This window comes from Streptomyces sp. NPDC051561, assembly GCF_044454195.1.
In the GTDB taxonomy this organism is placed as follows: Bacteria; Actinomycetota; Actinomycetes; order Streptomycetales; family Streptomycetaceae; genus Streptomyces.
Map to the genome: position 1 here is coordinate 1 of NZ_JBITDM010000012.1, position 207,454 is coordinate 207,454.

A 207,454-nucleotide genomic window follows, 5' to 3' on the forward strand; every position below is an offset into this window, starting at 1 on the left:
GGGTGGCGGGGGGGGGGGGGGGGGGGGGCGCGCGGCCCCCCCCCCCCCCCCCCCCCGCGGGCCGCCGGGCCCCGCCCCCCCCCGGGCCGCCCCCCCCCCCCCCCCCGACCTGGGCTTGTGCCGATCTGCCTCGGGCCGACGCTTGTGCCAATGAGCTGGTGGCATCTAGTGGGCGACTCTCAGCAGGTGACTCTCAGCAGGTGACGATCTTGCCGTAGAAGGACGGAGGCCCGTCGGGGTGACCGGCTTAGCCGCGGCGTTGCAGGTGCGCCTTCAGGTGGTGCTGGAGGGGCTGGCCGACGGCCGCGAGGTCGTGGGCGAAGTGCAGTGTGCCGTCTGCGGCGAGGGTGTAGCGGCGGCGAGTGGCGTCGACCTGTTTGGCCGTGGGAGCGAGCGCCACCTCGTGGGTCGCGAGGTCGACCGTGGACCCGTCCGCCCGGCCGACCGCGACCTCCGCGATACCGGTGGGCTGGGTGATCAGTGCTTCCACCCGGCCGTCCGGCTGGAGCCGCCACCATCCGCTCTCTCGTGCGGAGGGCCGCAACGGGGTGCCCTCGGCGTCGATGAGCCAGGCCCGGGCCTCGTAGTGGAGGAACGGTCGGCCGTCGTGGGTGAAGGTGACCTCCTGGTCGTACGAAAAGCCGTCGGCGAGGGTCGGGTATTCGCCGCTGCCCCTGCCGTGCCAGGTGCCAAGGAGGCCGAGTACGGGATGGAGCAGTTCGTGTGGAGCGGGTGCCTCGTCCGCTCGGTGGCTGTCGGGGAACGGAAGTGCTGCTACGGGATCGAGCACGGTGGAGCTCCTGGGGACGAGTGGCGAGGTCGGTGGCCGGGTCGGGCCGAGGGGCAGCCTAGGGCGTCGGCCCGCCCGGGTCTGGTTCCCCGGGGGCGCGCAGGGGCGGAACTCGGGCCTGCCGGGTGCGCACACGTGCGGGACCCCGCTGCGGTGGCCCGCTTCGGCGACGTAAAGGTAAAGAAGGAGCAGTGGCTCGACCGACCGCTTCTGAGCCGTCCGAAGGTCGAGCCTGTTCGGCTGAGAATCATGGGCGGCACAACAGAGAACCGCCCACCGGGAACCTGTTTTCTCTCCGGGGCGGACGGGGTGTCGGACGCTGCCGCACAGTGATCACCTAGACTCGGCAAATGGCGAAGTACTTTGACGTACACCCCGAAAACCCCCAGCCCCGCACCATCAGGAGTGTGGCCGACAGCATCCGGGCCGGCGAGCTCGTCGCATATCCGACCGACTCGTGTTACGCGCTGGGATGCCAGCTGGGCAACCGTGACGGCATCAACCGGATCCGGTCCATCCGCAACCTGGACGACCGGCACCACTTCACCCTGGTGTGCCACGACTTCGCACAGCTCGGCCAGTTCGTGCAGCTCGACAACAAGGTGTTCCGTGCCATCAAGGCGGCCACGCCGGGCAGTTACACCTTCATCCTGCCGGCCACGAAGGAGGTGCCGCGGCAGCTGCTGCACCCGAAGAAGAAGACGGTGGGGGTGCGCATCCCCGACCACGTCGTCGCACAGGCCCTGGTGGCCGAGCTCGGAGAGCCACTGCTGTCGAGCACGCTTCTCCTGCCCGACCAGGAGGAGCCGATGACGCAGGGCTGGGAGATCAAGGAGCGGCTCGACCACGTCGTGGACGCGGTGATCGACTCCGGGGAGTGCGGGACGGTACCGACGACAGTCGTGGACTTCTCCGACGGCGAGGCCGAGATCGTACGGCGAGGGGCGGGCGACACCTCGCGCTTCGAGTAGCGGCGGGCGGCTGCGCGAGGCCGCGATGCCTCGCGCAGCGATGAGTTTCGGGTTCCTCCCCGGTCTGCCCTTGTGGACCCCGCGTGCGGGTCGCGTACGCCAGCCGAGGAGGACACCCGTGATCGACCTGAAGCCTGCCTGCCGACGGATGAACGACGTACTGGCGGGTGTCCGCCAGGAGCAGTTGGCGGATCCCACACCCTGCGACCGGTACAGCGTCGGCGACCTCATCGACCATGTCGCGGTGCTCTCGGCGGCGTTCACGGGTGTTGCCCGCCGGGACGCCGCGATCGAGCCCCTTCCCGCGGGCGGGCCGAGTTCCGCGAACCTGCCGGGCGACTGGCGTACGAGTCTGGCCAAGAGCGTCCAGGGGCTCGGAGACGCATGGGACGACCCGGCGGCCTGGGAGGGTGCGGCGGATGCCGGGGTGGGGTTCGAACTTCCCCGCGCCGAGTGGGGGCGGATCGCCCTCACCGAAGTGGTGGTGCACGGCTGGGATCTCGCACAGGCCACCGGCCGGCCCTTTGAGTTGCCCGAGCAGACTCTGCGCGACTGTTTCGATCATGTGGCCACTTTCATCGGACAGGCGCCGATCGAGGGGCTCTGGGGACCTTCGGTCGCGGTGGCGCCCGACGCGCCGTTGCTGCATCGGGTGTTGGGGGCCACCGGGCGTCGCCCGTGACGAGGCGTTGCACCGGGGCAGCCAGCACGCGCCGGGCGGGCCCACCGGAGGGGAATCCGGCCGTGGCGCCCCCATATCCAGCGCAAGGTGCATTAGGTTAGGCTTACCTAAGTAGCCAAGCCCGGTGCTCCCCCACCGCTGCCTTCTGGAGAATCCGCATGCGCCTGCCCCGTTCCCGCGCCCCGCAGCCGACCACTGCCGAACGTGTCCGGTCCGTGCTGGCCGCGGCACATTCGATGACGGTCGTCAGCGACGGTCTGCACACCGAAGTACGCAGGCTCGACGGGGCCGGGGTGATGACCCGCATTCACGTCCACGCGCCCACGCCCGAAACCCCTCCGCCGCCGGGCAGTGAACGCATCCCGGTGCGGCTGGAGTTCACCGACATCGCCCCCACTCCGGTACGGGACCGGGTCCGCTCGCGGGTCACGGTCACCGGGCTGCTGGCCGCTCCTTACCGTACGTCCGAGACGGACGAGAGCACCTGCATGGAATTCGGGCAGGCGGTCATCGAGGACGCCGACGGACGCCACTTCGTCACCCTGGAGGCGCTGGAGGAGGTGGCCCCGGATCCCCTCACCACCTGCGAGGCCGGGATGCTGACCCATCTCATGGACTCGCACGCCGAGTTGATCCCGTTGCTGCTCCGGCTGGTCCGCGCCCCGAGGACGGCCGAGCTGACCCGGGCCGTACCCCTCGCCATGGACCGGTACGGGCTTACGCTGCGGCTGGAGTACCCGCGCAAGCACAGCGACGTACGGCTGGCCTTCCCGACGCCGGTGACCGGCGCCGAGCAGGCCGGCCCGCAGATCCAGGGGCTGTTGCGGGCGGCACGCCGGATGTCCCACCCGAACCGGCTGCCCGCCTGACGCGGGTGGCGCTCGGACCTGGCCGGAGGTCCGTCAGGGCCGTTCGTGGATCCATCCGCCCGGTCCATCGGCTCGGGATCCGTGCGGCGGGCCATCCGGAGGTCTGTGCCCAGACCTCCTCAGAGGCCGCAGATGGTGCAGCCGTTCTCCTCGGCCGCCGCCCTCCAGGCCGGGGTGGGATCGACGAAGTACTGGACCTCGCCCCGGCGATAGGCGTCCACATCGCGCTGGAGGGCCGCGCAACCGGACGGGTCGGGGGCAGCCCCCACGGCGGCCGCTCCCGGGGCGAGCAGCAGGCTTCCGGCGAGGACGGCGACGCAGGCCGCGGCGGCGGGGGCATGACGGACGAGGGACATGACGGAACCCTTCGGAGCGCCGGTACGGAGGCCGGGTGCGTCCGGCCCCTGCTTCCAGTAGGCAGTTGTCACCAGTCTTCCGCATCCGGGACGCGGTGCGCACCGCGGAGGCAGGGGTTCGGGGCCCGCTCACCCACTCCCGCCAGGGGATCCGTCACCCGGACCAGACGACGTCGAGGGCCGAGAGGCGGTGGGCCGCGCGGTTGACCCAGTAGACGACGGTGAGCTGTCCGATCGACGCGGACCGTACGTCCTCGCCCTCCGGGTCGGCGGGGTTCCACTGGGTGAAGCCCCACGGGGAGAGCGCGGCGAGGTCCAGCACGTCGCGCACCATCTCCGTTGCGTGGTGGGGCAGTTCGGCGGCCACCCGGGCCGCTCGCGGTGACAGCCGGACCGGCCACGACATGTCGCTCACCGCCCGCATCCTCCCGCGTTTCCGTGCCCCGCCGAGTCCGTCCCCACTGTAGGACGGCGGCGCGGGGCGGGTGCGGCTCTTCCCCCGTGTGCAGGAGCCACGTACATTCTGCGCATCATCGACCACCCGCCAGGGAGCGACATATGCCGATCGAACCCGCACTCCAGCAGTTCCTCGGTCTGATTCCGCCGATGAACTGGTCCCTGGATCCCGTCGCGTTCCGCAAGCAGTCGGCGGCCGCGCTCGCGTTGATGCCGGTCACCACGCAGCTCCCGAAGGTCGTGAACCGGAGCGTTCCCGGGCCCGTGGGAGAGATCCCGGTGCGCGTCTACCACCCGTCCCTGGAGCCGGGACTGCCGGTGACGGTGTTCTGCCACGGCGGCGGGTTCGTCATCGGCGACCTGGACAGTCATGACGCGCTGTGCCGGACGACGGCGCAGGAGAGCGGGTCGATCGTGGTGTCGGTCGACTACCGGCTGTCGCCCGAGCATCCGTTCCCGGCCGCCCTGGAGGACGGTTACGCCGCGTACGCCTGGGTGCGGGAGCACGCGGGCGAACTGGGCGGAGATCCGGCGCGGATCGCGCTGGCCGGGGACAGTGCGGGGGCTTCGATCACGGCGGCGGTGTGTCTGATGGCTCGCGACCGGGGGCTGCCGCAGCCTGCCCTCCAGTTGCTCTGGTACCCGGCCACGGGGGTGGACGTCACGCCCTCACGCCGCCGTTTCGCCGAGGCACCGATGCTGGGGGTGGACGCGATGAGCTTCTTCCAGCGGCATCACTTCGGGGCGATCTCCCGGGAGGACGCCGTCCCGTACGGAGCGGTGTCCCTGGCGGACGACCTGTCCGGGCTCGCTCCCGCGTACGTCCTGGTCGCGGGCAACGACCCGCTGCTGGACGAGGGGAAGGCATACGCGGGGCAGTTGCGCGAGGCCGGGGGCTCCGCGCAGCTGGACGTCCAGGAGGAGATGGTGCACGGCTTCCTGAACTTCGCGAACCTGGTGCCGTCCTGCCGGGTGGCGGCCCAGCCGTCCCTGAACGCTCTGCGGCTGGCACTGAGCGCACCGCATTAGGGTGGCGGTATGGCTTCGGATACAGGAACGGTACGGGTCGACAGCTGGATCTGGTCCGTGCGGCTGGCGAAGACGCGGTCGGCAGGCGCGGCCGCCTGCAAGGCCGGGCATGTGCGGATCAACGGTGAGCGTGCCAAGCCCGCGCAGTCGGTGCGGATCGGCGACGAGGTCCGGGTACGGCAGGAAGGCTGGGAGCGCGTCGTCATCGTGTCCCAGCTGGTGCGCAAGCGGGTCGGCGCCGTCCCCGCGGCGGAGTGCTATGTCGACAAGAGTGCGCCGCGTCCGCCCAGGGAGATCCTGGGCGCGGGCGTACGGGAGCGTGGAGCGGGACGGCCCACCAAGCGGGACCGCCGGGAGTGGGAGCAGCTGCGGGGCGGGCTCTGATCCTCCGCACCCACTTCCCGGGGGAAAGCCCCCGGGGGCAGGGCCGGGCGTGAGCGGCAGCGGGTTTCGGCGAGGATGGGGGCATGTCCCAGATGCCTCGTTCTCGTACGAAGTCCGATTCCGTTGCCCCCTGCCCGTGCGGTCGTGAGCAGTCCTATGCGGCGTGCTGCGGCCCCTTCCACCGGGGCGGTGCCGCCGCTCCGACCGCCGAGCGGTTGATGCGATCGCGCTACAGCGCGTTCGTGATGCTCGATGCCGCGTATCTGCTCCGGACCTGGCATCCGACGACCCGGCCCGCGTCGCTGGATCTCGACCGGCACCAGCGGTGGACCGGGCTCGACATCCTGGGTGCGACCGGTGGCAGCGCCTTCCACCAGGAGGGGACCGTCGAATTCCGTGCCCATTACGTCCACGACGGGCAGCCGGACAGCCAGCAGGAGCTGAGCCGGTTCGTGCGCGCCGACGGGCAGTGGGTCTACCTCGACGGTCAGAACAGCGGGAGCTGACCCGGGAACTCGGGCACGGCGTAGCCGTCCAGGGACGGCTGCACGGCCGACCCGAGCGGAGCGGTGGTGCGTGAACCGGGGCAGGAGATCAGCTCGGTGGTGCCACGTGCCCCCGGTGGGTCGTGGCGGGCGAAGCGGGCGGCGACGACTGCGATTTCACGGCGGCACACGGGGCAGACACGACGAGGAGACGACACATGGATCAGTCTGCCTCATCCGCCGGCCCCCCTCGTCGATCCCTCCCCTGGCCGGTCCGGCTGTCCTGGTGCCTTCGCGGTCCTCGCCCTGCGGCCGGTCCCGCGGTGCAGCCACAACCGCACGCCGCGTGCCCAGGTGGGCCTCGGGGACCGGCCGGCGTTCCCCTCCGGAGTCCGCAGGCCTGCGTTCCCGTCCGGGATCGGCAGCGGCCGCTGCGCCCGCGCCTCGGCCAGGGAGAGGGCCAGGCTCGCCCTGATCCACTCGGCCTCGTCACGGTCCCTCGCGACGGTGAGCCGGCGCACGACGCCGCGGGCGACCGGATCCGCGGGCGCGGCCGCGACCAGACCCGACCGGAGGCCCTCCAGGAGCGCGGTCTCGTAGGGGTGCCGCACCGCTGCGGCCAGGTCTTCCGGGGCCAGCAGGGAGCTGAAGATCGCCGCCTGTTCCCAGGGGTCGTCGGTGCGGCCGAGCAACTGTCCCAGGCGGCGACTGCGCCAGTTGCGGGGACGGCGGTCCTCCCCTGCGTCGAGGGCGGCGCGCAGGGACTGCGGGTAGTCCCCGGTCAGCAGCCCGGGGTGACGGGCCGTGAAGTCGGTCAGTTCCTCGGCGAGATAGCGCCAGTCGACGGCCCTGTTGTGGTTGAGGTGGAAGGTGAAGGGGCTGAGGTATCCGGCCCGGGCCAGGGCGTGGAAGCGGAATGGCCCGACACCCATCAGCTCTGCCCCCTGGCCCGCGTCGACGGTCCGCAGCCGCACCTTGAGCGGTGTGCCCGACCTCTCCGACTCCCGCAGCCGGTCGAGTTCTTCGCAGGCCACCCGGCGGCGCCCGCCACCGCAGTCCGGCACGGTACGAATCCGGCCGAGCTGCACCGCGAGGCCGAACTCACCCCGTTTCAACCCGAGTTCCTGCGCGGCGCGTACGGCGGTGACGGTGCCGTGGGCACTGGCCCCGTAAGCACTGGCCCCGTAAGCACCGGCACCGCGTGCGTCGAGCCAGCGTGCGTCGGCGCCGCGTGCGTCGGCGCCGTGAACCCGCGCCCTCCTGATGTCCCTGACGGCCATGGCGGTCCTCCCCGTGAAGTACGAACACTCTCGGTGACGACCGTAGCCCGGTGCGCCGGATCGCGCCCGGCCTGTGGAAAACCCCTTGTGGACAACTCCAGGACCGCACGCGTTCCAGCAGGTCAGACCGGAACTCCCGTCAGATTCCCGGCTGTCGGGCAGCCACTCCGAGATGCTCGCCCACCCGGTTGACGAGCAGGGTCATCTCGTATGCGATCTGCCCGAAGTCGGCCTCGGCGGCACTCAGTACGCACAGACAGCTACCATCGCCCGCCGCAGTGACGAACAGGACACCGTCGTCGAATTCGACCATGGTCTGCCGGACCTTTCCCGCTCCGAAGTGCCGCCCGGATCCCTTGGCCAGGCTGTGCAGCCCCGACGAGACCGCGGCGAGGTGTTCGGCGTCCGGCCGTTCCAGTCCGGCGCTCGCTCCGGTCACCAGCCCGTCGTTGGAGAGGACCAGTGCATGCCGGATGTGATGGATCCGGCTGGTCAGGTCGTCGAGCAGCCAGTCAAGTCCCTTGTTCAGCGCCATGCTTCGGCTCTCCCCGCTCATTCGTTCCCCGTGTCCCCTGTTCTTTTGCAAGCCTTACCCACAGTCGGCGTGGCGGCAAGCAGATCTCGATCACCGGAAGGTCGCGGGGGCGGCGCGGAGCACGGGCACAGAGGCCTGACGAGGCACGGAGGGCACGCTCAGCCCATTGATTCCAGCATGCGTGTGGTGTGCACCCGTCCCGCGTACTCGACCAGCCGGATCAGCACTTCCTTGCCGGAGTCGCGGTCGCGCGCGTCGCACAGCACGACGGGGGTGCCCCGGTCGAGATCGAGCGCCTGCGAGACCTCGCGCGCCCCGTAGGTCTGCGTACCTGCGAAGCAGTTGACCGCCACGACGAAGGGGATGCGGCGGTCCTCGAAGTAGTCCACGGCGAAGAAGCTGTCGGCGAGTCTGCGGGTGTCGGCGACGACCACGGCGCCCAGTGCCCCCTGCGAGAGGTCGTCCCAGAGGAACCAGAAGCGGTCCTGACCCGGGGTCCCGAACAGGTACAGGGAGAGCCCGGACCGGATGGTGATGCGACCGAAGTCCATGGCCACGGTGGTGGACGCCTTGTGGTCGACCCCCGAGGTGTCGTCCACTCCGTCACCCGCCTCGCTGAGCAACTCCTCGGTGCGCAGTGGGCGTATCTCGCTGACGGAACCGACCAGCGTGGTCTTGCCGACACCGAAACCGCCCGAGACCAGTATTTTCAGCGCCAGGGGCGCACCGTCGCCCTCGCCGCCCTCCGCGTCGGGGGTGTGCGTGCCGGGGTTCTGCTCAAGGGTCATCGGGCGCTTCTTTCGGCGGTCGGGCTCGGGGCGGAGAGGGCACGCGGGCGAGGTCCTGAGGTGCGTGCGGACCGGTCGGGTACGGGTGTCACAGGGCACGAAGCCCGTCGATGAGTTCCTGTACGGGGAGCTCCGCGGGAAGCCCGGCGGGGTGTGAGGCGACGTCACAGGTCACCAGTCCCGCGCGGGCCAGGTCCTCCACCAGGGCGCGCACGACGCCGATCGGCAGATCCGAGGACGAGGCCAGGTCGGCCACGGTCCGGGTCCCGGTGCGGCAGAGCCCGAGCAGGGTGTGGTGCACGTGACCGAGCAGCTCCGCATCGGGTTCGCCCGCGTCGGCGGTGGCGGAGACCAGCGTGACGAGGTCCAGGCGCGGGCCGGCGACCGGTGCCGCACCCGCGCCCGTTCCGGATTTGTCGGCACGCACGCCGGTGCGCGCGTAGGGGCGTACCAGAGGTCCTGCCTCCGCGTCGTACCACTGGGTGCTGCCCTCGGCGGCCCTCTGATGCTCGATCATCCGTGGCTCTCTCCGGCTCCGGCTGAGGCGCGGTGTGCCCGTGGAGTCCGGACGGTAGTCCCGGTGGTGCGCACCGCCGGGCCGGGTTTCGAAAGCAGACCGAATATGGCGGGAACGTTGCCCGCGACGATCGCAGCGGGCTCGAACATGCGCGCCCTGACCGACCGCAGGAACACCCGCGACGGGGGGATCATGAGGTCATGACTGATGACCCCACGCAGGTTGACGACCACACGCAGGTTCAGGAGTTCTTCGGCGCCCGGGCCGCCCGGTGGGACACGCGTTTCGCGGGCGACGGCCCCGCCTACGCCGCAGCGGTCGCCGCGATGGGGTTGCCCTCCGGCGGGGCGGTGCTCGACGCCGGTTGCGGTACGGGGCGTGCGCTGCCGTACCTGCGTACGGCCGTGGGGAGTTCGGGCACGGTACTGGGCGCGGACCTGACATGGGAGATGCTGACGGAGGCGGCGGGCAAGCGACGCGACCACCGCGCCCTGCTCACCCAGTCCGACGTGGCCCGCCTCCCGCTCCGGTCAAGCGTCCTGGACGGGGTCTTCGCCGCCGGGCTGATCGCACACCTGCCGCACCCCGCCGGGAACCTGCGCGAACTGGCCCGCACCGTACGCCCCGGCGGGCTGCTCGCCCTGTTCCACCCGGTGGGCCGGGCCGCCCTCGCCGCCCGGCAGGGACGGCAGCTCACCGACTCCGACCTGCGTGCGGAGCCCAACCTCCGTCCGCTGCTCGCGGGTTCGGGCTGGAGCCTGCTCAGCTACGTCGACCAGGACGACCGCTTCCTGGCGCTGGCCTCCCGCGACACACCTGCCTGACCGCCGGCCCTACCGGGTGCGCTGACCGTGCGGCACCGGGCAGCCGCGTACCCCAGGAACGGGAAGGGTGCCCAGGCCGGCGACCTCGTAGCCGTCCGGATACCCCTTGATCTCCGGGTTCTGGCGCGCGTAGTGCGGTGTCCTGCGGGGTGGCAGCAGGCGCACCAGGCGTGCGCGCAGCCGCAGGGCGCCACTGACCGCGGCGCGGGCGACCGGATGCGGGCGCTCGTACCGGAAGGCCCGCAGCAGCGGGTCGTCGAGGAGGGCGAGGCTCGCACCGCGCGCGACGGGTGCCAGTGGCCCGTACCAGGAGGCCATCAGGTCGAGGGTGGCGTCCGAGACCTTGCGGGCCCCCTCGTCCCAGCCGAAGCGCTCGGCCTCGTGGAGGTCGAGGCAGCGCTCGAACTCCTCGAAGGAGTGCGGGATGTCGCGGATGCCCAGGTGGGTGCCGAGGGTGCGGTAGTACGCCGTCGAGGCGCGCAGTTCGTGGTCGGTGAGGCGGCGCCAGCCGTAGCTGTCGATCCAGCGCTTGGGTACGACGACGAAGGTGGCGAGGACGTAGCGCATGTCGTCGTTGCTGATGTCGTAGCTGCGGTGCATGCGGTTGATCCGGCGGAGGGCGGTGCGGCCCGCCTCGCTGCCGAAACCGTGCTCGACGACCGTGTCCAGCAGGAGGGCGGTGTCGTCGTAGCGCTTCTGGGTGCGGTCGGTGAGTTCGGCGGTCTCAGCGAGCAGGCGGCCGATGCTGGGCATCGCGTAGGTGCGGTAGAGGGCAAGTTCCAGGGCTCTGGCGAAGTCCCAGGGGAACTCGTAGGTGGCGGTCATCCGGTAGATCCGCAGGAAATCCCGCTCCGGATCGAGCCGTCGGATCTGCCCCAGCCGGTCGTAGCGCTTCACCGCACGTCGCCCCTCTGCCGATTCCCGTGACGCTGCTCCGGCGCACCGGCTTCCGGTGCGACGGAGGCTCAACTCTACGGCCAGGGGGCACACTTGGAGTGTCCGCCGATCTACTGCTCACGGGGATGTGGTCCGGGTGCTGAACACGATCAAGGGATTCTTCCGGTCGCTCAAGGAGCCGCTCACGCCCAGGGTTCCGCAGGCGCGGGAGGCTCAGCGACGGCACAACCTCTTCGAGGCGGCCGCGGTCTATGTGGCCGCCTGCGCGGAGGACGACGAGCAGCGCAGCGACGAGGCGGCGGGGTGGGTGTCGCCGGAGGCGCTGTCGTTCGGGGTGACGGAGCTGGCCTGCCGGGCGGTGATCGCGCTGGCGCGGGAGCGGGACGAGCCGCCGCAGCGGGTGGCCAGAAGTCTGCTGGGCCTGCCCGCCGCCTGAGAGCTTGTGTGCGATTGGGTGCCGTCGGCCCTCGACGAGCCGGTTACTCGCTGGTTAAGGTTCGCCGACTAGCGATCATCTGGGGAGGGTGCCGTGACGGGGACGGAAGCTGCCGGGGACGACGACGCGCTGTTTGTGCTCACCGCGGTACTGCTGACGCCTGCGCAGTTCCCGAGCGTGCTCGGCGACGACTTTCCCGCGGCCTGCGCGGCGCTCGGCCTGGAGCCGCTGGGTGAGGGGTACGGGCTGGTGCTCGGTCAGGACGGGGACGGGGCGCGCTGGACGGTGGCCGTGGACGACGTGTCGCTGGTGGCGGTGGCCATCGCCTCCTGGGACTGCGGCATGGAGTACGACCTCTCGCCACCGGAGCGCTCGGTGGTGGCGGCGCTGCCGGGCTGGCCGCTCGCCCTCGCGGTGTCCGCGCCCAACGTCCCGGCTCCCCACGACCCCGTACCGGACGACGATGATCCGGATGCCGGGCCCGCGCTGACACCGCCGGACACGGAGCAGTGGGGCCCGGCGCAGCGCAGGCTGGGCGCGGACGAGATCGCCCGGCAGTGGGCGAACTGGCGTGGGCAGCTCGACGAGGACAGCGGGACCGAGGCGTTCACCGGTGTGGAGGGGGAACTTCACCCGGGGGTGCGGCGGGTGATCGACGAGCTGCACGGGTACGTCGCCGAGCCGCCGCCGCTGGGCCGGGTGCGATCGGCGTTCGCCAGCAGTGATGCCCGTACCCTGCGGGCGGACGGTCCGGGCTGGTCGCTGGTGGCCAGGACCGATGACATCGCGTTCCTGCTGCTGGACGACGAGCCAGGGGAGGTCCTGCCGGTGGGGCGGGGTTCGGAGCTGCCCGGGCTGCTGGAGTCGCTGGAGAAGATGGCGGTACGGCCGGCCTGAGGGTTCTTTCGCGAAGCGACCCCTGCCCCGAGCCCGGGGAGCGCAACTCTCTCGCCGGTCAGACCCGTTCGAGCGGGCGGTGCGGTTCCGCGGGAAGTTCCACGGTGATGGTGTCACCGGGCCCGACGCGGCCGCCGGTGCGCACGATGCCCATGATTCCGGCCTTGCGGACGACCGCACCGTCGGGGTCCCGGCCGACGACCTGCTTGAGCAGGCCGTCCTGGAAGTTGTCGATCTGCAGACACGGGTTGCGCAGTCCGGTGACCTCCACGACGGCTTCGCCGCCCAGGCGCAGCAGCGTGCCCACGGGGAGGGCGAGCAGGTCGATGCCGCTGGTGGTGACGTTCTCGCCGAGCTGTCCCGGCCGCACCTCGAAACCCTGCTGCCGCACTTCGTCGAAGAGTTCCTGGTGGATGAAGTGGACCTGTCGCAGGTTGGGCTGCGTGGGGTCCTGGGCGACGCGGGAGCGGTGCTTGACGGTGACCCCCGCGTGGACGTCCCCCTCGACCCCGAGTCCTGCCAGCAGGGTGATGCTGTCGCGGTTGGGCTTGGTGAACGAATAGCTGCTGTTGCTGCTCACTGCCGTGACTGCTGCCGTGACTGTTGCGCCCACGAGGGACTCCCCTTTTCCCGTCGTACAAGTGATTCATCGGGAGCCTATACGTGGGCGCCCGGGGTCAGCGGCCGAGCTCCTTGCGGGTGATCCGCTGGAGCCTGCGGCGCTGGGTCTTGTCCAGCAGCAGGTACGCGCCGACGGGAACACCCACCATGACCAGCAGCGCGGGCCAGAATCCGATGATCCAGATGAGGGCGATACCGATCACGACACCGCCGGTGGCGACCTTGGCACTCTTCGACATCTTTGACGCCTCCTCCGCGGCGGATGCCGCTCCTGCTCTTGAGAACGCATTTTGGGCCCCCAGGGTTCCCTCCCGGCCGAACACCCTCAGGGGAGGAAGGACTCCAGGTCGGAAGGGAAGTCGGACGGCAGGTCGGGGAACTCCGTGGGGAAGTCACTGGGGAGTTTCGTGGGGAAGCCGGAGGGCAGTGAGGTCGGGAAGTCCGAGGGGAGGGAGGTGGGGAACTCGCTCGGCAGGCTGAAGGAGGGGCCGGGCTTCGTGCTGGTGGGGCTGGGCCCGGCGGGTCCCTCGGGATCCCCGCCGCCGTTCACGATCAGCACGATCGCCACGACGACGGCCACCGCCAGAACGACCGCCAGGACGATGATCAGCGGTCGGCGCCCACTGGGGCCCAGGGGCGGGCCACCTCCGGGAGGCTGGTCGCCGGGCGGCCGGCCGGGTCCGCCGCCGGCCGTCGGCGGCCCGTAGCCGCCGGGCGGCCCGACGGGTGGTCCAGGAGGTCCGGGAGGCGGTCCGTCACGCGGCGGGCCGAAGCCCCCTCCGGGCGGCTGTTGCGGTGGTACGGGCGGCGTGGCCATACCCTCCACAATCGCCTGTACGAGGGCAACTCGCGACCCCTGTACACAAGTTGCCGCACATCTCGCATCGGATCGCAACATTCCGGTTGCCCTGGCCGGCGGCCGGAGCGGTGGCCATCGCACCGGGCCGCACCGGGCGGGCGCTTCGGACGGGCGCTTCGGGAGGGGGCGCTTCGGGAGGGGGCGCTTCGGGCGGGCGCTTCGACGTCGCGGGCGTGGCGCTGCCACGGACTCGGCTTCGCCCATGGGCCGTTGACAGCATTCGCGCCGTTGGCCACGATCGGCTTCGTCCGGGAGCTGACGGCTCCGGTGTTCAGCCCGAGAGCGGAGCCGCCCAGCGATGACCGACCCCCGGATTCTCACCGTAGGACCGCAGGAGCACCCGTACGCCTGGACGTTCGGCGGGGCCGCGCCGATCGCGCGGATCGCTCCGGGGACGGTGCTCGATCTGTACACGGAGGACTGCTTCGCGGGGCGGGTGCGCTCCGAGAAGGACCTGGTCTCGCAGGTCTGCGAGTTCCCCTTCCTGAACCCGCAGACCGGCCCCTTCTACGTGGAGGGGGCCGAGCCCGGTGACACCGTGGCCGTGCACTTCGTGTCGATCACACCCGCCAGGGACTGGGCGGCGTCCACGACGGTGCCACTCTTCGGCGCGCTGACCTCGACGCACACCACCGCCTCGCTCCAGGCGCCGCTGCCCGAGGTGGTGTGGATGTGGGAGCTGGACCGGGAGCGCGGGACCTGTCTCTTCCGGGCCCGGGACAGCGACATCGAGATCGAACTGCCCATGGACCCGATGCACGGCACGGTCGGGGTGGCGCCCGCGAACCTGGAGGTGCGCTCGGCGCTGGTGCCGGACGCGCACGGCGGGAACATGGACACCCCGGAGATGCGCACCGGTGTCACCTGCTATCTGGGCGTCAATGTGGCGGGTGCCCTGCTGAGCCTGGGCGACGGGCACGCGCGCCAGGGCGAGGGCGAGACCTGTGGGGTCGCGGTGGAGTGCGCGATGAACACCAGGGTGGTGGTGGAGCTGTTGAAGGGGGTGGCGACGCCGTGGCCCCGGCTGGAGTCCGACACGCACCTCCTCTCGACGGGGTCGGCGCGCCCGCTGGAGGACGCGTTCAGGATCTCTCAGCTGGATCTGGTGCGGTGGCTGGCGCGGGACTACGGGCTGTCGGAGCTGGACGCGTATCAGCTGGTCAGCCAGGCCGGGGAGGCTCCGCTGGCCAATGTCTGCGACACGAATTACACCTGTGTGGCGAAGATCCGCAAGGAGTGGCTGCCGGCCGGGGACCCGCACCGGGGGCTGCACCAGCACCTGCGGGAAGTGGCACGCGCGCTCGTCTGACAGCCGCGCGGCAGGGTCTGCGCAAGGCCGCTGAGCAGGGAGCGGCCGGTGTGTCGCCGGTTGGCCGTGCGCTCCCCTCCCGTGCCACTATCCGCATCATGGAAAACGAGACGAACCTGGCTCCCCTGGAGCTCGCCGTGAACCGCCTGCGGGAGGCCGAAACCGCGCTGAACGCGGCCCGTATGGACGTCGAGACCGAGGCGCTGGCAGCCGCGCGGGCCGGGGCGGATGTCGAGGAGGTGGCCGCGCTCAGCGGGATCTCCCCCGGCGATCTGCGGCAACTCGACACCGATCTCGGCGTGATCCCGCCCCGGTAGGCGCGCCGTCGTGGAGGAGTTCGAGCTGCTGGACCCCTGGTCGATCGAGATGCTCGCGCCGATCGTGGTGGCGGGCGAAGGGTCGATGGCGTGCCCCGGCTGCGATGCGGTCACCGGGTTCTTCGCCGGGGGCAGGTGGGGCGATCCGGTGCGGATGCGGTGCCGGTGCGGGCACGACTGGCTGCCCTTCGAGGACGACCCCGAGCTGAGCCGGGAGCTGATGAAGGAGCTGATCATCGCCGCGCAGTCGGATCAGCCGGAACGGCCCGAGCTCCCGGAGGACTGATCCGGCTCGGCAGTACGTCGCCGGGCCCCGCCCCCTCCCTCACTCCCTCGCGCCTCCCCGGCGCTCGGCCCTCGGCGCTCGGCCCGCGGCCCTCGGCGCGAATCGACCTCCGCGCAAGGGCTGCCGGAACGCTTGCCGCCCCTCCCCCGCCCGACGACGATGGGCCCTGCGGGCCGGTCGGCACCCTGCGCGACGTATCGCCGCATTGTCCGCTCTCGCACGAAGTCATCGCCGAGGAGGCCTAGTTGACGGACGCATGGGTGGCGCTGGAGCCGGGAGCCGATCCGCGCGAGCGGCGCGGCGCGCTGGGCAGGGCGCACGAGGCGTTCGCCTCCGCGGGGCGGGTCGAGCGGCCGGTTCGACCTGTGGTGGCGGATTCCTGGCGGCGTTCCGCCGGGGCCCGTGTCAGTCCGGACGGCCATGCACGGGTGGAGCTGGCCGACGACGAGCTGGGGACGTACCGCGACAGCCATCCGCTGGCCCGTGCGATGCCGCTGGTACGGGAACTGACGGGGACGTACGCCCAGGACGGCGAGCATCTGGTCGCGCTGTGCGACGCGCAGGGGCGGCTGCTGTGGGTGGAGGGGGACGCGGGCTCCCGGCGCCGGGCCGGGCGGATGAACTTCGTGCCGGGCGCCCGCTGGTCGGAGTCCTCGGTCGGAACCAACGCCCCCGGTACGGCACTTGCCCTCGACCGCCCGGTCCAGGTGTTCGCCGCCGAGCACTTCCTGCGTCCGGTGCACCCGTGGACCTGTGCCGCCGCCCCGCTGCACGACCCGCGTTCCGGGCAGCTGCTCGGTGCACTCGACATCACCGGCGGGGACAACCTGGCCCATCCGCACAGCCTGGCGTTCGTGCAGGCGGTGGCCCGCGCCGCCGAATCGCATCTGGCCCTGCTCGCTCCCCCACCGGCCACCGAAGCCTCCCTGTTCGCGCTGGGCAGCGACGAGGCGGTGCTGATGGCGGGCGGGCGGCGGGTGCGGCTGAGCAGGCGGCACAGTGAGATCGTGGTGCTGCTCGCCAGGCACCCCGAGGGGCTGTCGGGGGACGAGTTGCTGTGCGAGCTGTACGAGGACGGGGCGGCCAGGGCGGTATCGCTGCGCGCCGAACTCTCGCGGCTGCGGCGGCTGTTGGGGCCGGGGCTGCTGCGCTCCCGTCCGTACCGGCTGACCGTGCCGGTGGACGCGGACTTCATCACGGTGGCCCGGCGGCTGGGCTCCGGGGCGGTGGCCGCCGCGATGGGGGCGTACCGGGGTCCCCTGCTGCCCGGGTCGCAGGCGCCCGCGGTGGTGCGGCTGCGGCGCAGGCTGGAGGGTGAGCTGCGGGCGGCGCTGGTGGCGCGGGCGGATCCGGGGCTGCTCTCCGACTGGGTGCACAGCGCGTGGGGGGAGAACGACCTGGCGGCGTGGCGGGCGCTCGCCTCCGTAACCTCCGTCGCTCAACAGCCCTCCGTGCACGCGCGGGTGCGGGCGCTCGACGCGGAGCTGCGGGTGGCGGACCCTGCAACGGGGTTGCAACGTTTGTCGTCCTAGCGTCCCTCCGGGTGCTGTCCAACGGCGGGCGGCACCGTCCGAGGGAGGCCCCCGCGATGACCCGATACTCCGCGCCCGGCAGCGACGGCGCGATCGTCTCGTTCAAGGCGCGCTACGACAACTGGATCGGCGGCGAGTACGTCGCCCCGGTGCGCGGCGGGTACTTCGAGAACCCGAGCCCGGTCAACGGCGCCCCGTTCTGCGAGATCGCCCGCGGCACCGCCGAGGACGTCGAACTCGCCCTGGACGCGGCCCACTCGGCGGCGCCCGGCTGGGGCCGGACCGCCCCCGGCGACCGCGCGAACGTCCTGCTGAGGATCGCCGACCGGATGGAGGCACATCTGGAGGAGCTCGCGGTCGCGGAGAGCTGGGAGAACGGCAAGCCGGTCCGCGAGACCCTGGCCGCCGACATCCCCCTCGCGATCGACCACTTCCGGTACTTCGCCGGGGTGCTGCGCGCCCAGGAGGGGTCGCTGAGCGAGGTCGACGACGACACCATCGCGTACCACTTCCACGAGCCGCTCGGGGTCGTCGCACAGATCATCCCGTGGAACTTCCCCATTCTGATGGCGACCTGGAAGCTGGCTCCGGCACTCGCCGCCGGGAACGCCGTCGTCCTGAAGCCCGCCGAGCAGACCCCGGCCTCCATCCACTTCCTGATGGGCCTGATCGCCGATCTGCTGCCGCCGGGCGTCGTCAACATCGTCAACGGCTTCGGCGTCGAGGCGGGCAAGCCCCTCGCGTCCAGCCCGCGCGTCGCCAAGATCGCGTTCACCGGGGAGACCACCACGGGGCGGCTGATCATGCAGTACGCCTCCGAGAACATCAAACCCGTCACCCTCGAACTCGGCGGCAAGAGCCCGAACATCTTCTTCGACGACGTCTGGAACGCGGACGACGACTTCCGCGACAAGGCCCTCGAAGGCTTCACCATGTTCGCCCTCAACCAGGGCGAGGTGTGCACCTGTCCGTCGCGCGCACTGGTCCAGCGCGGCCACTACGGCGAGTTCATGGAGGCGGCGATCGCCCGCACCGAACTCATCAAGGCGGGCCACCCCCTGGACACCGACACGATGATCGGCGCCCAGGCCTCCAACGACCAGCTCCAGAAGATCCTCTCCTACCTGGACATCGGCCAGCAGGAGGGCGCCAAGATCCTGACCGGTGGTCAGCGGATCGAGTACGACGGCGAGTTGGCCGGCGGCTACTACGTCCAGCCCACCATCTTCGAGGGCGACAACCGCATGCGGGTCTTCCAGGAGGAGATCTTCGGCCCGGTCGTCGCGGTCACCTCCTTCACCGACTTCGACGACGCGATCGGCACGGCCAACGACACGCTGTACGGGCTCGGTGCGGGCGTCTGGACCCGCGACATGAACACGGCGTACCGAGCGGGCCGGGCCATCCAGGCGGGCCGCGTCTGGACGAACTGCTACCACGCGTACCCGGCGCATGCTGCTTTCGGCGGCTACAAGCAGTCCGGGATCGGGCGCGAGACGCACAAGATGATGCTGGATCACTACCAGCAGACGAAAAACCTCCTGGTGTCGTACTCGCCGAAGAAGCTGGGCTTCTTCTAGACATCCGAAAAGGGGCGTCTGGCCTGGGGTTTCCCCGCCGGACGCCCCTCGGTCAACCCTCTCGTCACCAGGAGCGGTCCGAGGCGTAGCTCCCAGTTCGTCCCACTCGTCCGACCGGCACGCCGCGCGCACTCGGCCGGATCGACACCGGCTGCGGCCCAAGGAACTCGCAGGCCGGCTCTCCGTCTCCCTGCGGAGAGCCGGCCGGGGGCACAGGCAACCGGTCGTACACGTCCCCGCCCGGCCCGCGGCCGGGCACAGGCCTCAGGCGTGCTCGTCCGTGGCGCGGGAGTCGGTGAGGGTGAGTGCGCCGACTGCCGCGATCACACCGACGACGACCGCCAGGATGGCGTAGGCGACCCGTTCGCCGTGGAAGAAGGACTGGACCAGCGCGTCGCTCCAGGTGCCTGCGGGCAGCTGTGTGGTGACCAGCAGGGCGATCATGGTGCCGATCACGGCGGTGCCGACACTGGTGCCGACCTCCTGGGCGGTGTCGTTGAGCGCGGTGCCCATCGACGTGCGGTTCTCCGGCATCGCGCCGACCAGGGCGATGGCGCAGATCGTCATCACGGTGCGCAGACCGATGGTCATCACGACCATGCAGAGGGCAATGGCGAGGTACCCGCGGTCGAGGCCCCAGGCAAGGCCGGCCAGTGAGCCGGCCAGACAGGCCGCGCCGATCAGACAGGCGATGCGGTGGCCGAACCTCTTCGCGAGCCACTCGGACAGCGGGGTGGCGACGATCATGGTCACGATGAGCGGCAGATTCGCCAGGCCGGCCCGCACGGGGCTCCAGCCGTAGGCGTACTGGAAGTGCAGGATCAGCCCGAACATCACCGCGGCCATCGCGATGGACGTGCCGATCTGGGCGATGGCCGCACCACGGACGGTGCCGTTGGAGAAGAGCTTCAGATCCAGCATGGGCGCCGCGCTGCGGCGCTCGTGCCACACGAAGGCGAAGCCCGCGACGACAGCGCCGAGGACGGAGCCGATGGTGACCGCGGAGAGCCAGCCGTTCTCGACTCCGCTGGTCAGCGAGTAGCAGGCGAGGCCGATGGTGAGGACGCTCAGCGCTGCGCCCGGCAGGTCGAGCCTGTCCTTGGTGAGGTCCTCGGGCCGGTCGGCCGGGACGCCGAGGCGGACACCGATGGCCGCGATCAGGGCGATCGGGGCGTTGACGATCAGGAGCCACTGCCACGTGACGTGGGCCAGCGCGGTGCCGCCCAGCAGCGGGCCTAGGACGAAGCCGGACATGCCGACGACGATCATCAAGGTCATCGCGCGCATGCGCAGCTTCTCGTCGTCGAACAGCCGGAAGACCAGCGAGTTGGTGATGGGGGCCATCGCCGCGGCGGCGATGCCGAGGCAGGCCCGCAGGGTGATGAGCTGACCGCCGGTGCTGACCCAGATGGCGCCCAGGCTCAGCACACCGAACACGGCGAGGCCGATCAACAGCACGCGTCGGCGACCCAGCCGGTCGGCCATCGATCCCGCCGTCAGCAGCAGGCCGCCGAAGGTCAGCGAGTAGGCGCCGGTGACCCACTGGAGCGTGGTGGTGCTGCTGTCGAGGTCACGGCCGATCGTGGGCAGCGCGATGGAGAGCAGCGTGTTGTCGACCATCTCGACGAAGAAGGCCAGGCAGAGCGCGGCAAGCGGAATCCAGGCCGCACGCAGGGATGTGTAGGTGCGCGAGGGTGCGGGCGCGGTGGCGATGGCGGTCATGGCGGCTCCTCTCGGCGTCGCCGACTATCGAACGACGTTCCATTCAAAACATAGAACATCGTTCGAGTGGTGCGCAAATCGTGGTTGAATGGGTGCCATGGCAAGCCCGCGCACACGCCCCGTCGACGGTCCTCCCCGAGCGCGGCAGCGCGCCTCGCACTCCATGGAGGCGGTCCTCGCCGCGGCCGTGGCCCTGCTCGATGAGGCGGGTGAGTCGGCGTTGACGTTCCGCGCCCTCGCCACCCGGCTCGGCACGGGCGTCGGCACCATCTACTGGTACGTTTCCAGCAAGGACGAACTGTTCGACCGCGCCACCGACCACGTTGTCGGTGAGGTGCTGGCCACCGTTCGGGCGCAGCCAGGCAGCGACGACCCGATCGACGACCTGCGCGCGATGGCCGTCACGCTGTTCGACGCGATCATTGACCGGCCCTGGCTGGCGGCCTACTTCATGCGCAACACCGACGTCCAGGGCAACTCGCTACGGCTGTACGAGGAGCTCGGCCGGCAGACCCTCCGCCTGGACCTGACACCGCGCAGGCGCTTCCACGCCGTCTCGGCGGTCGTCGGCGTCGTCGTCGGAACCGCCGCCGACCTCGGCGCGGAGATCCCCCAGGAGATCCTCGACGGCCGGGTCGACCGCGACCAGTTCCTCGACCGCTACGCCGAGGCGTGGCGTGGGCTCGACGCCGCGGAGTTCCCGTTCGTGCGCGAGATCGCCGACGAGTTCGCCGGGCACGACGACCGCGACCAATTCCTCGCCGCCCTGGACCTGACCCTGGCAGGCCTCCGCCTCCAGGCCGGAGCCTGACACCGACGCACCCGGCCGTCCGTCACGGCCCGATGCCCGCTGCGCCCGGGGCGGGCGGTCGGTCCTGACGCCGCGGGAGTCACGGCTGCTGAGCGGCGGGTTCCGCGCCTACCTCGATCGCCTGCTGGAACGGCACTTCGCGACGGTGCCGTCGAGCAGGACGCGGGCCCCGCGGTGGCGAGCAAGCTCGCGGTGCGGCCTCCTCGCTCGCATGAAGTCATTGCCAGTGGTCGCGGCGCGGCCCTCGGACACACCCATCGGCACGGCACCGGCCGGCACCCCACCGGGCACCACCCACCTCCGTGCGGCGCCCGGGACGCGCGACGAACTCACCGCGCGGACCGCCAGGTCCGACATGGGCGCGCGAGCGATCGGGGCCCGAAGCCCGAGCGCGCCGGACACTCCCCCGCCACACCACTCGCACCAGGCTTTAGCACATGTGTTCGGTTTTGGGTTTAGGCTACAGCCATGCACGCAGTCCACAACCTCCAGGGATCTCTCTTCGACCAGGGCGACGAGATCGGGCTCGGTCCCCTCGACGGGCTCCGCAGGACCGAGCCCGGCGCCGGGGCCTGGGTCGATCACCTTCCCGGCTGGCTCTACGGTGCCGACGAGCTCTTCGAGAGGCTGGTCACCGAGGTGCCCTGGCGCGCCGAGCGGCGGCAGATGTACGAACGGGAGGTGACGGTGCCCCGGCTGCTCGCCTTCTACGACGAGGGCGACGCACTGCCGCACCCCTCCCTCGTGAAGACCCGCGCCGCACTGGGCGGGCACTACGCCGACGAACTCGGCGAACCGTTCACCACCGCCGGTATGTGCCTGTACCGCGACGGCCGCGACAGCGTCGCCTGGCACGGCGACCGGACCGGACGCTCCTCCACCCAGGACACCATGGTCGCCATCGTCTCGGTCGGCGACCCACGCGACCTCGTCCTCCGCCCCCGCTACGGTGGGGCCACCCTGCTACGCCTCCCCCTCGGCCACGGCGACCTCCTGGTCATGGGCGGCTCCTGCCAACGCACCATGGAACACGCCGTGCCGAAATCGGCCAGGGCCGCCGGACCCCGCATCAGCATCCAGTTCCGGACCCGAGGCGTGCGCTGACCGCAGGTGGAGCGTGGGCGCCGGTGCGTGCGGTGCACACGCGACGGCCTCTCATTCCTTGCCGGACCACGCGCCCCTCGCCGCTGCCTCCTTCGCGTAGGTGGCGAAGCGCTTCGGGGGGTGGCCGGTGAGGCGGAGGACGGTGTCCGTGGGGTGGGCGTCTCCGAGTGCGGTGAGGGCGGCGAAGGCGGTGATCTCGCGTTCCACGTCCTCGGCAGGGCGGCCCTCGGTGCGGCCGGTGGCGCGGTAGGAGTCCTGGTCACCGTGGAAGGCGACGGACAGGTCGGCGGCGCGGCCGATCGTCGCCAGCGCGTCCGCGAAGGAGAGGGCCTCGGGGCCGGTCACCTCGTACGTACGACCGGCGTGACCGTCCTCGGTGAGGGCGGCGGCGGCCACCGCGGCGATGTCGTCCGCGTCGACGAACGTCTGACGGCACTCACCCAGCGGCAGCGCCAGCGAGCCATCGAGGACGGCCTTCCTGAAGATGCCTTCGTCGAAGTTCTGGTTGAACCAGTCGGCCCGTACGACTGTCCAGTCCGCCCCGGAATCACGGACCAGGCGCTCGGCGGCCATCAGACGCTCGTCGCCCATCTCCTCGATGGCGCGGCTGGACAGCAGGACCAGCCGCCGTACGCCGGTCGCGAGCGCGCGATGGACGAAGTCCGGTGCCAGCGGCAGTTCGTGAGGGAGCATCAGGTAGACGCGCTCGGCGCCGGCGAGCGCCGGTTCCCAGGTGGTGGCGTCGTGCCAGTCGAAAGGGACGTCGGACTCTCGGGAGGCGGCCCGGACCGGGTGGCGGGCGTCGCGCAGCCGGGCGGCGACCCGGCGGCCGGTGGTGCCACGGGCGCCGAGGACGAGAACCGGGGCGTGGGGGGCAGCGGGGGGTGCGTCGTTCATGCCCGGTGCAACGAGAGAAACCCCGGTGAGGCACCGGGGCCGGTCACCGTCCCTGGTCGGACTCCATGGCCGCGGACACCTTCTCGCAGAGTTCCGCGAACAGGGCGCTCTCGCCCTCGGTGAGAACCGAGGCGGCGAGCTGTCCGATGTCGTGGTGGCCACGGGCGATCCGGGCGAGGAACAGGTGGCCCTCGGGGGTGAGGGAGGTGCTGAGTTCGCGCCGGTCCTCTCCGGCCGCGACCTGCTTCACCAGGTTCAGGTCCTTCAGCACGCGCAGAGCCTTCGACGTGGTCTGCCGGGAGACCTCCAGCACGTCGCTCAGTTCGGAGGGCCGCATGGAGCCGCGCGCCCGCAGAAGTTCGAGCGTGTCGTACTGGTGCCAGTTGACGCCCTCGGGGTTGACGCGGGACCGGCGCGCGACGAACAGGCACTGAAGGTGGGTCAGGGCCGCCTGCAGAACGGTCGGCTCCGGATGATGGGTGGGGATCAAGCCGTCTCGTGGAGTCATGAGCGCTTCCGGTACGGGGGTGACCGGTGGGGGACAACCCCAAACTACCAAGGGGTCGCGGGCCCGGGCCGTCGCGGTGCCCGGGAAATGTTTTCCCTGAGGACACCATCCGGGGGGCGTGTTCGCGCCAACGGGGGGTACCGGAGTGCGAGGGCCGGTCACGGACACGCACTGGTCGACCCGCACCTGACGGTCAGCTCGGACGATACGGAGACGGGGCTGCGCTTCATGCCCCATTCCGTCGGCCGACGTGCGCGCGTAACGCACGGAAAAATCCACTCAACCTGCGGAACAGCACGGGCGTTTGACATCGAGACGAAATCGTGATTAGCATCGATTTCCACACGGAAACTATATTTTTTATTTTTCTCCGCTGACAATGCACAAACCCGAATCAGGTTCTTCACGGAATGCGCGCCGCGCGTCCGTGGAACTTCGGTAGCCCTCCCTCCGGACCCCCACCCCGAGGAGATCAGCGATCATGGAAAAGAACGGAAACGACCCGTCCTTGTTATTACGGACGGGAAGTCCGCCGAACTCGGTACCCCCTCTCGTCCTGACGACCCTCTTCGAACGGGTCGTCCGCGCACACGGCGAGTCCGTCGCTCTCGCGGACGGCACGGAACGGGTCACGTACGACCGTCTCAACCGGCGGGCCAACCGGATGGCTCGGCACCTCAAGGACCACGGTGTCACCCGGGGCGACCGCGTCGGAGTGCACCTGCGCCGGTCCCCCGACCTGTACGCGGTCCTCCTGGCGGTCCTCAAGGCCGGGGGCTGCGTGGTCCCGCTCGACCCCGCGTATCCCACGGAGTACCTCGCCCGCATCCTCCGCGAGGCCCGCCCGTCGCCGGTGATCTGCGACGACCCCGATGTTCTGCCCCCCGACGTCCGCGACGGCGCTCTCGCCCGGGACGACCTGGTCAGGGGCAGCGAGGGCCTCCCCGACGGCGACCCGGACCCCGACAGCGACCTCGACCCCGGCACCGGCCCGGAGGACACCGCGTTCCTCATGTACACCTCGGGCTCCACGGGCCGGCCCAAGGGCGTACGGATCGCGCACCGCGGGCTGGCGCGGCTGGGCCCGCACAGCGGTCCGCTCGACATCTCCCCCGAGGACGGACTGACCCAGTCCGCCGCGTTCTCGTTCGCCGCCTCGACCATCGAGATCTGGCTGGCGTTCCTGCACGGCGCCACCCTGCTGCCCATGCCCCCCGGCCTGCCCTCGCTGCCGGACCTGCGCGAGGCCGTCGAGAAGCGCGGCGCAACCGTGCTCAGCCTCCCCTGCGGCCTGTTCAACGCCCTGGTCGACCAGGAACCCGAATGCCTGCGCCCGGTGCGGATCGTCCTGCTCAGCGGCGACTTCCCCTCCCCCGACCACCTGCGACGGGCCCTGGCGCACACCGACGCCGTCCTATACAACGGCTACGGCTGCACCGAGAACTCGTCCATCACCGCCCTGCACCCGCTGACCTCGCCCGAAGACGTCGACGGCGCGGGCGTCGTCCCGATCGGACGGCCACTGCCGGCGGTCTCGCTGGAGGTCTACGACCCGCTGATGCAGCCCTGCGCCACCGACGAGGTGGGTGAACTCTGCGTGGGCGGCACCGGTGTGGCACTCGGGTACGCCGACCAGCCGGAACTGACCGCCGAGAAGTTCACCCGGAGCCCGGACGGTGACGGGCTGCTCTACCACACCGGAGACCTCGCACGGCGTAGCAGGAACGGCGACATCGTGCTGGTCGGGCGGTCCGACAGCATGGTGAAGATCCGCGGGTTCCGGGTGGAGACCAGCGCCGTGACGCTGGCGGTGCGCGCCCTCGACGGGGTCGCGGACGCCGCCGTGAAGGCGTTCGAGGACGACGGCACCCGCGAGAAGCACCTTGTCGCCTTCTACACCACCCCCGACGGCCGCCCGGCCGCGCCTGCGGACCTGGTCCGGGGGCTCTCCGCGGACCTGCCCTCCCACATGGTCCCCTCCACGTTCCGGCACCTGGAGAAAATGCCGACGAATGTGAACGGGAAGGTCGACCGCACCGCGCTCACCGTGGAGTCCAGGAAGAACGAGAAAATCCAGATGAACCGGAACGAGAAATCAGAGAAAGGTAAGAAGACCATGCAGAACCCCCTCGAAAGTGTCGTCCTCCAGGCCTGGATCGAAATCTCCGGAATGGACGAGTTCTCAACCACCGACTCATTCCTGGGGCACGGCGGGAATTCCCTGCACTTCGTGCAGCTGGCCTCCCGCCTCCAGAAGATATTCGGGATAGAGATCACCACCGAGTCGGTCTTCCGCTACGGCACGGTGGAGCAGCTCGCGCGCTTCATCGAGGAGTCCCGCGACCAGGCAGCCACCACCTCTTCGTCGTCGCACGGCTGACGGAGTGTGCGAAAGCGACCGGCACGTCCGGCCGGTCGCCCGACGTCCGCGGAGGGTGGCAATCCCGTGAACAACCCCTTGATCACGGCAATTCTGGACCTGGCACGGAGAACGCTCCGCTCTCCCGGCCTGGGGCCGGACGAGCACTTCTCGGACCACTGCGACGATCCGGCGCTGCTGGACGAACTGGGCACGGTGCTGCGGGCCGTGTTCGCCCTCGACCCGCCGTCCGGCGGTGGACCGGGCGCTCAGAGTGCGGCGGCGGTGGCCGATCGGCTCGCACAGAGCCGGTCCGGCTCCGCCGGGCAGGAGCTGACGGCCGGGTCCGCGCCGCGCAACGACGGCACGGCGGAGGCCTCGTTCGGTCAGAGCGGCATCTGGCTCATCGACCAGTACCTGCCCACCCCGCAGGCGTACAACGGTCCATTCCTTGTGCGGCTGCCGTTCCGGCTCGACGGGGACCGGCTGCGCCGGGCCGTCGCCGGGGTGCTGCGGCGCCAGGAAGTCCTGCGCACCACCTACGCGTTACGTGACGCCCGGCTCCTCCAGGTCGTCTCGGACGACGACACGGCCTTCCACTACGGCGTCGAGCACTACGGCGACGACAAGGAACTCGACGCGCTCGCCCAGCGGATGGCGAACACCCGCCTCGACCTGGAGCACGGGCCGGTGCTCTCCGTGACCTGCGCGCTCGGGCCGGGCGGCGAGAGCGCAATCGTCTGCAACATCCACCACATCGCCTCCGACGCCGCCTCGGCCGGTGTCTTCCTGCGCGAACTCCTCGACGCCTACGACCGCATCGGACGGGACCTGCCGGTGGAGGCCGTGCCGGGGCGCCCGCAGTACGCCGACTTCGCGCACTGGCACCGCACGCACCTCACGCCCGAACGCACCACGCGCCTGCTGGACGAGTGGGCCGACCGGCTCGCCGGGGAGCTGCCCGTGCTCGCCCTGCCCGCGGACCGGCCCCGGCCCGCCACGCAGGAACACCGGGGCGGAACCGTACCGTTGCACGTGCCGGCCCCGGTGACCGAGAAGCTGGAGCGGCTCGCGGAGCGCGAGGGGGTCACGCTGTTCATGGCGCTGCTCGCGGTGTACGGCACGTTCCTCGCCAAGCTGACCCGTCAGGAACGGGTCCTGGTCGGCTCGCCCGTCACCCTGCGGGACGACCCGCAGACCAAGGACCTCGTCGGCTACTTCGTCAACATGGTCGTGCTGCGCCAGGACGTGACGGGCGCGATGACCGTGCGCGAGGTGCTGGGGTTGGCGCGCGAGGAGGTCGCCGACGCGCTGCGGCTGAAGTGGGCCCCCTTCGACAAGGTCGTCGAGCGGCTGCGGCCCGACCGCAGCGCCGGTCACACGCCCGTCGTCCAGACGATGCTCGTCCTCACCGACCCGGGCTCCGCCCAGCTCACCTACGGCGGAACGCCGTTGAGCGTCCGGCGGGACATGGCGCACGGCGCCAAGTACGACCTGTCGGTGGTGTTCGCCCGGGAGGCCGACGGGCTGCACGGCAGCCTGGAGTACGACGCCCACCTCTTCGACGAGGCGACGGCGCGGAGCATGGGCGAGCGGCTGGGCCGGCTGCTGTCCCGGTTCGCCGAGGCCTCGCCGGACACCCCGGTCCGCGACCTCGGGCTGCTCGCCGCCGACGAGGAGCGGGAGGTGCTGGCTCACGACGACCGGGTGGACCGCTCCGCGCCCCCCGTGCCGGTGGCCGAGCTCTTCGAGCGGCAGGCCGCGGCCACCCCGGACGCCGTGGCCGTCACCGACGGCGGCCGCCGGTGGACGTACCGGGAACTCGACGAGCGGGCCGGACGGCTCGCCCAGGTCCTGCGCGAGGAGGGCGCGGCGGTGGGCCGCCGGGTCGCCCTCGCGCTGCCCCGCTCGGTCGACATGGTCGCGGGACTGGTCGCGGTCGTGAAGTCCGGGGCGTCCTACGTCCCGCTGGACCCGTCCCACCCGCCGGAGCGGGTGGCGTACGTCCTCGACGACACCGAGGCACTCCTCATCCTCACCGACCGCGCCAACGGTGCCCAACTCCCGGCCGGGGCAAGGCTGCTGGAGATCGACCGACAAGCGGAGAGGATCGCGGCGGCCGACCCCGCGCCGCTCGGCCGCACCCGTACGCCCGAAGACGAGATCTATGTGATCCACACCTCCGGGTCGACCGGCGCCCCCAAGGGCGTGGTGATCAACGACCGTACGGTCGGCAACCTGGTCGCCGCGCAGCACCGGGTCTCCCCGTGCGGGGCGAGGGGCACCACCCTCCAGTACATGACGCTCGCCTTCGACGTCTCCGTGATGGAGATCCTGGGGACGCTCTGCGTCGGCGGAACACTCGCCCTGATCCCGGACGAACTCCAGAAGGACCTGCACCGGCTGGCCGCCTTCGTCGCCGCACACGACGTCACCCGCCTGTACCTGCCGTACATCGCGCTCCAGAGGTTCGCGGCCCTCGCCGTCGCGGAGGACCTGCGCTGCGACGCGCTGCGCGAAGTGACCTCGGTGGGCGAGGCGCTGGTCGTCTCTCCGCAGATCCGGGAGTTCTTCACCCGGCACCCCCGGGCCCGGCTGCTCAACATGTACGGCCCGTCGGAGACCCACCTCGCCACCTGGCACGAGCTGTCCGGCGAACCCGCCGACTGGCCCGAGGCCCCGCCGATCGGGCGGGCGGTCGACGGGATGCGGCTGCGCGTCCTGGGCCCGGACCGCGAACTCCTTCCGCCGGGCGTCACGGGCGAGCTGTACATCGGCGGCCCCCACCTGTCGCCGGGATACCGGGGCCGCCCCGAGGAGACGGCGCGCCGCTTCCTGCCCGACCCGTACGGCGCCGAGGGCGAGCTGGTCTACCGTACGGGCGACCTGGTGCGGTGGAACGCGCGCGGCGACCTGGAGTACCTGGGCCGCGCCGACGACCAGATCAAGATCCGCGGCTACCGCGTGGAGCCCAGCGAGGTGGAGGCCCGCCTCGACGCCCTCGACGGGGTGCGCGACTCGGCGGTGGTCGCGGTGGAGTTCGGGCCGGGCGACCGGCGGCTGGTGGCCGCCGTCACGGGCGACGGCGCCGACGACGAAGTACGGCTGCGGGCCGCGCTGGCCGAGCGGCTGCCGGAGTACCTGGTGCCCGCGCACCTGGTACGGCTGGACCGGCTGCCGACCACGCCGAGTGGGAAGATCGACCGGGCCGCCCTCACCGGGCGACTGGCCCAGGAAGTGCGCGACCGGCGCGCGGACGAAGGCCCGGGGACGGCACAGCCGCCGCGGGCCGGCACCGAACGCGTGGTCGCCGAAGCCTGGGCGGACATCCTGGGCACCGGTTCCCCCGGGCGCGACGGCGACTTCTTCGCACTGGGCGGCAACAGCATCATCGCCACCGAACTCGTCTACAGGCTGCGGACGTTGTTCGAGGTCGACATTCCGCTGCGCGCCCTGTTCGACAGCCCCACGGTCGCCGGAATGGCCGCGCGGATCGACGAGCGCCGGGCGGGCGACACCTCCGCGTTCACGGAGCCGGCGGCCGACCTGCGCGCCGATGTGACCCTGCCGGACGCCGTCCGGCCCGGCGACCGTGCACCGGTCGCGCCGGACGCCGCGACCCGGTTCCTGCTCACCGGGGCGACCGGCTTCCTCGGCAGCTGGCTGCTGCGCGAACTGGCGGCCGTCCCCGGGCGCACCGTCACCTGCCTGGTACGCGCCGACGACGCGGACGCCGCCCTGGCCCGGCTGCACACCACGGCCGACCGGTACGGCATCGCCGACAAAATCGCCTGGGCCCGGGTACGCGCCGTCCCCGGCGACCTCGCCCGGGACCGGATGGGACTGTCCGACGCGGTCCACGCCGACCTGGCCGATTCGGTCGAGGCGATCCACCACGCGGCGGCGCACATCAACTTCGTGCTGCCGTACGCCTCGGTGAAGCCGACCAACGTCGACGGGCTGCGCTCCGTGCTGGAGTTCGCCGCCACCGGACGGCTCAAGCACGTGCACCACATGTCGACCGTCGCCGTGTTCGCCCCCGGCCGCGAGGGCGGGCCGATCACCGAGGAGGCGGTGCCCGGCACGTGCGAGGGGCTCGGCATCGGCTACACGCAGAGCAAGTGGGTGGCCGAGGGCATCGCCCGGCTGGCCCGGGAGCGCGGAATGCCGATGACCGTCTACCGCATCGGCCGGATCTCCGGGGACAGCGTCACCGGCGCCTGCCAGGCCGACGACTTCCTGTGGCGGCAGATCAAGAGCTTCATCGAACTCGGTTCGGCCCCGCCCGCCGAGGAGCTGACCACGGACCTGCTGCCGGTGGACTTCGTCGGCAGGGCCGTGCACGCCCTGTCCCGCGAGCCGTCCGCCGACGGCGCCACGTACCACCTGTTCCACCCGCGCGGCTCCGACTTCACGCCGGTGCACGCCGCCGTCCGCGACTGCGGCCACCCGCTGGAGACGGTGGGGGCCGAGGAGTGGCTGACCCGTCTGGAGGACTCGGCCCGCCGCCCCGGGGGCAACGCCCTCGCCGCGGCCGTGCCGCTGTTCCGGGAGGGTGCGCTGGAACTCGGCGACAACACCTACGCCAACGAACGGACGACCCGGCTCCTCGAACGGCTCGGACTGCACTGGCCCGACATCGAGCGCCGCTCCCTGACCCGCATGATCCGCTGGTTCGAAGCGACCGGTGAGCTGGACCGCCGGCCCTCCGGGCGCCGGAGCGCGTAGAGCGGGCCGCCCAGCGGCTCCCCCCACCCAGACATCCGCAGGCGGCCACCCCACACGGGCCGCCTCCGAACGAAGGCCGACAGCATGCCTCGATACCCCTTTCCGGACGGACCCGACCCGTCTCCGGGCGCCGGACACGACCCGTTGATCGCCTCGATGGTGGCCGGGCTCCCCGCCCGCCAACAGCCCCGGTGGCCCGACCGTTCCCTGCTTCCCCCGGTCCACGACCGGCTGGCCCGGGAGGCCCCGCTGGTGTCGTACGCGAGCGTCCGCGAGCTGCACACGCTCCTCGCACGGGCCGCCGAGGGCGACTTCTGCCTCATCCAGGCCGGCGACTGCGTCGAGCTGACGTCCGAGTGCGAACCGCGCGACGTTGCACGCAAGGTGGAGATGCTGGACGTCCTCGGCGACGTCATGCGCACCGGTTCCGGGCTGCCCGTGGTGCGTGTCGGGCGGATGGCCGGGCAGTTCGCCAAGCCCCGCTCCGACGACTGGGAGAGCGTGCCCGGTGGGCGGCTCCCGGTGTTCCGGGGCCCGGTCGTCAACGCGCCGGACGCCTGCGAGGAGGACCGCACCCCCGACCCGTCCCGCGTCGTCACCGGCGTGGAGGCCGCCCGCTGCGCCGTCACCGCCCTCGACCGGCTCGGCCGCGGCGAGGGCGCCGCACCCGAGGACCGGGTGTGGACCAGCCACGAGGCACTCCTGCTTGACTACGAACTCCCCCAGGTGCGGCGGCACGCGGACAGCGGCAGCTATCTGGCGTCGACGCACTGGCCCTGGATCGGTGAGCGCACCCGGCAGACCGACTTCGCGCACGTGCGGCTGATGGCCGAGCTGGACAACCCGGTGGCCTGCAAGATCGGGCCCGAGGCCACGACCGACGAGGTGCTGGGCCTGTGCGCGGTGCTCGACCCGCACCGCACCCCGGGCCGACTGACCCTGATCGCCCGGTTCGGAGCGAGCCGGGTCGCCGAACTGGCCCCGCTGGTAAGGGCGGTCCGGCAGGCCGGGCACCCGGTGCTCTGGATGTGCGACCCGATGCACGGCAACACCGTGAAGACGGCCGACGGGCTCAAGACGCGCCGCCTCGACGCGATCATGTCCGAGATCCGGCAGTGCGTGGACGTCCTGGCCGAGAACTCGCAACGGTGCGCGGGCCTCCATCTGGAGGCCTCCCCCGACGACATATCCGAGTGCGAGGGCGCGGGCCGCAGGCCTGCCCGCGGTCCCGGCTACCGCAGTCTGTGCGACCCCCGGCTGAGCCTCGTCCAGGCCGTCGCCGCCGCCGCGCACTGGCGGCTTCCCGTGGGGGCCGTGGCATGACCGCGTCCCCCACCACCGCTCCGGCGCAGGCCCACGACGTGCTGCTGCCACCACCGGGCCTGCCCTTCGCGGTGCTGCACCGCCCCGGCGCCGACCGCGCGGCACCGGTGGAGATACTCAGCGGCCCGGTACGGCGCGCAGGCGACCTGGACGCCCTCGAACTGGACCTGGACGGTGGCCCGGACGGCACGCAGACCCTGGTCGTGGCCCCCTACCGGCAGATCGGGGAGCGCGGCTTCGCGCACCCCGACGACGGCGAACCGCTGCTCGCCATGGAGGTGCACGAGCACCTGCTCGTTCCGCTCGACCGGCTGCTGGCCTGCCTGCCGGAGCAGGCGCCGCAGGTGGAGGAGACCCGCTTCGACATCGACGACGACGGTTACGCGGCGGCGGTGGACGGCATCGTGCACCGCGAGATCCACCACGGCGAGGGCTCCAACTTCGTCCTGGCCCGCAGTCTGCACGGCAGGATCCGCGCCTTCGACCGCACCGCCGCCCTCGCGGTGCTGCGCGGGCTGATGACGGCGGAGACCGGCGCGTACTGGACGTTCCTGATCTTCACCGGCGACCGGTACTTCATCGGATCCACCCCGGAGCAGCAGGTGCGGGTACGGGGCGAGAGGGTGGAGATGAACCCGATCAGCGGGACCTACCGGTACCCGCGGACCGGCGCCGACCTGCCGGGGCTGCTGCGCTTCCTGCGCGACCCCAAGGAGACCGACGAGCTCTACATGGTCGTCGACGAGGAACTCAAGATGATGGCGGCCCTGTGCGACGACGGCGTACGGGTCAGCGGACCGTCCCTGAAGTGGATGTCCCGCCTCGCGCACACCGAGTACTACCTCTCCGGCCGCTCGGACCGCCCGCTCACCGAGATCCTGCGCACCACGATGCCCGCGCCGACCGTGACGGGCAGCCCGGTGGAGAACGCCTGCCGGGTGATCGAACGGTACGAACCGCACGGGCGGGGCTACTACAGCGGGGTCATCGCCCTGCTGGGCCGGGCGGGCGGGCAGCGGCGGCTGGACGCGGCGCTGATGCTGCGCACCGCGGACCTCGGGGCGGACGGCACGGTGCGGCTCACGGCGGGCGCCAGTGTCGTACGGGAATCGGTGCCGGCGCACGAGACGGCGGAGACCACCGCCAAGCTGTCGGGTCTGCTGGACGCCCTGTCGGGGCGGCGGTCGGCGAAGGCCCCCGTCCCGGCGTCCGCCGCCGCTCTGGCCGAGGCCGGTCCGGTGCGCGGCGCGCTGGCCGCCCGCAACGACGGGCTGGCGGCGTTCTGGCTGCGGGGGGCCGCTGACGCACCCGCCGCCCGGTCCGTCGCGGGCACCGAGGTCACCATCATCGACGCGGAGGACGGCTTCACCGCGATGCTCGCCCACCAACTGCGGGCGCTGGGCTGCGCGGTGCGGCTGGTCCCCTGGCCCCGGGCAGCGCGGGCCGGCGTCGCAGGAGCGCCGGGCGTGGTCCTGCTCGGTCCGGGTCCCGGCGACCCGCGGGACGTGGCGAACCCACGGGTGCGCGCCCTGCGGGCCACGGCCGCCGAGCGGCTCACGGCCGGTCTGCCGCTGGCGGCGGTCTGCCTGGGGCACCAGGTGGTGTGCACCCTGCTGGGGCTGCGGGTGACCCGGCTGCCCGACCCGGCGCAGGGCAGGCGGCTGCGGATCCCGCTGTGGGGCAGGCCGCGCCTGGCCGGTTTCTACAACAGCTACGTCGCGCGGGCCGACGAGGACTGGCTGCACCCTCGGTTCGGCGGCGGCGGCCCGGTCCAGGTGCAGCGCGTCGGCGACGAGGTGATCGCGCTGCGCGGTCCTGCCCTGTCCACGATCCAGTTCCACGCGGAGTCGTTCCTGACCCAGGACGGCCCCGGCATCCTGGCCGACCTGCTGACCGGCGCCCTGGCACCGACGGCGGCACACCGGCCGGGCGTCCACGACAGCTACGGGCCGGATGCACACGGCACCGGCCCCCGGGAGTCCAGGGGGACCCATGAGCATGCCTGAGCGAGGGGGCGTGGACACCGCGCCCCGCCCCATCGACCCACGTGCCCTGCGCAGTTGCATGGGCCAGTTCGCGACCGGGGTCACGGTGCTCACCTGCCGCCGTGGCGACCTCGTGCACGGCACCACGGTCAACGCCTTCACCTCGGTGTCCCTGGACCCGCCGCTGGCCCTGGTGGCGCTGGACCGGCGCAGCCGGGCGGGCGCGCTGCTGCGGGAGGACGGCGACTACGTCGTCAACATCCTCGACGCCTCGCAGCGCGACCTGGCGATGCACTTCGCCGGACGGCCCATGGCGGAGCCGGTGCCGTGGGTGGACGAGCAGGGGCCGCACCCACGGCTGGCGGGCACGGTGGCCCATCTGGTCTGCCGGCCCTGGCAGATCCACGACGGCGGCGACCACACGCTGCACATCGGGAGCGTCGAGGAGTTCGAAAGCCGCCCGGGGCGGCCGCTGTTGTTCCACGGCGGCGCCTTCCCGGAGTTGGTGCCGGACGACTCGCTCGTCGCCTGGTCGCTGTGCCTGGACGGCATGGACCCGGTGGCGCACCTCCCGCTACACGACGAGCCCAGCAGGGCGGACAGGACAGGGGACTGACGCACATGACGGACACGACGCACAGCAAGGACACGGCGGGCACCCCCGGCCCCGGCACCACCGGGGACAGCAACAGCCCCACCGGGGAGACCGGGCCGCGCCGCACGACGCGCCCGATGACCGGCGACGAGTACCTGGAGAGCATCCGTGACGGCCGGGAGATATGGGCGTACGGGGAGCGGGTCGACGACGTCACCAAGCATCCGGCGTTCCGCAACACGGCCCGGATGACCGCGCGGCTGTACGACGCGCTGCACGACCCGGAGCACCACGACACGCTGACCACGCCGACGGACACCGGCAGCGACGGCTACACGCACAAGTTCTTCCGGGTGCCGCGCAGTGTGGAGGACATGGTCGGCGACCGGGACGCGATCGCCCGGTGGGCCCGGATGACGTACGGCTGGATGGGCCGGAGCCCGGACTACAAGGCGAGCTTCCTGGTGACGCTGGGCGCCAACCCGGAGTACTACGGGGAGTTCGCGGACAACGCCCGCCGCTGGTACGCGGAGGCGCAGGAGCGGGTGCTGTTCTGGAACCACGCGGTGATCAACCCTCCGGTGGACCGCGACCGGGCGCCGGACGACGTCGGCGACGTGTTCGTGCACGTCGAGAAGGAATGCGACGACGGCCTGGTGGTCAGCGGCGCGAAGGTGGTGGCGACGGGGTCGGCGCTGACCCACTTCAACTTCGTGGCGCACTACGGACTGCCGGTGAAGAAGAAGGAGTTCGCGCTCGTCGCGACGCTGCCGATGGACGCACCGGGGGTGAAGCTGATCTGCCGTCAGTCGTACGAGCTGGCCGCGAACCGGATGGGCAGCCCGTTCGACTACCCGCTGTCGAGCCGCCTCGACGAGAACGACACCGTCTTCATCCTCGACAAGGTGAAGATCCCCTGGGAGAACGTCTTCATCTACGGCGACACCGCCAAGGCCGGCACCTTCCTGAACACGTCCGGATTCACGCACCGGCTGACCTTCCACGGCGTGACCCGGCTCGCGGTGAAACTCGACTTCCTGGCCGGTCTGCTGCTCAAGGGGCTGGACGTGACCGGGACGAAGGACTTCCGGGGCATTCAGACCCGGGTGGGAGAAGTGATCGCCTGGCGGAACATGTTCTGGGGTCTCAGCGACGCGATGGCGCACAATCCGAACGGCTGGCACGACGGCGGGCTGCTGCCGAACCTGGATTACGGAATGGCGTACCGCTGGTTCATGACGATCGGATATCCGCGGGTCCGCGAGATCATTCTCCAGGACCTCAGCAGCGGCCTCATCTACTTGAATTCGCACGCCAAGGACTTCAAGAACCCCGAACTTCGGCCGTATCTGGACCGGTACATGCGCGGGTCGAACGGATACGACTCGGTGGAGCGGGTCAAGCTGATGAAGCTGATCTGGGACTCGGTGGGCACGGAGTTCGCGGGCAGGCACGAGCTGTACGAGCGCAACTACTCGGGCAGCCACGAGAACGTGCGCATCGAGATGCTGATGGCGCAGACCGCGTCCGGCCTGGTCGACGACTACCGGGGTTTCGCCGAGGAGTGCATGGCGGAGTACGACCTGGACGGCTGGACGGCGCCGGACCTGATCGGGCCCGACCAGGCATGAACGCCGGGGCGGCACGGCGACGGGGGCGACGGGCGGCTGATGTCCGCGCCGCCGCCCCCGCGGGGCCTGCCTCCTGTCCGGTGTCAGAGCAGGTCGGACGCCTTGGGCAGGGTGCCGGGGTCGGGCAGGATCACGGCCAGGGTGAAGCCGTCGTAGCCCTTGGCGCCCACCGTCTGGATCGTGGTGGCGCTCACCCGGGGTTCCTCGGCCACCTTCTCGTGGAAGCGCCGCATGCCGCGGACGCCGCCGTCCGGGTTGTCGGCGTCGGCGACCGCGCCGCCGAGCACCACGTTGTCGACGACGATCACGCCGCCGGGCCGGGAGAGTTCGAGCGCCCAGTCGAAGTACTCGGGCGTGTCGGGCTTGTTGGCGTCGATGAAGACCAGGTCGAAGGGCTGCTCCGCGGTCTTCGCGAGGTCGGGCAGGATGTCGAGCGCCCGGCCCACCTTCTGCTCGACCCGGTCGGCGACGCCGGCCCGCTCCAGGTGGCCGGCGGCGGCCTCGGCGAACGAGCGCTCCCACTCGATGGTGACCAGCCGCCCGCCGGGCGGGAGGGCGCGGGCGAGCCAGATGGAGCTGTACCCACCGAAGGTGCCTATCTCCAGAATGCGCTCGGCACGCTGGACGAGGGCCAGCAGATGCAGCAGCTTTCCCTGGGAGCGGGAGACCCCGATATCGGGGAGATCGAATCCGATGTGCGCCTGGGCGGCGGCGGCCAGTGCGGAATCCTCGTCACCGAGAACCGCGTCGAAGTAGTCGTCCACCGCGCTCCATTGATTTTGTGTCATGCCTCCAGTGTTCCCTGTGATGAGAAAATTCGGTACCCGGACGGAAAAAATTCTGGAAAAACTGAATATTCACTTGGTCCACTTATCTCCGTCGGTTAGTCGACGGAATTTCCGGGAAATCGCCTGCCTGAAAAAGAAAAATGAAAGCCCCTTGAGAGGAGTGCAGTATCTTGCCGCGAACCGGGACCACGAAAGAGCGGCCGACGGACCTCCAGCTCGTACCCGAACTGCACCACGTGGGCGTGCAGACGGACGACCTCGACAACTGCGCCGCCTGGTACGAGGAGTTCTTCGGCTGCCGGACCAACTGGACGCTGGACACCTTCTGCGACCTGACGCTGAGCCGCCTGCCCGGCATCACCCGGCTGACCGAGGTGATGGTGGCCGGCCTGCGCTTCCACCTCTTCGAACGCACCGGGCACGACGACGCCGTCCCCGGTGCCAACACCCGCCAGTTCCAGCACATCTGCCTGGCCACCGGCTCCCCGGAGGAGCTGCGGGCCTGGCGCGAGCGCTGGTTGCGCCTGTACGAATCCGGCCGGTTCGGCTTCGCCGGCGACGAGTTGCCCACCGACATCGTCATCGACGCGGACGGCGTCCAGAGCTGCTACGTCCTGGACGTCAACGGCCTGGAGTTCGAGCTCACCTACACACCACCAGGAGGAGACCGATGAACACGCGCGTTCACCGCACCGTCACCGAACTGCCGGTGCCCGACGGCTGGGATTTCGGGGACTTCCCCTACGGCCTGGAGCCACTGACGCTGCCCGAGCCGCCGGCGCCGGGGACCGAGAGGGCGATATCCGAAGTGCGGCCCGCCGACCCCTGCCAGGTGGACCTCGGCGAACCCGGCCCGCGGACCGGCCCTGCCCTCGCCGCCGAGGAGATCTCCCACCAGCTGTTCTGGTTCCGCTGGATAACGGGTCATCAGGCGACCTTCGCCATCTGGCAATTGACCGCGCACGCCCTGCACCAGGCCCGCTCCCTCTCCGATCCCGCACCCTCCCTGCGGGCGATGACCGACCTCACCGACGCCTACACCGCGATGCTGCTGTACACCAGCTCCTGCCCCGCGGACGTCTACGGCACCGTCATCCGGCCCAGCATGTACCTCCAGCACCGCAGCTTCAGCGGCACCTGGGCCCCCGACTTCATGCCCGTGCGCTCGCTGCTGCGCGGGAAGAAGACCGAGTGGGAGGGAACGCCCGAGGCGAAGCGGCTGACGAAGGCGGTGCGGATGTACCACACGGTGCACGCGGGCGTGGCGGCCAAGCTGGTGCCGGGCGGCCGGTCGCTGCTCCAGGAGTCGGCCGCGGAGATCACGCCGACCCGTCCCGAGACCCAGGCGCTCCTCTACGACCACTACTTCCTGACCCTGCGGGCGCCGGTCGACGCGACGGAGCTGGTCGAACAGTTACGGTCCCGGCTTCGCGCGATCACCCAGGACGTGGCGGCCAACGGCCTCTATCCCGGCCTCACCCCGCAGGAGGACGCCGCCTTCCCCGAGGAGCTGCGCAGCGAGGAGGTCCGGCGGGGCTACGAGGAGGGTTTCGCGACCGTCCTGGGCCGGATCGACGCCGCCGCCGGGGAGCTCAGGCCGAGGGTGCTGCACCACAGCGCGCCCTGATCGGACGGCGTGGGACGCAAGGGAGAACGCCACGACGAAGCACGACACGTCAACGGAAACGAACGAAGAACGAAGGAGGAGTACGCGTGCGGCACGGAGTGGTGATCCTGCCCGAGCGGCGCTGGTCGCGGGCGCGCGAACAGTGGTTACTGGCCGAGCGCCTGGGCTTCGATCACGCCTGGACCTACGACCAGTTGATGTGGCGGTGGCTGCGGGACGAGCCCTGGTTCGCCGGCGTCCCCACCCTGGCCGCCGCGGCGGCCGTCACCTCGCGGATCACTCTGGGCACGATGGTCGCCACGCCCACCTACCGCCACCCGGTGACGCTGGCCAAGGAGGTGATGTCGCTGGAGGACATCGCCGAGGGCCGGTTCGTCTGCGGGCTGGGCGCGGGGGCGGGCGGCCTGGACGACCGGGTGGTGGACCCCACCGAGCGGACCCCGCGTCAACGCGCCGACCGTTTCGCCGAGTTCGTCGAGGCCTTGGACCTGCTGCTGACCGAGCGGAGCACCTCGTACGCGGGCAAGCACTACGCCTTCGACGACGTGCCGGTGAATCCCGGGTGCCTGACGCGGCCCCGGGTGCCGTTCGCGGTCGCCGCGACCGGCCCGCGCGGCATGCGGCTCGCGGCCAGGCGGGCGGACACCTGGGTCACCGCCGGTCCCCCGGGACGCTTCGACGCCCTGCCGTACGAGAAGGCGCTGCCGGACATCGCCCGGCAGCTGGACCGGCTGGAGGCGGCGTGCGAGGCGACCGGCCGCGACCCGGCCACGCTGAACCGGCTGCTGCTGACCGGCGCCCTGGTCGGCGGGGTGCTCGACTCCGTCGAGTCCTACCGGGACGCGGTGGGCCGCTTCGGCGAACTGGGCATCACCGACCTGGTGGTGCACTGGCCGCGTGCGTCCTTCCCGTACCAGGGGGATCAGCGGGTGCTGGAGGCCGTGGCGGAGGAGGTGCTCCTCCCCGGGCGGGAGACGGCGTCACGGACGGCACCCGCGTCGGATCCGCCGGGTGACGGGGCGGTCGGTGGCACCTACGGAGAAGGAGAGGGACGTTGATCGCGTACGAGATCGTCGACATGTTCACGGACACCCCGTACGAGGGCTGCGCCCTCGGGGTGGTCCCCGACGCCGCGGATCTCTCGGCGGCGGACATGCTGGCCGTCGCCCGGGAGACCGCCCTGACCGAGACGGTCTTCGTGGTGCCGCCCCGTCTGCCGGGGTCGACGTACGGGGTGCGGGTGATGACCCCGGACGGCGAGTCGCCGTTCGGCGGCCACAGCGCGGTGGGCACCGCGAGCACGCTGGTGCGCGCCGGACGGCTGGCTGCCGGGGAGGCGGTGCAGGAGTGCGGCGGGCGGCAGCTCACCGTGAGGGCGGGGGCCGACGGCTCCACCGTGTCCGTCGCGGGCGAGCCGCTGCTGCGGCCGGAGTGGGATCCCGCCCCGTTGCTGGCGGCGTGCGGTCTGACGGACGCCGACCTGGCGGGCACCCCGCACCTGACCGGCTTCGGGCCGGCGTTCCACGTCCTGCCGGTGAGCGAGGAGGCCCTGGCCCGCGCGGCGGCCGACCTGGGGGACCGGGTCTGGGCGGACTGCCCGGACGCGGTGCTCCTCGCCTGGGACCCCGATAGCCGCACCGCCCGCGTCCGGGTGTTCGCCCCCGGCTACGGCATGCCCGAGGACCCCGCCTGCGCCTCCGCCGCGCTGGGGCTTGGCGTCTGGCTCGGCCTGGAGAAGGCGTTGCCCGGCACCGGTGGCCGCCACAGCTATCAGGTCCGCCAGGGCGAGGACCTGGGCCGCCCCGCCACCCTCTTCTGCACCGTCGACCTCGTCGAGGGCCGGGCCCACGCCGCCACGGTGCACGGGCACGTCACCGCCACCGCGTCCGGCCGGATGACACCCCCCGGACGGCCCTGATCCGCCAGGGGCCTCACGCGGTACGCCCCGCCCCTCCCCGATCGCACGACGAGAAAGGATCCTCCCAGGTGCTCTTCCGACCAGAACTGCACGGCACCCGCGGCGCCGTGGCCTCCACCCACTGGCTGGCCTCCACAGCGGGCATGTCCATGCTGAACCGTGGCGGCAACGCCTTCGACGCCGCGACCGCCGCCGCCTTCGTCATCCAGGTGGTGGAACCGCACCTCAACGGGCCGGGCGGCGACGTGCCGATCCTCGCCCACCGTGCCGGAAGCGGCTCGGTCGACGTCGTCTGCGGTCAGGGCCCGATGCCCGCGGCGGCGACCGTGGAGGCCTTCACCGATCGGGGTCTGGCCGTCGTTCCCGGTTCCGGGCTGCTGCCCGCCGTCGTCCCCGGCGCCGTCGGCGCCTGGCTCCGGCTGCTGAAGGAGTACGGCACGCTTCCTCTGGAGGACGTACTGGAACCGGCGATCGGCTACGCGGAGAACGGCTATCCGGCGCTGCCCAAGTGCGCCGCCATGATCGGCGCGCTCACCGAGCTGTTCCGCGACACCTGGACGGAGTCGGGCCGTACCTACCTGCGCAACGGCCGCGCCCCGCGTGCCGGGGAGCGGGTCACCAACCCGGCGCTGGCGCGCACCTACCGGCGGCTGCTCGCCGAGGCGAAGGCGTCAGGACGGGACCGCGAGGGACAGATGGACGCGGCGACGGAGGCGTTCTACGGCGGCTTCGTGGCGGAGGCGATCGACACCTACCTCGCCAAGGCCGAGGAGCTGGACTCCACCGGCCGCCGCAACAGCGGCCTGCTCACCGGCGCGGACCTCATGGCGTGGCGGCCTCACGTGGAGCGTCCCCTGACCCTCGATCACCGTTCTCTCACCGTGCACAAGGCGGGGCCCTGGTCGCAGGGCCCGGTCTTCCTCCAGCAGCTCGCCCTGCTGGCCGACGCCGATCTCGCCGCCACGGGTCCGCAGAGCGCGGAGTACGTCCACACGGTGGTCGAGGCCGCCAAGCTGGCCTTCGCCGACCGCGAGGCCTGGTACGGCGACCCGGACCACGCGGACGTACCGCTCGACGCCCTGCTGGACCCGGCGTACACCGCCGCGCGGCGGGCGCTGCTCGGCGCGCAGGCCTCGCGGGAGCTGCGGCCGGGGCGGCCCGACGGGCGCGAGCCGCTGTTGCCGCCGCTGCACGACGAGAGCGTCGCACCGGCGGACCCGGCCTGGCTGGGCGAGCTGGAACAGGGCATCCCGGCGATCATGAAGCTGACCGCGGCGACCGGCGACACGTGCTGCGTCAGCGTCACCGACGCGGCGGGCAACATGGTGGTGGCGACGCCCAGCGGCGGCTGGCTGAAGAGTTCCCCGGTGGTGCCGGGTCTGGGCTTCCCGCTGGGCACCCGGGGGCAGATGGCGACCCTCACCCCCGGCCACCCGAACACGCTGGCGCCGGGCAAGCGCCCGCGGACCACGCTCAGCCCGACCCTGGTCCTGCGGGAAGGACGGCCGTACCTGGCGTTCGGGACCCCCGGCGGCGACCAGCAGGACCAGTGGACGCTGAGCTTCTTCCTGCACCACACGGAGCACCGGATGGGCCCGCAGGCGGCGATCGAGGCGCGCACCTTCCACACCGACCACGTGCCCACGTCGTTCGCCCCGCGCCGGTTCCGCCCGGGGACCGTGGTCCTGGAGGGCGGCTGGCCGGCGGCGGAGGTCGAGGCGCTGCGGCGCCGAGGGCACCAGGTGGACCTGGTGGCCGACTACTCGCTCAGCAAGGTGTGCGCCACCGGGCTCACCGGCGACGGGCTGGTGCTCGGCGCGGCCAGTCCGCGCGGCGCGCAGGCATACGCGGTCGCGGGGTAGCAGAGAAGGACATGGAATGGTTTCCGGAGGGAAATCACCCGTCCTATGCGGAAGGTGCTGACATGGCGGCTCACCGGAAGAACCACGACGAGGACTTCATCGTGCTGGGCGAGGCCCGGCAGAACAACCTCAAGGGCGTCGACCTGCGCATCCCCAAGGGGAAGCTGACGGTCTTCACCGGAGTCTCCGGGTCGGGGAAGTCCTCGGTGGTCTTCGACACGCTGGCGATCGAGTCGCAGCGGCAGCTCAACGAGACCCTGCCGGCCTTCGTCCGCAACCGGATGCCGAAGTATGAACGACCGGATGCGGGAGTGATGGAGAACCTCTCCACGGCGATCGTCATCGACCAGCGGCAGGTCGGCGGCAACGCCCGTTCGACGGTCGGCACGATGACCGAGATCCTGCCCGCGCTGCGGGTGCTGTTCTCCCGCGCGGGCACCCCCAGCGCGGGCCCCTCGCACATGTACTCGCCCAACGACCCGCGCGGCATGTGCCAGGAGTGCCAGGGGCTGGGCACGACAGTCCGCCTGGAACTGGGCAAGCTGCTCGACGAGGACAAGAGCCTGGGCGAAGGCGCCATCCGCTTCCCCTCGTTCGCGGTCGGCACCTTCCAGTGGCAGCTGTACGGCGAGTCCGGGCTCTTCGACCCCGACAGGCCGGTGCGCGACTTCTCCGCGAAGGACCGCGAACTGCTGCTGCACGGCAAGGGGTTCACGGTCGACCGGGCGGGCCGCAACGGCGTCTACAAGAACGAGTACGAAGGAATCGTCGAGCGTTTCACCCGCCGGTACATCACCCCCGGCCTCGACAACGCGAAGGCCAAGGAGCGCGCGGAGATCGAGCGGGTGGTGACCCAGGGGCCCTGTGGCGTCTGCCACGGCGGACGGCTGAACGAGGCCGCCCTCGCCTCGCGCATCGACGGCGACAACATCGCGGACTTCTCGGCGATGGAGATCACCGACCTGATCGAGCGGCTCGCCCGGATCGACGCGCCCTCCGTCAAGCCGGCCGTGCTGGGCGCGCGGGCCGCGCTGGAGCGCGTCCAGTCGGTGGGGCTCGGCTATCTGAGCCTCGGACGGCAGACCAGGACGCTGTCCGGCGGCGAGGCCCAGCGGCTGAAGACGGTGCGCCACCTGGGCAGCAGCCTGACCGGGCTGACGTACATCTTCGACGAGCCCAGCGTCGGCCTGCACCCGCGGGACGTGCGGCGGCTGAACGACATCCTGCTCGCCCTGCGCGACAAGGGGAACACCGTGCTGGTCGTGGAGCACGACCGGGACGTCATCGCGATCGCCGACCACATCGTCGACATGGGTCCGGGGGCCGGGCGCGACGGCGGCGAGGTGACGTTCGAGGGCACCCCGGCGGGGCTGCGCCGCTCCAGCACGGTCACCGGGAAACAGCTGCGGAGCGTGACCGGGCTCAAGGACGCGGTCCGCTCCCCCACCGGCGAGCTGACCGTCAGGGCGGCGGATCTGCACAATCTGAAGGACGTCACGGTCGGCTTCCCCACCGGGGTGCTCACCGCGGTGACCGGCGTGGCCGGCTCCGGCAAGAGCACGCTCGTATCGAAGGTGTTCCTCGCACAGCACCCCGACGCGGTGGTGATCGACCAGTCGTCGGTGGGGATCTCCTCGCGGTCCAACCCGGCGACGTACACCGACATCATGGACAGCCTGCGCCAGCGGTTCGCGCGTGCCTCGGGCGAGAAGCCGGGGCTGTTCAGCTTCAACTCCGAGGGGGCCTGTCCGGAGTGCGGCGGCAAGGGCGTCATCGAGACCGACCTCGCCTTCATGGATCCGGTGACCACGGTGTGCGAACGCTGCGAGGGGCGCAGGTTCAATGACGAGGCCCTGCGCCACACCGTGCGCGGCCGGACGGTCGTCGACGTCCTCGCCATGACCGCCGAGGAGGCGTCGGACTTCTTCGACGACGCGCCCGTACGGCGCAAGCTGGCCCTCCTCGCCGAGGTCGGACTCGGCTACCTCACCCTGGGCCAGCCGCTGTCCACGCTCTCAGGCGGCGAGCGGCAGCGGCTCAAGCTGGCGCACCGCCTGAAGGAGACCGGCACCGTCTATGTCTTCGACGAGCCGACCACGGGCCTGCACATGAGCGACACGCGACGGCTGCTGGGCCTGTTCGACCGGCTCGTGGACGGCGGCAACACGGTGCTGGTGATCGAGCACGACCTGGACGTCGTCAAGCACGCCGACTGGGTGGTGGACCTCGGTCCGGAGGCGGGCAGCCAGGGCGGACGGGTGGTGTTCGAGGGCACGCCGGCAGAACTGGCCAGGGCGAAGGACTCGCACACGGGCCGCAGCCTCGCGTCCGACCTGCGAAGTGCCCGCACGCACACCGCGTCCTGAGACGTCGTCGCGGGACCGCGACGCAGAGCCGTCCCGGGACCGCGACGGAAGGCCGGTCCAGGGCCGTAACGGACATGGGAAGGAGTCGGGAATGCCCCTCATCCGCGTCACCCTGCTGGAGGGCCGGTCGTCGCAGGAGGTGGCCGCGCTCGGCGAGGCACTCACGGCCGCCGCGCACGAGGCGCTCGGCACACCGGTGGAGGCCGTCCGGGTGATCGTGGAGGAGGCGCCCGCGGACCACTGGTTCGTGGGCGGCCGGTCCATGGCCGAGCGGCGCGCCTCCCCCTCGTGACACTCCCCCGCAGCCGCCGGGACGGGCGGACCGCCGGTTCAGCGGGCGGCGGCCCCGCGCGGGCTGTGGTCGGCGCGGGCGAAGCGCTCCCGGACCTGCTCGACGCGCTCCGGGGACCAGGAGGCCAGGTCGTCGCGGGTGAGGCGGCCGCTGCGGGTGATCAGGTGGGCGTTGAACGCCTCCGGTTCGAGGTCCGTGTGCCGCTCCAGTTCCTCGAACCACTCCTGGCTCGTCCGCGCGGTGCGCTGCATGGCCTCGACCTCCGGCAGGCGCGCGGCCTGGTAGGCGGCGAGCGCCTCGGGAACGGAGCCGTGGTCGTCCAGCGCCAGGGCAAGCGCCAGGCCGTCCTCCATGGCGAGCCGGGTGCCCGAGCCGACGGAGAAGTGGGTGGTGTGCGCGCTGTCGCCGAGGAGGGCGAGAGGGCCGTGGCTCCAGCGCCGGTTGCGGACCGAGACGAAGCGGCCCCAGCGCGACCGGTTGGTGCGCAGACCGTGGCCGTCCAGAACGTCGGCGAAGAGGTCGGCGAGCCGGTCCGTGTCACTTTTCCCGGAGGCGTCCGGCACACCGGTGTCGCCCTCGGTGAACCCGGCGGCCTCCCACACCCGGTCGTCGACCTCGGCGATGAAGGTGCTGAGACCGGGGGCGTAGGGGTAGGCGTGGGCGTGCAGCGTGCCGTGCTGCGTCTCGGCGACGGCGAAGGTCAGGGCGGTGAAGGGCCGTTCGGTGCCGAGCCACAGGTAGCGGGAGCCGCGTCGGGTGGTCTCGGTGCCGAACTCCTCCCTACGGGCTTCGCGGGTCGCGGAGTTGACGCCGTCGGCCGCCACCACCAGGTCGTACGTCCGGGCCAGCACGTCCGCCTCGGGGGCGCGGGTGCCGTAACGGACGGTGACGCCGAGGTCGGCGCAGCGGTCGCGCAGCATGGCCAGCAGGGCGCGGCGGCCGATCGCCGAGAAGCGGTAGCCACCGTTGCGCGAGGTCCGGCCCCGGTGGTGGACGTCGATCCTCGACCAGTGGGCGCACGCGTCGCCGAGTGCGGCGAACAGCGCGGGGTCGGCCGCCTCGATACCGCCGAGTGCCCCCTCCGAGAAGACGACGCCGAATCCGAAAGTCTCGTCGGGGGCGTTCACCTCCCAGACGTCGATCTCGGTTCGCGGCCTCAGCCGTTTCACGAGCGCGGCCGTGTAAAGGCCGCCGGGTCCGGCTCCGCTGATCGCGATTCGCATGACACCTCACGGGTACTCGGGCGGGTGGCGGGAGTGCGCGCGGGGGACGTCAAGTGGCCCCTCCGACGCGCTACTTGTTGCCCGTCGGGCAGAAGTCATGAGCCGAAGTCATGAGCCGAAGTCTTGAGCCGCACCGGAAACCACGGCCTCGGGCGGGCCGCCGCCGCGCGGCCGACCGGAAGGGAGCGCGGTCGATGAGGCCGACGACGGACTTGGACGTGCTGGAGCGGCTGTACGGGGCTGACGTGGGTGACGTGCCGCCCTTCGCGCTGCTTCACCGGCAGCGTCCCGGCCTGGACGAACGGGCCCCGGTCGAGCTTTTGTCCGGGGAGATGGAGAGCGTCCGGTCGCTGGACGAAGCGGCTGCGCCGGACGACGCGCCGGGTCCGGGGCTGCTGGCCCTGCTGCCCTTCCGGCACCTGGCCGAACACGGCCTGCCGTGTCACGACGACGGTGCGCCGCTGCGGCTGCTGAGGGTACGCGAGCACCACGTCCTTCCCGAGGACGCGTTCACCGGCCCGCACCTCGCCTCGGCACCGCAGGTGCGGTGGCGGGACGCCGGGTTCGCGACGAGCGACGCTCAGTACGAGGACCTGGTGCGGGAGTTCGTCTCCTCGGACGCGGCCCGGGGCGGGCTGAACGTCCTGCTGCGCCGGGACTGGTCCGCGCGACTGCCGGGGTTCCGCCCCGCGGTGGCCGTGGAGCTCTTCCGGCGGCTGCTGGCCGCGGAGTCGGGCGCGTACTGGACCTTCGTCGTGCACACCGGTGGCCCGCGGCCGGTCACCCTGGTGGGTGCGACCCCGCAGGGGCATGTGGGCGTGGAGGGCGGCCGGGTGGTGATGAATCCGCTGTGCGGCACTTACCGGCGCCCGCCGGAGGGGCCGCGCGCCGAGGACCTGCTCGCCTTCCTCGCCGACCGCAAGGAGGCGGAGGAGCTGGCGACCACGGTGGACGCGGAGCTGGCGGTGCTGTGCGGGCTGGCCGGACCCGGGGTGCGGGTGGAGGGGCCTTTCCTGCGCGGGATGGCACATCTGCTGCACACCCAGTGCCGGATCAGCGGGCCCGCGGCGGCCGGAGCGCGGGAGACCCTCGCAGGGGCCCTGTTCGCGTCGACGGTGGTGGGCAGCCCGTTCGCGGAGGCGTGCGGGGCCATCCACGGCTACGAGACGACCGGACGCGGCTACTACGGCGGTCTCCTCGCACTGATCGGCCGCGACGGGGCCGGCGCGGAGGAGCTGGACTCGGCGGCGGTGATCCGGACCCTGGTCGTGGACCATCGGGGCGAGGCACGCCTGTCGGTGGGAGCGACCGTGGGCGGCCGGTCGTCACCGGAGGCCGAGGCGGCCGAGACCCGGACCAAGGCCCAGGCCGTGCTGACCGCCCTGACGGCGCGACCGCCGTCCGCCGAGGGGGCGCCGACTGCCGAACGGCCGCCGCCCCACGAACGACCGCCGTCCGCCGAACGGGCGCCGACCGGCGAACAGGCACCGGCCATCGAGCGAGCGCGGACACCGTCCACCCCCGCCACACCGGATCCCGGTGCCCCCCACAGTGCAGCCGTGCGGGAGGCGCTGGTCCGGCGGCACGCGGCGCTGTCGTCGTTCTGGACGAAGGGCACCGCCGCACCCACCACGGGCGGCCCGGCAGTGCTGGTGCTCGATCCTGGCGGCGGCGCCCGCGCCGAACTGGCCGCCCTGCTGCACCTGGTGACCGCCGTGCACGGCCCCGCAGAAGTGATTCGCCACGACGACCCCGGCGCGGCCGGCACCCTGGTCCGGCACCCGGGGCCCGTGCTGCTGGCGTCAGGTCCTGGCCGCCCCGACGACCCCGGCTGCGCGCGGATGGCGGCTCTGCGCCGGACAGCCGCACTCCTGGTCCGGGACCGGCCGCCCGGCGGGCCACCGGTGGCCGGGGTGGGCCTCGGCTTCCAGCTGCTGGCGCTGGCCGCGCTGCCGGACGCCCGGGTCGGGGCCCGGTCCGGCGGCACCGGACTGGCGCGGGAGGTGGACCTCTTCGGACAACGGGTAACCGGCGCTTTCCGCAACGCCCACACGATCGTCTCCGGCCCGGACCGTCACGAGCTGATCGCGCTGCACGAACCGGCAGTACGGGGTGTGCAGTTCCGCCCCGAGTCGGTACTGACCACCGACGGGGCCGGGGTGCTGCGCCGACTGCTCGGCTGACTCCCCCGGCCCCACCGGGGCAGGATCAGAGCCTGTACCTCATCCCGCCCCCGCCGGGGCGGGCTCAGAGCCCGTATCTCGATCCCGGCCCCGCCGGCACAGGCTCTCAGGAGCCCTCGGCCGTCGCGCCGAGTTCCACCAGAGTGCGGGCCGCCGACTCCAGCGCGAAGGTCATCGAGCCACCGTTGGGCTCGAACCCGGCGTGGTCACCGGCGAAGTGGACCCGCCCCTCGGGCCTGCGGATCACCGGCATCAGGGCGCTGTGTCCGCGCTCGGGCAGGATGTACGCGCCCTCGGCGTAGGGGCGCTGGTCCCAGCAGACGGAGGTGCCGGTCTCGAAGTGGTCGCGGGCGCCGGGCAGCATCCGCTCGACCTCGGTGAGGACGAAGCCGAGGCGCTCCTCCTCGGTCATGGCCGACACCGCCCGGGCCCGCCATCCCGTCATCAGGCACTCCAGTATCTTGCGGGGGCCCGGGAGTTGAGGAGTGGCGTCGCGTATCCAGCGGATGGGCAGGTCGGTGGAGAAGCTGGCGTTGTGCTGCGGCCAGAACTGGCGACGCATCTGGAGATAGACGCGGACGATCGAGGCGTACTTCACCCGCCGCATCACGTCGTGCTTGGCGTCGGAGAGGCCCGCGTCGGTGAAGTCGATGTGCCTGATCGTGCTGAACGGGACGGTGACGACGACGCGTTCGGCCTCCAGGGTGTGCATGCGGCCGTTGGCGAGGACGGTGACCTTGGCCCGCTCCGCGTCCTGTTCGACGCGGACCACCGGACGGCGGTAGTGGATAAGGCTCTTGAGCCGCTCGGCGAAGGCCTGCGGGAAGCGGTCGGTGCCGTCCTTGACCTTGGCCCAGCGGGGGTCGGCGTTGCCCAGCGAGTGCGGGCTCGCCTCGTGGCGCAGCCAGGACAGCGCGGACGCCGCCTTCAGATCGCCGCCGCGCATTTCCAGGAAGAGCGGCTCCATGAGGTCGATGGCCGCCTGGGAGGCGCCCCGTTCGGTGAGCACCTCGTGCACGGAGAGGTGGTCGTAGGGGCCGAGGCGCTGGGTCAACGCCCAGTCGGGGGCGCTCAGATCGGGCTGGAGGCTTTCGGCGACGGCGGAGACGTAACGCTCGATCATGCCGTTGACGCCGAGGTCCTTCTCGTGCGGGTGCAGGTCCAGCCCGGCTCCGGCGACCGCGTCCGGGTCGGGGGTGAAGAAGCGGCCCTGGGCGAAGTAGGAGAACGTGGTGCCGAAGAGGTCGGCGGTGTCCGTCTCGACGCCGAGTTCGCGCAGGTAGTGCATGGCGTAGTGGCAGTGCGGGGTGAGGGTCATCGCCCCGGCCTCGGCGTGCAGGCCGTCCGCGAACGGCGCCCTCAGCGTGTACGCGCGTCCGCCGGGCCGGTCGGACGCCTCCAGGACCGTCACCTCGCAGTCCCGGGCGGCGAGTTCGTGGGCGACGGCCAGTCCGGCGAGTCCGGCGCCGACGACGATGACGGACCTCGGGGGCCGCAGCCCCGGCAGTCCGCTGTCGAAGGCACGGCGTACTTCGGTCTGGGTGGCTTCCCGCATGGAGTGCTCCGTTTCCGTGGTTCGGTGACTCGACGGCCCCGCGGCCGGGTTCCTCAACGGCTCCATGGCCGAACACCCGTACCCGTGGCGCTCTCCGCTCGTCTACCACCTGCCGCCGGGGCCATGTGCCGGCCGCCGGGGCGAGCTGTCGCTGTCCGTCGAGCGGCGCGGCGGCGGATGCCGGAGCGGACGGAAGGCAGGGTGCAGCCGCACGCCCGCGTCCGGAGGTCACCGGTGCCGTCCGCAGCGACCGAACGCCCAACAGCCCGTGCGGGCGCGCTTCTACACTACGAGGGCAGTCCCGGGGCGACGGCGTGCCATCACGCCTCTGGCCCGACCTCTCCTGGGCCCCACCCGAAGTGGCTGACGAAGGGCGGCGAGCAGCGGATGTCCGCACCGGACGCGCGAGCGCGACGGCTGGCGCGGCTCGCCGCACAGGTCGACTGGTCGAAGGTGGTCGATCCTTACGTCGTCGAGGGGTACGGCCCCGATGTGCTCGACGCACTCTGGTCGGCCGACCGGAACACGGCCGACAGGGCCTGTACGAATCTGGATGGCGCGGCCTGCGGGGACGGCAGTTCGGTGCGGGCGGCGGCCGCGGAGATGTTGCCGTTCCTCGTCGAGGCGGCCCGGGATCCGGATGTGACGGTGCGCTTCGAGATCCTGCGGGTGATCGCGGGCGTCGCGGGTACGGGCAATACCGCCCCGACCCAGCAGGTCGCCGCGAATCTCCGGGGGAAGTGGCGGCCCACCGTCGACCCGGCGTGGCCGGCCGCCTGGCGGCGTGCTGCCGACGGTCTGCTGCCGCTGCTCGATGACGAGGACGAACTCGTCCGGGCCGGCGCTGTCGAGGCGCTCGCGCAGGCCGCCGCCCACGCGGACATCCTGATACCTCGGTTGCGGACGTGCTTCGAGAGCGAGCCGGCCCGGTGGATGGCGGAGTGCCTCGTACAGGCCGTCGGAGAGCTTGCCCGCCATGCCGTCGAACAGCGCGAAGAGGCCCTGGCTTGGCTGCGGTTGCGCATGGCCGATGAAGGGAAGGGAGAGGAACCCGACTTCGTCGAGGACATCGACGCCTGGATCGCGTGGGACGAGGAGGTCCGTCACGACGTCAGGCTGCAAGCCGTGGCGGCGCTGCGCCGCGCACTTCCGGACCACACCGATCCTGGCTACGCCCGCGTCACCAGGGACGCGCTGTTGGCCCCCGCTCCCGCATCCGCGTCGGCCATTCCTCCCGTGGAGTACTTGTCCGCGCCGGTCGACGTCATCACTGAAGCCGACCAGCGGCTCGGGCCCGACCTGCCCGGTCGGCTCAGCCTTGCCCACGCGCTGCTGGGCCACGGTGACACCACCGTGCGCGCGGGCGGCCTCAGGGTCGCCGCCGGTCTGATGTCCCGCTGGCGCTCCGCCGTCCCCGGCCTCCTGCCGGACGTCGCCGATCTCGTGGACGACACCTGCGTGGAGAACCGGTTGTTCGCCCTGCGGGTCCTTGCCATGTGCGGCGCGGCCGCGCGCCCCTGGGCCGACCTCGTCGCCGCTCACCTCGGCGCGACCGGCGCTGCCGCGGAGGCCGTGCGGGAGCACGCCTGCTGGGCGCTGAGCCGGATGGGCGACGAGCGTTGCGTGCCGGCCCTCGCCGAACTGCTCGGCACCCACGACGAGTTCACTTCCAGCCACACGGGTTCGGCCGACCGGAACTGGAACGTCAGCGACCTCAGCCTCGCCGAGGCGCTCGCCCCTTTCGCCGCGCACCCCCTGCTCCGGAGGGACGTCGGCGTCGCTGCCGCAGTCCCTGGCGAACGGCCGAGCGAGCAGCTGAGCTCCCCGATGGGCTCGCGCGGCAGGAAGCCGCACTTCTGGTCGGATCCGCCGGAGGGCGCTGTGGAACGGGCCCGGGCGCGGTGGCAGGCCACCGGGGATCCGGAAGAAGTACTGCCCGCGCTACTGGAGTTGACCCGGCGCAGCGCGGCCGAGGTCTACCAGACGCCGGGTGGCGCAGAAGCGCTTGGACTGCTCGCCGAGGTCGCCGCCACCGCCGGCCCTGCCGTCGTGGAACGTGTTGCGGAGCAACTGCGTGCCACGGTCGAGGCACGGATCAGGCACGGCAATCCGTCCGACGCGGTGAGGGCTGTGCGGAGCCTGTGGCAGCTCACCTCGGACCCCCGGCGGGTCGTCCAGGACCTGATCGACCTCGTCCGGATCTGCCCGCCGCCCGGCAGCGCGGGTGTCACGGTCCTCGACCCGCTGCGGCTCCTCGCCGACGTCGCCGTCACCGACCCGGGTTCCGTCGCTCCGGCCATGCCGGTTCTCCGCGCCCTCCTGGACGCGGACGAACGCCCCGTACGCCATGACCACTGGGGTGCCGGCCGGGACGACGACGCTTTGCGTGCGGCGATTCGGGCTGTGCTGGTGGCGCAGCCCCGCGGGACGCAACCGCCCGAGGCGGGCGCCGGTGACGAGGTGATACCGGGGGCTGATGGTTTGTCGGGTTGCGCGGAGCGGGAGCGGTGAGGGCGGGGCGGTGGCAGGCTTGCTCACCGGTGGGGCGCGGGATGCTGCGGGGGGCTTGTGGTGCAGGGGCGTTGGCTGGAGCCGTATGTCGTGGACGGGCAGTACGAGGTGTGGCAGGTCCACGAGCAGGGGAGTACGGGGCTCGTCCACCGCGTGAAGCACCTCGGGTGGGGCATTGTGCTGGCCATGAAGTCGCCCCGGCCCGAGCTGCTCGCCGACGCGGGCTTCCTGGAGCGGTTCGTGGCCGAGGCCGAGACCTGGGTGTCGCTGGGGCCGCATCCTCATGTGTGCGGTTGTCACTACGTGCGCACGGTCGACGGGGTGCCGCATGTTTTCTCGGAGTACGTGAGCGACGGCAGTGTCGCCGACTGGATACGTGACGGGCGGCTGCACGAGGGCCGGCCCGTCGAAGTCCTGGCTCGTATCGTTGATTTCGCCATCCAGCTCGCCTGGGGTCTCGACCACGCGCACAGCCGCGGTCTCGTGCACAGGGACGTCAAACCGGGCAATGTGCTCGTCGACCTCGGCGACACGGTCAAGGTCACCGACTTCGGTCTCGCCCGGGCCCTACCGGGCGCGACCGCAGGCGCACGCGTCGGTCCGCGTACCGACGTGTACAGCTTCGGCGTCTGCGTACTGGAGATGTTCACCGGCGAGGACACCCGGCCGGCGGGCCCCGCCGCCGGGGCGTCCCTGGCCGCGTACCGGGCGGACAACGGGGACGGGCCTCCGATGCCGTACGGCGTCGGCGCGCTCCTGGCCCGCTGTCTCCGTCAGGATCCCGCCCGCCGGCCGGCCTCGCTGGCGGATGTGGCGGATGTCCTGGTCGGTCTGTACGAGGACGTGGCGGGCGTCCCGTACCCGCGTGCTCTACCGGCCGAGGCCGATCTCCGCGCGGACGAGCTGAACAACCGCGCCCTCTCCCTCCTGGACCTCGGCCGCACCGCCGACGCCGAGGAGGCCTTCGATGCCGCGCTCGCCGCGGACCCGGGTCATCTCGTCGCGACGTACAACCGCGGACTGCGCCAGTGGCGCCAGGGTGAGCTGCTCGACGATGAATTCGTCGCCGCACTGGAGAGTCTCCGCGCCGATACCGCCACCGACGCCTGGCAGGTCCGTCATCTTCTCGCCCAGGTCCAGCTGGAGCGCGGTGATCACGGCAGTGCCGAACCGCTCCTGGACGAAATGGACCGCATTCGCCCGCGCACCACGGAGGCGGCGGCGCTTCGGGCCGCCCTCCGGGCCGGAGCGGGCACCACGGTCCGGTCGCAACCGCTGCCCTGGGAGGACAGACCGCGGTGCGTGCGGCTGTACCCGGACGGGAGCTGGGCGCTGGCCGGTGAGCGCGACGGGGTGGTCCGGTTCCGGCATCTGCCGACCGGGGAAACTCGTCGCACCCTCGATGGCCACGGCAGTGAGATCGTCGCCGTCGATGCCTCGGCCCGGCGCGCGGTCACGGCCGATGCCGACGGGCTCGTACGGCAGTGGGATCTTCCCGGGGAAGGCCACCTCGGGGACCGGCGGCTGCCGCGGCTCGGTGCGCTGCGTCTGACGCCCGACGCCCGCTCCGCCGTGGCGCTGATCAACGGACGCCTCACCGCGTGGGACTTCCCCGGGGGCGAGACGTACGAGATCACTCCGCAGGACGGTTTCACCCATCTCGACGTGAGCAACGGCCGCGTCCTCACCCTCACCGGCGACGACACCGTCCAGGCCTGGGATCTGGCCTCGCGTACTCAGGTGTGGGCCCTGGCCGAGCGGCGCCAGGTCAGCGCCATCGCCCTCAGTCGCGACGGCACGCGCGCGGTGGTCGCTGCTGTCAGCGGACCGCGGCGGTACGAGCTACAGGTGTGGGACGTCGACCGGGGCCGTCCTGTCCGAACGCTGAAGGCCCCCGGCCTGCCCGTCACAGGGCTCGCCCTCAGCCCCGACGGACGCCACGCGCTCTCCGCGGCCGACGACAGCCGCGTACGTCTGTGGGATCTGGACCGCGGCCGCTGCCTGCGGACATTCACCAGCCACCGCGCCGGTCTTCAGGACTTGCTGCTCAGCCTGGGCGAGGGCGAGGCGACGATCGTGGACGACGATCACGCACGGTGGCTGCGGTGGGAGCTCCCGGGCAGGTTCAGCGCTGCACCGGCGTTGGCCCGGCCCTGGCGGCAGGCCGATCTCGACCGCCACGGACGCTGGTGCGCCGCGCTGCTCGCGGGTGCCGAGAAAGCCTTCGCCGCAGGCCGGACGGCGGTGGCTCTGGACCTGGTACGGCGTGCCAGGGCGGTCCCCGGCCACGCCCGTGATCCGCGGGCGATGGAGCTGTGGCGGGTGCTGGGCGCCGGGGCGGTGCGGTGCGGACTGCGGTCGGTGCGGGTGGCGTGGGAGCTGACGGACGCACAGCCGGTGGGGGCGGTGGCCGTTTCCCCGGACGGACTGAAGGCGTGCGCGTCGGGCGGCGGGCAGGTCCGGCTCTGGGACACGGCGACCGGGGCGCAACTGGCGGCCTGGGAGGACAGCGGTTCGGCGGGGGTCGGCCTGCTGGAGGACGGGTGCCGGGTGGTGGCGAGCGGGGATCGGCGCATCGTCATGCGGTCGGCTCCGCTCGGACACTGGCCCGTGCGGCTGGACACGGATCCGAGCGACGGGCTGCGGGGGCGCCGTGGAGTGGGGGTGACGGGGGACCGGGAATCGGCGTCGGTGAGCGCGGACGGACGTGTCCTGACGGCGTGCAGGGACGGCGAGTTGCGGCTGTGGGACATGGCGGCCGCCACGTGTGTACGGACGCTGCCCGGCCACGGTATCCGGTCCAACAGCGTGTGGCTCAGCGCTGACGCCCGGCGGGCGGTGTCCGCCGACTTCAACGGCACGCTGCACATCTGGGACATGGACTCCGGCGCGGAGATGACCGCCCCCCAGTCGGACGCCTGGGTGACGTCCGTGTGCCTGAGTGCGGACGGCCGGCTTGTGTTGAGCTCCGGGCATCACGGGGACTGGACGCTGTGGGTGACGGACGCGGTGACCGGGGAGTTCGTCCGGGGGCTCAGCGAGGAGCGGGACGACGAGGACGCCGTGTGGACGGCGCGGCTGAGCTCGGACGGACTGTTCGCGTTCGCGGGTGACGCCGAGGGGAGCGTGCATGTCTGGGAGACCGCCACAGGACGGCACGTCCGGACTCTGGAGGGGCATACGGAGGACGTCTACGGGTTGGCGCTGACCCCGGACGACCGCTACCTGCTGTCCGGCAGCGCGGACGGGAGCGTGCGCATGTGGGAGCTGGACTGGGAGTTGACGGCCGGAAGCGAGGCCAGAAACGGGAGGGAGGGTGGAGCGGCCTGAGCGGGGACGCGGGAGCGGTACGGTCACCCCTCGCTCGTACGCCTCCCCGGCCAGTTGTACGCCTCCCCCGGCTCAATAGGGCCGACCCGCGTACATCTCCCGGCACATCCCGACGGTCTTCAAGTCCACCGTGCTCCCCCTTCTTCGCGAGGCACCCTCCCCACACCCACCGCGTCCGGCTCGGACGGGAGCGCGGTCCGGCCGGACGTTCGGTGGGCGCAGGGCGGTCGTTGGTGGTCAGGCGCCGGCCTCGCCCTTGAGGTGTGCGAAGACCACGACGTTCGAGTCCCAGTGCCGGTGGGAGTTGAGAGAGCCGCCGCATGTGATCAGGCGTAGCTCCGATGTGCTGGTCCTGCTGTAGACCTTGTCGGTCGGGAAGCTGTCCTTCTTGAAGGTCTCGACCGCGTCCACCGAGAAGACCGCGGTGGTGCCGTCCTCGCGGTGGACCCTGATCTCCTCGTTCTTCTTGAGCTCCTGGAGGTGGTAGAAGACCGCCTTCTCCGTATCCGGTGTGTCCATGTGGCCGACGATCGCGGCCGCACCCTTCTCGCCGGGCGAGGGGCCCTCGCGGTACCAGTCGGCCTCCATGGGCTTGTCCATCGGCGGAGTCTCCATCACCCCCTGCGAGTCGAGACCCACGGTGCCGAGTGTGCTGTCGACCCCGATGCCGGGGATGGTGATCCGGTCCGGGACCGACGGGGCGATCGCAGCGACCGGAACGGTCTTCGCACCGCCGCCGGACAGCGGTGCGCCGGTGTCCGGGGCCGAGGAGCAGCCGACCGCCATGGTGGCGGCGAGTGCGGTGATCGCCGCCAGGGCGGCCGTGCGCGGTGCGCACGGCCCTCCCCGGCGGGTTGTCGTCGCCTCAGCCATTGCTGTGGCGACGGCGCAGCGCGATGGTGCCGGTCAGGGCTCCGACGCCGAGAAGGGCACCGGCACCGATGAGACCGGCGCTGGGTCCGCCGTCGGAGGCCGGGGCCATACCGGTCTGGACGGAGCCCTTGGGGACCTTGTACTGCTGGGGTTGCAGCGGCTTCACGTGGTGCGTGTGCTTGGCGGTGTGCTGCTTGGCGGTGTGCTGCTTGGCGGAGTTGTGGTTGGCCGCGTCACCTGCGGCGACGCCGAACTTCGCGGTGTCGAACTTGGTGGTTCCGACGTATCCGTCGACCGCGTAGTAGCCGCTTGCGGTGTGGCTGGAGACCGTGGCCCGACCGTGCCAGGTGCCCTCGTGCTGGGGGTCGCGCTCCAGGTTGACCGTGCCGGTGAAGGCCCCGGACTTCACGGTGGCGTTGCCCTTTAGGTTGCCGCTCCTGATGGTGACGGCGACCTTGTCGCCGGGCTTGCCGCCGTCGGTCGACAGAGACATGGAGGCCTTGGAGGGGACCGGAACCGGCGGGGTGGGGGTCGGCCGGGGGTCCGTGTTCACGGAGAAGCTGGTGGTGCCCTGCGAGCCGGTGTCACCGAAGTCGGCCGTGGCCGACAGGTGCGCCGTGCCGATGCCGAAGCCGGCCTTCACGGTGCCGGTGCCCCGGTGGACGGTGTGACCGTCGCCCGTGCTGACCTGCGTCAGGCTGATGTTCTGGAGCGCGTCCGAGCTCGCGGACACCTTCGCGCTGCTGGGTGCGGTGACCTGGAACTCGACGACCTCTCCGGCCGCGTAGCCCGAGGCGTCCCTCGGCGACGAGGACACGGAGACGACCGGCGCTTCTGCCTTGTCAGAGGCGCCCTGGTCGGTCGACGAAGTGCCCGTCGACGTGGTGTCCGACGACGAAGTGTCCGCGCCGGATGCCGCCGGGGGCGCCGCGGACTCCGAGGCGAACGCGGTGGCCGGCCCGGCCATCGCCAGGGTGGCGGCGACGGCTATGGCAGAGAGGGTGTATGCCTTGCGCATGAGATGAGGCCTCCTCGTTGAGCGGGCCATTTCGCCCGTTACGCCCTGAATGAGGGAGGTATTCGGCGATTGGTTTCGTTCTCGTTCCACCGGTTTCCGGGGGCAGTCGAAGGTCCCGAGGCGGCGCACGGCGTCCGACCAGGCCACTTGGGAACAGCGAAAAGCTCCCTTTGCCTCTCATTTAGGTGCATTGGTCCCGTAGGCCGTACGCGGGGGGGCGATTCCGGCGGCGCCCCGCCCGGAGCCACGGCGATCTCCGGCTCACCTCGCCCTCTCCGGGTCAGGCAGGTCGACGAAGCGGCGCACGAGTCTGTTCATCCGTGCTCCCGGGCCCCACCATGCTTGCGACTACTCGTGCGTAACTGACTTTGGGGGGACGCGTGTTGAAGCGTTGGTTCAGGCATCTCGGCGGGACGGCCGTTGTGCTGTCCGCCGTCCTGGTGTCCCAGCTGCTGCCTGTTGCGACCGCGAGTGCCGGGACGGCGTCCGCTCGGAGCGGGTCCGGACGCCTGCCGGTCGTCTTCGTCCACGGCTACAACGCCGACCCCGGCGTGTGGGGCGGTCTGCGTGACGACTTCAAAGCTGATGGCTACACCGATGCCCAGCTCTTCTCCTTCGGTTACGACACTCACCGGTCCGTCAACGAGGTGCTGTCCGGCGAACTCGCCGCGTACGTCGAGAAGGTCATGAAGCAGACCGGCGCGCCCCAGGTCGACCTCGTCGCCCATTCCTTCGGCAGCCTGGTTACCCGCTGGTACGTGAAGTTCGCCGCCACCGGTCAGGCATCCGTCTCGCACTGGGCCTCACTCGCCGGCCCCAACCACGGCACCAGCACCGCATGGGCCTGCGCCCTGTGGGACCAGGCCTGCCGCGACATGACGCCGGGCTCCTACGTCCAGAAGGGGCTCGCCGCGGGCGACGAGACGCCCGGAGCCGTGCGTTACGGCACCTGGTGGTCGCGCTGCGACGAGGTCATCAACCCCGACAACAGCGTCCCCCTCGCCGGCGCGACGAACAACGCCGCCGGCTGCCTCGACCACAATGAACTCCTCGGTGACGACGCGGTCTCCGCGGGGGTCAGGGCCTTCCTCCGCTCTTGAGGTGCTCCTGAGACGCTCCTGAGAGGCAGTGTGCGACGTGGGCGCGGAATCGAGGCGACGGCGAGGAGCTCGGACCGCCAGTTCTGCGGGCTCGGGCTCCAGAAGTCCGCGGACGCAGGCCGCTCATGGCTGCCACGTCCATGCGGTGATCTCGGCAGGGTCGGTGCCGGTGCGGCGGATGTGCTCGCGCAGCCGGTCCCTGTGGCGCAGGTGTGCGGCAGCCAGGTCACCGGTGACGGTGGCGCGTCCGCGCAGCTGACCGAGGGCGGCGGCAGCGAGGTCGTGGCGGGAGACGCCATTGCTGGCGAGGAGGTCGTACGGGGTGGTGGTGGTGCCCTCCTCGACGTAGGCACGCCGGGCCGTCGCGGATTCCTGGGGACGGTCAGGGCGAGTACCCCTCGTCGGGCCCTTCGCCGTAGGCCCGGACCGTGTCGCTCATGCATCCCCGTTCTTGCGGAATTCGCTCACCAGCGCCTCGCAGAACGCCTTGAGGTCGTCCGGCTTGCGGCTGGTGATCAGGGTGCCCGGGCCGCCGTTACAGATCTTGACCTGCTCGTCCACCCAGGTGCCGCCGGCATTGCGGATGTCGGTACGCAGGCTGGGCCAGGAGGTGAGCGTGCGGCCACGCAGCACATCGGCCTCGATCAGGGTCCACGGGGCGTGGCAGATCGCGGCGACCGGCTTGTCCGCGTCGAAGAACGACTTCGCGAAGGCAACGGCGTTCTCGTCCAGGCGCAGCGCGTCGGGGTTCGCGACGCCGCCCGGCAGTACGAGGCCGTCGTACTCCTCCACCGACGTCTCGCCCACCACCTGGTCCACCGGGAAGGTGTCGGCCTTGTCCAGGTGGTGGAAGGCCTGTACCTGACCGGACTCGGTGGACACGAGCACGGGGGTGCCACCGGCGGCACCCACCGCCGCCCACGGCTCGGTCAGCTCGACCTGCTCGATGCCCTCGGGGGCCACCAGGAATGCGATACGCATGGGAACTCCTTGTTGTTTCCGGCCGGACCGGGGGCGCCCGGCTCTCAGCCTCAGCGGTCAATGGAGGGCGTACAGCTCTGCCCGCCCCCTGCCACCTAACCAATTCATGCCAGAAAATGCGCATTCTCACGATTTGCACAGGAAACACCCGCGGCGAGATCCTGGACACCGTCCGCCCGAGGAGTCACTCGTCCTGATCAAACCCGCGCCGCCGTGCATGGACGAGCCGCGAGGGTTACCCACTGCTGTCCCTCGTCTGTACGTTGAGCCCCTCCCCCAAGCCCTCCAGCAGCCAGCTTCTGGCCGAGCAGGTGGGCGCGGAGTTCGAGAAGCTGGGCGCCGAGGTGGAGACCGTACGCGTCGCCGACCACGACGTACGCCCCGGTGCCGAACTCGACATGGGCGACGGCGACGCCTGGCCCGCCCGGCGCGAGAAGGTCATGGCCGCCGACATCCTGCTGCCCGCCACCCCCATCTGGCTCGGCCACCCCGACGCCCGCTTCTCCCTCGCGCCCGGCGCGGTGACCTACTGGGTGGGCGAGGCCCAGCAGGGCACCGACTACCAGGACCTCGACAACACACCCGAAGCCGTGGCCACCACCACCCACACCCTCGCCGTGAACGCCCACCACCTGGCCGGACAACTGCGCCGCACCCCCTACCCGCCCTACTGACGGGACCTGTTTTCCGCGCCGGAGAAGCCCGCGCGTACCCCCGACAGCGGCTGGAGGTGGTGAGGGAGCCTGTGGAGGCGCTGGAGCGCGTCGCGTTTCTGCTGGAACGCCATCGTGCCCCGACGTACCGGGTGCGGGCCTTGCGTAACGCTGCGGCGGTGGTTCGTGGGCTGGCGCCCGGCGAGCTGGCGGAGCGCGTCGCGCACGGAACGCTGTAGTCGCTCAAGGGGATCGGCCCCAAGACCGCCGGCGTGATCGGGGAGGCAGTGGCCGGCGGGGTTCCCGATTACGTGCAGCGACTTGAGGAGGCAGCGCTGGCTCCGCTTGTCGCCGGCGAGGGCGGCAGTGGGCTGCGTGCGTTGCTGAAGGGCGACTGCCATCTGCATTCCGACTGGTCGGACGGTGGTAGCCCCATTGACGAGATGGGGCACGCGGCGCGGGACGTCGGGCACGACTGGGTTGTGCTCACCGACCACTCGCCCCGGCTGACCGTGGCCCACAGACTGTCGGCAGAGCGGCTGGCCGAGCAACTGGACCTCGTGGCGGAGCTGAACGCCCAGTGGGCACCGTTCCGGCTGCTCACCGGCATCGAGTGCGACATTCTCGACGACGGCGGCCTCGACCAGGAGCCGGAGTTGCTCGACCGGCTCGACGTGGTCGTAGTGTCGGTGCACTCCACACTGCGGATGGACGCGGCGGCGATGACCCGCCGCATGGTGGCCGCCGTCAGCAACCCGCGTGCCGACGTGCTGGGCCACTGCACCGGGCGCCTGGTCACCGGCCGGGGCAGACCGGAGTCGCAGTTCGACGCGGACGCGGTGTTCGCGGCGTGCGCCGCGGCGGGGACGGCCGTGGAAATCAGCGGTCGGCCCGAACGTCTCGACCCGCCCCGCCGGCTGATCCACACGGCGTTGGAGGCAGGAACCCTGTTCGCCGTCAATACCGACGCCCATGCCCCCGGGCAACTGGACTGGCAGGTGATCGGGTGCGCACGGGCGGAGGAATGCCGGGTGCCCGACGAACGGGTGGTGAACACCTGGGACGCGGAGAAGCTGTTGGCCTGGACAGGGGCAAGCCGGGAGCGCCTGGCCACCTGACCACCGGGCCGACGACGCGGCTCGTCTCGCGTGCGGCTGTGCGGCTGTGCGGCTGTGCGGCTGTGCGGCTGTGCGGCTGTGCGGGGCAGATGTGCCACAAGTGGTGGCACGTTCCCGGAGGGAGGAACGTGGAGAGGTCCGTTGCCGCGGAGCCCGGCGAGGCGGCGGCCATGGAAGAGGCCGGCAGCAGGCTCCGACGTCTGCCGGCGGAGGAGGAAGGAAGAGGGTGAGCCTGTGACGCGGTTGATCAGTCGGTGGGAGGCCGCGGCGATGCGGGTGCCCTCCGGCGTGTACGCGCCGCAGGACGACACGCGGCTGCTGCTCACGGCACTGCGCCGGGAGCCGCTGGGCCCCTCCTGCACCGTGCTCGACATCGGCACGGGGAGCGGGGCGCTGGCGATCGAGGCCGCTCGGCTCGGCGCCAGGGTCCACGCGATCGACGTCGCCCGGCGCGCGGTCCTGACCGCTCGCTTCAACGCCTGGCGGCAGGGGCAGCACGTCCGTGTGGGGCGCGCGGACCTCGCGTCGGTGGTTCCCGCGGGCGGGTACCACCTGCTGCTGAGCAACCCGCCGTACGTACCCAGCCCGCAGCCCGGCCAGCCTCGCAGAGGGCCCGCCAGGGCCTGGGACGCCGGGCCCGACGGGCGCGCGGTCGTCGACCGGATCTGCGCGGCAGCACCGCGCCTGCTGCGGCCCGACGGCACGCTGCTGATGGTTCACTCCGCGCTCAGCGACACCGCGGCGACGCTGCGGCACCTCGCCGCGCGTGGACTGGAGCCCGAAGTGGCGGACCGGGCACTCGTACCGTTCGGCCCGGTGCTGCGCTCCCGGCTGGAATGGCTTCGTGCCGGAGGACTGCTGGGCGCCGACGAGGACAAGGAAGAGCTGGTGGTGATCCGTGCCGTACGACTCTGAGGAGCGGCCCGCGGAGGGCGCCGGGCCGCGCCGTACCCGTATCCGCGTGGACAGGCAGGGGCCCGAGGGGCCCGTACTGGTCGAGGGCCCGGTGGAGGTGGTCGACGAGGAGGGGAATGTGTCCGTCTCGGACCGCTTCCAGGTGGCGCTCTGCACCTGCCGCCGCAGCCGCGCCTATCCGTGGTGCGACACCAGCCACCGTCGACGAAGCCGAGGAGAGAGCGCGTGAACGAGACGAGGGAGCCGCGTGCGGTCAGCCCCGCGCTGCCCGTCGCCCGCGGTCCGGTCAGCGCGGGTCTCGTGGAAGCTCTGAGCTCCGCGACCCTCCCCCCGCTGTCCCTACCGGATTCGTGCGCCGCCGGGGCCGCGGGCCTCGATCCGTACGGCGATGACCTGCAGTTGAGCCTCTACGTCCTGTACGAGCTGCACTACCAGGGCTTTGCCGGGGTGAGCGACGACTGGGAGTGGGAGCCGCAACTGCTGGCGCTGCGCAGGGAACTGGAGAAGCGGTTCTTGGCCGCGCTGCGGGCGCGGGTGCCGGGCGGCACCGACGTGACGGCGACACTCGCGGACCTGTTGGACGAGCCGACCGGGAAGGACCCGTCGAGCGTCAGTCATTTTCTGCAGACCGAGGGAACCCGGGAGCAGCTGCGCGAGTACGCCGCCCTGCGGTCGCTGTACCACCTCAAGGAGGCCGATCCGCACGCGTGGGTGCTCCCCCGCCTGTACGGGCGGGCGAAGGCCGCGATGGTCGCTGTCGAGTACGACGAGTTCGGCGCGGGCCGACCCGAGGACGTCCACGCCGGGCTCTTCGCGGACCTGATGCGGGACCTCGGGCTGGAAACCGCCTACGGCCACTACCTCGACGCGGCGCCGGCACCGGTGCTCGCCACGGTCAATCTGATGTCCCTGCTCGGCCTGCACCGCTCCCTGCGCGGGGCGCTGGTGGGGCACTTCGCCACCGTGGAGATCACCTCGCCGCCGGGTTCGCGGCGGCTCTCCCGGGCCATGCGGCGCCTGGGGGCAGGACCCGCGGCGCAGCGGTTCTACGACGAACACGTCGAAGCGGACGCGGTGCACGAACAGGTGGTGCGGCGGGACGTGGTGGGCGGACTGCTGGCCCAGGAGCCGCAGCTCGCGCCGGACATCGTGTTCGGCGTGGAGGCCACCGACCTCCTCGAAGGACGGCTGGCCGCGCACGTACTGGATGCCTGGCGTGGGGGTCGCACAGCCTTGCGCGACCGAAATCCGGCTTCCGCGACCGAGCCCCAGAAGTAGACCCGGACCTGAACTCCGCGTCACCGGATTCCCGCGCGGCGCAAGCGCTGCCCGAGCTCCGCGGTGGCCTCGGCGAGCAGTTCGCCGACGCGCTGGGCGTCGTCGTCGGTGACCTGGTCGATGGGCATGGAGCAGCTCATGGCGTCGGTGCCGGGGATCCGGTACGGCACCACCGCGGCGACGCATCGCACCCCGAGGCCGCCTTCCTCGATCTCGGCGCCGTAGCCGCGTTCCCGGGTGCGGGCGCACTCGGCGTGCAGGGCTTCGACCGAGGTGATCGTGTGCGGGGTCAGCGCGGTCAGCGGATCACGCAGGACGGCTTCGATCTCGTCGTGGGTGAGCTCGGCGAGCAGCGCCTTGCCGAGGGCGGTGGCGTGCGTGGGCAGGGTCCGGCCGACGCGTGACACGAGGTGGGTGGACCTGGCCGACTCCCGGGTCTCCAGGTACACCACCTCGGCGCCGTCGCGGCGGGCGTAGTGCGCGGTGAACCCGGTCTTCTCGCGGACGAGTTCGAGCGCCTCCGTCGCGTAGGGGATCACCGGGTCGCGGTCGAGATACGCGGTGCCGCAGATCAACGCCCGTACGCCGAGCCGGTAGCGCCCGGTGTGGGAGTCCGCCTCCAGCCACCCGGCGTCGAGCAGCGTGCGCAGCAGCCCGTGCAGGCTCGACCTGGGGAAACCGGTGCTCGCCTGAAGATCGGACAGGGACAGCCAGACACCGTTGGCCGCGAACGTCTCCAGCAGATCGATGGCGCGGCGCGCCGATTTCACCCCGGCCGGCTCAACGGCGTTGTCGCTTGCGGGGGTTCCCACCTTCTGCGGCACGAGTCGCTCCTCCATCCAACCGTTGACACGTACGTCACACCACATTAACGTCCCGGGACAGCATTCGTAGACCTGAACTTCTATCACAAACGCAGACCTCGTTCACATTCATGAACGACACGGCTCGCACAGCAAGACCCTTCGAGAACGAGAGAGTGACAAGTTGATGGCACAACCCCACATCCAGCTCGACGGACTGCTCGCGTTTCCCCTCACCCCTTTCACCCGCGAACTCGGCCTGGACCTTGAGGCGTTCGCCGAAACGGTCGAGAGGCACGTGGCGGCCGGTGCCGGAGCGCTGTTCATCGCCTGCGGGACGGGCGAGTTCAGCGCACTGACGGCCGACGAGCAGGCGGCGCTCCTGCGCAGGGCGCGGGAGGTGGTGGCCGGCCGCGTGCCGGTCTGGGTGGGTGCCGGCGGCGGCGCGGCGACGGCCAGGGCCGGGATCGCGGCGGCCCAGGAGGGGAACGCCGACGGCGTGCTCCTGCTGCCCCCCTACCTGGTGTCCGGCCCGCCGTCCGGCCTCGTGGACCACGTACGCCACGCGGTGAACGACAGCACCGTCCCGGTCGTCGTATACCACCGCTCCAACGGCGCGTTCACCCCGAGGTCCGCGGTGAAGCTGCTCGACATCCCCTCCGTGGTCGGGCTCAAGGACGGCGTCGGCGACGTCGAGCTGATGACCAGGATCGTCACCTCGATCCGGAGTTCCGAGTCGCCGCGGGCCGAGGACTTCCTGTTCTTCAACGGTCTGCCCACGGCCGAGGTCTCGGCACGCGCGTACAAGGCGATCGGGGTGGCCCGTTACTCGTCGGCGGTGCACTGCTTCGCACCGGAGATCGCGATGCGTTTCCACGGCGCGCTCGCGGCGGGCGACGACAAGGTCGTGGACGCTTTGCTGTCGGGGTTCTACCTGCCGCTGGTGGCGCTGCGGGACGAAACCCCGGGATTCGCGGTCTCGTTGGTGAAGACCGGTGCACGACTGCGGGGCGACCGGGTCGGCGGCGTACGGCCTCCGCTCGTCGAGCCCACGGCGGAACAGACCGGCCGGCTGGAGAAGATCGTCAAGGGCGGTTACGCGCTGCTGGCCGCGCTGGACGGTGCGGTGGACGGCGAGTTCGACGGTGCGGCTGCCGCCGGGCGGGACGGCACCGGCCGATGAGAATAGCCGACGTGGTGCTGACCCCTGTCGCGTTCCGCGACCCGCCGCTGCTCAACGCGATGGGGGTGCACGAGCCGTTCGCGTTGCGCGGGGTGGTCGAGGTGCGCTGCGAGGACGGGGTGGTGGGTCTCGGGGAGTCGTACGGCGATCTGGCCTTCCTCGACCAGGTGCGCAAGGTGCTGCCGGAGCTGGCCGGGCACGATGTGTTCGACCTGCCCGGTCTGCGCCGCATCGTGGCGCGGGTGCTGGGCGGGGCGGTGTTCGCCGATGAGCACGGGCTGACCGGTGGCTTCTCGGTGAGCAAGACCGTCGCCAGCGTCTACTCGCTGTTCGAAGTCGCCTGCCTGGACGCCCAGGGGCACTGTCTGGACCGCCCGGTGGTCGACCTGCTCGGCGGCCGGGTGCGCGACGAGGTCGACTTCTCGGCGTACCTCTTCTACAAGTACGGGGCGCACGCGGACGGTCAACAGGACGCCTGGGGCGAGGTGTTGACCCCCGAGGCCCTGGTCGGCGAGGCCCGGCGGATGATCGACAGGTACGGTTTCAGGTCGATCAAGCTCAAGGGCGGTGCGCTGGATCCTGACCGTGAGATGGACGGGATCCGCGCGCTGGCCGAGGCCTTCCCCGGCCTTCCGCTGCGCATCGACCCCAACGCGGCCTGGACGGTGGAGACTTCGCTGCGGGTGGCGCGCGCCCTGGACGGCGTCCTGGAGTACCTGGAGGACCCGACCCCGGGCATCGAGGGCATGGCGAAGGTCGCCGAGCAGGCGAGCATGCCGCTGGCCACCAATATGTGCGTGGTGCGGTTCGAGGACATCGCTCCGGCGTTCCGGGCCGGTGCGGTCGGTGTCGTCCTCTCCGACCACCACTTCTGGGGCGGGCTGCGGGACACCCAGGCGTTGTCGAAGACCTGCGAGACCTTCGACGTCGGCCTCTCGATGCACTCCAACAGTCATCTCGGCATCAGCCTCGCCGCGATGGTGCACGTCGCCGCGGCGACCCCGCACCTGACGTACGCCTGCGACACGCACTGGCCGTGGCGCGACGTCGACGTCATCGCACCGGGCGCGCTGGAGTTCCGCGGCGGCGCGGTGGCCGTGCCCGACAGGCCGGGTCTGGGCATCGAGCTGGATCGGGACGCGCTGGCCAGGGCACATGAGGACTACCTCCGGTGCGGTCGGACCAGACGGGACGACGCGACGTACATGCGCAGGTTCGTCCCCTCGTTCGAGCCGAACACGGCACGGTGGTAGAACCGTGCGAGTAGTCGGTTACGCCTATCCGTGGGACGTCCTGGACGCACCCGGTTTCGTGGACCGGGCGCGGGACCTCGGGGTCGACGAAGTGGCCGTCGCCGTGTCGTACCACAGCACCCGTGCCGCCACGCCCTGGTCGGCTTCGGGTACGTCGGTCCTGGCCCGGCATGCGGCGCTCTACCGTCCGGTGCGGGAGGAGGCCTGGCGGGGGGCGACGCTGCGTCCGGCCGCGCCGGACTGGGTACGGGTGCCCGACAGTGCGGGGGACGCCGTCCGCGCGCTGAACGCGGCCGGCGTGCCGGCCGCCGCGTGGATCGTGCTCACCCATGACTCCCGGCTGGGCACGGAGTTCCCTCAGTACGCCGTGCGCAACTGCTTCGGCGAGAGCTACCCGTGGGCGCTGTGCCCGTCCCGGCCGGAGGTCCGGGCGTACGCGGCGAGGCTGACCGCGGAGTGCCTGGCGGGGCTCGACCTCGCGTCGGTGGTCCTCGAAGCCTGTGGTCAGCTCGGCGCGGTGCACCAGCACCAGCACGAGAAGACCGACGGCGTCTGGTCGCCCGCGGTCGCACGGCTGCTGTCGGTGTGCTGCTGCACGGCCTGCGCGCAGGGCTGGGCGGAGTCGGGGGACGGGTCGGGCGCGGGGGACGGGTCCGGTGCGAGTGCCGAGGAGGTCCGTGGTGCTCTGCGGGCCGAGGTACGTCGTCTGGTGGACGGCGCCGATCTGTCGGCCACCGAGGACCGGTTGCCCGCCGGACTGCGGGCCACCCTCCTCGACACCCGGCAGCGGGGCACCGACCGGCTACGGCGCGAGGTGCTCGCCGCGATCCGGCCGGGCATCAGGGTCGCCCTGCACGGATCGGTCGACTCCTGGGCGACCGGGGCGCTCCCCGGTCTGACCCCGGACGCGGCCTCGGAGGTCGATGTGGTGGTGCTGCCGAACTGGGTGCCGGGCCGGGCCGGTGTGGACGCCGTCGCGGCGGCCCGTCGGCAGCTTCCGGCCGGGGTGGAGGTCGGCAGCTACGTCACCGCGGTCGCGGCCGACCCGGTCCCCGGCATGAAGGCCCACGTCGCGGAACTGGCCGGGGCGGGCGCCGGTGAACTGCACCTCTACCACCTGGGATTGGCGGGCCCCGGCCGTCAGTCAGAGCTGTACGCCGCCACGGGTGCGGCCCGTACGGGGTCAGGCCAGTGAAGCGGCGTGGGTGGGGTTGATGGCGTGCTGGAGCGGCCGGCCCTCGGTGAAGCGGCGGAGTTCGTCGAGCACGAGCAGTCCGAGGCGGTGGCGTTCGGCGCCCATCGCGCCGCCGAGGTGGGGCGTCAGAACAACGTTGGGAAGGTCGAACAGTGGCGAGTCGTGGGCGGGAGGCTCCGGGTGTGTGACATCGAGTACGGCGGTGAGGTCGGGCCTGGCGCGCAGCACCTGCGCCGCGGCCGGCTCGTCGATGAGCGCGCCCCGCGCGGTGTTGATGAGCGTCGCGCCCTGTCCCAGGGAGTTCAGCAGTCGCGCCCCGACCGTGCCGCGGGTCTCGGGCAGGAGCGGAGCGTGGAGGCTGACGACGTGGCAGGTGGCGAAGAGTTCCTCGATGCCGATGAGCTGTACACCCGCCTGCCGGGCGGTCTCCGGGGAGGCGACGGGGTCGGTGGCGTACACCTCGACGTCGAAGCGGGCCAGGTGGGCCGCGACGAGCCTGCCGATGTGGCCGAGCCCCAGCAGGCCCACTCGCGAACGGTAGGCGCCGGGGACCGCGACGTTGTGCGGGAAGTGGCGGCTGCTCGTCACTTCCCGGGCGATGCGGTGCACCTGCTTCAGCCCGAGGAGGACCTGGGCGAGGGTGAACTCCGCCACCGGGACGGCGTTGGCCGAGGCCGCGGAGACGATCGGTATGCCGCGCTCCCAGAAGGCGGGCGTGGTCAGGTGCCGGACGGACCCGGCCGCGACGAGGACCGCCCGCAGTCGCGGGGCGTGCCCCAGCAGGGCGGCGTCCAGGACGGGTGCGCCCCAGCCCGTGAGAAGGATGTCGACCCCGCTCAGCGCGGAGGGGTCCGCGTCGAGCTGCTGCCGGGTGACGGGCGGGCCCTGCCAGTGCACCAGCCGGTCGATCCCGTCCAGTACCTCGGGCGGATAGACGTCCGCCCGGCGTTCCTCCTCCATGACCAGCAGGGCTGTCGGTACGGTGGCCGGCTCGTTCATGTCGAGTTCTCTCCTCTGGTGTCGCCGACCGGGGTGGCTTGTTCAGCACCTGCGCCAGGCGGCTCGCACGGACCATACATCGGATCACTGGGATGTCATCGGGCGCAGAACGAAGGTCTGGCGCTCGTCGATCGGCCCACGAACGCGGTGATCTGCACCCACTTCGGGGCAGTGAGGTTGTCACCGTGAGCGAGTTAACCACCCCTTAATCAGGGGATATTAACTGATTTATGAAGGGGTTCAATCCCCCACCGACTCGACCTCCTGCCACGCGCAGGAGCGCGCGTCCATCGGGACTTACCGGCCGGGAATATTCATATTCATCGGACTATTGACCGCTGATTCGGACACCGTTACCGTCCGAGCAAGCGCTTTCTAGGCCAATTGGGCAACAGCGAAACGGGAGTTGTCATGCAGAGATCGCGATGGATCGGTGCGGGTTTTCTCGCCTCGGCACTGGTCCTCACCAGCTGTACATCCGGGCCTGCGGGAGTGGGTGCCAAGCAGAACTCCAAAGCGACGCTGGAGCTCTGGACCAGGACCACACCGGGCGGACCCGGGGAGCAGGGAGCGCTCAAGCTCGCCAAGGCCTTCGAGAAGTCCACGGGCCACAAGGTCAAGGTCACGGCCATCTTCGACGACTTCGAGACCAAACTGCAGCAGCGGGCCGCGCAGAAGAACCTTCCCGACATCGTCATGAACGACGTGACGCAGATGGGGGCGATGCACAGCCAGGGCCTCCTCAGGGAGATCGAGCTGGGCAAGATCAAGAACAGCAAGGACGTCATCGGCCGCGGGCTGGACTCCGGCAAGACCATGGACGGCAAGCAGTACTCACTGCCGTACTCGGCGCAGGCGTCCGCCCTGCTCATCCGCAAGGACTGGCGGGAGAAGCTGAAGCTCGGCGTCCCGCAGACCTGGGACGAATTCGCCACGATGGCCAAGGCCTTCACCACCCAGGACCCCGACGGCGACGGCAAGCAGAACACCGCCGGCCTCGCCGCACCGCTCTCCACCAAGCGCGGCTACGCCTCCTGGTACTTCTCCAACTTCCTGTGGGCCGCGGGCGGGGACTTCATCACCGAGTCCGGCAAGGGCACCTACAAACCGGCGATGACCAGCAAGGCGTCCGTCGAGGCCATGCAGTGGTTCCGTGACCTCGGCTGCAAGGCCAAGGCGGTCCAGCCGGGTTCCGTGACCATGGACACCCCGCCGACCAACGAGACGTTCGAGGCGGGCAAGACCGGCATGTACGTCGTCGGCCCGTACCTGCTGTCGCGCTTCGACAAGAGCCTCGGCAAGGACAAGTACGAGGTCGTGCCGATGCCCAAGGGGCCCAAGGACGCCACGGTCCTCGCCGAGGGCGGTTCGGTCTATCTGATGGCCGGCTCCGAGAACCAGGCCGGTCAGGACGCCTTCGTCGACTTCGCCATCTCCGCCGAGGGCCAGAAGGTCTCCATGGAGGGTGAAACCGGCTTCGTCGTACAGCTCCCCGTCAACACGACGGTGAACATCTCCCAGGTCCGTCCCGACCCCCGCTGGGAGACGTACTCCAAGGCCTACCAGGACTCCGGGCGCTATGCGCCTTCCATCCCGAACTGGACCCCGGTGCGGCAGGCGACGGCGGACACCGTGAACGCGCTGATGGCCGACTGCGGCCTGGACATCGGGACCAAGCTCGGTGAGCTCGACAAGCAGCTCGCCGGCATTCTCAAGGAGCAGGGGATCGCCGCGTCATGAGTCTCGACCAGGCAGGGCCGGCCGCTCCCCCGGCGGCCGGCCCTGCCACCCGCACAGCGGGCCGCCGGGGCCCTCACGCCACCGGCCGCCGGAAGAACGGCCGCAGGTCGGGCCGGTGGTGGACGCCCTGGCTGTTCCTCGCTCCCGCCCTGCTGCTCTTCCTGTACTTCAAGTTCATCCCCATGTTCAGCGCACTGACCATGTCCTTCCAGGAGGTTCAGCCCTACCTGGGAAACAAGTGGGTCGGTACCGAGAACTACGCCACGGTGCTCCAGTCCCTCGGTTTCCGCGAGGCCGCGTGGCACACCGTCGTCCTCGCCGCCGGACAGACGGCCGGCTCGATGGCTCTGGGACTCGCTCTCGCACTGCTGCTGGAAGGGCAGAGCCGCCGGTTGGGCTTCGTGCGCTCCGCGGTGTTCCTGCCGGTGGTGGTGCCCATAGCGGTCGTCGCCGAACTGTGGCGGATCATGTACCACCCGACCGGGGACGGGATGCTCAACTCCCTGCTCGGTCTGGTGGGGTTCGGCCCCTCGGGGTTCATCAACGACCCCGACTCGTCGATGGCCTCGATCATGGTCACCGGCATCTGGCGGGGCGCCCCCTACGACATGATGATCTTCCTCGCCGGTCTGACGAGCGTGGACCGCGGTCTGTACGAGGCCGCCAAGGTCGACGGCGCGTCCAGGCTGCAGCGGGTGTGGTACGTGACGGTGCCCGGGCTGCGCTCGGTGTTCTCGATCCTGTTCATCCTCGCCGCGATCCGCGGACTGCGGGTGTTCACCGAGGTGTTCCTGCTGACCAACGGAGGGCCTGACGGCTCCACCGAGGTCGTCATGACCCTCATCTACAAGCTCGGCCTGGAGCAGAACCGGCTCGGCGTCGGCGCGGCGGGAGCCGTCCTGCTGTTCGTCGCGACGCTGATCCTGACCGTCGTCGTCCAACTGCTGCGGCGGAGGGAAAGCAAATGAGCGTGTCGACCGAGACCGCGCTGGGCCTGACCGAGAGCCGCAGCGTCGGCGGACGGATCCTGAAGGCCGTCATCTACCTGCTGGCCCTGGTCGTTTTCGGCGGGCCGCTGCTGGCGCTGCTCGTCAGCGCCTTCGGTGACGTCAAGGACCCGACCCAGCTGAGTGTGATCCCCTCCGGTTTCACCCTGGACAACTTCAAGATCGCTTTCGACCAGGGCGTGCTCACGTACCTGCTGAACTCGTTCTTCGTGGTCGGCTTCGGGCTGCTGCTCCAGGTGGCCGTGTCGGTGCTGGCCGGGTACGCACTGGCCAGGAAGGTCTTTCCCGGGATGACGCTGGTGCTCGTCGCCGTCCTGGCGACGCTGATGCTTCCCGAGGAGATCCTGGCCCTCCCGCTGTCGCTGATCCTCGCCGACCTGCCGGTCCTGCACTTCAACCTGATCGGCACCCTGGCCGGAATGATCGTCCCGCTGGGCGCCTGGGGATTCTCCATCCTGGTGATGACCGAGTTCATGAAGGACGTGCCCCGGGAGCTGGAGGAAGCGGCCCGCATCGACGGGGCCGGCGACCTGCGGATCTTCTTCCAGATCATCATGCCGATGTGCAAGCCCGCCCTGGGTGTCATCGGGGTCTTCGGCTTCACCATGATCTGGGACCAGTACCTGCTGCCCCTCCTGGTCTCCACCGAGGCTTCCTCCTACACGCTGCCGCTGGCACTGCGGACACTGCGGATCGACCCCGACGTCACCCCGGGCGTGGTGCTGGCCGCAGCGCTGCTGGCGCTGCTGCCCTCCGTGGTCGTCTTCCTGTTCTTCCAGCGCTCCTTCGTCAGTGGTCTGTCCTCCGGCGCTCTGAAGGGCTGACCCCGCAGCCGCGGCGGGCGTCCCCCGCGCCCGGACCGGACCTGAAGGGCACCCGGCTCACGACCGGTCCCGTGAAGCGTTCACGTACCCCCTCCCCCGCACCAGGCGGCCCTCCGGCGCACCGCATCCGCACCTGCCGGCCGCTGACAAGGAGCAATTCCCGATGACCCCGCACACTCCCCCGGCCCACCCGTCCGAGACTCCGGCCGCCGAAGTGGCCCCGGACACTGCCTGGTTCACCTCCGCACGGTTCGGCATGTTCGTCCACTGGGGCCTCTACTCCCTCGCCGCACGGCACGAGTGGGTCAAGAACCGGGAGGAACTGACCGACGAGCAGTACCAGGTCTACTTCGACCACTTCGACCCCGACCGCTACGACCCGGTCGCGTGGGCCAGGGCCGCCAAGGCAGCGGGGATGCGGTACGTCGTCCTGACCGCCAAGCACCACGACGGCTTCTGCCTGTGGGACAGCGCCCTCACCGAGTACAAGGTCACCAACACCCCGCACGGCCGCGACCTGGTCGGTCCGTTCGTCGAGGCGTGCCGCGCCGAAGGACTCAAGGTGGGCCTCTACTACTCGCTGATCGACTGGCACCACCCGTCCTTCCCGGTGGACGGCACCCATCCGCAGCGGGACGACGAGGAGTTCAAGGCCGCGCACGCCGACCGGGACATCCGTGACTACCAGCGCTATCTGCACGGCCAGGTACGCGAGTTGCTGACGTCGTTCGGACGTGTCGACTACCTCTTCTTCGACTTCTCGTACGCCGGGCGCAGCTGGTGGGGCGGCAAGGGGCCGGACGACTGGGACTCCGCGACGCTCCTCAAGATGATCCGTGAACTCCAGCCGCACGTACTCGTCAACGACCGGACCGGCCTGCCCGGCGACTTCGTCACCCCCGAGCAGTACCAGCCCTCGGGGCCGATGACCCAGGACGGGCGTCCGGTGCTCTGGGAGGCCTGCCAGACGCTCAACGGGAGCTGGGGTTACGACCGCGACAACCTCGACCACAAGAGCGCCGACCTGTTGATCCGGATGCTCGTCGACGGAGTCTCCAAGGGCGGCAATCTGCTGCTCAACGTGGGCCCCACCGGCCGGGGGCAACTGGACCCGCGCGACTCCGCCATCCTCAGGGAGATCGGCCGGTGGACGGAGCTGCACGGGAGGTCGGTACGCGGCTGCGGCCCGTCCCCGTACACCGCCCCCTCCGAGTGCCGGTACACCCAGCGCGGCGACCGGCTCTATGTCCATCTGTTCGCCTGGCCGCTGCGTCATCTGCATCTGCCGGGCCTCGCCGGCAAGGTGCGGTACGCCCAGTTGCTGAACGACGCGTCCGAGATCGTCCAGGTCCACATCGACCCCGACCGGCCCGCGGTCAACACCGAGATGGGCGGGCAGCCGGCCGGAACGCTCACCCTCCAGATCCCGGTACGACGCCCCGACACCCCCGTACCCGTCATCGAACTGTTCCTGAGCACCTCGGCCGACCGGGCCGACGGCTGAACCGGACCCCGGCCCACCATTTCGGTCCACCACTCCACGGAGGCATCATGCAACGCCGCACGTTCCTCATAGGCACCGCGACAGGGGTGGCACTGGCCGCCACCTCCGTCGCAGGACCGCCGGCCGCGAACGCGACGGCCAGGCCGGCGACCGTCAGTTCGCTTCAGGAGCTCCAGGCCGCGATCGACCGGGCCCGCCCCGGCGACCGGATCCTCGTCGCCGACGGCACGTACACCGTCCCGTCGGGCCGCCCGCTGACCGTCCGCAACAAGCAGGGCACCGGGCACGCACCCATCGTCATCGCCGCCCGTACCCCCGGTGGAGTCGTACTGAACGGCGAGCAGAGCTTCGTCCTCGAAGCCTCCCGCCACATCACCCTCAGCGGCTTCTCCTTCCGCCAGAGCAGCACCCTGGACGTCCCCCCTGACTGCTCACACATCCGCCTCACCCGCAACGACTTCCAACTGGCCGACATCGAGGGCCTGCACTGGGTGATGGTGCGCGCGGACGACAGCGAGGTCGACCACAACCACTTCCACGGCAAGAGCACGCTGGGCATCTACCTCGGTATCGAGGGCGCGGGCGAGAGGGAGATGGCCCAGCGCGTGCACGTGCACCGCAACCACTTCTCCGACCACAGCTTCGCCGGGTCCAACGGCGGGGAGCCGATCCGCCTCGGTGTCAGCCCCCGGGCGCTGTCCCGTGCCGGTGCGGTCGTGGAGTACAACCTGTTCGAGCGGTGCGACGGCGACCCCGAGGCGATCTCGGTGAAGTCCTCCGGCAACACCGTCCGGTACAACACCTTCCGTGACAGCTTCGGCGGCATCGTGCTCAGGCACGGCAACCGCAACCGGGTGGAGGGCAACTACCTGCTCGACGGCACGGAGGGCCTGCGGATCTACGGCAACGACCATGTGATCGTCAACAACTACCTCAGCGGTCTTTCCGGCCGTGCCCTGGTGATCGGCAGCGGTTCCGAGCGTGACCACCTGCCCGACGAGTCGCCCGAAGCGCGCCGCGGCAACGACGCCGCCGACCGGGTCGTCATCGCGTACAACACCCTGTTGAACAACGGGGGCACGCTCTTTGGAGAGGCCCAGCGCCCGCACGAGCCGCGGGACGTCACCGTTGCCGACAACCTGTTCGTCGCGGACGTCGGCCAACTGGTCGCGATGGCGAACACCGTACGTTTCACCTGGTCGGGCAACCTCCTGTGGGGCGCCGCCGGCGACGGCAACATCCCGACCGGCGGCGGCACCCGCACGGATCCGAAGCTGGTGACGGGCCCGGACGGTGTCGCCCGGCTCGCCGCCGACAGCCCGGCGATCAACTCAGGCACGCTCCGGTGGCCGCCCGTAACCCACGACATCGACGGCCAACCACGCGGCCGGGCCCGGGACGTGGGGGCGGACGAATACTCCCGCCGGGCACCGAGGCGCGGCCCCCTGTCCCCCGCGGACGTCGGTCCGCGGGCCCGCTGAGCACACCCGCCCGCAGGTTGAGCGCGCCCTTGCGCAGGCGGGGCGCGCCCTCGCGCAGGCCGACCGAGCGCACCCGTCCGCATCCCGGCGGGCCCAGGGCCCGCCGGTACCTTCCCGTCCCCCAACAGGAGGCACCATGCAACGACGCACGTTCCTCAAAAGCACCGCGGTGGCCGCACTCACCGCCGTACCCCTCGCCACCTCACTGACCGGAAACGCATCGGCGGCCGACATACCGGTCTCCTCCCTGGCGCAGCTCCAGAGCGCGATCAACGCCGCCGTACCCGGCGACCGGATCGTCGTCGCGGACGGCACCTACACCGTGCCGTCGGGCGGCGCGATCAACGTTTCCGGCAAGCACGGCACCAGCGACCAGCAGATCACGATCGTCGCGAAGACCCGTGGCGGCGTCGTGCTGCGCGGCGGCAACAGCTTCGTCTTCAGCAATTCGAGCGACATCACGGTCAGTGGCTTCGCCTTCCGCCAGAGCACCACGATGGACATCCCGGCGAACTGCTCGTCCATCCGGCTGACCCGCAACGACTTCCAGTTCGCGGACGACGGTGACGCGGACTGGCTCGTCGTACGGGCAAACGGCATGAAGGTCGACAGGAACCACTTCCACGACAAGACCACCATCGGCCTCTTCCTCATCCTCGACGGTTCCAGCGCAACCGGCATCGCCCAGGACCTGTACGTCTTCAAGAACCACTTCTCCGACCACAGCTTCTCGGGGGAGAACGGCGGCGAGCCGATCCGGCTCGGGGCCAGTAACTGGGCGCTGTCCGACTCCAAGGCGAAGGTCGAGTACAACCTGTTCGAGCGCTGCGACGGCGATCCCGAAGCCATCTCGGTGAAGTCCTCCGCCAACACCGTCCGGTACAACACCGTCCGCGACAGCCTCGGCGGAATCGTGCTCAGGCACGGCAACCGCAACCGGGTGGAGGGCAACTACCTGCTCGACGGCAAGGACGGCATACGCCTTTACGGAAACGACCACATCATCGTCAACAACTACGTCAGCGGTCTTTCGGGCACCGCGATGGTTGTCGGCAGCGGTTCCACTCGTGACCACAACCCGGATGAGACAAAGGAGGAGAGAAGGGGGAACGATGCCTGCGACCGCGTGGTGATCGTGCACAACTCCCTGCTCAACAACGCCAAAACGCTGGAGGGTGAGACCCGGACGTACGCGCCGCAGAACGTGGTCGTCGCCGACAACCTGCTGGTCGGCACCTCCGGCAACCTCGTCGCGATGGGGGCCACCTCCGGCTTCACCTGGCAGACCAACATGCTGTGGGGCAGTGCTGCCAACGGCAACATCCCCTCCGGAGGCTTCACCCGGGCCGACCCCAAGCTCGTCCAGGGCCAGGACGGGGTGCTGCGACTGTCGTCGGGAAGCCCGGCGATCGGCGCCGCCACGCTGAGCAGCACGGCCGTGGCCGATGACATCGACGGCGACCCGCGCGGCAGCGCGCGCGACATCGGCGCCGACGAGTACGCGACCGCACCCGCTCTCCGGCACCCGCTCACCGCCGCGGACGTGGGCCCGAACGCAGCGTGAGAGGCAACCGGGGGCGGGGCGAGGACGGCCCGATCCGTTCGCCCCGCCCCCGGTGGGAGCAACCAGAAGCTTTCGCAGCACAGCAGGACAGCAGGACAACGGCAGGAAGGCAGTGGAGTGACCGAGGAAGTGACCGGAGAGAAGGGGCACAGCGTGGCGGACGACGCCCCGAACCGTCCACCGGCCGGGCCCGACGCCGGTGCGACCAGGCTCGGCCTGTGCTCGGTCACCTTCCGTCGGCTGCCCGCCGCCGAGGTCGCGAGGTACGCCGCCGACGCGGGCCTGGAGGTGGTCGAGTGGGGAGCGGACGTACACGCGCCGCCGGCTGATCCCGGCACCGTGCGCGCGGTCCGCGAGGTCTCCGACCGGTACGGCCTCACCTGTTGTTCGTACGGCTCCTACTTCCGCGCCACCCCGGGCGAACTGGCCGAATTCCCCGCGGTCGCGCGGGCCTCGGTGCTCCTCGGAGCGCCGCGGGTACGGGTCTGGGCGGGCAGTACCGGCTCGCGGGACACCTCGCCCGACGAGCGGCGCACCACCGTGGCCGGACTGCGGGAGGCGTGCCGGATCGCCGCGGACCACGGGCTGGAGCTCGCCCCGGAGTTCCATTCGAAAACGCTCACCGACACCGTCGCCTCGACGTCGCGGTTGCTGGACGAGGTGGGCGCGGACAACTTCGGCAGCTACTGGCAGCCGCCGCTCGACGCCCCCGACGAGGAGGCGCTGGCGGGGCTTGCCGAACTCGGCGACCGGGTCTTGGCCGTGCACGCCTTCTCCTGGTGGCCGGGCAACAGCCGGCTGCCGCTGGCCGCTCGCGAGGACCTGTGGACCGCCGCGTTCCGGCAGCTGAACGGCCGGGGCATCGAGGCGCTGCTGGAATTCGTGCCCGGCGACGACCCCTCCGTACTGGGGCGCGAGGCCGCGACGCTGCGGCGCGCGGCAGCGCAACGACCCGTGCATCAGCGGTAGTTGACCCCCAGGCGCTGAAGCCTCAGGTTCTGAAGCCCCAGGTTCTGAAGGAAGACGGCATGTACCTCAAGGAAGACGACACGCTCCTGTTCATCGGTGACTCCATCACCGACGCGGGCCGCGACCGGGCGGATGCCACCTCGCTCGGCAACGGATACGTCCACGCGATCGCGCAGAGCCTGCGTGACAGGGCGAACAACGGGCCCGGCGGTATCCCGGGCCCCTCCCCACGGGTCATCAACAAGGGGCTCAACGGCAATCGGGTGTACGACCTCGAATCCCGTTGGGCCACCGACGTCACCGAACTGCGACCCACCGTGCTCACGGTCAAGATCGGCATCAACGACACCTGGCGGCGCTACGACCGCCAACTCCCCAGCCCTGTAGCCGAGTTCGAAGCATGTCTCGACCGCCTGCTGGCGGACGCCGCACGGACCCTCGCCGCCCGGCTGGTCGTCATCACCCCGTTCCTGCTTCCGGTCACCCCGGAGCAGGAGAGCTGGTTCGACGACCTGTTGCCCCGCAGGGACGCCGTCCTGCGTGCGGCCGCGGGCAACGGGGCTCAGGTGGTCCGCGCGGACCTGGTGCTGACTCGCGCGGCACGGGACCGGGAGGCCGCCCGGCTGGCCCCGGACGGCGTCCACCCGAGCCCGCTCGGCCACCGGCTGATCGCCGACGCCTGGCTCGCCGGGGCCGGGGCTCTTTAGGGGGCTGCTACGACGGGTCCAGGTGCGGTCGGCGCAGTCAGGTGCGGGAAGCGCAGTTCCGTGCGGCTGTGGCGGGTTTCGCCGGGGCGCAGGACGGTGCTGGGCCAGTCGGGCCGGTTCGGTGAATCGGGGAGGTGCTGGGTCTCCAGGCAGACGGAGCCGTGCCGGTGGTGGGGGCGGCCGTCGCCGTCGGTGTGGGAGCCGTCGAGCTGGTTGGCGGTGTAGACCTGGATGCCGGGTTCGGTCGTCCAGACCTCCAGGACGCGGGCGGCGTGCGGGGCGGTGAGGCGGGCGGCACGGCGCAGGGCGGCGCCGGTGTCCCGCACGATCCAGCAGTGGTCGAGGCCGCCGACTTCGCGGAGTTGGGCGTCGTCGACGGCGAGGCGGTCGCGCAGCGGGGTCGATTGGGTGAGGTCGAACGGGGTGTCGTGGACCTCGGTCTGCGGGCCCAGCGGAATGCCTTCGCCGTCCACCGGGAGGTAGCTGTCGGCGTCGACCTGGAGGCGGTGTCCGAGGATGTCGGCGTCGCCGGCCAGATCGAAGTAGGCGTGGTTGGTGAGGTTGACGACGGTGGGGCGGTCGGTGACGGAGGTGTAGTCGAGGGCCAGGGTTCCGGTGGTGTCCAGGGTGTAGGTAACGGTGGTGTCCAGGGCGCCGGGGAATCCCATGTCGCCGTGCGGGCTGTGCAGGGACAGCCGGACGGACACGCTGTCGTCGGTGCGTTCGGGGGTCGCGTCCCAGACGCGGGCGTGGAAGCCGTCGGGGCCTCCGTGCAGGGCGTGCCCGTGGTCGTTGGCGGGGATGTGGTGCTCGGTCCCGTTCAGGGTGAAGCGGCCGTGGGCGATGCGGTTGGCGTAGCGGCCGATGACGGAGCCGAAGTAGGGGTGCTCGGCCGTGTAGTGGCCGAGGGTGGGCAGGGAGCGGACCACGGAGGCGGCGGCACCGTTGGTGTCGGGCACGGTGAGGCGGTGGAGGGTCGCTCCGTAGGTCAGTACCTCGGCCAGGACCCCCGTACCGCTGTCGAGGGTCCACAGGTCGGCCTGCGTACCGCGGACGGATCCGAAGGGGGTGTGGTGCACGGTGGGGCGGGGCATCAGAGGTCCTCGGCGGGGTCGGCGCCGGTCTGCGGCGCGGTGGATTCGCGGACGACGAGGCGGTATCCGGGGCGGGGGCGGCGCGGCTCGGGAAGGGCTTTGCCGGAGAGCCGTTCGACCAGGCTGTCGACGGCGAGCCGGGCGATGGCCTCCTTGTCGGGGGCGATGGTGGTGAGAGTGGTGGTGGTGAAGCGGCACTCCTCGATGTCGTCGAAGCCGACGACGGCGACGTCCTCGGGGATGCGCAGTCCGCGTGCGGTGAGGGTGCGCATGGCGCCGATCGCGATGAGGTCGTTGTAGGCGAAGACGGCATCGGGCCGCTCGCCCCGGTCCAGGAGTTCGCGCATTCCGGCGGCGCCGTCCTCGCGGCCGTAGCCGTCGGTGACCACGACCAGGGATTCGTCCGGGGTGATCTGGGCAGCGAGGAGTTCCTCGCGCCAGCCCCGCAGGCGCAGGTGGGCGGGCTGGCGTTCACGGCCGGTGCGTGAGCCGAGGAAGGCGATGCGGCGGTGGCCGAGGCCCACGAGGTGGGCGACCGCGCTGCGGGCCGCCGCCACGTTGTCGATGGCGATGTGGTCGTACGGGGCCTCGTACTCGCGCTCGCCCAGCAGGACCAGGGGCGCGGTCTCGGTGCGCGCCATCAGGTCCTCGGTCTCCAGGTGGATGGGGCTGAGGATGAGCCCGTCGATCACATGGGACCTGAATCCCTGGCTGACCAGGAGTTCCTTCTCGCGCAGGCCGGCGGTGTGGTCGACCAGGACGGTGTAGTCGTAGCGGGCTGCCGCGTCGACGACCGCACCGGCCAGCTCGGCGAAGTACGGGTTGCCGAACTCGGGGACGGCGAGGGCGATGATGCCGGTGCGGCCCTTGCGGAGGTGGCGGGCGGTCAGGTTCGGCCGGTAGCCGAGTTCGTCGATCGCCTGCTGCACCTTGGTCCGCATGGCGGGGGTGACGTGCTGATAGTTGTTCACCACGTTGGACACGGTCTTGATGGACACGCCCGCCCGTTGCGCAACGTCCTTGAGGCTGACGCCCACGGCACTCCTTGGTTCGGCTGGACTCGTTGGAACTACTGCTGCTCTGTGGTGCAGGCGTGGTCAGGTGCTGCGTCGGCTGCGGGCCAGATAGCGCTGCGCGACCACCACCACGATAAGGAAGCCACCGCTGACCACGGACTGGTAGGAGGAGTTGAGCGAGCCGATCTGGTTGATCAGGTTCTGGATGACGGCCAGCAGCAGAACTCCCCAGAGGGTGCCGCTGATCGAGCCCGCGCCGCCGATCAGGAGGGTGCCGCCGATGACGACCGCGGAGATCGCGTCGAGTTCCATGCCGACACCGACGATGGTGACGCCGGAGGACAGCCTGGCGGCGTTGAGCGCTCCGGCGAGTCCGGCCAGCAGGCCGCTGAGCGTGTAGACGAGGATCTTCGTACGGGCGACGGGCAGGCCCATCAGGATGGCCGCGTCGCTGCTGCCGCCCACGGCGAAGAGGGTCTGCCCGAACGAGGTGCGCTGCAGGACGAGGCCGCCGGCCCCGAAGAGCACGAGGGCGATCAGGATGGGGTACCCGAAGCCCCAGACGCTTCCCTGGCCGAGTGCGCCGAAGGCGGAGTCCTTGGGCACCAGATGGGTGGTGGCACCTTCGTCGGTGAGGGCGAGCAGCAGGCCGCGAGCACCGAGCAGGGTGGCGAGGGTGATGATGAACGGCGCCATGTTCCCTCGGGCGATCAGCAGCCCGTTGAGCAGGCCGATGCCGCCGCACACCACCAGGGGCAGCAGCAGCGCCGCGAAGAAGCCGTACTGCGAGGCCCAGGCGGCGAGTACACCGCCGAGGGCGAAGACCGAGCCGACCGACAGGTCGATGCCGCCGGTGATGATGACCAGGGTCATCCCGAGTGCGACCACGGCGAGGAAGGACGCCTGGATGGCGACGCCGCGGGCGTTGTCCAGGGAGGCGAAGGTCGGATAGACGAAGGAGGCGACGAGCACCACCGCGAGCAGGACCGCGAGGACGCCCTGGCGCTGGAGGAGTTCGGCGGCACGGGCACGGCCGGTCCGTTCGAGACCGGCGGCCGGGGGCGGGGGCGCCGTCGGCTTGTCCATGAGTGAGGTGGGGGCAGAGGTTCGGTTCATCGGGACCGGCGCTCCCGGGCGACGTAGACGGCGGCGATGATGATGGCCGCCTGGGCGATCTGGGCGGTGGAGTCCGGCAGGTCGTGTTTGACGAGCGTGGCGCGCAGCAGCTGCATCAGCAGGGCTCCGGCCACGGTGCCGAGGACGCGGACGGAACCTCCGTTGAGGGGGGTGCCGCCGACGACGACCGCCGTGATGGCGGAGAGTTCCATGAGGGTGCCGAGCGAGGACGGGTCGCTGGCGGTGAGCCGGGCCGTGGCGAGGATGCCGGCGAGCGCGGCGAGTACCCCGCAGAGGATATAGACGCCGATCAGGACCCTTTTGACGGGCAGTCCGGCGAGCACGGCGGCGGGGCGGTTGCCTCCGACGGCGACGATCTGGCGGCCGAAGGTGGTGCGCTGCACCAGGAAGGCGACCGCGAGGGCCAGTACCCCGGCGATCAGGACGACGAGCGGAATCCCGAGGAAGGAGCCGGTGCCCAGCGCCAGCAGGTCGGGGTTGACGATCTGCTTGAGCTGGCCGTCGGCCATGACCAGGGCGATCCCGCGCCCTCCGACGAACAGGGCGAGGGTCGCCACGATGGGTTGCAGCCCGACGAGGGAGACCAGGGTGCCGTTGACCGCTCCGACCACGGCGCCCGCCAGGAGGGCGATGAGGAGGGCGGGCACCAGCCCGTACCCGAGGTAGAGCGGCAGGAACGCGGCGGCGAGCGCCATGGTCGAGCCGACGGACAGGTCCACGCCCTCGGTGCCGATGACCAGGGCCATACCGAGGGCGACGATGACGATGGGGGCGACCTGGACGAGCTGGGTGCGGAAGTTGTCCGCGGTGAGGAAGTGGTCGGTGAACAGGGCGTTGAAGAGGAGTACCGCCGCGACGGCCACATAGACGCCGTACCGCTGGTACCAGACGGGATCACGCAGCCGGGCCAGCGGGCTCGCGGACTTCGGCGGGGTGTCGCCCTCGGCGGGTGGGGCAACTGTGGTCGTGGTCATCGGGAGTCCTCCTGTACGGCCGGGGCCGGGTGCTGCTCGGCCGGAGCCGTGTCCGCCGGGACGGTACTTTTCCCGGCAGGACCTTTCCCAGCGGGGGACGGGGCCGGTGCGGGGGCCGGGGCCGGGGTCGCGGCCGTGGTCGTGTCCGGCGGGTCCGGTGTGTGGTCGGCGAGGGCTGCGAGGAGGTGGTCCTCGGACACGTCGTCGCCCGCCAGTTCGCCCGCGACCGCTCCGCCGCGCAGGACGACGATGCGGTCGGCGCCCTCGATGAGCTCCTCGATGTCGGAGGAGATGAGCAGCACGGCCAGGCCTTCCCCGGCGAGGTCGTCGATGAGACTCTGCACCTCGGCCTTGGCGCCGACGTCGATGCCCCGGGTGGGTTCGTCGAGCAGCAGGACCTTGGGTTCCAGGCAGAGCCAGCGGGCGAGGAGGACCTTCTGCTGGTTGCCGCCGGAGAGTTCGCCGACCTTCTGCTCGGGGCTGGAGGCCTTGATCCGCAGGCGTTTCATGAAGATGTCGACGATCCGGTCCTGCCGGGCCCGGGAGACCACACCGGCCCGGGAGAGCCGGGGCAGGGCGGCGAGCACGATGTTCTCGCGCACCGAGAGGCCGGGGACGATCCCCTCGGCCTTGCGGTCCTCGGGCAGCAGACTGATGCCCGCGCGGATCGCGGCGGCGGGGGTGAGCCGCTTCAGCGGGGTCCCGTCGACACTGATCTCACCGGCGTCCAGGTGCAGCGCTCCGGACAGTGCCTTCGCCGTCTCGCTGCGGCCCGAGCCGAGAAGGCCTCCGAGGCCGAGCACCTCACCGGCGTACAACTCGACCGATATGTCGTGGAGTTGCAGGCGGCTGGTGAGACCGGTGGCGGTGAGTACGGGGGTGCGCGCCACCTCGTGGCCCTCGGCGGCGAAGCTGGTGACGCCCGAGCGGCGGACCTCGGCGAGGTCGCGGCCGAGCATCATGGAGACGAGCTGCATCCGGTCGAGGCCGGCGAGTTCTCCGGTGTGGATGTGCCGGCCGTCGCGCAGCACGGTGACCCGGTCGCAGATGCGGTAGAGCTCGTCCATGCGGTGGCTGACGTAGAGGACGGCGATGTTCTGGGCGCGGAGGCGTTCGATGACCCGGAAGAGGGTCTCCACCTCGCGCGGTTCCAGTGAGGAGGTCGGCTCGTCCATGATGACGACCTGGGCGTTGACGGACACCGCCCGCGCCAGCGCGACCATCTGCTGGGTGCCGATGCCGAGCGTGTGCAGCGGGCGGCGGGGGTCGGCGCGTACGCCGAAGTCGTCGAGCAGTGCGCCGGTCTCCCGGTGCATCCGGCCGAAGTCGATGAGACCGAGGCGGTTCTTCGGCTCGCGGCCCAGGAAGATGTTGCGCGCGACGCTCATCAGCGGGACCAGGTTGACCTCCTGGTAGATGGTGGAGATCCCGGCCTGCTGGGCGTCGAAGGGACGGGCGAACGTGCTGGGTTCTTGGGCCACTCGCAGCTCTCCCCCGTCCGGCCGGTAGACGCCGGTCAGCACCTTGATGAGGGTGGACTTGCCCGCACCGTTCTCCCCCACCAGTGCGTGGGTCTCCCCCGCACGCAGGGAGAACGTCACGTCGTCGAGGGCGACGACGCCGGGGAACCGTTTGCTCACCGAGCGGGCTTCGAGCACCGCGGAGGCGGTGGCCGCAGCCTCTGCGGGTGCCGGCGGTACTGCGTCGGGTGGTGCCATGGCTGGTCTTGGCCTTCCGTTTTCCAAGGGTGCGGGGCCGGGATCCGCCGTGGCGCGAGGTGCGCGCCACGGCGGCCGGAACGTGGGCTCCGGGAGCGGTCAGTACATGAGCAGTCGGTGCACGAGGGGTCGCAGCACGGGCGGTCGGTACGCGAGCGGTCAGTACGCCCCGCCGAGGGACTGCTTGGCGTTGCTGTCGTCGTAGGCCCGGTCGGTGATGATGACGTTCTCGGGGATGGACTCGCCGCCGTAGAACTTCTGGGCGGTCGCGAAGGCGAGCGGTCCGAAGCGCGGGTTGGACTCGATGACGGCGTTGTACTCGCCGTTGGCCAGGGCCTGGACGGCGTTGCGGGTGCCGTCGATCGAGACGATCTTGACGTCCTTGCCCGGCTTCTTGCCTGCGGCCTTCAGCGCGGTGACCGCGCCGAGGCCCATCTCATCGTTCTCGGCATAGACCGCGGTGATGTCGGGCTTGGACTGGATCAGCTGCTCCATGACCTGCTGGCCCTTGTCGCGGGCGAACTCGCCGGTCTGCTGGGCGACGATCTCCAGGCCCGGCGCCTTCGCCTTGACCTGGTCGACGAAGCCCTTGGTGCGGTCGGTGGTCACGTTGTTGCCCGAGGCGCCGAGGAGGATGGCCACCTTGCCCTTGCCGCCGGTCACCTTGATCATCGCGTCGGCGGCCCGCTTGCCCTGCTCGACGAAGTCGGAGCCCAGGAAGGCCACGTAGTCCTTGCATGCCTGGGAGTTGACCTTGCGGTCGATGGTGAGGACGGGCACCTTCTTCGCCGCCGCGGCCTTGAGCGCCGGCTCAAGGCCGTCGGAGTTCAGCGGCGCCACGATGAGGAACTGAGCACCCTGCGACAGCATGTCCTGGATGTCGCTGATCTGCTTGGACAGCTGGGACTGCGCGTTGGTGGTGAGCAGCTTCTTCACACCGATCTTGGCCGCCTCGTCCTTGATGGACTGGGTCTCGGCGATACGGAAGGGGTTCGCCTCCTTCTCCGACTGGGAGAAGCCGACCACCGCGCTCTTGAGGTCGATCTTGGGGGCGCCGTAGGTCTGCAGCGAGCAGCCGGGCCCGGACTGGGCCTCGGGGGTCTTGGCGGCCTGGGCTCCCTGGCTGCTGTCACCGCCCGCGTTGCTCGGGGTCTCCGACTTGGCGCAGCCGGAGACGGCCAGGGTCGCGGCGGCGAGCAGGCAGGCCGCGGCCAGGTGACGGGATCGACGCTGGATCATCATGCGCGGGACGCTCCTTGGCAAGGTGACGGCACACCGAACGGCGTGCGGTCGGGCAGGGCGGGGAGGGTGCTGCGGCCGCTCGGCGCACTGGGCGCCGCATTCCTCACGATTCCCACTGTGACGTGCGAGAACGGTGATCGTGGGGGCCGGTGCGGCCTCTCTGCGACCCGGGTTTACAACGTTATATAGGCGAGTTGGCGCAAGCGGCAAGGGAGTTGGCGCCGCGTTTTTCAAATCGTGTCGTCCGGCGCCCGCGGGCAGGGCGGAGCTCCCGGCGGCGCGGCCTTCGCGGTGCACCGCCGGGAGCGGGTGGGGCCGGACGGACGGCTCCCGGCCTGCCCCCGAGGGGCGTCCTCGGCCGAACCGCCGGACGGCTTACGGCTGTTCGCCGTCGTGCAGCGCGGTCACCTCCTGGTCGGTGAGCGCGTGGTCGTACGCCCTGACCTGGTCGACGGAGCCGTTCCAGAAGTCGGTGTTCCCGCCGGACCACTTGGCGCGGCCCACACTGAGCGCCCCGCTGCTGACATCGGCGGTACCGGCTGCCGCGGTCGAGGCGAGCTTTCCGTCGACGTACAGCTTGATGCTGTCGCCGCTGCGGACGCCCACCAGGTGGTACCAGCGGCCGAGTTCGGGCTTGATCTCCAGCCGGGCCCGGTGGGCGCCGGGCGTGGAGAAGGCGAACGCGCCCTGGCCGTACTGGAGATAGAAGGGATTCTCCCGGCGTCGGCCGTCCTGGCTGACGACCGTGGCGTAGTTGCCGGGAAGGGCGTCGAGCGTCGTCCAGGCGGAGATGGTGTAGTCGCCCGTCGTGTCGATGACCGGGCCGCTCGTCTCGGCGTACTGGCCGCCCCCGTTGAACTTGAGCGCCGAACCCTTCACCCCGGGTGTCCAGGTGGTACCGCCGGTGAGGGTGAGGTCCTTGTGACCGGGGCCGCTGTCGGCGGCCGTGGTGCCCTTGTTCTCGTCTAGGGACCAGGCGCCGCCGCCCTTGAGCTCGTCCCGTTCGCCCGCGGCGGCTCCGGCCGCGATCACCTCCCGGTTGATCTTCCGTACCGCGGCCGGGTCGACCTTGATCTCCCGGCGGTCGTACGTCCAGAGGCCGTTGAGCTCGTTCTCCAGGTCGGTCACCTGGGTGTAGATGGAGCCGGAGAGTTCGGCGCGGGCGGCGTCCAGGTAGTACGTGCGGGTGTTGTCGACGTACTTGGCGGTCAGGGCGGCCTTGTCCGCGACGCCGCTGTAGATGGCGGTGGGGGCGCCGGGCCACATGCGTCCCGGGATGCGCAGGGTGAAGCCGCCGTGTTCGCCGTCGATCGCGGCGCGGTGGTCCGGGAAGGCCGGGTCGGTGTTGTTGTAGTCGTGGTGGTCGATCACCTCACCCTTGCCCGAATCCCCCTTGGAGTTGCAGCAGTTGACACCGCTGTGGGCGTTGACCACCCGGGACGGGTCGGCCGCCTTGACCCGTTCGGCGATCCTTCCGGTCTCGGTGCGGTCCCACTCGCCCCAGCCCTCGTTGAAGACGATCCAGGCGCCGATCGAGGGGTGGCTGTGCAGCTGGCGCATCATCTCGGCCCCCTGGTCGACAAAGGCCTGGTGGCCCTCCTCGCCGGTGAGGTTGCCGGAGACGAAGTCCTGCCACACCAGGAGACCGAGCCGGTCGGCGTGGTAGTACCAGCGGTCGGATTCCACCTTGATGTGCTTGCGGACGGAGTTGAAGCCGAGGTCCTTCTGTGCCTTCAGGTCGAAGACGAGTGCCTGGTCGCTGGGCGCCGTGTTCAGTCCGTCGGGGTAGAAGCCCTGGTCGAGCTGGGCGAGGGAGAAGAACGGCTTCCCGTTGAGCACCAGCTTCTGGTAGCCGCCGACCTTCGCCACGGCGAAGGAGCGCATACCGAAGTAGCTCTTGACGGTGTCCTTGGAGCGGCCGTCCGCGAGGGTGACCTTCAGGTCGTAGAGGTACGGGTCGTCCGGCGTCCAGAGGTGCTGTCCGGCGACCGGGAGGCTCAGCTCGCTGCCGGCCGGTCCGGTGACGGTGCCGACGACCTTGCCCTTCTTGTCACGTGCGACGGCGGTGACACGGGCGGACTTCGAGGCGTGCTGCGAGGCGACCCGCACGGCGAGCCTGCCCTTGCCGATGTCCGGTGTGGTGGTCAGGGAGTCGACGGCCGCGGGGGCGACGGGCTCCATCCAGACGGTCTGCCAGATGCCGGAGGAGGCGGTGTAGAAGATGCCGCCGGGGTTCGGGGACTGCTTGCCGGTGGGCTGGTCGGCGCCCGTGGTGTCGGTGACCGCGACCATGATCTCCTGGGGGCCGCTGCCCTTGAGGGCGTCGGTGATGTCCGCGCTGAAGGCGGTGTAGCCGCCGGTGTGTTCGGCGACCTGCTTGCCGTTGACCCAGACCCGGGCGTGGTAGTCCACCGCGCCGAAGTTCAGCTTCAGGCGGCTCTCGTCGGACCGCTTGCCGACGGACCAGCTCCGGGGCACCGTCACGAGTTTGCGGTAGAGCATGTGGTCCTCGTGGCGTTCGAGTCCCGAGAGCTGGGACTCGACGGGGAAGGGGACGGTGATGCGTTCGGCGAGCGGCTTGCCGAAGACCGGCTGCTCACCGGCGGCGGCCTTCGCGAACTCCCACGGGCCGTTGAGGTTCTTCCAGTCGTCGCGGACCTGCTGCGGGCGGGGGTACTCGGGCAGCGGGTTCCTGCGGTCGAGCTTCTCGCCCCAGGGGGTGAGGAGGCGGTGCGTGGAGAGGTTCTTGGCCCTGCGGCTGAGCTCCGGGACGGTCTCGTCGCCGTTCTTCAGGCCGCCCTTGCCGTCGTACACGACCTTGACCTGCTGGCCCTTGAGGACGGCCGCGCCGAGGGTGACGAGAAGCGCCTTGCGGTTGCCGGGCATCCTGGCGACGGACTTGACGGGCATCGGCGTGGTGTCGGCCTCGACGCTGAGGTGGTCCTTCACCCCCTCGATGCCGCTGACCTCGTGGTCGAAGGACGCCTGCACCTTGAGGCCGTTCTCGGCGACGCCCAGCCCGATGGGGTAGACCTCGAAGTCGGCGGGCGGGGTGAAGGCGGACTCGGGCACGATCTGCTTGGTGAGCTTCGCGCTGGACCAGCGCAGGAACATATTGGCCCCGCCGATGTCCTGGAACATCTCCAGGCGGAACGTGTGCGGTTCACCGGCCTTCAGGGCGAGCGGCGCGCCGGTCTGTTCCTTGTCCCAGTCCGGCACCCAGTGGTCGATGACCGGCTTGTCGTCGATGAACAGCCTGAAGCCGTTGTCGCCGATGGCGGAGAAGGTGTAGTCACCGGTCTCGGGAGCCTCGATCTGCCCCGTCCAGCGGGCGGTCGTGTGCTCGGCCCTCCCGGTGGCCGACTCGAACGTGCCTGTCAGACCGGGGAAGTTGATGTCGGGGTCGAGCGCGGTGGCGCCGAGCTCGGCGAAGTCCCGGGCGCCGGGTGCCGACATGGAGAAGTACTCGCCCTTGAGGCCGTGCACCTCGGTGGCGGGGTCCTTGGCCGAGCGGTCCTGGGCGGAGCGGTCCACGTGCGCCAACGCCGGTGCGGTGGCGGCCGGTTCGGCGGGGGCCGGAGCAGCCGCGGCGGCGGCCGGGACCAGGGTGGCTCCGAGGGGAAGCAGCAGTGCCGCCGTGCAGGCGAATGCTCTCAGGAGCGTGCGGGGGCGGGCTGGATTTCGTGTCAAGGCATCGTCCTCGTCGAAGAAGCCGAAGTGCTCCGAACCGCGAAGCACTGCACATGGTCGAACATTCAGCCACAGCCTCAAACACCTGACAACGGTTGTGCACGCAGAATTTTCAACGATGGAAAATTTACTTCCGAGCCTCGGCTTCGAAGACCTGCTCGCCCTCGATGAAGGTCATCTTCACCTCGGTGGCGTGTACTTGAGTGATCGGCACCTCGAACGGGTTCTGGCCGACGACGACGAGATCGGCGAGCATGCCCCGTTCGATGCGCCCGACACGGTGCGCCATGCCCTCCTGGCGCGCGGAGTTGACCGTGAACAGATCGAAGGCCTCCTCCAGCGTGATGGCCTGAGACCCACCGAAGCTCTCGGTACCGCCGCCGGGCTCCTGCCGGGTGACGAGCGATTCGAGCGCCGCCCAAGGGTTCACCGACGGCACGACGCACCAGTCCGAACCTGCCACGACCAGGGCGCCGGAATCCAGCATCTCCCTTACCGGCCATGCGCGTTCGACCGCCTTGCGGCCGACGGCGGCCGTGATGTCGGAGCAGATGGGGGAAGGCCGCCACAGGTACGGGGAGACCTCGAAGGTCGCGCCGATCCGGGTGGCGCGGGCGATGTCGGCCTTCGTCACGAAGCTGCAGTGCCCCACGTTGTGCATCTGCGGGCTGTGTCCGTTGGCCGCACGGGCGGCTTCGATGGCGTCCAGTGCCGCCCTGGCCGCCGCGTCGCCGGCCGCGTGGAACTTGACGGTGATACCCATCCGGTCGAACCGGGTCACCAGTTGGTCGAGGGTCCGCGGCGCGATCGCCAGCATCCCGTGCCGCCCGGCCTCGCTGTCCCGTCCCGCCACGGTGTCCTGGTAGGGCTCGATCATGGCGGCCGTGTGGCTGTCGGTCGGGACCCCGTCGAGGAAGAGCTTCACGCAGTCGGGAGTGAGACGGCTGCTCGCGTACAGGTTCCGGGCGGCGATCACGTCCTCGCACCCGGGGTCGTGGGGGGACCACACCAGGCAGAGGCGCACCCGCTGCCTGACGGCTCCGCGGGCGGCGAGGGAGGTGTACGCCCGCAGTTCCGCCCGCGCCCCGGCGGTGAACCCGACCGCGGCTTCGGTGAACGAGGTGATCCCGTGGGAGAGCATTTCCCCCAGGGCCCACTCCAGGGCCGCCGCCACCTCGTCGTCGGCCGTCGCGGGGGTGGAGGCGGCGAGGTGCTCGGCGGCGGTCTCGCGCTGGATGCCGGTCGGGTTGCCCAGGGCGTCCCGCTCGAAGATGCCGCCGGGCGGGTCGGGGGTGCCGGGGCCGATTCCGGCGGCCCTCAGTGCCGCGCTGTTCGCCCAGGAGCTGTGTCCGCTGGTGTCCTCCAGGAGGACCGGAACGTCGGGTGAGACGGCATCGAGCATGGTCCGGTTCGGGACCGTTCCGAGCGCGGACGCGTCCCACTGGCCGCCGAGGACCCAGGCCCCGGGGGCGGCCCCGGACACGTGCTCGGCCACGATGCGCAGCGTGGCGGCCAGGCTCGACCCCTGCGGGACCTTGCAGCGGCGTTCGCGGACTCCGGCGTAGATCGGGTGCACATGCAGGTCGTGCAGTCCCGGCAGGACGGTGTCGCCGGCCAGGTCCACCACCCGGGTGTCCGGTCCGCGGCGTGCCAGCACCCCGGCCCTGCTGCCGACGGTGTCGATCACGCCGGCACGCACGGCGAGCCCCTCGGCCCAGCCGGACGGCGTCCTGACCCGCCCACCCACCAGAATCGTGTCCGCGTACGGCTCGGCCATGGCACTCCACCTCTCGCTCGACTGCTGGGAGCCTCAGTTGCTGGGAAGCCCGGCTCCCGGGAACCGCTGCCGCCGGGAACCCCTGCTGCCCGGGACCTCTGCTGCCGGGGAACCCCGCCTCAGCGGCGGTTGATGAATCCGGCGTCGACGGGCAGCGCCACACCGGTGATGTAGCGGGCTTCGTCAGAGGCCAGCCACAGGACGGCGTTGGACACGTCCGTCGCCGCGATGGTGCCCACCGGGAGGGCGTTCGGCGCCTGGCCGGAGAGCCTCGGATCCCGGGCGACGAACGCGACCATGGCGGGATCGGCCACCATGCGGGTGGCCACACCGGTGGGGTGCACGGAGTTCACCCTGATGCTGTAGGGGGCGAGGTTGTTGGCGTACGTACGCATCAGTCCGACCTGACCGTGCTTGGAGGCGGCATAGCCGAGGCCGCCGTTGCTGGACCCGCCGATGCCGACCAGTCCGGCCGTGGAGCTGACGATCACGATCGAGCCGCCGTCCCCGGCGGCGACCATCGACCGGATCGACACCTCGATGGTGTGGAAGGTGCCGGTGAGGTTGACGTCGATGGCGTCGTGCCAGGCCTCCAGCCTGTCCTCCCACAGCAGGGGGGCGATTCCGGCGTTGGCGACGACGATGTGGATCTGCCCGAACTCGGCGAGCCCCGCGTCGTACGCCTCCTGAAGGGCGTCCCGGTCGCGGACATCCGCCTGCCGCGCCACCACCCGGCGGCCCAGGGCCCGTACCTCCTCAACCACTTCGACCAGATCCTCGGGGGTCGACTGCGCGTAGGGCACGCTGTCGACGGACCGGCAGATGTCCACGATGACCAGGTCGGCCCCTTCCTCCGCCATCCGCCGGACGTGGCTCCGGCCGAGCCCGCCGGCGGCGCCGGTCACGAAGGCCACCTTTCCGTCGAGACGCCCCCGCGTGGGCCGAGCATTCTCGTATGGCATAGCGAAGCTCCTTGGGATGTGCCGGGCACGGGGGGCGTGCCCGGCACGGGCGGTGGTGTCCCGGCCGGCGGCGGTGGAGGTTACGCCGGTACGGCACGACAGGTCCGGCACGACCCGGGCCCGAACCGTTCGCGAAACTCCCGCCGTTCCGGTGTCGGCCCCGGCCCTGCGCATGTCGCATGGTTCCGGCGTACCGCAGGGATCAACGAACGTCACCACCCGAAATCGGCCCGCCAAGATCGGCGAGCGCCCGGATTCAGGGACCCGCGCAGACCAGCCTCGCTTCCTCTCGGGCGACTTCACCCGACCTCGCAGGCCGAAAAGCGGTGCCTCGAAGGCCGGTTCCCCTCAACCACGTACCGAATGGGGCGTACCACTGCGCGTCACCACTCAAGTTCCTATGCTGACAACGGAGTTGGCGACGACCTGGGGGGTCATGCCTGATGAAGGCAGCGAGCAAGGGAACCACAGTGTTAAAGACGGGGGTCAAGCGACTCCTGGGACGCGCGGGATTCGACATCGTGCGCAGCACCAACAACCGTGACGGCGTGGACGACTTCATTCCGTTCGAGGCGACGATGCGGGCGGCCAGGGCGGCCGGCCTGTCGGTGGGTGACCACATCGACGAGGTCATGAACGGGACGCCCGGTGCCACCCAGTCCACCATCGACGAACTGAGCGCGCTCGGCGTCTTCGCGGGCAGCCCGGAGACGGTGCTGGAGATCGGGCCGGGGTCCGGGCGGTACCTGGAGAAGACGCTGAAGGAGTGCTCACCGGGGCGTTACGAGATCTATGAGACGGCAGCGCCCTGGGCCAACTACCTGGTGGAGACCTTCGGCGTGGTCGCCCGTCCGACCGCGGGATCCTCTCTCGCCCCGACCCCGGACGCCAGCGTCGACCTGGTGCAGGCCCACAAGGTCTTCAACACCGTGACCTTCCTCTGTGCCGCCCGCTACTTCTTCGAGATGGCGCGCGTCGCGCGGCCCGGCGGCCGGATCGTCTTCGACGTGATGACGGAGACCTGCCTGGATCCGGCCGCGATGCGCACCTGGGCGACGGAGGGCGGCGAGGGGCACGGCTCCTTCCCGGCCGCGATGCCCCGCAGCGCCTGTGTGGATCTCTTCGCGTCCCTCGGCTGCGACCTGGAGGCCGGCTTCCCGGCACCCCTGGGCGTCGCCTCCACGGAGGTACTCGTCTTCACAAAGAGGACCTGATCCGAAGAGGATTCCGCGGCTGCCCCGCGGGCCCCGCCGACAGCCGTCGACGCGACCTGCGGGAAGGCCAACTCGCCCTGTACACAAAGCAGTTGAAGGCGGTCAACACAGGTCGCAAGATGCCTGTTTTTCGTCAGACAACTGCAGGCGAGCGCCGGTGTCCTGGCTCACCGTCAAAGCTCGGACACAAATTTCACACATCCTCTCTTCATCACGGCCCTGATGGTCTAGATTGACCGTGCTTCAGCTGTTCGAGCATGAACCGACCGCTAAGGATCCATAGGTCCCGTGCTTCGGACAGCGGGCAATCCGGCAGGACGTCTGAGTCCGCTGCCGCCGGGGTGGGGGTGTTCCAGTAACGCCGTAGTAGTGCGAGTTGTCTTACGCCGGGGGCGTGAGCGTCCCGGGTCAAGGAACGGTGCGGTGCGCGGGGGCGCAGGTCTCCCGCGTGGGAAAACGGTGCGGGGGCCGGGGGGCCTTCCGGGGGGGAGGAGCGGTGTTAGGCGAACGCGTCGAACCACTGGCGACCTGGGGGGTCCTGTGCAGCGAGGGGATTTAGTCCGCCCGTTTCCGTCTGCGCAGCAGCGCCTGACGAACGGGTCAATCAGCCGGCCGGCGAGCGACTGGGAGCAGCGGTACCGACGTACCGTCATCACCAGCGACACCTTGGCCACCGCCGTCGTAGTGATGGCAATCGGGAACTTCTTCGGAGCCAGAGACGCAGCCAACTGGCACGAGAAGTGGATCATTCTCGCCTTCTGCACCGAGCTGCTGGTGCTGGGCGCACTTGCGGTGAGCCGGTCGTGGGCGCCCGCCGTACTCGGTCAGGGTGCCGAGGAATTCCGTCGCCTCGGACGCTCCTTGTTCATGGCGACCGTCGTTCTGGCACTCGGCGGCATCGCCCTCACCTCGCGCAACATCAAACTCTGGATCTTCGTCGCGATCCCCGCGATCGCGCTCGTCACCATGACCACGCGGTACCTGCTCCGCCTCTGGCTGCACAAGCAGCGCAAGGAAGGGCGGTGTCTGCGTCCGGTGCTCGCTGCCGGAAGCCTGGACACCATGCGTGATCTGATCGCTCGCACCCGCAAGTTGCCGCATCTGGGCTGGCGGGTGGAGGCGGTGTGCACCACGGACGGTCTCGGGCTCGCCGGAGACCAGGTGGACGGCGTGCCGGTCGTCGGTCCGCTGACGGATGTCGCGGGCCATGTCCGCCGCGACGGTTACCGGGTCGTCGCGCTCACCCCGGATCCGCACTGGTCACCGGAGCGGTTGCAGCGGCTGGCCTGGAACCTCGAAGGCAGCGACGCCGAGATGATCGTGGCTCCCGTGCTGATGGAGGTGGCGGGCCCCCGGCTGCATGTCGACGCGGTGCTCGGGATTCCGCTGCTGCGGGTCAGCATGCCGACCTTCGCCGGCGGTCACCGGGTGATCAAGGAGGTGGCCGACCGGCTGGGTGCGGCGTTCCTGCTGCTGCTGTTCGCACCCTTGATGGTGGTCGTCGCGCTGCTCGTGCTGGTGGACAGCCGGGGCGGGGTGGTCTACCGCCAGCGCAGAGTCGGCAAGAGCGGCCGGGAGTTCACCATCTTCAAGTTCCGCACCATGGTGAGCGGGGCGCACGGGGCGCGGGCCGGGCTGGCCGCACTCGACGAGGGCGCCGGACTCCTGTTCAAGGTCCGCCGGGACCCGCGGGTGACCCGGGTGGGTGCCGTGCTCCGCCGGTACTCGATCGACGAGTTGCCGCAGCTCTTCAACGTACTGACCGGATCGATGTCGCTGGTGGGGCCGAGGCCTCCGCTGCCGGAGGAGTCCGCAGCGTACGGCCCGGACATCCGTCGGCGGCTGCTGGTCAAGCCCGGGCTCACCGGTCTCTGGCAGATCAGCGGGCGCAGCGATCTGCCGTGGGAGGAGGCGGTCCGCCTCGACCTGCGGTACGTGGAGGACTGGTCGCTCGCCCTGGACACGGTGATTTTGTGGAAGACCCTGCGGGCGGTGCTGCACGGACAGGGGGCGTACTGATGACCTGGCACGGGGGGCGTCGCGGGAACGGCGCGCGGAGGGCAGGCCGCAAGGGCCTGCCCGGGGGGAGGAACGGGATATGAGGATCAGCGTCTTAGGGCTCGGCTACGTGGGCTGTGTGTCGGCCGCGTGCCTGGCCGGTATGGGGCACGAGGTCATCGGGGTGGATGTCAACCAGGTGAAGGTCGACCTGGTCAATGACGGCAAGGCCCCGGTGGTCGAGGAGCGGATCGGAGAGCTCGTCGCCGAGGTCGTGCGGACGGGGGCGCTGCGCGCCACCGCCGACGTCCGCGAGGCGATCATGAACAGCGAGGTGTCGCTGATCTGCGTCGGTACGCCGTCGGAGCCCAACGGCAGCCTGTGCACCACCTACTTGGAGCGGGTCACCGAGCAGATCGGCGCCGCTCTGGCGGAGCGGGGCGGGCGGCACACCGTGGTGTTCCGCAGCACCATGCTGCCGGGCACCTGTCTGAATCTGTTGGTTCCGATCCTGGAGAAGGCCGTCGGCGGTATGGCCGGGGTGGATCTCGGAGTCGCGGTCAACCCGGAGTTCCTGCGCGAGGGCTCCAGCGTGCGGGACTTCTTCGACCCGCCCAAGACCGTCATCGGCGAACTCGACGAGGCGAGCGGCGATGTGGTGGCGGCGCTGTACGACAGCCTGCCCGGCGAGGTGTTCCGGGTGCCGATCCCGACGGCAGAGGCGATCAAGTACGCGGACAACGCGTTCCACGGCCTGAAGATCGGCTTCGCGAACGAACTCGGCGCTGTGTGCCAGGCGCTCGGCGTGGACTCGCACCAGGTGATGGATGTGTTCCTGGCCGACCGGAAGCTGAACATCAGCCCCGCCTATCTGCGGCCCGGCTTCGCCTTCGGCGGCTCCTGCCTGCCCAAGGACCTGCGCAGCCTGGTCCACGCGGCGCAGCGGGCCGACGTGTCGGTGCCGATCCTCTCCCATGTGCTGCCCTCCAACTCCGCGCATCTGCAACGTGCGGTGGAGCTGGTCGAGCGCACCGGCAAGCGGCGGGCGGGACTGTTCGGGCTGTCGTTCAAGCCCGGCACCGACGATCTGCGCGAGAGCCCGCTCGTCGAGCTGGCGGAGACGCTGCTGGGCAAGGGCTACGACCTGAAGATCTACGACGCGAACGTGAGCCTCTCCCGGCTGCTCGGCGCGAACCGCGAGTACATCGAGACCCGGCTGCCACACCTCGCGCAGCTCCTCGCGGACTCCGTCGAGGAGGTGCTCGACCATGCCGAGGTCTGCCTGGTCGGGACCAGGGACCCGGCCGTGCTGGCGGCGCTGCCGCACGGGGACGGCCCGGTGCTCATCGACCTCATCCATCTTCCCGACGCCGACGCGCGCCGGACCGAACCGGGGTACGTGGGCCTTGCTTGGTAACACATCGCACGACGGCACACCGCTCGAAGGCACACCGTATGAAGGCACCGCGATCGAAGGCACGGCAGGTGGTGAACGTCAGGTGAGGCGCGCGCTGATTCTGGTGGAGAACCTGTCGGTGCCCTTCGACCGGCGGGTGTGGCAGGAGTGCACGACGCTGCGCGACGCGGGGTGGGAGGTGCATGTCATCTGCCCGCGCGGGGAGAAGCGCGACACCGAACCGGAGGCGGTGATCGACGGGGTACGGATCCACCGCTACCCGTTGCGCGCGGCCACCGGTGGTCCGGCCGGCTATCTGCGGGAGTACGGGGCGGCGTTGTGGCACACTGCCCGCCTGGCCCGCAAGGTCGGCCCGGTCCATGTGGTGCACGCGTGCAATCCGCCCGACCTGCTGTTCCTGCCCGCGTTGCGGATGAAGCGGCTCGGGTCGCGGTTCGTCTTCGACCAGCACGACCTGGTGCCGGAGCTGTATCTGTCCCGGTTCGGCCGCGGCAAGGACCTGCTCTACCGCGCCGTGTGCGGGCTGGAACGGCTGACCTACCGGGCCGCGGACGTGGTGCTCGCCACCAACGAGAGCTACCGGGACGTCGCGGTGAGCCGTGGCGGCAAGCGGCCCGAGGAGGTCTTCGTGGTGCGCAGCGCCCCGCAGACCGACCGCTTCCAACCGGTGCCGCCCGAACCGGAGTTGAAGCGCGGCAAACCACATCTGCTGTGCTACCTCGGCGTGATGGGCCCGCAGGACGGGGTCGACTACGCCCTGCGCGCCCTGGCGAAGCTGCGCGACGAGCTCGGGCGGACCGACTGGCACGCGGTGTTCGTCGGTTCCGGGGACGCCTTCGACGCGATGGTGGAGCTGTCGGAGCAGCTCGGGCTCGGTGACCGGGTGGAGTTCACCGGACGCATCCCGGACGCCGATCTGGTGCGCCGTCTCTCCACCGCGGACGTGTGCCTCTCCCCCGACCCGCGCAATCCGCTCAACGACGTCTCGACCATGAACAAGGTCCTGGAGTACATGGCGATGGGCCGGGCGATCGTCTCGTTCGATCTGAAGGAGGCGCGGGTCTCCGCCGGTGACGCCGCCGTCTACGCGCCCGCCAACGACGAGGCCGAGTTCGCGAAGCTGATCGCGTTGCTCCTGGACGATCCGGACCGGCGAGAGCGGATGGGCAAGATCGGCCAGGAGCGGATCGGCGGGGAGCTTTCCTGGCGGAACTCGCAGGCGTCGCTGCTCGCCGCGTACGCCGCCGCGTGCCGTGGCCGTGTTCCGGTGCGGGCGCGGAGGAGGCGGCCCCGTTGAGCGAGGACACGATTCGCCTGGCCACGATCGGGCGGATCCTCCGCCGTCGCCGGCGGCTGCTGGTGGTGCTCACCCTGGTGGGCGCGCTGGCCGGCTTCGGCGTCTCGGTGCTGTTCCCGCCGCAGTACACGGCCAACGCGTCGGTCCTGCTGCCCGGGCAGTGGGACGAGCGCGGACTGCTGACCCAGGTGAACATCGCGACCAGTTCCTCGGTGGTCGACCTCGCGGCCGCGGAGCTGCGCTGGGGCGGCGCCGGGGGCGCCGAGCTGCGCGACCGGGTGAGCGCCAAGCCCGCCGACGGAAACATCATCGTGATCTCCGGTACGGCCGAGACCCCGGAGCGCGCGATGCGGCTTTCCGATGAACTGGCCCAGCAGTTCGTCCAGTTCGCCACCCGGATCACCGGCGGCGGCAGCACCGACGCGACCCTGGGGCTGGAAGCGCTGCGCAAGAAGGTCGAGGAGACCAACCGCCGCATCACGGCCCTGGCCGGTGCGGCCGCTCCCGGACAGACCGTGGAGAGCGTGCAGGCCCGCACCTCGCTGGAGAAGCTGCGTATTTCGCTGGAGGAGGCCATGACCAAGCTGGACCAGGCCGACCCTGCGAACGAGAAGACCCGCCTGGTCCTCATGGGGCCGTCGGCCCGCCCAACCGCGCAGACGCCGCCGACGAGGGTGCAGCTCATCGGCGCGGGGGCGCTGCTGTTCCTGCTGCTCGCGGTCGTCGGCCATCTCGCCGCGGCGCGGATGAACCGCCGGCTGCGCACCGAGCAGGAGATCACCGCGGCGCTGGGCTCGGCTCTCCTGGGCACCGTGGACGTACCGGACGAGCGGGGCGCGCACGTGCCGCCGGGCAAGGGACCACGTGCCCGGATCGGCCGGCTGCTCGGCCTGGACACCCGGTGGGACGTACCGGTGCCGCAGCGTTCGGCCGACGAGGCCGGTCGGCAGATCCGCTATCAGCGGGTGTGTGCCCGCCTCCGGGACGGGCTTTTGGCACCCCGGCGCCTGCTGGTGGTCGTGCCCGACGGGGACGAGATCGCCCGCAGGGCCGCCCGCCACCTGGTCGCCGAGTCGCAGGGCGATCCGGTGCTGCGGGTGGTCGAGGTCGCGGTGGACGGGCCGATCGTGCCGGACCGCGACAGCGAGTCCGGGGCCCTGGTCGTCCTCAGTGCGGGCAACTGGACCGCCGAGGACCTCGACCAGATCGCCGGGGCGTGCGCGGACGGCCATCACGAGGTCGTCGGTTTCGTTGTGGCCGGCCCGGTCCGGGCCCGTACGGAAGGTTCCGCGGGAACTTCCGCGGACGGCTCCACTCCGGCGCTCGCCGTCGGCAGTAGTGCGACGGGAGGTTCGGAGTGACGACGGGTACGACTTCTGAGACGTCGGCGGCCACTCCGCTGTTCGACCTCCAGGGCCTGGTGGCCGCGGTGCGCAGGCGCCGCTTCCTCTGGTGCTCGATGGCCCTGCTGGGGCTGCTGGTCGGCGCCGCGGTGGCCGTCGTGCTGCCACCGCCCCCGGCCGCGGTGACCCAGGTCCTGGTCGCGCACCGGGAGGACCAGCCGAACGACACCGGAACCCTGATCCGTACCGACGTCGCCCTCCTGGCGACCACCCGGATCGCCGGCAGCGCCCTGAAGTCCCTCGGGTCCCCGGACAAGCCGGAGGACTTCATGCGGGACTACCGGGGCACCGGACTGACCAACAACCTGCTGCAGATCGATGTGACGGGTGACAGCGAGGCGGACGCGGTGGCCCGGGCCAAGGCGCTGGCCGACGCGTTCGTGGCGGACCACGTACGGCGGATGCAGGGCTCCGCGAAGGCCGAGGCCGACGCACTGATCACCCAGCGCGACCGGATGCGGGAGGAACTCGCCCGGGTCAACGAGTCGATCGGGAACCGCCCGCCGCAGAGCGACCCGCGGGACGCGGCGAACGTCGAGACGCTGTACGCCCGCAGGGCCGAACTCAACTCGCGGATCGCCGACTTCGACCAGCGTGCCGCCCAGGCGCGCACCGGCACGCCCGGGGTGGTCGCCGGTACGCAGATCGTGGACGCCCCGCGCGTGGTGCGCCACTCCGTGCCCAAGGCGGCCGTCACCAACGCCGGGATCGGGCTGGCCCTGGGGCTTTTCCTGGGGCTCGCGCTGGCGGCGGTCGCCACCCTGGTGGCGGACCGTCCGGTGCTGCGCCGGGACATCGCGGCGCACCTGGGCGCCTCGGTCATCGCGGAACTGCCCGGCAGGCCGGGCAGCGTGTGGCGGCGCCGGAGGACCCGGACGGCTCGCAGCCGTCTCACCACCACCCTGGCCCGCACGGTGCGCGGCTCCACGGAACCGGTGTCGCTGCTGGAGCTGGGCTGCGCGCGCAGTACCGGCGTGATCGCCCTGGACCTGGCCGGGGCACTGGCGGCGGACGAGCCCGTGGTCGTCGTCGACGGCCTGGCGGACCAACGGCTGGCGGGCCGCCGCCCGAGGCCGGGAGATCCGGTCGTGATCAGCGGTGACAGCGCCGACGCCAGGTCGGACCATACGCACCGGCTCGGTGTGGGTTCGGTGGCACCCGGTACGGCGTGGACCGATCTGCAGTACCTCGGCACCCGGACCGTCCTCGTCGTGCGGGCCGGTCGCGGCAGCGCCGCCTGGCTGCACACCGTGGCACGGCAACTCGCGGACCAGCACATTCCGGTGATCGGTGTGGTGCTGGTGGACCCCGATCCCCGCGACCGGACCGACGGCACGCTGTGGGACGGGCTGCACACCGCGCTGCGCGGCCGCAGCGAGCCGCCGGCGCCGCGGAACGGAACGAGCAGGCGCCGCACCGAGCGGCAGCCGGCCTGGGCCGCACAGGTCCCGGAAAACGATCAGGAGGCGCGGTAGGACATGTGTGGCATCGCAGGTACATACCGATGGCCGGACGGGAAGGCCGTGACCGACCGGCTCACCGACGTCCTCGCGCATCGCGGCCCGGACGGGGCGGGCCGCTACGGCCACGCGGCCGGTGACGGCGAGGTGCAGCTGGGGCACCGGCGACTGGCGATCATCGACCTCTCGGGGACCGGTGCCCAGCCGATGGTCTCCGACGGCCTCGCCCTCACGTACAACGGCGAGCTGTACAACGCACCGGAGCTGCGCGCCGAACTGGAGTCCGGCGGGGTGCGGTTCCGCGGCACCTCCGACACCGAGGTGGTGCTGGAGGCCTGGCGGCGCTGGGGCACGGACTGTCTGCCCCGGCTGCGCGGCATGTTCGCGTTCGGGATCTTCGACGAGCGCACCGGTGAACTGGTGCTGGTCCGCGACCAGTTGGGCATCAAGCCGCTCTTCCTCGTGCGGCGCGGCGGGGGCCTGATGTTCGCCTCGGAGCTCAAGGCGCTGGCCGCCGCCACCGGCGGCTCGCTGGAGGTGGACCACGCGGCACTGGTGGCCTCGCTCCTCTACTACTGGGTGCCGGACTCCCGGTGCGCGCTGCGCGGGGCGGAGAAGCTGCCGCCGGGGAGCTGGCTGAGGTGCCGGCCCGACGGCCGGGTGGAGCGCGGCCGGTACTGGAACCTGAAGGACGTCGCGGCCGAGGGCCGGGACCGTGCCCTCAGCGGCGAACTTCCGGACCTGGCCGCCGTGGTGGAGGAATCGACCCGGCGTCACCTGCTGTCCGACGTACCGGTGGCGACCTTCCTCTCGGGCGGTCTCGACTCCAGCTATCTGACCGCGCTGGCGGCCCGGGACCGGCCGGGGATCTCCGCCTACACGATCGGGTTCCGCGCCGAGGACGCCAAGTTCGAGGCGATGCCGGACGATCTGCGCTACGCCCGGCAGGTGGCCGCGCAGTTCGGCGTGGACCTGCACGAGATCGAGATCGCGCCGAACGTGCTCGATCTGCTGCCGCGGATGACGTACCACCTCGACGAGCCGATCGGTGACCCCGCCGCGATCAACACCTTCCTGATCTGCCAGGCCGCCCGGGAGGCCGGGGTCAAGGTGATGCTGTCGGGGATGGGCGCCGACGAGCTGTTCGCCGGGTACCGCAAGCATCTGGCCAACGTGCTCGCGCTGCGCTACCAGCGCGTCCCGCGCCCGTTGCGGCGCGGTCTGTCGGCTGCCGTGGACCGGCTGCCGGTCGCCTCGGCCCGCAGGGGGTACCGGTCGGTGCGCTTCGCGAAGCGGTTCCTGTCGTTCGCCGACCTGCCGCAGGAGACGGCGTTCCGGCGCAGCTACACCATGTACGACCAGGACGAGCTGCTGGCCCTGATCAACCCGGATCTGGCCGCCACGGTCGACGACGTGCTGACCGAGCACGCGGACGTCTACGAGGACAACGACCTCGACGACTTCGTGAACCGGATGTGCCTGGGCGACTCCCGGATGTTCCTGCCGGGTCTCAACCTCGCCTACACGGACCGTTCCAGCATGGCCGCCTCCACCGAGGTACGGGTGCCGTACGTGGACGTCGAGGTGGTCAGGGCGGCGTTCGCGGTGCCCGGCAACCGCAAGATCGTCGGGCGGCAGGGCAAGGCGGTGCTCAAGGAGGCGGCCACCTCGGTGCTGCCGAAGGAGATCGTCTACCGGCCCAAGGGCCTGTTCAGTGCCCCGCTGCGGGCCTGGATGAGCCGGGATCTGGCGCCGCTGGTGCGGGAGGTGGTGAACGACGGGGTGCTGGTGCGTTCCGGTTTCCTGCGTCGCGACGCGCTGGCGCGGATGGTCGCCGAGGACGCCGCCGGGCAGCGGGACTTCTCCAAACATCTGTGGCACGTACTGACCCTTGAGTACTGGTACCGCGAAGCGACCTCCGGTTCCGGGCAGAGCACGCGTCCAGCCGCTTAGAGCCTGTCTGTCAGGACATTTCAGAGGAGTTCGTGGTGAAGCAGGTTGTGCAGAATTACAAGAGCGGCGAGCTGGCGGTGCTCGACGTGCCGGTACCGGGATGCAAGCCGGGCGGTGTGCTGGTGCGCACCGTCTACTCGCTGATATCCACCGGTACCGAGCTGATGAAGGTGTCCGAGGCGGGCATGTCGATGCTGGGCAAGGCGCGTTCGCGCCCGGACCAGGTCGCCAAGGTGGTGCAGAGCGTGGCCGCCCAGGGGGTGCCCGCCACCTACCGCAAGGTGATGGGGAAGCTGGACTCCTACACACCGCTGGGCTATTCGCTGTGCGGGGTGGTCGAGCAGGTCGGTGCCGGGATCGACGAGGTGAAGGTCGGCGACCTGGTGGCCTGCGCGGGCAATGAGCACGCGCTGCACGCCGAGCTGAACTGGGTGCCGAAGAACCTGTACGCCCCGGTGCCGGACGGCCTCGCGCCGCAGCACGCGGCCTTCGGCACCGTCGGGTCGATCGCGATGCAGGGTGTCCGCCAGGGTGAGCCGCAGCTCGGTGAGGTGGCACTGGTCATCGGTCTCGGGCTGATCGGGCAGCTGGTGGCGCAGCTGCTGACCGCTTCGGGGGTACGCGTGGTCGGGGCCGACCCGGACCGGGGGCGCTGCGAACTCGCCGAGCGGCTGGGCGCCGTGGCCTGCGGCGACCCTTCCTCCGCGGGCGTCGAGGCGGCCGTCGCCGAACTCACCGGCGGTCACGGCGTGGACCAGGTGTATCTGGCTGCGGGTGGCGGCAGCAACCAGCCCGTCGAGCTGGCCGCCCGGCTCTGCCGGGACCGCGGCCGGGTCGTCGACATCGGCAAGTGCCGCCTCGACCTGCCGTGGAACGCGTATTACGAGAAGGAACTCGACGTCCGGTTCTCCCGGTCGTACGGTCCCGGACGCTACGACCCGGAGTACGAACTCGACGGGCGGGACTACCCGATCGGCTACGTGCGCTGGACCGAGCGCCGCAACCTGGCGTGCTTCCTCGATCTCGCCGCCCGGGGGCGCGTCGACGTGGACCCGCTGGTCTCGCACATCGCCGCTTTCGATGACGCGGTCGAGACGTACCAGCGTCTGAAGGACGGCGACCTCAATGCCGTGGCGGTGTTGTTCCGCTATCCGGGCCACCCGGAGGAAGCAGCGCCCGCCCCGACGGTGACGGTGCCCGCGGTGCGGCGCCGCTCCTCCCCCGCCCGGCCCGTCAGGACACCGGTGCGGCTCGCGTTCGTCGGCGCCGGGAACTACGCGACGTCGATGCTGCTGCCGCACCTGACGGGGCGCGAGGGTGTCGAGTTGTCGACAGTGGTCACCACGACGGCGCTGTCGGGGGCCAACGCGCAGCGGAAGTTCGGCTTCGCCCGGGCGACCACCGATCTCGACGCCGTACTGGGCGACCCGTCGATCGACGCGGTGTTCGTGGTCACCCGGCACAGCTCGCACGCCGAACTGACCCGTAAGGCACTGCTGGCGGACAAGGCCGTATTCGTGGAGAAGCCCCTGGCGCTCACCCAGGACGAGCTGGCCGGGGTGCTCGAAACGGTGGAGGAGTCCGGCAACGACCGGTTGCAGGTGGGCTTCAACCGCCGGTTCTCGCCGCTGTTGCAGGAGGCCAGGAAGCAGTTCGGTGCCCGGACGGGCCCGGCGAGCCTGCGCTATCTGATCAACGCGGGCCGGTTGCAGCAGGGCAGCTGGTACCTCCGGCAGTCCTGTGAGGGCTCGCGGTTCGAGGGCGAGGGCGGGCACTTCATCGACACGGCGAGCTGGCTGCTCGGCGCCGACCCCCTCTCGGTGTACGCGGTCGCCTCGTCCGGCAACGAGGACCTGCAGATCGTGCTGCGCTACCCGGACGAGTCCACCGCCACCCTCAGCTACGTCACCACCGGTACGTCCAGCTTCCCCAAGGAGACGCTGGACCTCATCGCGAGCGGCAAGGTGCTGCGGCTCGACGACTTCGTCCGGGCCTCGGTGTTCATGGACGGCGCGGTCGGCCGCAAGCGGTGGGTCAGCTCCCGCCTGCCCAAGGCCCAGGACAAGGGGCAGAACGCCGAACTGGCCGCGTTCGTCAGGGCGGTGAGGACCGGCGGGCCGATGCCGGTGCCGCTGGAGTCGCTGGTCGCCACCACCGCGGCCACCCTCGCCGTGCGGACGGCCCTGACCGGTGGCGCGCCGGTGACCCTGGCGAGGCCCCGATGACCACGAGCCCGCTCTGGTACCTGCGCCGGCTGTCCCGGATGGGACCGCGGGAGGTGGGCGGCCGGGTGGCTGACACGGTGCGCAGGCGGCGCTGGCGGTCGGCGCTGCCCGACTCGCCCGCCGTGACCGGCGCCCGGTTCACCGCGGTGCTGCCCGCCGGTGCCCTCGACGGGGTGCCGGCCGGGGCCGCGAAGCGTCTCGTCGCCGAGGCGGACCGGCTGATGGCGGGGCACGCCGAGTTCTTCGGGGTGGTACGGGACGACCTGCTCGACCCGGACTGGTGGTTCGACCCGAAGACCGGCCGCCGGGCCCCGTGGGGTTACGCCTTCGACGTGCCGTACCGCAACGAGGAGGCGGTCGGGGACATCAAGCAGATCTGGGAGCCGTCGCGGCACCAGTACCTGACCGTGCTGGCGGCCGCCTACGCGGTCACCGGGAACGAGCGGTACGCGGAGCGGGTGGCCGAGCACCTGAGGCTGTGGTGGGCGGCCAACGCACCGCTGCGCGGGGTGCACTGGATCAGCGGCATCGAGCTGGGGATCCGGCTGCTGTCCTGGGTCTGGGTACGCCGCCTGCTCGACGGCTGGCCGGGCGCGGCCGGGCTCTTCGAGGACAACCCGGTGGCCCGCAACCAGATCTGGCACCACCAGCGCTGGCTGGCCGCCTTCCCCAGCCGGGGGTCCTCGGCCAACAACCACGTCATCGCGGAGGCCGCCGGGCAGTTCGCCGCTGCCTGCGCCTTCGACTGGTTCCCCTCGTCGGCGCGCTGGCGCGTCGACGCGCTGCGGTCGCTGGAGCGGCAGCTGCGCGGCAACACCTTCGGTTCCGGTCTCAACCGCGAGCTGGCCACCGAGTACCACGGGCTGGTGCTGGAGCTGGGGCTGGCCGCGGTGGCCGAGGCCGATGCCGCCGGGGTGCCGGTCCCCACGACGGTCCGCCTGGTGCTGCTGCGGATGACCGACGCGCTGGCGGCGGTCGTGGACAACCGGCTGCGGCCGCCGCGCCAGGGGGACGCGGACGACGGGCACGGACTGGTGGTGGACGGCCCCGGCACCGACCGCTGGGCCTCGCTGCTGGCCACCGGGGACGCCGTGTTCGGGCGGCTCGACTGGTGGCCGGAGGTGGGGGGCACCGATGTGCGCACCCCGCTGCTGGCCGCGCTCCTGCGGCCGTACGCGAACAGGGAAACCGACGCGAAGAGGGGGACCGTGGCCCGCCCGGCGGCGCGGCCGGACCACTTCGCCGATGCGGGAATGACCATCCTGCGCGGCCCGGAGGAGATCTGGTGCCGGTGCGACGGCGGGCCGCACGGGTTCCTGGCCATCGCCGCGCATGCCCACGCGGACGCGCTGTCGGTGGAGGTACGGCACGACGGGGTCGACGTACTGGCCGACCCGGGGACGTACTGCTATCACGGGCAGCCCGAGTGGAGGAAGTACTTCCGCTCGACCCTCGGGCACAACACCCTGGAGCTGGACGGCGGTGACCAGTCCGCCTCGGGCGGCCCGTTCCTGTGGACCCGGCACGCCCGCAGTCGCGTCCTGGTCGCGGACACCTCCGGTGCGGAGGTGTCCCGCTGGAGCGCCGAGCACGACGGCTACCGTGGGTCGGTGCACCGCCGCCGGGTGGAACTGACCGCCGCCACAAAGGAGTTGCGGGTGGTGGACGAGGTGCGCGGACCGCGCCGGGCGGTGCGGCTGGCGTTCCACCTCGGCCCGACGGTCACCGCGGACCTGGTGGGGAACTGGGCGATGCTCACCTGGACCCGGGACGGCGAGGAACGCTCCGCGGTGCTCGACCTGCCCGGCCGGCTGAGCTGGCGCACGCACCGCGCCGAGAGCAGCCCGGCCCTGGGCTGGTACTCGCCCGGCTTCGGACGCAAGGAACCCGCCACCACGCTGGTCGGCACCGGCTTCACCGACGGCACGGACACGGGCGCGGACGGGTTCACCACCGTGCTCAGGTTCGGCGACTAGGGGGACGCATGGTGATCAAGTGGCGGAAGTGGGCGTTACCGGCGGCACCTCTGGTGCTGGTCCTGCTGGCGGCGACGGGCTGTACGGACACGCCGGACCCCACCGGGAAGCCGTCCGGTGCGCCGCCCGCACCCGGGGCGTCCACCCCGGTGGCCCGGGTGTGCGCCAACCCGGAGCCCGGCCCCGCGCAGGCGCCGGCGGGCGCGGTGACGGTCGACCCCGCGGTGGTCGGCGACCTGGCCACCAAGACCACCAACAGCCCGCCGAACACCACGTTCTGGCTGCGGCCCGGCACGCACACGCTGGTGCCCGAGCAGTACGCCCAGGTCATCCCCAAGAAGGGAAACCGCTACCTCGGCGCACCGGGTGCGGTGCTCGACGGCCGCAAGGTCAACCAGTACGCGTTCGGCGGTCCCGCCACCGGCGTCACCCTCCGCCATCTGACCGTGCAGGGGTTCATCCCGCCGCAGGACGAGGGCGCGGTCAACAACTCCTCGTCCGACGGATGGGTGATCGAGCACACGACCATCCAGAACAACTCGGGCGCGGGGATGATGACCGGCGCCCGTCAGCAGGTCCGCGCCAGCTGCCTGCGGAACAACGGGCAGTACGGAATGAACGGCTACAAGGACGGCGACACCATTCGCGGCCTGGTCGTCGAGGGCAACGAGATCACCGGCAACAACACCGACGACTGGGAGCGCAGGCGGCCGGGCTGCGGCTGCACCGCGGGGATCAAGTTCTGGGCCGTCAACGGCGCCGACATCCGCGGGAACTGGGTGCACGACAACCGCGGAGCCGGGCTGTGGGCGGACAACAACAACAACGACTTCCTCTTCGAGAACAACGTCCTGGAATCCAATGACGGCACCGCGCTGATGTACGAGACCAGTTACAACACCGTCATCAGGAACAACACGATCCGGCGGAACAACTGGGTCGGCAGCCGCCGGCTGGCCGAGCGCGGCGACCCCTTCCCGTACGCGACGATCTACATCTCCGAGGCCGGTGGCGAACCACGGGTCAAGGCCCGCACGAACAAAATCGAGATCTACCGGAACCTGCTGGAGAACAACTGGAACGGGATCACCCTGTGGGAGAACTCCAACCGGTTCTGCAACAGCCCGGCCAACACCTCCACCGGTTACTGCACCTTGCTGGTGAAGGACACCAAGCGCTGCGCGCAGCCCGCGATCGCGGGACCGCCGCTCTACGACGACTGCCGGTGGAAGACCCAGCGGGTGGACATCCACGACAACCGCTTCGTGCTGGACAAGGCGGTCGTCAAGTGCACGGTGGAGTGCGGCCTGATGGCGGTGCTGTCCAACTACGGGACGTACCCCGACTGGTCGCCGTACAAGGCCAAGAAGGTCTCCGAAGCGCTCCTGCACAAGCAGGGCAACCGCTGGCACGACAACGTCTACGTCGGACCGTGGAGCTTCATCGCCGACGACCCGGGCCAGAAGCTGGACACCCTGCGCTGGCAGGGCGTGCCCTACCGGCAGGACAAGGGCAGCGAGTTCGTCCCGAAGGCGGGTGGCTGAGATGGCCGGACACCTGATCCGCGGCGGGCCGGCGAAAGGTTTCGACACGACCGACGCCCCGCCCGGCGGCGGACTGCGCCCGGCCGGCACGCCGAGGGCCGTCGGCGTGGTGTGGGCCCTGCTGGGCCTCAATGTGCTCGGTTCCGCCGGGGCGCAGACCATCTTCACCATCCCCCGTTCGCTGATCCAGATGGTCACCATGGGCGCGCTGGTCACCGCTTTCGCGCTGGCGCTGGCGCTCAATGTGCGGCTGCGGATCCGGGCGAGCGCCTTCGTGCTGCTGCTCACCCTGTTGCTGCTGCCGAGCGTGATCTCCAGCGCGGACCTGGACTCCGGGTTCGGCGCACTGTTCCGGTGCGCCAGGCTGACACTCTTCGTGGCCACGCTGTGGCTGCTGACCCGCTGGTGGGACGGGAGTCTGACGTTCGTCAGGACGCATGTCCGGATGTACTTCCTGGTGCTGGGGACGGCGGCCGCGGGACTGCTCATCTCACCGGGCGCGGCCATGCCCGAGCTTTACGGCGGGCGGCTGGTCGGCGCGTTGTGGCCGCTCACCCCGCCGCAGATCGGGCAGTACGCCGCGGTGATCATCGGGCTCACCGTGCTGCTGGTGCTGGGCCGCCGGACCACCGGGGCGAGCGCGGCGGTGGTCATCGTGCCGTCCCTCGTCCTGCTCGTGCTGACCCACACCCGGACGGCAACCATCGGTCTGCTGGCCGGGCTGGTGCTGGGAATCGGTTCGCTCCTGCTGACCTCTCCCGCCGCCCGCCGGTTCTTCACCTGGTCGGTGCTGTGCGCCGTGGTGATCGCGGTGGCGTTCGCGCCCGCGCTCCAGGCGTGGTTCCTGCGCGGCCAGAGCCAGGAGTACTTCACCAGCCTGACCGGCCGGGCCAAGGTGTGGGACGCGCTGCTGGCGGCTCCCCGGAGCGGCGCGGAACTGTTGTTCGGCACGGGACTGGGTGACAAGTCGTACGGCGGGCTGCCGATCGACAACAGCTGGCTGGCCGTCTATTCCGAGCAGGGCCTGTTCGGGGTGGTCATCGTGGTGGCGCTGCTGATCGTGCTGGGGGGCGTCGCGCTGCTGCGGCCCCCGTCGCTGCCGAGGGCCTGCGCGCTCTTCCTGATCAGTTACGTCGTGATCTCGTCGTACACCGAGGCCGGACTCGGTGACGCCTCGGCGTATCTGCTGCACCTGGCGCTGGCCGCCTCGCTCCTCGCGGCCCCTGCCGCGGGCAGCCATCCGCTGACGCCCGCGGTGCTGCGGCGCCATGTGCCGCGCTGGGTCCGCAACCGGGAGGTGACTTGAGCATGTACGTCCTCGTGGTGCACAACCGCTACTCCTCGGCGCAGCCGAGCGGAGAGAACCGGGTCGTCGACGAAGAGGTGCGGCTGCTGCGCGCGGCCGGCCACCGGGTCGAGCTGTTCGAGCGGCGCAGCGACGACATCTCTGCCATGTCCCTGCTCAGCAAGGTCGCGGTGCCGCTGCGGGTGCCGTGGAACCTCGCGGTCCGCGCCGAGCTCGCGGCCCGGCTGCGCAGCGACCGGCCCGATGTCGTGCACGTCCACAATCTGTTCCCACTGCTGTCGCCCGCGGTGCTGGCCGCCTGCGCCGACGTCGGCGTGCCGGTCGTCGCCACGCTGCACAACTACCACCAGATCTGTCCGCCCGGCACGCTGCAAAGGGACAACCGGCCGTGCACCGAGTGCGTCGTTGCACGGTCCCCGCTGCCCGCCGTCCGGCACGGCTGCTACCGCGGCTCCCGGCTGGCGACCGTGCCTCTCGCGGTCGGTCATGCGCTCAACCGGCGGCGCTGGTGGTCAGGTGTGGAGCGGTTCTTCTGCATCTCCGCGGCGCAGCGCGACATCCTGGTGCGCTCCGGGATGCCCCCCGGGCTGCTGTCGGTGAAGCACAACTTCGTGCCCGACCCGGGGGCCTGCCGTACGGACGGCGGAGAGCACCTGCTCTTCCTGGGCCGGCTCGCCGAGTCCAAGGGGGTGCGGCTGCTGATGACCGCGTGGGACGCGCTCGCCGCGGACGGCGGGGTGGGGGTACCGCTGGTGCTCGCCGGTGCGGGGCCGCTGGAGTCCGAGGTGGCCGCCTGGGCGGCGGGACGGGACGACGTGCGGTACGCCGGACTGCTCGATGCGGACCGGTGCCGCGAGGCGGTCCGCCGGTCGGTCGCGGTGGTGGCGCCCTCGATGGCCCTGGAGACGTTCGGGCTGGTCGCCGCGGAGGCGATGGCGGCGGGCGTTCCGGCCGTCGCCGCGGGGCACGGCGGGTTCGTCGAAATCGTCGAGGAGGGGGTGACCGGGCTGCTGCACACGCCGGGCGATCCGCTTTCCCTCGCGTCCTGCATCCGCCGGATCACCGCCGATCCGGCCCGCAACCGGGAGATGGGCCTGGCGGCCCGGCTCCGTTACGAAAAGGGATTCAGTCCGGCCGTCGGTCTCGACGGCCTGCTGGAGGGGTACCGGACCGCGCTCGCGGGACGGTCCGGCGGCGCGAACGGCGCGCCGCCGATGGGGAAGAAAGACGCTGGCTCGCGGCGGGACTCCCGCGCGGGCAGGGATGGGGGCAGTAGATGACACGATGCCGACTGTGCGGATCGACGTCGCTGGGGAGCGTCGTCGACCTGGGGGCGACCCCGCCGTGCGAGAGCTTCCTCTCCGCCGAACAGGTGGACCTGGCGGAGCAGACGTACCCGCTGCATCTGCGGGTGTGCACCGAGTGCTGGCTCGCGCAGATACCTCCGCTGATCACCCCGGAGGAGACGTTCACCCAGTACGCGTACTTCTCCTCGTATTCGACGTCCTGGGTGGAGCACGCGCGCACCTTCGTCGCCGACGCGGCGCAGCGGCTCGCGCTCGGCGCCGAGGCCTTCGTGGTCGAGGTCGCGAGCAACGACGGATATCTGCTGAAGCACGTGGCGGACCGGGGGATCCGCTGCCTGGGCATCGAACCGTCGGTGAACGTGGGGGCGGCGGCACGGGACGCGGGGGTGCCCACGGTCACGGCGTTCCTGAGCCCGGACACCGGTACGGCGGTCCGTGCCGAGCACGGCCCGGCGGACCTGGTCGTGGCGAACAACGTGTACGCGCACATCCCCGATGTCATCGGGTTCACCCGGGGGCTGCGGGCCCTGGTCGCCGACGACGGCTGGGTCTCCATCGAGGTGCAGCACCTGCTGACGCTGATCGAGGAGAACCAGTACGACACGATCTACCACGAGCACTTCCAGTACTACACGGTGGCTTCCGCGATCCGGGCGCTCGCCAGTGGTGGACTCGCCCTGGTGGACGTGGAGTTGCTGCCCACGCACGGGGGTTCCATCCGGCTGTGGGCACGTCCTGCCGAGGTGGCCGGTGAGCCGTCCCGCCGGGTGAGCGAGGTACTGGACCGGGAGAAGGCCGCCGGGCTGCAGGAGCTGTCCGGGTACACCGAGTTCTCCGCCCGGGTGGCCAAGGTGCGCCGGGACCTCCTCAGGTTCCTCATCGAGGCGGCCGAGCGCGGTGAGACGGTCGCCGGCTACGGCGCGCCGGGCAAGGGCAACACCCTGCTCAACCACTGCGGCATCCGGCCCGACCTGCTGCCGTACACGGTCGACCGCAACCCGTACAAGCACGGCAGGTTCACCCCCGGCAGCCGTATCCCGATCCTGCCGACCGAGCAGATCGCCGTTGACAAACCGGACTACATCCTCGTCCTCCCGTGGAATCTGCGGGACGAGCTGATCGAGCAGCTGTCCTTCGTGCACCAGTGGGGCGGCCGGCTGGTCTTCCCCATACCGGAACTGAGCATTGTCGAGGTCACGCCGTGAAGGTCGTTCTGTTCTGTGGCGGGTACGGGCTGCGCATGCGCGCCGGAGCCTCCGACGACGTACCGAAGCCGATGGCGATGGTCGGCCCACGGCCGCTGATCTGGCATGTGATGCGCTACTACGCGCACTTCGGGCACACCGAGTTCATCCTGTGCCTCGGCTACGGGGCGCACCACATCAAGGACTTCTTCCTCCATTACGAGGAGACGACGTCCAACGACTTCGTGCTGCGCGGCGGGAGGACCGAGCTGCTGTCCACCGACATCTCCGACTGGACGATCACCTTCGCGCAGACCGGCGTGGAGTCGCCGATCGGGGAGCGGCTGCGCCGGGTGCGTCACCATCTGGACGGCGACGAGATGTTCCTCGCCAACTACGCCGATGTGCTCACCGACGCCCCGCTGCCGGAGATGATCGAGAAGTTCTCCCGGCGTGACGCGGGTGCGTCGATGATGGTGGTTCCGCCGCAGTCGTCGTTCCACTGCGTGGAGCTGGGCCAGGACGGCCTGGTCGGAGGCATCACCCCGGTGAGTGAGCTGCCGCTGTGGGAGAACGGCGGATACTTCGTGCTCCGTCAGGAGGTCTTCGACCACATACCGGAGAACGGGGACCTGGTCGCCGACGGCTGCGCCCAACTCGCCAAGCAGAACCGGCTGGTGGCCCATCAGCACCGCGGTTTCTGGAAGCCGACGGACACCGTGAAGGAGCGGGCCGCGCTCGACGACGCCTATGCGCGCGGCGAGCGCCCGTGGGCCGTGTGGGAGCGCGACGACGCGGGGGCGAGGGCGTGATCAGACTGGGGGGCGGTCCGCCGGACCGGGTCGTCGCGGTGGGCGCGCACTGCGACGACATCGCGATCGGCGCGGGCGGCACCCTGCTGACGCTGTGCCGTGCGCGGCCGGGCATCCGGGTCGACGCGCTGGTGCTGTCCGGTGGTGGAACCGACCGGGAGCAGGAGGAGCAGGCGGCGCTGGCCGCCTTCTGTCCGGGTGCCGAACTGCGGCTGACCGTGCTCAAGCTGGCGGACGGACGGCTGCCCGCACAGTGGGAGGAGGCCAAGGCCGCCGTCGAGGAGCTGCGGGCGCGGACCGAGCCGGATCTGGTGCTTGCGCCGCGCACCGAGGACGCCCACCAGGATCACCGCGGGCTGGCGCAGCTCATACCCACCGCGTTCCGCGACCACCTGGTGCTCGGCTACGAGATCGTCAAGTGGGACGGCGATCTGGGGCGCCCTTCGGCGTACCAGCCGCTGTCCGCGGAGATCGCCGAACAGAAGGTGCGGCTGCTGCAGGAGCACTACCCCTCGCAGCGGCACCGGCCCTGGTACGACCGGGAGGCCTTCCTGGGTCTCGCGCGAATCCGGGGCATCGAATGCCACGAGCGCTACGCAGAGGCGTTCGCGGTCACCAAACTCACGCTCAACCTGGGGGGTTGAAAACCTTGCGCGTACTACTGACCGGACACCAGGGCTACTTGGGCACCGTGATGGCTCCCGTCCTCAAGGCCGCCGGGCACGAGGTCGTCGGCCTGGACGCCGGGCTCTTCGCCGACTGCGTCCTGGGCCCGCGGCCCGAGGACCCGGCGGGGCACCGGGTGGATCTGCGCGACGTGAGTGCCGAGCACGTCGCCGGGGTGGACGCCGTGATCCACCTGGCCGCGCTCTCCAACGACCCGCTGGGCTCGCTCGCCCCCGACCTGACCTACGACATCAACCACCACGCCTCCGTCAAGCTGGCCCGGCTGGCCCGCGAGGCCGGGGTGCGGCGGTTCCTGTACGCGTCGACCTGCTCGGTGTACGGCGCGGCCGGCGACCCCAACTTGTCGAACCTGGTCACCGAGGACGCCCCGCTGCGCCCGGTGACGCCGTACGCGGAGTCCAAGGTGCGGGTGGAGGACGACCTGCACGCGCTGGCCGACGGCGACTTCAGCCCGGTGTACATGCGCAACGCCACCGCCTTCGGGTTCTCGCCCCGGCTGCGCGCCGACATCGTGCTGAACAACCTGGTGGGTCACGCGCTGCTGTCCGGCGAGGTGCTGGTGCTGTCCGACGGCACCCCGTGGCGTCCGCTGGTGCACGCAGCCGACATCGCGCGGGCCTTCACGGCAGCGCTGGACGCGCCGCGCGAGGCGGTGCACGACCGGGCGTTCAACATCGGGTCCGAGGTCAACAACGTCACGGTCGCCGAGATCGCCGAGCAGGTCGCCGCGGCGGTGTCCGGCTCGAAGGTGGTGATCACCGGGGAGAACGGGGCCGATCCGCGGTCGTACCGGGTGGACTTCTCCCGGTTCCGCGCCGCGAACCCCGGCTTCGACTGCGAGTGGACGGTAGAGCAGGGTGCGCACGAACTCGCCTACGCCTACCGGAAGTTCGACCTGACCCGGGAGAGCTTCGAGCAGCGTTTCACCCGGCTGGCGGTGCTGCGCGCGGCGTCCGCGGCGGGCACCGTGGACGACACCCTGCGGTGGCGTCGATGACCTCGGTCGGCCAGGAGATGCACAGGCTGGTGGAGCGGCTGTACCCGCTCTGCCGGAGCATCACCGGGGACGGGGTGCGGGCCACCCTGGACATCGTCGGTGAGTACCTGCCCCTCCAGGTGCACGAGGTGCCGACCGGGACGCAGGTGCTCGACTGGACGGTGCCGCAGGAGTGGAACATCCGGGACGCGTACGTCGCCGACGCGGCCGGAAACCGGGTGATCGACTTCGCCGAGTCGAACCTGCACGTGCTCGGTTACAGCGTGCCGGTGGATACGACCATGCCGCTGTCCGAGCTGCGCAAGCACCTGCACACCCTGCCGGACCAGCCGTCCCTGGTGCCGTACCGCACCAGTTACTACACACCGACCTGGGGCTTCTGTCTGGCCCAGGACGCTCTGGACGCGCTGCCCGAAGGCGACTACCGGGTGCGCGTCGACTCCACGCTCGCGGACGGTCACCTCACCTACGCCGAGCATGTGGTCCCCGGACAGGTCCCGGACGAGGTGATCGTCTCCTGTCACACCTGCCACCCGTCGCTGGCCAACGACAACCTGGCCGGGATCGCGGTGGCCACCTTCCTGGCACGGGCCCTGTCCGAGCAGACGCCGTACTACACCTACCGGTTCGTCTTCGCGCCCGGCACCATCGGGGCGATCACCTGGCTGGCCCGCAATCAGGAGCGGATCGAGGAGGTGAAGCACGGGCTGGTGCTGGCCTGCGCCGGCGACGCGGGCTCGCTGACGTACAAGCGGAGCAGGCGCGGCGACGCGGAGATCGACCGGGTCGTGCGGCACGTCCTTGAGGCCTCCCAACGTCCGCACCGGGTCGATGAGTTCACCCCTTATGGCTACGACGAGCGGCAGTACTGCTCACCGGGGTTCGACCTCGGCGTGGGCTCGCTCAGCCGGACTCCGTACGCGGGCTACCCGGAGTATCACACCTCCGGGGACAATCCGGGCTTTGTCTCCCCAAAGGCGATGACGGACACCCTCGATGTCTGCCGCGAGGCGTTCGGCGTGCTCGACCGCAACCGGCGCTACCTCAACCAAAGCCCTTACGGGGAGCCGCAGTTGGGCCGACGGGGGCTGTACGACTCGCTCGGCGGCCGGAGTGATGCCAAGCAGGCGCAGATGGCCATGCTCTGGGTGCTCAGCATGTCGGACGGGGAGCACACCCTGCTGGATGTCGCCGAACGGTCCGCGCTGGCGTTCGACACGGTCGCCGTCGCGGCGGACGCCCTGCGCGACGCCGGGCTGATCAAGGAATGACGCCGATGACCACCGAGGAGGAGAGGGCGGCGAGACCGGTGGGCCGGCGGAGCGCCAAGCGGGCCATGGTCGGCCGGCTGTCCTGGGGGCTGGCCGACCAGGCGGCGTCCAGCATGACCAACTTCGCGGTGGGCATCTATGTGGCGCGCTCGCTGGGGCTGGCCGCGTTCGGCGTGTTCAGCCTGGCGTGGGTGACCTACGGCGTGGTGCTCAACGTCTCGCGCGGGCTGGCCACCGATCCGCTGATGGTGCGCTTCAGCGGGGTGCCGGTCGCGTCCTGGCGCGGGGCGGTGGCCCGTTCGTCGGGTGCCGCGCTCGGTGTCGGCGGGGCGGTCGGCGCGGTCTGTGTGGTGGCCGGGCTGGGGCTAGGCGGCGGCGCGGGGCTGGCGTTCGCCTGCCTCGGCGCGGTGCTGCCGGGGCTGTTGTTGCAGGATGCCTGGCGGTTCTCGTTCTTCGCCGCGGGCACCGGGCGCAAGGCGTTCGTCAACGACCTGGTGATGGGCGTCGCGCTCGTCCCGGCGATGGTGGTGGCGGCCCGTGTGGGCACGGTCGCCGCCTTCGTGCTGGCCTGGGGCGCGTCCGCCGCGGTGGCGGCCGCGTACGGCTGGTTCCAGTCCGGGATCCGGCCCCGGCCGGCCGGGGCGCGCCGATGGCTGCGCAAGCACCGTGACCTCGGCGCCCGTTACCTGGTCGAGAACGTCAGCCTCAGCGGCGCCGCCCAGTTGCGGGCGTACGGGCTCGGCGCGATCGTCGGGGTCGGCGCGGTGGGCGCGGTGAGGGGTGCGGAGCTGCTGCTCGGCCCGTTCCTCGCCGTACTGATGGGGCTGTCCCTGGTCACCGTCGCGGAGGCGGCCCGGGTGCTGCGGCAGGCCGCGCACCGGCTGGGCAGGTTCTGTCTTGTGCTCGGCGGCGGTCAGGCCGCCGCCGCGCTGCTCTGGGGTGCGGCGCTGCTGCTGGTGCCCGACCGGCTCGGCGAGTTCGTGCTCGGCGATGTCTGGAGTTCCGCTTCCGAGCTGATCATTCCGGCCACCCTGGGTGTCGTGGGCGCGAGCCTGGGCACCGGTGCGGCGGCCGGACTGCGTGCGCTGGCCGCCGCCCGGCGCAGCCTGCGCTGTCAGTTGATCGCCTCCACCTTCTATGTCGCCGGCGGGCTCGGCGGGGCCGCCGCGCAAGGCACGGTCGGCTCGGCCTGGGGCGTCGCCGCGGCGACCCTGATCGGCTCGGCCGTGTGGTGGCTGCAACTGCGGTCCGCCCTGCGCGAGCACCACCCCTCCCCCGCACCGTGAAGGCGCCGGGGCCGCCGTACTCGTCCCGGCGCGAAGTTCCCTTTGTGAAGTGCTTGCCATCCGTGAAGTGAGGACACCATGACCGCCCACCCCCGGCTCAGCATCGGACTCCCTGTCTACAACGGCGAGGAGTACCTGGCCGAGGCGCTCGACGCCCTGCTCGGCCAGACCTACCAGGACTTCGAGCTGGTCATCTCCGACAACGCCTCGACCGACTCCACCCAGGACATCTGCCGCAAGTACGCCGCCCAGGACCCCCGGATCCGCTACATCCGGCTGACCCGGAACATCGGCGCCGCCCCGAACCACAACTACGTCTTCACCCAGTGCCGCGGCGAACTCTTCAAGTGGGCTTCGCACGACGACCTGTACGCCCGTGACCTGCTGCGACGCTGCGTCGATGCCCTGGACGAGCGTCCCGAGGTGATCCTCGCGCACGCCGATCAGGCGGTCATCGACGAGGACGGGCAGGTGAAGGTGCCGTACGACTACACCCTCGCCACCGACTCGCCGCGGGCCCCCGAGCGCTTCCGCAGCATGCTGTTCGAGCCCGGCGGCGACGACTTCTACGGGGTGATGCGGGCCGACGTGCTGCGCCGGGTCAAGCCGCACGACAGCTACCACCACGCGGACCGCACCTTCGTCTCGGAGATCGGCCTGCACGGGCCCTTCCACCAGGTCCCGGAGCTGCTGTACTTCCGCCGCGACCACCCCACCCGCGCCGAGCGGGCCAATCCCTCGCTGCGCTCCCGGTGCGTCAACCTGGACCCGCGCCGGGCGGGCCCGCTGCACCCGACGCCCCGGCTGCTCGCCGAGTACGTCGGGGGGTTCGTCTCGGCGATCCGGCGGGCGCCGCTGTCCTCGGCCGACCGGCGCGCCTGCTTCCGCCATCTGGCCGCCTGGATGGCGAGCCGGGCCAGGCCGGGCGCCGGTGAGCGGGTCGAGGACCGGACCCCGGTCGACCCGGCCCGGCTCACGGTCTCACTCGACGCGCTGGTCGCGGGCCGTGAGGGAAGGCAGGCGTGAAGTCCGGACGCCCGGTGCGTGTGGGGGTGTTCGGCCTGCTCGGGTCCGGGAACCTCGGCAACGACGGGTCCCTGGAGGCCGTGCTCGGCTACCTGCGCGCCGAGCACCCGGACGCGGTCGTGGACGCACTGTGCGGCGGGCCCGAGGTCGTCGCGAGCCGGTACGGGATCCCCGCGACGCGGCTGCACTGGTACGCCGGGGAGTACCGGACCGCCTCGCGTGCGGGCGCGATCGCGGGAAAGGGGCTGGGCAAACTCGTCGACGTCGCCCGCACCGCTGCCTGGGTGCGCCGGCACGACGTGGTGATCGTCCCGGGCATGGGCGTTCTGGAGGCAACGCTTCCGCTGCGGCCATGGGGCTTCCCGTACTCGCTGTTCCTGCTCTGCGCGAGCGGCCGCCTGCTCGGCACCCGGGTCGCGCTGGTCGGTGTCGGCGCCGCCGCGATCAGGAACCGGCCGACCCGGGCCCTGGTGCGCCGGTCGGCGCGGCTGGCCGCCTACCGGTCGTACCGGGACGAGCTCTCCCGCGACGCGATGCACGCGATGGGCGTGAACACCTCGCGCGACAAGGTCTACCCGGACCTCGCCTTCGCCCTGCCGACGCCCGCCGCGAAGAATCCTCCGGGCCCGCCCGGACCGGTCTGCGTCGGCGTGATGGACTTCCACGGCGGCAACGACGACCGCGCCCGGGCGGAGGAGATCCACCGGCGCTACCTCGACGGGACAACACGCTTCGTGCGCACACTGGTGGAGGAGGGCAGGCATGTGCGGCTGCTCACCGGGGACGCGTGCGACGCTCCGGTGGTCGCCGCGATCCTCGACGCGGTGGACTCGCCACTGGTCACCGCCGCCGACGCGGGTTCGCTGGCCGAGCTGATGGCGGAGATGGCGGCGGCCGACACCGTGGTGGCCACCCGCTACCACAATCTGGTCTGCGCGCTGAAGGTCGGGACGCCGACGCTGGCACTCACCTATGCCGCGAAGAGCGAGGTGCTCATGGACCGGATGGGTCTGGGCGGGTTCTGCCACCCGGCCCGCGAGGTCGACGCCGACCGGCTGCTCAAACAGTTCCGGGCACTGGAGAAGCGGGCGGCGGAACTGCGCCGGACCCTCGCCGGGCGCAATCAGGTCGCCGCCCGCCAGCTCCGCGACCAGTTCACCGACCTGACCAGGTCCCTGTTCCCGTCGGCCACCGACACCCACGCCCACCCCGATGCCCTGCGAGAGGCGCAATGAAGGCAACCGAAGTACCGGAGATAGACGGCGCGTTCCTGTTCGAGCCGACACCGTACGCCGACGAGCGCGGCTTCTTCTGCCGCACCTTCGACAAGGAGGTGGTCCGCTCGGCGGGCCTGGACCCGGACGCCTTCGTCCAGGACAGCGTGTCCCGTTCGGTGCGGGGGGTGCTGCGCGGGATGCATCTGCGTTCCGGCGCGGGCGAGGCCAAGCTGGTGCGCTGCTCGTACGGGAGGATCTTCGACGTGGTGGTGGATCTGCGGCCCACCTCGCCGACGTACCGCAATCAGGCCCACTTCGAGCTGTCCGACGAGACACAGCGGACCCTCTACATCCCGGCGGGGTGCGCGCACGGCTTCCAGGCGCTGACGGACACCGCCGACACCTCGTACCGGATCGACCGCCCGCACGACCCGGCCGAGGACGTGACCATCGCCTTCGACGACCCGGAACTTGCCATTCCGTGGCCGCTGCCCGCCACCTCGGTGTCCCGGCGGGACCGGGAGGCGCCGAGCCTGGCCGACGCCCTGAAGCAGGTTCTGAACAAGCAGGATCCGGACAGGCAGGCCCCGGGCGAGCGGGCTCCGGTCGAGCAGACTCCGGTCCGGAAGGAGGGCTGAAACCGCCGTGGACGCCGAAGAGTTCCGCCTCCCCCGCTCGCAACAGGCGAACGAGCGGCTGCACGCCCTGGTCCCGGGCGGTGCACACACCTACGCCAAGGGCGACGACCAGTACCCCGAGAAACTGGCCCCGGTCATCAGTCACGGCGACGGCGCCCATGTGTGGGACGTCGACGGCAACCGGTACATCGAGTACGGGTCCGGTCTGCGGTCGGTGAGCCTCGGCCACGCCCATCCGCGCGTGACCGAGGCGGTGCGCCGGGAGATCGACCGCGGCAGCAACTTCGCCCGCCCGTCCATCCTGGAGGTCGACGCCGCGGAACGCTTCCTGGCCACGGTGCCGACCGCGGAGATGGTGAAGTTCGCGAAGAACGGCTCCGACGTCACCACCGCCGCGGTCCGCCTCGCCCGCGCCGCCACCGGGCGGGCACGGGTGGCCATCTGCGGCGACCAGCCGTTCTTCTCCGTCGACGACTGGTTCATCGGTACGACGCCGATGACCGCCGGCATCCCCGCGGCGACCACCGAGCTCACGGTGGCGTTCCCCTACGGCGACCTGGCCGCCACCGAGGAGCTGCTCACCCGGTACGAGGGCGAGATCGCCTGCCTGATCCTCGAACCCACCGGGCTCGCCGGGCATTCGCCGAACTCTGCATCCCGGCCGAGCGGGGAAGACCCGACACCCGGGTATCTCCAGGGGCTGCGCGAACTGGCCGACCGGCACGGCTGCGTACTGATCTTCGACGAGATGATCACCGGCCTGCGCTGGTCCGAGGCGGGCGCCCAGGGGCTGTACGGCGTCGTCCCGGATCTCTCCACCTTCGGCAAGGCGCTGGGCAACGGGTTCGCCGTCTCCGCGCTGGCCGGGCGCCGAGAGCTGATGGAACTGGGCGGGCTGCGCGACTCCCGGGAGCGGGTGTTCCTGCTGTCCACCACGCACGGCGCGGAGACGCATGCGCTGGCCGCCGCGATGGCCGTGCAGAGCACCTACGTGAAGGAGGGCATCACCGCTCAACTCCACACGCTGGGTGCAAAGTTGGCCGATGGGGTTCGCGCCGTCGCGGCCGGGGCCGGGGTCGGCGCTCACGTGGTCGTCAGGGGCCGGGCCAGCAACCTGGTCTTCGGCACCCTCGACGGGGACGGCCGCCCTTCGCAGGAGTACCGCACTCTCTTCCTGCGCCAACTCCTCGCGGGCGGGGTGCTCGCCCCGTCATTCGTGGTGAGCAGCGCGCTCGACGACGCCGACATCGAGCGTACGGTCGAGGTGGTGGCTCAGGCGTGTGCGGTGTACCGGAAGGCGCTGGACGCCGGTGACCCCACGCCCTGGCTGGGCGGGCGGCCGGTGAAGCCGGTGTTCCGCCGCCTGGCGTGAGGCAGGAGCCTGTGTCCGAACTCCCACCGCGCTCCGCCGGGGTTCAGGCGCAGGCTCTCAGTCCTGGTGGGGGCCCTGCCGTCCGGACGCCCGGTCGCCGATCCTGTCGACCACCCACGCGGTCGCCGGTGTCACCGCCAGCGCGGTGCACCAGCCGCCGAATGCGTCGGTCGGGTAGTGCGCGCTCATGGAGACCTGCGCCCAGCCCATGGCGGCGCCCGCGACCAGTGCCACCCCGAGCACGAGCAGCGTGCCGGCCGTCCTGCCGGGGCCGGTCCTGCCCAGGGCGAGCAGCGCCACGGCGAGGGCGAGGGCGGTGAGGAAGGCGGTGTGCCCGCTCGGGTAGGACAGGTTGCCCTCGCCGTGGATGGTGCGTCCCACCACGTACTTGAGCAGTGTGGTCGTCCCCACCGCCACGGTCGCACCGGCCACGACGAGTACCGCCGCCCGGGGCCTGCGAAGCCACAGGCAACCCGCCACGGCGGCCACCACCAGCGCGGCCGCTCCGGCGGGCTCCCCCAGGAAGTCCACGGCCAGGGCGACGTACCGCCATGGTGGGCTCACACTGTCCGCCGTCGGGTCGACGAACCATCTGTCCACCGTGCCGGGTTCGCTGTGTCCGGCGTACATGACCCCGAGCACCGCGACCGTCACTGCGGCGAGGGCCGCGACCAGACCGAGCCCCCCGCGCAGCGACGGAGGCAGCACGGCTGGTCCAGACCGGCCGGACGCCCTCGCCCCGCGTCCGGTGCGGCGAGGTGTCTCCCCTCGCCGCCTCGGTTGTTGACGCTCCGTCACCTGTGGCCACCAAGCTGACGCACCCGTGAACTCCCCTTACTCACAGCCGACTTGGCCCACCTGGCCGATTTCTCCTCCACCCTAGCCAACTCGTTGGCCGCGCGAACCGCGGTCGGCCGGGTGCCCGGGGGCTAGGCTTCGGCCGAAACCGGCCCGGGAAGGCCTGGCCGAGGGAGCACAGAAGCCCAGGGAGGGCATGGTGGAGTCGTCGGAACTCCGGCGCGCGGTCGAGGCGGGACGCGCGACCGCTGCGGAGCTGGGTCTCCAGGTCGACGAGGTGGCCGTTGTCCACAACTCGGACCGGGTCGCGCTGCGCCTGAGCCCCTGCGAGGTGCTGGCCCGGGTGGCGCCTCTGGAGCATCTCGCCGAGACGCAGTTCGAGGTGGAGGTGGCTCGCCGTCTCGTCGACGCCGGAGCTCCGGTGGCGGAGCTCGAACCCCGGGTCGACCCCGGGGCCCATGTGCGGGGCGGCTTCGCCGTGTCGCTGTGGACCTATTACGCACCGGTGGCGCCGGAGGTCGCACCGGCCGACTACGCGGACGTGTTCCTCCGCCACCATGCCGCTCTGCGAGGGATCGACCTGCCGGCACCGCACTTCACCGACCGTGTCACCAGGGCGCTCGGCGAGGTGGACGACCGCGACCGGTCGCCCGAGCTGACCGATGCCGACCGTGCGTTCCTCAGCGGCACACTCGGCGGCCTGAGCGCCGCGATCGGCATGGACAGGTCCGGCGACCAACTGCTGCACGGCGAACCCCATCCGGGCAATCTCCTGCACACCGCGGCGGGGCCGCTCTTCATCGACCTCGCCACCTGTTGTCGCGGGCCGGTCGAGTTCGACCTGGCCCATGCGCCGGAGGAGGTGGGCACGCACTACCCGGGGGCAGACCCGGGCCTGATCCACCGGTGCCGCGCCCTGAACTGGGCGCTGTTCTCCGCCTGGCGCTGGCGCCGGGACGACCGGATGCCCGACCGGGAGCACTGGCGGGCGGAGGGGCTCCGCCGGGTGCGGGCCTCGCTCGCCGGCTGACTCCCCTGCTCAGGAGGGCTTGTCGGGGGCGTTGACGTGTACCGACATCGGGGCGATGTCGTCGCCGTCCGGTGGGAATCTCTATCGGTGCAGGCCCTTCCGCCAAAACACCCCGGATTACGTGGGCGGTCGACGGCCCGTCAACTTGCGTATGACGCACACGAGTTCGCCCAGTGCCGCGTCGCGGGCGGCAGGGGCGCACGACGGCCGCGCAGCGTGCTTCCGTTCGCGGCCCGGCAACACGTCTGCGGCTTGAGCCGATGAGCGGCCACGGTCTAGCGTGACGACATGGCCGGGACATCAACGCGCACTCAACGCCGGATCAACCATGAAGCCCACAGCTGACGCCGAAGCGGGTGGGCCCGCGATGCACCACGCCCGGATCGTCCTGATCGAGGACGACGCGGATCTGGCAGCGATGAGCCGCCTCTACCTGGAGCGCGACGGCTACCGGGTCGTCTGGGCCGGTGACGCGCGCAGCGGGCACAAGGAGCTCACCGGCGGGCTCGTCGATCTGGCCGTGCTCGATCTGGGGCTGCCGGACGGCAGCGGCCTGGACCTGCTCCGCGACATGCAGGGACCCGACCGGCTTCCGGTGGTGATCGTGACCGGCCGCGGCGAGGAGGCGGACCGGGTGCTCGGTCTGGAACTCGGCGCGGACGACTACCTGGTGAAGCCCTTCTCGCAGCGGGAGCTTTCGGCCCGCATCCGGGCGGTGCTGCGCCGCACCCGCGCGAACGCCCCCTCCGACGCGATCGCACCCTCCGACGTGATCGCGCTGGGTGCGCTGCAGATCGACACCGCGGCCTGTCTGGCGCAGATCGACCGGACCCCGCTGCCGTTGCGACCCAAGGAGTACGCGCTGCTGAAGGTGCTGGCGCACTCGCCGGGCCGGGTCTACTCCTCCGACCAGCTGATCGAGTTGGTCTGGTCGACCGGGCCGTGGCAGAGTGCGGCCTCCGTGACCGAGCACATCTACCGGCTGCGCTGCAAGCTGACCGCAGCCCTCCAGGGCCGTCCCGGTCCTTCCATCACCACCGTGCGCGGCTACGGCTACCGACTGGACATGTGACGACGCTACTGCGCGTGAGGTGACGACGACGGTGCCCCATCCGGACCCCACCACCCCGCCCGACTACCGGCAGCTCTTCGACGCACTGCTCTCCCCCTTGCTCCTGCTGCGCCCCGATTTCGTCATCGTGGACGTCAACCAGGCCTATCTGTCGGCCACTTCGACCTCCGGGTCGGACATCGTCGGGCGTTCCATCTTCGACGTCTTCCCGGACAACCCGTCGGACCCGACCGCGGACGGTGTGGTCAATCTGCGCCGGTCCCTGGAGACGGTGGTCGCCACCGGCCGGCCCGACACCATGTCGATCCAGCGGTACGACATCCCGTCCGACGACGGCACCGGGTTCACCGAGCGCTACTGGAGTCCGGTGAACGCCCCCGTCCTGGACGCGGCGGGCCGGGTCGCCTTCGTCGTCCACCGGGTGGAGAACGTCACCGAGTTCGTGCACGTGCGGCGGGTCGGCCGCGCGCAGGAACGGGCCCGGGCACAGACGCAGATGCGGGCCGAGCGGATGGAGATCGATCTGTTCGTACGGGCCCGAGAGATCGACGAGGGCAATGTGCAGCTGCGCGCAGCCAATGGCCAACTGGAAGCGGCAGCAGGTCAGTTGCGGCAGCAGAAGGAGGCGAAGGACCGCTTCATCGCCACTCTCTCGCACGAGCTGCGCAACCCTCTCGCCGCCGCGACCGCAGCCACCGAGGTGCTCGCCCTGGACCTGCCGCCGGGCAATCCGGTACTGGCCGTCCTGGAACGCCAGCTGGCCATCCTGGCCAGGATGAGCGACGACCTCCTCGACGCCACCCGCTCACTGACCGGCAGGCTGGAGCTGGTGCGCCAGGTGCTCGATTTCCGCACGGTGGTACGCGCGGCGGTCGCGGACGCCGAACCCGCCTTCGCCAGGACCGGGCGCTTCCTGCACCTGGACCTCCCCGAGGAGCCGGTGCCGGTGGACGGCGACCGGCTGCGTCTGGCCCAGCTGCTGGGGAATCTGCTGACCAACGCCCAGAAGTACACCCTGACCGGCCAGCACACCCACGTCGGCCTCCACCGCACCGACGGTCACGCCGAATTGACGGTGCGGGACGAAGGGATCGGCTTCGACCCCGGGCAGGGCGAGGAGTTGTTCGGGGTGTTCACCCGGGCCGCTCCGACCGGCCCGAGCACTCCCGAGGGGCTCGGTCTCGGGCTCGCGGTCGTACGCACCATCGCTCAGCTGCACGACGGTTCGGTCTCCGCACACAGCGAAGGCCCCGGAATGGGCGCACTGTTCCGCCTGGCACTGCCGTGTGCGGCGACGCGGGAGACGGACGCGGTGGCGCCTGCCGTACGCCCCGGGCCCGACCCCGCACCGTCCGGTCTGCGGATCCTGATGGTCGAGGACAACGTCGACCTGGCCACCACCTACCGGATGCTCCTGGAGCACCACGGCCACCGGGTGACCTGCGTGCACACCGGGCACGGCGCGCTGAAGGCGGCGACCGGGGAGCACTTCGGGCTGATCCTGTGCGACATCGACCTGCCCGACCTCGACGGGCACACGGTCGCCCGCCGGCTGCGCGCCGCGCCGGACGGCGACCGGCCGCGGATGGTGGCGGTGTCGGGCTTCAACGGGCCCGCCGACCGAGCCCGCTCCCTGGCGGCGGGCTTCGACGCCCACCTCGGCAAACCGCTGGAGATCGCGGACCTCGACACCCTGCTGCGCTCCTGGCCCCCGGACCGCGACAGCTGAGAAACCGCGGCGTCGGACGGCACCCCCGCCGTCAGACCGGACGCACCCCACGCACCGCCCGCTCCACCGCTTCCTCCATGGTGGCTCCCGGGCGCAGCACCTCCAGCACGTCGTGCATACGGAGCTGGCGCAGCGCCCCGGCGTCCGCGCACACGACCGCGAAGCCCGACCCCGCCGCCAGGACCCGTCGCCGGAGCCGGAACACCTGCGCCAGGCAGGTCGTGTCGAAGAAGGTGACCGCCCGCAAGTCCACCACACAGGTGCCGACGACCCGGCGCACCACCCCGTCCAGCCGCACCCGCACCAGACACTCCACCGCCAGGTCCAGCTCCCCGTGCAACTCCACCACCAGCAACTCCCCGGTCTCACGGACCAGGACGGGCCCGGGGACCGCCGGTGCGGCGACCTCCCGCTCGGCGAAGACCTGCTCCTGCATGCGCGTCCACTCCTGGCATCGTGGGACTCCCGGGGCGTGATGCGCCCCGTCCGGCCACCGCCGCGCTCCACGCGTCGGCGGTGACCGGGCGGCCCCCCTTGAAACGGCCCGGCCAAGAACCGGACAGACACTGTTCTACTCCTGCCGGATGGCCGTCTTCTCAACGCACGCTCGTTCTCTGTTCAATTAAGTTCCTGTGTCCGAGTGGCGGCCGACGACTCCGCCCCACCGCCTCCGGGGTTCATGGGGCCGCCGTGACGGTGCAATAACAGTGACGCTCCCGGTTCTTGTGGGCTTCACCTCAATGTCCGCACCATCTACACGTGACGACCACTCGTAGCACCTCATCGCACAACTCCCTTGCCCAGCAGTCGAGTTCGCGTACCGGTGAGACTGGACGCCGGACATTCCTCACCGCGATGGGAGCCCTGGCCAGCACCGCCGCCCTCGGGGTTCCCGCCTACGCCTCCCCGTCCGCGCGGGACGCCGCTTCCGCGCACGAGTACATCGACGTACAGCTGCTCAACATCACCGATCTGCACGGGTACTTGCAGGGCCCGACCGGCAGTGACTCCGTGATCTACGGCAATGGCGGGAAGAAGTACACGGTGGGCGGGGTCGCCGCGATGGGGGCGCATCTGGAGCGGCTGCGGGACGGGCGGCGCAACTCGCTGTTCTTCGCGCCGGGGGACCTCTTCTCCGGATGGGAGTTCGACGCGGCGGCGTTCTCCGACGAGCCGACCATCGAGGCGCTGAACAGGATGGGGCTGGACTTCGCCACGGCGGGGAACCACGAGTTCGACAAGTCGCCGTCCCATCTCGTCGATCACATGCTGGACGGCCGGGCCCATCCGGTCGTCGGGCAGGACACCGGGTTCCGGGACTCCACCGGACGCCGGTTCCACGGGGCGGACTTCCCGTACTACAGCGCCAATGTCGTACGGACCCGGAGCGGAAGGACCGTGCTGGAGCCGTACCACATCGAGTGGGTACGGGGGCCCGGCGGGCGGCGCGTCCCGATCGGGTTCATCCATCTCACCGCGATCGGGACCGAGTTGTTCCCCAACTCCTTCCATCCCGGGCTGAAGACCCTGGACATGATCGAGACCGCCGACCGGTACGCGAAGCTGCTCAAGCGGCGCGGGGTGAACGCGATCGTGCTCAGCATGCACGACGGCGCGGTCGCGGGCGCCGACTTCAACAGCGGCAGCAATCCGTCCGGGCCCGCCTACGACCTGGCGCTCAAGGTGTCGCCCGACATCGATGCCATCGTCACCGGGCACTGGCACTGCCGGTTCAACATGATGCTGCCCGACCCCAACGGAGTGCCGCGCCCGTTCGTCGAGGCGGGATTCCACGGCCAGGTGATCAACGAGATCAATCTCCGCCTCGACCCGCGCACCGGACGCGTGGTGCGCGAACTGACCGTCTCCACCAGTCACGCCAACACCCGTGACATCACCCCGCACCCAGAGCTCAAGGAGATCGCCGACTACTGGGCCGGGCAGGCCTCCACCCGTGAGCGCAGCCCCGTCGGACGGCAGGCCGGGCCCTTCACCCGTGCCCGCAACGCGGTGGGCCAGAGCACCATGGGCGACCTCGCCGCGGACTGGATGCTGTGGACCGCGCGCAGAGCGGTTCCCACGTACGACGACTCCAACATCCACCCGTTCGACGCCGCGGACCTCGCGCTGGTACCGGTGGCACCGACGGTCGGTCAGTCCTTCCTGCGCGGCGACCTGATACCCGCCCCGGACACCGGCGACGCGGTGGCCTTCGGCAAGGCCTGGCGGGCGATCGGCTACGGCTGCCCCACCGTCTGCGCCACAGTGACCGGGCAGCAGCTCCACGACGCCCTGGAACAGCAGTGGTCGAGCGGCCCTCAGGGCGAACTCCGCTTCGCCCCGCTCGCGGTGTCCAAGAACGTCCGCTACTCCTTCGACGCCGCGAGCCCGGTCGGCGACCGCGTCGACCCGGCGGACGTACACATCGACGGCCGCCCGCTGCGCCTGGACCGCTCCTACCGGGTCGCCGGTGCCTCGTACACCTTCCTCGGCATGGACGGCTACCCGGCGCTCGTCAACTACCGCAAGCCCTACCGCCACCAGCGCGACTTCGAGAGCTTCATCACCTTCGTGCGCGGACAGCGGCTGCTGACCCCCTCCGCGCTGGACCGGGTGACGGCGAAGAACGCCCTGGCACGGGGCACCGGGGCCGGCGAGGTCACCGACCCGCCGGTGCCGACCCGCGAGGACGGCAGCCCGCTGCCGCCCTCGGTCGCCGCCATCGTCACGGCGGGAGGCCCGCACGCGATGCGGCACGAGGGGTTCCGGCCGCCCTGCTGAGTGCGCGTACGCCGAGGGCCCCCGCCCTGACAGCAGGCGGGGGCCCTAGGTGTACGGCCGAGAGGTCAGCCACCCAGGCCGGGGACGGCCGGAACAGCCGGAGCCGCGGGTACGCCAGGCACCGCCGGGACAGCCGGCGCGGCGGGAACGCCCGGCACCGACGGGACGCCGGGCGCCGCGGGAACGGCCGGTACCGCCGGAACGCCCGGCAGCGTCGGGAGCTTCGGGAGGCCCGGGAGGTTGGGGGCCGGGAGGCCGCCACCGAGCGCGACGCTCACCAGGACGTTCACGCTCGCGGTGACGACCGCGGTGACCTTGGCGGCGACCGCGACGGCGTCGCCCTTCACGGCGGCCTCCAGGAGGGCCGTGACATGGACCTGGAGGTCCGCCAGCGCCTTCGCCTTCAGGTCCACCTCGGCCATGCTCTTGGGCGCGGGCGCGGCCTTGGCGGCGAGGTCCAGGGCGGCCTTGACCTTGGCGCCCAGCTCGGCGGCGTCCGCAGCGGGCAGCTTGCCGCCCGGGGCGGCCAGGGTGGCCGAGAGCAGTTCGGCGACGGGCTTGAGGACGCCGCCGACGTCGGCCAGGACCTTCACCTGCGCGGTGAGCGCGTCCGCGCCCGGGATCGGAGGAACGGACGCGTCGGAGGCGGCCGCCTCCACCGTGACGGCCGAGAATGCCGGGCCTGCCGTGCCCACGGCGAGGGCACCGCACACTGCGGTCGAAATGAGAAGACCGGCGGTCCGGGACATGCGCATGGAGATGGTCCTTTCGGAGGTGAGTGGAGTACTGCTCCTCTCCACCGTCGAAAGGATGGTCACTTATCGCAATATTTAAGACACACACAGTGACTACATTTGACTGCCCGCAGCCAGGAAGATCGCCCTGACCTGGGAGTTCCCGACCTGCTCTCGCGGCAACCCGAATACGACCGATCGGGGGCCGGGCCCCGTCCGCCGGGGCTCGGACACAGGCCTCAGAGGTCCTGTCCCGGCCAGCCGAGGAGCCGGGCACCGACCACCGCGGTCTGGAGGGTGTAGCGGTGGACGGGGTCGCCGGGGTCGGATCCGGTGAGCTTGTGGATGCGGTCCAGGCGGTAGGTCATGGCGCGGACGCTCAGCGAGAGTCGGCGGGCGGCCTCGGCGGCCACGCACCCGGTGTCGAAGTACGCGGTGAGGGTGTCGAGGAGCGGCTGGGCGCCGCTGCGGGCCTGCGTCAGGGGGCCCAGGACACTGCCGACGAGGTCCGCCATGGCTTGGCGGTCCCGGGTGAGCACGGGGTAGACCAGCAGGTCAGCGGCGTGCAGGACCGGCCCTTCGAGGTCGATGCGGTCGGCCAGATCAAGGGCGTTGAGGGCTTCTTCGTACGAGTGGACGACGCCACCGGCACCGGGGTGGGCGCGGCCGATGGCGACCCGTCCGCCGTCGGTGGCCGCGTGCGCCTGCTTGGCGAAGTAGGCCAGCAGGTCGGACTGGTCGCCGGGTGCGATGCAGACCAGCCGCCCCTCCTTGGTGGTGATCAGGATGCGGCGGTCGCCGAAGCGGGCGACGAGCGCCTGCTCGACCTGGCGGGTGACCGGGTACCCGTCGTCGTAGGGCTCGTCCCCCTGGGCGACGGCGACCGCGTGGGCATGCGAGAGAAGCAGCCCGAACCGCTCCGCGCGCTCGGCGAGACGGCCCAGGTCACTGCGCCCGTAGAGCAGATCGTCGACGAACTCGCGCCGGGCCGCCGCTTCTTGACGTACCGCCAGGTACTGCGCCCGCTCGTGTCCCTCGGCGAAGGCGTCGACCGCCTGCTCGACGGCGGCGAGCAGATGCGCGGCATCCGCGTGTTTCATGCCGGCCCGTACGTCCTGCGCCGCCCGCAGATGGGTGCGGACCAGCGGGCGCAGGCCGATGCCCGCCTCGGCGGCCCGCTCACCGCGCAGCCGGAGGGCGTCGCGCTCCGCGCGGGTGAGGTGGCGGCCGGTGGCGCAGGCGTCGAGGAGGATCCGGGCGTATCCGTCCAGATACTCCTCGGGCGTTCCCTGGTCCGTCACGGGCTCTCCTGGTGGCTGGCGTCCTCGCACCGGTGGCACCCCGGCACCAAGAAAGCATAAAGATTGCCGGGGGACAGCAGTGCGAACGGGTACGCCTCGGGAGAGGTGCCCCCTGAGGAGCCGGGGGGGGGGGGGGGGGGGGGGGGGGGGGGGGGGGGGGGGGGGGGGGGGGGGGCGGGGGCGGCCGCGGGGGGGGGCGGGGGGCGCCCCCCGCCCGCCCCGGCCCCCCCCCCCCCCCCCCCCCCCCCCCCCCCCCCCCCCCGGCTCTCAGTCCTCGCCCTCCAGGTCGCCCTCGGTCTCCAGGTACGCCTGGCGCAGGGCGTCCAGGATCGCCGGGTCGGGCTTGGCCCACATGCCGCGGGACTCGGCTTCCAGGAGCCGTTCGGCGATGCCGTGCAGGGCCCAGGGGTTGGCCTGCTGGAGGAATGCGCGGTTGGTGGGGTCGAGGACGTACGTCTCGGTGAGCTTGTCGTACATCCAGTCGGCGACCACGCCCGTCGTCGCGTCGTACCCGAAGAGGTAGTCGACGGTGGCGGCGAGCTCGAAGGCGCCCTTGTAGCCGTGGCGGCGCATCGCCTCGATCCACTTGGGGTTGACGACGCGGGCGCGGAAGACGCGCGAGGTCTCCTCGACGAGGGTGCGGGTGCGCACCGTCTCGGGGCGGGTGGAGTCGCCGATGTACGCCTCGGGGGCCGTGCCCTTGAGGGCGCGGACGGTGGCGACCATGCCGCCGTGGTACTGGAAGTAGTCGTCGGAGTCGGCGATGTCGTGCTCGCGGGTGTCGGTGTTCTTGGCCGCCACCTCGATGCGCTTGTACGCCGTTTCCATCTCCTCGCGGGCCGGGCGGCCGTCGAGCTCACGGCCGTAGGCGTAGCCGCCCCAGACCGTGTAGACCTCGGCGAGGTCGGCGTCGGTGCGCCAGTCCCGGGAGTCGATCAGCTGGAGGAGGCCCGCGCCGTACGTTCCCGGGCGGGAGCCGAAGATCCGGGTGGTGGCGCGGCGTTCGTCGCCGTGTTCGGCGAGGTCGGCCTGGGTGTGGGCGCGTACGTAGTTGACGTCCGCCGGCTCTTCGAGGGACGCGGCCAGGCGGACCGCGTCGTCGAGGAGGCCGATGGTGTGCGGGAAGGCGTCGCGGAAGAAGCCGGAGATGCGCAGGGTGACGTCGATGCGCGGGCGGCCCAACTCCTCGGCGGGGATGGGCTCCAGGCCGGTGACGCGGCGCGAGGCGTCGTCCCAGACCGGCCGTACGCCGAGCAGCGCGAAGGCTTCCGCGATGTCGTCGCCCGCCGTGCGCATCGCGCTCGTACCCCAGAGGGACAGGCCGACCGAGGTGGGCCAGTCGCCGTTGTCGGCGCGGTAGCGGGTCAGCAGGGAGTCGGCCAGGGCCTGGCCGGTCTCCCAGGCGAGCTTGGAGGGGACGGCCTTCGGGTCGACGGAGTAGAAGTTGCGGCCGGTCGGCAGCACGTTCACCAGGCCGCGCAGGGGTGATCCCGAGGGGCCTGCCGGGACGAAGCCGCCGTTCAACGCGTGGACGGTGTGCGCGAGTTCGTCGGTGGTGGCGGCCAGCCGGGGGACGACCTCGCGGGCGGCGAAGTCGAGGATGTCGGCGACGGCGGAGGGGTGGTCCGCCGCTACGCCGGCGACGGCGGCCGGATCCCAGTCCGCGTCCTCCATGGCCTGGACGAGGGCGCGGGCCTGCTCCTCGATCTCGTCGGTGGCGTTGCGCAGGGCGGCCGACTCGTCGAGACCGAGGGCCTCGCGGAGGCCGGGGAGGGAGGCGGTGCCGCCCCAGATCTGGCGGGCGCGCAGGATCGCGAGGACCAGGTTGACGCGGGCCTCCCCGGCGGGGGCTCCGCCGAGGACGTGCAGGCCGTCGCGGATCTGGACGTCCTTGATCTCGCAGAGCCAGCCGTCGAGATGCATGATGAACTCGTCGAAGCCCTCGTCCTCGGGACGGTCTTCGAGCCCGAGGTCGTGGTCGAGCTTGGCGGCCTGGATGAGGGTCCAGATCTGGGCCCGGATCGCGGGCAGCTTGGCCGGGTCCATGGCGGCGATCTGGGCGTGCTCGTCCAGGAGTTGTTCCAGCCGGGCGATGTCGCCGTAGCTGTCGGCGCGGGCCATTGGCGGCACCAGGTGGTCGACCAGGGTGGCGTGCACCCGGCGCTTGGCCTGGGTGCCCTCGCCCGGGTCGTTGACCAGGAACGGGTAGATGAGAGGGATGTCACCGAGTGCGGCGTCGGGGCCGCAGGCCGCGGACAGACCCGCGTTCTTGCCGGGCAGCCACTCCAGGTTGCCGTGCTTGCCGAGGTGGATCATCGCGTCGGCGCCGAAACCGTTGTCCTCGCTGCGGGCGGCGATCCAGCGGTAGGCGGCCAGGTAGTGGTGCGAGGGCGGCAGATCGGGGTCGTGGTAGATCGCGATCGGGTTCTCGCCGAAGCCTCGCGGCGGCTGGATGAGGATGAGGAGATTGCCCCGGCGCAGCGCGGCGAGCACGATGTCGCCCTCCGGGTTGGCGGAGCGGTCGACGAACATGTTGCCCGGCGCCGGGCCCCAGTGTTCCTCTACGGAGGTACGCAGTGCGGCGGGCAGGGTGGCGTACCAGCGGCGGTAGTCGGCGGCCGGGATACGGACCGGGTTGCGCGCCAACTGCTCCTCGGTCAGCCACTCCTGGTCGTGCCCGCCGGCCTCGATGAGGGCGTAGATCAGCTCGTCACCGTCGCCGGAGACGAGTCCCGGCACCTCTTCGGTACCGAAGTCGTAGCCCTCGGCCTGCATCCGGCGCAGCAGGGCGACGGCGCTGGCGGGGGTGTCGAGGCCGACGGCGTTGCCGATGCGGGAGTGCTTGGTGGGGTAGGCGGACAGGACCAGCGCGACGCGCTTGTCCGCGTTGGGGATGTGGCGGAGCCGGGCGTGCCGCAGGGCGATTCCGGCGACCCGGGCGGCGCGCTCGGTGTCGGCGACGTACGCGGGCAGCCCGTCCTCGTCGATCTCCTTGAAGGAGAACGGCACGGTGATCAGCCGGCCGTCGAACTCCGGCACCGCGATCTGGCTGGCGGCGTCGAGCGGCGAGACGCCCTCGTCGTTGTCCTCCCAGTCGCTGCGCGAGGAGGTCAGGCAGAGCGCCTGGAGGATCGGCACGTCGAGGCCGGTGAGGGCGCCCGCGTCCCAGGACTCGTCGTCGCCGCCCGCCGAGGCCTCGGCGGGACGGGTGCCGCCCGCCGCGAGGACGGTGGTGACGATGACGTCGGCGGCGCGCAGTGCGTCGATGAGTTCGGGCTCGGGGGTGCGCAGGGAGGCCACGTACAGCGGCAGCGGACGTGCTCCGGCGGCCTCGATCTCGCCGCACAGGACGTCGATGAAGCCGGTGTTGCCGCTCATGTGATGGGCGCGGTAGTAGAGCACCGCGACGGTGGGGCCCTCGACGCCCTCGCGGGCGGTGCGCTCCAGCGGCCCCCAGGAGGGGGCGGGCGCGGGCGACTCGAAGCCGTGGCCGGTGAGCAGCACGGTGTCGGAGAGGAAGCGGGCCAGCTGCTCCAGGTTGGCGGGGCCGCCGTGCGCCAGGTAGGCGTGGGCCTCGGCCGCGATACCGATGGGGACCGTGGACGCGGCCATCAGCTGTGCGTCGGGGGCCTGTTCACCGGTGAGTACGACGACGGGCCTGCCGGTGGCGAGGACCTGGTCGAGGCCGTCCTGCCAGGCGCGGACGCCGCCCAGCAGACGTACGACCACCAGGTCGACACCGTCGAGCAGCTCGGGCAGATCGGTGAGGGCGAGCCGGGAAGGATTGGCGAAGCGGTAACCGACCGGGCCGTTCGAGGAGCGGGCGCTGAGCAGGTCGGTGTCGGACGTCGACAGGAGCAGAAGCATGCGGCGTCGTGCCTTCCTCGGGGTGTCCACGCCCCGGGCGGTGTGCGGGTTGAGCCCCGGAGGGCTCGCGGGGGAGTTCCTGACTCGCCCGGCGGGGTGCCGGGCTCACAGTGGCGGGACCGCGCCGGAGTTCCACCGGGCTTCCTCCCCTGTCGCCGTCGGTGGCGACGACGAACCCAAGGGTCCGCCACCAGGCATATTAGGCCCCTGGTCAAGCGGGGTCGTACACGGTGTCGAACGGCAGCCCCCCGGCGTCGGTATGCTCGCCGCCATGTCCCCACCAGCCACTTCCCCTCCCCCGCCGAAACCCGCTGGGGAGAGCTCTGCCCGGACCCGTGGCGACGCATGCCCGGGTTCCCTGCGGCTGCACGCGGCGGACGACGGTGCGCTGGCGCGGGTGCGGCTGCCCGGAGGTGTACTGGGCGCCGGGCAGGCGGACGCGCTCGGAGAGTTGGCGAACCGGCTGGGCGATGGTGACATTCACCTCACTTCCCGCGGCAATGCGCAACTGCGTGCCCTGCCCGCGGGCTGCGGCGACGAACTCGCCCAACTCCTGGGCTCAGCAGGTCTGTTGCCCTCCGCGCGCCATGAGCGGGTACGCAATGTCGTGGCGTCCCCGCTGTCCGGGCTCGACGGCTCGGGCCGTCCGGACGTCGGCCCCTGGCTGGCCGGTCTCGACCGGCTGCTGTGCGCCAGCGAGCGGGCGGCGCGGCTCTCGGGCCGGTTCCTGTTCGCGCTGGACGACGGCCGGGGCGATGTGGATGCGCTGGGCGCCGATGTGACGTTGCTGGCGCGGCCGGGCGGCGGTGCGCTGCTGCGGATCGGTGCGGCCGCCGAGGCCGTGCGGGTGTCCGGTGCGCAGGCGGCACGGGCGGCGCTGGTCGCTGCCGAAACCTTCCTGGAGCATGCCCGTGGCTCGGGCTCCTGGCGGGTCTCCGAACTCGACGAGGACACCCGCCAGGCGCTGTTCGCGGGTGTCGTGCGCGAGCTGGGCGCGGCCGGTCTCGACGCGGCACCCGTCGAGGGTCCCGCCCGTCCGGCCGAGCCCACTCCCCCGCCGTTCGGGGTGGTGAACGGCTCGACCCTGTCCGTCGGCGTACCCCTGGGACGCATCACCGCGGCCCAGTGGACGCTCCTCGCCCACACTGCCCGGCAGCACGGCGACGGCACACTGCGGCTCACCCCGTGGCGCGGGGTGGTGCTGCCCGGCGTCGTACAGGAAGGGCTGCTCGACGCCCTGGGCGAGGCCGGTCTGATCACCTCCGCCGACTCGCCCTGGACCGGCGTCGGTGCGTGCATCGGACGGCCCGGCTGCGCGAAGTCACTCGCCGACGTGCAGTCCCAGGCGGCTGCCGCGCTCGGCCAGGTGGGGGCACTGCCCGTCCACTGGTCGGGATGCGCACGCAGGTGCGGGCACCCGCACGGCGACTGGGTCGACGTGGTGGCCACCCCCGAGGGGCATCAGGTCTCGGTGGTACGGGGCGGACACCGCAACGCCCCGGTGACCGTTCCCGAGGACCCCGCCGCCCTGTCCGACACGGTCGCCGCAGCACGCGGACACCAGTCCTGACTCCACGTCACCTCACGCCGGCACCCTCAGACGTTTTCCCAACTCCCCATCCCCCGCCCGCAGAAGAGAGCGAAAGCACAGTGCACCAGTACGAGAAGGACGGACCGGCGATCTACCGCCAGTCCTTCGCCATCATCCGCGCCGAGGCGGATCTGGCGGGGCTGCCCGCCGATGTCAGCCAGGTCGCGGTCCGGATGATCCACGCCTGCGGCATGGTCGACCTGGTGCAGGACCTGGCGTTCAGCCCGAACGTGGTGGCCGACGCCAGGGCCGCGCTGCGCGCCGGTGCGCCCATCCTGTGCGACGTGCAGATGGTGGCCAGTGGGGTCACCCGCAAGCGGCTGCCGGCCGACAACGACGTGGTGTGCACCCTGTCCGACCCGTCGGTGCCCGACCTCGCGAAGGAACTGGGCACCACCCGCAGCGCCGCCGCGATGGAGCTGTGGCGGGACCGGCTCGAAGGCTCGGTGGTCGCGGTCGGCAACGCGCCGACCTCGCTCTTCCGGTTGCTGGAGATGATCGAGGCGGGGGCGCCGCGTCCGGCGGCCGTGATCGGGGTGCCGGTCGGTTTCGTGGGGGCGGCGGAGTCCAAGGAGGCCCTGGCCGTGCACGGCTCGGGGCTTGAGCACCTGATCGTGCGGGGACGGCGCGGTGGCAGTGCCCTCGCCGCGGCCGCGCTCAACGCGATCGCCAGCGAGGAAGAATGAGCATCGACGAGCAGGTCACGGGCCGGCTGTACGGCGTCGGGCTCGGCCCCGGCGACCCGTCCCTGATGACGGTGCGCGCGGTGGAGGTGATCGCCGAGGCGGATGTGATCGCCTATCACAGCGCCCGGCACGGCCGGTCGATCGCACGGCAGATCGCCGCCGGGCATCTGCGGGACGACCACATCGAGGAGCCGCTGGTGTACCCGGTCACCACCGAGACCACCGACCACCCGGGCGGCTACCGGGCCGCGATGGAGGAGTTCTACGAGAAGGCCGCCGCCCGGTTGGCCGTCCACCTCGAAGCGGGCCGCACGGTCGCGGTACTCGCCGAGGGCGACCCGCTCTTCTACGGCTCGTACATGCATATGCACAAGCGGCTGGCGGACCGCTTCCGCACCGAGGTGATTCCCGGGGTGACCTCGGTGAGTGCCGCCGCGGCACGGCTCGGGACGCCGCTGGTGGAGGGCGAGGAAGTGCTGACGATCCTGCCCGGCACGCTGCCGCAGGAGGAGTTGACCGCCCGGCTCGCGGCGACCGATGCCGCGGTGGTGATGAAGCTGGGGCGCACGTTCCCCGCGGTGCGCGGCGCCTTCGAGGCGGCCGGGCGGCTGGACGAGGCCAAGTACGTGGAGCGGGCGACCATGGCCGGGGAGCGCACCGGTCAACTGGCCGACGTGGACGCCGGTTCGGTGCCGTACTTCGCGGTCGCGGTGCTGCCCAGCCGGATCGGTTCGGCGCACACCGAGGACCCGGCGCCGCGCGGCGAGGGGGACGGCGAGGTGGTCGTGGTCGGTACGGGTCCGGCCGGGCCGCTGTGGCTGACCCCCGAGACGCGGGGTGCGCTGGCCGCCGCCGACGACCTGGTCGGCTACACCACGTACCTGGACCGGGTGCCGGTGCGGCCGGGGCAGGTGCGGCACGGGTCGGACAACAAGGTGGAGTCGGAGCGCGCCGAGTTCGCGCTGGAGCTGGCGCGGCGCGGGCGGCGGGTGGCCGTGGTGTCGGGCGGTGACCCGGGGGTGTTCGCCATGGCGACGGCCGTCCTGGAGGTCGCTTCGGAGAAGGAGTACGCGAGCGTGCCGGTGCGCGTGCTTCCGGGGGTGACGGCCGCCAATGCCGCCGCCGCGAAGGCCGGTGCGCCGCTGGGGCACGACTACGCGACGCTCTCCCTGTCGGACCGGCTGAAGCCGTGGGAGGTCATCGCCGAACGGCTGCGGGCCGCGGCCGGCGCGGACCTGGTGCTGGCTCTGTACAACCCCGGCTCGCGCAGCCGGACCTGGCAGGTGGGCAAGGCCCGTGACCTGCTCCTGGAGCACCGGTCGCCGGACACCCCGGTGGTGCTGGGGCGGGATGTGGGCGGGCCGGCGGAAAGTGTCCGTACGGTACGGCTCGGAGACCTCGACCCCGCCGAGGTCGACATGCGGACCGTGCTGATCGTGGGTTCGTCGCAGACGCGGTGGGTGCGGCGGGGTGGCGACGGGGAGCAGATCGTGTGGACGCCACGGAGGTATCCGGAGGCCTGAGGGCGGCCCGGCGGCACCGGGCAAGCCCGGGGGCGTCCCGGCTGCTCGCTCTACCGGGCGAGCAGCCGGGCGACGGCCGCTTCCGGGGTCTCGGCCACCGGTACGCCCTCGGGGGCCGGTGGCCGTCGCACCACGACCACCGGAATCCCGGCCTCTCGGGCGGCGGTGAGCTTGGGGGCGGTGGCCGCACCACCGCTGTCCTTGGTGACCAGTACATCGATGCGGTGGCGGTGGATCAGCTCGCGTTCCCCTTCGAGGGTGAACGGCCCCCGTTCGAGCAGTACCTCCATGCGCGGCGGGTGGGGCGCCTCGGGGGCATCCACCGACCGCATCAGGAACCACTGCTCCGCCAGTCCCGCGAAGGCGGCCAGCCCCATCCGCCCCGTCGTGAGAAACACCCGCTCCCCCAGTGCGGGCAGCGCCCCGGCGGCCTCGGCCAGTGAGCCGACCGGGTGCCACCGGTCGCCGTCGCCCGCCGCCCAGCCGGGCCGGCGAAGCGCCAGCAGGGGAACATGGGCAGCAGCGGCCGCCGCGGCCGCGTGGAAACTGATCGTTCCGGCGAAAGGATGGGTGGCGTCGATGAGCGCGTCCACCTCATGGGTACGCAACCATGCCGCCAGTCCGTCGGCCCCGCCGAACCCTCCGACGCGCACCTCGCCCGGGGGCAGCTTGGGGCTGGCCACCCGTCCGGCCAGCGAGCTGGTGACCCGGGCGCCCGGAATGTCTACCAGGAGTCCGGCGAGGCGCCGCGCCTCGGTCGTACCGCCGAGAACGAGTATGTGCACGGGATCCATCCATGAGTGACACCAGCAAGGGGCCCGCCTCCGAGGGCGGGCGCGACGCCCAACTCAAGCACACCGGTCTGCGCTCCGGCTGGACGACCGGTGCCTGCGCCACGGCGGCCACCACCGCTGCGTACACCGCCCTGCTGAGCGGGGACTTCCCCGACCCGGTGACGATCACCCTGCCCCGGGGCCAGACGCCCGCCTTCGCGCTGGCCGTCGAGGAGTCGGACGGCGACCAGGCCATGGCCGGGGTGGTCAAGGACGCGGGCGACGACCCCGATGTGACGCACGGTGCGCTGGTGCGTGCGACGGTACGGCGGCTGCCGCCGGGCTCCGGCGTGGTGTTCCGGGCCGGCCCCGGGGTGGGCACCGTCACCCTCCCCGGCCTGCCGCTCGACGTCGGCGAACCGGCCATCAACCCGGTGCCCCGGCAACTGATCCGCGAGCACGTGGCACGGGTGGCCGCCGCGCACGGCGGCACCGGCGACGTCGAGGTGACCCTCTCCGTCGACCACGGCGAGGAGATCGCCCGTTCCACCTGGAACGGCCGCCTGGGCATCCTCGGCGGCCTGTCCATCCTCGGCACCACGGGCGTCGTCGTGCCGTACTCCTGCTCTGCGTGGATCGACTCCATCCGCCGGGGGGTGGACGTGGCGCTGGCCGCCGGGCACACCCATGTGGCGGGGTGCACGGGGTCGACCTCGGAGAAGACGGTGGTCGCCGAGTACGGACTGCCGGAGATCGCCCTGCTCGACATGGGGGACTTCGCGGGGGCGGTCCTGAAGTACGTACGCCGTCATCCGGTGCCGCGTCTGACGATCTGCGGCGGCTTCGCCAAACTGTCCAAACTCGCCGCCGGACACCTGGATCTGCACTCGGCGCGCTCCCAGGTCGACAAGGGGTTCCTGGCCGAACTGGCCCGCCAGGGCGGTGCCGGCGAGGCCCTCGCCGCGGAGATCGCGGGCGCCAACACGGGCCTTGCGGCGCTCCAGTTGTGCCAGGCGCGCGGGATTCCGCTCGGCGATCTGGTGGCGGTGGCGGCCCGTGACGAGGCGCTCTCGGTGCTGCGGGGGGCGCCGGTGGCGGTCGATGTCATCTGCATCGACCGGGCGGGGACGATCGTGGGGCGCAGCAGCGTGCGCTGAGAGCCTGTGTCTGAACCCCGCTCCCCCGCCCGGTGTCCCCCGCCCGGTTCTCCTACGGTTTCAGCAGGTGTGCCGGTCGCGGGCCGGGGAGTACAGGTGGCTGTCCCTGAACTGCTCCGCGCCGAGGGTGCGGCCGACCATGATGACGGCGGTACGGATCACTCCGGCGTCCTTCACCTGGGCGGCGATGTCGACGAGGGTGCCGCGCAGCACGATCTCGTCGGGGCGCGAGGCGAAGGCGACGACGGCCGCCGGGCAGTCGGTCCCGTAGTGCGGAACCAGTTCTTCCACGACCCGGTCCACGTACTGGGCAGCCAGGTGCAGCACGATCAGCGCGCCGCTGCGGCCCAGGGTGGCCAGGTCCTCACCCTGGGGCATGGCGGTGGCGCGCTGGGCGATGCGGGTCAGGATGACGGTCTGGCCGACGGTCGGAACCGTCAGCTCCCGCTTCAGCGCCGCCGCCGCGGCCGCGAAGGCGGGCACCCCCGGGATCACCTCGTACGGCACCCCGGCCTCGTCCAGCCGCCGCATCTGCTCGTTGACCGCGCTGAACACCGACGGGTCGCCGGAGTGCAGCCGGGCCACGTCGTGCCCGGCCGCGTGGGCGGCGGTGAGTTCGGCGGTGATCTGCTCGATGTCGAGCTGCGCGGTGTCGACCAGGCGGGCGTCGGGCGGGCATTCGGCGAGCAGTTCGCGGGGCACCAGGCTGCCCGCGTACAGGCAGACCCGGGCGGCGGCGAGTGTGCGCGCGCCGCGCACCGTGATCAGGTCGGCGGCGCCGGGGCCCGCACCGATGAAGTACACGGTCATGACTGGTTCTCTCCTGCGTCCTGGGGGGCGGGGGTCTCGGGCTGTGGCTTAGTGACGGACCACTGGGTGACCGGCATCGCCTGCCGCCAGCCGGTGAACCCGCCCACGGGTACGGCGTGCGCGACCGCCAGTCTCACGAGGTCGCCGCCGTGCCGGCGGTGCCAGGCGCCGAGGAGCGCCTCGGACTCCAGGGTGACCGTGTTGGCGACCAGCCGGCCACCGGCGGGCAGCGCCTCCCAGCAGGCGTCGAGCAGACCGGGGGCGGTCAGCCCGCCGCCGATGAACACGGCGTCCGGCACGGGCAGTCGGTCCAGTGCCTCGGGTGCGCGCCCGGTCACAACGCGCAGTGCGGGCACGCCCAGGCGGTCGGCGTTGCGGGCGATGCGCTCGGCCCGCACCGGGTCCCGTTCGACGCTGACGGCGCGGCAGGAGGGGTGGCCGCGCATCCACTCCACGGCGATGGATCCGGAGCCGCCACCGATGTCCCAGAGGAGTTCGCCGGGGGCGGGGGCGAGTGCGCCGAGGGTGGCGGCGCGGATGTGCCGCTTGGTGAGCTGGCCGTCGTTCTCGTACGCCGCGTCGGGCAGCCCGGGTACGGCGCCGAGGCGCAGGGTGCCGGGGGCGCGGCGGCAGGCGACGGCGATGACGTTGAGCGGGTCGCCGGGGGCGTGCTGCCAGGTCTCGGCGGTGCCCTCCGTGCAGGCCTCGTCCGCGCTGCCGAGCTGCTCGAAGACGCTCATCCGGCTGGGCCCGAAGCCGCGCTCGCGCAGCAGGGCGGCGACGGTGGCCGGGGTGGTCGCGTCCGCGCTGAGCACCAGCAGCCGGCGCCCGTCGTGCAGGGCGGCGGCGAGCCGTGCGGCGGGCCGGCCGACCAGGGTGATGACCTCGGTGTCCTCCAGCGGCCAGCCGATGCGTGCGCAGGCGTACGACACGGAGGAGGGGTGCGGCAGGACGCGCAGGGCGTCGGGCCCGAGCACTTCGGCGAGGGCCCGGCCGATCCCGTAGAACATCGGATCCCCGCTGGCCAGTACGGCTATCCGGCTCCCCCGGTGCTCGGCGAGCAGGCCGGGCACGGCCGGGCGGAGCGGAGACGGCCAGGGTATGCGGGCCCCCGGGCACTCCTCGGGAAGGAGGTCCAGCTGGCGGCCCCCGCCAATCAGGACCTGGGCACCCCTGAGCACCTCACGCGAGGCCTCGGGCAGGCCCGGCCAGCCGTCGGCGCCGACACCGACGACGGTGGCCTCGGGCGGGTCGAGCGGAACGGGTTCGACGGGAGTCACGGACGATTACCTCGAAGTTCGGAAACAACGCGCCCTGACTCTACTGGCCCCTCCAAACCCCCGTCCGACCAGGTCAGAAGGGCTCGACCCAAGCCACACCCACCCCGTTCGGCGGCGGCGGCGCCCACCCTCCCCGCCACCCCGCTCCCGTCCCCCACCCAAACGCAAAGAGGGCGCCTGACCCAGGAACCCCCAGGCCAGACGCCACCCAAAAAATTCTCGCCCCACAGAACCTAGCTCTGCGGACGGCTCCCGTGATTCGCCCCGTTCTTACGACGTGCCCTCTTCTTGCGGCGGCGCTTGGACGACATCGTGCTCTCCTCACGTTCGACGTTCAGTGACTCATCGATGAGTTTCCACCCATTTGTTCAGGTATTCCACTCGCCGACAGTGGCCCTGCTACCCCGCCGCCCCGCAGGCCACTCCTCCCCCACCCCCACGAACTGATGTGCGCGCGAGCACACCCCCCGGTCCGCGACAATGTCCCCGTACCGCATTGATCGCGACACCATGGAGGTAACGGGCGGATGCCGCACCAACGAGCGGGACAGCAGACCCAGCCGGAAGATCTCGTCGATGTCTCCCGACTGGTCACCGCGTACTACGCACTGCACCCCGACCCGGCCGACCCCCGCCAGCGGGTCGCCTTCGGCACCTCGGGCCACCGCGGCTCCTCCCTCAACACCGCGTTCAACGAGGACCACATCGCCGCCACCAGCCAGGCGATCTGCGAGTACCGCACCCTCCAGGGCATCGAAGGACCCCTGTACCTCGGCGCCGACACCCATGCCCTCTCGGAGCCCGCGAAGGTCACCGCCGTCGAGGTGTTCGCCGCCAACGGCGTCCGCGTGCTGATCGACGCGGCCGACGGTTACACGCCCACCCCGGCGGTGTCGCACGCCATCCTCACGTACAACAAGGGCCGCACCGGCGGTCTCGCGGACGGGGTGGTCGTCACCCCGTCCCACAACCCCCCGGCCGACGGCGGCTTCAAGTACAACCCGCCGAACGGCGGCCCCGCCGATTCCACCGCCACGGGCTGGATCCAGGAGCGCGCCAACGAGCTGATCGCGGGCGAGCTGAAGGGCGTGCGCCGCGTCCCGTACACCCGCGCGCTGACCCTGGAGACCACCGGGCGTTACGACTTCCTCGGTACGTACGTCGCCGACCTGCCCTCCGTCCTGGACCTCGACGCGATCCGCACCGCCGGAATCCGCATCGGTGCCGACCCTCTCGGCGGCGCGTCCGTCGCCTACTGGGGCCGGATCGCCGAGCAGCACCGCATCGACCTGACCGTGGTCAACCCGCTCACCGACCCGACCTGGCGCTTCATGACGCTGGACTGGGACGCCAAGATCCGGATGGACTGCTCGTCGCCGTACGCGATGGCCTCCCTGATCGAGCAGCGGGACCGTTTCCAGATCGCCACCGGCAACGACGCGGACGCCGACCGGCACGGCATCGTCACCCCCGACGGCGGCCTGATGAACCCCAACCACTACCTCGCCGCCGCGATCTCCTACCTCTTCGCGCACCGCGACCGGTGGGCCGCCTCGGCGGGTGTCGGCAAGACCCTGGTGTCCTCGTCGATGATCGACCGGGTCGCCGGTGACCTCGGCCGCACGCTGGTCGAAGTACCGGTGGGCTTCAAGTGGTTCGTGGACGGGCTGGCGGACGGGTCGCTCGGCTTCGGCGGCGAGGAGTCGGCCGGCGCGTCCTTCCTGCGCCGCGACGGTTCCGTCTGGACCACCGACAAGGACGGCATCATCCTGGCACTGCTCGCCTCGGAGATGCTGGCGGTCACCGGGCGTACGCCTTCGCAGAGTTACGCGGACCTGACGGCCCGGTTCGGCGAGCCCGCCTACGCCCGCATCGACGCCGCGGCCACCCCGGCCCAGAAGGCCGTGCTCGGCAAGCTCTCCCCCGCCCAGGTCACCGCGGACACCCTCGCGGGCGAGCCGGTCACCGCCGTGCTCACCTCGGCCCCCGGCAACGGCGCGCCGCTCGGCGGCATCAAGGTGACCACCGAGAACGCCTGGTTCGCGGCCCGCCCGTCCGGTACCGAGGACGTCTACAAGATCTACGCGGAGTCCTTCCACGGCGCCGACCACCTGGCCCGTGTCCAGGAGGAGGCCAAGGCGGTCGTCTCGGCGGCACTGGCGGCCGACGCGGGCTGACCGCGACCACGCACCGCACTTGACGGCGCCCCGGCCGGGCTGTACCGGCCGGGGCGCCGTCACGTGCGGGAACGAACTCCCCGCCGGATCAGGGCACCAGCAGACCGGCCAGCACCTTGCGCATCATCCGCTCGAATCCGGCCTCCGCGCCCGCCCCGTCATCTGCGCCCGCCCCGTCCCCCGCACCCCTCAGGGCCGCCGTGACCTGCGGGTGATCCCCCTTGGCCGCCGCTTCCCGGAGGTAGCCGGCCTGCGCCGCCCGCCGGGCGGTCACCTCGCCCCCGCCCTGCACCTCGACCCTGGCGAACTGTGCGACCAGCGCGTTCACCAGGGCGACGACCTCAGTCTTCGCGCCCCCCGGCAGAGCGGTGGGCGCCAGGGCCCGCAGGGCGTACTCCAGGTGGTCAAGCCCCCGGGGCCCCAGCCTGAGCGGTTCCGGCGGTACGTCGCCCAGCCAGGGGTGGCGCACCTGCACCGCCTTCGTCCGCACCGCCAGCGCGAGCAGGTCCTCGACGGGCTCCCCCCGGAGCGGGACGTCGAGATCGACCTCCCCCGTCACCGAATCGACCATCAGATCGAGCAGGTCCTCCCTGCCGGACAGATAGCGGTACAGCGAGGCCTGGCCGGTCCCCAGCGCCGCGGCCACCTGGCGCATGGACACCGCCGGCAGACCGCCACGGTCCGCGAGACCGATGGCGGCGGCGGTCAGATCGGCGCGGCTGTGCACGGCGGCGGGCCCGCGGGTCCCGCGCTCGGGGCGCGTCCAGACGGTCACTGCTTCCTGGGCCATCAACCCACCTGCCTCATCCGACTCATCCCTTCCCCCGCGGTTTCCCTGAACCCTCTCCTACCCTAAACTGCGAACACCGATCGCAGTTTAGGGAGGCCCCCGATGTCCGCACCCCCGACCAGCCCATGGAGCCCGGTTCGCCGTGCCACGAACGGCCAGGTGCACCTCGCCTTCGACCGTTTCACCGAAAGCCCCGACGGCGAACCGCTGCTACTGGCCACCGGACTGGGCGCCAACCGCCGCTGGATACCGGACGGGCTGTGCCGGATGCTGGCCGCCGAGGGCTTCGCCGTGGCCCGGTACGACCAGCGCGACGGCGGCGAGTCCACCCACCTGCCGCCCACCGCGACCACCCGCAATCCCCTGTCCGCGCTGTTCGCCAAGCGCGGGGAGGCCTACACGGCGGAGGACATGGCGGACGACACCGTCGCCGTACTGGACGCACTGGGCTGGAAGTCGGCGCACCTGCTGGGCGTCTCACTGGGCGGGGCCGTCGTCCAGCGGGTGGCACTGCGGCACCCGGAACGGGTGCGCACGCTCACGACCATGGCCGCCGTTCCCGGCGACGGCGCGGGTCTGCGGAGCCTGCGCCACGTCCGGCTGAGGACCCTGGCCCGGTTCGGCCGGCTGAAGTTTCCCGACAGCCCCGAGGGCGACATCGCGGCGGGCGTCGCCGTGTCCCGCCTGCTGGCCTCACCGGCCCGGCCGTTCGACGAGCACGCCGCCAGGGCCGCCGCCGAACGCAACAAGGACCGCGGCATGCACGACCAGCAGGCGCAGAGCCGCCAGATCGGCGCCCAGTGGCACGGCGGTCCCATCGAGGCCATCGACCGGCCCACCCTGGTGCTCCACGGGGCCGACGACCCGCTGATCAAGCCGAGCGCGGCGCGGGCGATCGCCTCCCGCGTCCCGGACTCCCGCCTGGTCCTGCTGCCCCAGGTCGGCCATGAACTCCCGGAGTCCTCCTGGCGACGCATCTCCGACGAGGTCGGCGCACTGGCCGGCACCCACCGGGGGCGCGCGGGCTGAGGACCCCACCGGTCCAGCCCTCGGACAGGCGGGGTGTCGGCCGTGGCGCACAGGAGAGAAACTGTGCGCTACGCACTACACCCACCGGTTTCGCCCGCACGTGAGAGGGGCCGCACACCATGACCACCGTCCCCGAGAGTCCGCTCGTCGAACTGACCCCGGCAGCCGCCGGACTGCTGCGTCAACTGACCGACGCCCACGGCCCTCTGATGTTCCATCAGTCGGGTGGCTGCTGCGACGGGAGCGCGCCCATGTGCTACCCGGAGGGTGAGTTCCGTACCGGCGGCTCCGATGTACTGCTCGCCTCCCTCGACGTGGACGGCGTGAAGGGCCCCGTGCCGTTCTGGATGTCGACGAGCCAGTACGAGGTGTGGCGGCACACCCGCCTGATCGTGGACGTGGTCGAGGGCCGCGGCAGCGGGTTCTCGCTGGAGGCCCCGGAGGGAGTGCGGTTCCTGATCAGGTCGCGCATCATCTGAACCCGCCCGCGCTTGAAGGCCTGTGCCTCAGCCCACCGCGCTACGAGCCCTTCCGGTCGTACCTCCTGAGGAACCTCTCCAGCGCGGCCAGGTCGTCCGTGTTGAGGTGATCGACGTCGGCGGCCAGGAGTTCGCGCCACATGGCGTCGCGGGCGGGGCCGGGCAGGTCGGGGGTGCCCCAGAAGCGCACCCGCTGGCCGCGCTGGTGGGCGGTGCGGACGAGGGCGTGCAGGCGGTCGCGCTCGTCCTCGGGGAAGGGGCCGACGCCGAGCCAGCCGAAGCTTGCCGTCCAGTTGCTGCTGATCAGCGGGATGAAGGAGGAGGGGGCGGGCTTCGGAGCGGTGAGGTCTTCCAGGCGGCCGTCGTAGAAGGCGTACCGGGTGCGCTGGGCCTCCATCGGGACGCGGGCCGCGCGGTCGCCGGAGATCACCGGGGTGACCGCGCCGAGCCGGGTCCGGCCGTCGGTACAGGTGCTGAGCATCCGGCGGTAGGGGCGCAGCCTTCGGTGCAGTTCGAGATAGGTGTCCACGCCCTGGGTCTTGATGTCGACAAGGAGTTGCACGGGGCGGTGGCGGCCGGGGTGGACGCTGCCGTGGTGTGCGCGCACCAGGGCGGCGAGGGGCTTCAGGTAGAGGGCTTCGAGGGTGCGGGCCGGGTCGAGGTCGACCGGGTCGTGGGCGACCAGGAGCTGCCCGTCGACGAGGTAGATGTCGGCCTCGACGCTGGTGAAGCCGTGCGAGAGGGCGTCCAGCAGGGGGCGCGGGTGCTCGTAGTCGTTGTGGGCGTGGGCACGCCGCAGCGGACGGGGGCGGTGCTTCTGTTCGGCCCCGGGCTTGGCGGCGGTGGCGGCGGCCGGGAGGGTGCTCGCCCAGCCGGCCGCTCCGACGAGTGCTCCCGCGAAGGTGGCGGCGGCGGCACGTCGAGTGGTGAGGGACATGGGGGCTCCGGGGTCGGTGGGTCGGTGCGACGGCACCTGGACTGGAGCGAGTATCCGTCGAATGCGTCCCCAACCGGCAGGGTGCGTAGGCAGGTTCGTTCCGTGTTCCGCCGTGGGTCATCAACGGACGGTCAACGGGGGCCCGGTGGCTCGGGCATGCGACGCGTCTGGCAGGGTGTTCACATGGTCCTCACAGGAGAAATCTCCACCCATGTCCCCGGTCCGCGCCGGAAGAACCTGCTGATCGTGGCCATCCTCGTCGTGGCGCTGCTCGGCGCGGCCGCCTGGGCCCTCACCACCAAGTTCAACGAGAAGCCGGTGTGGGTGGACAACGTCGGCTACGACGCCGGTTACTACCACGGCATCCAGCTCCGCAAGACGGACCGCACCGGCGAGGTGGTGGCCAAGGCCGTCGCCGGAGGCTGCCGGACCGCCTCGACCACCGCGGGGAAGAAGGCGGACGACTCGCCCGAGCATTGGGTACGGGGCTGCCTGGACGCCGTACGCGGGCTGGCGAGCAACCCCAACGAAGCCTGACTCCGGCGCACGGAGCCCGACGCTGCACACCCGCCGGACTCCGGCGCACGCGGCCCGGCGTCAGCACCGCACGTCACACAGCGGTTCGCGTACCCGCCACGTCCTCCCAGCGCACCGTCCGGTCGCACCAGCGCTCCAGCAGCACCCTGTCGTGCCCCACGACGAGCAGCCCCGCGCCCTCGGCGCTGCGGTAGTCCTCGACGACCGCGACCAGGGCCGCCGTGGTCGAGGCGTCCAGCATCGCCGTCATCTCGTCGCAGACCAGCCAGCGTGGCCGGAGCACCAACGCCCGTGCCAGGCAGGCACGTTGGAGCTGTCCGTCGCTCACCTCGTGCGGGCGACGGCCCAGCAGATCGTCACCGAGGCCGACAGCGTCGCTCAACTCCCCCACCCGTACGGCCACTTCGCCCCGGCGTCCGTTCGCCCGCAGCGGCTCACCGATGAGGTCGCGCAGCCTGAGGCGCGGGTCGGCGGAGAGACGCGGCTGCTGGAACACGACCCCGATCGCGGTCCGTTGGGTGCGCGGAGCACGGTGCCGCCACCCCTGCACCCGGGCCCCGTCGAGGGTGACCGTGCCCGCGTCGGGCCGGTGCAGCAGGGCGGCGACCTTCGCGAGCGTCGACTTCCCGCAGCCGCTGGGGCCGAGCAGCCCGACCGACTCACCGGCCGCGACGACGAGCCGCGCGTCCCTGAAGACCGGCTTCCCGCGCTCGTAGCCCGCGGTGATCGCTTCGAGTTCAAGCACGGGCGGGCTCCTCGTCGTCCGGCGGGTAGTGGCAGGCGATCCGGTCGGCGAACCGCGGGATGACGGTGCAGGCTTCGCCGGCGTACGGGCAGCGGGGCGCGAAAGCACAGCCGTCGGGGAGATCGCCCAGCTCCGGGGGCATCCCCGGGATCGGGGCGAAGTCCCGCTCGGGGAGGGCGTTCAGCAGACCGCGCGCGTAGGGATGGCGGGGGCCGGGGGTCCCGAAGAAGGCTTTGGCGTCGGCGAGTTCGACGATGCGTCCGGCGTACATGACCGCGATGCGGTCGGCGATGCGCTCGGCGGCCGAGAGGTCGTGGGTGATCATCAGGAGGGCGCGCCCGGTGGTGCCTGGTGCCGGAGCTTCCTCCCGCCGTGCCACGGCGCCGTCCGCTGCCGGAGCGTCCCCCGCTTGGGCGCCCTCCGCTGCCGGGGCGCCCTCCGCGCGCGGTGCGTCGATGTGCTGGCGCAATTCGTCGACCGTGCGGTTGACCAGGTCGCGGTCGAGCCCGGTGGTGGGTTCGTCGGCGAGCAGCAGCGGGGCGTCCCCGATGAGGGCGAGGGCGGTGGCCGCGCGCTGGGCGAGCCCGCCGGAGAGTTCGTGCGGGTAGCGGGTGAGGTGGTCGGCGGGGAAGGCGGCTCGCTCCGCCGCGCTGCGTATCGCCTTCGGCAGGTCCGGTTTGCGGATCCCGGTCAAGGTGCGCAGGGTCTCCGCGAGCTGCGAGCCGACGGTGCGTACCGGGGTCAGGTGCGCGGCCGGGCTCTGCGGCACCAGTCCGATGCGACGGCCCCGTACCGTACGCGCGAGGGTCTTCTCGTCGGCGGTGAGCAGATCCGTTTCGCCCATCAGGGCGCGGCCCGCGGTCTGCGCGTTGCCGGGCAGCAGGCCGAGGAGGGCGGAGGCCAGCACGGACTTTCCGCAGCCGCTCTCGCCCACAAGTGCCAGGCACTCCCCCGCCGCCAGGTCGAAGGAGGCTCCGGTGACGGCGGCGACGTGGTGTCCGCCACGCATCCGGAAACGTACCGACAGATCGCGCACCGAGAGCACGGGCGCGGCGGCGGAAACCGCCACGGGCACCGGCTCGGTCTTCTGGAGGCTCACAGCATCAGCTCCGATCGGCGGCGCGGGTTGATCCGCTCGCGCCAGGCTCCGGCGAGGCCCGCGATGGCCAGGGTGGGGATGATCAGGAAGAGGCCGGGGAAGAGCGTCGGCCACCAGTCGCCCGCGAGAAGGGAACTGCGTGCGGACTGGATGAGGTTGCCGAGGCTGGCCTGGTGGCTGGGCAGTCCGAGGCCGAGGAACGACAGTGCCGACTCGTGCCACATGGCGTGCGGCACCATCAGCACGGCGGCCAGCGCCGCCTGCGGCATGACACCGGGCAGCAGGTGCCGTACGGCGACCCGCCACCGGGAGGCGCCCCCGGACACCGCGGCGTCCACGTACGGGCGTGCCCGCAACGACAGCACTTCGGAGCGGACGATGCGCGCCGTCGACAGCCAGTGGGTGAGCGCGACGGACACGATCACCGGCCACACCCCCGGCCGGAACATGGCGACGATGAAGATGCCGAGCAGCAGGTGCGGTACGGACGAGAAAGTGTCGACCAGCCGCATCACGACCCGGTCGGTCCATCCGCCGAAGGTGGCTGCCGCCGCGCCCACCGCCGTACCGATGACGGTGGCGACCAGGGCGGCGACCAGGCCCACGAGCAGCGAGACGCGCAGCCCGTAGACGCATCGCAGCAGCAGGTCACGGCCGACGTCGTCGGTGCCGAACGGGTGCGCCGGGGAAGGCGGTTGGAGCTTCAGCGCGAGATCGACGGCCTGCTCGTCCAGGTTCACCAGCGGCGGTACGAGGAGGACCGCGAGCGCCACCGCCGTGACGATCACGGCGGAGGTGCGTACGCGCAGCGTGCGGGTGGAGCGGCGGGTGCGGCCGTGGGCGCGCCACTCGACCGCGGTGGAGGTGGTCGAGTCAGAGGTGGTCAGGTCGGAGGTGGTCAGGTCAGCCATCGAAGCCCACCCTCGGGTCGGCGAGTCCGTACAGGAGGTCGGAGAGCAGGTTGCCCGCGAGGACGGCGGCCGTGGCGAGCACGGTCAGCGCGGCGAGCAGCGGGAAGTCCACGGCGGTGGCGGCCTGCACGGTGGCGGCGGCGATGCCGGGCCAGCTGAAGACGGTCTCGATGAGGAGGGCGCCGGTGATGAGTTCGGGGACGCGGGAGCCGATCAGGGTGAGCATCGGCAGCATTCCGGAGCGCAGGGCGTGGCCGAGGAGCACGGTGCGTTCGCTGGTGCCGCGGGCGCGAGCCCCGCGTACCGGGTCCTCTTCCAGGGCGTCGGCGACGCCCTGGCGGACGTACAGGAAGAACCAGGGCAGCTGGGTCACGCCGAGGACGACGGCGGGCAGCACCAGGTGCGAGGCGACCTGTCCGAAGGTGATCACGTCGCTGTCGGTGTCGGTGAGCCCGCCGGCGGGCAGCACGCCGAGCTTGAGCGCGAAGAACCACATGGCGAGCAGTCCGAGCCAGAAGGCCGGTGCGGCTTCCAGGGTGTACGCGGCCGGGCTGACGCAGCGGTCGAGCCAGCCGCCGGGGCGGCGGGCGGCCAGTACGCCCAGCGTGGTGCCGAGGACGATCGCGATCAGGAAGGCGGTGGCGGCCAGCAGTGTGGACCAGCCCAGCCGTTCGACGATGACGTCGGCGACGGGCTGGCGCATCACGCTGGAGTCGCCGAAGTCCCCGGAGAGGGCCGAGGTGAGCCAGTGCCACCAGCGGGTGGTGAGCGGGTCGTCGACCCCGAGGTTGGCGCGCAACTGGTCCAGATTGGCCTGCGAGGAGGTGAGCCCCGCGGTGCCCGCGTACGCCTTGACCGGGTCGAAGGGCGAGGCCGCGGCGACGGCGAAGACGCCGAAGGTCACCAGGAGGAGGACGGGTACGGCGAACAGGATCCGCCGCCCCGCCATCCGTGCCATGGGGCCCCAGGGGAGCGTCCGCCGCGCGGTCGCTCCCTCAACCGTTGCCGGACTCACTTCTTCGGCGTCCAGTCCTCGACGTTCCACCAGGGGCCGGAGGCCAGGCCGTGGTCGTGCGGCTCGATCTGGGTGGAGAGGCCGTCCCACTTGTCGTTGACGACGTAGAGGTGGTCGATGTGGGTGAGGAAGGTGTAGCCGGGGTTCTTCACCAGTTCCTGCTGGACCGTGGCGTAGGCGGCCTTGCGCTCGGCGTCCTTGCCACTCCGGCGGCCGGCGTCCAGGGCGGTGTCGACGGCCTTGTTGTCGTACCAGGCCATGTTGTTGAAGCCGTCGCCCGCGAGGGAGGACTTGAGCAGCAGGTACTGGTCGAAGTCGGGGTCGCCGGGCGAGCCGCCGCCCGCGAGCACCGCGTCGCTCTTCATGCGCGGCTCGATGACCTCCCAGGTGCCGGCCTGGGTCTTGATGTCGAGGCCGGCCTTCTTGGCGTCGGAGGCGTAGGCGAGGGCGTGGTCCTGGCGGAGCTTGTCGCCGGAGAGGTACCAGAGCGGGAACTCCGCGCGCACCCCGTCCTTGACGCGGACGCCGTCGGCGCCCGGCTTCCACCCGGCGTCGTCGAGGATCTTCTTGGCCTTGGCCAGGTCGTGGGTGCGTTCGGTGCCCTTGGCGAACCACGGGCTGTCGGTGGGGACCGGGCCGTAGGCGGGCTTGCCGGCGCCTTCGAGGATCTTGTCGACCATGGTCCTGCGATCGACCGCGACGTCCAGCGCCCGGCGGACCGCGGTGTCGCCCGTGACCTTGTTGTGGGTGGGCAGGGTGACGGTGCGGTAGTCGAAGGACTTCGCCTCGTAGGTCTTCCTGTTGCCCTCCGCCTTGAAGGACTTGGCGAGGTTGGGCGGCAGGATCGCGCCGTCGAGGTCGCCGGAGCGCAGCCGGGTGGCGCGCACGTCGTCGTCCTTGATGATCGCCATGGTGAACTTCTTCACCGCGGGGGCGCCGCCCCAGTAGGCGGGGTTGGCCTTGAAGCTGAGCTTCTCGCCCTTGGACCAGTTGGTCAGGACGTAGGGGCCGGTGCCGATCGGCTTGGTGGTGAAGGCGCCCGTGTTCACGTCCTGCTTGCCCGCGACGTGCTGGGGGGCGATCGGCAGGACGGTGCGCTCGGCGAACGGCGCGTACGGGTACTTCAGCGTGAAGACGACCGTGTCCGCGCCCTCGGCCTTGACGCTCTTGATCGCGTCGAGTTCCGACTTGGCGGCGTTGTTGGTCTTCTTGTCGAGGATCGTCTCGTAGGTGAAGACGACGTCCTTGGCTCCGAAGGGCTGCCCGTCGGTGAACTTCACGCCGGGGCGCAGCTTGTAGGTGTACGTCAGTCCGTCGGCGCTCACCTTGGGCAGTTCGGCGGCGAGGGCCGGCTTGAGCCGCATGTCGCCGTCGAAGGAGAGCAGGCCGTCGAAGATCTTGGAGTTGCCGTCCTTGCCGTAGCCGAGGAGCGGGCTGAGGGTCTCGGGCTCGTACGCGATGCCGACGACCGCGGAGTCCTTGGCGCCGGTGCCGGAACCGGCGGCGGATCCACCCGGCTTGGAGCAGGCCGCCGCGCCGATGGCCAGTGTTCCGGCCAGTGCCGCGGCGGTCGCCGTGCGTGTCGCCGTACGTATGGATCGGGCTGTCATGGCTCCCCACACCCCTCTTAAAGATCAACTGTTATTGCAAGCGGTGTGCAATTAAACAGTATGTAAAGGGGAGAGCGCTGCCCCACCCCTCCCGGGAGCGGGACAGCGCCCAAGGAAGCGCCGCAGGTCACACGGTTATTGGGGGGCCACAAGCCCGACCAGTCGTCCGATCGACTCCCGGTGCGCACCGGCGGATCCGAAGGCGATCTGGTCGGCCTTGGCCCGCTTCAGATAGAGATGCGCCGGGTGCTCCCAGGTCATCCCGATTCCGCCGTGCAGCTGTACGCATTCCTCGGCGGCGTGCACCGCGACCCGGGCGCAGTACGCCTGGGCGATGGCCACGGCAAGCGGCGCCTCGTCGCTGCCGGTGGCCAGCGCGTCGGCGGCGTTGCGGGCGGCGGCCCTGGCCGAGACGACCTCCAGCCACACCTGCGCCATGCGGTGCTTGAGCGCCTGGAAGGAGCCGACCGGCCGGTTGAACTGGTGGCGCTCCTTGGTGTAGCGCACCGTCTCCTCCAAGCACCATTCGGCGAGGCCGAGTTGCTCGGAGGCGAGCAGTCCGGCTCCGGCGAGCAGCCCCTGCCGCACGGCTGCCTCGGCCTGTTCCGGACCGGCGAGCAGGGTGGCCGGGGCCCCGGCCAGGGTGACGCTGGCGAGGGGGCGGGTGAGGTCGAGCGGAATCTGCGGTTCGACACGCACTCCGGCACCGGCCCGCTCGACGGCGTACAGGCCCTCGGTGGTGGGAACCAGGAGTACGTCGGCGGTCGCGGCGTCCGCCACCCCGGCCAGCACCCCGTCGAGCCCCTGCCGCGGGCGGAACCCGTCGGGGCCTGCGGCGAACCGGGCCACCAGCGCGGCAGTCCGCCGCCCCGACGCCAGCTCCCCGAGCAGGGACGCCACTTCGGCCTTCTCCACGTCACAGGCGAGCAGCACCTGGGTCGCGACGACCGCACTGGTGAGATACGGCGCGGGAACGACTCCCCGGCCCAGCTCCTCCAGCACCACCGCGACCTCACGGTGCGAGGCCCCCTGCCCGCCGAGGTCTTCCGGTACGAGCAGTCCGGCGACGCCCATGTCGGCGGCGAGTGCCTTCCACAGCCCGGCGTCGTACGGGGCACCCTCCTCCGCGCGCACGACCACCCGGGCGGGGTCGTTGCGGTCGGTGAGCAGGGCACGTACGGCCGACCGGAGGTCTTCCTCGGCCTCGGAGTACAGCAGGTCGGTCATCGGGCCAGGTCCTTCCAGGCGACGTCCTTGTCGGTGCGGGGCTCGGAGGGCAGACCGAGGACGCGCTCGGCCACGATGTTCAGCAGCACCTCGCTGGTGCCGCCCTCGATCGAATTGCCCTTGGACCGCAGATAGCGGTAACCGGCGTCCCGTCCGGTGAAGTCGACGAGTTCCGGCCGGCGCATCGTCCAGTCGTCGTACAACAGCCCTTCCTCGCCCCGGAGTTCGACCTCCAGGCCGCTGATCTCCTGGTTGAGGCGGGCGAAGGTGAGCTTCATGCCGGAGCCCTCGGGCCCCGGCTGGCCGACAACCATCTGCTGGCGCAGGCGTTCCCCGGTGAGGCGGGCGACCTCGGCCTCCACCCAGAGGGTGAGGAGGCGCTGGTGCAGGTCGTGGGTACGCAGATCGGGACGCTCGCGCCAGGTGGCGGCGACGGGCCCGATCATGCCGCCCTCGCGGGGGATGCGGGAGCCGCCGATGGAGACGCGCTCGTTCATGAGGGTGGTCTGGGCGACCTTCCAGCCGTCCCCCACCTCCCCCAGACGCATACTGTCGGGGATCTTGACGTCACTCAGGAAGACCTCGTTGAACTCGGCCTCGCCGGTGATCTGCCGCAGCGGCCGCACCTCGACACCGGGGTCGCTCATGTCGCACACGAAGTACGTCATGCCACGGTGCTTGGGCTGGTCGGGGTCGGTACGGGTGACCAGGATCGCCCAACGGGCCAGGTGCGCACTGGACGTCCACACCTTCTGGCCGTTGACCACCCAGTGGTCCCCGTCGCGCACAGCGCGGGTCCCGAGCGCGGCGAGGTCCGAGCCGGCCCCGGGCTCACTGAACAACTGGCACCAGACCTCCTCGCCGACCCACAACGGCCTGAGCAGACGCTGCTTCTGCTCGTCCGTGCCGTACTTGAGGACGGTCGGCGCGGCCATGCCGAGACCGATACCGATGCGGCGCGGGTCGTTGTCGGGGGCGTCCGCCGCCGCGAGCTCGGCGTCCACCACGGCCTGGAGGTCTCGCGGGGCGTCGAGCCCGCCGAGGCCGACGGGGTAGTGCACCCAGGCGAGACCGGCGTCGAAGCGGGCCCCCAGGAAGTCGGTGCGGTCGGTGGTGGCCGGCGGGTGCGCGGCGAGGAGTTCCTGTGTACGGGTGCGGAGTTCCGCGGCGGTCGTCATCGGCCCGCCCCTTCCGGGATGACGGTGATACGGCCGGTGCTGCGCCCGTCGGCGACTCGCTGCACGGCGTCGGCGGCGTCCTTGAGCGGGACGCGTTCGCTGATCAGCGGCTTGATGGCGCCCTCGGCGGCCAGCCGGGTCAGCTCGCCGTGGCAGGCGGCGACCGCGGCCGGGTCCTTGACGTTGTAGAGGCCCCAGTGCAGTCCGAGGACGGCGTAGTTCTTCACCAGCGCGTGATTCAGCGCCGGCGCCGGAATGCTGCCGCTCGCGAAGCCGACGACGACGATCCGGCCCTCGAAGGCGATGCACTTGGTGGATTGGGTGTACGCCTCGCCGCCGACCGGGTCGTAGACCACGTCCGCGCCGCGCCCGCCGGTGGCTTCCTTCACCGCGCCGATGACGTTCTCACTGTGCCGGTCGATCACCAGGTCACACCCCAGTTGCCGGGCCACCTCGGCCTTTTCGGCTCCCCCGACGACGCCGATGACCTTGGCCCCGGCGGCCTTGCCGAGCTGGACGGCGGCGCTGCCGACGCCGCCCGCCGCCGCGTGCACCAGGAGGGTCTCCCCCGCCTGGAGGTGCGCGCGCCGGTGCAGTCCGAACCACCCTGTCTGGTAGCCGATGTGCAGTGCGGCCGCTTCGGCGTCGTCGAGCGAGTCCGGGGCGGGCAGCAGGGCCGCCGCGTCCGCGACCACGTGCTCCGCGAAGCCGCCGAACGGCAGCGCCGGGTTGGCGATCACCCGGCGCCCGTCCTCGGTCTCGCCGCAGATCTCGACGCCCGGAGTGAAGGGCAGCGGCGGACGGACCTGGTACTCGCCCCGGCAGAGCAGCGCATCGGGAAAGTTGATGTTCGCGGCCCGCACCCTGAGCAGCACCTGGCCGTCACCGGGAACCGGCCGGTCCACCTCTTCGAGGCGCATCACCTCGCCGGGCTCACCGTTCTCGTGCACTCGCCATGCCTGCATCAAGGGCCTCCACGCGCTGTCGTCGGCAGTACCGTGCCACCGCATACTAAGCGGTCGCTTGCCAGGTCGGGAAGAGCCCTGGAAGGGTTCCGGCACGAAGCCGTCGCCGGAGGGCGGCGGCCGAGGGGTACGCGAACACGGAAGCGCGGCAGCCCCCTCCTGAAGTGAGGGCTGCCGCGCGGGTGGGTGGGGGCGTGTGGTGAGCGGGGGCGTGGCAGCCACGGCGCTTGCGCCGGAGAGCCTGGGCCTAGACCTGGGCCCGGCCGAACTTCTCCCGGAGAGCCGCGAGTCCAGTGCCGTACGTGCCGTCACCGAAGAGCGCCTCAACCTGCGGAACGACCTCGTCCGCACCCGAGTACTCGGCGGACCAGACGATCTCGGTGCCGTCCGCGCGCCCGTTTTCGTGCGGGTGCACGGCGAGCGTGGCGATGTAGTCGCCGATCGGCAGCATCGGGTCGAGCACGGTGTACGTGTACGCCCTGGTGTCCTCGTCCCGGGCGAGCAGGCGCTCGCGGGCCACCACCTTGCCGTCGATCGCGAACACCCGTACCGCACCCGGAAGTGCCGGGTCGCCCTCTCCTTCCGCCGTCGACGGCGGAAGATGCGGATGCCAGTCACCGAGCCCCGCGAAGCCGCCGATCAGCTCCCAGACCTCGGCGGGACCGGCGGCGACGACGGCGGTGCGAACGAGGCGGTGCTTCCGCGCCGTCATGCTGTGATCACCTTGTCCCTCGCCCCTCTCTTCTCCCTCACCGGGCTCACCAGGAGCCCTCGCCGCGCAGGACAGCGTCCGCGCCGCCGTCGATGAAGACGACCTGCCCGGTGACATGCGTGTTCTCGGCACCGGTCAGCCACTCCAGGAGCGGGGCGACCTGCTCGGGGGCGGCATGCCCGTTGAGCGGCATGGGTACGGCGCTGTCGACGACCGCCCGCATCTCCGGGTTGTCGATCATCGGCCGGGTCATCGGCGTGACGATGGTGCCGGGGGCGATGGCGTTGAGAGTGATTCCGACGGCGGCCCAGTCCTCGGTGATCGCCGTACGCCGCACCCAGCGGGCAATCGACTGCTTCGACGAGCCGTAGATGACACGCCCCTCACCCCGGTCCACGGCCGCCTGCGCCGTGGCCACGGCCGCGTCCTCGTCACCGGACAGTGCGGCCTCGACGAGGGCGTCGTCGGCCGGGTGCACGGAGGCGACCGAGGAGATGACGACGGCGCGCGGAGCCTCGGCGGCGGCGAGCAGCGGCCGCAGGCCCTCCAGGGTGGCGACCGCGCCGAAGTGGTTGACCTTGATCGTCACCGGGTCGAACGCGGCCGTCCCGGCACAAGCGACGACAGCGTCAAGACGCCCGCCGGTGAGCTCGGCCGCCCGCGCGACCAGCGTGACGCGCCCCTCGGCGGTGGAGAGGTCGGCCTCGATGTCCGCGCCCTTGAGGTCGGCACCGATGACGGTGTGCCCGCGCGCACGAAGGCGCTCGGCGGTCGCCTTCCCGATGCCGGAGGACGTCCCGGTGACGAGGTAGGTACGAGACACGGGCCGCTCCCTGGCTCTTCGAGACTGAAGTGACGCCAACCTACGCCTGGTTGGCACGTCGCGCCAAGGTGCGCGAACGCGCCGGCAGCAACCCGTGACACCGAGCCAGGAGCACCCCTCCAGGGACGCGGGGAACTGCGCGAGCAACCAAGACGCACCCGCCAACCCGTCACCCCTCAGCGGCCGAACACCTCAAAGGAAACCGCCGGAATCCCCCCGAACCTCTCCCCCGCCGCCACCACATTCGCCGTCAGGAAGCTCCGGCAGTACGCCTCCGGATCCTCATCCGTCAACGCCTCGATGTACGCCCGGTGTTGCAGCAACGACCGCACCGACCGCTCCAGCCCCGGCCGCGCGTCCACCGCGTGTGTCGGCGAGAGAGTCCCCGCCACGGCCACCCACCGCACCCCGTCCCAAGGCTGCAAGCCCTCCTCGGCCAGCTCCGGGAAGATCCAGCGATTACCCGCGTCCCCCGCCGCGTCCAGCGTGGCGCGGCCGACCGCGAGATGGTCAGGGGTGTTCCAGACACTCGTGCCCCAGGTGTCACGGTGATTGAGAGTGATCACCAGCTCGGGCCGATGCCTGCGGATCGCCGCGGCGATGTCCCTGCGCAGCGCGGGCCCGTACTCGATCACACCGTCCCGATGATCGAGAAACTCGACCGCCGCGACCCCGACGACAGCCGCACTGGCCCGCTGCTCCTGCTCACGCAGCGGGCCGCACTTGGCCGGCTCCAGGGTGTCGATACCCGCCTCGCCCCGACTGGCGAGGACATACGTCACCTCGCGCCCGGCATCCGTCCACGCGGCGACCGCCGCCGCGCAGCCGTACTCCAGGTCGTCGGGGTGTGCCACGACGGCCAGCGCCCGCTGCCAGTCGACCGGCATGGGCTGCAACTGATGGAACGACGCTTCTGTGGTCATACCGGCAGGATAGGTGCCTCCTCTGACAACAACCCCCTTCCCGTGCAGCGGAGTTCAGGCCTCCGCTCCTCCCGCGAGTTCAGGATCCCCCGGGCTCAGACCTCACCACGCGCCAGCGCCAACAGCCGGTCCAGTACCCGCGGCCCGCCCGCCCGCAGGCCGTCGTGCTCGAACTCGTCGGTGACCCAGGTACGCAGCCCCCGGATGGAGCGAGCGGTCTCCAAGGAGTGAGCGGTGTCGACGTACATGTCGTCGTGATAGACGGCGGCGGCGACCGGAACCTCGTTGGCCGCCAGCCGGGCGGTGTCGTAGAGAACCGGCCAGTTGGTGCGGGCCGCGAGGAGTTCCGCGGTCTCGCGCAACGGGCGCAGTGCGGGATCGGTCTCGAAGTGCCAGGGGTGGATGGTCTCCCCGGTGAACAGCAGCGGCCCGCTCCCGGCGAGGGTCCGCCGCGCGTCGAAGCGCGGGAACTCGGCGCGGATCCGCTCGGCCGCCCACCCGGTGGCTTCCTTCCCCTGCCCGTAGATGGACTCGTGCACCAGGGCGAACAGCGGGTGGCCCGCAAAGGAAAGCGCGGACTGCGCCGCCTCCAGGAACGCGTCCGAGAGCGCCGGCCCCTGCGGGGTGCGGACGAAGGCGTTCTCCAGGAGATAGTGCAGGGAATGAGTGCCGTCACCGCCGCCGAGGGCGATGCCGAGGGACTGGAAGGCCTCGGGGGTGAGGAGGTGGCCGCCGGGGGTGACGGTCTCGTGATCGGCCAGGTGGGCGGCGATCTCCCGGGCCCGCTCGACGTCCTGCGGGTAGCGGGCGTAGTGCGCGGCGACCTTGCGCTCCATACGGGGGTACGCCGCCCGGTAGACGTCCGCCGCGCTCGCGTGGAGCGAGGGCAGGCCGCCGGTGATCAGGACGGTGCGCAGCCCTTCGGGGGCGATGGAGAGGTAGTGGGTGGCGCAGAAGCCACCGAAGCTCTGCCCCAGCACGGTCCAGGGGGCACCGCCGGTCAGCTGCGGGCGGATGGCCTCGCAGTCCCGGACGATGGAGTCGGCTCGGAAGTGGGCCAGGTAGTCCGCCTGTTCGCGGGGGCCACCACGCAGCGGGAGGGTCTGCCGGTTGACCGGGCTGGAGAGGCCGGTGCCGCGCTGGTCGAGCAGCAGGACGCGGAACTCCTTGAGAGCCCGGCCGAGCCAGGCCTGCTGTCCGACGAAGCGGCGGGCGCCGAAGCCGGGGCCGCCCTCCAGATAGATCAGCCAGGGCAGCTCGCTGCCGGCCCGGTCCGCCGCCACGACCTCGCGGGCGTACAGCTCGATCTGTTCGCCCCCGGGATGGGCGTGGTCGAGGGGCACGGTGAAGCGGTGGTCGGTGAGGACGGTGCCGGGCTGACGGTAACTGGTCACACTTGCTCCTGCTTGCTCCTGTTGCGGTCGTTGTCGGCCAGTTCAGCACACCCGGATTACGCATGGTTACGTACCCTCCCGCCGAAATCGGACAGGACAGGTCGACTCCGACGCCCACCCGGACAGTCCCGGCCCGTGTGCGCCGGGCCCCGGGCGCTCCTAGCGTGGACGCATGATCCGGTTCGAGCAGGTCAGCAAGGTGTACCCGGACGGCACGACCGCCGTCGACGGCCTGTCCTTCGAGGTCGCGGAGGGCGAGCTGGTCACGCTGGTGGGGCCCTCCGGCTGCGGCAAGACGACCACGATGATGATGGTGAACCGGCTGATCGAGCCGACCTCGGGCCGGATCCTGATGGCCGGCGAGGACATCTCCCGGATCGACCCGGTGAAGCTGCGCCGCAGGATCGGCTACGTCATCCAGCAGGTGGGCCTCTTCCCTCACCGCACGATCCTCGACAACACCGCCACGGTCCCCTTCCTGACCGGCTGGAAGAAGGACAAGGCGCGGACCAGGGCGGCCGAACTCCTCGATCTGGTCGGCCTGGATCCGTCCGTCTACGGCTCCCGCTATCCCGAGCAGCTCTCCGGCGGCCAGCGCCAGCGCGTCGGAGTGGCAAGGGCGCTGGCCGCCGACCCGCCCGTACTGCTGATGGACGAGCCCTTCGGCGCGGTCGACCCGGTGGTCCGCGAGCGCCTCCAGGACGAGTTCCTCACCCTTCAGGCGACGGTCCGCAAAACGGTCCTGCTGGTCACCCACGACATCGAGGAGGCCGTCCGGATGGGCGACCGGATCGCGGTGTACGGGCAGGGCCGCATCGAGCAGTTCGACACCCCGGCGGCCGTGCTCGGCGCCCCCGCCACCCCGTATGTGGCGCAGTTCGTGGGCGCGGACCGGGGGTTGAAGCGGCTGTCGGTCACCACCATCGAGCCGGACGACCTTCAGGAGCCGCCGCGCGCCAGGCTGGACGAGCCGGTGGCCTCGGCGGCGGTCAGACTGCGGGCGGAGGGGGCCCGCTGGGCGGTCGTGCTGAACGAGCGCGGAGAGCTGCACGGCTGGGTCTCCACGGAGGATCTGGCGCTGGCGGGCTCCGCCGGCACCGTCGGTGAACTGGCCCGCCGGATGGACGCCTGGGTTTCGGTCGGCTCCCCGCTGAAGCACGCGTTCAGCGAGATGCTCCAGTGGGACGCCGGGTGGGTCGCGGTCCTCGACGGGGCCCGCCTGGTCGGCGTACTCACCCCGGGGAAGCTGCACGAGGCGCTGCGCCGCTCGGTGGACGCGGACGAGCTGGGGGTCCCGCGCGACGCCGTCGAGTTCGACTCCGTCGCGGACGCGTGACGACGACCCGGACGCGTGACGACGACCCGGCCGGGTGCGACTCGCGCAAGTGTGCGATCTGTCCGCCCCAGTGGTGAGAACTGCTGAGTCAGGTGTGAAGCGTGGGGCGACCGGACAGGGCTGCGGGCAGCATTCGCGTTGTTCTGCTCCGCACCTTCATGCTCCGCACCCTCACGTTTCGCTACCGCACGTTCCGCTACCTCACGCCGGGTGGATTCGACCTCATGAACCACATGCATCGCAGTATTCGCGTTTCCTCCACCGTGCGCGCGGGGTGGAGGAAGGAGCTGGCGGCAAGGGCCGGCCTGCTGGTGGAGGCGCCCTGGTTCGCCGTCGTGGTGATGGCCGCGATCCTCGCCAACGCCGTGCTGCTGGGCGTGGAGACGTACTCCGGACTCGCGGAGCGCTGGCAGGGGACCCTGTCGACGCTGGAGAGCTGCTTCCTCGCGGTGTTCACCTGCGAGAGCCTGCTGCGGTTGGCCGCCCACGCCGACCGCCCCCGGGACTTCTTCCGCAATCCGTGGAACGTCTTCGACGCCGCCGTGGTCCTTTTCGCCTTCCTCCCGCTCACCGGCGACAACACCACCCTGCTGCGCCTGCTGCGGCTCTTCCGGGTGCTGCGCACCGCCCGCTTCCTGCCCCAACTGCGGGTCATCGTGACGGCGCTGGGCAAGTGCCTGCCGGGCACGGTCAGCTTCGTCATGGTCGGCACGCTGCTGCTGTACGTGTACGCGATGGTGGGGTGGCTGTGCTTCGCCGCCGCCGACCCGCAGCACTACGGGTCGCTGGGGCGGGCGGTGGTCACCCTGTTCATCCTGATGTCCCTGGACGGTCTGGGTGACGCGGTGCACGCCGGGCTGCTCATCTCGCCGTGGTCGCTTGCCTACTACGGCTCGTACGTCCTGCTCAGCTCGTTCCTGCTGGTGAACCTGCTGATCGGAGTGGTGATCAACTCCCTTGAGCAGGCCCGGGACTCGGATCTGCCGGAGAAGAGGGCCGACGCGCAGGAGCCGCCGGCGCAGCCGCAGACGGACGCCGACCCATTGGACGCCTTCGGGGTCCGCGACCGCATTCTGGCCGCCCGGCTGGCTCTGGACGACGCGGAACGGCTCCTTCAGATGAGCCGCTTGGACTCCAGGTAGGCCCGCGCCACGTCCTGCGGCAGCCGCCGCCAGCTGTCCACCTGCTGGTTGAGCGAAGCCAGGTCCTGGGTCGTCAGTACGGTGTTCAGCTTGCCCAGCGCCTTGATCACACCGGGCGATCCCGCCTGCGCCCTGTTCACCACGGGCACGATGTAGTCGGCGTTCTGAAGGTGCTTGTCGTCCGCGAGCAGCACCAGACCGAAGGCGTCCAGGGTGGCGTCGGTGGTCGTGGTGAGCACCATCTGGTCCTGGCCGCTCTGCACGGCCTGTTTGGCGGGGGTGGTGCCGACGCCCTTGGGGTCGACGGCGGTGATGTCGATGCCGTACGTCTTCTTCAGGCCGGGCTCGCAGTAGGGCCGCTGGACGCACTCGTCACCCGCCGCCAGCCGTACCGGGAGCCCCGACTTCCCCAGATCGGTGAGGGTCCCCAGCTGATGCTGCCGCGCGTACGCCGCGGTGACGGCGAAGGCGTTCTGGTCGACGGCGCGGCCGGGGTCCAGGACGGTGAGGCCGCGCGGCACCGCCAGTTTCCGCAGCGCCGTCATGGTGGCGTCGAGGTCGGGCGAGCCGACGGGGGTGGCGTTTGGGCCGTTCTTCTTGGCGTTGAGCCAGTCGGCGAAGGTGGCCGCGTACTCCGGGACGACATCGATCTGGCCGCTCTCCAGGGCCGGTTCGTAGAGCTCCCGGTTGGTGACGGAGAGGATGGTGGTGGAGTATCCGGCCCTGTCCAGAAGCAGGGCGTACATCTGGGCGAGCACATCGCTCTCGGTGAATCCGGCCGAGCCGATGGTCAGTTCGTGGCTGTCGCCGGGCTCGGCGGTGATCTCGCCCTGGTGCTCCAGGGACGGCCCGGTGGTGCAGGCGGTGGCGGCGAGGAGGAGCAGCCCGGCCACGTAACGCCCCAGCGGTCGGCTCTTCATCCGGCTCGCCCCCTCGCCCACTCGGGAGCGAACTTCTGCGCCACTTCGAAGAGCCCTTCCACCAGCAGCGCGAACACGGCCACCAGGACCGCTCCCGCGACCACCTGCGGCGTACTGGCCAGGTTGAAGCCCGCGGTGATGATCCGGCCGAGGCCGCCGCCGCCCGCCAGCGCGGCCAGCGTCGCGGTGGCCACGAGCTGAACGGCCGCGATGCGTACACCGGTCAGGATCAGTGGCAGGGCGAGGGGAAGTTCCACGTGAAACATCACCTGTTTTCCGGTCATGCCCATTCCCTTGGCGGCCCGGACGATGTCCTGGTCCACCCCGCGCATCCCGACGTACGCGTTGGTGAGCAGCGGGGGCACGGCGAAGAGCACCAGCGCGATGATCGTCGGCCATTCCCCCATGGTCCCCAGCGGGGTGAGCAGCAGCAGGACCAGCACGGCGAAGGTGGGGACCGCCCGGCCGACGTTGGAGATGTTGATCGCCAGTGCCCCGCCCTTGCCGAGGTGGCCGAGCACCAGGGCGATCGGCAGTGCGATCAGACAGCTCAGCAGCAGGCAGACGACGGTGAGGAAGAGGTGCTGGCCGAGACGGTCCCAGATGCCGCCGTCGCCGCTCCAGTGCGTGGCGTCGGTGAGCCAGTCCCAGGCTGCGGTGAGGGTGTTCATACGCGCGTCCAGGGGGTGAGCAGGCGTTGCACACCGAGCAGCAGGAGGTCGGCGGCGATGGCGATGACCACACAGAGCACGGAGGCGGTGAGGACCTGGGCCTTGAAGTAGGTGTTCATCCCGGCGTAGATGAGATTGCCGAGTCCGCCGTGGCCGACGATCGCGCCGACGGTGACCAGCGAGACGGCGGAGACGGTGGCGATCCGGAGCCCGGCCATCGCGGCGGGGAGGGCGAGCGGCAGCTCCACACCCAGCAGCAGCCGGACGGGCCCGTACCCCATTCCCAGGGCGGCCCGCCGGGTCTCCTCGGGCACCGCACGCAGGCCGGCCAGGAGATTGCGTACGAGCAGGGTCAGTGAGTACAGGACGAGCCCCGCGATCACCAGCGAGGCGGAGAGCCCGTACACCGGCAGCAGCAGCGAGAACATGGCCAGCGAGGGAATCGTGTAGAGCACGGTCGTCAGTCCGAGGACCGGCGCGGAGGCCCAGCGCCAGCGGCGGGCCGCGATGGCCAGCGGGACGGCGATGACCAGTCCGAGCAGCACGGACACCACCGTGAGCTGGAGATGCTGGAGCACCGCTTCCCAGAGGATCTCCCGGCGGCTGGAGAGGTAGGCACCGCAGATCCACTCGTTGCGCGCGAGGCAGTCGTCCGGAGGCGCGATCACCTGTCCAGTCAGCCCCGGGACGCGGGCGACCGCGCGTCCTGGTGGACCGTACGGGTGCCCCGGCACCGAGCGGTGGCCACGGGGAAGCACTCCGGCCGGTTGTGTCCGTACGCCGGAACGGTCCGCGCCGTCGTGGCAAGCTGACCCGCATGGGTGAGCACGCACATCACCACGCGGTGCGCCGGAGCTATGACACGGTCGCCGAGGAGTACGTGAAGCGACTGCACGACGAGCTGGCCGGCAAGCCGCTGGACCGGGCGCTCCTCGCCGCCCTCCTGGAGCAGACGGAGCCGGGTGCGGTGGTCGCCGATCTGGGTTGCGGGCCGGGGCACATCGCGGCCCATCTCGTGGCGGGCGGGGCCCGGACGGTCGGCATCGATCTGTCCGAAGGGATGGTGGAGTCCGGCCGCCAGAGGTTCCCCGGGGTTGAGTTCCGCATCGGTGATCTGCTCCGCATCCCCGCGGACGCAGGAGAGTTCGGTGCGGCGGTGGCCCTCTACTCGCTCATCCACCTCTCTCCCGACGAGCTGCCCCGCGCCGTCGCCGAGGTGGCGCGGGTGGTGCGCCCCACCGGCATGTTCCTGATCGCCTTCCACATCGGTGAGGCCCTCCGGCACCTGGACGAGTGGTGGGGCCACCAGGTGGACATCGACTTCCACTTCCACGCGCCCGAGCAGGTCGCCGCGCTGCTCGAAAGTTCGGGTTTCACCGTGGAGATGTGCATGGAACGCCGGAACTACCCCCACGAGGCCGACACCCGTCGGGCCTATCTGCTGGCCCGGCGCGTCTGACGGGTGCGACAGGCCCCGGCCGGGCGGACGGCACGGGCGAGCGAATTGCGGGATCTATAGGCTGAGCCCGTGGCTGGTACAGATGAACGAAGCGCCGCGCGGCAGGCCCGCACCGCGGAAGCCGGATCCCCGGAAGGTCTTGTGGACCTTCAGGCGTTCGCGGTGCAGTTGCGGCACATGAATGGCGAGATCAACCGGCTGGCACACGCCTTCGCCGCGGGCCAGGGCCTCCATTCGACCGACATCCAGGCCCTGGCCGCGATTCTGGACTCCGACACTCCGCTGACCCCGGGCAGGCTCCGCGAGCATCTCGGTCTGACCTCCGGGGCAGTGACCGCCTGCCTCGACCGGCTGGAGCGCGCCGGGCACATCAGGCGCTCCCGGGAGAGCCAGGACCGCCGGGTGGTGCACCTGCACTACGAACCGAGCGCGCGGTCGGCCGCCCGTCGGCACTTCCTGCCGCTCGCCGAGGCCACCGAGCGCGCACGCGCACGCTTCAGCGCCGAGGAACTCGCCCTGGTGCTGCGGTTCCTGAGCGAGCTCAACTCCGAACTCGGTGAGCTGCGCCCGCCGCCACGCTGACCCAGGCCCCACCGCGACGCCGGCTCCGCCGCTCCCGTAATATATTTCAATGATTGAGATTGTTTCTGCTTGAGATACTTCCTAGTGAAGCCGGGAGCGCGATGTCCACCCCCGCACGTTCCGTCCGCCTGTTGATCCCCCTGGTGCTGCTGATCGCCTGGCTGGGAATCGGCGCGGGCCTGGGCCCCTACGCCGGAAAGCTCGGTGAGGTCGCCACCAACGACCAGGCCGCCTTCCTGCCGCAGAACGCCGAGTCCACCCAGGTCATCGAGGCCCAGAAGGCGTTCCGTCAGGACGAGACACTGCCCGCGATCCTCATCTGGACCGGTTCGGGATCGAGCGCCGGAGAGAAACTGGGCGAGGAGCAACGGGCCGCCGCCACCCGCGCCCTCGCTTCCCTGAACGGGTCCGAGGGCATCACGGGCCGCCCCTCTCCCGCCTTCGCCTCGAAGGACGCACAGGCCCTCCAGGGTGTGGTGCAGCTGCGCCCCGACCTCGGCGACGAGCTGCCCACCACTCTTGACCGGATCAGGGCCGCCGGTGCCGAGGTGCCGGGTACACAGGTGCAGCTGGCCGGTCCCGCGGCCAGTCAGGCCGATCTGAAGGAGGCCTTCGCCGGGATCGACGGCCTGTTGCTGGGCGTGGCGCTGCTGGCCGTGCTGCTGATCCTGCTGCTGGTGTACCGCAGTGTGCTGCTGCCGCTGATCATCATCCTCGGTGCGGTCTTCGCGCTCGGCCTGGCCAGTGCGGTGGTCTACGTGCTCGCCGACCACGACGTGGTGCGGGTGGACGGGCAGGTGCAGGGCATCCTGTCGATCCTGGTGATCGGTGCGGCGACCGACTACGCGTTGCTGCTCACCGCCAGGTTCCGGGAGGAGCTCGCGGCGGGCCACAGTCGTTTCACCGCGGTACGGGCCGCCTGGCGGCAGTCGGTGGGGCCGGTGACGGCGAGCGCGGCGACGGTCGCCCTCGGGCTGCTGGCACTGCTGTTCAGCGACCTCACCAACAACCGTGCGCTGGGCCCGGTGGGGGCGATCGGCATCGTCTGTGCGGTGCTGAGCGCGCTCAGCTTCCTGCCCGCCGTGCTGGCCCTGCTGGGCCGGGCCGCCTACTGGCCCGCCAGGCCGAAGCCGGCCACCGAGAAGGGCGCAGGGAAGGGAGCGGGCGCGGACCGCCTCTGGCAGCGGGTGGCCGCGCTCGTGGACCGGGCGCCGCGCAAGGTGTGGTCGCTCTGCCTCGCCGGGCTGCTCGTCTGCGCCGCGTTCTCCCCGATGCTCACCTCCCGGGGCGTACCGCTCGACGAGATCTTCGTCAACGACGCCCCCTCCGTCGCCGCACAGCAGACCCTCGGCAAGCACTTCCCCGGCGGCTCCGGCAATCCCACGGTGATCATCGCCGACGCGGACCGGGTCGCCGAGGTGCGGTCCGCCGCCGAGGACACCCAGGGGGTGTCGTCCGCCGAGGCGGTGTCCGCGTCGGGCCGCCCCGGTGGCGGGCCGCCGCTGGTCGCGGACGGCCGTGTGCGCATCGACGCGACCCTGGCGGATCCGGCCGACAGCGACGCGGCGAAGGACACCGTGTCCAGGCTGCGGGACGCGGTGCGCGCGGTACCCGGCGGGCAGGCACTCGTCGGCGGGTACACGGCGCAGCAGTACGACACCCAGCAGACGGCCGCACGTGACCGGCTCGTGATCGTGCCCGTGGTCCTCGCGATCATCCTGGTGATCCTGTCGCTGCTCCTGCGGTCGCTGCTCATGCCGGTGCTGCTGGTGGTCACCGTGGCACTCAACTTCCTTGCCACGCTGGGAGTTTCGGCGCTGGTCTTCCGCCATGTCTTCGGCATGAACGGCACGGACTCCTCGGTTCCGCTGTACGGGTTCGTGTTTCTGGTGGCCCTCGGCGTGGACTACAACATCTTCCTGATGTCCCGGGTGCGGGAGGAGTCCCTGGCGCACGGTGTCCGTGCGGGCATCCTGCGCGGGCTGACCGCCACCGGTGGGGTGATCACCTCGGCGGGGGTGGTCCTGGCGGCGACGTTCGCGGCGCTGGGTGTCATTCCGCTGGCGTTCCTGCTGCAGATCGCGTTCATCGTGGCGTTCGGCGTGCTGCTCGACACCTTGGTCGTACGTTCCCTGCTCGTACCGGCGCTGGTGCGCGACATCGGTCGCCGGGCATGGTGGCCGGGGGCACTGAGCCGCGAGCGGCCCGCGGACACGGAGCACACGGAGGCCGACCGGGCCGGGTCGCCGGACCTCGCCCAGAAGCACGAGCGCTGAGAGCCGACGGGTGCGCCATCCGGGCGACAATGGCCGGTGAGCGGGATGGGAGGCGGCCCGGGTGGTAGGCGCACGGCATGAACATTCCGCGCCGTGCAGCCCTGAGCCCACTCGCCGCAGAGGCATCCCCCGTGCTGTGGATCATGGTGGTCGGCCTCGTTGTCGCCCTCGTCCTGCTGATCGCCTTCTGGTACGGCAGCAGGCGCTCCTCCCGCCACCAGGCGAACCTCCCCCGCGATCCGCAGGCGGGCGCCGACTCCTGGCAGAAGCCGGAGGATTCGACCCATCCGCATGACGGCGACGACAACGGCTCCACCCGCTGACCGCCACTCACCGCACCATCGGGGCGGGGGCCCCGCCCCCCCCCGGGGGGGCCCCCCCCCCCCCGGGGGGGGCGGCGCCCCCTTCCGGCCGGGTCGGCCGGGTGGATGGCCGGGTAGGTCAGCTGCTGGTCGTCGGGGGCGGTGTCCGCGCGGGGGCCATCACCGCTTCGTCCTCCTGGGGAAGCCAGGTGTGCGGCGGCCGTACGAGCCACCGGTGCTCCCGCGCGAGGCTGCGGGCGGTGGCCGCGAGGGCCTGGAGGGCGGGATGGTGCAGTCCCTTGCGCCAGACGAGCGAGACGGGCGAGAGGGGGGCGGGGTCGCTGAGCGGCCGCAGCACCATGCCGGGCACCTCGACGAATTCGGTGTTGGCCAGAACCCACCAGCCCCGCTTGCGTACGACCCGGATGAACTCCTCCGGGCCTTCGATCTGCGGGAACGGCTCGGCCGGATGGATGCCGTGTGTGGCGAACAGACGCCCGGCGAGGTCGGTCCACTCGGCGGCGTCCGGGTTCCCGGCCGCCACGTAGAGGGTCTTTCCGCGCAGCGCGTCCAGCGGGACACGGTCCTGTGCGCAGAGCGGATGGTCCTCGGGCAGCAGGACGGTCATCCGCTCGTAGCGGACCGGGCAGTGGGCGAGTTGCTCGGCCACCGCCGGAGCGAGCCCCGCGAACCGGCCGAAGGAGACATCGAGCCGGCCGTCGAGGATCTCCCTGGCCGCACCGGTGAGGCCGGTGTGGAAGCGGGCGACGAGTTCCAGCCGGGGGTAGGTGCGTCTGGTCTCCTCCAGGGCGGTGAAGCCGGTGCCGATCCGGGTGCCCACATCGACGAGCAGCGGCCGCTCGTCCCGTACCGAGACCGCGGTGTTGAAGGCGTCGTGGGCGGCGAGCACCCGGCGGGCGTGGGGCAGCAGCCGGGTGGCCTCATCGGTGAGGCGGACGTGGCGGGTGGTGCGGACGAACAACTCCGTGCCCAGCCGGCGTTCCAGGCGGCGGATGTCGCGGCTCAGCGCCTGCTGGGCGAGGTAGAGGCGGGCGGCGGCGCGGGTGAAGTGGAGTTCCTCGGCAGTGGTGACGAGGGCGCGGAGGAGCCGGGGGTCGACATCGTGGGGCACCCCGTCACCCTACGGCGATTGACAACGCAAGTGTGTGGATCAACGCGGGACAGGTGTTGGACCGGGGAGGGGGCGGCCGACGAACGTAGAGGTCATGCCTCTCCACGCCTCCCCCGCTCCCGCCGGTCCGCTGCTGTTGGCCGTGTCCGGCCAGACCCTGGTCGCCGCGGCGCCGCTCCGGCCGTCCGACACCCGTATCGACGCCGTCGCGTCCGGCGTGCGCCTTCGGCACTTGCTGGCCAAGGTGCTTCCCGGAGCACGGGCAGATTCGTGACAGCGCCGATCCAATGGCCCGCTCGAACTCCCTGACGCAACAGCACAGTTCACCCGACCCCGCTCCCCGTGGGACTCTCGGCCCATGCCGCTCTCGCGCCGCATCGCCGCATGCGTGGAGTCCCTGCCCCTCGCACCCGATATGAAGGTCCTGGAGATCGGGTGCGGTCCCGGTGCGGCGGCCCGGGCGGTGGCCGCACGCCCGGATTCCGGTCACCTCGTCGCCATCGACCGGTCGGAACGTGCCGTGACCCTGGCGGCCGCGGCCTGCGCCGAGGAGATCGCCTCCGGGCGGCCGCGGCTGCGACAGGGTGCCATCGAGACCTTCGAACCCGCCCCCGCAGAGGGGCCCTTCGACCTCGTCCTCGCCCTCCGGGTGGGCGCGCTCGACGGGCGCCACCCGGAACTCGGGCTGCGCGCCATGCCCCGTATCGCCGCCGTGCCCGCACCCGGCGGACGGCTCTTCGTCGACGGCGGCGATCCGCTGCGCGAGATCCGGCTGCCGCCCTGATGCGGTCCCGGCTGCCCATGCCCGGAGGTGGTGTCTCATTTCACGTTCCGGAATGTGAACAGCCCGGCCCGCAAGGGCCTGTTGCCCCCTACGCTGGCCGGTGCAGCTGGTTCGCACCCGTCCGCCAGGCGGGAGCGTCGTAAGAGGGAACCCGGTGGGAATCCGGGACTGCCCCGCAGCGGTGAGTGGGAACGACCGCCGTCATACGCACTGGATCCGGACGGATTTGGGAAGCGACGGCCAGTAGGTGTCTGCCGGAGGCCCGGTAGGTGCGCCCACGAGTCCGAAGACCTGCCCGCTGCCCGTACGCGACCGCTCGCGTACGGAAATTCCGGTGACCTCGTGGGCGGGTCGGCGTACCTACCAGGCGAAGGACCGTGCCCGTCGGCACGTCCGGTCCGCCCGGTTCGTCATCCCTTCGCGTCCGTGTCCCGTTGCCGGGATTCTCAGGAGTCATCTCGCGAAGGAGATTTCCGTGACACCGAAGTCCGCACCCGCGGCAGTACGCGCCACCGTGTACGGCTACCCCCGCCAGGGCCCGAACCGGGAACTGAAGAAGGCCGTCGAGGGGTACTGGAAGGGCCGGGTCACCGCCGAAGCCCTGGAGTCGACCGCGCGGGACCTGCGCCGGGCGAACTGGCAGCAGTTGGCCGAGGCCGGCGTCCATGAGGTGCCGACCGGTGACTTCTCGTACTACGACCACGTGCTGGACACCAGCGTCATGGTCGGCGCCGTCCCGGCCAGGCACCGCGCCGACGTCGATGCCGATCCGCTCGACGGCTACTTCGCCATGGCCCGCGGCAACCAGGACGTGGCGCCTCTTGAGATGACCAAGTGGTTCGACACCAACTACCACTATCTGGTGCCCGAGTTGGGCCCGGACACCGTCTTCTCGGCGGACTCGGCCAAGCAGGTCGCCGAGCTGAAGGAGGCCCTCGCGCTCGGCCACACCCCGCGCCCCGTCCTGGTCGGCCCGCTCACCTATCTCCTGCTGGCCAAGCCCGCCCCCGGCGTCGACCCGGGTTTCGAGCCGCTGACGCTGCTGGACCGGCTGCTTCCGGTGTACGCCGAGGTGCTGGGCGATCTGCGTGCGGCGGGCGCCGAGTGGGTGCAGCTGGACGAGCCCGCCCTGGTCCAGGACCGGACGCCTGCCGAACTGAACGCCACCGCCCGCGCCTACCGCGACCTCGGCGCCCTGCCGAGCCGTCCGAAGCTGCTGGTGGCCTCCTACTTCGACCGGCTGGGCGAAGCCCTCCCGGTGCTCGCCAAGGCCCCGGTGGAGGGCCTGGCCCTGGACTTCACCGAGGCCGCCGCGGCGAATCTGGCCGACCTCGCCGCCGTCGGCGGGCTGCCCGGCAAGCGGTTGGTCGCGGGCGTGGTCAACGGCCGCAACATCTGGATCAACGACTTCGAGAAGTCCCTCGCCACCCTGGGCACCCTGCTCGGCCTGGCCGACCGGATCGATGTGGCAACCTCCTGCTCGCTGCTGCACGTCCCGCTCGACACGGCCGCCGAACGGGACGTCGCACCGCAGATCCTGCGCTGGCTGGCCTTCGCCCGGCAGAAGGCCACGGAGGTCGTCACCCTCGCCCGCGGCCTGGAACGGGGCACCGGTGCGATCACCGGCGAACTCGCCGCCAACCGGGCCGACCTGGCCTCCCGCGCCCACTCCCCGATCACCCACGACCCAGCGGTACGGGAGCGGGCCACCGCCGTCACCGAGGCGGACAGCCGCCGCTCGGCACCGTACGCACAGCGGGCCGTCGCCCAGCGGGCCCGGCTGCGGCTGCCGCTCCTGCCGACCACCACCATCGGCTCCTTCCCGCAGACAGCCGAACTCCGCACGGCCCGCGCCGACCTGCGCGCCGGACGCATCAACACGGCGGGCTACGAGGAACGCATCGAGGCTGAGATCCGCGAGGTACTGGCCTTCCAGGAGAAGGCCGGGCTCGACGTCCTGGTGCACGGCGAGCCCGAACGCAACGACATGGTGCAGTACTTCGCCGAGCGGCTCACGGGCTACCTCGCCACCCGGCACGGCTGGGTCCAGTCGTACGGCACCCGTTATGTGCGCCCGCCGGTCCTGGCAGGCGACATCTCCCGGCCCGAGCCGATGACGGTGCGCTGGACGTCGTTCGCGAACTCGCTCACCGACCGCCCGGTCAAGGGGATGCTGACCGGGCCGGTGACGATGCTCGCCTGGTCGTTCGTACGGGACGACCAGCCGCTCGGCGACACCGCGCGTCAGGTCGCCCTGGCCCTGCGGGACGAGGTCAACGACCTTGAGTCGGCGGGTACTTGCGTGATCCAGGTCGACGAGCCCGCGCTGCGTGAGACCCTGCCGCTGCGCGCCGCGGGGCGCCCCGGCTACCTCGACTGGGCCACCGAGTCCTTCCGGCTGACCACCGGCGGCGTACAGCCCCGGACCCAGATCCACACCCATATGTGCTACGCCGAGTTCGGTGACATTGTGCAGGCCATCGACGATCTCGACGCCGATGTGATCAGCCTGGAGGCCGCCCGCTCCCACATGCAGGTGGCCCGCGAACTCGCCTCCCACGGTTACCCGCGCGAGGCGGGACCCGGTGTGTACGACATCCACTCCCCGCGCGTACCGTCCGCCGCCGAGGCTGCGGCGCTGCTGCGCGAGGGACTTGAGGCGATCGGGCCGCGGCGGCTGTGGGTCAATCCCGACTGCGGGCTGAAGACCCGCGGCTGGCCGGAGACGAAGGCGTCGCTGGAGAACCTGGTCGCGGCGGCTCGCACCGTCCGCGGGGAACTGCCCGCGTCCTGACCCTGGGGATCTCCGCGGATCCGGCAGGGCAGGGGTGGCAGGGCAGGAGGTGGAGGTGGCGGCAGGTGCTTCCACCCCCTGCCTCTCACCTGGGGTTCTCCTCTGAACTAAGGTGACCCTAACAGCGCGTTCCCGCCTGGATTCCCGTGCTCCGCCCGCTCCGTAAGGCTCCCTGTGTCCCACGCCGTGACCCCCGTCGCCCTCTCGCCCGCCGTCGACCGCCACGGGAGGCCACGTCCCTGGGAGGAGCTGCGCTCGGCGGACCAGCTGACCGAGCTGCTCGGCGATCCGCACCCGATCGTCATCGACAAGGTCCATGCCGAGCTCACCGAGGACGACCTGGGGATACTCTCCCGTTCCTCGCTCTGCGTGCTCTCCACCTCGGACGAGGAAGGGAACTGCGACACCTCCCCGCGCGGGGACGCCCCGGGCTTCGTCCATGTCATCGACCCGCACACCGTCGCCATTCCCGACCGGCCGGGCAACCGGCGCAGCGACAGCTTCCGGAACATACTCCGCAACCCTCATGTGGGGGTGCTGCACCTGGTGCCGGGGAGCGCCGACGTGCTGCGCGTCAACGGCCGGGCGCGCATCCTGACCGACGCACCGTTCTTCGACCTGATGACCGTCAAGGGGCAGCGTCCGCAGCTCGCCCTGGTCATCGAACTGGACGAGATCTTCAGGCACTGCTCGAACTCGCTGCGGCGCAGCGGGGTGTGGGACCCGGCAACCTGGACGCAGTCCCCCGCCTGAGCGGGATCCCGGCGGCCGGAACGACCGGGCCCCACCGCGCTCAGCGCGTCCTCCCCCTGGGCTTCAGCCGAGTCGCCGGGAGTTCCGGTGCGGGAATCGGCGCCCCGTCGTACCCCTTGACCTCGCCGAAGCGGGTGCCGTTCATCCAGTCTTCGCGGGCCTGGGCGATCTCCTCCTGGGAGCGGCCGATCCAGTTCCAGAACATCACCAGCTCCTCCTCGAAGGGCTCGCCGCCGAGGAGCATCAGGCCGGCGTCGGACTCGGCGCGCAGCGGGAGTTCGGTGCGGCCGCAGCCCAGGTAGAGCATCGAGCCGGGGAGGAGCGGGACTCCGTCGACGTGCGCCTCGCCGGACATGGAGAGGACGGCGTACTCGAAGTCCGGGTCGAGCGGGACGGAGACCTGGGCGCCGTGGGCAAGGGTGAGGTCGGCGCCGACGAGCGGGGTGTAGGTGGTGCCGGGTGAGGCAGCGCCGTCGAGTTCGCCGAGGATCACGGTGGCGGTGAGGCCGGGGGCGGTGACCCGGGGCAGGTCGGCGTGGTGCTGGAAGTGCGGTTCGGTGTGGCGGTGGGCGTCGGGGAGTGCGACCCAGAGCTGTGCGCCGTGCAGGAAGCGGGCGTGGGAGCGGGGGGATTCCTCGGAGTGGCTGATGGCACGGCCGGAGGTCATCAGTCCGAGTTCGCGGGGCCGGATGGTGGCGAGGCTGCCTGTGCTGTCGCGGTGCAGGACCTCGCCCTGGTGCAGCCAGCTCACGGTCTGCAGGCCCATGTGGGGGTGGGGGGCGACCTGCATGCCGGGCTCGTCGGCGATGTCGTCGGGACCGTAGTGGTCGACGAAGGCCCAAGCGCCGACCATACGGCGGCCGAGGTTCGGCAACAGGCGCCGGACCTCGGTGGATCCGCCGAGCTGCACCTTGCGGGGCGAGAGGAGTTCGCGTACGGGTTCCGCGGCGACGAATCCGCGCCCACCGCAGAGGGAGGGCACCGGCCGGCGATCGAGATTGCTCATGGCGACAACGTAGTGCGGGGTCGGCCGGCCGGGTTCACCCGGCACCCCGGAACAGTTGTGGAATGTTCAACCATGCCGGTGTGTTGGAGGGGGTGAACGGCACACCTCCCGCACCGGGATCCGCGCCACATGTGAAGGCAGGAGCGCACAGTGAACGTCCAGGCCAACCTCAACGACGCGTACTACCAGCAGGGCAGCGCCGCCGAGCGCTGGGACCGTGCGCAGCTGTTCTTCGATGCCAAGGAGTACGACAAGGCGGCGCGCATCCTGGGCCCGCTGGTCGAGGAGGCCCCGGAGCTGGCGTCGCCGCGACTGCTGCTGGCCCGTGCGTACTACCACTCCGCCCAGCTCACCAAGGCGGAGAAGGAGCTCCGGACGGTGCTGGAGAGCTGGCCCGTGGAGCACTACGCGCAGCTGATGCTGGGCCGCACCCTGGAGCGCCAGGGGCGGCACGGCGAGGCGGCGCCGTACCTGCGGACGGCGGCGGCGATGTCGGGCGACTTCGACTCACTGGAGACGCCGTCCGACAGCTGACGGATGCCGGGAGACGGATGCCCGGTGTCAGATGTCAGATGTCAGCCGACGGATAACAGATGCCAGCGGTCAGATATCGACTGACAGATAACAGATGACAGATTTCAGATTCTGTCATTCAAGCGCTGACGGGCGCCCCCGCCCGTCAGCGCTTCACTGCGCGCAACACCACGAACTTCGGGTCGCTCGCGACGGTCTCGCAGTTCCCGAAGAGTCTGCGCAGCCGTACGTGATAGCCGAGATGCCGGTTGCCCACGACCAGGAGTTCCCCACCCGGACGCAGCACGTCGCGCGCTCCGGCGAACATCCGCCGGGCCGTGGCGTCGGTGGTCGCCTGGTGCGAGTGAAACGGAGGATTGTTCAACACGAGATCGATCGAATCGTGGGGCAGTCCCGCTGTTCCATCGCCCACCAAGAACTTCGCCCGGCCGTCCCCCTCGGGAACATTGGCCCGGTACGTCGCTTCCGCCGAGGCAACCGCCTGGTAAGACTCGTCCACGAACAGCACCTCCGTCCCCCGGTGGGCGAGCGCGGCCGCCGTACCGACGACTCCGTTCCCGCAGCCCAGGTCGAGGATCCTGGCCGGCCCGTCGGCTCCCTCGGGCAGCCGGCCCGGCAGGTGCTTGAGGAAGAAGCGGGTGCCGATGTCGAGCCGCTCGGCACAGAAGATCCCGGCATGGTTGGTGACGGTGACACCGCTGCCCGCTCCCGCGTCGTCGTCCACCGTGTATGTCAGCGGCCACGGGTCGCCACCGCGGTCGGGCGAGGACGCGGCCGCGGTCCCTGTCGTGCCGAAGATCAGGCGGGCCTTCTTCTCCGCGAGGGAAGTGCGCGTGGCGCCCACGAGCCGCTCGAAGAGGCGCAGTGTGGAGGTGTGGATCTCCTTGACCATGCCGGTGCCGATGACGACGGAGTCCGCGTGCAGCGCGGGAGCGAGCCGGTGCAGTTGGTCCTCCAGGAGGGCGAGGCTCTTGGGCACCCGGACCAGGAGGACGTCGATGCGCTCGGGAGGGGCGTCCTGGGTGGACAGCAGCCGGAGGGTGTCCGGGTCCGTGCCGTTGCGGGCCAGGTTGGCGCGGGTGGCTTCGCGGCCGAGGTAGGAGTCGGTGATCTGCACGGGGTGGTGCACGGCCAGTGCGGTGACCAGCGCTCCCCACCGGTCGCCCAGGACGACGACGGCGCCCGACAGATCCGTCGCGGGACGGTCCTCTCCGCCCGCCAGGTGTCGCAGCAGGTACTCGTCGGCTGCGTCCCACGCGCGCAGCGTGTCGCGGGGGTCCTCCGGGAAGCGAGCGAGCTCGGACACGCCCCATGACGTCGTCAAACTGTTCATCGTGGGTTCAGGCTAACCCGGCCCACCGGCCTCGGGGTCGGCTCCCCCCTGCCGGGTCCGGCAGCCGATGGACGTACGGATCGGCAGGTCAGTCCCGTAGAACGGCACCAGACCTCACGGAATCTCACATTCCGTGAGGGATCCCGCGCCGGAACCAGCTCTGCGTGTACCGCACACTGGTACGGGCCGCCCCGTACGCGCGCCCGTCTCCCACTGGCCCCCGTACCCCCAAAGGCTCATGTCCAGTTCCCCCACCGCGGCGGCCGTGCTCGCCGTCGAGGCGCACGGCGCCGATCCCGTCCCCCTCGAACAGCGACACGGCAGCCCCGTTCAGCTGCTGTGGACCTGGGCGTCGCCGCAGGTCGGCTTCGCGACCCTCTACATCGGGGTGCTCTCTGTCGTCGCCTTCGGGCTGAGTTTCTGGCAGGCGGTGGCGGCCCTGGTGCTCGGCGCGGGGCTCGGTTCGCTGGCGCACGGGGTGCTGTCGGCGGACGGACCGCGCTTCGGCGTTCCGCAGATGGTGCTCGGCCGGCTGTCCTTCGGCTACCGGGGCAATTCCCTGCCGTCCGGGGTCAACGCGGCGGTCGCGGGCATCGGCTGGTTCGCCGTCAACAGCGTCGGCGGCGCCTTCGCGCTCAACTCGCTGACCGGACTGCCCCCGCTGCCCAGCCTGCTGATCCTGGTGGTGCTGGAGATCGTGATCGGGTATGTCGGTCACGACCTGGTCCACCGCTTCGAGCGGTACGCCTTCCCGGTGCTCGCGGTGATCTTCCTGCTCGCCGGAGTGTGGATCTTCAGCGGGGCGAACCTGAGCACCCCGGCCGGGGGCGGTGGCAGCTTCGGCGGTTTCCTCCTGGCCTTCAGCGCCTGCTTCGGTTTCACCGCGGGCTGGAACCCGTGCGCCTCCGACTACTCACGCTATCTGCCCGCCGACACCCCGGCCGCCCGCACCCGGCTGTTCTCCGGGCTGGGCCTCTTCGTGTCGGTCGCGGTGGTGTCCGTGATCGGCGCCGCGTCCGGCACGATGCTGGCACCCGCCGGATCCACCCCCACCGGTGCGTTCACCGGCCAGTTGCCCGGGTGGCTCGCCAACCTGACCCTGGTGGCGATCATCCTGGGCGCGATGGCCGCCAGCACCCTGAACGTCTACTCCGCCGCCGTCTCGATCTCCTCCCTGTCGCTGCGGCTGCCGCGCTGGATGGGCCGGGCCACCCTGGTCGCCCTGGTCGGCGCCGTCGGTACGGTCGCGGGCTGGCTGTCGCTGGCCGACGCGGGCGCCGCCTTCGAGCACTTCCTGCTGGTCATCGCGTACTGGATCGCCCCCTGGCTGGGCGTGGTGCTGGCCGAGCAGTGGCTGCGCGGCCGCACCCCGGACAGCGAGCTGATGCGCCGGATGCAGGACCCGACGTACCGCGAGAAAGCCGGAATCATCGCGCTGCTGGTGGGCTTCGCGGTGTCGGTCCCGCTGTTCTCGAACCAGACGGTGTACGTCGGCCTGGTGCCCGCGACGTGGCCCGCCGTCGGCGACCTGACCTGTCTGGTCGGCTTCTTCGTGGGTGCGCTGCTGTACGTGGGGCTGCGCCGCCGCAAGTCTCTCTGAGCACCCCTCCTCACCACATCGACTCCCTCACCACATCGGCTCCCTCACCCCATCGACTCCCTCACCCCATCGCCGAACGTCAAGGAGCAGAAATCATGGATCAGGCACAGGCCCGTCAGTGGCTGGCGACCGCCGTCGAGGAGGCCAGGGCCTCGCTGGCCGAGGGCGGCATCCCGATCGGCGCCGCGCTGTACGGCGGCGACGGCACCCTGCTCGGGCGCGGCCACAACCTCCGCGTCCAGGACGGCGACCCGTCGATGCACGCGGAGACCTCCGCCTTCCGCAACGCCGGCCGGCAGCGCTCGTACCGGGGCACCACCATGGTGACGACGCTGTCCCCGTGCTGGTACTGCTCCGGCCTGGTACGGCAGTTCGGCATCTCCCGGGTGATCGTCGGCGAGTCGGAGACCTTCCACGGCGGGCACGACTGGCTGGCCGAGCACGGCGTGGAGATCATTCAGCTGGACGACCCCGAATGCGTGGCGATGATGAAGGACTTCATCGCGGCCAGGCCGGAGCTGTGGAACGAGGACATCGGGGAGTAGACCCCCCGCCAGATCCCCCCGCCAGATCCCTGCACATGCCTCCGGGCCCCTACAGGTCGCGCCCCAGTGCGAGTGCTTCGTCGACCGCCGCAGGGATGTCAGTGACGGGGAACAGCACGTGCCGCACGGTGCGCTGCGCGTCGACGACCAGGATCAGCCGTTTGAGGCGGAGGTTCTGGGCCGACCGGAAGGTGGGCAGGCGCAGCGCTGCGGCCAGTTGGAGCTGTTCGTCGGAGAGCAGGAGGAAGGGCAGGTCCTCGGCCTGCGCGAAGTCGGCCTGCTCGTGCGGGAGCTGGGTGCTCACCCCGCGTACGGCGATCCCGGCGGCCTCGAACTGCGGCCAGGAGTCGCGGAAGAGCCGGTTCTCCAGGGTGCATCCGGCGGCCCCGGGGATACCCGCCGGGCCGCCGGGGATACCGGTCGCCGGGTAGGCGAAGAGGACGGTGGCGCGGGCGTCGGGTGCGAGCGGGGAGTGCGGCGCACCGTCCGTGCCGACCAGTTCCGGTTCCGCCGGGACGCGGGTGCCGACGAGCTGCCGCATCCGGGCACTCTCGCCGCCCTCGCCGCCGGCGGTCCCGGTCAGGGTGCCGTCACCGAGCAGCCATCGGTCCGCCCAGTCCTGGAGGGACACCAGGACCGGCAGCAGGCCGCGCCCCCGCTCGGTGAGCACGTACTCGTGACGCACCGGCCGCTCCTGGTACGGGCGCTTCGCCAGCACCCCGTTGTCCGTGAGCGCGGCCAGCCGCTCGGAGAGCACCTTGCGCGACAGTCCCAACTCCTGGGCGAGCTGGTCGAACCGGACGTACCCACGGGCGATCTCGCGCAGGACGAGCAGCGTCCACCAGTCGCCGACGACTCCCGCGGCCATGGCGATGCCACAGGTTTCGTCGGCCTGGTGCCTGCGCGTCATCGGTCTGCTTCCGGGTGGTGGGGCGGGGTCATCCGCCCATAGTAGGTTCCTTTTCTGTACGGGCGACCTCGGTTTGTGTACGGGGGACCTCGGTTTCTGGACGCGCAGTCTCGGTACCCGGCCGCTCGAACTGGGTCCGGTACAGCTCCTCGTACCGCCCGCCCGCCGCGAGCAGTTCCGTGTGGGTCCCTCGTTCAACGATCCTCCCGTCCTCCACGACCAGGATCAGATCGGCTGCCCGAACCGTCGACAGCCGGTGGGCGATGACCACGGCGGTGCGTCCGTCCAGCGCTTCCGCTAGTGCTTCCTGGACGGCTGCCTCCGAGGTGGAGTCCAGGTGCGCGGTGGCCTCGTCGAGGATGACGACGCGCTGCTGGGCGAGGAGCAGCCGGGCGATGGTGAGGCGCTGGCGCTCGCCGCCGGAGAGCCGGTAGCCGCGCTCCCCCACCACCGTGTCGAGGCCGTCGGGCAGCGAGGCGACGAGTCCGTCGAGGCGGGAGCGCCGCAGGGCGTCCCACACGTCCTCCTCGGTGGCGTCGGGGCGCGCCAGCAGCAGGTTCGACCTGACGGATTCGTGGAAGAGGTGGCCGTCCTGGGTGACCATGCCGAGGGTCTGGCGCACCGAGTCGGCGCTCAGGTCGCGAACGTCGACGCCGCCGATCCGTACCGCGCCCGCGTCGGCGTCGTACAGCCGGGGAAGCAGTTGCGCGATGGTGGACTTCCCGGCGCCGGAGGAGCCGACGAGGGCGACCATGTGGCCTGGTTCGGCGCGGAAGGACACGTCGTGCAGGACGTCGGTGCCGCCCCGGTTGTCGAGGGTGGCGACGTCTTCGAGGGAGGCGAGGGAGACCTTGTCGGCGGACGGGTAGGCGAAGGTGACGTTCTCGAACTCGACGGCGACGGGACCCTCGGGGACCGCACGGGCGTCCGGCTTCTCGGCGATCAGCGGCTTGAGGTCCAGGATTTCGAAGACCCGCTCGAAGCTGACCAGCGCGCTCATCACCTCGACGCGGGCACCCGCCAGCGCGGTCAGCGGGGCGTACAGCCGGGTGAGCAGCAGGGCCAGTGCGACGACGGCTCCCGGTTCGAGGCTGCCGCGCAGGGCGTAGTACCCGCCGAGTCCGTAGACCAGCGCGAGGGCGAGGGCGGAGACGAGGGTGAGGGCGGTGATGAAGGTGGACTGCACCATCGCCGTACGGACGCCGATGTCACGCACCCGGCTGGCGCGGGCGGCGAATTCGGCGGACTCGTCGGCGGGGCGGCCGAAGAGCTTGATGAGGGTGGCGCCGGGGGCGGAGAACCGTTCGGTCATCTGGGTGCCCATGGTGGCGTTGTGCCCGGCGGCCTCCCGTTGGAGCCTGGCCATCCGCGATCCCATCCGCCTCGCGGGCACCACGAACACCGGCAGCAGTACCAGGGCGAGCAGGGTGATCTGCCAGGAGATGCTGAGCATCACCACGAGGGTGAGCAGCAGCGTGACGAGGTTGGAGGCGACCCCGGAGAGCGTGTTGGAGAAGGCGCGCTGGGCGCCGATGACGTCGTTGTTGAGCCGGCTGACGAGGGCCCCGGTGCGGGTCCGGGTGAAGAAGGCGACCGGCATCCGCTGGACGTGGTCGAACACGGCGGTACGGAGGTCCAGGATCAGCCCTTCGCCGAGGGTCGACGACAGAAAGCGGGTGGCCAGCGCGAGCGCCGCCTCGACGACGGCGATCAGCGCGATGAGCAGGGCGAGCCAGGTGATGGTGCCGGTGTCGTTGCCCTTGACGATGGCGTCGACGACCCGACCGGCGAGGACGGGTGTGGCGACCGCGAGCAGGGCGGTGATGACGCTGAGCACCAGGAACTGGAGGAGTTTGGTGCGGTGCGGCCGGGCGAAAGCGGCGATGCGGCGCAGAGTGGCGCGGGAGAACGGACGTGTGTCCTCCTGCGCGGTCATCACGCTGTGCATCGACGTCCAGGCGGTGACTTCCATGTCCACGGGGTGCCTCCGGGAGACTGGTCCGACGCTCGAAATCCCGTCGGCCAGGGGGCCCGGGGAGCATTGAGCACGCTATGACCTCAACCGGACTTGGGGTCAAACACTTCCCCCGAGACCACCCGTAGGGAGTTCGCCCGCCGAGCTGACCAGTGCGTCCAGCACCGGCCGGATCAGCGGATGCTGCTCGGCTCCGCGACGTACCGCGGCGAAGACCCGCCGGGTCGCCGCATGACCCGTCACCGGTCGTACGACGGTGCCCTTCAGCTCCATCCCGCGCAGCGCGGAACGCGGCACCAGCGCCACCCCCGCCCCCGCTCCGGCGAGGGCGACCACGGCGTGGAAGTCGTCGGAGGAGTGCTGGAGGCGGGGCTCGAAGCCCGCGAGTTCGCAGGCGAGGAGGACCATGTCGTGGCAGGGGTTGCCCGGGTAGGGGCCGATCCAGTCGCTGTCGGCGAGCCCGGCGAGCGCCACGTGCGGGTCCTCGCACAGGGGGTGGCCCGCGGGCAGTACGGCGTCGAAGGGCTCGGCGTACAGGGGTACCCGGGCGAGCCGCAGGTCGTCCTCGCGGGGTGCGCCCCGGTACTCCACGGCGACCGCCACATCCGCCTTGCCGCCCAGCACCAGCGGCAGGCTCTCGTCCCCCTCCGCGTCCCACACCCGCATCCGGATGCCCGGGTGCTCGCCCGCCAGGCGGCCCACGGCGGGGGCGACGACCTCGGCGATCCCGGTGGCGAAGGAGGCGACCGTGACCTCACCGGCCACCCCGCCCGCGTAGTCCGCGAGCTCGGCCTCGGCACGCTCCAGCTGGGCCAGGACGGCGTGGGTGTGGGCGAGCAGGATCTCGCCCGCCGCGGTCAGTTCGACCCCCTTGCCGCTGCGGATGAGCAGGGCATGGCCGGTCTCCTGCTCCAGGGCGTTGAGCTGCTGGGACACGGCGGAGGGGGTCAGATACAGCACATGGGCCGCGGCGGTCACCGTACGGTGGTCCGCCACGGCCCTCAGAATGCGGAGCCGTCTGGGGTCGATCACCCAGCCAGTGTCGCCCGTGCGTCGACGAACGCCGCAATCGCCCTCTCGACATCGGCGGTGGAGTGCGCGGCGGAGAGCTGCACGCGGATGCGGGCCTTGCCCATCGGGACCACCGGGTAGGAGAAGCCGATGACGTAGACGCCGCGCTCCAGGAGCAGCTCGGCCATCCGGCCGGCCTCGGCGGCGTCGCCGATCATGACGGGGGCGATGGCGTGGTCGCCGGGCAGGATGTCGAAGCCCGCCTCGGTCATCTTCGTACGGAACAGCTCGGTGTTGGCGCGCAGCTTCTCACGCAGGTCACCGGCCGACTCCAGCAGGTCGAGGACCTTGAGGGAGGCGGCGGCGATGACCGGGGCGAGGGAGTTGGAGAAGAGGTACGGGCGCGAGCGCTGGCGCAGCAGGGCGACGATCTCGGCGCGGGCGGCGACGTAGCCGCCCGAGGCACCGCCGAGGGCCTTGCCGAGGGTGCCGGTGATGATGTCGACGCGGTCCATCACGCCGTGCAGCTCGGGGGTGCCGCGGCCGCCTTCGCCGACGAAGCCCACCGCGTGCGAGTCGTCGACCATGACCATGGCGTCGTAGCGGTCGGCGAGGTCGCAGATCTCCTGGAGCGGGGCGACGTAACCGTCCATGGAGAAGACGCCGTCGGTGACGATCAGACGGCGGCGCGAGCCGGCGGTCTCCTTGAGCTTGGCCTCAAGCTCGGCCATGTCGCGGTTGGCGTAGCGGTGGCGGGCTGCCTTGGAGAGGCGGATGCCGTCGATGATGCTGGCGTGGTTGAGGGCGTCGGAGATGACCGCGTCCTCGGGGCCGAGCAGCGTCTCGAAGACGCCGCCGTTGGCGTCGAAGCAGGAGGAGTAGAGGATCGTGTCCTCCTGGCCGAGGAACGTCGACAGCCGCGCCTCCAGCTCCTTGTGGACGTCCTGGGTGCCGCAGATGAAGCGGACCGAGGCCATGCCGTAGCCCCAGCGGTCCAGGGCTTCCTTGGCGGCGGTGACGACCTCGGGGTGGTCGGCCAGGCCGAGGTAGTTGTTGGCGCAGAAGTTGAGGACCTCGGCGGGCGTTCCGTCGGTGGTGACGCCGACGGTGGCGTTCTGCGGGCTGCTGATCACACGCTCGGGCTTGAAGAGACCGGCCTCGCGGATCTCTTCGAGGGTGGCGCGGAGTTCGTCGCGGACGGACGCGTACATGAGGGGCTCCTTGCGGAAGATGCGGTCGAGGGGACGGGCGGACGAGGCTTGGTCAGACTGTCCAGTCGAGGATGATCTTGCCGCTGCGGGCGGTGGCGGCCTCGTCGAAGGCCGCCTCGAAGTCCTGGTAGCCGTAGGAGCCCGTGATGACGGGGCTCAGGTCGAGTCCGGCCTCGATCAGGACGGTCATCGCGTACCAGGTCTCGAACATCTCCCGGCCGTAGATGCCCTTGACGGTGATCATCGAGGTGACGATTTTCGACCAGTCGACCGCGAACTCCTCCGCGGGCAGGCCCAGCATGGCGATGCGGCCACCGTGCGTCATGTTGGCGACCATGTCGCGCATGGCCTCGGGGCGGCCGGACATTTCCAGGCCGATGTCGAAGCCCTCCTTGAGGCCCATCTTCTGCTGGGCCTCGGCGATGGAGGACTGCGCGACATTGACGGCGAGGGTGGCGCCGACCTTGCGGGCCAGTTCCAGGCGGGGCTCGCTGACGTCGGTGATGACGACGCTGCGGGCGCCGGCGTGCTTGGCGACGGCGGCCGCCATGATGCCGATCGGGCCCGCGCCGGTGATCAGCACGTCCTCACCGACCAGCGGGAACGACAGCGCGGTGTGCACGGCGTTGCCGAACGGGTCGAAGATCGCCGCGACATCGAGGTCGACCTTGGTGCGGTGGACCCACACGTTGGAGGCGGGCAGCGCGACGTACTCGGCGAAGGCACCATCGACGCCGACACCGAGACCGACGGTGGCGCGGCAGAGGTGACGGCGGCCGGCCAGACAGTTGCGGCACTTGCCGCACACCAGGTGGCCCTCACCGCTGACGATGTCGCCGACCTTGATGTCCTGGACGTCGCCGCCGATGTGCGCGACCTCGCCGACGAACTCGTGGCCGAGCACCCGGGGCGTGGTGACGGCCTGCTGCGCCCAGCCGTCCCAGTTGCGGATGTGCAGGTCGGTGCCGCAGATGCCGGTACGCAGCACCTTGATCAGTACGTCCCCGGGGCCGGTCTCCGGCTCCGGCACGTCCATGAGCCACAGCCCCGGCTCGGCCTTGTGCTTGACGAGTGCTCTCATGGCTGTGGCTCCAGGATCGAGGACGTACGGGGGCGCGCCTGCCCACGGCGACTGCTGCCATGGTGATCGCTTGTGGCCTCCAATCTGCCGATCCCGGCGGGCCGCGTCCATCGAGGTTTTCTTAAGTGGACCCCAAGGCGAGCTTCATTCGCACGTTCGGCCGGTCCGCCCGCGCACCGTCATGACCTGTACGTTTCCAGCAGCCGCAGCCAGATCTCGCTGATCGTGGGGTACGAGGGGACCGCGTGCCACAGGCGTGACAGCGGCACCTGGCCGACCACCGCGACCGTCGCCGAGTGCACCAGTTCACTGACGGCGGGGCCCACGAAGGTGACGCCGAGGAGGGTCTCGGTGTCGAGGTCGACGACCATCCGGGCGTGTCCCTTGTAGCCGTGGGCGTAGAGGCCCGACCCGGCGACCGACGCCAGGTCGTGGTCGACCGCACGCACCCGCCGTCCGGTGGCCTCGGCCTCCGCGAGGGTGAGGCCGACCGAGCCCGCCTCGGGGTCGCTGAAGACGACCTGGGGGACGGAGTGGTGGTCCGCGGTGGCGGCGTGCTCGCCCCAGGGGGCGTCGTCGACGGGCTTGCCGAGGGCGCGGGCGCCGATCGCGTTCCCCGCGATGCGGGCCTGGTACTTGCCCTGGTGGGTGAGCAGGGCGCGGTGGTTGACGTCGCCGACGGCGTAGAGCCAGTCCGAGTCGGTGACCCGGCAGCTGTCGTCCACGTCCAGCCAGGACCCGGACTTGAGCCCGACGGTCTCCAGGCCGATGTCGTCGGTCCTGGGGGCGCGGCCCACCGCGAAGAGGATCTCGTCGGCCTCGATCGTGCCGCCGCCCTCCAGGGTGACGGTCAGGGTGGCGCCGTCCCGCTCGACGGCGGACACCGACACTCCGGTACGTACCGTCGCTCCCGCCTCCTCAAGGGCCTCGGTCACGTGCTCGCCCGCGAAGGGCTCCATGCGCGGCAGCAGCCCCTCGCCCCGTACCAGGACGGTGACCTGCGAGCCGAGGGCCTGCCAGGCGGTCGCCATCTCCACGCCGACCACTCCCCCGCCCACGACCACCAGGCGGCCGGGCGCGGCCTTGGCGCTGGTGGCCTCGCGGCTGGTCCAGGGCTTGGCGTCGGCGACGCCTGGCAGGTCGGGGACGACCGCCCCGGTGCCCGTGCACACGGCGACGGCGTGGCGTGCGGTGAGGGTGGTGCGGGTGCCGTCGGGGGCTTCCACGGTGACCTTGCGGGGGCCGTCCAGGCGGCCGTGGCCCCGGTGGATCGCCACATCGATCGACTCCAGCCAGCCGACCTGGCCGTCGTCCTGCCAGTTCGAGGTGTAGTAGTCGCGGTGGGCGAGGACCGCGGGCACGTCCAGCGGGCCCTGCACCGCCTGGCTGAGCCCCGGCACCCTGCGCGCGTCGGCCCGTGCGGTGACCGGCCGCAGCAGCGCCTTGCTGGGCATGCACGCCCAGTAGGAGCACTCGCCGCCGATCAGCTCCGACTCGACGACCGCCACGCTCAGCCCGGCCGCCCTGGCCCGGTCCGCGACGTTCTCCCCGACCGGGCCCGCGCCCAGTACCACCACGTCGTACACGAGGTTCTCGCCGGACACTTCGGTTCCTTCGTCAGCTGTCATGAAACCCAGTCTGTCGGGTGGTGTGCGACGCGACCACAGGGGAAGGCGCATCCTCGGAATAGGGCGGCTCCGTGCATCGTTGTGCGGTGACGGAATCGTCCGGAATGACGGAAGAGGAGCACAAAATGGCCACTGTCGAGCTGACCAAAGAGAATTTCGATTCGGTCGTCACCGACAATGACTTCGTCCTGATCGACTTCTGGGCGGAGTGGTGCGGCCCGTGCCGTCAGTTCGCGCCGGTCTACGAGGGCGCTTCCGACCGTCACTCGGACCTGGTCTTCGCCAAGGTGGACACCGAGGCCCAGCAGGAGCTGGCCGCCGCGTTCGAGATCCAGTCGATCCCGACCCTGATGATCGTCCGGGAGAACGTCGCGGTGTTCGCGCAGCCCGGCGCGCTGCCCGAAGCGGCCCTTGAGGACGTCATCGGCCAGGCCCGCAACCTGGACATGGACGAGGTCCGCAAGTCGATCGAGAAGGCTCAGCCGGAGGCGGCGGGCGACCAGCAGGAAGCCGGCTGACTCGCCTCCACCCCCGCACTGCCCGGTGGGCGCCACCTCGTTCGAGGCGGCGCCCACCGGTTTTTCTTTCCGTGGTGACGTCTTTTTCCGTCAGCGGTTACGTCGCGGATTACGTCGCGTGGGCCTGTGTCCCCGCCCCCGCGCCCCCGCACGGACGCTCAGCGCTCCAGGACCACCGCGATCCCCTGCCCCACCCCGATGCACAGCGCGGCCAGCCCGGTGCCCGAGCCCGCCGCCGCCAGCTGGTGGGCGACCGAACCCGCCAGGCGCGCCCCGGAGGCGCCCAGCGGGTGGCCGAGCGCGAGCGCCCCGCCGCGCGGGTTGACCACCGCGGGGTCCAGGCCGGGCCACTCGGCGAGGCAGCCCAGCGACTGGGCGGCGAACGCCTCGTTCAGCTCGAAGGTGGTGAGGTCGGCGAAGACGCGTCCGGCCTTCGCCAGCGCCCGGTGGACGGCCTCCACCGGACCGAGCCCGAAGAGCTGCGGCTCGGTGCCGGTGACGGCGGAGGTACGGATCCGGGCCAGCGGTTCGCGGCCGGTGGCCCGCAGCCCCGTCTCGTCGACGAGCAGCAGGGCCGCCGCCCCGTCGTTGAGCGGCGAGGAGTTGCCCGCGGTGACCGTGCCGTCCGGACGGAACACCGGCTTCAGCTTGGCCAGGGTCTCGGGCGTCGAGGCCTCCCGGATGCACTCGTCGCGCAGCAGCGCCACCCCGTCGTACGGCACCACCTCGCCGTCGTAGAGCCCCTCGGCCCAGGCGGCGGCCGCCTTGTGGTGGCTGGCGAGGGCGAAGGCGTCCTGCTCCTCGCGGCCGATCCTGTGCTTGTCGGCGACGAGTTCGGCGCCCTCGCCGAGCGAGACGGTCCACTCGGCGGGCATCGCCGGGTTGGTCATCCGCCAGCCAAGCGTCGTGGAGTACATCTGCTGGTGCCCGGCGGGGAAGGCCCGCTCGGGCTTCTGCAGGACGTACGGGGCCCGGGACATCGACTCCACTCCGCCCGCGATCGCCACCGAGGCGTCCCCCACGGCGATCGCGCGCGCCGCCTGCACCACGGCTTCCAGGCCGGACCCGCAGAGCCTGTTCACCGTCACCCCGGGCACGGTCACCGGCAGTCCGGCGAGCAGCACCGCCATCCGCGCCACGTCCCGGTTGTCCTCGCCGGCCCCGTTGGCATCACCGAAGTACACATCGTCGATCAGCGCGGGGTCGAGGTCCGGGCTGCGGCCGACCAGTGACCGCACCACATGTGCGGCGAGGTCGTCGGGACGTACGCCCGAGAGCGCACCCCCGAACTTGCCGATCGGGGTACGGACGGCGTCGACGACGTACACGTCGCGGATGCTGGTGGGCATCGGAACTCTCCTTGGGGTGGCGGGCGTTGGGGCGGGGTCGGCCACCTGCGCCCGTACCCGCGTCTCCGTCCGGACGACCGCCTGTGATCGCCCTTGATCACCCGCGCCCGAGTCTGTTCCGCGTCCCGTCGGCTGTCAACGGCCGCCGGGACGCCGCACCGGGGCCCTGCCGAACCGGGACCCCTGCCGGCAACGCCCCCTCCAGCCCTCCAGCCCGGCTCAAGCTCTCAGCTCGACTCCCGCCCCACCGCGTGCGCGCCCATGAGGTCGTGGTTCTCCATCGAGGCCTGCTCCGGGTTCTGCACGAGCCTGTCGACCAGGTCGGCGAGGTGCTGGCCGGGGGTGAGCTCCATGTGCACCGTGCTGAGGCTCGGGCGCAGCAGCTTGCCCATCAGCAGGTCGTCGGCGCCCATGACGGCGGTCTCGCCGGGTACGTCGATTCCGGCGTCCTGGAGGGCCCGCATGAGGAGCTGCGCGTACTCGTCGTTGTACGCGAACACCGCGTCCAGGCCCAGCTCCCGCCAGCGCGCAGCCAGGGTGGCGGCCGACTCCTCGTCGTACCGCATGCCCAGCGGTTCGACGGTCGCCTCCGTGCCGGCCGCGGCCTTGCGCAGCCCGGCCAGGCGGGGCTTGGCGAAGAGGTCCAGGCCCGGTTCCTCGGGGACGATCGCGCCGATCCGGCGGTAGCCGCGTTCCAGGAGGTGCCCGGCGGCGGCGATGCCGACCTCCCGCTGGTCCATGACCAGCGAGTGGGCGCCCTCGACGCGCTGCGGGCCCATGGTGATGACCGCCTTGGCACCGGAGCGCTTCAGCAGCTCGACGCCGCGGGCGTTCAGGGTGATCTCGCCGAGCGAGACCACGGCGACCGGGCGCAGTTCGGCCCAGGCGCGGGCCGCCTCGTCGCCGGTGAGGCCGAGGCTGCCGTACTGGACGACGGTGTAGTCGAGATTGCGCAGCGCCCAGTGCAGTTCGTTGAAGAACTTGCCGTAGAGCGGGCCGACGGGGATGTGCGCCGTGGGCAGCAGGACCATGCGCGTATGGCCCGCGCGCAGGCTGCGCGCGGCCGCGTGCGGTACATAGCCGAGCTCCTCGGCCGCCTCGCGGACGCGGCGGCGGGTGGGCTCACTGATCCGCACCGCCGAGGTGTTGTTCAGGACGTACGACACGGTGGCGCGCGAAACTCCGGCCAGGCGTGCCACATCGGTGCTGGTGGGGACGGGTTGTTCGGCTGACTTCTTCGGTGTCTGGCTCATCGCGTTCGGCATCTTTCCAGACGAGTGGGTCACAGGGTCTAGCGGTTGGCCGGATTTCGGTGCTACAAAGCGTTTACACGGGTCACTGACACGTGTCACCTTAGCTTTCGGAGCTCCCGCCCCAAAACCCCTTCACAGGATTCCGGGCCAGAGCTCTCCCCTCATCCCATTGGTCTCCTTACTGACACTGGAGGGCAGCGTGGCCCTTTCCTCCCCCGGCACGGCAGGCTCCACCGCCGCTACCGACTCCGCCCAGGCGCCCGGCCCCACCCGTGGGCTGCTTCCGCTGCTGCTCGTCGGCAACACCGTTATGTACGCCCTGTACATCGGTGTTCCCGGTTTCGTACTGGCGCTTCAGGTCGCCAACATCGACCCGGCGAACAAGGTCAGCAACATGACCATCGTCTCCGGTGTCTCCGCGATCTTCGCGACGCTGTTCAACCCGATAGCCGGCGCGCTGTCCGACCGCTCCGGACGGCGCAACCCGTGGATCCTCGGCGGCGGCATCGGCGCGCTGGTGGTGATGGCACTGCTGGGCAGCGTCAACACCGTCCTGCTGGTGACGATCATCTGGTGTCTCGGCCAGGCCGCGATGAACTTCTACCAGGCGGCCCTCACCTCGGTGGTCCCGGACCGCATCCCGCTCGCCTCGCGCGGCAAGGCCTCCGCGGCCGTCGGGCTCGGCATTCCGATCGGTTCGACCATCGGCGCGCTGGTCGGCGCCGCCTTCTCGGACAGCTACCGCACCGGCTACCTGGTGTTCGGTGCGCTGGTGGCCGCCACCGCGGTGCTGTTCACCACCTGCGCCAAGGAGGAGCGCCGCCCCGGCAAGGCTCCGCTGCCGCTCAAGGAGCAGTTCAAGTCCTTCGCGAGCGCGCTGGCCAACCACGACTTCCGATGGGCCTTCATCGGCCGCGCGCTGCTGGTCCTCGGTTACTTCGCGGTCCTCGGCTTCCAGTTGTACATCCTTCAGGACCACACCAAGCTGCCCGCCGGTCTCAAGCCGGAGGCCGCCGCCGCGATCCTCACCATGGTCAACTCTGCCGCCTCGGTGGTCTCGACCGTTCTGGGCGGCTGGCTCTCGGACAAGTACAACCGCCGCAAGCTGTTCGTCGGCGTCTCGGCGCTGCTGGCCGCGCTCGCCATGGTCTTCCCGGCCGCGTCCACCAGCTGGACCGCGATGCTGCTCTTCGGCGCCGTCAACGGCCTGGGCTTCGGCTGCTACATGGCCGTGGACACCGCCCTGGTGACGATGGTGTTGCCCAAGTCCGAGGACGCCGCCCGCGACATGGGCATCCTCAACGTCGCCAACGCGGGTCCGCAGATCGCAGCCCCGTTCGTCGCCGGCCTCATCGTCCAGCTGAGTGGCGGGTACACCGCACTCTTCCTGGCGGCCGCGGTCCTCTCGGTACTCGGGGCGCTCGCGGTCCGGCCGATCCGCACCGTCCGCTGAGCCGCGGGCGCACTTGACCCGCCGGGCCCGGCCCCACAAGGTCGGGTCCGGCACCCACGGCCCACGAGGCCACCGTTCGCACCACCCGGAAAGGCACCGTCGTGCAGCTGAACACCCACACCTGGGGCGAAGGCGACCGCATCGCCCTCCTGATCCACGGCATCATGGCCGACCACCGCGCCTGGCGGACCGTCGGCCCCGCACTGGCCGACAAGGGCTACCGCGTTATCGCCGTCGACCTTCGCGGCCACGGCCTCAGCGAGCGCGGCGAATACACCCTGGAGAGCTACGCCGACGACCTGGTGGAGACCTTGCCGGCCGGCGCGGAGCTGGCGATCGGGCACTCGCTCGGCGGTCTGACGCTCTCGCTCGCCGTGGACCGGCTGCGTCCGCAGCGCGCGGTGTACTCCGACCCGGCGTGGCACCTGGAGCTGCCGGAGGGCTTCGGTCCGGAGGTCTTCGCCCAGTTCAAGGCCTTCCCACGGGAGCAGATCGCGGCGCTGAACCCGCGCTGGGACGCCGCGGACGTCGACATCGAGGTGGCGACCCTCGCGCTCTGGGACGAGACCTCGGCGCTCGGCCTGTCCCCGCTGGCCGGTCAGGACCTGCTGCCCCAGAAGCCGGTCGTTCCGTCGCTGGTCCAGCTGGCCGACCCGAGCATGCTCATCAACGAGGAGCGGGCCGCGCTGCTGCGCGAGCGCGGCTTCGAGGTCCGCACGGTCAAGGGCGCGGGCCACACGATCCAGCGCGACGACCTCGACGGTTTCATGGCGTCGCTGGATGGCTGGATCTAATCCCTGATCCATGCGTGATCCGGGCGTCTATCAGGCTCGGAACACGCATGGTCCCGGCGGCCGGACCCCTGCTCGGGGGTCCGGCCGCCGGGTTGTGCGGTGCGGGTGGAACGATGCCTTCCGCGGTCAGCCGCGGGCCAGCACGTCCCACATCGCCGGGTCCTCGAAGCCCAGTGCCCACAGCCCCGTTCCGGTCACCCCGTGCTTGCGCAGGGCGGGCAGATGGGCGGCGACGCCGCGGGCGTCCTGGTACCAGACGGTGCGCGTGGTGCGGCCTTCGCGGTACGTGAAGTGGGGCGAGCCCGCCTTCTTGTCGAAGGCGTACGGGCGTCCCTTGCGCTTGCGCAGCGCCTCGGCCTCCTTCCAGGTGACGTGCCGGGTCGGGGTGCCGGGCGCCCAGTCCCACCCGTATCCCGGCAGAGCCATCTCGATCTTCGCGGGCGGGATCAGGCGGGTGGCGTGGGCGAGGGTGCGGTCGTACCAGTCGGGGGTGGACAGGGGGCCCGCCCCGCCGCCGCGCCAGTGCAGGTCGTAACCCATGATGCGGACCCGGTCCGCGGCCCGGCCGAGTGCCGGGTAGTCCCAGATGCGGCCGCTGCCGTCGGCCTGCGGCGACACCGCGACGGCGCAGGTCTGTGAGCGGCGGTGGAGTGCCGTGCACAGGTCGGTGACGAGGGCGGCGTATCCGGCGCGGACCTGCCGGTAGGTGGCTTCGCCGGTGGGGGCGATGGACTCGTAGTCGAGTTCGAGCCCGTCGTAGTCGCCGCGTGCGGCGACCGCCAGCAGGGTGCGCAGGTGCGTGGCGCGCCGGGCGGGGCTGGTGACGAGGGCGGCGAGGCGGCCTGCGGGGAGTGCTTCGTTGACGGTGGGGACGACCTTGAGGCCGGCCCTGTGGAGGCCGTCGACGATGTCCTTGCGTTCGGCGCCGTCGTGCCGGTCGACCCGGTCGTCGGCCTTGAGTTCGTACCAGAAGGGGCTGACGGTGTGCAGTTGGCTCGCGTGGGCGAGGGCGTCCCGGTAGCCGGTGTCCTGGTCCCAGTGGGGCAGCCAGGCGGAGACGGTGCGGGCGGGTTTCACGCTGTCCCGGCCGGCGTGGGCGGCGGTCGGTGCGGCGATGAGGGAGGTGCCCGGCGCGGCTATGAGTGCGGCGGCGGTCAGGGCGCTGAGGAAGCTGGTGTGGCGCATGGTCCGAGCCTGCGGCGACCCGCGCCGGAGCGCCGCGCGGACTGGGCCGACCGGAGGGGTGCCGGGTGCGGCGGGCGTCTCCCCCTACGCTGGCCGGTGTGACGACTGAACTCGACGACCACAGGGACCTGCCGGGCAGTTCCGGCCCGACCATGACCACCGAGACGGAGCCGCGCGACATCGGCCCGGTCCGCACCGAGTACGCGCCGGAGCACGACGGCGACCCGGATCCGGGGGAAATCGTCTGGACCTGGGTGCCGTTCGAGGAGAACGACGGGCGCGGCAAGGACCGTCCGGTGCTGGTGGTGGCCCGCGAGGAGGCCGGCACGCTGCTCGCCGTCCGGCTGTCCAGCAAGCGGCACGATCACGACCGGGAGTGGCTGGCCATCGGGTCGGGCCCCTGGGACAGTGCGGGCCGGGAGTCCTGGGTGGACCTGGACCGGGTGCTGCGGGTGCACGAGGCGGGGATGAGGCGTGAGGCGTGCGCCCTGGAGCTTGAGCGGTTCGGTCACGTGGTGGCAAGGCTCAGGGAGTTGTACGGCTGGTCATAGCCGGGTGTACGTCGCCGGGGTCGCCGGAACCGTGCGGAAGGCCTCCCGGAACGCGGCGAGCGTGTGGCCCGTGCGGTCGAGAATCGCGAAGACCACCTCGTCGAAGTGTCCGGCGAACCGGCCCCGCCCGGTGAGGTGCTGACGGAACGCCCCGGCCACCGTCGCCGGGTCGTTCCGGAACACCCCGCACCCCCAGGCGCCGAGCACCATTCGCCGGTATCCGCAGGCCACCGCGGTCTCCAGGACGCGTTCGGCGCGGGCGGCGAGCACGTCGGGGACCCGATGCGCCTCCTCGGGCGAACTCTTCCGGATCACACCGGTGTTGGGGGCGGGCGAGGTGAGGAAGCCGACGGCGTACGGGGCGTTCAGGAGGGCGCCACGGTCGTCGCGGAACACGGGCACGGCGGGGGCGTGGATGACCCGGTCGGTGTAGAACACGTCGCGGTCCGCGCGGTGATGGGCGTAGAAGTCCGGCACCCGCAGCAGACAGGCGTACAGCGCGGAGGCCCGGCAGAGTGCTTCCTCCTGCGCCTGGGCGCCGTTGAGGTAGCCGCCGCCGGGGTTGCGGGCGGACGCGAAGACGAGCACCGCCACCGGGTCGGGGCTCTGCGTGGTCATCCGCCGGGCCGCTTCCGTGCTGCTCTCGGGGGTGACCTCGATCCGGGTCTCCCGGTCTGCCGAGGGGGCGGCCGGTACCGGGCCCGGCCCGTACATCCGGGTGCCGGCCAGGGCGGCGTCGCGGGCGTCGGCCAGTGCGATCGTCCGCCCGTCGGGGGCGGTGTACCGCCCGTCCCGGACGAATGCTTCGGTCTCTTTCGCGATACCGCGTAGTCGTGCGCTCACGGGGCAGATGTTCACCCTCACCACCATGCGCGCGCAAACTCTTTTACCGGTGGCGGGGCTTGGGCCTGCGGTGCTTCGGGCCGTGTTCCCGACGCGGCTCAAAGGCACCCTTGTGCGGCGCGGGGGCTGCCGCTTAGGTGGTCTGCTGTGCCCCGGCCGAGCGGTCCGGGAACGACCCGCCCCGGCGCGGTCCCGAACAGGAGGTTCAGCCTTGCCACAGGACACCGCGAGGGTCGGCGGAACGCCGATCTCCGAGTCGGACGCGGAGGATCTGCTCCGATGTATCTGCTTCAAGACGGGCCCGCCCCGCTCTCTCGGGGTCGAACTCGAATGGCTCGTCCACGATGTCCACCACCCTCAACTCCCCGTCCCGCCCGACCGCCTCGCCGCCGCGCACGCCGCGGCCAGGGCACTGGCCCTGCGGTCGAAGGTCACCGTCGAACCAGGCGGACAGCTGGAGCTCAGCTCGCTGCCCGCCGCTTCCCTCACCGACTGCCTGCACACCGTCTCCACCGACCTGGCCGTGCTGCGCGGGGCGCTGCGCCCGCTGGGCCTCGAACTCGCCGGGTACGGTCAGGATCCCTGGCAGGCACCCCGCCGCTTCCTGCGCGAACCGCGGTACGACGCCATGGAGGCCCATCTCGGGCGGACCGGCCCCTCGGGGCTGGCCATGATGTGCACCTCCGCGTCGATCCAGGTGTGCCTGGACGCGGGGGTCGAGGAGCCGGGGCCGCTCGGTCTCGCCCGGCGCTGGGCGCTGGCACATCTGCTCGGCGCGGTACTGGTGGCCGCGTTCGCCCACTCGCCGCTCGCCGCCGGCGCCGACACCGGGTGGCGTTCGCACCGGCAGGCCCTGTGGGCGGGCATCGAGCGGGCCCGCAGCCAGGCCCCGCCACCCGACGCGGAACCCCGGGCCGCCTGGGCCGAACTGGCCTTGGAGGCAACGGTGTTGTGCGTACGAGACAGGGGCGGTGTGCTGCGTCAGGCACCCGAGGGGCTGTCGTTCCGGGAGTGGTGCCGGGGAAGTGCCCGGCTCGGCCGGCTGCCGACCCGGGCCGACCTGGAGTACCACCTGACGACGCTGTTTCCGCCGGTACGCCCGCAGGGCCATCTGGAGCTGCGGATGATCGACGCACAGCCCGGCCAGGACGGGTGGATGGTGCCGGTGGCGGTGACGGCCGCCCTGTTCGACGATCCGGCCGCCGCCGAGCTGGCCTGGCGCACCGTCAAGCCCCTCGCGGAGCTGGCCTGCGGCGAGCCGGCGCCCCGCAATCCGCTGTGGGAGTCCGCGGCGCGCACCGGCCTCGCCGATCCGGAGCTGCACGCCGCCGCCGTGACCTGCTTCGCGGCGGCGCGCGAGGCGCTGCCCCGGCTGGGCGCGGACCACGAGGTGCAGCGGGCGGTCGCCGCGTTCACCGAACGGTACGTCGTCCCCGGCCGCAGTCCCGCCGACGACCTCCTCGGCGGGCCGCCCGCGCCCGCCCCGTCGCCCGTCCCCGGCATCCCCCCGCGCCCCGGAGAGGACCCTTCCGCATGACCGAGACCACTCAGCCCCCGGACGTGGATTCCGAGGGGCTTCGCAGCCACGCCGTCGAGGCCCTGGCCCGCGCCCGGTGGCGCACCGCACTGCTGACCTCGTGCGTCGAGGACGGTGAACTCACCGCCCAGCACTCCCCGTTGATGTCGCCACTGGTCTGGGACCTGGCGCACATCGGCAACCAGGAGGAGCTGTGGCTCCTGCGGGTCGTCGGCGGCCGGGACCCGATGCGCCCGGAGATCGACAAGGTGTACGACGCCTTCGAGCACCCGCGTGCGGAGCGGCCGACGCTGCCGCTGCTCACCCCGGCCGAGGCGCGGACGTACGCCGCCGAGGTGCGCGGCCGGGCCATGGACGTACTGGAGCGGGCCCCGCTGCACGGCGAGCCGCTGCTGGACGCCGGGTTCGCCTTCGGGATGGTCGCCCAGCACGAGCAGCAGCACGACGAGACGATGCTGATCACCCATCAGCTGCGGCACGGCCCGACCGCCCTGACCGCTCCCCCGCCGCCCGCCGCACCCGTCACCGCCGACGCGATTGCGGCCGAAGTCCTTGTCCCCGGCGGCCCGTTCAGTCAGGGCACTTCCGTGGAGCCGTGGGCTCTGGACAACGAGCGGCCCGCGCACACCGTCACCGTCCCGCCGTTCCTCCTCGACACCACGCCGGTCGCCAACGGGGCGTATCTCCACTTCATCGAGGACGGCGGCTACCGCGACTCCCGCTGGTGGGACCCGGCGGGCTGGCGCATGGTCCGCGAACACGGCCTCAGGGCGCCGCTCTTCTGGCGCAGGGAGGGCGGCCAGTGGCTGCGCAGGCGGTTCGGGGTGACGGAGCCGGTCGCGGTCGACGAGCCGGTGCTGCACGTCAGTTGGTACGAGGCCGACGCTTACGCCCGGTGGGCGGGGCGGCGGCTGCCGTCGGAGGCGGAGTGGGAGAAGGCGGCCCGGTTCGACCCGGCGTCGGGCCGCTCGACGCGCTACCCGTGGGGCGACGCGGACCCGACGCCGGAGCACGCCAATCTGGGGCAGCGGCATCTGCGGCCGGCTCCGGTGGGTGCGTATCCGAGGGGGCAGTCTCCCTTGGGTGTACGGCAGTTGATCGGCGATGTGTGGGAGTGGACGTCCAGCGACTTCCTGCCCTATCCGGGGTTCGCCGCGTTCCCCTACCGCGAGTACTCGGAAGTCTTCTTCGGTCCTGAGCACAAGGTGCTGCGCGGCGGCTCCTTCGCCGTGGACCCGGTGGCCTGCCGGGGCACGTTCCGCAACTGGGACCTTCCGGTGCGGCGGCAGATCTTCGCCGGGTTCCGGACGGCACGCGACGCGGCGGAGGGTGACCTCTGATGTGCCGTCATCTGGCTTACCTCGGGCCCGAGTCGACGCTCGGCGAGGTGGTGGTCACTCCGGCGTACGGGCTGTACCGGCAGGCGTGGGAGCCCCGGTTGCAGAAGTACGGCACGGTCAACGCGGACGGGTTCGGCGTGGGCTGGTACGCCGACGGGGATCCGGTGCCCGGCCGGTACCGGCGTACCGGACCGATGTGGGCGGACGCGAACTTCGCCGACCTCGCCCGGGTCGTCCGTACCGGAGCCCTGCTCGCCGCCGTACGGGACGCCACCAGGCCCGGGGCGGACGGGGAGGCGGCAGCGGCCCCGTTCGGCTCCGGCCCCTGGCTGTTCAGCCACAACGGGGCCGTGCGTGGCTGGCCGGGCACCCTGGCGCAGCTCGCCGCGGGCCTGCCCGCCGCCGACCTGCTCGCCCTGGAGGCCCGGTGTGACTCGGCGCTCGTCTGGGCGCTCGTGCTGCACCGGCTGCGCGACGGCGACGACATGGGGCAGGCACTGGCCGAAACCGTCCTCCAGGTGGCTGCCGCGGCGCCCGCCTCACGACTGAATCTGCTGCTCACCGACGGTGAGACGGTCACCGCGACCGCCTGGGGCGACACCCTCTGGTACCTGGCGGAGCCGGGCCGTCGCACCGTGGTCGCCTCCGAGCCCTATGACGACGACCCGCACTGGGCCGAGGTCCCCGACCGCACCCTGCTCGCCGCCACCCGCACCGATGTCCTGCTGACCCCTCTCAAGGAGCCCGTCGCGTGAGCCCGTACCGCCTCACCCGCATTCTTCCCCTCGACGCGACCGGTGCCGATCTGCGCACCGACGTCCTGCAAGGACTCGGCCGCGACCCCAAGTCGCTGCCGCCCAAATGGTTCTACGACGCACGCGGCAGCGAACTCTTCGAGGAGATCACCCGGCTGCCCGAGTACTACCCGACCCGCGCGGAGCGGGAGATCCTGCTCGCCCGGGCCGGGCAGATCGCGGCCGCCACCGGGGCCCGGACGCTGGTCGAGCTGGGCTCGGGGTCGTCCGAGAAGACCCGTATCCTCCTCGACACCCTCCCCGACCTGCACAGTTACCTGCCGGTGGATGTGAGCGAGAGTGCGCTGACCGGCGCCGCGGAAGCGCTGCTCGCGGAACGTCCGGAGCTGAATGTGCACGCGCTGATCGCCGATTTCACCCGCGGTCTGGCACTGCCCGGCACTCCGGGTCCGCGCCTCGTGGCGTTCCTCGGCGGGACCCTCGGCAATCTGCTGCCGGACGAGCGAGCCGTGTTCCTGAAGTCCGTACGGTCACTGTTGCAGCCCGGCGACGCTCTGCTGCTGGGCACGGATTTGGTGAAGGACCAAGGCACGCTGGTGGCGGCATACGACGACGCGGCGGGGGTGACCGCCGCCTTCGACAAGAACGTACTGTCCGTGCTCAACCGTGAACTCGACGCGGACTTCGACCCGGACGACTTCAGCCATGTCGCGCGCTGGGACCCCGCCCACGAGTGGATAGAGATGCGGCTGCGGGCCCGCCGCGCCCTGACGGTGAAGGTGCGGGAGCTGGACCTCGTGGTGACCTTCGAGGCGGGCGAGGAGCTACGGACCGAGGTCTCCGCGAAGTTCCGCGAGGAGGGGATACGGAACGAACTCGCAGCGGCCGCGATGGAGTTGAGCCACTGGTGGACGGACGACACGGGCCGCTTCGCACTGTCGCTCTCGACCCCTGCGTAGAGCTGGGGCGCCCACGTCCTCCGGGTTGATCCGGGCCGCTCGCGGCCACCGGGTTCGCGCCACTCCTGCCACCGCACGGGCAGGAGTGGCCCCCCCGGGCCGGAGGGTGAGGCCCGCAGCCTCTACTCCTCGCCGTTGCCGATCCGCTGGAGCGTCGCGGAAATGCTGTCCGACGCCTTCTTGGCGGCCGTCCTCGGGTTGGCGCCGTTCAGCACCTCGGTCATGTACGCCTTGATGGGGTTGTCCGCCTCGACCTGGCCCCACTTCGGCGAGGCGGGGGTGGCCCGTCCAGCGAAGGAACCCTGCGTCATCGCCACCATGCCCTCGTCACCGTTTCCGACCGCGGAGGACAGTGACACCTTGTTGGGGACGTAGTTCATGGCGCGGGCGAGCTCGACCTGCCACTTCTCGCCGGACAGCGCCTCGATCACCTTGATCGCGGACCGCCGCTGGTCGGAGTTCTGCGGGACCACCAGGTCGGAGCCGCCGATGAAGACCGAGCCCGGGGCACCCCGCTTCTTGCCCGGCAGCGGAAAGAACCCGAGCTTGCCGCGCATCTCAGGGTTCTTCTCCTCGATGAGCTTCGCGGTTCCGGGAGTCGCGATGATCTGCGCGATGTCACCCTGCGCGAACTGACCCGCCTGCGGCGGCTTCTCCTCGTCCGCGTCCTTGGGGCCGTCGCCGAGCTCCTGGAGCTCCTGGTAGAACGCCATCCCGGCCAGGGCCCTCGGGGTGTCCAGCGTGCCGGACCACTTGCCGTTCGTCTCGGTGGCGAGCTCGCCGCCCTCGTCCCAGATGAACCCGGCGAGCGTGTACCAGTCCTGCCCGGCCAGGTAAATGCCCTGGTTCCCGCCCGCGTTGACCCTCTTGGTGGCGTTCAGCCACTCCGTGCGGTCGCGCGGCGGCTGCTTGATGCCCGCCTTCTCGAAGAGGTCCTTGCGGTAGACGACGACACGGTTGGCGGCGTACCAGGGGATGCCGTACTGGGCCTTGTCGATGCTGCCGGGGGCGGCCAGGCCGGGGAGCCAGTCGTCACTGCCGAAGTCGCGGACCGCCTCCAGGGTGAGGTTCTCCAGGCCGCCGCGCTCGGCGTACTGGGCGACATGGGTGTTGCCGACCTCGATGACGTCCGGCGGATCGGTGCTGTCCAGGGCCTTGTTGACCTTGGGGCCGATGCCCGCCCAGGCCTGGATCTGGATGTCCAGCTTGATGTTCTTGTTGTCCTTCTCGAACTCTTCCGTGAACCTCTTGATGAACTCGCGGGACGCACTGTCCTTCATCAGCCAGATCGTGACGGTCTTGGTCTCGTCCGCGGAGGAGGAGCCGGGGAGTAGTCCGCAGCCGGTGAGCAGGGCTCCACAGGCGGCAAGTGCGGTGGAAACAGCTATGGAGCGTCTCTGTACTAGGTTCACGAATCAAGAAATTGGCATGAACCAATCGGCGGGTCAAGGGTTGTCCAGGACCTTGGGACGGAGAACTTCCGGTAACGGCGGGATCAGGTACGCCCCTGGCGCTCCTGGGCGTCCTTCATCGCGGGCGAGGAGGCGACCCAGCGAGCCCGTACGACGGTGAAACCGGCCTTCTGGGCGGCCTCGCACACCTTGGGGTCGTCGTCGACCAGCACCCGCACCTCACCGTCGCGCGCCAGCTTCCTGAGCACCTCCAGCTTGGTCAGCCTGGCCGGCCGCCGGTCGTTGTCGCCGCGCATCCAAAGCCGCCCCTCGGGCAGCCCCTGCGCGGCGAGCCAGGCCACGGTGTCGCGGCGGCACCGCTCCGGCCGCCCGGTGAGGTAGACGACCTCGCACTCCTCGGCGCTGCGCAGCACCATGGCCACGCCCTCGGTGAGCGGCGGGTCCTTCGGGGCCCCGGCGAAGAAGGCGTCCCAGTCGCGCGGCGTGCGCTCCAGGAGGTGCTGACGGTGGGAGCTGTCGGCGAGGGTGCCGTCGAGGTCGAACACGGCAAGGGGTCTGCGGTCGTCGGTCATGGGCCCAGCCTAGGGAGTGTGTGCCGCAACCCCCGGCTCGCGCCGGAACGTCCGCCGACCACCTGGCCCTCGCGCGGTCCGGGAATCTTGTCGCCGGGTGTGCGTTGAACCCTGTGTGAGCACAGTGATGAAGCGGACCAGGTTCTCGGTACTCGACCGTTCCCGCACCCGCGAGGGGCAGGAGGGGCCACAGGCGCTGCGCGACTCGGTGGCGCTGGCGCAGGAGCTCGAAGCGCTGGGCTACCACCGCTTCTGGGTCTCCGAGCACCACAGCGTGCCCGGAGTGGCGGGTTCCGCGCCGACCGTGCTGGCGGCCGCGGTGGCCGCGGCGACGTCCACCATCCGGGTGGGTACGGGCGGGGTGATGCTGCCCAATCACCAGTCGCTGGTGGTGGCGGAGCAGTTCGGAGTGCTGGAGGCGCTGTTCCCCGGCCGGATCGACATGGGGCTCGGCCGGTCGGTGGGCTTCACCAACGGGGTGCGCAGGGCGCTGGGCCGGGACAAGGACGACGCCGACCGGTTCGCCGGTCAACTCGCGGAACTTCTGGCGTGGTTCACCGGCGGCGGGCCGGTCCACGCATATCCGGCGGAGGGACTGCGGGTGCCGCCGTTCGTGCTGGCCACCGGGGAGGGCGCCACCATCGCCGCCGAGGCGGGGCTGCCGGTGGTGGTCGGGGATCTGCGCGGCCGGGAGAAGCTGCTGGCCGCCGTGGAGCGCTACCGGGACGGGTTCCGGCCGTCGGTGTGGGCGGCCGAGCCGTATGTGGTGATCGCCGGGACGGTGGCGGTGGCCGGCACCGAAGAGGCGGCCCGCCGCCTGCTGGTACCGGAGGCCTGGTCCATGGCGTACTCCCGCACCCACGGCACCTTCCCGCCGCTCCTGCCCGCCGACCGCATCGAACGCCTCGCGGCGGCGGGCAGCGGCTCGGGCGGCATGACGGACAAGGAGCGCGGCTTCTACGAGAGCGGCCTGCAGGGGCACCTGCACGGCACCGCGGACCAGGTGGCGGCGGACCTGGAGGAGGTCATCGGCGCCACCGGCGCGGACGAGGTGCTGATCACCACCAGCTCGTACGACCGCGAGGGCCTGCGCGACTCGTTCCGCCGGCTGGCGGGGCTGGCGGGGCTGACGACACCGGACGGGGCGGTTCCGGGCGGGACGGCCCCGTCGCGGACGGCCCCGGACGCTACGGCCCACGGAGGGACCCCGGCGCGGACGGCCCCCGCCCCGCGGGCCGCCCGAGCCTGAGCTGGACCCCTGCGGACCGTGACCGCTCAGGTGGGCCGACCGGGGCCCGCCGCCTAGTATCGAACTGTTTGTCCCTTCGCCCGTCCCCACCGTCGCGCCGTACGGAGTCCCCATGCACAGCCCCCACGACCCGTACGTCCGCGTCCGTGGCGCCCGCGAGCACAACCTCCGTAACGTCGATGTGGACATTCCGCGCGACTCCCTGGTGGTCTTCACCGGTGTCTCCGGCTCCGGGAAGTCGTCGCTGGCCTTCGGCACGGTCTACGCGGAGGCCCAGCGCCGCTACTTCGAGTCCGTCGCCCCGTACGCCCGCCGTCTGATCCACCAGGTGGGTGCGCCGAAGGTCGGCGAGATCAGTGGGCTGCCGCCCGCCGTCTCGCTGGAACAGCGCAGGTCGGCGCCGTCCTCGCGGTCCTCCGTCGGTACGGTCACCACCCTGTCGAACTCGCTCAGGATGCTGTTCTCCCGGGCGGGCAGCTACCCGCCAGGGGCCGAACGCCTCGACTCGGACTCCTTCTCGCCGAACACGGCCGCCGGGGCCTGCCCCTCGTGCCACGGGCTCGGCCTGATCCACCGCACCGACGAGGCACTGCTGGTCCCCGATCCTTCGCTGTCGATCCGGGAGGGCGCGATCGCCGCCTGGCCGGGCGCCTGGCAGGGCAAGAACCTGCGCGACGTCCTGGACACCCTCGGGTACGACGTGGACCGGCCGTGGCGGGAGCTGGCACAGGCCGACCGCGACTGGATCCTGTTCACCGACGAGCAGCCGGTGGTCACCGTGCACCCGGTGCGCGACGCGGGCCGCATCCAACGCCCTTACCAGGGCACCTACATGAGCGCCCGGCACTATGTCCTGCACACCTTCGCCGACACCAAGAGCCAGTCGCTGCGCGCGAAGGCCGAACGGTTCCTGACGAGTGAGCCGTGCCCGGCGTGCGGCGGCAGCAGGCTGCGGCCCGAATCCCTGGCGGTCACCTTCGCGGGCCGTACGATCGCGGAGCTGGCCGCGCTCCCGCTCTCCGGGCTGGACGACGTCCTGGCCGCGGGTGCGAACGGCACCGAGACCGCCCGCGTCCTGACCGAGGACCTGCGCGCCCGGATCGCGGTCGTCACCGAACTCGGCCTCGGCTACCTGGGCCTGGACCGCACAACCCCCACCCTTTCCGGCGGGGAGCTTCAACGGCTCCGTCTGGCAACCCAGTTGAGGTCGGGCCTGTTCGGCGTCGTGTACGTCCTGGACGAGCCGTCCGCCGGACTGCACCCAGCGGACACCGAGGCCCTCCTGGTGGTACTGGACAGGCTCAGGACGACGGGGAACTCGGTGTTCGTGGTCGAGCACCACCTCGACGTCGTACGGCGTGCGGACTGGCTGGTCGACGTGGGGCCGGCGGCGGGCGTGCACGGCGGCCGGGTGCTGCACAGCGGCCCGCCCGCCGGCCTCGCCGAGGTGGCGGAGTCGGCCACCCGGCCCTACCTCTTCGACCACTCTCCGCTGCCCGTACGAGAGGTCCGCGAGCCCTCCGGGTGGCTGAAGCTGGGCCCCCTCACGCGGCACAACCTCCACGCACTGGAGGCCGAGTTGCCGCTCGGCACGTTCACCGCGGTGACCGGCGTCTCCGGTTCCGGCAAGTCCACACTCGCCGCCTCCGTATCGGAGGAACTGCCGGGCGTGCAAAGGCTCGTGACGGTTGATCAGAAGCCGATCGGACGCACACCGCGCTCCAATCTGGCCACGTACACAGGCCTGTTCGACGTGGTGCGCAAGCTGTTCACGCAGACTCCCCAGGCCCGGGCCCGGGGGTACAAGGCCGGGCGGTTCTCCTTCAACGTGGCGGGCGGGCGGTGCGAGACCTGCCAGGGCGAGGGGTTCGTCTCCGTGGAGCTGCTCTTCCTGCCGAGTACGTACACGCCGTGCCCGGACTGCCACGGAGCGCGGTACAACCCGGAGACCCTCCAGGTCACGCATCAGGGACTGAACATCGCGCAGGTGCTGGACCTGACGGTGGAGAAGGCGGCGGAGTTCTTCGCCGACTCCCCCGCGGCGGCCCGTAGCCTGCGCGCACTGCTGGACGTGGGCCTCGGCTACCCGACGCTCGGTCAGCCCGCGACCGAACTGTCCGGTGGCGAGGCCCAGCGGATCAAGCTCGCCACGGAGTTGCAGCGCGCCACCACCCGGCGCGGGCACACCCTCTACGTACTGGACGAGCCGACGACGGGGCTGCACCCGGCCGATGTCGAGGTGCTGATGCGCCAACTTCACGGTCTCGTCGACGCGGGCAACACCGTGGTGGTCGTCGAGCACGACATGGCCGTGGTCGCGGGCGCCGACTGGGTGCTCGATCTCGGGCCGGGCGGCGGCGACGCGGGCGGCCGCATCGTGGCGGCGGGCCCGCCGCGCGAGGTCGCCGGGGCCCGGGAGAGCCGGACCGCCCCCTACCTGGCGAGGGAGTTCGCGGGCAGGGCCTGACCGCGCAGGCGCAAAGGGCCGGACGGCCCATCGGCGTACGGACACAGGGCCGGGGGGGGGGGGGGGGGGGGGGGGGGCCCCCCCCCCCCCCCCCCCCCCCCCCCACTCGGCTGTCACACCTGGCGCCGCCGCAGATACACGCCCCAGGTGACCACCAGGCACAGCA

178 protein-coding genes, 2 pseudogenes and 2 riboswitches are annotated in these 207,454 nt (G+C 71.4%); of the genes and pseudogenes, 106 read left to right on the forward strand and 74 right to left on the reverse strand.

What is annotated here, in order from left to right:
• Positions 1 to 247: 247 nt before the first annotated feature.
• Entirely contained in the window at positions 248 to 790 is a 543-nt protein-coding gene (locus ACIA73_RS24735; RefSeq protein ID WP_399440860.1) for an FABP family protein, read from the reverse strand.
• Positions 791 to 1,140: 350 nt separating this feature from the next.
• Between ACIA73_RS24735 and ACIA73_RS24740 the strand changes: the two genes are divergently transcribed.
• From ACIA73_RS24740 to ACIA73_RS24750, 3 genes are all read left to right on the forward strand, one after another.
• On the forward strand, positions 1,141 to 1,761 hold the full coding sequence (locus ACIA73_RS24740) for an L-threonylcarbamoyladenylate synthase (RefSeq protein WP_399440861.1): 621 nt from the start codon (positions 1,141 to 1,143) through the stop codon (positions 1,759 to 1,761).
• 118 nt (positions 1,762 to 1,879) lie between these two features.
• Positions 1,880 to 2,443 (forward strand): TIGR03086 family metal-binding protein, encoded by a 564-nt coding sequence (locus ACIA73_RS24745; RefSeq protein WP_399440862.1) that lies wholly within the window; start codon positions 1,880 to 1,882, stop codon positions 2,441 to 2,443.
• A 158-nt stretch (positions 2,444 to 2,601) separates the two neighbouring features.
• A complete protein-coding gene (locus tag ACIA73_RS24750; protein WP_399440863.1) occupies positions 2,602 to 3,312 on the forward strand; it encodes a DUF2470 domain-containing protein in 711 nt (236 codons plus the stop codon).
• Positions 3,313 to 3,431: 119 nt separating this feature from the next.
• Here ACIA73_RS24750 and ACIA73_RS24755 read toward each other — a convergent pair whose 3' ends face one another.
• On the reverse strand, positions 3,432 to 3,740 hold the full coding sequence (locus ACIA73_RS24755) for a hypothetical protein (protein ID WP_399440864.1): 309 nt from the start codon (positions 3,738 to 3,740) through the stop codon (positions 3,432 to 3,434).
• Between the two features lie 82 nt (positions 3,741 to 3,822).
• On the reverse strand, positions 3,823 to 4,074 hold the full coding sequence (locus ACIA73_RS24760) for a hypothetical protein (protein ID WP_399441082.1): 252 nt from the start codon (positions 4,072 to 4,074) through the stop codon (positions 3,823 to 3,825).
• 152 nt (positions 4,075 to 4,226) lie between these two features.
• Between ACIA73_RS24760 and ACIA73_RS24765 the strand changes: the two genes are divergently transcribed.
• The 3 genes from ACIA73_RS24765 to ACIA73_RS24775 all read left to right on the forward strand — a co-directional run bounded on the left by ACIA73_RS24765 (position 4,227) and on the right by ACIA73_RS24775 (position 6,043).
• Positions 4,227 to 5,153 (forward strand): alpha/beta hydrolase, encoded by a 927-nt coding sequence (locus ACIA73_RS24765; RefSeq protein ID WP_399440865.1) that lies wholly within the window; start codon positions 4,227 to 4,229, stop codon positions 5,151 to 5,153.
• A 9-nt stretch (positions 5,154 to 5,162) separates the two neighbouring features.
• The gene (locus ACIA73_RS24770) at positions 5,163 to 5,537 is read left to right on the forward strand and encodes an RNA-binding S4 domain-containing protein (protein ID WP_399440866.1); all 375 of its coding nucleotides are present in this window, start codon (positions 5,163 to 5,165) and stop codon (positions 5,535 to 5,537) included.
• Between the two features lie 83 nt (positions 5,538 to 5,620).
• Positions 5,621 to 6,043 (forward strand): YchJ family protein, encoded by a 423-nt coding sequence (locus ACIA73_RS24775; protein WP_399440867.1) that lies wholly within the window; start codon positions 5,621 to 5,623, stop codon positions 6,041 to 6,043.
• Here the strand turns inward: ACIA73_RS24775 and ACIA73_RS24780 are convergent.
• From ACIA73_RS24780 to ACIA73_RS24800, 5 genes are all read right to left on the reverse strand, one after another.
• On the reverse strand, positions 6,025 to 6,240 hold the full coding sequence (locus ACIA73_RS24780; RefSeq protein ID WP_345226244.1) for a hypothetical protein: 216 nt from the start codon (positions 6,238 to 6,240) through the stop codon (positions 6,025 to 6,027). The genes ACIA73_RS24775 and ACIA73_RS24780 overlap by 19 nt on opposite strands.
• Before the next feature lie 15 nt (positions 6,241 to 6,255).
• Positions 6,256 to 7,302 carry a DUF6397 family protein gene (locus tag ACIA73_RS24785; protein WP_399440868.1) on the reverse strand — a complete coding sequence of 349 codons (1,047 nt, stop codon included), beginning with the start codon at positions 7,300 to 7,302 and terminating at the stop codon, positions 6,256 to 6,258.
• 139 nt (positions 7,303 to 7,441) lie between these two features.
• Positions 7,442 to 7,837, reverse strand: a complete 396-nt coding sequence (locus ACIA73_RS24790; RefSeq protein ID WP_399440869.1) for a roadblock/LC7 domain-containing protein — start codon at positions 7,835 to 7,837, stop codon at positions 7,442 to 7,444.
• Between the two features lie 158 nt (positions 7,838 to 7,995).
• The gene (locus ACIA73_RS24795) at positions 7,996 to 8,625 is read right to left on the reverse strand and encodes a GTP-binding protein (RefSeq protein ID WP_399440870.1); all 630 of its coding nucleotides are present in this window, start codon (positions 8,623 to 8,625) and stop codon (positions 7,996 to 7,998) included.
• Positions 8,626 to 8,713: 88 nt separating this feature from the next.
• The gene (locus ACIA73_RS24800; protein ID WP_399440871.1) at positions 8,714 to 9,142 is read right to left on the reverse strand and encodes a DUF742 domain-containing protein; all 429 of its coding nucleotides are present in this window, start codon (positions 9,140 to 9,142) and stop codon (positions 8,714 to 8,716) included.
• 200 nt (positions 9,143 to 9,342) lie between these two features.
• On the opposite strand from ACIA73_RS24800, the gene ACIA73_RS24805 reads away from it, so the two are divergent.
• Positions 9,343 to 9,966, forward strand: coding sequence for a class I SAM-dependent methyltransferase (locus ACIA73_RS24805; RefSeq protein ID WP_399440872.1), 624 nt, complete (start codon positions 9,343 to 9,345; stop codon positions 9,964 to 9,966).
• A 9-nt stretch (positions 9,967 to 9,975) separates the two neighbouring features.
• On the opposite strand, the gene ACIA73_RS24810 is transcribed toward ACIA73_RS24805, so the two are convergent.
• Entirely contained in the window at positions 9,976 to 10,863 is an 888-nt protein-coding gene (locus ACIA73_RS24810; RefSeq protein ID WP_399440873.1) for an oxygenase MpaB family protein, read from the reverse strand.
• A 148-nt stretch (positions 10,864 to 11,011) separates the two neighbouring features.
• Here ACIA73_RS24810 and ACIA73_RS24815 point away from each other — a divergent pair, with 148 nt between their 5' ends.
• Together ACIA73_RS24815 and ACIA73_RS24820 are read left to right on the forward strand one after the other, a co-directional pair.
• The gene (locus ACIA73_RS24815) at positions 11,012 to 11,299 is read left to right on the forward strand and encodes a hypothetical protein (protein WP_399441084.1); all 288 of its coding nucleotides are present in this window, start codon (positions 11,012 to 11,014) and stop codon (positions 11,297 to 11,299) included.
• A gap of 93 nt (positions 11,300 to 11,392) precedes the next feature.
• Positions 11,393 to 12,196 carry a hypothetical protein gene (locus ACIA73_RS24820; RefSeq protein ID WP_399440874.1) on the forward strand — a complete coding sequence of 268 codons (804 nt, stop codon included), beginning with the start codon at positions 11,393 to 11,395 and terminating at the stop codon, positions 12,194 to 12,196.
• A gap of 58 nt (positions 12,197 to 12,254) precedes the next feature.
• On the opposite strand, the gene ACIA73_RS24825 is transcribed toward ACIA73_RS24820, so the two are convergent.
• The 3 genes from ACIA73_RS24825 to ACIA73_RS24835 all read right to left on the reverse strand — a co-directional run bounded on the left by ACIA73_RS24825 (position 12,255) and on the right by ACIA73_RS24835 (position 13,634).
• Entirely contained in the window at positions 12,255 to 12,809 is a 555-nt protein-coding gene (locus ACIA73_RS24825; protein ID WP_399440875.1) for an MOSC domain-containing protein, read from the reverse strand.
• Between the two features lie 64 nt (positions 12,810 to 12,873).
• A complete protein-coding gene (locus tag ACIA73_RS24830) occupies positions 12,874 to 13,056 on the reverse strand; it encodes a hypothetical protein (RefSeq protein WP_399440876.1) in 183 nt (60 codons plus the stop codon).
• Positions 13,057 to 13,142: 86 nt separating this feature from the next.
• Positions 13,143 to 13,634 (reverse strand): hypothetical protein, encoded by a 492-nt coding sequence (locus ACIA73_RS24835; RefSeq protein ID WP_399440877.1) that lies wholly within the window; start codon positions 13,632 to 13,634, stop codon positions 13,143 to 13,145.
• Between the two features lie 340 nt (positions 13,635 to 13,974).
• Between ACIA73_RS24835 and ACIA73_RS24840 the strand changes: the two genes are divergently transcribed.
• The 5 genes from ACIA73_RS24840 (at position 13,975) to adh (ending at position 18,700) form a co-directional block, all read left to right on the forward strand.
• Positions 13,975 to 14,985 (forward strand): acetamidase/formamidase family protein, encoded by a 1,011-nt coding sequence (locus tag ACIA73_RS24840; protein ID WP_399440878.1) that lies wholly within the window; start codon positions 13,975 to 13,977, stop codon positions 14,983 to 14,985.
• A 98-nt stretch (positions 14,986 to 15,083) separates the two neighbouring features.
• Positions 15,084 to 15,302 carry a hypothetical protein gene (locus tag ACIA73_RS24845; RefSeq protein WP_399440879.1) on the forward strand — a complete coding sequence of 73 codons (219 nt, stop codon included), beginning with the start codon at positions 15,084 to 15,086 and terminating at the stop codon, positions 15,300 to 15,302.
• 10 nt (positions 15,303 to 15,312) lie between these two features.
• Complete coding sequence (locus ACIA73_RS24850; RefSeq protein ID WP_399440880.1) at positions 15,313 to 15,588, forward strand: hypothetical protein; 276 nt, start codon at positions 15,313 to 15,315, stop codon at positions 15,586 to 15,588.
• A 245-nt stretch (positions 15,589 to 15,833) separates the two neighbouring features.
• Positions 15,834 to 17,120, forward strand: a complete 1,287-nt coding sequence (locus ACIA73_RS24855) for a GAF domain-containing protein (protein ID WP_399440881.1) — start codon at positions 15,834 to 15,836, stop codon at positions 17,118 to 17,120.
• 56 nt (positions 17,121 to 17,176) lie between these two features.
• Positions 17,177 to 18,700, forward strand: coding sequence for an aldehyde dehydrogenase (gene adh / locus ACIA73_RS24860; protein WP_399440882.1), 1,524 nt, complete (start codon positions 17,177 to 17,179; stop codon positions 18,698 to 18,700).
• A gap of 264 nt (positions 18,701 to 18,964) precedes the next feature.
• On the opposite strand, the gene ACIA73_RS24865 is transcribed toward adh, so the two are convergent.
• Positions 18,965 to 20,422, reverse strand: coding sequence for an MFS transporter (locus ACIA73_RS24865; RefSeq protein WP_399440883.1), 1,458 nt, complete (start codon positions 20,420 to 20,422; stop codon positions 18,965 to 18,967).
• 163 nt (positions 20,423 to 20,585) lie between these two features.
• On the opposite strand from ACIA73_RS24865, the gene ACIA73_RS24870 reads away from it, so the two are divergent.
• Together ACIA73_RS24870 and ACIA73_RS24875 are read left to right on the forward strand one after the other, a co-directional pair.
• Complete coding sequence (locus tag ACIA73_RS24870; RefSeq protein WP_399441085.1) at positions 20,586 to 21,233, forward strand: TetR/AcrR family transcriptional regulator; 648 nt, start codon at positions 20,586 to 20,588, stop codon at positions 21,231 to 21,233.
• A 468-nt stretch (positions 21,234 to 21,701) separates the two neighbouring features.
• Positions 21,702 to 22,337: an alpha-ketoglutarate-dependent dioxygenase AlkB gene (locus ACIA73_RS24875; RefSeq protein WP_399440884.1), complete on the forward strand. Its 636-nt coding sequence runs from the start codon at positions 21,702 to 21,704 to the stop codon at positions 22,335 to 22,337.
• A gap of 51 nt (positions 22,338 to 22,388) precedes the next feature.
• On the opposite strand, the gene ACIA73_RS24880 is transcribed toward ACIA73_RS24875, so the two are convergent.
• Entirely contained in the window at positions 22,389 to 23,234 is an 846-nt protein-coding gene (locus tag ACIA73_RS24880) for an SDR family oxidoreductase (RefSeq protein ID WP_399440885.1), read from the reverse strand.
• Positions 23,235 to 23,277: 43 nt separating this feature from the next.
• Positions 23,278 to 23,742: a MarR family winged helix-turn-helix transcriptional regulator gene (locus tag ACIA73_RS24885; protein ID WP_399440886.1), complete on the reverse strand. Its 465-nt coding sequence runs from the start codon at positions 23,740 to 23,742 to the stop codon at positions 23,278 to 23,280.
• A 481-nt stretch (positions 23,743 to 24,223) separates the two neighbouring features.
• Here ACIA73_RS24885 and ACIA73_RS24890 point away from each other — a divergent pair, with 481 nt between their 5' ends.
• From ACIA73_RS24890 to ACIA73_RS24915, 6 genes are all read left to right on the forward strand, one after another.
• On the forward strand, positions 24,224 to 26,122 hold the full coding sequence (locus ACIA73_RS24890; protein ID WP_399440887.1) for an amino acid adenylation domain-containing protein: 1,899 nt from the start codon (positions 24,224 to 24,226) through the stop codon (positions 26,120 to 26,122).
• 66 nt (positions 26,123 to 26,188) lie between these two features.
• A complete protein-coding gene (locus ACIA73_RS24895; protein ID WP_399440888.1) occupies positions 26,189 to 30,829 on the forward strand; it encodes an amino acid adenylation domain-containing protein in 4,641 nt (1,546 codons plus the stop codon).
• A gap of 84 nt (positions 30,830 to 30,913) precedes the next feature.
• The gene (locus ACIA73_RS24900; RefSeq protein WP_399440889.1) at positions 30,914 to 32,152 is read left to right on the forward strand and encodes a 3-deoxy-7-phosphoheptulonate synthase; all 1,239 of its coding nucleotides are present in this window, start codon (positions 30,914 to 30,916) and stop codon (positions 32,150 to 32,152) included.
• Complete coding sequence (locus ACIA73_RS24905; protein ID WP_399440890.1) at positions 32,149 to 34,158, forward strand: chorismate-binding protein; 2,010 nt, start codon at positions 32,149 to 32,151, stop codon at positions 34,156 to 34,158. Before ACIA73_RS24900 ends, ACIA73_RS24905 begins: the two co-directional genes overlap by 4 nt.
• The gene (locus ACIA73_RS24910) at positions 34,151 to 34,753 is read left to right on the forward strand and encodes a flavin reductase family protein (protein WP_399440891.1); all 603 of its coding nucleotides are present in this window, start codon (positions 34,151 to 34,153) and stop codon (positions 34,751 to 34,753) included. The genes ACIA73_RS24905 and ACIA73_RS24910 overlap by 8 nt, the downstream gene beginning before the upstream one ends.
• A gap of 116 nt (positions 34,754 to 34,869) precedes the next feature.
• Positions 34,870 to 36,363: a 4-hydroxyphenylacetate 3-hydroxylase family protein gene (locus ACIA73_RS24915; RefSeq protein ID WP_399441086.1), complete on the forward strand. Its 1,494-nt coding sequence runs from the start codon at positions 34,870 to 34,872 to the stop codon at positions 36,361 to 36,363.
• A gap of 83 nt (positions 36,364 to 36,446) precedes the next feature.
• On the opposite strand, the gene ACIA73_RS24920 is transcribed toward ACIA73_RS24915, so the two are convergent.
• Entirely contained in the window at positions 36,447 to 37,151 is a 705-nt protein-coding gene (locus tag ACIA73_RS24920) for an O-methyltransferase (protein WP_399440892.1), read from the reverse strand.
• A gap of 170 nt (positions 37,152 to 37,321) precedes the next feature.
• Between ACIA73_RS24920 and ACIA73_RS24925 the strand changes: the two genes are divergently transcribed.
• From ACIA73_RS24925 to ACIA73_RS24955, 7 genes are all read left to right on the forward strand, one after another.
• Positions 37,322 to 37,825: a VOC family protein gene (locus ACIA73_RS24925; protein ID WP_399440893.1), complete on the forward strand. Its 504-nt coding sequence runs from the start codon at positions 37,322 to 37,324 to the stop codon at positions 37,823 to 37,825.
• Positions 37,822 to 38,778 (forward strand): hypothetical protein, encoded by a 957-nt coding sequence (locus ACIA73_RS24930; protein ID WP_399440894.1) that lies wholly within the window; start codon positions 37,822 to 37,824, stop codon positions 38,776 to 38,778. The genes ACIA73_RS24925 and ACIA73_RS24930 overlap by 4 nt, the downstream gene beginning before the upstream one ends.
• Positions 38,779 to 38,864: 86 nt before the next feature.
• Entirely contained in the window at positions 38,865 to 39,836 is a 972-nt protein-coding gene (locus ACIA73_RS24935; RefSeq protein WP_399440895.1) for an LLM class flavin-dependent oxidoreductase, read from the forward strand.
• Complete coding sequence (locus ACIA73_RS24940; RefSeq protein WP_399440896.1) at positions 39,833 to 40,696, forward strand: PhzF family phenazine biosynthesis protein; 864 nt, start codon at positions 39,833 to 39,835, stop codon at positions 40,694 to 40,696. Before ACIA73_RS24935 ends, ACIA73_RS24940 begins: the two co-directional genes overlap by 4 nt.
• 68 nt (positions 40,697 to 40,764) lie before the next feature.
• Complete coding sequence (locus ACIA73_RS24945) at positions 40,765 to 42,558, forward strand: gamma-glutamyltransferase family protein (protein ID WP_399440897.1); 1,794 nt, start codon at positions 40,765 to 40,767, stop codon at positions 42,556 to 42,558.
• 62 nt (positions 42,559 to 42,620) lie between these two features.
• Positions 42,621 to 44,924 (forward strand): ATP-binding cassette domain-containing protein, encoded by a 2,304-nt coding sequence (locus ACIA73_RS24950; protein ID WP_399440898.1) that lies wholly within the window; start codon positions 42,621 to 42,623, stop codon positions 44,922 to 44,924.
• Between the two features lie 91 nt (positions 44,925 to 45,015).
• Positions 45,016 to 45,216, forward strand: coding sequence for a 4-oxalocrotonate tautomerase family protein (locus ACIA73_RS24955; protein ID WP_399440899.1), 201 nt, complete (start codon positions 45,016 to 45,018; stop codon positions 45,214 to 45,216).
• 38 nt (positions 45,217 to 45,254) lie between these two features.
• On the opposite strand, the gene ACIA73_RS24960 is transcribed toward ACIA73_RS24955, so the two are convergent.
• Entirely contained in the window at positions 45,255 to 46,439 is a 1,185-nt protein-coding gene (locus tag ACIA73_RS24960) for an FAD-dependent monooxygenase (protein ID WP_399440900.1), read from the reverse strand.
• 194 nt (positions 46,440 to 46,633) lie between these two features.
• Between ACIA73_RS24960 and ACIA73_RS24965 the strand changes: the two genes are divergently transcribed.
• The gene (locus ACIA73_RS24965; protein ID WP_399440901.1) at positions 46,634 to 48,622 is read left to right on the forward strand and encodes a chorismate-binding protein; all 1,989 of its coding nucleotides are present in this window, start codon (positions 46,634 to 46,636) and stop codon (positions 48,620 to 48,622) included.
• A 106-nt stretch (positions 48,623 to 48,728) separates the two neighbouring features.
• Here the strand turns inward: ACIA73_RS24965 and ACIA73_RS24970 are convergent, their stop codons facing one another.
• Positions 48,729 to 50,177: a flavin monoamine oxidase family protein gene (locus ACIA73_RS24970; protein WP_399440903.1), complete on the reverse strand. Its 1,449-nt coding sequence runs from the start codon at positions 50,175 to 50,177 to the stop codon at positions 48,729 to 48,731.
• 387 nt (positions 50,178 to 50,564) lie between these two features.
• Here ACIA73_RS24970 and ACIA73_RS24975 point away from each other — a divergent pair, with 387 nt between their 5' ends.
• Positions 50,565 to 52,688 carry a HEAT repeat domain-containing protein gene (locus ACIA73_RS24975; RefSeq protein ID WP_399440904.1) on the forward strand — a complete coding sequence of 708 codons (2,124 nt, stop codon included), beginning with the start codon at positions 50,565 to 50,567 and terminating at the stop codon, positions 52,686 to 52,688.
• A gap of 60 nt (positions 52,689 to 52,748) precedes the next feature.
• Positions 52,749 to 56,018, forward strand: coding sequence for a protein kinase (locus ACIA73_RS24980; RefSeq protein ID WP_399440905.1), 3,270 nt, complete (start codon positions 52,749 to 52,751; stop codon positions 56,016 to 56,018).
• A gap of 237 nt (positions 56,019 to 56,255) precedes the next feature.
• On the opposite strand, the gene ACIA73_RS24985 is transcribed toward ACIA73_RS24980, so the two are convergent.
• Both ACIA73_RS24985 and ACIA73_RS24990 read right to left on the reverse strand, forming a co-directional pair.
• Positions 56,256 to 56,891, reverse strand: coding sequence for a class F sortase (locus ACIA73_RS24985; RefSeq protein WP_399440906.1), 636 nt, complete (start codon positions 56,889 to 56,891; stop codon positions 56,256 to 56,258).
• Entirely contained in the window at positions 56,884 to 57,909 is a 1,026-nt protein-coding gene (locus tag ACIA73_RS24990; RefSeq protein ID WP_399440907.1) for a hypothetical protein, read from the reverse strand. The genes ACIA73_RS24985 and ACIA73_RS24990 overlap by 8 nt, the downstream gene beginning before the upstream one ends.
• Before the next feature lie 380 nt (positions 57,910 to 58,289).
• On the opposite strand from ACIA73_RS24990, the gene ACIA73_RS24995 reads away from it, so the two are divergent.
• On the forward strand, positions 58,290 to 59,009 hold the full coding sequence (locus tag ACIA73_RS24995) for an esterase/lipase family protein (protein ID WP_399440908.1): 720 nt from the start codon (positions 58,290 to 58,292) through the stop codon (positions 59,007 to 59,009).
• Positions 59,010 to 59,132: 123 nt separating this feature from the next.
• On the opposite strand, the pseudogene ACIA73_RS25000 reads toward ACIA73_RS24995, so the two are convergent.
• A pseudogene (locus tag ACIA73_RS25000) lies at positions 59,133 to 59,378 on the reverse strand (hypothetical protein); the annotation flags it as partial.
• 66 nt (positions 59,379 to 59,444) lie between these two features.
• Entirely contained in the window at positions 59,445 to 59,990 is a 546-nt protein-coding gene (locus ACIA73_RS25005; RefSeq protein ID WP_399440909.1) for a type 1 glutamine amidotransferase domain-containing protein, read from the reverse strand.
• 245 nt (positions 59,991 to 60,235) lie between these two features.
• Here ACIA73_RS25005 and ACIA73_RS25010 point away from each other — a divergent pair, with 245 nt between their 5' ends.
• From ACIA73_RS25010 to ACIA73_RS25030, 5 genes and pseudogenes are all read left to right on the forward strand, one after another.
• Positions 60,236 to 60,664 carry an NAD(P)H-dependent oxidoreductase gene (locus ACIA73_RS25010; RefSeq protein ID WP_399441087.1) on the forward strand — a complete coding sequence of 143 codons (429 nt, stop codon included), beginning with the start codon at positions 60,236 to 60,238 and terminating at the stop codon, positions 60,662 to 60,664.
• Positions 60,665 to 60,714: 50 nt separating this feature from the next.
• Positions 60,715 to 61,761, forward strand: a pseudogene (locus ACIA73_RS25015) (PHP domain-containing protein).
• A 270-nt stretch (positions 61,762 to 62,031) separates the two neighbouring features.
• On the forward strand, positions 62,032 to 62,676 hold the full coding sequence (locus ACIA73_RS25020; RefSeq protein ID WP_399441088.1) for a HemK2/MTQ2 family protein methyltransferase: 645 nt from the start codon (positions 62,032 to 62,034) through the stop codon (positions 62,674 to 62,676).
• A complete protein-coding gene (locus ACIA73_RS25025; protein ID WP_399440910.1) occupies positions 62,660 to 62,905 on the forward strand; it encodes a CDGSH iron-sulfur domain-containing protein in 246 nt (81 codons plus the stop codon). Before ACIA73_RS25020 ends, ACIA73_RS25025 begins: the two co-directional genes overlap by 17 nt.
• Positions 62,902 to 63,954, forward strand: coding sequence for an iron-containing redox enzyme family protein (locus ACIA73_RS25030; protein WP_399440911.1), 1,053 nt, complete (start codon positions 62,902 to 62,904; stop codon positions 63,952 to 63,954). The genes ACIA73_RS25025 and ACIA73_RS25030 overlap by 4 nt, the downstream gene beginning before the upstream one ends.
• A 20-nt stretch (positions 63,955 to 63,974) precedes the next feature.
• Here the strand turns inward: ACIA73_RS25030 and ACIA73_RS25035 are convergent, their stop codons facing one another.
• Positions 63,975 to 64,778, reverse strand: a complete 804-nt coding sequence (locus ACIA73_RS25035) for an IclR family transcriptional regulator (protein WP_399440912.1) — start codon at positions 64,776 to 64,778, stop codon at positions 63,975 to 63,977.
• 166 nt (positions 64,779 to 64,944) lie between these two features.
• On the opposite strand from ACIA73_RS25035, the gene ACIA73_RS25040 reads away from it, so the two are divergent.
• The 3 genes from ACIA73_RS25040 to ACIA73_RS25050 are packed head-to-tail and all read left to right on the forward strand — an operon-like array spanning position 64,945 to position 68,388.
• Entirely contained in the window at positions 64,945 to 65,940 is a 996-nt protein-coding gene (locus tag ACIA73_RS25040) for a 5-dehydro-4-deoxyglucarate dehydratase (protein ID WP_399440913.1), read from the forward strand.
• The gene (locus ACIA73_RS25045) at positions 65,937 to 67,193 is read left to right on the forward strand and encodes a glucarate dehydratase family protein (RefSeq protein ID WP_399440914.1); all 1,257 of its coding nucleotides are present in this window, start codon (positions 65,937 to 65,939) and stop codon (positions 67,191 to 67,193) included. Before ACIA73_RS25040 ends, ACIA73_RS25045 begins: the two co-directional genes overlap by 4 nt.
• 4 nt (positions 67,194 to 67,197) lie before the next feature.
• Positions 67,198 to 68,388: a hypothetical protein gene (locus tag ACIA73_RS25050; protein ID WP_399440915.1), complete on the forward strand. Its 1,191-nt coding sequence runs from the start codon at positions 67,198 to 67,200 to the stop codon at positions 68,386 to 68,388.
• Here the strand turns inward: ACIA73_RS25050 and ACIA73_RS25055 are convergent.
• The gene (locus ACIA73_RS25055; RefSeq protein ID WP_399440916.1) at positions 68,377 to 69,387 is read right to left on the reverse strand and encodes a hydroxyacid dehydrogenase; all 1,011 of its coding nucleotides are present in this window, start codon (positions 69,385 to 69,387) and stop codon (positions 68,377 to 68,379) included. The two genes, ACIA73_RS25050 and ACIA73_RS25055, sit on opposite strands and share 12 nt — an antisense overlap.
• Before the next feature lie 411 nt (positions 69,388 to 69,798).
• On the opposite strand from ACIA73_RS25055, the gene ACIA73_RS25060 reads away from it, so the two are divergent.
• The 8 genes from ACIA73_RS25060 to ACIA73_RS25095 all read left to right on the forward strand — a co-directional run bounded on the left by ACIA73_RS25060 (position 69,799) and on the right by ACIA73_RS25095 (position 79,183).
• The gene (locus tag ACIA73_RS25060) at positions 69,799 to 71,127 is read left to right on the forward strand and encodes an ABC transporter substrate-binding protein (protein WP_399440917.1); all 1,329 of its coding nucleotides are present in this window, start codon (positions 69,799 to 69,801) and stop codon (positions 71,125 to 71,127) included.
• On the forward strand, positions 71,124 to 72,095 hold the full coding sequence (locus ACIA73_RS25065) for a carbohydrate ABC transporter permease (RefSeq protein WP_399440919.1): 972 nt from the start codon (positions 71,124 to 71,126) through the stop codon (positions 72,093 to 72,095). The genes ACIA73_RS25060 and ACIA73_RS25065 overlap by 4 nt, the downstream gene beginning before the upstream one ends.
• Entirely contained in the window at positions 72,092 to 72,958 is an 867-nt protein-coding gene (locus ACIA73_RS25070; RefSeq protein WP_399440920.1) for a carbohydrate ABC transporter permease, read from the forward strand. Before ACIA73_RS25065 ends, ACIA73_RS25070 begins: the two co-directional genes overlap by 4 nt.
• 163 nt (positions 72,959 to 73,121) lie before the next feature.
• Complete coding sequence (locus tag ACIA73_RS25075; RefSeq protein WP_399440921.1) at positions 73,122 to 74,462, forward strand: alpha-L-fucosidase; 1,341 nt, start codon at positions 73,122 to 73,124, stop codon at positions 74,460 to 74,462.
• 47 nt (positions 74,463 to 74,509) lie between these two features.
• Positions 74,510 to 75,943: a polysaccharide lyase 6 family protein gene (locus ACIA73_RS25080; RefSeq protein WP_399440922.1), complete on the forward strand. Its 1,434-nt coding sequence runs from the start codon at positions 74,510 to 74,512 to the stop codon at positions 75,941 to 75,943.
• A gap of 136 nt (positions 75,944 to 76,079) precedes the next feature.
• Positions 76,080 to 77,507, forward strand: a complete 1,428-nt coding sequence (locus tag ACIA73_RS25085) for a chondroitinase-B domain-containing protein (RefSeq protein ID WP_399440923.1) — start codon at positions 76,080 to 76,082, stop codon at positions 77,505 to 77,507.
• Between the two features lie 117 nt (positions 77,508 to 77,624).
• On the forward strand, positions 77,625 to 78,476 hold the full coding sequence (locus ACIA73_RS25090; RefSeq protein WP_399440924.1) for a sugar phosphate isomerase/epimerase family protein: 852 nt from the start codon (positions 77,625 to 77,627) through the stop codon (positions 78,474 to 78,476).
• A gap of 59 nt (positions 78,477 to 78,535) precedes the next feature.
• Positions 78,536 to 79,183: an SGNH/GDSL hydrolase family protein gene (locus ACIA73_RS25095; RefSeq protein ID WP_399440925.1), complete on the forward strand. Its 648-nt coding sequence runs from the start codon at positions 78,536 to 78,538 to the stop codon at positions 79,181 to 79,183.
• On the opposite strand, the gene ACIA73_RS25100 is transcribed toward ACIA73_RS25095, so the two are convergent.
• The 9 genes from ACIA73_RS25100 to ACIA73_RS25140 form a co-directional block, all read right to left on the reverse strand.
• Positions 79,180 to 80,277 carry an aldose epimerase family protein gene (locus tag ACIA73_RS25100; RefSeq protein ID WP_399440926.1) on the reverse strand — a complete coding sequence of 366 codons (1,098 nt, stop codon included), beginning with the start codon at positions 80,275 to 80,277 and terminating at the stop codon, positions 79,180 to 79,182. The two genes, ACIA73_RS25095 and ACIA73_RS25100, sit on opposite strands and share 4 nt — an antisense overlap.
• On the reverse strand, positions 80,277 to 81,314 hold the full coding sequence (locus ACIA73_RS25105; protein ID WP_399440927.1) for a LacI family DNA-binding transcriptional regulator: 1,038 nt from the start codon (positions 81,312 to 81,314) through the stop codon (positions 80,277 to 80,279). Before ACIA73_RS25105 ends, ACIA73_RS25100 begins: the two co-directional genes overlap by 1 nt.
• A 60-nt stretch (positions 81,315 to 81,374) precedes the next feature.
• A complete protein-coding gene (locus ACIA73_RS25110) occupies positions 81,375 to 82,379 on the reverse strand; it encodes an ABC transporter permease (protein ID WP_399441089.1) in 1,005 nt (334 codons plus the stop codon).
• Positions 82,380 to 82,405: 26 nt separating this feature from the next.
• Positions 82,406 to 83,404, reverse strand: a complete 999-nt coding sequence (locus tag ACIA73_RS25115; protein WP_399440928.1) for an ABC transporter permease — start codon at positions 83,402 to 83,404, stop codon at positions 82,406 to 82,408.
• Complete coding sequence (locus ACIA73_RS25120; protein WP_399440929.1) at positions 83,401 to 85,122, reverse strand: sugar ABC transporter ATP-binding protein; 1,722 nt, start codon at positions 85,120 to 85,122, stop codon at positions 83,401 to 83,403. The genes ACIA73_RS25115 and ACIA73_RS25120 overlap by 4 nt, the downstream gene beginning before the upstream one ends.
• 159 nt (positions 85,123 to 85,281) lie before the next feature.
• The gene (locus tag ACIA73_RS25125) at positions 85,282 to 86,364 is read right to left on the reverse strand and encodes an ABC transporter substrate-binding protein (RefSeq protein ID WP_399440930.1); all 1,083 of its coding nucleotides are present in this window, start codon (positions 86,362 to 86,364) and stop codon (positions 85,282 to 85,284) included.
• A gap of 375 nt (positions 86,365 to 86,739) precedes the next feature.
• A complete protein-coding gene (locus ACIA73_RS25130; RefSeq protein ID WP_399440931.1) occupies positions 86,740 to 90,102 on the reverse strand; it encodes a LamG-like jellyroll fold domain-containing protein in 3,363 nt (1,120 codons plus the stop codon).
• A gap of 79 nt (positions 90,103 to 90,181) precedes the next feature.
• The gene (locus ACIA73_RS25135) at positions 90,182 to 91,831 is read right to left on the reverse strand and encodes an amidohydrolase (RefSeq protein WP_399440932.1); all 1,650 of its coding nucleotides are present in this window, start codon (positions 91,829 to 91,831) and stop codon (positions 90,182 to 90,184) included.
• A 119-nt stretch (positions 91,832 to 91,950) separates the two neighbouring features.
• On the reverse strand, positions 91,951 to 92,793 hold the full coding sequence (locus ACIA73_RS25140) for a mycofactocin-coupled SDR family oxidoreductase (protein WP_399440933.1): 843 nt from the start codon (positions 92,791 to 92,793) through the stop codon (positions 91,951 to 91,953).
• Positions 92,794 to 93,236: 443 nt separating this feature from the next.
• Between ACIA73_RS25140 and ACIA73_RS25145 the strand changes: the two genes are divergently transcribed.
• From ACIA73_RS25145 to ACIA73_RS25250, 22 genes are all read left to right on the forward strand, one after another.
• Complete coding sequence (locus tag ACIA73_RS25145; RefSeq protein WP_399440934.1) at positions 93,237 to 94,007, forward strand: methyltransferase domain-containing protein; 771 nt, start codon at positions 93,237 to 93,239, stop codon at positions 94,005 to 94,007.
• 540 nt (positions 94,008 to 94,547) lie between these two features.
• Positions 94,548 to 96,026, forward strand: a complete 1,479-nt coding sequence (locus tag ACIA73_RS25150; RefSeq protein ID WP_399440935.1) for a sugar transferase — start codon at positions 94,548 to 94,550, stop codon at positions 96,024 to 96,026.
• Positions 96,027 to 96,105: 79 nt separating this feature from the next.
• Positions 96,106 to 97,422 (forward strand): nucleotide sugar dehydrogenase, encoded by a 1,317-nt coding sequence (locus ACIA73_RS25155; RefSeq protein WP_399440936.1) that lies wholly within the window; start codon positions 96,106 to 96,108, stop codon positions 97,420 to 97,422.
• A 52-nt stretch (positions 97,423 to 97,474) separates the two neighbouring features.
• Positions 97,475 to 98,719, forward strand: a complete 1,245-nt coding sequence (locus ACIA73_RS25160) for a glycosyltransferase family 4 protein (RefSeq protein ID WP_399441090.1) — start codon at positions 97,475 to 97,477, stop codon at positions 98,717 to 98,719.
• Positions 98,716 to 100,080 carry a Wzz/FepE/Etk N-terminal domain-containing protein gene (locus ACIA73_RS25165; RefSeq protein ID WP_399440937.1) on the forward strand — a complete coding sequence of 455 codons (1,365 nt, stop codon included), beginning with the start codon at positions 98,716 to 98,718 and terminating at the stop codon, positions 100,078 to 100,080. The genes ACIA73_RS25160 and ACIA73_RS25165 overlap by 4 nt, the downstream gene beginning before the upstream one ends.
• Positions 100,077 to 101,597, forward strand: coding sequence for a Wzz/FepE/Etk N-terminal domain-containing protein (locus ACIA73_RS25170; protein WP_399440938.1), 1,521 nt, complete (start codon positions 100,077 to 100,079; stop codon positions 101,595 to 101,597). The genes ACIA73_RS25165 and ACIA73_RS25170 overlap by 4 nt, the downstream gene beginning before the upstream one ends.
• A 3-nt stretch (positions 101,598 to 101,600) precedes the next feature.
• Entirely contained in the window at positions 101,601 to 103,535 is a 1,935-nt protein-coding gene (gene asnB, locus ACIA73_RS25175; RefSeq protein ID WP_399440939.1) for an asparagine synthase (glutamine-hydrolyzing), read from the forward strand.
• 35 nt (positions 103,536 to 103,570) lie between these two features.
• Positions 103,571 to 105,760: a bi-domain-containing oxidoreductase gene (locus tag ACIA73_RS25180; RefSeq protein WP_399440940.1), complete on the forward strand. Its 2,190-nt coding sequence runs from the start codon at positions 103,571 to 103,573 to the stop codon at positions 105,758 to 105,760.
• Positions 105,757 to 107,736, forward strand: coding sequence for an alginate lyase family protein (locus ACIA73_RS25185; RefSeq protein ID WP_399440941.1), 1,980 nt, complete (start codon positions 105,757 to 105,759; stop codon positions 107,734 to 107,736). The genes ACIA73_RS25180 and ACIA73_RS25185 overlap by 4 nt, the downstream gene beginning before the upstream one ends.
• An 8-nt stretch (positions 107,737 to 107,744) precedes the next feature.
• Complete coding sequence (locus ACIA73_RS25190; RefSeq protein WP_399440942.1) at positions 107,745 to 109,280, forward strand: right-handed parallel beta-helix repeat-containing protein; 1,536 nt, start codon at positions 107,745 to 107,747, stop codon at positions 109,278 to 109,280.
• 1 nt (position 109,281) lies between these two features.
• Positions 109,282 to 110,586, forward strand: coding sequence for an O-antigen ligase domain-containing protein (locus tag ACIA73_RS25195; protein ID WP_399440943.1), 1,305 nt, complete (start codon positions 109,282 to 109,284; stop codon positions 110,584 to 110,586).
• 2 nt (positions 110,587 to 110,588) lie between these two features.
• Entirely contained in the window at positions 110,589 to 111,866 is a 1,278-nt protein-coding gene (locus tag ACIA73_RS25200; protein ID WP_399440944.1) for a glycosyltransferase, read from the forward strand.
• Positions 111,863 to 113,098, forward strand: coding sequence for a class I SAM-dependent methyltransferase (locus tag ACIA73_RS25205; RefSeq protein ID WP_399440945.1), 1,236 nt, complete (start codon positions 111,863 to 111,865; stop codon positions 113,096 to 113,098). The genes ACIA73_RS25200 and ACIA73_RS25205 overlap by 4 nt, the downstream gene beginning before the upstream one ends.
• Positions 113,095 to 113,889: a sugar phosphate nucleotidyltransferase gene (locus ACIA73_RS25210; protein WP_399440946.1), complete on the forward strand. Its 795-nt coding sequence runs from the start codon at positions 113,095 to 113,097 to the stop codon at positions 113,887 to 113,889. The genes ACIA73_RS25205 and ACIA73_RS25210 overlap by 4 nt, the downstream gene beginning before the upstream one ends.
• Positions 113,886 to 114,533, forward strand: a complete 648-nt coding sequence (locus ACIA73_RS25215; RefSeq protein ID WP_399440947.1) for a PIG-L deacetylase family protein — start codon at positions 113,886 to 113,888, stop codon at positions 114,531 to 114,533. Before ACIA73_RS25210 ends, ACIA73_RS25215 begins: the two co-directional genes overlap by 4 nt.
• Positions 114,534 to 114,538: 5 nt before the next feature.
• Positions 114,539 to 115,573: an NAD-dependent epimerase/dehydratase family protein gene (locus ACIA73_RS25220; RefSeq protein ID WP_399441091.1), complete on the forward strand. Its 1,035-nt coding sequence runs from the start codon at positions 114,539 to 114,541 to the stop codon at positions 115,571 to 115,573.
• Positions 115,570 to 116,844: a DUF4910 domain-containing protein gene (locus ACIA73_RS25225; RefSeq protein WP_399440948.1), complete on the forward strand. Its 1,275-nt coding sequence runs from the start codon at positions 115,570 to 115,572 to the stop codon at positions 116,842 to 116,844. Before ACIA73_RS25220 ends, ACIA73_RS25225 begins: the two co-directional genes overlap by 4 nt.
• A complete protein-coding gene (locus ACIA73_RS25230; protein WP_399440949.1) occupies positions 116,841 to 118,130 on the forward strand; it encodes a hypothetical protein in 1,290 nt (429 codons plus the stop codon). The genes ACIA73_RS25225 and ACIA73_RS25230 overlap by 4 nt, the downstream gene beginning before the upstream one ends.
• A gap of 78 nt (positions 118,131 to 118,208) precedes the next feature.
• Positions 118,209 to 119,156 carry a glycosyltransferase family 2 protein gene (locus ACIA73_RS25235; protein ID WP_399440950.1) on the forward strand — a complete coding sequence of 316 codons (948 nt, stop codon included), beginning with the start codon at positions 118,209 to 118,211 and terminating at the stop codon, positions 119,154 to 119,156.
• Positions 119,153 to 120,391, forward strand: a complete 1,239-nt coding sequence (locus tag ACIA73_RS25240) for a polysaccharide pyruvyl transferase family protein (RefSeq protein WP_399440951.1) — start codon at positions 119,153 to 119,155, stop codon at positions 120,389 to 120,391. The genes ACIA73_RS25235 and ACIA73_RS25240 overlap by 4 nt, the downstream gene beginning before the upstream one ends.
• Complete coding sequence (gene rfbC, locus ACIA73_RS25245; RefSeq protein WP_399440952.1) at positions 120,388 to 121,011, forward strand: dTDP-4-dehydrorhamnose 3,5-epimerase; 624 nt, start codon at positions 120,388 to 120,390, stop codon at positions 121,009 to 121,011. The genes ACIA73_RS25240 and rfbC overlap by 4 nt, the downstream gene beginning before the upstream one ends.
• Before the next feature lie 7 nt (positions 121,012 to 121,018).
• Entirely contained in the window at positions 121,019 to 122,383 is a 1,365-nt protein-coding gene (locus ACIA73_RS25250; protein WP_399440953.1) for a glutamate-1-semialdehyde 2,1-aminomutase, read from the forward strand.
• A 57-nt stretch (positions 122,384 to 122,440) separates the two neighbouring features.
• On the opposite strand, the gene ACIA73_RS25255 is transcribed toward ACIA73_RS25250, so the two are convergent.
• Entirely contained in the window at positions 122,441 to 123,091 is a 651-nt protein-coding gene (locus ACIA73_RS25255) for a phosphatase PAP2 family protein (protein ID WP_399440954.1), read from the reverse strand.
• Positions 123,092 to 123,380: 289 nt separating this feature from the next.
• Here ACIA73_RS25255 and ACIA73_RS25260 point away from each other — a divergent pair, with 289 nt between their 5' ends.
• From ACIA73_RS25260 to ACIA73_RS25270, 3 genes are all read left to right on the forward strand, one after another.
• The gene (locus ACIA73_RS25260) at positions 123,381 to 124,211 is read left to right on the forward strand and encodes a phosphotransferase (protein WP_399441092.1); all 831 of its coding nucleotides are present in this window, start codon (positions 123,381 to 123,383) and stop codon (positions 124,209 to 124,211) included.
• A gap of 328 nt (positions 124,212 to 124,539) precedes the next feature.
• Complete coding sequence (locus tag ACIA73_RS25265) at positions 124,540 to 125,283, forward strand: response regulator transcription factor (protein ID WP_399440955.1); 744 nt, start codon at positions 124,540 to 124,542, stop codon at positions 125,281 to 125,283.
• A 19-nt stretch (positions 125,284 to 125,302) separates the two neighbouring features.
• On the forward strand, positions 125,303 to 127,012 hold the full coding sequence (locus ACIA73_RS25270) for an ATP-binding protein (protein WP_399440956.1): 1,710 nt from the start codon (positions 125,303 to 125,305) through the stop codon (positions 127,010 to 127,012).
• Between the two features lie 31 nt (positions 127,013 to 127,043).
• Here the strand turns inward: ACIA73_RS25270 and ACIA73_RS25275 are convergent, their stop codons facing one another.
• A complete protein-coding gene (locus tag ACIA73_RS25275; RefSeq protein WP_399440957.1) occupies positions 127,044 to 127,448 on the reverse strand; it encodes an STAS domain-containing protein in 405 nt (134 codons plus the stop codon).
• Between the two features lie 323 nt (positions 127,449 to 127,771).
• On the opposite strand from ACIA73_RS25275, the gene ACIA73_RS25280 reads away from it, so the two are divergent.
• Positions 127,772 to 129,793 (forward strand): bifunctional metallophosphatase/5'-nucleotidase, encoded by a 2,022-nt coding sequence (locus ACIA73_RS25280; RefSeq protein WP_399440958.1) that lies wholly within the window; start codon positions 127,772 to 127,774, stop codon positions 129,791 to 129,793.
• A gap of 65 nt (positions 129,794 to 129,858) precedes the next feature.
• Here ACIA73_RS25280 and ACIA73_RS25285 read toward each other — a convergent pair whose 3' ends face one another.
• The 3 genes from ACIA73_RS25285 to cobN all read right to left on the reverse strand — a co-directional run bounded on the left by ACIA73_RS25285 (position 129,859) and on the right by cobN (position 135,695).
• The gene (locus ACIA73_RS25285; RefSeq protein ID WP_399440959.1) at positions 129,859 to 130,548 is read right to left on the reverse strand and encodes a hypothetical protein; all 690 of its coding nucleotides are present in this window, start codon (positions 130,546 to 130,548) and stop codon (positions 129,859 to 129,861) included.
• Between the two features lie 218 nt (positions 130,549 to 130,766).
• A complete protein-coding gene (locus ACIA73_RS25290) occupies positions 130,767 to 131,828 on the reverse strand; it encodes a PucR family transcriptional regulator (protein ID WP_399440961.1) in 1,062 nt (353 codons plus the stop codon).
• Between the two features lie 267 nt (positions 131,829 to 132,095).
• A complete protein-coding gene (cobN, locus tag ACIA73_RS25295; RefSeq protein ID WP_399440962.1) occupies positions 132,096 to 135,695 on the reverse strand; it encodes a cobaltochelatase subunit CobN in 3,600 nt (1,199 codons plus the stop codon).
• A gap of 73 nt (positions 135,696 to 135,768) precedes the next feature.
• Positions 135,769 to 135,842: riboswitch (cobalamin riboswitch) on the reverse strand.
• A 112-nt stretch (positions 135,843 to 135,954) separates the two neighbouring features.
• On the opposite strand from cobN, the gene cobG reads away from it, so the two are divergent.
• The 3 genes from cobG (at position 135,955) to ACIA73_RS25310 (ending at position 139,495) form a co-directional block, all read left to right on the forward strand.
• The gene (cobG, locus tag ACIA73_RS25300; RefSeq protein WP_399440963.1) at positions 135,955 to 137,265 is read left to right on the forward strand and encodes a precorrin-3B synthase; all 1,311 of its coding nucleotides are present in this window, start codon (positions 135,955 to 135,957) and stop codon (positions 137,263 to 137,265) included.
• Between the two features lie 80 nt (positions 137,266 to 137,345).
• Complete coding sequence (locus ACIA73_RS25305; RefSeq protein WP_399440964.1) at positions 137,346 to 137,972, forward strand: precorrin-8X methylmutase; 627 nt, start codon at positions 137,346 to 137,348, stop codon at positions 137,970 to 137,972.
• Positions 137,969 to 139,495 carry a precorrin-2 C(20)-methyltransferase gene (locus ACIA73_RS25310; RefSeq protein ID WP_399440965.1) on the forward strand — a complete coding sequence of 509 codons (1,527 nt, stop codon included), beginning with the start codon at positions 137,969 to 137,971 and terminating at the stop codon, positions 139,493 to 139,495. Before ACIA73_RS25305 ends, ACIA73_RS25310 begins: the two co-directional genes overlap by 4 nt.
• A 50-nt stretch (positions 139,496 to 139,545) precedes the next feature.
• Here ACIA73_RS25310 and ACIA73_RS25315 read toward each other — a convergent pair whose 3' ends face one another.
• Positions 139,546 to 140,280 carry a cobalt-precorrin-6A reductase gene (locus ACIA73_RS25315; RefSeq protein ID WP_399440966.1) on the reverse strand — a complete coding sequence of 245 codons (735 nt, stop codon included), beginning with the start codon at positions 140,278 to 140,280 and terminating at the stop codon, positions 139,546 to 139,548.
• An 11-nt stretch (positions 140,281 to 140,291) separates the two neighbouring features.
• On the opposite strand from ACIA73_RS25315, the gene ACIA73_RS25320 reads away from it, so the two are divergent.
• Complete coding sequence (locus ACIA73_RS25320) at positions 140,292 to 141,425, forward strand: cobalt-precorrin-5B (C(1))-methyltransferase (protein WP_399440967.1); 1,134 nt, start codon at positions 140,292 to 140,294, stop codon at positions 141,423 to 141,425.
• A gap of 60 nt (positions 141,426 to 141,485) precedes the next feature.
• On the opposite strand, the gene cobM is transcribed toward ACIA73_RS25320, so the two are convergent.
• The 3 genes from cobM to ACIA73_RS25335 form a co-directional block, all read right to left on the reverse strand.
• A complete protein-coding gene (gene cobM / locus ACIA73_RS25325) occupies positions 141,486 to 142,235 on the reverse strand; it encodes a precorrin-4 C(11)-methyltransferase (RefSeq protein WP_399440968.1) in 750 nt (249 codons plus the stop codon).
• Positions 142,232 to 143,515, reverse strand: coding sequence for a precorrin-6y C5,15-methyltransferase (decarboxylating) subunit CbiE (cbiE, locus tag ACIA73_RS25330; protein WP_399440969.1), 1,284 nt, complete (start codon positions 143,513 to 143,515; stop codon positions 142,232 to 142,234). Before cbiE ends, cobM begins: the two co-directional genes overlap by 4 nt.
• A gap of 233 nt (positions 143,516 to 143,748) precedes the next feature.
• Positions 143,749 to 143,826, reverse strand: coding sequence for a 50S ribosomal protein bL37 (locus ACIA73_RS25335; RefSeq protein WP_374104540.1), 78 nt, complete (start codon positions 143,824 to 143,826; stop codon positions 143,749 to 143,751).
• Between the two features lie 216 nt (positions 143,827 to 144,042).
• Here ACIA73_RS25335 and pgm point away from each other — a divergent pair, with 216 nt between their 5' ends.
• Complete coding sequence (gene pgm / locus ACIA73_RS25340) at positions 144,043 to 145,692, forward strand: phosphoglucomutase (alpha-D-glucose-1,6-bisphosphate-dependent) (protein ID WP_399440970.1); 1,650 nt, start codon at positions 144,043 to 144,045, stop codon at positions 145,690 to 145,692.
• Between the two features lie 88 nt (positions 145,693 to 145,780).
• Here the strand turns inward: pgm and ACIA73_RS25345 are convergent, their stop codons facing one another.
• Entirely contained in the window at positions 145,781 to 146,482 is a 702-nt protein-coding gene (locus ACIA73_RS25345; RefSeq protein WP_399440971.1) for a TetR/AcrR family transcriptional regulator, read from the reverse strand.
• A 102-nt stretch (positions 146,483 to 146,584) separates the two neighbouring features.
• Here ACIA73_RS25345 and ACIA73_RS25350 point away from each other — a divergent pair, with 102 nt between their 5' ends.
• A complete protein-coding gene (locus tag ACIA73_RS25350; RefSeq protein WP_399440973.1) occupies positions 146,585 to 147,511 on the forward strand; it encodes an alpha/beta fold hydrolase in 927 nt (308 codons plus the stop codon).
• A 119-nt stretch (positions 147,512 to 147,630) separates the two neighbouring features.
• Positions 147,631 to 147,990 (forward strand): DUF779 domain-containing protein, encoded by a 360-nt coding sequence (locus tag ACIA73_RS25355; RefSeq protein ID WP_399440974.1) that lies wholly within the window; start codon positions 147,631 to 147,633, stop codon positions 147,988 to 147,990.
• 40 nt (positions 147,991 to 148,030) lie between these two features.
• Here the strand turns inward: ACIA73_RS25355 and ACIA73_RS25360 are convergent, their stop codons facing one another.
• The gene (locus ACIA73_RS25360) at positions 148,031 to 148,927 is read right to left on the reverse strand and encodes a phosphatidylinositol-specific phospholipase C/glycerophosphodiester phosphodiesterase family protein (RefSeq protein WP_399440975.1); all 897 of its coding nucleotides are present in this window, start codon (positions 148,925 to 148,927) and stop codon (positions 148,031 to 148,033) included.
• Positions 148,928 to 149,110: 183 nt separating this feature from the next.
• Here ACIA73_RS25360 and ACIA73_RS25365 point away from each other — a divergent pair, with 183 nt between their 5' ends.
• Positions 149,111 to 149,464: a hypothetical protein gene (locus tag ACIA73_RS25365; protein ID WP_399440976.1), complete on the forward strand. Its 354-nt coding sequence runs from the start codon at positions 149,111 to 149,113 to the stop codon at positions 149,462 to 149,464.
• A 73-nt stretch (positions 149,465 to 149,537) separates the two neighbouring features.
• Here the strand turns inward: ACIA73_RS25365 and ACIA73_RS25370 are convergent, their stop codons facing one another.
• The 12 genes from ACIA73_RS25370 to ACIA73_RS25425 all read right to left on the reverse strand — a co-directional run bounded on the left by ACIA73_RS25370 (position 149,538) and on the right by ACIA73_RS25425 (position 162,066).
• Positions 149,538 to 150,209: an ABC transporter ATP-binding protein gene (locus tag ACIA73_RS25370; protein WP_399440977.1), complete on the reverse strand. Its 672-nt coding sequence runs from the start codon at positions 150,207 to 150,209 to the stop codon at positions 149,538 to 149,540.
• Positions 150,202 to 151,218, reverse strand: coding sequence for an ABC transporter ATP-binding protein (locus ACIA73_RS25375; RefSeq protein WP_399441093.1), 1,017 nt, complete (start codon positions 151,216 to 151,218; stop codon positions 150,202 to 150,204). Before ACIA73_RS25375 ends, ACIA73_RS25370 begins: the two co-directional genes overlap by 8 nt.
• An 86-nt stretch (positions 151,219 to 151,304) precedes the next feature.
• A complete protein-coding gene (locus ACIA73_RS25380) occupies positions 151,305 to 152,219 on the reverse strand; it encodes an ABC transporter permease (RefSeq protein WP_399440978.1) in 915 nt (304 codons plus the stop codon).
• The gene (locus ACIA73_RS25385; protein WP_399440979.1) at positions 152,212 to 153,177 is read right to left on the reverse strand and encodes an ABC transporter permease; all 966 of its coding nucleotides are present in this window, start codon (positions 153,175 to 153,177) and stop codon (positions 152,212 to 152,214) included. The genes ACIA73_RS25380 and ACIA73_RS25385 overlap by 8 nt, the downstream gene beginning before the upstream one ends.
• A gap of 53 nt (positions 153,178 to 153,230) precedes the next feature.
• Complete coding sequence (locus tag ACIA73_RS25390; protein WP_399440980.1) at positions 153,231 to 154,844, reverse strand: ABC transporter substrate-binding protein; 1,614 nt, start codon at positions 154,842 to 154,844, stop codon at positions 153,231 to 153,233.
• A gap of 135 nt (positions 154,845 to 154,979) precedes the next feature.
• On the reverse strand, positions 154,980 to 156,071 hold the full coding sequence (locus ACIA73_RS25395) for an acyl-CoA dehydrogenase family protein (RefSeq protein ID WP_399440981.1): 1,092 nt from the start codon (positions 156,069 to 156,071) through the stop codon (positions 154,980 to 154,982).
• Positions 156,068 to 157,249, reverse strand: a complete 1,182-nt coding sequence (locus tag ACIA73_RS25400) for an acyl-CoA dehydrogenase family protein (protein WP_399440982.1) — start codon at positions 157,247 to 157,249, stop codon at positions 156,068 to 156,070. The genes ACIA73_RS25395 and ACIA73_RS25400 overlap by 4 nt, the downstream gene beginning before the upstream one ends.
• Complete coding sequence (locus ACIA73_RS25405; RefSeq protein WP_399440983.1) at positions 157,246 to 158,214, reverse strand: NADPH:quinone oxidoreductase family protein; 969 nt, start codon at positions 158,212 to 158,214, stop codon at positions 157,246 to 157,248. Before ACIA73_RS25405 ends, ACIA73_RS25400 begins: the two co-directional genes overlap by 4 nt.
• Before the next feature lie 247 nt (positions 158,215 to 158,461).
• Positions 158,462 to 158,926, reverse strand: a complete 465-nt coding sequence (locus ACIA73_RS25410; protein WP_399440984.1) for an SRPBCC family protein — start codon at positions 158,924 to 158,926, stop codon at positions 158,462 to 158,464.
• Between the two features lie 46 nt (positions 158,927 to 158,972).
• A complete protein-coding gene (locus tag ACIA73_RS25415; protein ID WP_399440985.1) occupies positions 158,973 to 159,749 on the reverse strand; it encodes an SDR family oxidoreductase in 777 nt (258 codons plus the stop codon).
• A gap of 176 nt (positions 159,750 to 159,925) precedes the next feature.
• Positions 159,926 to 160,672, reverse strand: a complete 747-nt coding sequence (locus tag ACIA73_RS25420; protein WP_399440986.1) for a PIG-L deacetylase family protein — start codon at positions 160,670 to 160,672, stop codon at positions 159,926 to 159,928.
• Between the two features lie 95 nt (positions 160,673 to 160,767).
• On the reverse strand, positions 160,768 to 162,066 hold the full coding sequence (locus tag ACIA73_RS25425) for an alpha/beta fold hydrolase (protein WP_399440987.1): 1,299 nt from the start codon (positions 162,064 to 162,066) through the stop codon (positions 160,768 to 160,770).
• Positions 162,067 to 162,238: 172 nt separating this feature from the next.
• Here ACIA73_RS25425 and ACIA73_RS25430 point away from each other — a divergent pair, with 172 nt between their 5' ends.
• Together ACIA73_RS25430 and ACIA73_RS25435 are read left to right on the forward strand one after the other, a co-directional pair.
• Complete coding sequence (locus ACIA73_RS25430) at positions 162,239 to 163,402, forward strand: ABC transporter ATP-binding protein (RefSeq protein ID WP_399440988.1); 1,164 nt, start codon at positions 162,239 to 162,241, stop codon at positions 163,400 to 163,402.
• 224 nt (positions 163,403 to 163,626) lie between these two features.
• On the forward strand, positions 163,627 to 164,544 hold the full coding sequence (locus tag ACIA73_RS25435; protein WP_399440990.1) for an ion transporter: 918 nt from the start codon (positions 163,627 to 163,629) through the stop codon (positions 164,542 to 164,544).
• Here ACIA73_RS25435 and ACIA73_RS25440 read toward each other — a convergent pair.
• The 3 genes from ACIA73_RS25440 to ACIA73_RS25450 are packed head-to-tail and all read right to left on the reverse strand — an operon-like array spanning position 164,517 to position 166,803.
• Positions 164,517 to 165,464: an ABC transporter substrate-binding protein gene (locus ACIA73_RS25440; protein ID WP_399440991.1), complete on the reverse strand. Its 948-nt coding sequence runs from the start codon at positions 165,462 to 165,464 to the stop codon at positions 164,517 to 164,519. The genes ACIA73_RS25435 and ACIA73_RS25440 overlap by 28 nt on opposite strands.
• The gene (locus tag ACIA73_RS25445) at positions 165,461 to 166,135 is read right to left on the reverse strand and encodes an ABC transporter permease (protein WP_399440992.1); all 675 of its coding nucleotides are present in this window, start codon (positions 166,133 to 166,135) and stop codon (positions 165,461 to 165,463) included. The genes ACIA73_RS25440 and ACIA73_RS25445 overlap by 4 nt, the downstream gene beginning before the upstream one ends.
• Positions 166,132 to 166,803, reverse strand: a complete 672-nt coding sequence (locus tag ACIA73_RS25450) for an ABC transporter permease (protein ID WP_399440993.1) — start codon at positions 166,801 to 166,803, stop codon at positions 166,132 to 166,134. Before ACIA73_RS25450 ends, ACIA73_RS25445 begins: the two co-directional genes overlap by 4 nt.
• A 149-nt stretch (positions 166,804 to 166,952) precedes the next feature.
• Here ACIA73_RS25450 and ACIA73_RS25455 point away from each other — a divergent pair, with 149 nt between their 5' ends.
• From ACIA73_RS25455 to ACIA73_RS25470, 4 genes are all read left to right on the forward strand, one after another.
• Entirely contained in the window at positions 166,953 to 167,594 is a 642-nt protein-coding gene (locus ACIA73_RS25455) for a class I SAM-dependent methyltransferase (protein ID WP_399440994.1), read from the forward strand.
• A gap of 141 nt (positions 167,595 to 167,735) precedes the next feature.
• Entirely contained in the window at positions 167,736 to 168,176 is a 441-nt protein-coding gene (locus tag ACIA73_RS25460) for a MarR family winged helix-turn-helix transcriptional regulator (protein ID WP_399441094.1), read from the forward strand.
• A 101-nt stretch (positions 168,177 to 168,277) separates the two neighbouring features.
• Positions 168,278 to 170,452 carry an MMPL family transporter gene (locus ACIA73_RS25465; protein ID WP_399440995.1) on the forward strand — a complete coding sequence of 725 codons (2,175 nt, stop codon included), beginning with the start codon at positions 168,278 to 168,280 and terminating at the stop codon, positions 170,450 to 170,452.
• 77 nt (positions 170,453 to 170,529) lie between these two features.
• Complete coding sequence (locus tag ACIA73_RS25470; protein WP_399440996.1) at positions 170,530 to 170,775, forward strand: DUF6479 family protein; 246 nt, start codon at positions 170,530 to 170,532, stop codon at positions 170,773 to 170,775.
• A gap of 118 nt (positions 170,776 to 170,893) precedes the next feature.
• On the opposite strand, the gene ACIA73_RS25475 is transcribed toward ACIA73_RS25470, so the two are convergent.
• Positions 170,894 to 171,886: a LysR family transcriptional regulator gene (locus tag ACIA73_RS25475; RefSeq protein ID WP_399440997.1), complete on the reverse strand. Its 993-nt coding sequence runs from the start codon at positions 171,884 to 171,886 to the stop codon at positions 170,894 to 170,896.
• Between the two features lie 94 nt (positions 171,887 to 171,980).
• Between ACIA73_RS25475 and ACIA73_RS25480 the strand changes: the two genes are divergently transcribed.
• The 4 genes from ACIA73_RS25480 (at position 171,981) to ACIA73_RS25495 (ending at position 176,217) form a co-directional block, all read left to right on the forward strand.
• Positions 171,981 to 172,160 (forward strand): hypothetical protein, encoded by a 180-nt coding sequence (locus ACIA73_RS25480; protein ID WP_399440998.1) that lies wholly within the window; start codon positions 171,981 to 171,983, stop codon positions 172,158 to 172,160.
• An 84-nt stretch (positions 172,161 to 172,244) separates the two neighbouring features.
• A complete protein-coding gene (locus ACIA73_RS25485; RefSeq protein ID WP_399440999.1) occupies positions 172,245 to 172,670 on the forward strand; it encodes an SAM-dependent methyltransferase in 426 nt (141 codons plus the stop codon).
• 90 nt (positions 172,671 to 172,760) lie between these two features.
• A riboswitch (cobalamin riboswitch) is annotated at positions 172,761 to 172,984 on the forward strand.
• A 161-nt stretch (positions 172,985 to 173,145) separates the two neighbouring features.
• Positions 173,146 to 175,464, forward strand: a complete 2,319-nt coding sequence (gene metE, locus ACIA73_RS25490) for a 5-methyltetrahydropteroyltriglutamate--homocysteine S-methyltransferase (RefSeq protein ID WP_399441000.1) — start codon at positions 173,146 to 173,148, stop codon at positions 175,462 to 175,464.
• 174 nt (positions 175,465 to 175,638) lie between these two features.
• Positions 175,639 to 176,217, forward strand: a complete 579-nt coding sequence (locus ACIA73_RS25495; protein ID WP_399441001.1) for an MSMEG_1061 family FMN-dependent PPOX-type flavoprotein — start codon at positions 175,639 to 175,641, stop codon at positions 176,215 to 176,217.
• Positions 176,218 to 176,257: 40 nt separating this feature from the next.
• On the opposite strand, the gene ACIA73_RS25500 is transcribed toward ACIA73_RS25495, so the two are convergent.
• Positions 176,258 to 177,223 (reverse strand): pirin family protein, encoded by a 966-nt coding sequence (locus tag ACIA73_RS25500; protein ID WP_399441002.1) that lies wholly within the window; start codon positions 177,221 to 177,223, stop codon positions 176,258 to 176,260.
• Between the two features lie 150 nt (positions 177,224 to 177,373).
• Here ACIA73_RS25500 and ACIA73_RS25505 point away from each other — a divergent pair, with 150 nt between their 5' ends.
• Complete coding sequence (locus tag ACIA73_RS25505; protein WP_399441003.1) at positions 177,374 to 177,757, forward strand: tetratricopeptide repeat protein; 384 nt, start codon at positions 177,374 to 177,376, stop codon at positions 177,755 to 177,757.
• Between the two features lie 145 nt (positions 177,758 to 177,902).
• On the opposite strand, the gene ACIA73_RS25510 is transcribed toward ACIA73_RS25505, so the two are convergent.
• On the reverse strand, positions 177,903 to 179,090 hold the full coding sequence (locus ACIA73_RS25510; RefSeq protein WP_399441004.1) for a methyltransferase: 1,188 nt from the start codon (positions 179,088 to 179,090) through the stop codon (positions 177,903 to 177,905).
• Positions 179,091 to 179,328: 238 nt separating this feature from the next.
• Here ACIA73_RS25510 and ACIA73_RS25515 point away from each other — a divergent pair, with 238 nt between their 5' ends.
• The gene (locus tag ACIA73_RS25515) at positions 179,329 to 180,690 is read left to right on the forward strand and encodes a purine-cytosine permease family protein (protein WP_399441006.1); all 1,362 of its coding nucleotides are present in this window, start codon (positions 179,329 to 179,331) and stop codon (positions 180,688 to 180,690) included.
• A 95-nt stretch (positions 180,691 to 180,785) separates the two neighbouring features.
• The gene (locus tag ACIA73_RS25520; RefSeq protein ID WP_399441007.1) at positions 180,786 to 181,235 is read left to right on the forward strand and encodes a nucleoside deaminase; all 450 of its coding nucleotides are present in this window, start codon (positions 180,786 to 180,788) and stop codon (positions 181,233 to 181,235) included.
• Between the two features lie 49 nt (positions 181,236 to 181,284).
• Here ACIA73_RS25520 and ACIA73_RS25525 read toward each other — a convergent pair whose 3' ends face one another.
• From ACIA73_RS25525 to ACIA73_RS25550, 6 genes are all read right to left on the reverse strand, one after another.
• Entirely contained in the window at positions 181,285 to 182,145 is an 861-nt protein-coding gene (locus ACIA73_RS25525; protein ID WP_399441008.1) for a winged helix-turn-helix transcriptional regulator, read from the reverse strand.
• Positions 182,146 to 182,173: 28 nt separating this feature from the next.
• On the reverse strand, positions 182,174 to 184,123 hold the full coding sequence (locus tag ACIA73_RS25530; protein ID WP_399441009.1) for an ABC transporter ATP-binding protein: 1,950 nt from the start codon (positions 184,121 to 184,123) through the stop codon (positions 182,174 to 182,176).
• Between the two features lie 96 nt (positions 184,124 to 184,219).
• A complete protein-coding gene (locus ACIA73_RS25535) occupies positions 184,220 to 185,152 on the reverse strand; it encodes a LysR family transcriptional regulator (RefSeq protein WP_399441010.1) in 933 nt (310 codons plus the stop codon).
• Positions 185,149 to 186,342 (reverse strand): glycine C-acetyltransferase, encoded by a 1,194-nt coding sequence (locus tag ACIA73_RS25540; protein WP_399441011.1) that lies wholly within the window; start codon positions 186,340 to 186,342, stop codon positions 185,149 to 185,151. Before ACIA73_RS25540 ends, ACIA73_RS25535 begins: the two co-directional genes overlap by 4 nt.
• Before the next feature lie 52 nt (positions 186,343 to 186,394).
• Positions 186,395 to 187,423: an L-threonine 3-dehydrogenase gene (tdh, locus tag ACIA73_RS25545; RefSeq protein ID WP_399441012.1), complete on the reverse strand. Its 1,029-nt coding sequence runs from the start codon at positions 187,421 to 187,423 to the stop codon at positions 186,395 to 186,397.
• Between the two features lie 179 nt (positions 187,424 to 187,602).
• The gene (locus ACIA73_RS25550) at positions 187,603 to 189,051 is read right to left on the reverse strand and encodes a dihydrolipoyl dehydrogenase family protein (RefSeq protein WP_399441013.1); all 1,449 of its coding nucleotides are present in this window, start codon (positions 189,049 to 189,051) and stop codon (positions 187,603 to 187,605) included.
• A 125-nt stretch (positions 189,052 to 189,176) separates the two neighbouring features.
• On the opposite strand from ACIA73_RS25550, the gene trxA reads away from it, so the two are divergent.
• A complete protein-coding gene (gene trxA, locus ACIA73_RS25555; protein ID WP_399441014.1) occupies positions 189,177 to 189,569 on the forward strand; it encodes a thioredoxin in 393 nt (130 codons plus the stop codon).
• A 158-nt stretch (positions 189,570 to 189,727) separates the two neighbouring features.
• Here the strand turns inward: trxA and ACIA73_RS25560 are convergent, their stop codons facing one another.
• Both ACIA73_RS25560 and ACIA73_RS25565 read right to left on the reverse strand, forming a co-directional pair.
• Positions 189,728 to 190,918 carry a thiolase family protein gene (locus ACIA73_RS25560; RefSeq protein ID WP_399441015.1) on the reverse strand — a complete coding sequence of 397 codons (1,191 nt, stop codon included), beginning with the start codon at positions 190,916 to 190,918 and terminating at the stop codon, positions 189,728 to 189,730.
• Positions 190,919 to 191,145: 227 nt separating this feature from the next.
• Complete coding sequence (locus ACIA73_RS25565; protein ID WP_399441016.1) at positions 191,146 to 192,171, reverse strand: LacI family DNA-binding transcriptional regulator; 1,026 nt, start codon at positions 192,169 to 192,171, stop codon at positions 191,146 to 191,148.
• A gap of 199 nt (positions 192,172 to 192,370) precedes the next feature.
• On the opposite strand from ACIA73_RS25565, the gene ACIA73_RS25570 reads away from it, so the two are divergent.
• Both ACIA73_RS25570 and ACIA73_RS25575 read left to right on the forward strand, forming a co-directional pair.
• Positions 192,371 to 193,624, forward strand: a complete 1,254-nt coding sequence (locus tag ACIA73_RS25570) for an MFS transporter (protein ID WP_399441017.1) — start codon at positions 192,371 to 192,373, stop codon at positions 193,622 to 193,624.
• Positions 193,625 to 193,725: 101 nt separating this feature from the next.
• Complete coding sequence (locus ACIA73_RS25575; RefSeq protein WP_399441018.1) at positions 193,726 to 194,418, forward strand: alpha/beta fold hydrolase; 693 nt, start codon at positions 193,726 to 193,728, stop codon at positions 194,416 to 194,418.
• 126 nt (positions 194,419 to 194,544) lie between these two features.
• Here the strand turns inward: ACIA73_RS25575 and ACIA73_RS25580 are convergent, their stop codons facing one another.
• Positions 194,545 to 195,603: a glycosyl hydrolase family 18 protein gene (locus ACIA73_RS25580; protein ID WP_399441019.1), complete on the reverse strand. Its 1,059-nt coding sequence runs from the start codon at positions 195,601 to 195,603 to the stop codon at positions 194,545 to 194,547.
• 152 nt (positions 195,604 to 195,755) lie between these two features.
• Between ACIA73_RS25580 and ACIA73_RS25585 the strand changes: the two genes are divergently transcribed.
• Positions 195,756 to 196,154 carry a type II toxin-antitoxin system PemK/MazF family toxin gene (locus ACIA73_RS25585; RefSeq protein WP_399441095.1) on the forward strand — a complete coding sequence of 133 codons (399 nt, stop codon included), beginning with the start codon at positions 195,756 to 195,758 and terminating at the stop codon, positions 196,152 to 196,154.
• On the opposite strand, the gene ACIA73_RS25590 is transcribed toward ACIA73_RS25585, so the two are convergent.
• Positions 196,149 to 196,997, reverse strand: coding sequence for a TIGR02452 family protein (locus tag ACIA73_RS25590; RefSeq protein ID WP_399441021.1), 849 nt, complete (start codon positions 196,995 to 196,997; stop codon positions 196,149 to 196,151). The two genes, ACIA73_RS25585 and ACIA73_RS25590, sit on opposite strands and share 6 nt — an antisense overlap.
• 211 nt (positions 196,998 to 197,208) lie before the next feature.
• On the opposite strand from ACIA73_RS25590, the gene egtA reads away from it, so the two are divergent.
• The 4 genes from egtA to egtD are packed head-to-tail and all read left to right on the forward strand — an operon-like array spanning position 197,209 to position 201,588.
• A complete protein-coding gene (gene egtA, locus ACIA73_RS25595; RefSeq protein WP_399441022.1) occupies positions 197,209 to 198,534 on the forward strand; it encodes an ergothioneine biosynthesis glutamate--cysteine ligase EgtA in 1,326 nt (441 codons plus the stop codon).
• Positions 198,531 to 199,874, forward strand: coding sequence for an ergothioneine biosynthesis protein EgtB (gene egtB, locus ACIA73_RS25600; RefSeq protein ID WP_399441023.1), 1,344 nt, complete (start codon positions 198,531 to 198,533; stop codon positions 199,872 to 199,874). The genes egtA and egtB overlap by 4 nt, the downstream gene beginning before the upstream one ends.
• Complete coding sequence (gene egtC, locus ACIA73_RS25605; RefSeq protein ID WP_399441024.1) at positions 199,874 to 200,629, forward strand: ergothioneine biosynthesis protein EgtC; 756 nt, start codon at positions 199,874 to 199,876, stop codon at positions 200,627 to 200,629. Before egtB ends, egtC begins: the two co-directional genes overlap by 1 nt.
• Positions 200,626 to 201,588, forward strand: coding sequence for an L-histidine N(alpha)-methyltransferase (gene egtD, locus ACIA73_RS25610; RefSeq protein ID WP_399441025.1), 963 nt, complete (start codon positions 200,626 to 200,628; stop codon positions 201,586 to 201,588). Before egtC ends, egtD begins: the two co-directional genes overlap by 4 nt.
• A gap of 122 nt (positions 201,589 to 201,710) precedes the next feature.
• Here egtD and ACIA73_RS25615 read toward each other — a convergent pair whose 3' ends face one another.
• Positions 201,711 to 203,000: an extracellular solute-binding protein gene (locus ACIA73_RS25615; RefSeq protein WP_399441026.1), complete on the reverse strand. Its 1,290-nt coding sequence runs from the start codon at positions 202,998 to 203,000 to the stop codon at positions 201,711 to 201,713.
• 83 nt (positions 203,001 to 203,083) lie between these two features.
• Positions 203,084 to 203,572, reverse strand: coding sequence for a hypothetical protein (locus ACIA73_RS25620; protein ID WP_399441027.1), 489 nt, complete (start codon positions 203,570 to 203,572; stop codon positions 203,084 to 203,086).
• Between the two features lie 127 nt (positions 203,573 to 203,699).
• Between ACIA73_RS25620 and ACIA73_RS25625 the strand changes: the two genes are divergently transcribed.
• Together ACIA73_RS25625 and ACIA73_RS25630 are read left to right on the forward strand one after the other, a co-directional pair.
• Positions 203,700 to 204,821 carry an MsnO8 family LLM class oxidoreductase gene (locus ACIA73_RS25625; protein ID WP_399441028.1) on the forward strand — a complete coding sequence of 374 codons (1,122 nt, stop codon included), beginning with the start codon at positions 203,700 to 203,702 and terminating at the stop codon, positions 204,819 to 204,821.
• A 112-nt stretch (positions 204,822 to 204,933) separates the two neighbouring features.
• Positions 204,934 to 207,288: an ATP-binding cassette domain-containing protein gene (locus tag ACIA73_RS25630; RefSeq protein ID WP_399441029.1), complete on the forward strand. Its 2,355-nt coding sequence runs from the start codon at positions 204,934 to 204,936 to the stop codon at positions 207,286 to 207,288.
• Positions 207,289 to 207,454 lie beyond the last annotated feature (166 nt).

Bases quoted from the DNA above. Each gene is read 5' to 3' on its own strand.
- ACIA73_RS24740 (WP_399440861.1), top strand. From the start codon at position 1,141: ATGGCGAAGTACTTTGACGTACACCCCGAAAACCCCCAGCCCCGCACC.
- ACIA73_RS24750 (WP_399440863.1), top strand. From the start codon at position 2,602: ATGCGCCTGCCCCGTTCCCGCGCCCCGCAGCCGACCACTGCCGAACGT.
- ACIA73_RS24760 (WP_399441082.1), bottom strand. From the start codon at position 4,074: ATGTCGTGGCCGGTCCGGCTGTCACCGCGAGCGGCCCGGGTGGCCGCC.
- ACIA73_RS24765 (WP_399440865.1), top strand. From the start codon at position 4,227: ATGCCGATCGAACCCGCACTCCAGCAGTTCCTCGGTCTGATTCCGCCG.
- ACIA73_RS24770 (WP_399440866.1), top strand. From the start codon at position 5,163: ATGGCTTCGGATACAGGAACGGTACGGGTCGACAGCTGGATCTGGTCC.
- ACIA73_RS24775 (WP_399440867.1), top strand. From the start codon at position 5,621: ATGTCCCAGATGCCTCGTTCTCGTACGAAGTCCGATTCCGTTGCCCCC.
- ACIA73_RS24785 (WP_399440868.1), bottom strand. From the start codon at position 7,302: ATGGCCGTCAGGGACATCAGGAGGGCGCGGGTTCACGGCGCCGACGCA.
- ACIA73_RS24790 (WP_399440869.1), bottom strand. From the start codon at position 7,837: ATGGCGCTGAACAAGGGACTTGACTGGCTGCTCGACGACCTGACCAGC.
- ACIA73_RS24795 (WP_399440870.1), bottom strand. From the start codon at position 8,625: ATGACCCTTGAGCAGAACCCCGGCACGCACACCCCCGACGCGGAGGGC.
- ACIA73_RS24800 (WP_399440871.1), bottom strand. From the start codon at position 9,142: ATGATCGAGCATCAGAGGGCCGCCGAGGGCAGCACCCAGTGGTACGAC.
- ACIA73_RS24805 (WP_399440872.1), top strand. From the start codon at position 9,343: ATGACTGATGACCCCACGCAGGTTGACGACCACACGCAGGTTCAGGAG.
- ACIA73_RS24830 (WP_399440876.1), bottom strand. From the start codon at position 13,056: ATGTCGAAGAGTGCCAAGGTCGCCACCGGCGGTGTCGTGATCGGTATC.
- ACIA73_RS24835 (WP_399440877.1), bottom strand. From the start codon at position 13,634: ATGGCCACGCCGCCCGTACCACCGCAACAGCCGCCCGGAGGGGGCTTC.
- ACIA73_RS24840 (WP_399440878.1), top strand. From the start codon at position 13,975: ATGACCGACCCCCGGATTCTCACCGTAGGACCGCAGGAGCACCCGTAC.
- ACIA73_RS24845 (WP_399440879.1), top strand. From the start codon at position 15,084: ATGGAAAACGAGACGAACCTGGCTCCCCTGGAGCTCGCCGTGAACCGC.
- adh (WP_399440882.1), top strand. From the start codon at position 17,177: ATGACCCGATACTCCGCGCCCGGCAGCGACGGCGCGATCGTCTCGTTC.
- ACIA73_RS24865 (WP_399440883.1), bottom strand. From the start codon at position 20,422: ATGACCGCCATCGCCACCGCGCCCGCACCCTCGCGCACCTACACATCC.
- ACIA73_RS24870 (WP_399441085.1), top strand. From the start codon at position 20,586: ATGGAGGCGGTCCTCGCCGCGGCCGTGGCCCTGCTCGATGAGGCGGGT.
- ACIA73_RS24875 (WP_399440884.1), top strand. From the start codon at position 21,702: ATGCACGCAGTCCACAACCTCCAGGGATCTCTCTTCGACCAGGGCGAC.
- ACIA73_RS24880 (WP_399440885.1), bottom strand. From the start codon at position 23,234: ATGAACGACGCACCCCCCGCTGCCCCCCACGCCCCGGTTCTCGTCCTC.
- ACIA73_RS24885 (WP_399440886.1), bottom strand. From the start codon at position 23,742: ATGACTCCACGAGACGGCTTGATCCCCACCCATCATCCGGAGCCGACC.
- ACIA73_RS24890 (WP_399440887.1), top strand. From the start codon at position 24,224: ATGGAAAAGAACGGAAACGACCCGTCCTTGTTATTACGGACGGGAAGT.
- ACIA73_RS24900 (WP_399440889.1), top strand. From the start codon at position 30,914: ATGCCTCGATACCCCTTTCCGGACGGACCCGACCCGTCTCCGGGCGCC.
- ACIA73_RS24905 (WP_399440890.1), top strand. From the start codon at position 32,149: ATGACCGCGTCCCCCACCACCGCTCCGGCGCAGGCCCACGACGTGCTG.
- ACIA73_RS24910 (WP_399440891.1), top strand. From the start codon at position 34,151: ATGCCTGAGCGAGGGGGCGTGGACACCGCGCCCCGCCCCATCGACCCA.
- ACIA73_RS24915 (WP_399441086.1), top strand. From the start codon at position 34,870: ATGACCGGCGACGAGTACCTGGAGAGCATCCGTGACGGCCGGGAGATA.
- ACIA73_RS24920 (WP_399440892.1), bottom strand. From the start codon at position 37,151: ATGACACAAAATCAATGGAGCGCGGTGGACGACTACTTCGACGCGGTT.
- ACIA73_RS24930 (WP_399440894.1), top strand. From the start codon at position 37,822: ATGAACACGCGCGTTCACCGCACCGTCACCGAACTGCCGGTGCCCGAC.
- ACIA73_RS24950 (WP_399440898.1), top strand. From the start codon at position 42,621: ATGGCGGCTCACCGGAAGAACCACGACGAGGACTTCATCGTGCTGGGC.
- ACIA73_RS24955 (WP_399440899.1), top strand. From the start codon at position 45,016: ATGCCCCTCATCCGCGTCACCCTGCTGGAGGGCCGGTCGTCGCAGGAG.
- ACIA73_RS24960 (WP_399440900.1), bottom strand. From the start codon at position 46,439: ATGCGAATCGCGATCAGCGGAGCCGGACCCGGCGGCCTTTACACGGCC.
- ACIA73_RS24965 (WP_399440901.1), top strand. From the start codon at position 46,634: ATGAGGCCGACGACGGACTTGGACGTGCTGGAGCGGCTGTACGGGGCT.
- ACIA73_RS24970 (WP_399440903.1), bottom strand. From the start codon at position 50,177: ATGCGGGAAGCCACCCAGACCGAAGTACGCCGTGCCTTCGACAGCGGA.
- ACIA73_RS24975 (WP_399440904.1), top strand. From the start codon at position 50,565: ATGTCCGCACCGGACGCGCGAGCGCGACGGCTGGCGCGGCTCGCCGCA.
- ACIA73_RS24985 (WP_399440906.1), bottom strand. From the start codon at position 56,891: ATGGCTGAGGCGACGACAACCCGCCGGGGAGGGCCGTGCGCACCGCGC.
- ACIA73_RS24990 (WP_399440907.1), bottom strand. From the start codon at position 57,909: ATGCGCAAGGCATACACCCTCTCTGCCATAGCCGTCGCCGCCACCCTG.
- ACIA73_RS25005 (WP_399440909.1), bottom strand. From the start codon at position 59,990: ATGCGTATCGCATTCCTGGTGGCCCCCGAGGGCATCGAGCAGGTCGAG.
- ACIA73_RS25020 (WP_399441088.1), top strand. From the start codon at position 62,032: ATGCGGGTGCCCTCCGGCGTGTACGCGCCGCAGGACGACACGCGGCTG.
- ACIA73_RS25040 (WP_399440913.1), top strand. From the start codon at position 64,945: ATGGCACAACCCCACATCCAGCTCGACGGACTGCTCGCGTTTCCCCTC.
- ACIA73_RS25045 (WP_399440914.1), top strand. From the start codon at position 65,937: ATGAGAATAGCCGACGTGGTGCTGACCCCTGTCGCGTTCCGCGACCCG.
- ACIA73_RS25055 (WP_399440916.1), bottom strand. From the start codon at position 69,387: ATGAACGAGCCGGCCACCGTACCGACAGCCCTGCTGGTCATGGAGGAG.
- ACIA73_RS25060 (WP_399440917.1), top strand. From the start codon at position 69,799: ATGCAGAGATCGCGATGGATCGGTGCGGGTTTTCTCGCCTCGGCACTG.
- ACIA73_RS25065 (WP_399440919.1), top strand. From the start codon at position 71,124: ATGAGTCTCGACCAGGCAGGGCCGGCCGCTCCCCCGGCGGCCGGCCCT.
- ACIA73_RS25070 (WP_399440920.1), top strand. From the start codon at position 72,092: ATGAGCGTGTCGACCGAGACCGCGCTGGGCCTGACCGAGAGCCGCAGC.
- ACIA73_RS25075 (WP_399440921.1), top strand. From the start codon at position 73,122: ATGACCCCGCACACTCCCCCGGCCCACCCGTCCGAGACTCCGGCCGCC.
- ACIA73_RS25080 (WP_399440922.1), top strand. From the start codon at position 74,510: ATGCAACGCCGCACGTTCCTCATAGGCACCGCGACAGGGGTGGCACTG.
- ACIA73_RS25085 (WP_399440923.1), top strand. From the start codon at position 76,080: ATGCAACGACGCACGTTCCTCAAAAGCACCGCGGTGGCCGCACTCACC.
- ACIA73_RS25095 (WP_399440925.1), top strand. From the start codon at position 78,536: ATGTACCTCAAGGAAGACGACACGCTCCTGTTCATCGGTGACTCCATC.
- ACIA73_RS25100 (WP_399440926.1), bottom strand. From the start codon at position 80,277: ATGCCCCGCCCCACCGTGCACCACACCCCCTTCGGATCCGTCCGCGGT.
- ACIA73_RS25110 (WP_399441089.1), bottom strand. From the start codon at position 82,379: ATGGACAAGCCGACGGCGCCCCCGCCCCCGGCCGCCGGTCTCGAACGG.
- ACIA73_RS25115 (WP_399440928.1), bottom strand. From the start codon at position 83,404: ATGACCACGACCACAGTTGCCCCACCCGCCGAGGGCGACACCCCGCCG.
- ACIA73_RS25120 (WP_399440929.1), bottom strand. From the start codon at position 85,122: ATGGCACCACCCGACGCAGTACCGCCGGCACCCGCAGAGGCTGCGGCC.
- ACIA73_RS25125 (WP_399440930.1), bottom strand. From the start codon at position 86,364: ATGATGATCCAGCGTCGATCCCGTCACCTGGCCGCGGCCTGCCTGCTC.
- ACIA73_RS25135 (WP_399440932.1), bottom strand. From the start codon at position 91,831: ATGGCCGAGCCGTACGCGGACACGATTCTGGTGGGTGGGCGGGTCAGG.
- ACIA73_RS25140 (WP_399440933.1), bottom strand. From the start codon at position 92,793: ATGCCATACGAGAATGCTCGGCCCACGCGGGGGCGTCTCGACGGAAAG.
- ACIA73_RS25145 (WP_399440934.1), top strand. From the start codon at position 93,237: ATGAAGGCAGCGAGCAAGGGAACCACAGTGTTAAAGACGGGGGTCAAG.
- ACIA73_RS25155 (WP_399440936.1), top strand. From the start codon at position 96,106: ATGAGGATCAGCGTCTTAGGGCTCGGCTACGTGGGCTGTGTGTCGGCC.
- asnB (WP_399440939.1), top strand. From the start codon at position 101,601: ATGTGTGGCATCGCAGGTACATACCGATGGCCGGACGGGAAGGCCGTG.
- ACIA73_RS25185 (WP_399440941.1), top strand. From the start codon at position 105,757: ATGACCACGAGCCCGCTCTGGTACCTGCGCCGGCTGTCCCGGATGGGA.
- ACIA73_RS25190 (WP_399440942.1), top strand. From the start codon at position 107,745: ATGGTGATCAAGTGGCGGAAGTGGGCGTTACCGGCGGCACCTCTGGTG.
- ACIA73_RS25195 (WP_399440943.1), top strand. From the start codon at position 109,282: ATGGCCGGACACCTGATCCGCGGCGGGCCGGCGAAAGGTTTCGACACG.
- ACIA73_RS25200 (WP_399440944.1), top strand. From the start codon at position 110,589: ATGTACGTCCTCGTGGTGCACAACCGCTACTCCTCGGCGCAGCCGAGC.
- ACIA73_RS25205 (WP_399440945.1), top strand. From the start codon at position 111,863: ATGACACGATGCCGACTGTGCGGATCGACGTCGCTGGGGAGCGTCGTC.
- ACIA73_RS25225 (WP_399440948.1), top strand. From the start codon at position 115,570: ATGACCTCGGTCGGCCAGGAGATGCACAGGCTGGTGGAGCGGCTGTAC.
- ACIA73_RS25230 (WP_399440949.1), top strand. From the start codon at position 116,841: ATGACGCCGATGACCACCGAGGAGGAGAGGGCGGCGAGACCGGTGGGC.
- ACIA73_RS25235 (WP_399440950.1), top strand. From the start codon at position 118,209: ATGACCGCCCACCCCCGGCTCAGCATCGGACTCCCTGTCTACAACGGC.
- rfbC (WP_399440952.1), top strand. From the start codon at position 120,388: ATGAAGGCAACCGAAGTACCGGAGATAGACGGCGCGTTCCTGTTCGAG.
- ACIA73_RS25265 (WP_399440955.1), top strand. From the start codon at position 124,540: ATGAAGCCCACAGCTGACGCCGAAGCGGGTGGGCCCGCGATGCACCAC.
- ACIA73_RS25275 (WP_399440957.1), bottom strand. From the start codon at position 127,448: ATGCAGGAGCAGGTCTTCGCCGAGCGGGAGGTCGCCGCACCGGCGGTC.
- ACIA73_RS25285 (WP_399440959.1), bottom strand. From the start codon at position 130,548: ATGCGCATGTCCCGGACCGCCGGTCTTCTCATTTCGACCGCAGTGTGC.
- cobN (WP_399440962.1), bottom strand. From the start codon at position 135,695: ATGCTTCTGCTCCTGTCGACGTCCGACACCGACCTGCTCAGCGCCCGC.
- cobG (WP_399440963.1), top strand. From the start codon at position 135,955: ATGCTCGCCGCCATGTCCCCACCAGCCACTTCCCCTCCCCCGCCGAAA.
- ACIA73_RS25310 (WP_399440965.1), top strand. From the start codon at position 137,969: ATGAGCATCGACGAGCAGGTCACGGGCCGGCTGTACGGCGTCGGGCTC.
- ACIA73_RS25320 (WP_399440967.1), top strand. From the start codon at position 140,292: ATGAGTGACACCAGCAAGGGGCCCGCCTCCGAGGGCGGGCGCGACGCC.
- cobM (WP_399440968.1), bottom strand. From the start codon at position 142,235: ATGACCGTGTACTTCATCGGTGCGGGCCCCGGCGCCGCCGACCTGATC.
- ACIA73_RS25335 (WP_374104540.1), bottom strand. From the start codon at position 143,826: ATGTCGTCCAAGCGCCGCCGCAAGAAGAGGGCACGTCGTAAGAACGGG.
- pgm (WP_399440970.1), top strand. From the start codon at position 144,043: ATGCCGCACCAACGAGCGGGACAGCAGACCCAGCCGGAAGATCTCGTC.
- ACIA73_RS25345 (WP_399440971.1), bottom strand. From the start codon at position 146,482: ATGGCCCAGGAAGCAGTGACCGTCTGGACGCGCCCCGAGCGCGGGACC.
- ACIA73_RS25350 (WP_399440973.1), top strand. From the start codon at position 146,585: ATGTCCGCACCCCCGACCAGCCCATGGAGCCCGGTTCGCCGTGCCACG.
- ACIA73_RS25355 (WP_399440974.1), top strand. From the start codon at position 147,631: ATGACCACCGTCCCCGAGAGTCCGCTCGTCGAACTGACCCCGGCAGCC.
- ACIA73_RS25360 (WP_399440975.1), bottom strand. From the start codon at position 148,927: ATGTCCCTCACCACTCGACGTGCCGCCGCCGCCACCTTCGCGGGAGCA.
- ACIA73_RS25365 (WP_399440976.1), top strand. From the start codon at position 149,111: ATGGTCCTCACAGGAGAAATCTCCACCCATGTCCCCGGTCCGCGCCGG.
- ACIA73_RS25375 (WP_399441093.1), bottom strand. From the start codon at position 151,218: ATGCGTGGCGGACACCACGTCGCCGCCGTCACCGGAGCCTCCTTCGAC.
- ACIA73_RS25380 (WP_399440978.1), bottom strand. From the start codon at position 152,219: ATGGCTGACCTGACCACCTCCGACCTGACCACCTCTGACTCGACCACC.
- ACIA73_RS25385 (WP_399440979.1), bottom strand. From the start codon at position 153,177: ATGGCACGGATGGCGGGGCGGCGGATCCTGTTCGCCGTACCCGTCCTC.
- ACIA73_RS25390 (WP_399440980.1), bottom strand. From the start codon at position 154,844: ATGACAGCCCGATCCATACGTACGGCGACACGCACGGCGACCGCCGCG.
- ACIA73_RS25395 (WP_399440981.1), bottom strand. From the start codon at position 156,071: ATGACCGACCTGCTGTACTCCGAGGCCGAGGAAGACCTCCGGTCGGCC.
- ACIA73_RS25400 (WP_399440982.1), bottom strand. From the start codon at position 157,249: ATGACGACCGCCGCGGAACTCCGCACCCGTACACAGGAACTCCTCGCC.
- ACIA73_RS25405 (WP_399440983.1), bottom strand. From the start codon at position 158,214: ATGCAGGCATGGCGAGTGCACGAGAACGGTGAGCCCGGCGAGGTGATG.
- ACIA73_RS25410 (WP_399440984.1), bottom strand. From the start codon at position 158,926: ATGACGGCGCGGAAGCACCGCCTCGTTCGCACCGCCGTCGTCGCCGCC.
- ACIA73_RS25420 (WP_399440986.1), bottom strand. From the start codon at position 160,672: ATGACCACAGAAGCGTCGTTCCATCAGTTGCAGCCCATGCCGGTCGAC.
- ACIA73_RS25430 (WP_399440988.1), top strand. From the start codon at position 162,239: ATGATCCGGTTCGAGCAGGTCAGCAAGGTGTACCCGGACGGCACGACC.
- ACIA73_RS25435 (WP_399440990.1), top strand. From the start codon at position 163,627: ATGAACCACATGCATCGCAGTATTCGCGTTTCCTCCACCGTGCGCGCG.
- ACIA73_RS25440 (WP_399440991.1), bottom strand. From the start codon at position 165,464: ATGAAGAGCCGACCGCTGGGGCGTTACGTGGCCGGGCTGCTCCTCCTC.
- ACIA73_RS25445 (WP_399440992.1), bottom strand. From the start codon at position 166,135: ATGAACACCCTCACCGCAGCCTGGGACTGGCTCACCGACGCCACGCAC.
- ACIA73_RS25455 (WP_399440994.1), top strand. From the start codon at position 166,953: ATGGGTGAGCACGCACATCACCACGCGGTGCGCCGGAGCTATGACACG.
- ACIA73_RS25465 (WP_399440995.1), top strand. From the start codon at position 168,278: ATGTCCACCCCCGCACGTTCCGTCCGCCTGTTGATCCCCCTGGTGCTG.
- ACIA73_RS25470 (WP_399440996.1), top strand. From the start codon at position 170,530: ATGAACATTCCGCGCCGTGCAGCCCTGAGCCCACTCGCCGCAGAGGCA.
- ACIA73_RS25480 (WP_399440998.1), top strand. From the start codon at position 171,981: ATGCCTCTCCACGCCTCCCCCGCTCCCGCCGGTCCGCTGCTGTTGGCC.
- ACIA73_RS25485 (WP_399440999.1), top strand. From the start codon at position 172,245: ATGCCGCTCTCGCGCCGCATCGCCGCATGCGTGGAGTCCCTGCCCCTC.
- ACIA73_RS25500 (WP_399441002.1), bottom strand. From the start codon at position 177,223: ATGAGCAATCTCGATCGCCGGCCGGTGCCCTCCCTCTGCGGTGGGCGC.
- ACIA73_RS25510 (WP_399441004.1), bottom strand. From the start codon at position 179,090: ATGAACAGTTTGACGACGTCATGGGGCGTGTCCGAGCTCGCTCGCTTC.
- ACIA73_RS25515 (WP_399441006.1), top strand. From the start codon at position 179,329: ATGTCCAGTTCCCCCACCGCGGCGGCCGTGCTCGCCGTCGAGGCGCAC.
- ACIA73_RS25520 (WP_399441007.1), top strand. From the start codon at position 180,786: ATGGATCAGGCACAGGCCCGTCAGTGGCTGGCGACCGCCGTCGAGGAG.
- ACIA73_RS25525 (WP_399441008.1), bottom strand. From the start codon at position 182,145: ATGACGCGCAGGCACCAGGCCGACGAAACCTGTGGCATCGCCATGGCC.
- ACIA73_RS25540 (WP_399441011.1), bottom strand. From the start codon at position 186,342: ATGTACGCGTCCGTCCGCGACGAACTCCGCGCCACCCTCGAAGAGATC.
- tdh (WP_399441012.1), bottom strand. From the start codon at position 187,423: ATGAGAGCACTCGTCAAGCACAAGGCCGAGCCGGGGCTGTGGCTCATG.
- ACIA73_RS25550 (WP_399441013.1), bottom strand. From the start codon at position 189,051: ATGACAGCTGACGAAGGAACCGAAGTGTCCGGCGAGAACCTCGTGTAC.
- trxA (WP_399441014.1), top strand. From the start codon at position 189,177: ATGGCCACTGTCGAGCTGACCAAAGAGAATTTCGATTCGGTCGTCACC.
- ACIA73_RS25560 (WP_399441015.1), bottom strand. From the start codon at position 190,918: ATGCCCACCAGCATCCGCGACGTGTACGTCGTCGACGCCGTCCGTACC.
- ACIA73_RS25565 (WP_399441016.1), bottom strand. From the start codon at position 192,171: ATGAGCCAGACACCGAAGAAGTCAGCCGAACAACCCGTCCCCACCAGC.
- ACIA73_RS25580 (WP_399441019.1), bottom strand. From the start codon at position 195,603: ATGCGCCACACCAGCTTCCTCAGCGCCCTGACCGCCGCCGCACTCATA.
- ACIA73_RS25585 (WP_399441095.1), top strand. From the start codon at position 195,756: ATGACCACCGAGACGGAGCCGCGCGACATCGGCCCGGTCCGCACCGAG.
- egtB (WP_399441023.1), top strand. From the start codon at position 198,531: ATGACCGAGACCACTCAGCCCCCGGACGTGGATTCCGAGGGGCTTCGC.
- egtC (WP_399441024.1), top strand. From the start codon at position 199,874: ATGTGCCGTCATCTGGCTTACCTCGGGCCCGAGTCGACGCTCGGCGAG.
- ACIA73_RS25620 (WP_399441027.1), bottom strand. From the start codon at position 203,572: ATGACCGACGACCGCAGACCCCTTGCCGTGTTCGACCTCGACGGCACC.
- ACIA73_RS25625 (WP_399441028.1), top strand. From the start codon at position 203,700: ATGAAGCGGACCAGGTTCTCGGTACTCGACCGTTCCCGCACCCGCGAG.
- ACIA73_RS25630 (WP_399441029.1), top strand. From the start codon at position 204,934: ATGCACAGCCCCCACGACCCGTACGTCCGCGTCCGTGGCGCCCGCGAG.